Annotated in this window: 162 protein-coding genes and 1 tRNA gene (1 of these 163 only partly in view); 66 read left to right on the forward strand and 97 right to left on the reverse strand. The window is 37.2% G+C overall.

Features of this window, described 5'->3' with window-relative positions; genetic code table 11:
* The 3 genes from B176_RS20080 to purL form a co-directional block, all read right to left on the reverse strand.
* Window positions 1–1,488, reverse strand: the 5' portion of a protein-coding gene (locus tag B176_RS20080) for a LamG-like jellyroll fold domain-containing protein (protein WP_017257166.1). Its footprint begins 1,356 nt before the window's first position; 1,488 of the gene's 2,844 nt are visible here — the first part of the coding sequence; the start codon lies at window positions 1,486–1,488; its stop codon lies off the left edge, out of view.
* Window positions 1,489–1,514: 26 nt separating this feature from the next.
* Complete coding sequence (locus B176_RS18860) at window positions 1,515–2,312, reverse strand: glycoside hydrolase family 16 protein (protein WP_083852673.1); 798 nt, start codon at window positions 2,310–2,312, stop codon at window positions 1,515–1,517.
* Between the two features lie 274 nt (window positions 2,313–2,586).
* Entirely contained in the window at window positions 2,587–6,252 is a 3,666-nt protein-coding gene (purL, locus tag B176_RS0102360; RefSeq protein ID WP_017257168.1) for a phosphoribosylformylglycinamidine synthase, read from the reverse strand.
* Window positions 6,253–6,554: 302 nt separating this feature from the next.
* On the opposite strand from purL, the gene B176_RS0102365 reads away from it, so the two are divergent.
* The 6 genes from B176_RS0102365 (at window position 6,555) to B176_RS0102390 (ending at window position 20,427) form a co-directional block, all read left to right on the forward strand.
* Entirely contained in the window at window positions 6,555–8,084 is a 1,530-nt protein-coding gene (locus B176_RS0102365; RefSeq protein WP_161603007.1) for a tetratricopeptide repeat protein, read from the forward strand.
* A gap of 160 nt (window positions 8,085–8,244) precedes the next feature.
* Window positions 8,245–11,352, forward strand: a complete 3,108-nt coding sequence (locus B176_RS0102370; protein ID WP_083852674.1) for a SusC/RagA family TonB-linked outer membrane protein — start codon at window positions 8,245–8,247, stop codon at window positions 11,350–11,352.
* Window positions 11,353–11,372: 20 nt separating this feature from the next.
* Complete coding sequence (locus B176_RS0102375; protein ID WP_017257171.1) at window positions 11,373–12,890, forward strand: RagB/SusD family nutrient uptake outer membrane protein; 1,518 nt, start codon at window positions 11,373–11,375, stop codon at window positions 12,888–12,890.
* Window positions 12,891–12,956: 66 nt separating this feature from the next.
* A complete protein-coding gene (locus B176_RS0102380) occupies window positions 12,957–16,049 on the forward strand; it encodes a glycoside hydrolase family 2 TIM barrel-domain containing protein (RefSeq protein ID WP_017257172.1) in 3,093 nt (1,030 codons plus the stop codon).
* Window positions 16,050–16,083: 34 nt separating this feature from the next.
* A complete protein-coding gene (locus B176_RS0102385; RefSeq protein ID WP_202803326.1) occupies window positions 16,084–18,078 on the forward strand; it encodes an MGH1-like glycoside hydrolase domain-containing protein in 1,995 nt (664 codons plus the stop codon).
* Window positions 18,079–18,129: 51 nt separating this feature from the next.
* On the forward strand, window positions 18,130–20,427 hold the full coding sequence (locus B176_RS0102390; RefSeq protein ID WP_017257174.1) for an aminotransferase class III-fold pyridoxal phosphate-dependent enzyme: 2,298 nt from the start codon (window positions 18,130–18,132) through the stop codon (window positions 20,425–20,427).
* Between the two features lie 486 nt (window positions 20,428–20,913).
* Here the strand turns inward: B176_RS0102390 and B176_RS0102395 are convergent, their stop codons facing one another.
* The 3 genes from B176_RS0102395 to B176_RS0102405 are packed head-to-tail and all read right to left on the reverse strand — an operon-like array spanning window position 20,914 to window position 26,293.
* Window positions 20,914–23,847 carry an FAD-binding and (Fe-S)-binding domain-containing protein gene (locus B176_RS0102395; protein WP_017257175.1) on the reverse strand — a complete coding sequence of 978 codons (2,934 nt, stop codon included), beginning with the start codon at window positions 23,845–23,847 and terminating at the stop codon, window positions 20,914–20,916.
* Between the two features lies 1 nt (window position 23,848).
* A complete protein-coding gene (amaB, locus tag B176_RS0102400) occupies window positions 23,849–25,375 on the reverse strand; it encodes an L-piperidine-6-carboxylate dehydrogenase (RefSeq protein WP_017257176.1) in 1,527 nt (508 codons plus the stop codon).
* Between the two features lie 9 nt (window positions 25,376–25,384).
* Window positions 25,385–26,293, reverse strand: coding sequence for a DUF1338 domain-containing protein (locus B176_RS0102405; RefSeq protein ID WP_017257177.1), 909 nt, complete (start codon window positions 26,291–26,293; stop codon window positions 25,385–25,387).
* Between the two features lie 105 nt (window positions 26,294–26,398).
* On the opposite strand from B176_RS0102405, the gene B176_RS0102410 reads away from it, so the two are divergent.
* Complete coding sequence (locus B176_RS0102410; protein ID WP_017257178.1) at window positions 26,399–27,301, forward strand: LysR family transcriptional regulator; 903 nt, start codon at window positions 26,399–26,401, stop codon at window positions 27,299–27,301.
* Window positions 27,302–27,420: 119 nt separating this feature from the next.
* Here B176_RS0102410 and ppsA read toward each other — a convergent pair whose 3' ends face one another.
* Window positions 27,421–29,889 carry a phosphoenolpyruvate synthase gene (ppsA, locus tag B176_RS0102415; RefSeq protein ID WP_017257179.1) on the reverse strand — a complete coding sequence of 823 codons (2,469 nt, stop codon included), beginning with the start codon at window positions 29,887–29,889 and terminating at the stop codon, window positions 27,421–27,423.
* A 123-nt stretch (window positions 29,890–30,012) separates the two neighbouring features.
* Here ppsA and B176_RS0102420 point away from each other — a divergent pair, with 123 nt between their 5' ends.
* Together B176_RS0102420 and B176_RS0102425 are read left to right on the forward strand one after the other, a co-directional pair.
* Entirely contained in the window at window positions 30,013–30,885 is an 873-nt protein-coding gene (locus B176_RS0102420; RefSeq protein WP_017257180.1) for an AraC family transcriptional regulator, read from the forward strand.
* Window positions 30,886–31,019: 134 nt separating this feature from the next.
* Window positions 31,020–32,432, forward strand: a complete 1,413-nt coding sequence (locus tag B176_RS0102425) for a sugar MFS transporter (RefSeq protein ID WP_026063113.1) — start codon at window positions 31,020–31,022, stop codon at window positions 32,430–32,432.
* Between the two features lie 176 nt (window positions 32,433–32,608).
* Here B176_RS0102425 and B176_RS0102430 read toward each other — a convergent pair whose 3' ends face one another.
* From B176_RS0102430 to B176_RS0102445, 4 genes are all read right to left on the reverse strand, one after another.
* Window positions 32,609–33,664: a sugar phosphate isomerase/epimerase family protein gene (locus B176_RS0102430; RefSeq protein WP_017257182.1), complete on the reverse strand. Its 1,056-nt coding sequence runs from the start codon at window positions 33,662–33,664 to the stop codon at window positions 32,609–32,611.
* Window positions 33,665–33,667: 3 nt separating this feature from the next.
* On the reverse strand, window positions 33,668–34,825 hold the full coding sequence (locus B176_RS0102435) for a Gfo/Idh/MocA family protein (RefSeq protein ID WP_017257183.1): 1,158 nt from the start codon (window positions 34,823–34,825) through the stop codon (window positions 33,668–33,670).
* 142 nt (window positions 34,826–34,967) lie between these two features.
* Window positions 34,968–36,314: a PAS domain-containing protein gene (locus tag B176_RS0102440; RefSeq protein ID WP_017257184.1), complete on the reverse strand. Its 1,347-nt coding sequence runs from the start codon at window positions 36,312–36,314 to the stop codon at window positions 34,968–34,970.
* A 162-nt stretch (window positions 36,315–36,476) separates the two neighbouring features.
* Entirely contained in the window at window positions 36,477–36,752 is a 276-nt protein-coding gene (locus tag B176_RS0102445) for a hypothetical protein (protein ID WP_017257185.1), read from the reverse strand.
* Window positions 36,753–36,864: 112 nt separating this feature from the next.
* On the opposite strand from B176_RS0102445, the gene B176_RS0102450 reads away from it, so the two are divergent.
* Complete coding sequence (locus B176_RS0102450; protein WP_017257186.1) at window positions 36,865–37,788, forward strand: LysR family transcriptional regulator; 924 nt, start codon at window positions 36,865–36,867, stop codon at window positions 37,786–37,788.
* 58 nt (window positions 37,789–37,846) lie between these two features.
* Here the strand turns inward: B176_RS0102450 and B176_RS0102455 are convergent, their stop codons facing one another.
* The 3 genes from B176_RS0102455 to B176_RS0102465 form a co-directional block, all read right to left on the reverse strand.
* Entirely contained in the window at window positions 37,847–40,210 is a 2,364-nt protein-coding gene (locus B176_RS0102455) for a DUF2309 domain-containing protein (RefSeq protein WP_017257187.1), read from the reverse strand.
* A gap of 3 nt (window positions 40,211–40,213) precedes the next feature.
* Window positions 40,214–41,716, reverse strand: a complete 1,503-nt coding sequence (locus tag B176_RS0102460; RefSeq protein WP_017257188.1) for a proton-conducting transporter transmembrane domain-containing protein — start codon at window positions 41,714–41,716, stop codon at window positions 40,214–40,216.
* 196 nt (window positions 41,717–41,912) lie between these two features.
* Entirely contained in the window at window positions 41,913–43,190 is a 1,278-nt protein-coding gene (locus B176_RS0102465) for a replication-associated recombination protein A (protein ID WP_017257189.1), read from the reverse strand.
* Window positions 43,191–43,643: 453 nt separating this feature from the next.
* Here B176_RS0102465 and B176_RS0102475 point away from each other — a divergent pair, with 453 nt between their 5' ends.
* From B176_RS0102475 to B176_RS0102490, 3 genes are all read left to right on the forward strand, one after another.
* Window positions 43,644–43,988 (forward strand): phage holin family protein, encoded by a 345-nt coding sequence (locus tag B176_RS0102475; protein ID WP_017257191.1) that lies wholly within the window; start codon window positions 43,644–43,646, stop codon window positions 43,986–43,988.
* Window positions 43,989–44,433: 445 nt separating this feature from the next.
* On the forward strand, window positions 44,434–46,485 hold the full coding sequence (locus B176_RS0102485; RefSeq protein ID WP_017257193.1) for a S9 family peptidase: 2,052 nt from the start codon (window positions 44,434–44,436) through the stop codon (window positions 46,483–46,485).
* Between the two features lie 153 nt (window positions 46,486–46,638).
* A complete protein-coding gene (locus tag B176_RS0102490; RefSeq protein ID WP_017257194.1) occupies window positions 46,639–49,095 on the forward strand; it encodes a mechanosensitive ion channel family protein in 2,457 nt (818 codons plus the stop codon).
* 300 nt (window positions 49,096–49,395) lie between these two features.
* Here the strand turns inward: B176_RS0102490 and B176_RS0102495 are convergent, their stop codons facing one another.
* The 7 genes from B176_RS0102495 to amaB (B176_RS0102530) all read right to left on the reverse strand — a co-directional run bounded on the left by B176_RS0102495 (window position 49,396) and on the right by amaB (B176_RS0102530) (window position 55,750).
* On the reverse strand, window positions 49,396–50,133 hold the full coding sequence (locus B176_RS0102495) for a lysophospholipid acyltransferase family protein (protein WP_017257195.1): 738 nt from the start codon (window positions 50,131–50,133) through the stop codon (window positions 49,396–49,398).
* Window positions 50,134–50,149: 16 nt separating this feature from the next.
* Window positions 50,150–50,698: an NUDIX domain-containing protein gene (locus tag B176_RS0102500; protein ID WP_017257196.1), complete on the reverse strand. Its 549-nt coding sequence runs from the start codon at window positions 50,696–50,698 to the stop codon at window positions 50,150–50,152.
* A gap of 11 nt (window positions 50,699–50,709) precedes the next feature.
* Window positions 50,710–51,615: a prohibitin family protein gene (locus B176_RS0102505; protein WP_017257197.1), complete on the reverse strand. Its 906-nt coding sequence runs from the start codon at window positions 51,613–51,615 to the stop codon at window positions 50,710–50,712.
* 3 nt (window positions 51,616–51,618) lie between these two features.
* Window positions 51,619–51,861 (reverse strand): DUF6358 family protein, encoded by a 243-nt coding sequence (locus tag B176_RS0102510; protein WP_017257198.1) that lies wholly within the window; start codon window positions 51,859–51,861, stop codon window positions 51,619–51,621.
* A 2-nt stretch (window positions 51,862–51,863) separates the two neighbouring features.
* Window positions 51,864–52,181: a rhodanese-like domain-containing protein gene (locus tag B176_RS0102515; RefSeq protein WP_017257199.1), complete on the reverse strand. Its 318-nt coding sequence runs from the start codon at window positions 52,179–52,181 to the stop codon at window positions 51,864–51,866.
* Window positions 52,182–52,390: 209 nt separating this feature from the next.
* A complete protein-coding gene (locus B176_RS0102520; RefSeq protein WP_017257200.1) occupies window positions 52,391–54,079 on the reverse strand; it encodes a S41 family peptidase in 1,689 nt (562 codons plus the stop codon).
* Between the two features lie 132 nt (window positions 54,080–54,211).
* The gene (gene amaB, locus B176_RS0102530) at window positions 54,212–55,750 is read right to left on the reverse strand and encodes an L-piperidine-6-carboxylate dehydrogenase (protein WP_017257202.1); all 1,539 of its coding nucleotides are present in this window, start codon (window positions 55,748–55,750) and stop codon (window positions 54,212–54,214) included.
* Window positions 55,751–55,897: 147 nt separating this feature from the next.
* Here amaB (B176_RS0102530) and B176_RS0102535 point away from each other — a divergent pair, with 147 nt between their 5' ends.
* The 9 genes from B176_RS0102535 to B176_RS0102575 all read left to right on the forward strand — a co-directional run bounded on the left by B176_RS0102535 (window position 55,898) and on the right by B176_RS0102575 (window position 63,682).
* On the forward strand, window positions 55,898–56,209 hold the full coding sequence (locus B176_RS0102535; protein WP_017257203.1) for a nucleotidyltransferase family protein: 312 nt from the start codon (window positions 55,898–55,900) through the stop codon (window positions 56,207–56,209).
* Between the two features lie 141 nt (window positions 56,210–56,350).
* Entirely contained in the window at window positions 56,351–56,533 is a 183-nt protein-coding gene (locus tag B176_RS20085; RefSeq protein WP_051129990.1) for a HepT-like ribonuclease domain-containing protein, read from the forward strand.
* A 182-nt stretch (window positions 56,534–56,715) separates the two neighbouring features.
* Window positions 56,716–58,119 carry a tetratricopeptide repeat protein gene (locus B176_RS0102545; RefSeq protein ID WP_017257205.1) on the forward strand — a complete coding sequence of 468 codons (1,404 nt, stop codon included), beginning with the start codon at window positions 56,716–56,718 and terminating at the stop codon, window positions 58,117–58,119.
* Window positions 58,120–58,194: 75 nt separating this feature from the next.
* Window positions 58,195–58,968 carry a phosphosulfolactate synthase gene (locus B176_RS0102550; RefSeq protein WP_017257206.1) on the forward strand — a complete coding sequence of 258 codons (774 nt, stop codon included), beginning with the start codon at window positions 58,195–58,197 and terminating at the stop codon, window positions 58,966–58,968.
* A gap of 32 nt (window positions 58,969–59,000) precedes the next feature.
* The gene (locus B176_RS0102555; RefSeq protein ID WP_017257207.1) at window positions 59,001–59,789 is read left to right on the forward strand and encodes a shikimate dehydrogenase family protein; all 789 of its coding nucleotides are present in this window, start codon (window positions 59,001–59,003) and stop codon (window positions 59,787–59,789) included.
* Window positions 59,790–59,904: 115 nt separating this feature from the next.
* Window positions 59,905–60,489 (forward strand): gliding motility lipoprotein GldD, encoded by a 585-nt coding sequence (gldD, locus tag B176_RS0102560; protein ID WP_017257208.1) that lies wholly within the window; start codon window positions 59,905–59,907, stop codon window positions 60,487–60,489.
* An 8-nt stretch (window positions 60,490–60,497) separates the two neighbouring features.
* Complete coding sequence (locus B176_RS0102565) at window positions 60,498–61,814, forward strand: DUF3887 domain-containing protein (protein ID WP_017257209.1); 1,317 nt, start codon at window positions 60,498–60,500, stop codon at window positions 61,812–61,814.
* Complete coding sequence (locus B176_RS0102570) at window positions 61,811–62,452, forward strand: MBL fold metallo-hydrolase (protein WP_026063117.1); 642 nt, start codon at window positions 61,811–61,813, stop codon at window positions 62,450–62,452. Before B176_RS0102565 ends, B176_RS0102570 begins: the two co-directional genes overlap by 4 nt.
* A 3-nt stretch (window positions 62,453–62,455) precedes the next feature.
* Complete coding sequence (locus B176_RS0102575; RefSeq protein ID WP_026063118.1) at window positions 62,456–63,682, forward strand: FtsX-like permease family protein; 1,227 nt, start codon at window positions 62,456–62,458, stop codon at window positions 63,680–63,682.
* Between the two features lie 198 nt (window positions 63,683–63,880).
* On the opposite strand, the gene B176_RS0102580 is transcribed toward B176_RS0102575, so the two are convergent.
* The 5 genes from B176_RS0102580 to B176_RS0102600 all read right to left on the reverse strand — a co-directional run bounded on the left by B176_RS0102580 (window position 63,881) and on the right by B176_RS0102600 (window position 69,848).
* The gene (locus tag B176_RS0102580; protein WP_017257212.1) at window positions 63,881–65,011 is read right to left on the reverse strand and encodes an acyltransferase family protein; all 1,131 of its coding nucleotides are present in this window, start codon (window positions 65,009–65,011) and stop codon (window positions 63,881–63,883) included.
* Between the two features lie 202 nt (window positions 65,012–65,213).
* Window positions 65,214–66,461 (reverse strand): PP2C family protein-serine/threonine phosphatase, encoded by a 1,248-nt coding sequence (locus tag B176_RS0102585; protein ID WP_017257213.1) that lies wholly within the window; start codon window positions 66,459–66,461, stop codon window positions 65,214–65,216.
* A 173-nt stretch (window positions 66,462–66,634) separates the two neighbouring features.
* Window positions 66,635–67,747 (reverse strand): ABC transporter permease, encoded by a 1,113-nt coding sequence (locus tag B176_RS0102590; protein ID WP_017257214.1) that lies wholly within the window; start codon window positions 67,745–67,747, stop codon window positions 66,635–66,637.
* 12 nt (window positions 67,748–67,759) lie between these two features.
* Window positions 67,760–68,824: a glycosyltransferase family 2 protein gene (locus B176_RS0102595; protein WP_017257215.1), complete on the reverse strand. Its 1,065-nt coding sequence runs from the start codon at window positions 68,822–68,824 to the stop codon at window positions 67,760–67,762.
* A 49-nt stretch (window positions 68,825–68,873) separates the two neighbouring features.
* Window positions 68,874–69,848, reverse strand: a complete 975-nt coding sequence (locus B176_RS0102600) for a lysylphosphatidylglycerol synthase domain-containing protein (protein WP_026063121.1) — start codon at window positions 69,846–69,848, stop codon at window positions 68,874–68,876.
* A gap of 50 nt (window positions 69,849–69,898) precedes the next feature.
* Here B176_RS0102600 and ruvC point away from each other — a divergent pair, with 50 nt between their 5' ends.
* Window positions 69,899–70,465, forward strand: coding sequence for a crossover junction endodeoxyribonuclease RuvC (ruvC, locus tag B176_RS0102605; RefSeq protein WP_026063122.1), 567 nt, complete (start codon window positions 69,899–69,901; stop codon window positions 70,463–70,465).
* Window positions 70,466–71,267: 802 nt separating this feature from the next.
* On the opposite strand, the gene B176_RS0102625 is transcribed toward ruvC, so the two are convergent.
* The 5 genes from B176_RS0102625 to dcd form a co-directional block, all read right to left on the reverse strand.
* Window positions 71,268–71,915 carry an HD domain-containing protein gene (locus B176_RS0102625; RefSeq protein ID WP_017257221.1) on the reverse strand — a complete coding sequence of 216 codons (648 nt, stop codon included), beginning with the start codon at window positions 71,913–71,915 and terminating at the stop codon, window positions 71,268–71,270.
* Window positions 71,916–72,040: 125 nt separating this feature from the next.
* Window positions 72,041–72,916, reverse strand: a complete 876-nt coding sequence (locus B176_RS0102630; protein WP_017257222.1) for an SDR family oxidoreductase — start codon at window positions 72,914–72,916, stop codon at window positions 72,041–72,043.
* Window positions 72,917–73,225: 309 nt separating this feature from the next.
* Entirely contained in the window at window positions 73,226–73,996 is a 771-nt protein-coding gene (locus B176_RS0102635; RefSeq protein WP_017257223.1) for an enoyl-CoA hydratase/isomerase family protein, read from the reverse strand.
* 6 nt (window positions 73,997–74,002) lie between these two features.
* Window positions 74,003–76,705 carry a Plug domain-containing protein gene (locus tag B176_RS0102640; RefSeq protein WP_017257224.1) on the reverse strand — a complete coding sequence of 901 codons (2,703 nt, stop codon included), beginning with the start codon at window positions 76,703–76,705 and terminating at the stop codon, window positions 74,003–74,005.
* An 86-nt stretch (window positions 76,706–76,791) separates the two neighbouring features.
* Complete coding sequence (dcd, locus tag B176_RS0102645; protein ID WP_017257225.1) at window positions 76,792–77,328, reverse strand: dCTP deaminase; 537 nt, start codon at window positions 77,326–77,328, stop codon at window positions 76,792–76,794.
* Between the two features lie 71 nt (window positions 77,329–77,399).
* Here dcd and B176_RS0102650 point away from each other — a divergent pair, with 71 nt between their 5' ends.
* The 3 genes from B176_RS0102650 to B176_RS0102660 are packed head-to-tail and all read left to right on the forward strand — an operon-like array spanning window position 77,400 to window position 79,471.
* Window positions 77,400–78,038, forward strand: a complete 639-nt coding sequence (locus tag B176_RS0102650) for a 4'-phosphopantetheinyl transferase family protein (RefSeq protein ID WP_017257226.1) — start codon at window positions 77,400–77,402, stop codon at window positions 78,036–78,038.
* A complete protein-coding gene (gene lipB, locus B176_RS0102655; RefSeq protein ID WP_017257227.1) occupies window positions 78,035–78,739 on the forward strand; it encodes a lipoyl(octanoyl) transferase LipB in 705 nt (234 codons plus the stop codon). Before B176_RS0102650 ends, lipB begins: the two co-directional genes overlap by 4 nt.
* Before the next feature lie 3 nt (window positions 78,740–78,742).
* A complete protein-coding gene (locus B176_RS0102660) occupies window positions 78,743–79,471 on the forward strand; it encodes an SGNH/GDSL hydrolase family protein (RefSeq protein ID WP_017257228.1) in 729 nt (242 codons plus the stop codon).
* Between the two features lie 75 nt (window positions 79,472–79,546).
* Here the strand turns inward: B176_RS0102660 and uraH are convergent, their stop codons facing one another.
* A complete protein-coding gene (uraH, locus tag B176_RS0102665; protein ID WP_017257229.1) occupies window positions 79,547–79,957 on the reverse strand; it encodes a hydroxyisourate hydrolase in 411 nt (136 codons plus the stop codon).
* Between the two features lie 361 nt (window positions 79,958–80,318).
* Between uraH and B176_RS0102670 the strand changes: the two genes are divergently transcribed.
* Together B176_RS0102670 and B176_RS20090 are read left to right on the forward strand one after the other, a co-directional pair.
* Entirely contained in the window at window positions 80,319–80,795 is a 477-nt protein-coding gene (locus B176_RS0102670) for an FKBP-type peptidyl-prolyl cis-trans isomerase (protein WP_026063123.1), read from the forward strand.
* Window positions 80,796–81,686: an FKBP-type peptidyl-prolyl cis-trans isomerase gene (locus B176_RS20090; protein WP_017257231.1), complete on the forward strand. Its 891-nt coding sequence runs from the start codon at window positions 80,796–80,798 to the stop codon at window positions 81,684–81,686.
* A 49-nt stretch (window positions 81,687–81,735) separates the two neighbouring features.
* Here the strand turns inward: B176_RS20090 and B176_RS0102680 are convergent, their stop codons facing one another.
* From B176_RS0102680 to rlmN, 7 genes are all read right to left on the reverse strand, one after another.
* Window positions 81,736–83,049 (reverse strand): cryptochrome/photolyase family protein, encoded by a 1,314-nt coding sequence (locus B176_RS0102680; protein ID WP_017257232.1) that lies wholly within the window; start codon window positions 83,047–83,049, stop codon window positions 81,736–81,738.
* Window positions 83,042–83,947 (reverse strand): TIGR01777 family oxidoreductase, encoded by a 906-nt coding sequence (locus B176_RS0102685; RefSeq protein ID WP_017257233.1) that lies wholly within the window; start codon window positions 83,945–83,947, stop codon window positions 83,042–83,044. Before B176_RS0102685 ends, B176_RS0102680 begins: the two co-directional genes overlap by 8 nt.
* 72 nt (window positions 83,948–84,019) lie before the next feature.
* Window positions 84,020–84,448, reverse strand: coding sequence for a CBS domain-containing protein (locus B176_RS0102690; protein WP_017257234.1), 429 nt, complete (start codon window positions 84,446–84,448; stop codon window positions 84,020–84,022).
* A gap of 168 nt (window positions 84,449–84,616) precedes the next feature.
* Window positions 84,617–86,062, reverse strand: coding sequence for an SDR family oxidoreductase (locus B176_RS0102695; RefSeq protein ID WP_017257235.1), 1,446 nt, complete (start codon window positions 86,060–86,062; stop codon window positions 84,617–84,619).
* A 180-nt stretch (window positions 86,063–86,242) separates the two neighbouring features.
* Window positions 86,243–87,622 carry a hypothetical protein gene (locus B176_RS0102700; protein ID WP_017257236.1) on the reverse strand — a complete coding sequence of 460 codons (1,380 nt, stop codon included), beginning with the start codon at window positions 87,620–87,622 and terminating at the stop codon, window positions 86,243–86,245.
* A 17-nt stretch (window positions 87,623–87,639) separates the two neighbouring features.
* Complete coding sequence (locus B176_RS0102705; RefSeq protein ID WP_017257237.1) at window positions 87,640–88,335, reverse strand: ComF family protein; 696 nt, start codon at window positions 88,333–88,335, stop codon at window positions 87,640–87,642.
* Entirely contained in the window at window positions 88,336–89,385 is a 1,050-nt protein-coding gene (gene rlmN / locus B176_RS0102710) for a 23S rRNA (adenine(2503)-C(2))-methyltransferase RlmN (protein WP_017257238.1), read from the reverse strand.
* Between the two features lie 363 nt (window positions 89,386–89,748).
* On the opposite strand from rlmN, the gene B176_RS0102715 reads away from it, so the two are divergent.
* From B176_RS0102715 to B176_RS0102805, 19 genes are all read left to right on the forward strand, one after another.
* Entirely contained in the window at window positions 89,749–92,010 is a 2,262-nt protein-coding gene (locus tag B176_RS0102715; protein ID WP_040539941.1) for a GH92 family glycosyl hydrolase, read from the forward strand.
* Window positions 92,011–92,043: 33 nt separating this feature from the next.
* On the forward strand, window positions 92,044–94,770 hold the full coding sequence (locus B176_RS18875; RefSeq protein WP_017257240.1) for a glycoside hydrolase family 2 protein: 2,727 nt from the start codon (window positions 92,044–92,046) through the stop codon (window positions 94,768–94,770).
* 122 nt (window positions 94,771–94,892) lie between these two features.
* Window positions 94,893–95,480 (forward strand): RNA polymerase sigma factor, encoded by a 588-nt coding sequence (locus tag B176_RS0102725; RefSeq protein ID WP_017257241.1) that lies wholly within the window; start codon window positions 94,893–94,895, stop codon window positions 95,478–95,480.
* Between the two features lie 92 nt (window positions 95,481–95,572).
* Window positions 95,573–96,727 carry a FecR family protein gene (locus B176_RS0102730; protein WP_017257242.1) on the forward strand — a complete coding sequence of 385 codons (1,155 nt, stop codon included), beginning with the start codon at window positions 95,573–95,575 and terminating at the stop codon, window positions 96,725–96,727.
* 187 nt (window positions 96,728–96,914) lie between these two features.
* Window positions 96,915–100,118 carry a TonB-dependent receptor gene (locus tag B176_RS0102735; protein WP_017257243.1) on the forward strand — a complete coding sequence of 1,068 codons (3,204 nt, stop codon included), beginning with the start codon at window positions 96,915–96,917 and terminating at the stop codon, window positions 100,116–100,118.
* Window positions 100,119–100,136: 18 nt separating this feature from the next.
* The gene (locus B176_RS0102740) at window positions 100,137–101,591 is read left to right on the forward strand and encodes a RagB/SusD family nutrient uptake outer membrane protein (protein ID WP_017257244.1); all 1,455 of its coding nucleotides are present in this window, start codon (window positions 100,137–100,139) and stop codon (window positions 101,589–101,591) included.
* Between the two features lie 161 nt (window positions 101,592–101,752).
* Entirely contained in the window at window positions 101,753–103,363 is a 1,611-nt protein-coding gene (locus tag B176_RS0102745) for an FAD-dependent oxidoreductase (protein ID WP_017257245.1), read from the forward strand.
* Between the two features lie 25 nt (window positions 103,364–103,388).
* On the forward strand, window positions 103,389–105,692 hold the full coding sequence (locus tag B176_RS0102750; protein WP_017257246.1) for an alpha-L-rhamnosidase-related protein: 2,304 nt from the start codon (window positions 103,389–103,391) through the stop codon (window positions 105,690–105,692).
* A gap of 5 nt (window positions 105,693–105,697) precedes the next feature.
* Window positions 105,698–108,388: an alpha-L-rhamnosidase gene (locus tag B176_RS0102755; RefSeq protein WP_040539943.1), complete on the forward strand. Its 2,691-nt coding sequence runs from the start codon at window positions 105,698–105,700 to the stop codon at window positions 108,386–108,388.
* 24 nt (window positions 108,389–108,412) lie between these two features.
* Window positions 108,413–110,188 (forward strand): BAR domain-containing protein, encoded by a 1,776-nt coding sequence (locus B176_RS18880; RefSeq protein WP_017257248.1) that lies wholly within the window; start codon window positions 108,413–108,415, stop codon window positions 110,186–110,188.
* A gap of 45 nt (window positions 110,189–110,233) precedes the next feature.
* Window positions 110,234–113,344, forward strand: a complete 3,111-nt coding sequence (locus tag B176_RS0102765; protein WP_026063125.1) for a glycoside hydrolase family 2 TIM barrel-domain containing protein — start codon at window positions 110,234–110,236, stop codon at window positions 113,342–113,344.
* Window positions 113,345–113,567: 223 nt separating this feature from the next.
* Window positions 113,568–114,749, forward strand: a complete 1,182-nt coding sequence (locus B176_RS0102770; protein WP_237739790.1) for an amidohydrolase family protein — start codon at window positions 113,568–113,570, stop codon at window positions 114,747–114,749.
* Window positions 114,746–115,690 carry an NAD(P)H-dependent flavin oxidoreductase gene (locus tag B176_RS0102775; protein WP_017257251.1) on the forward strand — a complete coding sequence of 315 codons (945 nt, stop codon included), beginning with the start codon at window positions 114,746–114,748 and terminating at the stop codon, window positions 115,688–115,690. The genes B176_RS0102770 and B176_RS0102775 overlap by 4 nt, the downstream gene beginning before the upstream one ends.
* A 75-nt stretch (window positions 115,691–115,765) precedes the next feature.
* On the forward strand, window positions 115,766–116,038 hold the full coding sequence (locus B176_RS0102780; protein ID WP_026063126.1) for an acylphosphatase: 273 nt from the start codon (window positions 115,766–115,768) through the stop codon (window positions 116,036–116,038).
* A gap of 1 nt (window position 116,039) precedes the next feature.
* The gene (locus B176_RS0102785; protein WP_017257253.1) at window positions 116,040–117,527 is read left to right on the forward strand and encodes a lipopolysaccharide biosynthesis protein; all 1,488 of its coding nucleotides are present in this window, start codon (window positions 116,040–116,042) and stop codon (window positions 117,525–117,527) included.
* A 63-nt stretch (window positions 117,528–117,590) separates the two neighbouring features.
* On the forward strand, window positions 117,591–118,025 hold the full coding sequence (dut, locus tag B176_RS0102790; protein ID WP_017257254.1) for a dUTP diphosphatase: 435 nt from the start codon (window positions 117,591–117,593) through the stop codon (window positions 118,023–118,025).
* A gap of 6 nt (window positions 118,026–118,031) precedes the next feature.
* Window positions 118,032–119,768, forward strand: a complete 1,737-nt coding sequence (locus B176_RS0102795) for a tetratricopeptide repeat protein (protein ID WP_083852675.1) — start codon at window positions 118,032–118,034, stop codon at window positions 119,766–119,768.
* Window positions 119,746–120,534 (forward strand): DUF4292 domain-containing protein, encoded by a 789-nt coding sequence (locus tag B176_RS0102800; protein WP_017257256.1) that lies wholly within the window; start codon window positions 119,746–119,748, stop codon window positions 120,532–120,534. The genes B176_RS0102795 and B176_RS0102800 overlap by 23 nt, the downstream gene beginning before the upstream one ends.
* A 19-nt stretch (window positions 120,535–120,553) precedes the next feature.
* On the forward strand, window positions 120,554–121,798 hold the full coding sequence (locus tag B176_RS0102805) for a murein hydrolase activator EnvC family protein (protein WP_026063127.1): 1,245 nt from the start codon (window positions 120,554–120,556) through the stop codon (window positions 121,796–121,798).
* Between the two features lie 396 nt (window positions 121,799–122,194).
* Here the strand turns inward: B176_RS0102805 and B176_RS0102815 are convergent, their stop codons facing one another.
* Complete coding sequence (locus B176_RS0102815) at window positions 122,195–122,776, reverse strand: porin family protein (protein WP_017257259.1); 582 nt, start codon at window positions 122,774–122,776, stop codon at window positions 122,195–122,197.
* A gap of 150 nt (window positions 122,777–122,926) precedes the next feature.
* On the opposite strand from B176_RS0102815, the gene B176_RS0102820 reads away from it, so the two are divergent.
* Entirely contained in the window at window positions 122,927–123,142 is a 216-nt protein-coding gene (locus tag B176_RS0102820) for a hypothetical protein (RefSeq protein ID WP_017257260.1), read from the forward strand.
* Between the two features lie 43 nt (window positions 123,143–123,185).
* On the opposite strand, the gene B176_RS0102825 is transcribed toward B176_RS0102820, so the two are convergent.
* The 5 genes from B176_RS0102825 to B176_RS20800 all read right to left on the reverse strand — a co-directional run bounded on the left by B176_RS0102825 (window position 123,186) and on the right by B176_RS20800 (window position 132,428).
* A complete protein-coding gene (locus tag B176_RS0102825) occupies window positions 123,186–126,635 on the reverse strand; it encodes a hypothetical protein (protein ID WP_017257261.1) in 3,450 nt (1,149 codons plus the stop codon).
* Window positions 126,635–130,339 carry a sensor histidine kinase gene (locus B176_RS0102830; RefSeq protein WP_017257262.1) on the reverse strand — a complete coding sequence of 1,235 codons (3,705 nt, stop codon included), beginning with the start codon at window positions 130,337–130,339 and terminating at the stop codon, window positions 126,635–126,637. The genes B176_RS0102825 and B176_RS0102830 overlap by 1 nt, the downstream gene beginning before the upstream one ends.
* 115 nt (window positions 130,340–130,454) lie before the next feature.
* The gene (gene fabD, locus B176_RS0102835) at window positions 130,455–131,336 is read right to left on the reverse strand and encodes an ACP S-malonyltransferase (RefSeq protein ID WP_017257263.1); all 882 of its coding nucleotides are present in this window, start codon (window positions 131,334–131,336) and stop codon (window positions 130,455–130,457) included.
* Window positions 131,337–131,396: 60 nt separating this feature from the next.
* Window positions 131,397–132,014, reverse strand: a complete 618-nt coding sequence (gene folE / locus B176_RS20795; protein ID WP_017257264.1) for a GTP cyclohydrolase I FolE — start codon at window positions 132,012–132,014, stop codon at window positions 131,397–131,399.
* Window positions 132,015–132,428, reverse strand: a complete 414-nt coding sequence (locus B176_RS20800; protein WP_017257265.1) for a 6-pyruvoyl trahydropterin synthase family protein — start codon at window positions 132,426–132,428, stop codon at window positions 132,015–132,017.
* A gap of 298 nt (window positions 132,429–132,726) precedes the next feature.
* Here B176_RS20800 and mqnB point away from each other — a divergent pair, with 298 nt between their 5' ends.
* A complete protein-coding gene (mqnB, locus tag B176_RS0102850; protein WP_017257266.1) occupies window positions 132,727–133,368 on the forward strand; it encodes a futalosine hydrolase in 642 nt (213 codons plus the stop codon).
* 82 nt (window positions 133,369–133,450) lie between these two features.
* Window positions 133,451–134,275 (forward strand): menaquinone biosynthesis family protein, encoded by an 825-nt coding sequence (locus B176_RS0102855; RefSeq protein ID WP_017257267.1) that lies wholly within the window; start codon window positions 133,451–133,453, stop codon window positions 134,273–134,275.
* A 121-nt stretch (window positions 134,276–134,396) separates the two neighbouring features.
* Here the strand turns inward: B176_RS0102855 and B176_RS0102860 are convergent, their stop codons facing one another.
* Entirely contained in the window at window positions 134,397–135,200 is an 804-nt protein-coding gene (locus tag B176_RS0102860; protein WP_017257268.1) for a tRNA pseudouridine synthase A, read from the reverse strand.
* Window positions 135,201–135,455: 255 nt separating this feature from the next.
* On the opposite strand from B176_RS0102860, the gene B176_RS0102865 reads away from it, so the two are divergent.
* Complete coding sequence (locus tag B176_RS0102865) at window positions 135,456–137,327, forward strand: sensor histidine kinase (protein ID WP_026063128.1); 1,872 nt, start codon at window positions 135,456–135,458, stop codon at window positions 137,325–137,327.
* A 42-nt stretch (window positions 137,328–137,369) separates the two neighbouring features.
* Window positions 137,370–138,068, forward strand: a complete 699-nt coding sequence (locus tag B176_RS0102870) for a response regulator transcription factor (protein WP_017257271.1) — start codon at window positions 137,370–137,372, stop codon at window positions 138,066–138,068.
* Between the two features lie 262 nt (window positions 138,069–138,330).
* On the opposite strand, the gene B176_RS0102875 is transcribed toward B176_RS0102870, so the two are convergent.
* The 5 genes from B176_RS0102875 to B176_RS0102895 all read right to left on the reverse strand — a co-directional run bounded on the left by B176_RS0102875 (window position 138,331) and on the right by B176_RS0102895 (window position 142,114).
* Window positions 138,331–138,404 (reverse strand) — tRNA-Asp (locus tag B176_RS0102875).
* A 109-nt stretch (window positions 138,405–138,513) separates the two neighbouring features.
* Window positions 138,514–139,587: a peptide chain release factor 1 gene (gene prfA, locus B176_RS0102880; protein ID WP_017257272.1), complete on the reverse strand. Its 1,074-nt coding sequence runs from the start codon at window positions 139,585–139,587 to the stop codon at window positions 138,514–138,516.
* A gap of 156 nt (window positions 139,588–139,743) precedes the next feature.
* The gene (locus tag B176_RS0102885; RefSeq protein ID WP_017257273.1) at window positions 139,744–140,565 is read right to left on the reverse strand and encodes a hypothetical protein; all 822 of its coding nucleotides are present in this window, start codon (window positions 140,563–140,565) and stop codon (window positions 139,744–139,746) included.
* Window positions 140,553–141,326 carry a UDP-2,3-diacylglucosamine diphosphatase gene (locus tag B176_RS0102890; RefSeq protein WP_017257274.1) on the reverse strand — a complete coding sequence of 258 codons (774 nt, stop codon included), beginning with the start codon at window positions 141,324–141,326 and terminating at the stop codon, window positions 140,553–140,555. The genes B176_RS0102885 and B176_RS0102890 overlap by 13 nt, the downstream gene beginning before the upstream one ends.
* Before the next feature lie 437 nt (window positions 141,327–141,763).
* Window positions 141,764–142,114 (reverse strand): HesB/IscA family protein, encoded by a 351-nt coding sequence (locus tag B176_RS0102895; protein ID WP_017257275.1) that lies wholly within the window; start codon window positions 142,112–142,114, stop codon window positions 141,764–141,766.
* 86 nt (window positions 142,115–142,200) lie between these two features.
* On the opposite strand from B176_RS0102895, the gene B176_RS0102900 reads away from it, so the two are divergent.
* The 4 genes from B176_RS0102900 to dnaA all read left to right on the forward strand — a co-directional run bounded on the left by B176_RS0102900 (window position 142,201) and on the right by dnaA (window position 146,127).
* Window positions 142,201–142,728, forward strand: a complete 528-nt coding sequence (locus B176_RS0102900) for a DUF7935 family protein (protein ID WP_017257276.1) — start codon at window positions 142,201–142,203, stop codon at window positions 142,726–142,728.
* A 207-nt stretch (window positions 142,729–142,935) separates the two neighbouring features.
* A complete protein-coding gene (locus B176_RS0102905; protein ID WP_017257277.1) occupies window positions 142,936–143,676 on the forward strand; it encodes a 5'-nucleotidase C-terminal domain-containing protein in 741 nt (246 codons plus the stop codon).
* Window positions 143,654–144,601, forward strand: a complete 948-nt coding sequence (locus B176_RS0102910; RefSeq protein ID WP_017257278.1) for a bifunctional metallophosphatase/5'-nucleotidase — start codon at window positions 143,654–143,656, stop codon at window positions 144,599–144,601. Before B176_RS0102905 ends, B176_RS0102910 begins: the two co-directional genes overlap by 23 nt.
* A gap of 98 nt (window positions 144,602–144,699) precedes the next feature.
* Entirely contained in the window at window positions 144,700–146,127 is a 1,428-nt protein-coding gene (gene dnaA, locus B176_RS0102915; protein ID WP_017257279.1) for a chromosomal replication initiator protein DnaA, read from the forward strand.
* A 113-nt stretch (window positions 146,128–146,240) separates the two neighbouring features.
* Here the strand turns inward: dnaA and B176_RS0102920 are convergent, their stop codons facing one another.
* The 4 genes from B176_RS0102920 to uvrA form a co-directional block, all read right to left on the reverse strand.
* Window positions 146,241–146,684, reverse strand: coding sequence for an RrF2 family transcriptional regulator (locus B176_RS0102920; RefSeq protein WP_040539787.1), 444 nt, complete (start codon window positions 146,682–146,684; stop codon window positions 146,241–146,243).
* 120 nt (window positions 146,685–146,804) lie between these two features.
* Window positions 146,805–147,218 (reverse strand): OsmC family protein, encoded by a 414-nt coding sequence (locus tag B176_RS0102925; protein ID WP_017257281.1) that lies wholly within the window; start codon window positions 147,216–147,218, stop codon window positions 146,805–146,807.
* A 121-nt stretch (window positions 147,219–147,339) separates the two neighbouring features.
* The gene (locus B176_RS0102930; protein ID WP_017257282.1) at window positions 147,340–148,509 is read right to left on the reverse strand and encodes a trans-sulfuration enzyme family protein; all 1,170 of its coding nucleotides are present in this window, start codon (window positions 148,507–148,509) and stop codon (window positions 147,340–147,342) included.
* A gap of 210 nt (window positions 148,510–148,719) precedes the next feature.
* Window positions 148,720–151,515 carry an excinuclease ABC subunit UvrA gene (gene uvrA / locus B176_RS0102935; protein ID WP_017257283.1) on the reverse strand — a complete coding sequence of 932 codons (2,796 nt, stop codon included), beginning with the start codon at window positions 151,513–151,515 and terminating at the stop codon, window positions 148,720–148,722.
* Window positions 151,516–151,950: 435 nt separating this feature from the next.
* Here uvrA and B176_RS0102945 point away from each other — a divergent pair, with 435 nt between their 5' ends.
* The 4 genes from B176_RS0102945 (at window position 151,951) to B176_RS0102960 (ending at window position 155,023) form a co-directional block, all read left to right on the forward strand.
* Window positions 151,951–153,153 (forward strand): glycoside hydrolase family 88 protein, encoded by a 1,203-nt coding sequence (locus B176_RS0102945; RefSeq protein ID WP_017257285.1) that lies wholly within the window; start codon window positions 151,951–151,953, stop codon window positions 153,151–153,153.
* On the forward strand, window positions 153,137–153,658 hold the full coding sequence (locus tag B176_RS0102950) for a discoidin domain-containing protein (RefSeq protein WP_017257286.1): 522 nt from the start codon (window positions 153,137–153,139) through the stop codon (window positions 153,656–153,658). Before B176_RS0102945 ends, B176_RS0102950 begins: the two co-directional genes overlap by 17 nt.
* A gap of 512 nt (window positions 153,659–154,170) precedes the next feature.
* A complete protein-coding gene (locus B176_RS0102955; protein ID WP_017257287.1) occupies window positions 154,171–154,758 on the forward strand; it encodes an RNA polymerase sigma factor in 588 nt (195 codons plus the stop codon).
* A 73-nt stretch (window positions 154,759–154,831) separates the two neighbouring features.
* On the forward strand, window positions 154,832–155,023 hold the full coding sequence (locus tag B176_RS0102960) for a hypothetical protein (RefSeq protein ID WP_154647872.1): 192 nt from the start codon (window positions 154,832–154,834) through the stop codon (window positions 155,021–155,023).
* 347 nt (window positions 155,024–155,370) lie between these two features.
* Here B176_RS0102960 and B176_RS0102965 read toward each other — a convergent pair whose 3' ends face one another.
* From B176_RS0102965 to B176_RS0102980, 4 genes are all read right to left on the reverse strand, one after another.
* Window positions 155,371–158,412 carry a T9SS type A sorting domain-containing protein gene (locus tag B176_RS0102965; RefSeq protein ID WP_017257289.1) on the reverse strand — a complete coding sequence of 1,014 codons (3,042 nt, stop codon included), beginning with the start codon at window positions 158,410–158,412 and terminating at the stop codon, window positions 155,371–155,373.
* Window positions 158,413–158,446: 34 nt separating this feature from the next.
* Window positions 158,447–158,992 (reverse strand): DUF6252 family protein, encoded by a 546-nt coding sequence (locus tag B176_RS0102970; protein WP_017257290.1) that lies wholly within the window; start codon window positions 158,990–158,992, stop codon window positions 158,447–158,449.
* Window positions 158,993–159,011: 19 nt separating this feature from the next.
* On the reverse strand, window positions 159,012–159,404 hold the full coding sequence (locus B176_RS0102975) for a WD40/YVTN/BNR-like repeat-containing protein (protein ID WP_017257291.1): 393 nt from the start codon (window positions 159,402–159,404) through the stop codon (window positions 159,012–159,014).
* Between the two features lie 96 nt (window positions 159,405–159,500).
* Window positions 159,501–159,896 (reverse strand): hypothetical protein, encoded by a 396-nt coding sequence (locus tag B176_RS0102980; RefSeq protein WP_017257292.1) that lies wholly within the window; start codon window positions 159,894–159,896, stop codon window positions 159,501–159,503.
* 353 nt (window positions 159,897–160,249) lie between these two features.
* Here B176_RS0102980 and dtd point away from each other — a divergent pair, with 353 nt between their 5' ends.
* Both dtd and B176_RS0102990 read left to right on the forward strand, forming a co-directional pair.
* On the forward strand, window positions 160,250–160,702 hold the full coding sequence (dtd, locus tag B176_RS0102985) for a D-aminoacyl-tRNA deacylase (protein WP_017257293.1): 453 nt from the start codon (window positions 160,250–160,252) through the stop codon (window positions 160,700–160,702).
* 3 nt (window positions 160,703–160,705) lie between these two features.
* The gene (locus tag B176_RS0102990; protein WP_017257294.1) at window positions 160,706–161,032 is read left to right on the forward strand and encodes a nucleotide pyrophosphohydrolase; all 327 of its coding nucleotides are present in this window, start codon (window positions 160,706–160,708) and stop codon (window positions 161,030–161,032) included.
* Window positions 161,033–161,265: 233 nt separating this feature from the next.
* Here the strand turns inward: B176_RS0102990 and B176_RS0103000 are convergent, their stop codons facing one another.
* From B176_RS0103000 to B176_RS0103010, 3 genes are all read right to left on the reverse strand, one after another.
* Complete coding sequence (locus B176_RS0103000; protein WP_237739791.1) at window positions 161,266–162,222, reverse strand: hypothetical protein; 957 nt, start codon at window positions 162,220–162,222, stop codon at window positions 161,266–161,268.
* A gap of 613 nt (window positions 162,223–162,835) precedes the next feature.
* Window positions 162,836–163,981 (reverse strand): hypothetical protein, encoded by a 1,146-nt coding sequence (locus B176_RS0103005; RefSeq protein WP_017257297.1) that lies wholly within the window; start codon window positions 163,979–163,981, stop codon window positions 162,836–162,838.
* 70 nt (window positions 163,982–164,051) lie between these two features.
* Window positions 164,052–164,654 (reverse strand): alpha-ketoglutarate-dependent dioxygenase AlkB family protein, encoded by a 603-nt coding sequence (locus B176_RS0103010; RefSeq protein WP_017257298.1) that lies wholly within the window; start codon window positions 164,652–164,654, stop codon window positions 164,052–164,054.
* Window positions 164,655–164,801: 147 nt separating this feature from the next.
* On the opposite strand from B176_RS0103010, the gene map reads away from it, so the two are divergent.
* The 3 genes from map (at window position 164,802) to B176_RS0103025 (ending at window position 167,661) form a co-directional block, all read left to right on the forward strand.
* Window positions 164,802–165,566 carry a type I methionyl aminopeptidase gene (gene map / locus B176_RS0103015; protein ID WP_017257299.1) on the forward strand — a complete coding sequence of 255 codons (765 nt, stop codon included), beginning with the start codon at window positions 164,802–164,804 and terminating at the stop codon, window positions 165,564–165,566.
* Window positions 165,567–165,777: 211 nt separating this feature from the next.
* Window positions 165,778–166,536, forward strand: coding sequence for a helix-turn-helix domain-containing protein (locus tag B176_RS0103020; protein ID WP_017257300.1), 759 nt, complete (start codon window positions 165,778–165,780; stop codon window positions 166,534–166,536).
* Between the two features lie 15 nt (window positions 166,537–166,551).
* Window positions 166,552–167,661, forward strand: a complete 1,110-nt coding sequence (locus B176_RS0103025) for an FAD-dependent oxidoreductase (RefSeq protein WP_202803328.1) — start codon at window positions 166,552–166,554, stop codon at window positions 167,659–167,661.
* A 390-nt stretch (window positions 167,662–168,051) separates the two neighbouring features.
* Here B176_RS0103025 and B176_RS0103030 read toward each other — a convergent pair whose 3' ends face one another.
* The 3 genes from B176_RS0103030 to tilS all read right to left on the reverse strand — a co-directional run bounded on the left by B176_RS0103030 (window position 168,052) and on the right by tilS (window position 171,072).
* A complete protein-coding gene (locus tag B176_RS0103030; RefSeq protein ID WP_017257302.1) occupies window positions 168,052–169,038 on the reverse strand; it encodes a pyruvate dehydrogenase complex E1 component subunit beta in 987 nt (328 codons plus the stop codon).
* A 212-nt stretch (window positions 169,039–169,250) separates the two neighbouring features.
* The gene (locus B176_RS0103035; RefSeq protein WP_026063130.1) at window positions 169,251–169,733 is read right to left on the reverse strand and encodes a hypothetical protein; all 483 of its coding nucleotides are present in this window, start codon (window positions 169,731–169,733) and stop codon (window positions 169,251–169,253) included.
* 4 nt (window positions 169,734–169,737) lie between these two features.
* Window positions 169,738–171,072 (reverse strand): tRNA lysidine(34) synthetase TilS, encoded by a 1,335-nt coding sequence (gene tilS / locus B176_RS0103040; RefSeq protein ID WP_017257304.1) that lies wholly within the window; start codon window positions 171,070–171,072, stop codon window positions 169,738–169,740.
* 50 nt (window positions 171,073–171,122) lie between these two features.
* Here tilS and B176_RS0103045 point away from each other — a divergent pair, with 50 nt between their 5' ends.
* Window positions 171,123–173,252: an OstA-like protein gene (locus tag B176_RS0103045; protein ID WP_017257305.1), complete on the forward strand. Its 2,130-nt coding sequence runs from the start codon at window positions 171,123–171,125 to the stop codon at window positions 173,250–173,252.
* A 109-nt stretch (window positions 173,253–173,361) separates the two neighbouring features.
* Here B176_RS0103045 and B176_RS18885 read toward each other — a convergent pair whose 3' ends face one another.
* The 32 genes from B176_RS18885 to B176_RS0103215 form a co-directional block, all read right to left on the reverse strand.
* Window positions 173,362–173,733: a PH domain-containing protein gene (locus tag B176_RS18885; RefSeq protein WP_017257306.1), complete on the reverse strand. Its 372-nt coding sequence runs from the start codon at window positions 173,731–173,733 to the stop codon at window positions 173,362–173,364.
* A gap of 285 nt (window positions 173,734–174,018) precedes the next feature.
* Window positions 174,019–174,642, reverse strand: coding sequence for a hypothetical protein (locus tag B176_RS0103055; protein ID WP_017257307.1), 624 nt, complete (start codon window positions 174,640–174,642; stop codon window positions 174,019–174,021).
* 11 nt (window positions 174,643–174,653) lie between these two features.
* Window positions 174,654–175,667, reverse strand: coding sequence for an OmpA family protein (locus B176_RS18890; protein WP_017257308.1), 1,014 nt, complete (start codon window positions 175,665–175,667; stop codon window positions 174,654–174,656).
* A 378-nt stretch (window positions 175,668–176,045) separates the two neighbouring features.
* Complete coding sequence (locus tag B176_RS0103065; RefSeq protein ID WP_017257309.1) at window positions 176,046–176,327, reverse strand: hypothetical protein; 282 nt, start codon at window positions 176,325–176,327, stop codon at window positions 176,046–176,048.
* 270 nt (window positions 176,328–176,597) lie between these two features.
* Entirely contained in the window at window positions 176,598–177,614 is a 1,017-nt protein-coding gene (locus B176_RS0103070) for a TQO small subunit DoxD (RefSeq protein ID WP_026063131.1), read from the reverse strand.
* Window positions 177,615–177,862: 248 nt separating this feature from the next.
* On the reverse strand, window positions 177,863–178,246 hold the full coding sequence (locus tag B176_RS0103075) for a hypothetical protein (protein ID WP_017257311.1): 384 nt from the start codon (window positions 178,244–178,246) through the stop codon (window positions 177,863–177,865).
* Between the two features lie 385 nt (window positions 178,247–178,631).
* Window positions 178,632–179,912 (reverse strand): sugar MFS transporter, encoded by a 1,281-nt coding sequence (locus tag B176_RS0103080; protein WP_017257312.1) that lies wholly within the window; start codon window positions 179,910–179,912, stop codon window positions 178,632–178,634.
* A gap of 10 nt (window positions 179,913–179,922) precedes the next feature.
* Window positions 179,923–180,573, reverse strand: a complete 651-nt coding sequence (locus B176_RS0103085) for a carbohydrate-binding family 9-like protein (RefSeq protein WP_017257313.1) — start codon at window positions 180,571–180,573, stop codon at window positions 179,923–179,925.
* Window positions 180,574–180,661: 88 nt separating this feature from the next.
* Window positions 180,662–182,350 (reverse strand): beta-N-acetylhexosaminidase, encoded by a 1,689-nt coding sequence (locus tag B176_RS0103090; protein ID WP_017257314.1) that lies wholly within the window; start codon window positions 182,348–182,350, stop codon window positions 180,662–180,664.
* Between the two features lie 22 nt (window positions 182,351–182,372).
* On the reverse strand, window positions 182,373–184,757 hold the full coding sequence (locus tag B176_RS0103095) for a glycoside hydrolase family 3 N-terminal domain-containing protein (RefSeq protein ID WP_017257315.1): 2,385 nt from the start codon (window positions 184,755–184,757) through the stop codon (window positions 182,373–182,375).
* 202 nt (window positions 184,758–184,959) lie between these two features.
* Window positions 184,960–186,177, reverse strand: a complete 1,218-nt coding sequence (locus tag B176_RS0103100) for a right-handed parallel beta-helix repeat-containing protein (RefSeq protein WP_017257316.1) — start codon at window positions 186,175–186,177, stop codon at window positions 184,960–184,962.
* 366 nt (window positions 186,178–186,543) lie between these two features.
* Window positions 186,544–188,166, reverse strand: a complete 1,623-nt coding sequence (locus B176_RS0103105) for a RagB/SusD family nutrient uptake outer membrane protein (RefSeq protein ID WP_017257317.1) — start codon at window positions 188,164–188,166, stop codon at window positions 186,544–186,546.
* A gap of 23 nt (window positions 188,167–188,189) precedes the next feature.
* The gene (locus B176_RS0103110) at window positions 188,190–191,669 is read right to left on the reverse strand and encodes a SusC/RagA family TonB-linked outer membrane protein (RefSeq protein ID WP_017257318.1); all 3,480 of its coding nucleotides are present in this window, start codon (window positions 191,667–191,669) and stop codon (window positions 188,190–188,192) included.
* Between the two features lie 164 nt (window positions 191,670–191,833).
* Window positions 191,834–192,976 carry a FecR family protein gene (locus tag B176_RS0103115; protein WP_017257319.1) on the reverse strand — a complete coding sequence of 381 codons (1,143 nt, stop codon included), beginning with the start codon at window positions 192,974–192,976 and terminating at the stop codon, window positions 191,834–191,836.
* Window positions 192,977–193,088: 112 nt separating this feature from the next.
* Window positions 193,089–193,658 (reverse strand): RNA polymerase sigma factor, encoded by a 570-nt coding sequence (locus tag B176_RS0103120; protein ID WP_017257320.1) that lies wholly within the window; start codon window positions 193,656–193,658, stop codon window positions 193,089–193,091.
* A 365-nt stretch (window positions 193,659–194,023) separates the two neighbouring features.
* Window positions 194,024–195,103 (reverse strand): substrate-binding domain-containing protein, encoded by a 1,080-nt coding sequence (locus B176_RS0103125; RefSeq protein ID WP_017257321.1) that lies wholly within the window; start codon window positions 195,101–195,103, stop codon window positions 194,024–194,026.
* Window positions 195,104–195,925: 822 nt separating this feature from the next.
* Complete coding sequence (locus B176_RS0103135; RefSeq protein WP_017257323.1) at window positions 195,926–197,002, reverse strand: LacI family DNA-binding transcriptional regulator; 1,077 nt, start codon at window positions 197,000–197,002, stop codon at window positions 195,926–195,928.
* A gap of 71 nt (window positions 197,003–197,073) precedes the next feature.
* On the reverse strand, window positions 197,074–198,540 hold the full coding sequence (locus tag B176_RS0103140) for a sulfatase (RefSeq protein ID WP_017257324.1): 1,467 nt from the start codon (window positions 198,538–198,540) through the stop codon (window positions 197,074–197,076).
* Between the two features lie 20 nt (window positions 198,541–198,560).
* Window positions 198,561–200,072: a chondroitinase-B domain-containing protein gene (locus B176_RS0103145; protein WP_154647873.1), complete on the reverse strand. Its 1,512-nt coding sequence runs from the start codon at window positions 200,070–200,072 to the stop codon at window positions 198,561–198,563.
* A gap of 49 nt (window positions 200,073–200,121) precedes the next feature.
* On the reverse strand, window positions 200,122–201,540 hold the full coding sequence (locus B176_RS0103150) for a sulfatase (RefSeq protein ID WP_017257326.1): 1,419 nt from the start codon (window positions 201,538–201,540) through the stop codon (window positions 200,122–200,124).
* A gap of 211 nt (window positions 201,541–201,751) precedes the next feature.
* A complete protein-coding gene (locus tag B176_RS0103155; RefSeq protein WP_017257327.1) occupies window positions 201,752–204,811 on the reverse strand; it encodes a chondroitinase family polysaccharide lyase in 3,060 nt (1,019 codons plus the stop codon).
* Between the two features lies 1 nt (window position 204,812).
* The gene (locus B176_RS0103160; RefSeq protein ID WP_026063134.1) at window positions 204,813–208,670 is read right to left on the reverse strand and encodes a DUF4955 domain-containing protein; all 3,858 of its coding nucleotides are present in this window, start codon (window positions 208,668–208,670) and stop codon (window positions 204,813–204,815) included.
* A 150-nt stretch (window positions 208,671–208,820) separates the two neighbouring features.
* Entirely contained in the window at window positions 208,821–210,257 is a 1,437-nt protein-coding gene (locus B176_RS0103165; protein ID WP_017257329.1) for a T9SS type A sorting domain-containing protein, read from the reverse strand.
* A 33-nt stretch (window positions 210,258–210,290) separates the two neighbouring features.
* Window positions 210,291–213,740 (reverse strand): polysaccharide lyase family 8 super-sandwich domain-containing protein, encoded by a 3,450-nt coding sequence (locus B176_RS0103170; protein ID WP_017257330.1) that lies wholly within the window; start codon window positions 213,738–213,740, stop codon window positions 210,291–210,293.
* Window positions 213,737–215,317 (reverse strand): sulfatase, encoded by a 1,581-nt coding sequence (locus tag B176_RS0103175; protein ID WP_017257331.1) that lies wholly within the window; start codon window positions 215,315–215,317, stop codon window positions 213,737–213,739. The genes B176_RS0103170 and B176_RS0103175 overlap by 4 nt, the downstream gene beginning before the upstream one ends.
* Window positions 215,318–215,330: 13 nt before the next feature.
* Window positions 215,331–217,523: a glycoside hydrolase family 88 protein gene (locus B176_RS20530; RefSeq protein WP_017257332.1), complete on the reverse strand. Its 2,193-nt coding sequence runs from the start codon at window positions 217,521–217,523 to the stop codon at window positions 215,331–215,333.
* Window positions 217,524–217,545: 22 nt separating this feature from the next.
* Window positions 217,546–219,081 (reverse strand): DUF4955 domain-containing protein, encoded by a 1,536-nt coding sequence (locus B176_RS0103185; protein WP_017257333.1) that lies wholly within the window; start codon window positions 219,079–219,081, stop codon window positions 217,546–217,548.
* Window positions 219,081–220,493: a sulfatase family protein gene (locus B176_RS0103190; RefSeq protein ID WP_017257334.1), complete on the reverse strand. Its 1,413-nt coding sequence runs from the start codon at window positions 220,491–220,493 to the stop codon at window positions 219,081–219,083. The genes B176_RS0103185 and B176_RS0103190 overlap by 1 nt, the downstream gene beginning before the upstream one ends.
* Before the next feature lie 59 nt (window positions 220,494–220,552).
* The gene (locus B176_RS0103195) at window positions 220,553–222,061 is read right to left on the reverse strand and encodes a sulfatase family protein (protein ID WP_237739792.1); all 1,509 of its coding nucleotides are present in this window, start codon (window positions 222,059–222,061) and stop codon (window positions 220,553–220,555) included.
* Between the two features lie 169 nt (window positions 222,062–222,230).
* A complete protein-coding gene (locus B176_RS0103200; RefSeq protein WP_017257336.1) occupies window positions 222,231–223,796 on the reverse strand; it encodes a RagB/SusD family nutrient uptake outer membrane protein in 1,566 nt (521 codons plus the stop codon).
* Window positions 223,797–223,813: 17 nt separating this feature from the next.
* A complete protein-coding gene (locus B176_RS0103205; protein ID WP_017257337.1) occupies window positions 223,814–226,891 on the reverse strand; it encodes a SusC/RagA family TonB-linked outer membrane protein in 3,078 nt (1,025 codons plus the stop codon).
* Between the two features lie 675 nt (window positions 226,892–227,566).
* Window positions 227,567–230,578, reverse strand: a complete 3,012-nt coding sequence (locus tag B176_RS0103215; RefSeq protein ID WP_193372299.1) for a chondroitinase family polysaccharide lyase — start codon at window positions 230,576–230,578, stop codon at window positions 227,567–227,569.
* Window positions 230,579–230,686 lie beyond the last annotated feature (108 nt).

Consider the following 230,686-nt stretch of genomic DNA (forward strand, 5'->3'; position numbering starts at 1 on the left):
TTTCCAGTAAGCAGTTGTTTTGGTAGAATTCCATGAGTTTATAGCAATTGGGGCGTTCATAACAGCTTGAATTTCTGTTTGGCTCATGGTTAAGCTACTTACGCTTGTTTCATCCAATTTTCCGTCAAAATTAAATCCTAATTCAAAATTAGCGTCAATAAAAGGAGTAGTAGCCCCCAATATTCCGTTCGGGCTGCCATAAGGTTTTAATACGCCATCGATATAAATCTTAAGTTGTTGCCCTACAGCTAACGCTCCATTATAGCTCATTGCTAAGTGATGCCAAGCCCCTGGAGTTATCCCGCCATTGTCTACTTTGGCATAAGTATTTGCTCCATTTGCTACGTGGAAAAACAAGGTATTGGTAGCTGTAGGGCCTAATTGGATATCAATCCTGTTTGGGGTGTCTTTAAGCTTTCTAAAGATATAACTGTTTTCTACCCAACTATCTACATAAACCCAAGTTGAAAACGTAAAAGTACTGGTTCCTGCGTCGGCTTTTGTCATTAAATCCTTTCCGGCCATCATTTTTGCGCCAGTTCCGCTAAAATCTAAAACTCCATTTCTACCATCAAAAGATGCTAGGTAACTTGCGTTTGTTAATACGCCATCATTAATTGGGTATTCGTAGAATAAATCTCCGTTGGCTTTAACATTAGCAGCCATATAAATAATATCGTTATTGTTCAGTAAAGCCTCGTCACTAATTTGATTGTTTTCGTAGAAACTTGAACGGATGTAAGAGCTTACCATTCTGTAAACAAAATTAGTGTTATCTGTTACAGTTACTAAAGTAGCATCGGTTAGTGTTCCGTTTTGTGAACCTTTATAATCTACCACCGCATTGGCGTTTTGATCCATTTTCCAGTAAGCCAATAAATTAGCAATCAAGGGATGCCTATTGTTAATGGTGTTTTTAAAGTCTATTTGCGTTTCCGATAAATTGGTATTCCATAACCTAACCTCATCGAATTTGCCTGCAAAGCTATTTCCTGCTAATTCAAAAGCCGAGGTAGTAGTTGGTGTAGTTGTAGATAATGTTCCGTTTCCGCTACTGTAGGTTAACGATTTTGACACGCCATCAATAAATACTTTAATCATATTGTAAGCGGTTTGAGAGCCATCATATGACATGGAAATATGATGCCATTCCCCAGCGTTTATTGGGCAATTATCTGCAATAGCATAATTGTTTACACCATTACCCACAAAGAAAAGCAGTTTCTTTGTGGCCGATGTACTTAACTGAATACCAATTCGGTTGCTTGCGTTGTCCATCTGCCTAAAGATGTAACTGTCTTGGTTCCATTGGTCAATATAAACCCAAGCCTCAAAAGTGAATTTATTTACACCGTTAAGTGAGGAGATATTGCCAAAAGAGGCTTTACTGGTAGCTGTACCTGTAAAACTCGCTGCTTTGTTAAGCACTTGAGCTTGGCTAGCAAAAGCGCCTGCAAGGAGAAATAAAATTGTAAAAAGTTTACGCATAATTGTTTGTTTATTTAATTGGTTGATTATTTCTGTTGATAAATTTTTACCCAGTCCACTTTCATTTCAAAGGGAAAATCTTCGGCTATTGCTTTCCCGGGCCAGCCAGCACCCCCAGATTGATTTAGTATCAGATAAAAAGGATGGTCAAAAGGCCATTCCCTTTCCGTTGTATTTTTGGGTTTTTGATAGGTGTAAGTGAGTTTTTTGTTAACAAAAAAGCTGATGTGGTTTTCTGTCCATTCTATTCCGTAAATGTTGAATTCATTTACTTTAAAGGGAGTTTTGACAAACGCTTTGCTTGAGCCACCTGTAGAAGTTACCGCCAAATTGTGTATGGTTTGGAATACCTGATCATCTCTGTTTAGATGTTCCATAATGTCAATTTCACCAGTCTCTGGCCATTTTTTAGCATTCGCTGGCATCAGCCAAATGGCAGGCCATGAGCCTGTTGCTTGTTTAAATTTGGCTTTAACTTCTACTTTTCCGTATTTGAAAGCAAATTTGTCTTTGGTGCTAATCCCAGCCGACTGATATTTTGATCCATCGGTTCCTGCACCTCCGTTAATCATTTTTAGATTTAGTAAACCTTTTTTAACTTTTGCGTTTTCTGGATTTGGAGTTAAAAATCTTGCCCATGCTGCATTGTTGCGATCAGAAAAAGTCCAATATTTTTCATTCGGTTTACCGTTCCTTCTAAAATTATCTTTAAAAACAATTTGCCATTTGGGTTTAATTGGGTTGTTAACTCTTGGGTTTTCACCTGCTTCTAAAAACAAAGACAAAAAAAGAAAAGGCAATAGCAAAAGGCTACACTTAAACATTAATCAGAATTTTAATTGGTTATTGATTAATGTGATGACGGGAGTAAAGGGGAATAGTAGTATCGACTAATCAAATAAATCTAATTGTTATGCACTAAAAATTTTCGGTAGTCCGATACTTATAAATTGGATAAATTTTTAAAAGGAAGATGATGTTCGTTGTGTGTTGGGACAGGGGAAATCTTTAAGCTGAAGATTAGCGCAAAAAGAAAGTCCAAAAACACCGTTTCTAATTTGGTGTTTTTGGACTTATATAATTTAGTGTTCTGGAGAATTATTTCTGTTTCTCTTCAACCCATTTTCTGGCGTTTACAAAAGCTTCCATCCAAGGGGAGACCTCGTCTTTACGGCCTTTTGGATAGTTTGCCCAGTTCCATTGAAACAGAGAACGCTCAATGTGTGGCATCATCACTAAATGGCGTCCTGTTTCATCGCACATCATTGCCGTGTTAAAATCAGAACCGTTCGGGCTAGCAGGGTATTGATCGTAACCATATTTAGCTACAATTTGATATTTATCTTCAGCGTAAGGAAGCGAAAATCTACCTTCTCCGTGAGAAACCCAAACGCCCAGCGTACTTCCTGCTAAGCTAGAAAGCATTACTGATTTGTTCTCTTGCAACGTTAAAGAAGTGAAGATACTTTCGTGTTTTCCACTTTTGTTATGCAACATTTTAGGTTTTTCTTCATGATTTTTGTTGATCAAGCCTAACTCTACAAACAATTGGCAACCATTACAGATACCAACGGAAAGCGTGTCTTCACGAGCAAAGAATTTTTCTAATGCCACTCTTGCCTTTTCGTTGTACATAAATGCACCTGCCCAACCTTTTGCCGAACCTAAAACGTCTGAATTTGAGAAACCACCAACAGTACCAATAAATTGGATGTCTTCTAACGTTTCTCTGCCAGATATTAAATCCGTCATGTGTACATCTTTTACATCAAAACCTGCTAAATACATCGCGTTAGCCACTTCACGTTCAGAGTTACTTCCCTTTTCACGAATAATTGCTGCCTTAGGGCGAGGTTTAGAGCTATCAATAACCGGTTTTTTACCGTTGAAATGAGTAGGGAATTTATAAACTAAAGGCTGGTTTTTATAGTTCTCGTAACGATCTTTTGCCAAGCCGTTTCCGGTTTGTCTGTTATCTAATAAGTAAGAAGTTTTAAACCAAACATCACGTAAGTGCGCAATGTCGAAACTAAAGTTCTCTGTAGCATTTGTAATTTCTAAGCTTGCTGATGAAGTTACCTCTCCAATTTTATGGAAATTGATACCAGCGGTTTTTAGCGTTGCTTCTACAGAACTATCAGCTTGGAAAACCAGACCAATATTTTCTGAAAACAACAATTTAATGCTGTCATTTTCTGCTAGCGCAGATAAATCTATTTTTGCTCCTAAATTAACATCAGCAAAACACATTTCTAATAAAGTGGTAATTAAACCGCCACTGCCAATATCATGACCTGCTTCAATTTTACCTGTTTTAACTAATTGTTGAATAGCGTTAAAAGTGTTTTTTAGTTGAGCAGCATCTTTTACATCTGGCGCTTCGTTGCCAATTTTATTTAAAATCTGAGCGAAAGAAGAACCACCTAATTTATAACTGTCGTTAGATAAGTTAATATAGTAAATAGCGCCACCGTCTTTTTGTAAAACAGGCTCAACTACTTTGGTAACATCATTACAATTACCACCTGCAGAAATAATAACCGTTCCTGGTGCAATTACATCACCATCTTTATATTTCTGTTTCATCGATAAAGAGTCTTTCCCTGTTGGGATGTTGATTCCTAAATCGATAGCGAAATCTGAACAAGCTTTTACTGCGGCATATAAACGAGCATCTTCACCTTCGTTTTTACAAGCCCACATCCAGTTTGCAGATAGAGAAACACTTTTTAAACCGTCTTTAAGCGGTGCCCAAACCAAGTTAGATAAAGATTCTGCGATGGCATTCCTACTTCCTGCTGCAGGATTAATCAAAGCCGTTAAGGGCGAATGACCTATCGAAGTTGCAATTCCTTCTTTACCTTGGAAATCTAAAGCCATAACGCCACAGTTATTTAATGGCAATTGTAAAGGACCAGCATTTTGCTGTTTAGCAACTCGGCCGCCTACGCAACGGTCTACTTTATTTGTTAACCAATCTTTACAAGCCACGGCTTCTAACTGTAAAACCTGCTCTAGGTAAGTATTCAGTTTAGCTTTATCGTAAGTAATGCTGTCATATTTGTAATCGATGGTTTTATCATCCATTACAATTTTTGGAGAACTTCCAAACATAGCTTCTAATTCCAAATCCATTGGTTTAGCGCCTGTTTTCTCCGATTTAAAAGTGAAGCGATGATCGCCCGTAACTTTCCCAACGGTGTACATTGGAGAACGTTCTCTGTCTGCAATTTTTTGCAAAGTTTCAATATGTTCATCGCTGATCACCAAACCCAAACGTTCCTGAGATTCGTTTCCGATGATTTCCTTTGCTGATAAAGTTGGATCGCCAACGGGCAATTTATCCAGGTTAATTAAGCCACCTGTTTCTTCTACCAATTCTGAAAGACAATTTAAATGTCCACCTGCACCATGATCGTGGATAGAAACGATAAAATTTTCTTCACTTTCCACCATTCCACGAACAGCATTGGCTGCTCTTTTTTGCATTTCAGGGTTTGAGCGTTGTATCGCGTTTAATTCGATGCCACTACCATGTTGGCCGGTGTCAGCAGACGAAACCGCTGCACCTCCCATACCAATTCGGTAGTTTTCTCCACCTAAAACAACAATGTTGTCGCCTTCTTTTGGCTTTTGTTTTTTTGCCTGACTGGCTTTCCCGTAACCAATACCGCCGGCAAGCATAATCACTTTGTCAAAGCCTAAAGTTCTGTTGGCTTCCCGGTGTTCAAACGTTAAAACAGAACCTGTAATTAAAGGCTGACCAAATTTATTTCCAAAATCCGTTGCACCGTTAGATGCTTTAATCAGAATGTCCATTGGTGTTTGGTATAACCATTCTCTTTCTTTTACTCCTTTTTCCCATGGTCTATCTTCTGCCAAACGAGAAAGTGCAGTCATGTAAACCGCTGTTCCTGCTAAAGGTAAAGAACCTTGTCCGCCCGCTAATCGGTCTCTAATCTCACCGCCAGAACCTGTTGCAGCGCCATTAAATGGTTCAACTGTGGTTGGGAAGTTATGAGTTTCGGCCTTGATAGAAATTACCGAATCAAAATCGCTGGTGGCGTAATATGCTGGAACATCCGCTCTTTTAGGTGCAAACTGTTGCACCTTTGGACCTTTTATAAAAGCTACGTTATCTTTATAAGCAGAAACAATATCGTTCGGGTTTTCTGAAGAAGTTTTTCTGATTAATTTGAACAATGATGACGGTTGCTCTTCGCCATCAATCACAAATTTGCCATTGAATATTTTATGACGGCAATGTTCTGAGTTTACTTGTGAGAATCCGAAAACTTCAGAATCAGTTAATGGTCTTCCCAGTTTTTTTGCAAGATTTTCTAAATATTCAACTTCTTCGCTGCTTAAAGATAAACCCTCTTGCTTATTATAAGCTGCGATATCTGTTATTGATAAAATAGGCTCGGGTTTAATGTTGATGGTAAAAACATCCTGACCTACATCGTTGTATTTTTGTGAAAGCATAGGGTCGAAATCAGTAAAATCTGAATCAACTTTCTTAAATTCTTCAATTCTTATAATGCCATGGATATCCATGTTTTGCGTAATCTCTACCGCGTTGGTGCTCCAAGGTGTAATCATAGCGGCTCTTGGACCGATAAAAAAACCCGTTAAAGCTTTTTCAGTAGAAATTTTAGCATCGCCAAACAGCCATTCGAGTTTAGGGATATCGGAGGAGGCAAGCGCCTGATCAATTTGTAGAACAAAAATGGCTTGCGATTGATTGATGAAGAAATAAATCATGCTTGTTTTTTTGAAAACGCAAAAATACGTTTTTTTGATGAAGAATCAGTCGTTTTTAGTCAAAGGAATTCTACTAGGAATCATATATAATAGGCTACCTGCATCTGTACAACTTTATCAATTGAAATTCTGTTTTTACTTTACACCTATGTTGAGTATTAAAAACTTACAGGCCTTACAGATTTTTTCTATATTGTGTCACTAAGAGAAAAACTAACCTAAGAATGCTAGTACTTCGTTACTTCTTTAGCCTCCTCTTTTTTTGTTTAATTGGATTACTGTATCCCGTAAAGGGGGCCGATTTGGCAACTGAACAGGATTCTGTTATCGAAAAAATTACTGAGTTGAATAAAATGGCCAAGCGCCTAAACCGGGATGCTACCAACCAGGCTATTGCATATGCTTATAAAAGCTATTTGCTTGCGTATGAGAATAAATTAAAACCACAGCAGGCCTCAGCATTGGTGATTTTGGCAGAAGGTTACCTGTACAACGATATTTATGATTTGGCGCTTGAATATGGGTTTAATGCGCTAGAAATCTACAAAAATGATGGAGAACCTGAGCAAATTGCTGAAACCTATACCTTATTGGGATGGACTTACTACGATGTGGAGAATGCCGAGCTCTCTTTAAAATACCATACGCTTGCCTATAATTTATATAAGAAAGCAGAGAATGAGCAAAAGGCAGCCGTTTCCTTAAATGCGATTGGATTAATTTATCAACTAAAAAATCAATCAAAACGGGCTACCGAGTATTTTAACCGTGTATTGGTATTGGCCAATAAATATAATAACAGAACGCTACTTAGTGCAGCCTATAATAATTTGGGCATAAGCAGTAACAACATGGGCCAATTTCGAAAAGCTATCGAGTATTTCCAGCTATCACTCAAATATTCGACTGGGCAACTATTGGCATTGGCAGAGATTCATAATCAAATGGCTTTTTCTGAAGTTAAGCTAGGGCAATATCCTATGGCAAAAAAATCGTTAGATCAGGCACTTTCTTATATTGATAAATCAACTTCAAACTCAAAGAAAGAAAACTTATTGGATTACTACCGTATATTTTCTCAACTACATCAACTTACTGGAGATTATAAACAAGCTTATGAGTGCATTCAGAGGTATAATACGGTAAGGGAGGAACTATTATCCAAAAATAAGGTTAATGCTTTGCTCACCTTAACCATAAAGCGAGAAGCGCAGGAAAAAGAACGGCAAATTAAGGCACTGAACCTCGAAAAAAGTTTAAAATCGTACCAGCGTAACACCTTGGCCATTATTGTGGTGTTATTGATAATTATAGGTTTTTTACTCTATAATAAAATGCGCAACCGGCAAAGGAAAAACGCGGAACTTGCAGAAGTTAAAGAACATATGTTAAGTAATAAGCTGGAATTTAATCATGTGGAGCTCAAAAATTACTCCATGTATATGGCGCATAAAAATGAGTTGATTAATAGTTTTATTGAAGAGCTAACGGCACTTGAAAAATCTGGACCTGAGGATGCACTACAACGACTTCATAAACTGGTGGCTAAGTTTCGATATGATGTGAATAGTGAAAAATACATTGAGGATTTTAATTTGCAGATTGAGACAAAATACCAAGACTTCTTTTATAATCTTCAGCAAAAATTTCCAACGCTTACTCAAAATGAGAGAAGATTATGCGCACAAATCAGACTAAATTTATCTATAAAAGAGATAGCATCTCTAAATAATATCTCTGTTAAGTCGGTTGAAATGGCCAGATATCGTTTAAGGAAACATTTTGAGCTATCCACCAATGACAGCTTAAGTGACTTCCTAAAGCCGTTCTAGCGCCTTTTTTAATGACATGTAGAGGTCGTGTAGGGGTAGTCTGTGTTCCGTGTAGGGGTAGTAATAATCGTTTTTTGGGTAGTTTAATCTTTAGGTTTGACTAACCAATTAACCCGGATAACCAAATCCGGAAATTAATAAACCTTATAAACCAAATATTATGATTAGAAATTTACGATGGCCAGTTCATCTCCTTTTCGGCTTGCTCTTATTGTTTAACACGAGCACCAGTTTTTCTCAGGGAAGCCTTATTAAAGGACAAGTGATGAATGAAGTTGATCAGCCATTGAGTGGTATCAGTATCACCATTAAAGGAAGTGCCTTGGGTACGGCATCTGACGCTTCTGGGCGATTTGCAATTCAGGCATCTGCTAAGGATGTTCTTGTGTTTTCTGCAATAGGTTATAAAACACAGCAAATGACCGCAACTCCCGGAAAGGATATGCAGATTAAATTATTGATGGACCTACAAGGCCTTGATGAAATTGTGGTGGTAGGTTACGGAACGCAAAAAAGAAGTAATTTAACAAGTGCCGTAAGTTCTGTTAGTGGCGAAAAGCTTTCACAAGTGGCGGCTACTAACCCTGTAAACGCATTACAAGGTAGGGTTGCTGGATTATCGGTAAGTAGCCCAGGAGGAAACCCAGGACAAACCTCCGACGTTCGTTTACGCGGAATAGGTACTTTTGGTGCGCACCAGCCATTATATGTAATTGATGGAGTGCCAGGAGACCCGTATTACTTAAATAGTAATGATGTAGCATCTGTAGAAGTACTTAAAGACGGTGCTGCGGCATCAATTTACGGATCTAACAGTGCTAACGGAGTTATTTTAATTACCACGAAAAAAGGAAAAAAAGGTGCTCCGCTGATTGATTTCTCAAGCACTTACAGCACTGTTGACCCTATTAAACAGTACAAGTTTCTGGACGCAGAGGGCTACAAAAAATTACACAATCAGATGTATGTCAACAATCCAGATGTTGACCCAGCCAGTTACCCTGCTTATTTAAGTAAAAATACTGGTGTAAATACGGATTGGCAGGATCTGATCAACCGAAGTGGTGTTTCTCAGAACTACAATTTAGGTTTAAGTGGCGGAAGTGATTACCTAACTTATGCATTAAGTGGTGATTTAACTGATGATAAGGGAACTTTTATTGGTTCTAACTTTAACAAAAAATCTTTCAAATCAAGAAACGACTTTACAAAAGGAATTTTGAAAGTTGGAAGCAACATCATATATACCGAAACGGTAACTGAGAATGCTAAATTTAATTTACACGATGCTTATTTCCAATCTCCATTATTGCCCGTTTTTGACACTAACGAGAAGTATGGTTATGGTTTAACAGTAGATGGGCTTCCAAAATTTGAAAACCCAATAGGGGCAGATCATTATTTAGATGCTGATAGCAGAACAAAGTACCTGGCCGGAAGCATGAATATCAATTTACAGTTATACAAGGGCTTAAGCTACACCAGCAACCTAAGTTATATCAATGCGCAAACAGAAGATTATTCGCATAATCCACCGTTTAGAGCAAATGCAAATGATCCTTTAATCGCTTATCCAAAGGTCTACAACCGTTCTTCAAATTATAAAGAACGCGTAATGGAGCATTTACTAAACTACGAGTTAGCTATAAACAAGCACAACTTTAAATTATTGGCCGGTTATACCGCACAAGAAAAAACCAACAGATATTTAAGCGCTACTGTTGACGGAAAAACAATTGTTAGAACCATTGTAAACGGCAAAATTGTAGAAACCGAAATCCCAGGTGGTTTTAGCAACCCAGACTTTAATACAATTACAGCTGGATTAGGTGGAACTTTTGCAGCAGAAGGCAGCAATAATAAATATGTCCGTTTATCAACCCTGGCCAGATTTAATTATTCTTATGATGACAAATACCTGTTCCAAGTTTCTGTACGTAGAGATGGTTCGTCTGTTTTTGGGGAAAATAGAAGATATGGCGTTTTCCCTTCTGTATCGGCAGGTTGGAACATTAATAAAGAGGAGTTTTTAACTGATGTAAAATGGTTAAACAACCTAAAATTAAGAGCAAGTTATGGCGAGCTGGGTAATGAAGGTGCATTAGGTTTTTATGACCACCAGGCTTTAATTACAACAGTAAACAAATGGTCTGGAGGTTATGTACAAGGGTCGGGCGCTACGCCGTGGCCAGGATCTGCCAGTTATTCTCTGTTGAACAGAGATTTACGTTGGGAAACCATCAAATCTAAAAATTTAGGTCTTGATTTCGGATTATTTGGTAAAGTAACCGGATCCTTAAATATTTATGAAAACGTAACCGATGGCTTGTTGATTACCAAAGAAGTTCCACCGTCTTCAGGATTAAATAATCCCATTTTAAATGTTGGAAAAATAGCTAACAAAGGAGTGGAGTTAGAGGGGAATTATAAATTAACTGCAGGGGCATGGAATATCGATTTAGGAGGTTCATTTAGTTTGTTGAAAAACGAAGTACTCTCATTAGCCAACGCAGATCAAGTGCTTTATGGTTCGGGCTTAAGATTTGGAACAGACCATACGCCAACACAAACCAAGGTGGGTAAAGAAATTGGCGCATTCTACCTGTATGAAACGGCTGGAATCTTTCAATCAGATGCAGAGGCTGCTAACTATAAAAATGCAGACGGTGATCGTTTACAACCAAACGCAAAAGCAGGAGATATCCGTTTTAGAGATGTAACCGGCGACGGAATTATTGATGAAGAAGATAAAAGTTATCAAGGTTCTGGTTTTGCAAAGTTTGAGTATGGCTTAAATATGGCAGCTAATTTCAAAAATTTTGATGTATCACTTTTCTGGCAAGGAATAGGCGGGAACAAAATTTATAACGGTAACCGTTTTGAATTAGAAGGCATGGAAGCGGGAAGAAATTTTTTAGCAACCACCTTAAACGCATGGACACCGCAAAACACAAATACGGATATGCCAAGAGCGGTATTGGGAGACGAAAACGGGAATGCCCGCGAGTCGACCAGGTTTCTTGAAAACGGTGCCTACTTAAGACTTAAAGTAATACAGTTAGGCTACACCTTCCCAGAAAGTGTGTTGAAAAACGTTAAGGTTTCTCGTTTAAGGGTTTACCTAAGCGGACAAAACTTGTTAACCTTAACCAAATACACAGGGTTAGACCCAGAGGTTGGCAATTTTAATGCCCTTGACACTGGTATAGATAGAATGCTGTACCCACAAAACAAACGTTTTATGGCTGGTCTTCAATTAACCTTTTAAACGTATTTAATTATTCTAAAATGAAAGCTAAACAACTATACATAGGGATATTCCTGTTGCTGATGGCGGCAGGTTGTAAAAAAAGTGAGCTCGATCAACAGGCAACAGATCAGCTAACTGTAGATAATTATTGGACAAATAAAGATAGGGCACTTTCTGGATTGGCCGCTGCTTATTCACAACTGGAAGGTTTTGTAGGCTGGGACAATTATGTGGAAGCAAGATCTGTACGCGAATTTTACCGCGAGGATTATGTGCTTCCAGGAGCAGATGCCTTTAACTATCCTTGGTGGACAGAGCATTATAATTTTGATTTTACGTCCGGAAATTATGCCATAGATTTACTATGGAGAGAAAACTACCGCGGTATAAATTTTTCAAACCAAGTGATTGAAAATGTAGGTAACATGTCTGCGGAAGCAATCGAAGACGGTGCTAAAAAGCAAATTATTGCAGAAGCTAAGTTTTTGAGAGCATATTACCATTTTAAATTATTGAACAATTTTAACCAGGTAATTATCCGCGATAAAGTGCCAACATCAGAAGCTGATTTGTCTAAAGGTTTTTCAACAAGAGCAGAGGTTTATGAGTTTATTATTAACGATTTAAAAGAAGCAGAGCTTAACCTCCCACTTAGAAAAAACAGACCCGCCACAGAATTAGGTCGTATTACCAAAGGTGCTGCAGAAGCTTATTTGGGCAAGGTGTACTTGTACAGGGCTGGGGATGACAAAGCAAGTGCTGCCAGCTATTACACAGAAGCCAAGAAATGGTTACAACTGGTGGTTGATTCTAAAGAATATGACCTTGATCCCGATTTTGGCAATATGTTTAACGGCGTTACAAAAAACAGTATAGAGTCTGTATTTGAATTGCAACAAACTGCTGATGCAAGCAGTGGAGCGGTTTACCGTTCGTACCTGAGTGATTGGGTAGCAGCTTCTGAACTTGGTGGCTATGGAGAAATCTACGGAACACCACGTTTGCTAACTGAGCTATTAAAAGAGGGGAAAATTGTAGGCGGTAATTATGACCCAAGAGTGTATGCGAGTATCTATTTTAACGATAGTTACTTCAACAATAATGCAGATCCAAAAGTTTATGGAAACACCTATAATGATGTTTTTGGTGCAGGTAAACAAACCATTGCCTTCCGCAAGTGGATACCAGCAACACCAGACCGTATCGGAATGTCTAACGCCATCAATTTTCCGTTGATGCGTTATGCTGATGTGTTGTTGATGTACGCAGAAGTACTTAACGAGCAGGGGAGTACCGATGCTTTAAAATACATTACAGAAGTTCGCCATAGGGCTAATCTTCCTGCTGCAGTTGCCGGAAATAGACAGTTTGTTTTTGATCAAATCGTTCATGAAAGGGTGATGGAGTTCACCCTGGAGGGTAACCGTTTCTATGATCTTAGACGTTGGGGCATGCTAACCACCGCTATGCAGGCTGCCGGAAGAAACTTTACAGCCGACAAGGCTTTTTATCCTACACCATCAAAAGAGGTAATCAATAATCCTCAGGCAAAATAATACAACTCAATCATTGAATATCATTATGAAAGGGAGCTTATGCTCCCTTTTCTTTACCATATGCTTATGAATTTTTATAAAAAGCTAAGATCCGTTTTTTTTAGTACTTTAGTTTTGGTGCCTGTATTGGTGTCTGCACAAAAAAATGATTGGGAAAATCCAGAGAAGCCTTCATTTAATACTGTTCCGGCACATGCCCATTTTGTTCCAAAAGAAGCACCTAACCTTTCATTAGATGGAATGTGGAGGTTCAGAATTGTTCAGAATCCATCATTGCGCTCTACTGATTTTTTTAAGAACATCGAACAAACCAAAAATTGGAAACAGATAAAGGTGCCTGCCAATTGGCAAACAGAAGGTTTTGATAAATACATATTTACCGATGTAGAGTATCCAATTCCACCAAATCCACCGCTGGTGCCTAAAGACTATAATCCTGTGGGAGAGTATCAAAAAGACTTTGTTCTCGGTCCATCCTGGAAAGGGAAACAGGTGTTTCTTCACTTGGGCGCTGTAAATTCTTTTTTTTACCTGTGGGTAAATGGGGAGTACATGGGCTTTAGTAAAGACAGCAAAACCCCAACAGAGTTTGATCTTACAAAAATTCTAAAACCCGGTAAAAACACAGTTTCTCTTCAAGTTTTCCGTTTTAGCGATGCAACTTACCTAGAAGGACAGGACATGTGGAAGCTTAGCGGTATCGAACGAAGTGTTTATTTGATTGCCCGTCCGCTTGCTCATATTGCTGATTTTAATGTAAAAGCTACGCTTGATGGAACTTACAAAGATGGTTTGATGGATTTGAAAACTACGTTCAGTCAGTTACCATCAAAAACTGATGCGCAGTTTTTAAAAGTGCAGTTGAGTGATAAGAGCGGAAAGGTGTGGTATGAGTCGAAACAACAAGTTAAGAATCTGAAAGAAATCAAATTTTCAACCCGGATTGCCAATGTAAAAACTTGGAATGCAGAACATCCAAACCTGTATCAGCTAAAGCTAAGCCACCTTGACTCAAAAGGTAAAACGATTGAAACTATAGAACATTCAATAGGATTTAGAACTGCAGAGGTTAAAGGAGGTTTGTTTTTGATAAATGGTGCGCCTATCAAAATTAAAGGTGTAAACCGTCATGAGCATAACATGCATACCGCCCGAATAATTACCGAGGCTGATATGATACAGGACATCAGATTAATGAAGGAGCTGAATGTGAATGCGGTAAGAACAAGTCATTATCCTAATTCTGAGCGTTGGTATAGCTTGTGTGATGAGTATGGCTTATACGTTATTGACGAAGCCAATATTGAATGCGATGGCATGAGTTTTACACCTCAGCATACTTTATCTGATAATCCCTTATGGAAAGCGGCGTACTTAGATAGGGTACAGCGAATGTGGGAACGGGATAAAAACTTTACAAGTATTATCACTTGGTCTACCGGGAATGAAAGCGGTTTCGGGGAGAATTTGAAAGCTGCTTACAGGTGGTTAAAAGCTCATGATGATACCAGGCCCGTACAATATGAAGCTGCGAAGGAAGAAGAGTATTCTGATATTTACTGCCCAATGTATAAACCCATTAGCGAGATGGAAAAATATGTGGAAGAATGGCGAAGCCGCCCATATATTCAATGCGAATATGCGCATATGATGGGAAACAGTGGCGGTAACCTTAAAGACGATTGGGACTTAATATATAAACACCCACAATTGCAAGGTGGTTTTATCTGGGATTTCTCTGACCAAACTTTTGCAATCAAAGATAAACAGGGAAATAATATTTGGGGCTACGGACGCGATATGGGCAACGTAGGTTTAACAAGCGACACCAGTTTTTGTGCAGATGGATTATTGTCTGCTGGTCGTACTTTTCATCCACAGGCTTATGAGCTACAAAGGGTTTATCAGAACGTTGGTTTTGAGTTAACAAAGGCCAGTATCTTGAAGGTAACCAATCGTTTCGATTTCACTAACTTGGATCAGTATCAATTCAGCTGGTTTATTAAAGGAGATGGTAAGCTAGTTGCCGAAGGTAAATTAGGTGATTTAAACATTTCGCCGGCCCAATCTAAAGAAATTGAACTCAATATCCCATCGTTTAACAAGCAGGCCGGTACGGAGTATTTCTTAACTGTTCAATTGAAAACTAAATCTGCAACAGAATTGATTCCGGCTGGTTTTACAGTTGCAACAGCGCAATTTGCGCTTCCGGTTATAAAAATGGTTTCAAAAGTGGATAACACTACTTACCCAACGCTCCAAAAAACTACGGATGACGGCGAGATTAAAGTTTATAACAATTTATTTTCAGTTTCATTTGATAAACAAACTGGTTGGTTAAGATCTTATGCCATCGGAAATGTGCCGGTAATTAAAGAAGCGCTGAAGCCCCATTTTTGGAGAGCAGCTACGGATAATGATATCGGTAACAGCATGCAGATTCGATGTAAAGTTTGGCAAAATGTTGCGGCTAACGCAAAGCTAGACGATGTTTCTATAACTAACGCTGGCGTTAATCAATTTATCGTAAAAACCACCCACAGCTTGCCCACTGTTGATGCAAAATACATCACTGAGTATAAAATTAGTGGTAATGGAGATGTACAGGTAAAAGCAACAATGATAGCTGGCGAAAAACTGGTTCCAGAGTTACCGCGTTTTGGTATGCAGGTAATTCTAAACAAAGAATTTGACAAGGTAAGCTGGCTAGGCCGTGGTCCCTTTGATAATTATTGGGACAGAAAATTTGCCGCAGATGTTGATTTATATACGATGCCTGCGGATTCCTTGTTTTTTCCTTATGCCAGAGCACAAGAAAGTGGCTACAGAACAGATATCCGTTGGATGGCTTTGCAAAACAAAAATGGCATTGGTTTAATGGCTATTGGCGAACCTCAAATAAGTGCCGGCGTGTTACATTTTAACATGAACCGCTTAGACTTTAACCATTATGCGGCCGAGAATAATCACGGAGGCTCTATGACTAATGAAGATTTAATCTCTTGGAATATTGATGATAAGCAGATGGGTGTAGGGGGTGATAATAGTTGGGGAGCTAAAACACATAAGCAGTACACCTTACCTTATCAGAATTATAGCTACAGTTTCACTTTACGCATGGTAAATGCGTTAGAACTTAGCAAGCAATCAAAAAAATAATTATGCTTTTAAAAATGGGTTTTAATTTAGAAAGATGATGAAATACCACAAGCTAACTGCTCAATTTATTAAAGGTTACCATAAAAAGCTATTTCTTATAGTATTTGCGTGGATGGTTTGGGGCAGTTTATACGCTCAAAAACCTTTACGACAGTCGTTTCCAGATGTATTAAATCTAAAACAGCACATTACCGGCATCCGAAATATTGAGAAAAGTGTTTTTAGCGATATGGGTGCATGGCATGCATACGCTTTGCCCTCAGAGAAGGTAGATTATGGCTCTTTTATTGGCCCAATGGTGATGGATTTAGACGGTAAATGGCTGGCAGCTACATTGGCAAAATTAGAACTTCGGGAGGATGGAAAGTTGATAGATTTATCAGCTGCAAAAGCAACCCAGCATTACTACCCGGGTTTATTGGAGCAAAGTTTTTTAATAAATGGTGTAGAGGTAAAACAGCAGTTGATTTTTGTTTCGGGTAGAGAAGCAATGCAGCGAACCCGTATAATTAACCATTCAAAACTTGTAAAAAGCTTGTCGGTTTCTTTTAATGGAAATATTTTACTTGATGGTTTATTGCAAAAAACAGCAAGTGGAGTGGTATTTCATCAAACCCAAAAAGAGAATTATTTTACCTTGGCATTTCAGCAAAAGGCAACTATAACTGTTGCAGAAAAATCTTATCACGCAGATTTTGGTAAGGTGAAAATTGCACCGGGTAAGTCGATAGATTTTGTTCAGGTACAAAGTTATTTTTTACAAACAAAAGAGTTGGCAACCAATGCTTCGAAAACAGATTTTGCTACAGCATTAAAGCAAAATGAGTTACGTTGGAATGGATATTTGCAAAGTTATTTTTCAAAAACGCAAGCGTTAGATAGCGATAAATCAAGGCTTGCTGTTAAAGCAATGGTAACTTTAATGACCAATTGGCGCAGTGCGGCTAAAGATATTTTGCATGATGGTGTATTCCCTTCTGTAAATTACCAAGGCTTTTATGGTGTTTGGAGCTGGGATAGCTGGAAACAGGCTGTGGGTTTAAGTCAGTTTAATATCTCGTTGGCAAAAGATAACATTCGCTGTATGTTTGATTATATGGATGAACACGGGATGATTGTAGACTGTATTTATACCGATAAAAGCGAGAACAACTGGCGTGATACCAAACCGCCATTAGCCGCATGGGCGGTGTGGAAAGTGTACGAACAATCAAAGGATGCCGAATTTGTAAAAGAGCTGTATCCTAAGCTGGTAAAATATCATAAATGGTGGTATGAAAACAGAGATCATGACAAAAATAATTTATGTGAGTATGGCTCTACTGATGGAACCAGAATAGCAGCGGCATGGGAAAGCGGGATGGATAATGCAGTGCGTTTTGATAGTGCAGTAATGGTTAAAAATAACGATCATGCCTGGTCTCTTAACCAAGAAAGTGTTGACTTAAATGCTTACCTCTTTGCAGAAAAAAGTTATCTATCTAAATTGGCTTTGGTTTTGGGCAAAAAGGCAGAAGCAGAAGTCTGGGAAAAACAAACTGACGGTTTAGCAGCCATCATTAACAAACAGTTTTTTGATGAAACAAAGGGTTATTATTACGATAAACTTTTTAACAAGAACGAGCGGATTACAGTTGAAGGTACCGAAGGGTGGATTCCACTTTGGGCAGGTATTGCAACAGACGACCAAGCAAAGGCAGTGATGAATGTGATGAAAAACAAAAATAAATTCAACACAAAAGTACCCTTACCTACTTTTACGGCAGACCATGCTAAATTTGACCCACAAAATGGTTATTGGCGTGGCCCTGTGTGGCTTGATCAATTTTATTTCGGGATAATTGGCTTAAAAAAATATGGCTACAACAAGCTGGCAGATGAAATGTTAAACAAGTTATTTAACAATGCCGAGGGTTTGTTGGGAGACGCACCTATTCACGAAACCTACCATCCCATCACCGGTAAGGGTTTAAATGCCTATAATTTTAGTTGGTCGGCGGCACATTTGTTAATGATGCTTGAAAATTAACTTTTTTGTTGGCGAGTTATAAAATGGTTTCAAATTTTTAAAAAATAACGAATGGATTTTAGTGAGCAACAGATTAAAGCATGGGTAAAGCAATACTACGGTATCGATGCTTCAGTAAAAATTTTAACGGGCGAATACGAGTTCAACTATTTGCTTACCACGCCTAACGGCGCAAAATGTATTTTTAAAGTTGCCAGTGATGAGTACAGCTATGCGTTTTTTGATGCACAAGTAAAAATGGTTGAGCACCTTGTAAAAAGTGCAGTAGCCGATAAATTTTTCACCTATATTCCAAATACAGATGGTAACGCAATAACATTGGTTCTGGTGGGTAGCAAGTGCTATTACCTACGCCTGTTGACCTTTTTAGACGGTGAGTTTTGGATAGCTACAAAAGATCGTTCTGATGCTTTACACCTTGATTTAGGAAGTTTTTTAGGTAAAATGGATAAGGCTTTGCAAGACTTTTCGCATCCAGCGATTCACCGTTACTACCTGTGGGATATTAGTAATGCAGCAGACGCAAATAAAAAATTATCCTACATCAAAAACCACGAACACAGAAGAATTGCGGGTTATTTTTTATTGCAATTTGAAACAGAAGTTCTTCCATTAATTTCTTCCCTTCCTCATGCATACGTACATCATGACGCCAACGATACTAATATTTTAGTAGACGGAGATAAAGTTACCGGACTTATTGATTTTAGCGATATGGTGTATACAGCGCTCATCAATAATGTAGCAGTGGCTTGCGCTTACGCAATGATGGATCATGAAAACCCACTTTATGCAGCAACATTGGTAGTAAAAGGTTATCATGAAGCACACCCTTTAACATTGCCAGAACTAGATGTTTTATATTATCTGATTGCTGCAAGGCTATGCATCAGCGTAACGCAGTCGGCGTATAATGGTGGGATTGAAACCAATAACGAACATCATTTTGTGTCAGAAAAGCCCGCCTGGGCTTTATTGGATAAATTAATACGTATAAATCCTATAAAAGCACAGGATAGTTTTAGGCAAGTATGTGGATACGAGAGGCTGATTGATGGAAATGACTATTCGAGCTTGCTGAACGAGCGGAAAGAACTGGTTGGCCGTAACCTAAGCATTTCCTACAAAGAAAAACTAAAGATTGTGAAAGGCGCACTTCAGTATCTGTACGATGATAAAGGAAGAACTTTTGTGGACTGCGTAAACAATCCATCTCATGTAGGGCACTGCCATCCGGTGGTGGTAAAGCGAATGCAAAAGCAAATTGCCACGCTAAATACCAATACGCGGTATCTTAATGATCATATTGTTGAATATGCTAAGCGTTTAACCGCAACATTGCCACCTTCTCTAAGTGTTTGTTATTTCACCAATAGTGGGAGTGAGGCTAATGATTTGGCCATACGGATGAGCCGACACTTTACCAAACAAAAAGATATTATTGTACTTGATCATGCTTACCACGGCACTTCTACAGTTGCCATGGAAATGAGTCCGTATAAATTTGATAGTAAAGGTGGTTTTGGGCAAATGCCGTGGATACACAAGGCTATTAATCCTGATATGTATCGTGGACCGTATAAATATGGTGATGCAAATGCTGGGAAAAAATACGCGGATGATGTGCAAAGAATTATTGTAGCACTGAAAGATGAAGGGAAAGCTCCTGCGGTTTTTATTTGCGAAACATTACTTGGTGTAGGTGGTCAAATTCCGCTTCCGCCAGATTACTTAAAACAGGTGTACCAACATGTGAAAAAAGCTGGTGGCGTATGTATTGCCGATGAGGTACAAGTTGGATTTGGACGCGTAGGCGATAAATTTTGGGGTTTTGAGTTACAAGATGTTGTACCTGATATTGTAGTAATGGGTAAGCCAATTGGCAACGGACATCCTTTGGCAGCCGTGGTGGTAAGCCGTGAAATAGCCGATGCTTTTAATAATGGGATGGAGTATTTTAACACTTTTGGCGGAAATCCAGTTTCAATGGTAGCTGGTTTGGCCGTTTTAGATGTGATTGAAACCGAGGAAATGCAACAGCATGCAAAAGAAGTAGGTGAATACTTAATGGATGGTTTGAGAGAACTGATGAAAAAGCACACCATCATAAGCGATGTTAGGGGGCATGGCCTATTTATAGGTGCAGAAATGGTGAAAGACCGTTTAACAATGGAACCGGCTTTGCCCGAAATAGACATTGTAATAGAGAAAATGAAAAGCAAAGGTTATTTGTTAAGTACGGATGGCCCCTTACACAATGTATTAAAAATAAAACCACCGATGCCGTTTAATAAACGTAATGCAGATGAGTTATTACTTTATTTAGATAGTGCATTGTTGGAATTATAATGAACGATCAACACTGGTTTAATGCAGTGTTAATCGTTATTATAATCTGTTTTTCAAAAATGTGTTAAAAGATCTTCATATTTACACCGTAGGTACAGGATGTATTTACGGTGTAATTGTTTAGGAGGGATTGGATGTTTCTTAGAAGCTATCTAAAAGCGATTCAATAATATATATTAAGAATTTTCGTCATTTCGAGATAACGAGAAACGTAAGTTCATCGAAGATACATCTCATATTAAGCTCCCCATGCCATGCGTCTAGTCTTTCGAGTGAGATGTTTCTCCGCCAGCGGATACCATTGACATTTTTTATAACTGTTTGTTAATTAGAAACATAAAGGCAGAGCCGTTTGTCATGCTGAGCGGAGTCGAAGCATAAAACCCAACGCTCCCCTTCGACTCCGCTCAGGGTGACACCCTTATATTCTTGACATTTTAAATTTAATGTTCTTAGATTAGTATTCAATAGCTAACAAATCCAATTTTACAAAAGGGCATCCAACAATATTTCTACTGGGTGCAATGCAGTTCTGTTTGTACCATCTTTAATCTGATGGCGACAACTTGTACCTGTTGCAGCAATAATAACCTCGGTTGGTTGTTGCCGTACCGCTGGCAACAGTACTAACTCGCCAATCTTCATGGAAATTTCGTAATGTTCTTTTTCATAACCAAAAGAACCGGCCATTCCGCAACAACCAGATGGGATAATCTCTGTATGGTAGTTTTCGGGCAAAGACAAGATTTTTTGTGTTGCCGTTAAATCCGACAATACTTTTTGGTGGCAGTGCCCATGTAATTTGATGCTTTTGGGCAACTTATTAAACTGAGATGAATTGATTTTTCCTTTCTCAACTTCTCTTAAAATAAACTCATCAATCAACAACGTATTTGTGCTAAGTTTTTTTGCTGTGGCTAAAATATCCTCGTCTACTAAATCTAGGTATTCATCTCTAAATGAAAGAATTGCTGATGGTTCTAGCCCGATAAGTGGAGTAGTATCGTTAATTAACGGACTTAATAGCTGGATATTTTTTTGCGCTATCTTTTTGGCTTGGCGTAGCAAACCTTTAGAAAATAGCACTCTTCCGCTCTCTAAGGGCTCGGTTAGTATTACGTGGTAGCCCAACTTTTCTAATAGAGTTATTGCTTTAATACCTATGTCGCTATCATGGTAATTGATAAACTCATCGCAGTAAAAGTAAACGGTTCCTTTCTTGTGCATTTGTTGTTCAATGCTGATATCGGCTTTTGAGCGTTTGTTAAACCAATTGGTTAAGGTGTTTTTAGGTAAGGATGGTAACGAGCGTTCTGTGGCAAACCCAAAAACCAGTTTGATTAGTCCCGCAGTGAGTTTGTTTTGGATGCTCCAGTTGTAAACCACCGGACTGATAGTTCCTAATTTATTGAGAATATTGAATTTTGAAATCAACCATACGCGGAGCTTAACACCGTTTGCATCATAATAATGTTGCAGAAACTCGGCTTTTAATTTGGCCACATCTACATTAGATGGGCATTCAGACTTACAACCTTTACAGCTTATACATAAATCCATCACGTCTTTGATTTCTTTATGTTCAAACGGATTTATTTTAAACGATTGCCGCGTTAACATTTCCCTTAATATGTTCGCTCTAGCTCGGGTTGTGTCTTTTTCATCGCGGGTAACCATATAAGAAGGGCACATCATCCCACCAGAAAGGTGGGATTTCCTGCAATCGCCAGAGCCGTTGCACTGCTCTGCATGTTGCAGAATATTTTGGCCGTTATAGCGAAATAGGGTGTTAAAAGTACCGCTAACCTGTCCAGGGTTATACCTTAACATGGTGTTCATGGGTGGCGTGTCAATAATTTTGCCGGGGTTAAAAATATGGAGTGGATCCCAAGTTTGTTTGATTTCTTTTAACAGCTGGTAGTTGTGGGTTCCTACCATTTTTTCAAGAAACTCTCCTCTAAGTCTGCCGTCGCCATGTTCACCACTTAAAGATCCTCGGTATTTTTTAACCAGGGTAGCAACCTCTTCCGCAATTACACGAAACATCCTGTTGCCTTCTTCGGTTTTTAAGTTGATAATTGGACGAAGGTGGAGTTCGCCCGAACCAGCGTGTGCATAATGCACTGAGCTTAATTGATGTTTTTTTAGCAGTTCGTTAAACTCCTTAATGTACTCAGGAAGGTCCGCCACATCTACTGCAGTATCTTCAATTACTGCCACCGCTTTTTCATCTCCCGGCAGGTTGCTCAATAAACCAAGTCCCGCTTTTCGCAGTTCCCAAACCTTTTTCATATCTGTGCCCAGCAGTAAAGGAAAGTGATAGCCTAAACCTGCTGATTGCATTTCTTCCTGTACCAGCGCTGCTGTTTGCTCCACACCTATACGGTCTTCTGCCAAATATTCAACAATCAAAATAGCAGCAGGGTCGCCTTTTACAAAGAAACGGTTTTTCATATGCTCCCGATGACCTTTGGTACACTCCAAAATATAATGGTCAATGAGCTCACTCACCCTTGGCTTGTATTTTAAAGCGATAAGATTGGCTCGTAAGGCTTCCTCGATGCTGTTGAAGTGGATGCATAAAAGCCCGCTTTCACCAGTGGGGATGTCAACTAGGTTTAGTTTAACCTCGGTAATAAAAGCTAAAGTACCTTCACTTCCTGCTATCAGTTTGCAGAAGTTGAATCCCTGTTCTACTGGCGTAAAAGGCGAACTATCTAGCAACGCATCAATGGCATAACCGGTATTTCTTCTTGGGATGTTGTGCTTCGGAAATTTTGCCCGAATCTCTTCTTGGTTGTTGTAATCACTTAAAGTTTTCCTAATGTGGTTATATATTTTTGATTCGAGGCTGTCGCCTAAGCATTTGCATACAAAATCCTCAAAACAAAGTTCTTTAAAAACCACTTCCGAGCCATCAGATAACAGCGCATCTACGGTTAATAAATGGTCTCTCGTACTTCCGTAAACAATAGAATTAGATCCGCAGGAGTTATTGCCAACCATTCCGCCAATCATGGCTCTGTTTGATGTGGAGGTTTCTGGACCGAAAAAAAGTCCGTACGGTTTTAAAAATAGATTAAGTTCATCTCTTACCACTCCGGGTTGTACACGCACCCATTTTTCTTGCGGGTTTACCTCAATAATCTGGTTAAAATACTTGCTTACATCTACAACAATGCCATTCCCCACTACTTGTCCTGCTAAAGAAGTGCCCGCTGTACGTGGAATTAAAGAGATTTTTTCTTGGTTAACAAAAGTGATTAATTTTTTTAAGTCAGCAATATTTAAAGGAATTGCAACAGCTAAAGGCATTTCCCTGTAAGCAGATGCATCAGTTGCATACAGTATAAGGGTTTTCTGATCCCAAAAAAGATCACCTTCTAAGCTTTTTGCAAGTACTTTTAGCTTCCTTTTCATTTTAGATATTAAAGTTGATGCCCTGAGCTAAGGGCAATTTTTCGCCATAGTTGATGGTGCAGGTTTGTCTTCTCATGTACGCTTTCCAAGCATCACTTCCGCTTTCTCTGCCTCCACCAGTTTCTTTTTCACCACCAAATGCACCACCTATTTCGGCGCCAGATGTACCTATGTTTACGTTCGCAATTCCACAATCCGAACCTTTTGAGGATAAGAAAAGTTCAACCTCTCTAAGGTTTAAAGACATAATCGCGGATGATAAACCTTGCGGAACTGCATTTTGCAGGCTTATGGCGTCCTGTATTGTTTTATATTTCATCACATAAAGGATCGGTGCAAAGGTCTCATGCATTACAATTGGTAAATTGCCTGATACTGCCACAATGCAGGGTTTAACATAGCAACCAGATTGATACGCTTTGCCTTCCAAAACGCCACCCTTAACCAAAAATTTTCCGCCTTGTTGCTCAATGGCCTCCAATGCATTGCAATAATTTTTTACAGCGTCTTGATCAATCAATGTGCCTACGTGGTTGCTTTCTAGCAAAGGGTCGCCAATTTTTAAATGCGCATAAGCACTAATTAACCTGCTTGTAAATTTTTCGTAGATGCTTTCATGAATAATCAATCTGCGTACACTTGTACAGCGTTGCCCCGCTGTACCCACAGCTCCAAATACTACACCCGTAATTGCAATATCTAAATCGGCGTCTTTGGAAACGATAACTGCATTGTTGCCACCCAGTTCTAACAAAGTTTTACCTAATCTTCCGGCTACTTTAACCGCTACTTCTTTACCCATACGGGTAGATCCCGTTGCCGAAATAAGTGGTACTCTAGTGTCTTTACTTAAGCATTCTCCAAGTTCTCTGCCTCCAGTAATCAAGCAGCTGACCCCTTCCGGAACTTCATTAGCAGCAAATACGTTTCCAATAATTTTTTGACAGGCAATGGCGGTAAGCGGTGTTTTTTCAGAAGGTTTCCAAACACATACGTTTCCGCAAACCCAAGCCAACATCGTGTTCCATGACCAAACCGCTGCCGGAAAATTAAATGAAGATATGATTCCAACAATACCTAGCGGATGCCACTGCTCATACATTCGATGCTCCGGACGTTCAGAATGCATGGTTAGTCCATGTAATTGTCTGGAAAGCCCTACTGCGAAATCACAGATATCTATCATTTCTTGCACCTCGCCATAGCCTTCTTGCAAACTTTTGCCCATTTCATAAGCAATCAACTTGCCTAACATTGATTTATGAGCGGTGAGTTCCTGACCAATTTGCTTGACTATTTCCCCTCTTTTCGGCGCAGGCCAAAACTTCCATACGTCATAAGCCTCCTGCGATTTTTTTATCACCTCCTCATAATTTTCTAGGCTACTTTCTTTTACATCCGCAATCAGCTTTCCATCTACCGGCGAATAAGAAGCAAACAAATTTGCGTTTGATGCCAGCCAGTTGCTTCCGGTAGAGGTTCCGCTATTTTGTGCTTTGATATTTAATTGGCTTAATATAGTTTTCATAATCAATTGTTATTTGTTTTTTATCTGACTGGTATAGGTGCTTTCAAAAATCTTATCTGCGTTATTTGTTTCAAAACCATCTCTGCGGTGTGTGGTTTCAATTTTATTTGCCGGAAGATTTGAAAACTCAGGTAAAATTTTTCTTTCGGCGAATTCAACGTAACTCCCTGCTATTGACATTTGATCTGAGTTTGCAAAAGTAGCGTTGTGTAAGCTGGCAACGGTACTGCTTTGAGCTAAAAGCCCGTCTTTACTTACTTTGATTTTTCCGCCTGCATCGTTAAGTTTAATTCCCAGGCTTTCTACAAAGTTGTTAAACTCCTGAAGGGTTGAGTATCCTGCCATTAAACTATGAACGCTAATGGTATAATGGTTAAGGTAGTAGCGGTTGTAAATAACCCAGGCGGCATACTCACTTTCCCTAAGTAAGGCTTTGTAATCTGCCAAGCTCGGGAGTTGCCAAAGTGGTTTCTGTAAAAAATCTGCCACTGCTTTTCCATTGTCTAAATCAAGGTCATCTACTGGGTCATGAACAATGTCTTTGGTGTAATGTGCGATAATCTGCTGTACATTTTCAGAGAGCTCCGTAACTACCAGTTCACTCATAAATATTCTAGGATACTCGGGGCTGGGTGGCGCATACCAATAGGCATTCAAATTTTTACTTTCAAAATAATAATAGTCCTTTTTTGTATAACCATAATGCAAGAATATACGCTCAAAAGAGGCGATGCCTAAATGCGGGACACCGAGCGTTCGGAAAGCGATATGATCATTGATGATTTCGTTAGGCGAGCTAATTACGTTTTTTGTGATTAAAGCTTTTGTGATAGTATCAACCGCAGGAACTGACTTTCGATAGCTCTCAAACAATGTATTTAGTACGATATTTAAAGGAGTCTGCTGTGTAAAATTCATGATTATTAATTAATGTTGATTAAAAGAAATTGGTTTATTAATTGAAGAATACAATATCAAATATCTTATATTTACGATAAGCTATTCATATGGATTACTTAAATAATGATAAGTATTACTAATCAACTTGAACTACGGCATCTGAATTATTTCCGTGTGCTTGCAGAAGAACTTCACTATAGAAAAGCGGCCGAAAAGCTGTTTATATCCCAGTCGGCGCTTAGCCAGCAAATCAAACAATTGGAAACAATTATACAGCATCCGCTTTTTGAACGGGTAAATAAAAAGGTGATATTGAATGATGCTGGAAAATTGCTTTATCAGGATGCGTTGCAAATTATTCAGAAAGTACAAGCAGCAAAAACACGACAAGATTTACTGGCGAGGGGTAGCACCGGGCAGGTGGCAATTGGTTTTGTTGCATCTGCGATGCAATCTATACTACCTGGGATTCTTAAAAAGCTTAACATAGATTGCCCTAATATTAATTTATCTCTGGAAGAACTTTCTAATAAGGAACAGATTGAGGCAATCAAAAAAGGTGTTATTGATATCGGTTTTATGCGTTCCAACGCAGTAGGCTCAGAAATGCGGGTTAAATGTGTTTACCGTGAGAATTTCACATTGGTGTTGCCCAAAAACCACACTACCACAGCCGAAAACTTTAAAAATGTGGCGCATTTGGTCACAGAAAATTTTATTCTGTTTCCGAATGATCAAAGTCCGCTGTATTACCAGCAAATCGTTAATTTATGTGCCGATCAAGGGTTCACACCTAATATTGCGCATAAATCAATACATGCTCCAACTATTTTTAAACTGGTTGAAAACGGAATGGGTATTTCTATTATTCCAGCTTCACTCGCAACAAATGGGCATCCGAAAATAAAATTTATTGAGTTGAAAGATGTTGTGCAAAAAACAGAGTTATATGCAGTTTGGGATAAATTGAATAGCAACTCTACGCTGCCTTATCTCCTTGAAATGATTGGTGAGGCAAAAAGCTGATTTTATAAAAATTTTACTAGTGTAAAACCACGACTGCATGAGGGCTTAAAACAAAAGAGCTGGAATAGATTTCTCAACCCTTTTGCTTTTAACTGTATTGATATTCATTTAGTTGTGCACTAACTAACCCTATACATTTTAACACGTTGTTTAGCTCTTAATTTTTTTTTAGCGATAATATGTTCACTTTCAACGATAGCATGTGCTGTTTTGAAAAAAGCATCAGGTGTTATTGATATGGTATTGATGCCTTTTTCTACTAAAAATTGGGCGAAATCCGGAAAATCAGAAGGGCCCTGACCACAGATTCCCACTTTTACATTTTTATCTTTCACAGAACTGATCAGCATAGAAATTAGTTTTTTTACTGCCGAGTTTCTCTCATCGTACAAGTGGGAAACTTGTGCTGAATCGCGATCTAGCCCTAAAACTAATTGCGTAAGGTCATTAGAGCCTATGGAGAAACCATCTACATAATTTGCAAATTCTTTAGCCATGATAAAGTTTGAAGGTAATTCTGCCATCAGATAAACCTGGAGGCCATTTCTGCCTCGTTTTAAACCATTTGCTTCCATTACTGAATACACCCTTTTCAGCTCTTCAACAGTTCTACAAAAAGGAATCATCACGATGATGTTGGTTAATCCAAGGTTCTCTCTCACATGCTTAATCGCCTTGCACTCTAGTCCAAAAGCGTCTTTATAAGCCTCAGAATAATATCTAGACGCACCTCTCCAGCCAATCATTGGGTTTTCTTCATTGGGTTCAAACAAGGTGCCACCCAGTAAATTGGCGTACTCGTTGCTTTTAAAATCGGAGAATCTTACAATAGCAGGCTTTGGGTAGCATGAAGCTGCAATTTTAGCCAAACCAAAAGATAGTTTTTCAACGAAATAAGCCTCGCCATTTTCGTAACCCTTTATTGTTTCGGTAATTTTGCTTTTTAGGTTTTGTTCTTTTAGTGACGAATGGTTTAATAGCGCTAAAGGGTGGACTTTAATGTAATTATTGATGATGAATTCCATCCGGACCAAGCCAATTCCTTGGTGCGGAAGATTTGCAAAATGGAAAGCCTTATCTGGCGACGCTACGTTTAAAAGTAATGGAGTGTTTACTTTAGGTAACTTATCCAGCAAAACCTCCGTTTTTTCTACTTTTAAAATTCCCTGATAAATAAAACCAACTTCTCCTTCGGCGCAGGATACGGTAACCAAATCATCGTCTTTTAAAAGTTGTGTTGCATTCTCGCATGCTACAATGGCTGGAATTCCTAATTCTCTGGCTATAATTGCGGCGTGGCAGGTTCTTCCGCCTTTTTCCGTGATAATTGCCGAAGCTATTTTCATAATAGGTTCCCAGTCAGGATCTGTCATTTCCGTCACCAAAATACTACCCGGTTCAAAGTTTATTTCGCTAAGGTTTTTAACTAAAGCCGGAACAATCTTAACTTTTCCAGCACCTATCTTATCGCCAACTGCAACCCCTTTTAATCGTGTTTTAGCATTTTCTGCATCAGCTATCTTGTAGCTCACTATTTTGTTATGGATTTTTTGGGAGTGTATTGTTTCTGGTCTGGCCTGCACAATATAAAGTTCGTTGCTTTTGCCATCCAATGCCCACTCCACATCCATGGGGCACCAATGATTTTTTAGGGATGTGTAGTAATCCTCAATAGCGATAACCCAGTATGATAATTTAAGAATCTGAGCATCTGTTAAACAGAAGCTTTTTGCTTCCAAAGCTGAGGTGGCTACAATTTTGACACGCTCATTTTTGGCGGTGCTATACACCATTTTTTTATCTTTGTTCCCTAGTTTTTTCTCTAAAATAGCAGGAAACTGTTCTTTTAATAAAGGTTTATAGGTGATGAATTCATCTGGGGATACTGCGCCCTGTACCACCATTTCTCCCAAACCAAATGTTCCATTGATTACCACAACATCTTTAAAGCCACTTTCGGTATCTAAAGAAAAAGCCACGCCAGAGGCCCCAATGTCTGATCTTACCATTTTTTGTATGCAAACAGACAGCCCGATTTTAAAATGGTTGTAACCAAAACTTTTTCGATAGCTGATTGCCCGATCTGTAAATAGCGAAGCAAAGCAGTTTTTGATGGCTAGGAAAAGATCTTCGTCACCAGAAACATTTAAAAAGGTTTCTTGCTGACCAGCAAAAGAAGCATCTGGTAAATCTTCGGCCGTTGCAGATGAGCGGACAGCTACTGCGACATTTTTCTGTTGATATTGGGCAGATAATGCACTATAAGCATCGCGGACCTGGTTTGTAAAATAAGTAGGGAAATTAGCGCTCCTAATTTTTTCTCTGATTAAACTTCCGCAGTTGCTTAAAGCTTTAAGATCGTCAACGTTAGTATCGCTAATTATTTTTGCGATAACAGATTCCAAATTGTTGAAAGCGATAAAGTCGTTGTAACCAGCAACGGTAACTAAAAAGCCGTTCGGAATCTTGATTCCTAGATGCGAGAGGTTTCTCATCATTTCTCCTAAAGAAGCATTTTTTCCACCTGCAACGTCGATGTCGTTAATCCCAACTTCGTTTAGGTTAAGCGTTATTTTATTTTCTTTCATACCTATTATTTATTCAGCTAAAGTCGATATTAGGGTTTGGCTAAAAAAGAATGGTAATAACAAAAATTAATACTATATTAACCTATTTAGTAGTACTATTGATATAAATATGTTATTATAGTAATGAAACCTCAGCTTTTAAAAATTCCTTTAACAGTCGATCAGTCTTTTCGGATTAAGACCGACATGTCGAAGAAGTTTTATAACCAATGGCATTATCATCCCGAAATTGAGTTGGTGCTTATTGTTGCAGGTTCAGGAACAGTATTGGTTGGAGATGGTATTTTGAATATTAGAAGTGGAGATCTTTTGCTTATTGGCGCCAATTTACCACATATGTTTAGGAGTGATGTTGACCATGATGAAAACAAGATTACCGAAACACTCACCATTCATTTTTTGCCAGAACTGTTTGAGGCTTTTTTGGCGCTCCCCGAAAATGATTTGATTGCAAAGCTTTTGGAAAAAGCATCGGTGGGGATTTCTGTTTTAGGCGAAACTAAAAGCGAAGTGGCTACACTTATGCAAAAGATTAGCTATGTGTATAAAACCCAACGTTTAATCTCTCTGCTAGAAATTCTTAATAAAATCGCGAGTTCTGCAGAGACTAATTTTATAGCTACAAAATCTTTAAAGCTGTATGCCAACAAGCAAGATGAAACTCGTTTAAACAGAATTTACCAGTACACGTTAAATAATTTTGCTCGTAAAATCACCCTAGCAGAGATCGCCAATGTAGTTCACATGGTTCCTCATTCATTCTGCCGGTATTTCAAATCCAGAACTAATAAAAGATATTCGTTGTTTTTATTGGAGGTAAGGATTGGGCATGCCTGCAAATTATTAACAGAATCTGATTATAGTATCGCTGTAATAGCTTATGAAAGCGGTTTTATGAATGCATCAAATTTTAATAGGCACTTTAAACTGATTACCAATAAAACACCGTTTGAGTATAAGAAGCAGTTCCAAATGGCATATTCCGCTGTCTACTAGGTTTTTAAATTGTGGTAATTGTGCAACTGAAATAAATAAAATACTGATAAACTAATTGTTCTTTTATTTATCTTGGCACCCGTTGTTTGAGAATTACAATCACGCAACCTAAACCCAAAAAATAACACCTAATTATGGAAAACGAATTAAACTTAGAGAAACCTAAGTACACTGTCCCCTTTGTTACTTTAACTACGCTTTTTTTTATGTGGGGATTTATTACCTGCATGAACGATGTGCTGATACCGCATTTGAAAGAACTGTTTCAGCTCAGCTATCTACAGTCTATGCTGGTGCAATTCTGTTTTTTTGGTGCCTATTTTATAGGTTCGGTAGTTTATTTTGTTACCTCTCATTTTTCTGGAGACCCTATCAATAAAATCGGTTACAAAAACGGGATGTTATTAGGTTTACTAATTGCATCAATCGGCTGTTTTCTATTTTATCCCGCAGCACTTTATGCATCGTACCCGCTATTTTTAAGCGCATTATTTATTTTGGGATTAGGCTTTACTTTGCTTCAGATTGCAGCCAACCCATATATCTCTTTGTTGGGAACGCCAGATGGTGCATCGAGCAGGTTAAATCTTGCACAGGCATTTAACTCTTTAGGAACGACAATTGCGCCTATTATTGGAGGCTACTTGATTTTTGAATTTTTCGCAGTAGACGGAAAAATTACCGCAGCTGCAACAGAAATTCCTTACATTATATTTACAGGAATATTTTTACTGTTGGGACTACTTTTATACAAAATAAAATTACCGGAATTTAAAACTACAGAAACCTTAGCAAAAGGTTTGGGCGCTTTGCAGTTTCCACAGTTAAAACTCGGGATTTTAGCAATATTTTTTTACGTGGGTGCCGAGGTTTGTATTGGTAGCTTCATTATCAACTTTTTGGCACTGCCAGATATTATGGGAATTCCAGAGTCAGTAAGTAAAAACTACTTGGCGTTGTATTGGGGCGGAGCAATGATTGGACGGTTTGTGGGGTCAATTTCCTTAAGTCAAGGATTATCGCAGGCTAAAAAAATAACTTATATGCTGCTTGCTGCTTTAGCAGTATTTGCACTTATTTTCGCATTGGTAGATTTAAGTTTTTCGCAGATTATGGTTTTCTTGGTATTTATTGCCGTTAATTTAATCTTCTTTTTTATCGGTAAATCTGTACCGGCTAGAACTTTATACTTATTTGGTTTGGCAAACGTAGTGTTGATATTGATTACCATTTTTAGTAGCGGTTCTTTAGCCATGTGGACTATTTTAAGCGTTGGATTATTCAACTCAATCATGTGGTCAAACATCTTTACATTATCTATCCATGGATTAGGGAAATACACCAGTCAGGGTTCGTCTTTGTTGGTAATGGCTATCCTTGGAGGTGCCTTGTTGCCATTAGTGCAGGGTGGTCTGGCAGATGCTTACGGTTTACAGCACTCGTTCTTTGTGCCAGTCTTTGGCTACCTGTATATTGCATTTTTTGGTCTCTATTGCGCAAAAAAACTTGGGAATGTAAATGTCGAAAGTACGGCCGGCGGACACTAGTTTGTTGTTTTGTTAATATAAAAATAGGCTGTTTCAAAAGAAGCAGCCTATTTTTTTTGAGTTAAGAATTGCAGTGAAAATCCTTTTTGTTCTTTTGAGCGGAGTCGAAGAATAGAACAAAAAGATTGCAACGGAAAGCCTGCCCGAACGCCCAAATAGTAAAACTGAGATTTAAACTATAATCCCAAAATTCGTTTGTTCAGATTTTTGTCGGTTCCAACTGATACAAAATCATCGAAGGCTCTTTCGGTTACCCTGATGATATGATTTTTGATGAATTCTGCACCTTCTCTTGCACCATCTTCTGGATGTTTTAAAGCACATTCCCATTCCAAAACTGCCCATCCCTTATAATCGTATTGGGCCATTTTGCTGAATATTGCCTTAAAATCTACCTGCCCATCCCCAAGTGAACGAAACCTTCCTGCCCGGTTAACCCAGTCTTCATATCCGCCGTACACACCTTGTTTGCCAGTTGGATTAAATTCTGCATCCTTAACATGAAACATTTTGATGCGTTCGTGGTAAATGTCAATAAAGGCCAGATAATCCAAACATTGTAAAATAAAGTGGGAAGGATCATAAAGTAAACAAGCCCGAGGGTGCTGATTTACGTGGTCTAAAAACCGTTCGTAAGTAACCCCATCGTGTAAGTCTTCTCCGGCGTGTGTCTCATAACAAAGGTCTACACCACATTCATCATAAATATCTAAAATAGGTTTCCAACGTTTTGCCAATTCTGTAAAAGCATCATTAACCAGGCCCGCAGGGCGTTGTGGCCACGGATAAACGGTGTGCCACATTAACGATCCGCTAAATGTCACAGAAGCATTTAAACCTAAATTTTTAGAAGCCTGTGCGCCATATTTTAACTGCTGTATTGCCCAAGCGGTTCTGTCTTTTGGGTTTTTACGGAGTTTTTCTGGGGCAAATCCATCAAAAAGTTCATCAAAAGCAGGGTTTACAGCTACCAACTGCCCCTGTAAATGTGTGGAAAGTTCGGAGATTTCTAAACCCGACTCCTTTACCAAACCCTTGATTTCATCAGCGTAGGTTTTGCTTTCCGCTGCTTTTTTTAGATCAATAAATCGCTCATCGTTGGTCGGTAGCTGTATCGCTTTATAACCGTAATTGCTGGCCCATTTACAAATGTCTTTTAGGTTGTTAAAAGGCGCATCATCACCAATAAACTGTGCTAAAAAAATTGCGGGTCCTTTGATTGTTGTTGCCATTTTTTAAACTTTAAATTCTGTCCATTTTAAATCGGATTTGCCAGATTCGATTACATTTTCTATAAAAGCCATCCCGCGTAAGCCGTCCTCAATGCCGGGGAAATCGCTAATCGCTGGTTGTTGTTCTCTTTCCTTGTCAGACGCTCTTAAATATAGCGCAAAATTCCTGTAAAGGTTTGCAAAAGCTTCCAAATACCCCTCTGGGTGGCCAGCGGGAGTGCGGCAATTGTGTGTAGCTATTTCACTTAAGTACCCTGTACCTGCTCTGTAAGTTTGAGTGGGCTGGTCAAGTAATTTTACTTGTAGCGAATTATTATCCTCCTGTTGCCAAACAATACCACCTTTAGCTCCGTATATCCTGATTTTTACGTTGTTTTCCTCGCCTGTGGCAATCTGGGTGGCCATTAGCACCCCGCTAGCGCCATTATTGAATTTCAACAATACGGCGCCATCATCATCTAAGCGTCGGTTTTCTACTACCGTGTTGATGTCGGCGCAAATTTTAGAAGTTGTTAAGCCACTTATATATTCTGCAAGGTTGAAAGCATGAGTGCCAATGTCTCCCATAGCGCCGGCAATTCCACTTTTGCTGGGGTCGGTTCGCCAAGCGGCCTGTTTATTCTCGCTGTTTTCTAAAGGCTGGCTTAACCAACCTTGTGGGTATTCTACGTATATTTTTCTGATTTCTCCGATGTGTCCGTTTGCAATTAACTGCTTAGCTTCTTTCACCATGGGGTAGCCAGTATAAGTGTGTGTAAGCATCAGCGATTTGCCACTTTGAGCTAAAATCTGTTTCAGTTCTTTAGCTTCTGCAAGTGAAAAAGTGATGGGTTTATCTAAAATAACATGAAAGCCATTTAGCAGAGCCATTTTTGCAGGTTCAAAATGTAAATGGTTGGGTGTAACAATACTTACTACCTCCATTCTTTCCTCGAAAGGGAGTGCGCTTTCTTTTTCAAAGAGTTCTTTGTAGGATAGATAACTGCGCTCGGGCGACAAGCCTAATAACTGTCCACTATCCTTAGATTTTTCGGCATCACTACTGAAAGCACCACAAATTAAATCATATTCATTATCTAGTCTGGTGGCAATTCGGTGTAAAGCACCAATAAAAGCACCTTTACCTCCACCCACCATTCCAAGTCTTAATTTTTTATTCATTATTTAGGTTTTAAGCTAAATTAAGAAGTTATTTTAGAAAAGTGTGTTTTAGCTATATTAATCGCTGTTTTATAGAATAAAGAATTTGGATTTCTTCTCAGAATCCACCGCCAAATAAGGTTTCAATAACAGAGAATTACTATTATTTAACCTTTCTGCTTTTGGTATTAATCTGGAGTATAACGTTGTCTAGCTCGGTAGCGGATATTTCGAGCATTTGATTAAGGTCTGCTAATTCATCTAAAGTGTGGGTATGTTTGATCAAACTTACCAAAGCTAGGATGTTAGCTAATGGTTTGCGTACCAAGTGTGATTGTTCCCAGGCTATTTCATTCAGCAACTTGTTTTGTTCAACTATTTTATCAATGTAGTCTTTGTCTTTGGTTATGTTTTTTATGTTGTCTGAAAGGCCTATGATTTTACCATCATTGTCTTGTACGGGAAACATTGAAAACCTCCACCATGATTTGTCGAGATGTTTTTCAACCACAATTGTTTTTCCAGACAAAACGTCTTGATAATGTTGACTAAATTCTCGCCTTAATTCTGGAACAACATAGTCAATTGCACAATCTCCAATTTTAGACTCTTTTCCAGAAATTTCGAGAGAAACGTCTTTAGCAAAGTTATTTGAAAACAGAATTTTTAGTTCGCAATCTAAAAAAGTTAAAGCTTCTTCAGTACTATTATGCAAAGCTTCTAACATCAGTTGATGTTGTAATAGAAGCGCTTCAGATTTTTTCTTTTTAGTAATATCTACGGTTGTAAATGTTACGCCAATTATTTCGTTTTCTTGATTATATGCTGGATGGTAGCCTGTCTTAAGCCATACCTCTTTATTGGGAAATTTGCTAAGTTTCTCTAGTCTTATAGTTTCGCCTTTAAAAGCTTTTTGACTGTTCTGATAAAAAGCTTCGCGATCTAGAATGTAATCCCAAATGCTACTGTTTATAACTAGAGATTTGTTTAAGTTTAATTCTGACACATAATTTGCCCAATGATTAAAGGACATAATTTTGTAATCTGGAGATATAAGAACATTACTTTGGGTAGTACTATTTAAAATAGCCTGAAGTTTGATATTTGTATTCGTTAATTCGTCACGAGTGCGTTCTTCCGGTGTAACATCAATTCCAATCCAAAGAATACCTAACGTTTTATCGTTTTCCTTTAGTACCGAAAGTTCCCAGCTTGTCCAAGTAGAAAACTGCTCTCCCTGTAAAGGTTTTCTGATTTTCAACTCGTAAAGTTCGTCAGGGTTTTCTAAAAGCCTTTGTATAGTTTCATTACAAGTTTCGTGGTCATCAGCGTGAATGCCGATGCGAAATTGTTTCCCAATAAAATCATTTGTGATAAAACCAAAGCGATTTAAAAAAGCATTGTTTGTATAAACATACTTTTCGTCAAAATCCGTAATAATTATCGAATGTCTTTTTGAATTTTGTAAGTATAAGGGAATTAGGGGCTTAAAATCGATTTTAGTATTCATAGACTACACTCTTTTACGGAAAGCACAATATTTTGTTACTGTGCGTTTACTAGAAAGAGATTGAGTTATAATTTATTTCTCGAATTTAATTAAAAGGATCGCAATTACTAACGATGTCAATTAAAAGATGAGTAGGAATCTTAAGTTTTTTGTCTAATTATATTATTTTTTAATCCTTTCAATATCAATATAGGCATTAATTTTAAAAACATTCAACCCGTTTTCTTCTGCGTCGATAAAAGAAATAATTTCCGCCCTTGTTTCCTTTAACTCTTGAATTTTTAGCAAAGATTCTTGATTTTTCTTTCCCGTTCTTTCTTCAGTACTAAAGCTTTTTACATCATGAAATTTTATTTTTTCTTCAATAAGAGTCAACAGAATTTCTTTGGTATCTTTTGAATTAAAAGTACCTTCAATGAGTTTGAATTTCTCTTCCATATTTTTTTGATAAACGTTTTATAAAGTTCGGGTTTAAACTGCCACACAAAGGTGGACTTTCTAACTTATTAGTTTTTATTTATGTTTGTAATGCTAAGCATAAAATATATTTATGAACTACACGCTCAATCAGTTACAGATTTTCTTAAAAATTGCGCAGACACAAAGCGTAACGAAAGCTGCCGAAGAGTTGCATTTAACGCAACCTGCTGTTTCGATACAGTTACGCAACCTGCAATTGCAGTTTGATATTCCCTTAACTGAAGTAGTTGGGCGCAAAATTTACATTACTGATTTTGGAAAAGAATTAGCCGAAGCAGCAGAGAACATTCTTAACCAAGTGCATGCAATCAATTATAAAACGCATGCTTTTAAAGGTCAACTCACTGGTAAACTTAAAATTTCTGTGGTTTCAACTGGGCAGTATGTAATGCCTTATTTTATTACTGATTTTGTGGGGCAACATGCAAACGTGGAACTCCAGATTGATGTAACCAACAAAAAAGGGGTACTAAGCAGTTTAGAGAATAACGAAGTTGATTTTGCTTTAGTGTCGGTTTTACCAACTACATTAAACATAGAAAAACTGGATCTGTTACAGAACAAACTTTACTTGGTTGGCGGTTCAAGAAACGAATATAAAGAAGCGGTTTATGATAAAAGTTTGTTAAATAACTTGCCTATTATTTTTAGAGAGAAAGGCTCTGGAACTCGACAGACTATGCAAGATTTTATGGATAAAAATAATTTATCTGTCCTTAAGAAAATGGAGCTAACCTCAAACGAGGCAGTTAAGCAAGCGGTTATTGCCGGTATGGGTTATTCTATTATGCCATTGATTGGTATTAAAAATGAACTTAATAATAAAGACGTACAAATTATACCGGTAACGGGTTTGCCAATCTCTTCAACTTGGAGTTTGATTTGGTTAAAAGGTAAAAACCATTCGCCCGTTGCGGCGCATTTTCTGAAGTACTTAAAGCAGGAAAAGGATAATATTGTTGCAGATAAATTCCACTGGTCGCAAAGCTATTAACAGTTTTGATAAACAGAGAAACCATCTTATCTGGTGATTTCTCTATTTAAAATTATTGTTATTTAACTTTTTCTTGTACTAAGTTATCTGTATTTGCTGTTGCAGAGCAACTGTCTTTTGCAGAAACATACATTTTTGGTTTTGCATCTTTTAATGGATCTATTACCATTAAATAAATCCACTCGTTAGCAATTAAGCTTTGAAGTTTCGGATTCTTATCTAAAATGGCACTTATTCTTTCTAAAGGCGCTTCAATTATTACCGATAACCTGAGTGGTTGATGGTGCATCTTGTTATCAGCAGCTTTAACAGATTGCAAAGGAATTCCGATTTTTAAATCGCCTCCGTTTCCTTGCACTACGCCAAAATGGCCAGTTACATTGTGTGTGGTTTTTGAGCCTCCGCCAAATCTATCAGTATCAACTGTTGAAAAGTAATAGTGGTTATTAATCCATTGCGTAACCGTCATTGGTCCTTGCATAATGGCTTCTAAAAGATTTCCACTGTCATCTGTTTTCCAGTCGTACGACTGTAGAAAACATCGACTTTCTAAATCTACATTTTTAGATAAACTCCGCGGACCAATAATAAAACCGGCGTTTTTAGCTAAACCCCATTCTGGTCTTGTTTCTGCCCAGTTATTAGCTTTTTTATGTACAAAATCTATTTCTTGCTTAGTTAAACCTCTTCTTTCTTTAATGGTGTTGGATTGTACTTTAGCCAAATCAGCTTTTAAGTTCTTGAGTAACTTATGGTGAGATGTAGGTACGTGGCTATCAAATAAAACAATGTCTTCTGTAGTTGTGTTATGCTCAGCGCCAATAAAAACGGTGTTTTCGGGAATTACCAAGTCAAAATCTTTTGCCAAAACTTCTCTAACTTCTGGTAGGTTGGCTAAGCTTGCCAGCATCCTTGCATTGTTTCTACCTGGACTTGCAGCACAAGCGCCACAATCCAAACTAGAACCAAATGGATTGTTTTTGGAGTGGCTGCCATGACCAGCAAAAACTACCAGTGGCGCAAATTTTTGCCAGCCCATTACTGCAAAAGCAGATTTTACAATAGTTACTTTTTCTGCCAAAGGTATTCCAGCTATAGAACTTGGTTCATGATGAGCATGCGCAATTTTGGTATGGCAAAAGCTTTCATGATTGGGTGTGTTTTTTTGTTCCGACTTATACAGCTTACCTGGAAAAAGAGACCTCGCAACTAAAGAGGCACCATAAATTAATCCCGCACCTTCCACGTAGCCAAAAGCAGAGGGAAGCATGTTTTTTAATCTTCTGAAGAAATAATCTTTAAACTTTTGGTCAGCAACTATTTTCTTAAAACTTGATATTTCTGCAGCTTTTCCTTCATCGCAATCTTCGGAAATAATGTAAGAAGACGGAACAATTGGCGGGCAAGATTTCCGAAGCATTCCCGTACTTAAATCTTTGTAATCTGCTGCTATTCCAAAAAATCCAGCGAAACCAAATGTTTCATAGTTACCCTGCGCTTCAATATGCCTTCTAATTAATTCTGATCTGGTATCGATACAAAAAACCAATTGTGCATCTGGCACTCCATCGGCTTGTATTACCTCTTCAACCGTAATTTGTTTTTTATCTAATTTGAGCACCAATTTATCTTGCAGACTTTTCTCCCAAGCTTTTAGCCAAACATATTGTAGCTTAATGGTTTCTAATAATTCTTGGTTGTTTTTAACCGGAGCAATTATCTGAGCATTGGTTTGTTGCGCAATCCAAAGTCTTACGGCCAAGTATTCCAACAACGAAATCGGATATTTTTGTTGCCATTCGGTTTGGTTGTCAACTCTGTATTTAATATATCCAGTCCAGCCTGCTAAAGCGGCAATGTGGTATTCAAATATTTGCAGATAATCTTCGGTAGCGAAACCGCTAATCGCTTTTGTTAATGCTTCACTGGCTGATGCAGGGATTTCATCTATTGATTTAATGTGGATTTGCTTATCGTATTTAGCTAATTTCCGCCAAGCCTGATAAAAGCCTTCTGTTCTGTTTGGCATTTCCCATTCGGTAGTTCCCTCATCTAAAAATGCTGTCAGCCATTTTACCATCATCGCATCTAAATGATGGTTGGGGTTTTCTTCTGCACTTGGCTTATAAGTTTCCAATTCTTTTAGGTAAAAAGCAGGCGACTCCATGAACCCGTAGGTCATCAGTATTTCGGTTAATACTGCCTCGTCTATTTCGCCGGTATCCCAAGCTTGTTGGTAAGCAGAAGCTTCTGGAAATAACGAGCCTCCAAAATATTTAGTTGCACTCTGGGTAGCATTTAAAAAAGATTCGTTTTCGTATCCTGATAAAGGATTTGAAGTTACAAAAGCATATAAAGGGAACGTTTTACCAACCACGTTAGCTGCTTTTTCAATAAGTTTGTTCAAATTTTGCGTGTTCATATTTTATTTGCTTTTAAACATTAATACAGTTTTGTGGTGAGGTTGCGAGTCGTTCATTAGCTTAACATAAAGCCAAGAGAAATTTCGAAAAACACCCAGTTTCATGATGAAGAAACCGATTAAGAAAATAATCCCGAATATAATTTGTGTGAGACTTAATGCTAGCGGAATATCAACCATTGGCATAGAGCTCATTAAAACCGTTACACCTTGGTATATTAAAGCGTATAAACCTATTCCTACAAAAAACAGTAAGGGCGGTACAAAAGCTTTTTGAAAAATACTTAGGTTTTGTTGTTTAACGATGTTGTAAGTAATTTGACCAACCGTAATGGCTACAATAAGCGTTAAAAATATCCCGCTGTTCATCTCGGTGCCTTTACCCGTAAGGGTTGCAAAAAGCAAGGCTCCAACTAATCCGTAGATGAGTACAACTATTGCCTGTAGCGGTTTAATGATGATTTTCTCTTTGTTTTCTGGGATGGTTTGTTTTACGCTTTCGCCGGATGAAAGAAATAAATAAGCTTTATAAAAGCCGTGTAAGATAAGGTGAACAACAGCAGCGTTAAAAAATCCTAAGCCGCATTGCATAATCATAAAACCCATTTGTGCAATGGTAGAGCAACCGAGTTTTTGTTTTACGTTGGGCTGTATTAGTTTGGAAAATTGTGCAATAATTGCGGTTAATCCGCCGATTATTAACAGAATGGCAAAGGTGTTTGAAACAAATATTAAAGTAGAGAATAGTGTCAGTAAAATACCGGCGCCGTTTACAAAGCCAGCATGCATTAATGCAGAAGCTGGAGTTGGTGCCGTCATCGCAGAAAGTAGCCATCTGTGAAAAGGGTAAATTGCCGACTGGATAATTGCTGCAACAATAATTAATAAAGCGGCGGTGATTAAGGTAACCTGCGAAAGATTTTGAAGGTTTGCAATAATGCCTTCTAACGTAAATTGATTGGTTTGTATGGCGAGTACGGTGACGCCAGCAGTTAAAAATAAAGTGCCGAGCAAAAAGTATTTTTGGGCAAATTTTTTCGCTTCCCTTGCTTCGCCCCAATGGCTATTTACACCTATCAAATTAGCCATAAAAACACCCATCGCAAACCATGATAATAGCAGCAATGCAACATGGTTACTTGCAATAAATAACATCACCGAAAGGGTAAAACCTAGGCTTAAGCAGATAAACTTTTTCTGATATTTAAAACCCGCTAGATAATAAATGCTGTAAGTGCTTAAGATAGCACTGAAGAATGTTACGGTTGTCCAGATTAATAATGTAAAACCATTGATGCGGATTATATTTCCCCAGTTCCATGTTTGGCTGTTGCTAAAACTGCTAACTAATAAAATTGCGCTTCCTAAAAAAAATAACCATAAAAAGATGTTTATGGCATTTGCAAAACTGGAAACTGCCTGTAGCTTTTCATCAAGTAAACTTGTGGGAGAGCCGTTTAAGGGTGATCCAGAAGAAATAATGCGAGTGTCTGTATTTATTTTCATATCGTTGGATTTTTTTGACTCCGCAAATCTGAAAAAACAAACACATAAATTTTTATTTATGTTTGTTATGCTATGTATAAATATATTTTATGGTTTAGCTTTCGTTAATCCTAAAAAATTACCCTTTGTTTTTAAAGGTTAATGGGAGTAGTCACCGCCAGTGTTAGGAAGAAAGTTAAAGAGAGATTTTTTAACACTAATAGCCATACTTATTTTTCCAAAGCTCTTTTAAATGCGCTCTGGTTTTTTGTTCGGCTGGGTTTGGTTGAGGGTCGTAAAGCTTGGTGCCGCTTAATTTTTCGGGAAGGAATTCCTGCTCGGCAAAGTTGTTTTCAAAGGAATGGGCGTATTTATAGTCTTTGCCGTAATCCATATTCTTCATCATTTTGGTTGGGGCATTACGCAGATGTAAAGGCACTGGTAAATCTCCGGTTTGCTTCACCAAGGCTTGTGCTTTGCCAATCGCTTCATAAGATGCATTGCTTTTTGCAGACGAAGCCATATAAGTAACGGCCTGCGAAAGAATAATCCGAGACTCGGGCCAACCAATTACATTTACCGCTTGAAAACAGTTGTTGGCTAACAAAAGGGCGTTTGGGTTCGCATTCCCGATATCTTCAGAAGCTAAAATTAGCAACCTCCTGGCAATAAACTTAGGGTCTTCGCCACCTTCAATCATCCGGGCCAACCAATAAACCGCCGCATTAGGGTCGCTTCCTCGGATGGATTTGATAAACGCCGAAATAATATCATAATGTTGTTCGCCCGTTTTATCGTAAAGCGCCATGTTCTGTTGTACATTCAGCAAAACAAAATCATTGGTAATTACTACTTTTTTGTCATTGGCTGCATTTACTAAGAGCTCAAAAATATTTAAAAGCTTACGTCCGTCGCCGCCAGATAACCTAACTAATGCTTCGGTTTCTTTCAGTTCTATTTTTTTGTTCTTTAAAACTTCGTCGTTTGTAATCGCATTGTTTAAAAGACTAATCAATTCCTCCTCGTTCAAATTCTGCAATACATAAACTTGGCATCGCGAAAGCAAAGCCGAGATAACTTCAAAAGATGGGTTTTCTGTAGTAGCACCAATTAAAATAACCAAGCCTCGTTCCACCGCTCCTAACAAAGAATCTTGTTGCGATTTTGAAAAACGGTGGATCTCATCAATAAATAGTACGGGCACAATCCCACCTTTTTTATATTGGGCTGCTTTTTCAATCATCTCTCGCACATCTTTAACGCCCGAATTAATGGCACTTAAAGAAAAGAACGGCCTATCTAAGCTTTGTGAAATAATAAAAGCTAAAGTGGTTTTTCCTACTCCCGGCGGGCCCCAGAAAATCATCGATGGAATGTGGTTGTTTTCAATGGCTTTTCGTAAAACAGCACCTTCGCCAACTAAATGTTGTTGCCCCGTGTATTGTGCCAATGAGTTGGGGCGCATACGCTCTGCTAACGGATCTGTTAATGCCATAAATTAAAATTTGATAATTTTTTGAATCGGTTTTTGACTTATTGGCGAATTTGAAGATTTTAATTGATTCAACAAATTGCCATCTGGTTTTTGTAAATAAAGTAGTACCAAATAGTGTTCCCCTTTTTTAAAAGGTGCTGTTGGTTTAAACGCTACATGATTTCCTGTAATGCGATATTTTCCCGGCAAGGGTTTTTCTAGGTCTTGCAAATCTTCATCTGCTGTTTTTCTGTAAACCGAAATACTGTTTTGCCATTGGGTTTGATTTAAGCTATCTAAAGCTAAAATTTTAAGGATAGATGGATCAATGTTTTGGATAAAAATAGAAGAAGAATCGGCACTGAGCGAATTTTGATTTCATTGGCTAACAAATTGCTGCCCGAATTATTGCAAGACATCGATAAAAACAACAAAATTAGTATATTGAGTCTCCACATTTTATAAAATTAGAAAATGAAACTGATTATTGAAATTTTGATTATGGGTGTAGCCGTTCTTTTGGCTGCCTTTTTAATTCCGGGCGTACATGTCGACGGTTTTGGTAGTGCAATATTGGTGGGTATTTTATTAGCCTTAGCCAATGCAACTATTGGCTTTATTTTAAGGATACTTACCTTTCCAATTAATTTTTTAACCTTGGGCCTAATGTCTTTTATCATTAGTGTGTTGATGGTTTTGCTGGTTGATCGCTGGATGGATAGTTTCCATACTTCGGGTTTTTTCTCCGCAATGATTTTTGCTATCGTGTTGGCTATTATTAAAATGCTTTTCAATACCAATAAGGAAGTTAAAGGTTAATTTTCCTCGAAAAATTTTATGTTTTGTAATTAGAGGTTTTGTTTTTTGCGAAAGGAAGTTGCTATTTTTGGGTATGGCGTTTTTAACCACAACGCTCACAAAGAAATACACAAAGAGTGCAGGTTTTTTTAACCACGGAGAACGCGGAGATCACAGAGCTGGAAGGATATAAGATGAGATTTTTGTTTCGTAATGAACAAATAAGAATCATTGCCAATACACTTAGCATTTTAACAGTACTCATAAAGCAGCAAAACATTAAATAATACACATGAAATTCAGCAAACTCAATAATTCCCAAACAAACCACAACATAAGCAAGTCCCTCTCCTTCGGAGAGGGATTTAGGGTGAGGCTCTTTCTTTTTTTCTTTTTTTTATGCTCCTCCTCGGCTTTCGCCCAATGGGGACAAGAAACCTATTGGTCTTTAGATGGCAATAAGATTATGGCGGTAGAAAGCGGAAACATTGTAGAACGCAATGCGATAGATCCTTCAAAAACCTCCGTTATAGTTGCTAAAGAAGATCTAATTGGTGCCGACGGGAAAAACCTAAACGTAGTAAGGTTCGCTTTTGCAAACGGAAACCAAAAAGTGCTGTTAAATTCCAATACAAAAAAGGTTTGGCGTTATGATACTCGTGGAGATTTTTGGGTTTATAATCTTAAAGATCATAGCTTAAAGCAGATTGGTAAAGATAAACCCGAGTCGTCGTTAATGTTTGCTAAATTTTCTCCGGATGCTACAAAAGTTGCTTACGTAAGCGGACACAATATTTACGTGGAAGATTTGAATTCTGGCGGAACAAAGGCGCTGACTACAGATGGAACTTTACGTTTGATCAATGGAACTTTTGATTGGGTTTATGAAGAAGAGTTTGATTGTAGAGATGGTTTTAGATGGTCGCCAGATAGTAAATCTATTGCCTATTGGCAGATTGATGCCCGCAAAATCAAAAACTATTTGATGATTAATAACACAGATTCTCTGTACCCCTTTACCGTACCTGTAGAATATCCGGTTGTGGGCGAAGACCCAAGTGCCTGCAAAGTAGGCGTAGTAGCTATTGCAACCGCAAAAACACAGTGGATGAACGTACCGGGTGATGCGGTTCAACATTATATTCCACGTATGGAATGGGCGAACAGTTCTAAAGCTCTAATTATCCAACAGTTAAATCGCAGACAAAACATCAGTAAAATTATAATGCTGAACGTAGCTGATAATGCTTCGAAAACCATTTATACCGAAATAGAAAAAGCCTGGGTAGATGTTAAGGCAGAAGCAACCGGTTGGAATTGGATAGAAAAAGGGAACAAGTTTGTTTGGTTAAGCGAAAAGAGTGGTTGGCGACATATTTACACCATTGATTTAAACGGGAAGCAGACTTTACTTACACCAGATAATTTTGATGTAATTTCTCTGAATTTGATCGACGAAAAAAACGGCTTAATTTATTTTATGGCGTCGCCAGATAATGCTACTCAAAGTTACCTGTATAAAGTGAGTATTGCAGGAGGTAAAGCCATCCGCGTTACACCATCAAACGAAAGTGGAACACATGATTATGATATCTCACCAAATGGAAAACTGGCATTTCATAATTATTCCAACGCTACAATGCCAACCTCTCAGAATGTTGTGGCATTACCAACGCATAAATGGATAAGTGGAGATAAACTTGGGCAACAGACTAAAAATGCTAACGTTCCAAACGTGGAGTTTTTTAAGGTGAAAACGCAGGACGGAATTGAGATGGACGGTTGGATGGTGAAGCCAAAAAACTTTGATGCAACAAAAAAGTATCCCGTGGTTTTTTATGTTTACGGCGAACCAGCAAGTCAAACCGTGGCTGATCGTTTCGGAATAAGTTTTAATAGACTTTATGCAGGTAATATGGCAGATGATGGTTATATATATATATCTGTTGAAGGTCGTGGTGCTCCAACCCCAAAAGGCAGGGAATGGCGCAAATCAATTTATCATAGAATTGGAGATATCAACATCCGTGACCAAGCCTTGGCGGCTAAAGAAATTTTAAAATGGGATTTTGTAGATGCTGAAAGAATTGCAGTTTGGGGTTGGAGTGGGGGAGGTTCGTCGACACTAAATTTGATGATGCAATATCCGGAGATTTATAAAACAGGAATTTCTATTGCAGCAGTAGATAACCAATTGAATTACGACAATGTTTACCAAGAGCGTTATATGGGTTTATTACCCGAAGACCGACACTATTTTGTAGATAATTCACCTTTGGCCCACGCTAAAAGTTTGCAGGGAAATCTTTTATTAATACATGGAACTGGCGATGACAATGTGCATTATAACAATGCCGAACAGATGATTAACGAGCTGATCAAACACGGAAAAGTTTTTCAGATGATGAGCTATCCAAATCGTACCCATAGTATCAGAGAAGGAGCCGGTACCAGCCGCCACTTAGCGCTAACCTATACCAAGTTTTTACAGGAAAACTGCCCGCCAGGTGGCAGATAATGGGGCGATTTGCTTTTAACATTATACTTAATAAATAATTACGAAACGTTAGTGATAACGTGTTAAAGCACACAATCTATTTCTGAATACCAATAAATAAAAACCTGATTTACCTATTTTTCTGTAAATTACGTTTCCTAAGAGTAAATTGTGATGCGTAAATATTCTGTTTTTTTAAAGGCCCTATGCCTTGTTTTTTGCATTTTACCATTTCAATCTATTGCGCAAAATCTGCAAGATTCGGTTTTAAAGCTGATTGCATCACCAAATAAGAAAGCTACAGAATTAACAGATACCAGTTTTAACGGACTTTTAAAACGGGTAGATTTTTACGCAGAAAAATTCAATGATTTTAGCAACCAATTAAATAAAGGTTTTGATACCGTAGAAGTTGCAGAGCTACTACCAAGCATTGAAGCCCGCTTAAAGGACTCTAAAGTTTATTCCTTGAGTGATAGGTTGTTGACATTAAGGTCTTTGTCTACCTTTCAGGATTATTTTGCAACCTCGCAAAAGCAGCTAAATAATTGGGATCAGCAACTTACATCCTACAATAATAAGCTCACAAAAATGCAGGAAACCATCTGCGGTTTAACTACAGATACGGTTTTTAAATTTTTGCCGGCAGATTCGGCTTTGCGAGATCGTTTTTTTTCAAGATTAAACGCATTGGGTCCAAAGTGGCATCGTTTGGATTCGGCAAGCAACCTCGCAATCTTAAAAATAGGACTGTTGCAAAGCCGTGTTTCGGCATCGCAGTTAGAGTTGATTGATTTTAATGAGCAGATTAACGAAGGTTTAAAAAAGCTAAGTTCCAAAACATTCGAAAAAGAATATCCCTATTTGTGGGATATAAATTTCAATAATTTTTTTACGGAGCTTAAAGTCGGCTTAAGCAAAACAATCGGCTTTAATCTAAAAATTCTGTGGTATTATCTAAAGTACAGTTACAAAGTTCACATCATTAACCTTGCGCTTTTTTTGCTACTGTATGTCTGGCTCTCTAAAAGCAGGAATGCTATTTTAGCGAAAAGAGAGGATGCAGTAAGTGTGCTCGATCATGCATTGCTAACCTCCAAATACCCGGTACTTGGCGCATTAACGGTCACGCTTACCTTAGGTTCATTTTTTTACTATCATCCGCCAATTATTTTAAGTCAACTCTATTTAATTGCTTTAATGTTGTGCGTTGCCGTTTTAATTAAGCAGGCTTATGCATCTTATTTTTATATCTGGCTGGCATTTATTGGTTTTGCATTAATTTTCTGCATCAGTAACTTGTTTTTTGAGGTTTTTCCAGCTGAGCGTTTGCTCTTCTTTTTAATAAGTAGTTTGTTGTTGCTGTTTTCTCGGTGGATACATAAAAACAGGAAACCTGCTTTTTTTGATGAAAGTAAATCTACACGCAATTATCTAATTTATATCTATTTTGCGTTTTTGGCTGTAGGAATTATTGCCAACCTTTTCGGGCGTTACAGCCTGTCTAAAACCACCACAATAGCGGCAACTTTTACTTTAGTAGAAGCTGTTTGCCTAATACTTTTTGTGCAAATTATTACAGAAGGAATTTATTTGCAGATGGAACTGGGAAAAATTGAGGTCAATAGAATTTCATCCTACCTGGATTTTAAAAACCTTAAAAACAAAATCGGTAAACTTTTAAAAGTGCTAGCGGTAGTTTTATTACTGATTTTCTTTGCTCAAAACCTAAATATTTTTGATGAAATATTTGAGCGTTCAAAAGAGTTTTTTATGCAACAGCGTGAAATTGGGAGTACAAAATTCACTTTCGGTGGTTTCTCGCTTTTTATCATTATCATTTACTTGGCCACTGTTATTGCGCAAATAGTTAGTTACTTTTTAGAATTTGCCGATCAGCATGCGCCAGCTACCTCCCGAAAAGGAAAGTATAGCTCCACTATTTTATTGGTGCGATTAGCAATATGGGTTGTAGGTTTTGTAATTGCCATTGCAGCCTCGGGCGTTCCAATAGATAAGTTAACAATTATTTTAGGTGCCTTGGGCGTAGGTATAGGTTTTGGTTTGCAAAGCTTGGTAAACAACGTGGTGTCGGGTATTGTTATGGTTTTTGAAAAACCCATACAAGTTGGTGATTTGATTGAGGTTGGCGATAAAACAGGAACGGTGACCTCTATGGGGATTAGAGCCAGTAAAATTTTAACATTTGAAGGCTCCGAAGTTATTGTGCCAAACGGCGATTTACTATCGCAGAATTTGATTAACTGGACTTTGAGTAATACGCATAAACGTATTTCGTTAGAGGTTGGCGTGGGTTATGGGACAGATATTGAAAAGGTTAAAGATATATTTAAACGCATTCTAATAGCAAATAAAGAGGTAATGGAAACGCCGGCTCCACTCATTTTGTTGGATAAGTTTGGCGATAGTTCTGTTAATTTTAAAGTGCTCTGCTGGATAAGAGACATTGATAATTGGTCGCTGATCAGAAGTGTTTTAATGAGCAGTGTTTTTGAAGAGTTTTATAAAATCGGCATTGAAATTCCTTTCCCAAAACGCGATGTGAATCTGTATATTAAAGAAAATGCTGTGGCAGATAATAAAACAGCGCCAGACGAACCGTTGGAATAAATTTGATGGAGCGTTGAATGGGGTTGATTTAAGCTTTAGATTATTGTTCTGGAAAGTTTTTTAGCGTGTTTTCTAGCTTTTTAATGTATTCATTTGGGCGTTCGGGCGGGCTTTTCTTTACAATCTTTTTGCGCTGTTCTTCGTCCGATAGCTATCGGACTCCGTTCAGAAGCGCAAAAAGGATTTTCACTGCAATCCCTAACGCTAAATACTGCTAAATTCAAGAAATCATCTTTATAAAGATAGTTTGCTTATAATCAAATTGTTGAATTTGTTTTGAAAAGCAATTGTGACCAAAGTTTAGTTTTTTTCCACAATAGTTCTTACCGCCATTTCCGCTTCTTTAACTACCAGTTCTACATCTTTCCCAGCTGGCTCAATCGGAGTTAATACGGTGAATTTAATGGGTACAAAAGCATGTAGCCAAAGTGTTCCGTTTTTTACAACTTTATAAGAATTTTCTATCGCAACGGGAACAATTAGCGCATTCGGAGCTTTTTTCAAAATGGTAGCAATTCCACCTAGCTGGAAATCTTTCATTTTCCCATCTTTTGAACGGGTACCTTCCGGAAAAATCACGGTCGACCAATTGTTGTTTTTCATTCGCTCTCCAAGCTTCATGATTTCACCTAAAGACTGTTTGCGATCCTTGCGGTCGATGTTTGCACCACCTCCATATTTTAAATTGAAGGAAATAGAAGGGATGTTTTTGGTGAGCTCTATCTTGGAAATAAATTTAGCGTGGTATTTCCGTAAAAACCAAATCATCGGCGGAATATCATACATACTTTGATGATTTGCCGTGAAAATGATCGGTCTATCTGTTGGTAGGTTTTGATGGTTGATAAACCTTATGCTGCCACCTAAAACGTAATAAGCGCTCGTTAAGAAAAAGTTCATGATATCTACCACCGACTTATGCGCTTTATAACCACCTAGTTTATAGCTCAACCATTGTATGGGTTGAAAAACAACCAAGATCAAAAAGAAGGCAAAATGGTGTAAGGGGCTTAAAATAAAACCGAAAAATCTCCTCATTCAGCAAATATAAATTTTAAAATCCTTCGCGTAATAATTTAACCCTCAAAATGCCGGCAACCGTTAAAGAATCCGTGATTTTGCCAGTTATTACCATTTGATAAACCTCTTCAAAGGGGAGTTTTTTTACTTCTAATTGTTCGGTTTCTTCTGGTTGGGCTGCAAATTGTTCAAACTCCTTGGCTAAATATAAAATCCCTAATTCATCGCTCACCGAGTTTGACAGGTGCATTCGCAATACTTCATCCCATTCTTTCGCAACCAAACCTGTTTCCTCCAAAAGTTCTCGTTTGGCAGAATCTAAAGGGCTTTCAGCTAGCGGACCACCACCTTCTGGCAGTTCCCAGCTGTACTGTTTCAGCGGAAAGCGATATTGACCGACCATAAAAATTTGATCGTCGGTATCAATTGCAATAATGCCAATCGCAAAGTTTTTAAAATGGATTTCTCCATAAATCCCTTTTCCGCCAGAAGGATTGATTACCTGATGCTCTGTTACGCCAATCCAAGGATTATCGTAAATCTTTTCGCTGCTTAGCGTTTGCCAAGGGTTAATATCGCTCATTAAAGTTGGGGTTAATTACCTCCGATAATTACTGGGTTTTTTCCGCTTCCCATAATCATCACTTTGGTATTTGGCGATTTTGCAAGCTCTAATTGTGCCTTAATACTTTCGTACTGCAATTGTTTATCGGATAAACCAGAAGATATGATCCTTTGATAATCAGAAATACCCTGCGCTTCTACTCGTTTACGCTCGGCTTCTTGCCTTTCTTTTTGAAGCACAAAAGTCATTTTTTGAGCATCCTGTTCTGCATTAATTTTAGATTCGATACTCGCTTTTACAGACGCTGGCAAAGTGATGTTTCTAACTAATAATTGTTGTAATGTTAAACCTCTTTTTTCAAAGCTCTTTTTGATGCCTTTAGAAATTGCAGTCTGAAATTCTTCCCGTTTAGACGAATAGAGCGCTACAGCATCGTAAGAAACTGCATTATCTCTGATGATTGTACTTGAAACTGGGCGAACTATTTTGTCTAAATAGTCGGTTCCAATTTCTTTTAATATCCTAGGCGCATCTGCGCTATTTACACTAAAAAGTACCGATAAATCCATTACCACCTCTAATCCATCTGCCGTTAAAACTCTTATGGCATCGTCTCCTTGCACCGCACCTTCCGTTTGGGCAGAAGCCATGGTGTAATTTTGCGTTTTAACATCAAAAGGGATAACTTCTGCCAAGGGGTTTACAAAGTTTAACCCACTATACAAAACGTTATCATCCACTTTTCCAAAAAGAGTTTTTACACCAACGTCTCCAGCTTCAATTGTTTTAAAACAAGACGTAAATACACCTAATAAAATAACGATTGGAGCTATTACATAGAGTACTTTTGATGTTTGTACTGACTGACTATTGGGTTGCCTTGACAAAACAAAAGCTGCCAGAAAAGCAAAAATTCCTACTACAATTAAAATCATATTTTATTTATTAAGCTTTGTTTTCTTTTTAGAACTAGCCTTAAGGTTATCTTCAGCTTTCTGTCTCATTTCTTCTCGCACAAATTTAATGTGTTTGATTTTGTAATACACACTTAGGCCAAATGCAGCTGCGCATACAAGTGGGATAAAATAATAATTGCCGGCTTTGTACCCATAGTAACCAATAGCTACGGATGCAATGATCATAACGTTAAGAATAACGCTAAAAATGATGTGTTTCACCATTATTAATAAACTTGCATATCATTGTCAAATTCAGCAGCCCAAGCCATAATGCCACCCTTTAAGTTGTACACATTGGTGTAACCTAGGTTTTGCTCTAATTGCGCACAAGCATTTGCGCTTCTTGCACCGCTTCTGCACTGCATAACTACCGGAATATCTTTTCTAATTTTATCAGCTTCAATCACTACACCCGCTAAAGGAATATTTTCTCCTTCAATGTTAGACATTTCGTACTCAAAAGGCTCACGAACATCAATCAACTGAAATTCTTTGCCTTCTTCTTTCCACTGTTTTAGTTCTGTTACACTTAATTCTTTCATGTTTTCTACTGTTAATATGTTTTCAAATTTAGGAAAATTATTGTGGGATGTTGGGGGTAGTAGTTCAACTGACTGTCAGAAATGGTCCGGGCTCTCGTTATCTCTGATACAAGACTTGGTTGCATGTTGTTTTGAGGATAATCTTCATGTATGATTATTGAACGTTTTTACGCTAATAATTAACGGACTGAACGGTCACCAATAACAATCTACTTCGTTTGCGCACTCACTACTTTAGGTCCTCCGATGGTTTTGTACACGCCTTCTCCATTTAGTACTTTCGCCATTAAACTGCCGTTTTCAAGTAATTCAACGGCCTTTTTCAGTTCTGTATCATATTGAAAACTATTGATAGTTCTACCTTTCTCAAAGTAGTAGCGTTGTGCAATTTCACTTTCTAAAACTTGTTTGATTTCTGCTTTATAAGTAACCAAATCAGCTTCTTTGCTCGTTGCTATTTTTTGTTTTAAATTCTCGAAATCGCCTTTTATTGCACCCCATTTTTTTTCATCTTCTGCATCATCTTTTAGTTCTGATAAAGATTTTTCTGTGGCTGTTTGATAATTGTAATCTTTACCCTCCAAAAAGGTCACAAAGTTTTGATATTCAGCATCGCTCAATACAAATTTTTCTGCCGAAGCAATGTTTGGGTGCTTATTGAAAAATGCTGTTGCATAGTCGAAAATTAAATATTTACTCACCAAAACTTGGGTAATTTGATGAAATTCAGCAGGTTTAATGTTGAAATCGGGGTAAATCCCACTTCCGTTATAAACAGATCTTCCTCCTTTTGTTTTAAAAACAGATAATAAAGAATCTGGCAGTTTATCTACCGATCCATCATCGTGGCGGTGCGTGTAATCTAAAGATTGGATACATCTGCCGGAAGGCGTATAATATTTGGCAACCGTAATTTTAACCAAGCTATTATAAGGCAAATTAAACGTTTGTTGCACCAAACCTTTTCCAAAACTACGTTGACCAACAACTACCGCTCGGTCTAAATCCTGTAAAGAACCCGCTACAATTTCTGATGCCGAAGCCGAACGGTTGTTAACTAAAACCACAATAGGTAAATCTGCAGCAATTGGGTTATTGTAGGTTTTATAACTGATGGTTTTTTCTGGGTTCTTGCCTTTTTGCACCACAATTTCCACATCACGGTTTACAAAAAGATTCACAATTTTAACCGCTTCCTGCAAAATACCACCACCGTTATAACGTAAATCTAAAATTAAGCCTTTCGGGTTGTTTTTCTGAATCTCCACTAAAGCATCCTTAACTTCCTGACCAGCATTTTCTAAAAATTTATCCAGCTTAATATAGCCAATACCGTTATCAAGCATGGTATGGTAACTTACATTCGGCTGATTAATTTCTGCTCTATTAATCTGTTTTTCGATGTTTTTGCCGTCTCTCGAAATAATTATTTTAATAGGAGTTTCTTTCGGACCTTTTAATAGCTGACTAATTTGATCGTTGGTTTTACCGGCAATTTTCTCATTGTCGATGCTAATTACTTCGTCTCCAGCTCTGATGTCTGCTTTTTGCGCCGGATAACCTTCAAACGGAGCGGAAATAAAAACCCGACCATCCCGATGAATTACACCAGCACCAATACCGCCATATTGTGTACTCACGTATTTCATTTTATAATCTTCAATCTCAGATTCTGGCACAAACTCGGTATAAGGATCTAAGTTTTCCAACATGGCGTCAATTCCCGTACGCATTAATTTAGAGGTGTTTACCTCATCTACATAGCTGATGTTTAGTTCTTTATATACGGAAGCAAAAATGTCTAAGTTTTTAGAAATCTGGAAAAGATCTTCCTTAAAAGAGAAGCTGATGCTGGCGATGAGCAGTAAGCCTAAAGAAATTGAAATATATTTTTTCATAAAATATTAACCGAAGAATTAGTTTAAATGTACAAATTAAGTTTTAACAGACTACTTGATATTTGCTTTAACATCATCGAAAAACTAACTCCGCAGAAAGCTGTGAAAATAACTATGGTTAAAAAACGAGTATTATAAGTCAAATTTTATACCCTGCGCCAAAGGTAATGCTGTAGAATAATTAATGGTATTTGTTTGTCTTCTCATGTAAGCTTTCCAAGCATCAGAACCCGACTCTCTGCCACCTCCAGTTTCTTTTTCGCCCCCAAAAGCACCGCCAATTTCTGCTCCAGATGTGCCAATGTTAACATTAGCTATCCCACAATCAGAACCATTAACAGATAAAAAATGTTCTGCCTCACGCATATTGGTTGTCATAATTGCGGATGATAAACCTTGCGGAACAGCATTCTGCATCTCAATAGCTTCGTCCAGCGTTTTATACTTCATCAAATAAAGAATAGGGGCAAAAGTTTCATGCTGTACAATCTCCATTTCGTTTTTTGCTTCAGCAATGCAAGGTTTTACGTAACATCCCGATTTAAAATCTTCACCTTCTAAAACGCCACCTTCCACAATAAAGTTTCCACCTTGTAATTTACATTGGTCAATAGCATCTAAATAATTCTTTACCGCAGTTTTATCTATCAAAGGTCCAACATGGTTTACTGTATCTAAGGGGTTTCCAATTTTTAACTGAGCATAAGCTTTAACCAGTTTCGCTTTGAAAACGTTGTAAATGCTTTCATGGATAATTAACCGGCGGGTAGAAGTGCAACGTTGACCAGCAGTGCCCACCGCTCCAAACACAGCACCAATTAAAGTCATGTCTAAATCAGCATTTTCTGTAATAATGATGGCGTTGTTGCCACCTAATTCTAAAATATGTTTTCCTAATCTTGCACCAACATTGGTAGCCACAGATTTACCCATTTTGGTAGAACCAGTTGCAGAAAGTAAAGCAATATTAGGGTCTTTCGCCATTAACTCACCAATATTTTTATCGCCCAAAACCAAACATGAAATTCCTTCGGGTAAATTATTCGCTTTTAAAACCTTTGCCATGATTTTTTGGCAGGCAATAGCGGTTAAAGGTGTTTTTTCTGAGGGTTTCCAAATACTAACATTTCCACAAACCCAGGCTAATGCGGCATTCCAGCTCCAAACCGCAACCGGGAAGTTAAAAGCCGAAATAATTCCTACAACACCCAAGGGATGCCATTGCTCGTACATGCGATGCTGAGGGCGCTCAGAATGCATCGTTAAGCCATACAACTGACGAGATAAACCAACTGCAAAATCACAGATATCGATCATTTCCTGCACTTCGCCCCAGCCTTCTTGCAAACTTTTCCCCATTTCATAAGAAACCAGTTTCCCTAAATCTTCTTTATGGTTTCTTAATTCTTGACCTAACTGGCGTACTATTTCACCGCGTTGTGGTGCGGGTACGTTTTTCCATGTTGAAAAAGCCTCTTTTGATTTTTGTACTACGGCATCATAATCATCGGCTGTAGCCATATCTACTTCAGCAATTAGATTGCCGTTGACCGGAGAAATTATAGCCTGTAGATTTTTTTCAGCACCAAACCAGTTTTCTCCAGTGCTTGTTGCTTTATTTTGAGCTAAGAGCCCTAGCTTCTTAAGCGTAACGTTTATTGAGTTTTCCATAATTAATCAAAATAATCCCACCACAGTGCCGAATATATACATTGTAGTGTTTAATTGGTATATTTACAAATAGAATGTCTTTTAATAATGGCTTTTTTCGAAAATAATTTAAAACTAATTAATTGCAGTTAAATTTAATTTCCATCAATGCTACATCCAAGTTTTAAGGTGCACTTACCGAAAGTTATTGAGCTATTAAAGGCACATAAGGTGAAAAATGCATGTGTCTTTGGCTCAGTTTTAACTGCAGATTTTGGAAAAGAAAGCGACGTAGATTTTATAGTTAATTTGGAGGAAGGTGTAGAGCCTGTAGAAGCGGGTATACACCTCTGGGATTTATACGATGGACTAAGAGACTTGTTGAACAGAGAAGTTGATATTCTTACCGAGCGGTCGCTAAAAAACCCTTATTTCATCCAGGAAGTTAATAATAGTAAGTTGCCTATTTATGGATATTAGGGAACTTAAGTTGCTTAAGGATATATTAGACTGTGTTGATCGGATAGAAGATTATATAGGTGATAAAAAAACTTATGAAGCTTATGTAAGTAATCCCCTCTTGCAAGATGCAGTTGAACGAATATCACCATAGGTGAGGCTATGAGCGCTTTGCTGAAGATTAATTCATCAATTGATATTACTAACGCAAGAAGAATTGTAGATGCAAGAAATAAGCTTACGCATGGTTACGATGAAATCGAAATTGTGCAAATCTGGAGTATAATTATTAGGCACTTGCCCATTTTAAGAATCGAAGTGAGCGTTATCCTTGACAACCCATAAGTTTCAAAAGCTATATTTTCAAAAAATATTTTTGTTTGAATATTAATTTCTAGAACTCAACCTTTTATAAGTTGGCTGTCTAATTGTTAGTAAATATCTCATCATAAATTGTTATATTAATAATAATTTCAAGATTATTAGCAGAAAGAAGTTCGCAAACGTTGAATTAAAATTTGTGTCCAATGGAAGAAGATTTCGAGTTTGAATTTGGCGAAGATCCAAAATTATCGGTTGAGCGTTACGAGGAGATGATTCGCAATCATGACCAATACTTTTTTGATGCATTGGCTTTTGAAAATATTACCGACTATTATACTGACAAAGGCGATCCTATTAAAGCTTTACAGGTGATTGAATATGCGGTTTCCCAACATCCTTTTGCGGCCGTTTTCCACATCAAAAAAGCACAATTATATGTTTTTACAAACGAGCTTGATAAAGCTTTTGAGTCTTTAGAAAAAGCAGAAATGCTAGAGCCTTCTGAAGCAGATATCTACATGATCAAAGGTAATATCTACGAAAGTTTAGAGCGCCATGATGATGCGATAGAGAATTTGAAGATAGCGTTAGAGATGGCAGAAACTAAAGATGAAGTGCTGATGCAGCTATCTTTTGTTTATCAAAATATGGGTAATTATGAAGAAGCTGTAAGCTATCTTAAACTTTGTTTGGAAAACAACATGGAAAACCAGGATGCCCTCTACGAGCTTGCGTTCTGTTACGATGTTTTGGATAAGCAAGATGAGAGCATCCAGTTTTATCAGCAATATATTGATAGTGAACCTTATTCTTTTGCAGCTTGGTATAACCTCGGCAACGCATATCATAAGCTAGGTCTGTTTGAGAAATCAATCGACGCCTACGATTATGCAATTTTGATCAAAGAGAATTTCGCTTCTGCATACTTTAACAAGGGAAATGCTTTGGTTCAGTTAGACCGTTACCAAGACGCTATTGATGTTTACCATGAAACCTTTGAGTACGAACCACCAAACGCAGATACTTATTGCGCAATGGGCGAGTGTTATGAGAAATTGGAGAAGATGGACGAAGCTCGTTCTTTCTACAAAAAAGCGGTTAAAATGGACACGAAAATGTCTGATGCTTGGTATGGCATTGGCGTAACGCTAGATTTTGAGGAGCGTTACTTTGAATCGTTACATTTTTATAAAAAGGCTTTAAATATCGATGATCAAAACCCGGATTACTGGTTTGCGATTGCAGATGCACATTATAAATTAGGGAATTTAGAGGAATCTGAGCTGGCTTATGAAAAAGTGGTAGAAGTAAACCCTTTAGATGTTGAAGCTTGGTTAGATTATTCGTCTATTGTTTTTGAACAAGACAACATTAAAAAATGTGTGGAAATTATTGCTGAGGGAATTAAAAACAACCCAGATTCTGCGGATTTATACTATCGTTTTGTAGCTTATTTATTTGCCGACGGGCAGTATAATGAAGCTTTAAATCAGCTACAGACGGCTTTGAATGCAGATTTGGAAAAGCATTATTTGTTGTTCGAATACCTTCCTCAGTTACAGACAAACAAAGTAATTATTGATATTATCAATGGATTTACCAAATAGCTTCTGTAAAAATGTGGTTTTAAAACCTACTATTTGCTGTTATTTGATATTTTTTTTGGATTTTTGCATCCGAATATGAATTATACATTAAATAATCTTCCAGAACGTACCGTTAAGCCTCGTCAAAATGGATTAACAATGGTGATGGATAAAGGTCTGAGCCTTAGACAGGTTGAAGATTTTATCGAAGTTGCTGGAGAACATACCGATATTGTAAAACTTGGGTGGGCAACTTCCTTTGTAACTCCTAATCTTAAAGAAAAATTAAAAATATACCGAGATGCAGGTATCCCTGTTTATTTTGGTGGAACTTTATTTGAAGCTTTTGTAATCAGAAATCAGTTTGATGACTACCGCAAAGTTTTAGATGAATTTGATATGAAATTTGCAGAAGTATCTGATGGGTCTATCGAGATTCCTCACGATGAAAAATGTGAATACATTCGTAAATTAAGCTCGCAGGTTACCGTAATATCAGAAGTTGGCTCTAAGGACGAAAAGAAGATTTTTGCGCCTTATAAGTGGATTAATTTGATGAGAGCCGAAATTGAAGCAGGATCTTGGAAGGTGATTGCTGAAGCAAGAGAAAGCGGTAACGTAGGTATCTATAGAGATTCTGGAGAGGTTCGCCAGGGTTTGGTTGACGAAATTTTAACGCAGATACCATCAGAAACCATTATTTGGGAAGCACCTCAAAAGCCACAACAAGTATGGTTTATAGAATTAATAGGCTCTAATGTTAATTTAGGAAATATTGCGCCTGCAGAAGTTATTCCATTAGAAACTATTCGGTTAGGTTTGCGCGGCGATACTTTTAACCATTTTTTGAATCAGATTAAAGAAAAATAAGGGAGTTTTATAACTCCTTTTGGGTTTGTGTAATGAAAAAATATGGATTAATAGGATTCCCCCTTGGGCATTCTTTCTCAGAGAAGTACTTCACAGAAAAATTTGAAAAAGGCAATCTCAAAAACTATCAGTATTCGCTTTTTCCGTTAGAAAATATTCAGGATTTTCCTAAACTTTTGGCGAGCGACCGCGATTTGTATGGGATTAATGTTACCATTCCGCATAAGATCGAAGTTCTTCAATTTTTGGACGAGGTAGATTCGGCAGCAAAGGAAATAGGAGCTGTTAACTGTATTAAAATTTTACACGGGGATACGGTTAAGTCGTTGTTTTCTGGAGAACTCTGTACGCTAAACCCAAAGAAATATAAACTGGTTGGTTATAATACCGATGCTTACGGTTTCGAAAAATCTATTGAACCTTTTCTGAAAAGCCACCATAAAAAAGCACTGATTTTGGGTAATGGCGGCGCAGCTAGGGCAATTAAATATGTGCTAAAGCAACGTAAAATAGCTTTTAAGTTTGTGAGCCGTAATCCTGATAAGGATATGTTTAGCTATGCAGATTTGAACGAAAGCGTATTAAGCGAATACCAGATTATTATTAACACCAGCCCGGTTGGTACTTATCCAAACGCAGATAATTTTCCAGATATTCCTTACCAATTTTTAACAGATAAACATCTTTTGTATGATTTGGTGTATAATCCCGAAGAAACTATTTTTTTACGGAAAGGTAGAGAGCAGGGAGCTAGCATTAAAAATGGTTACCAAATGTTAGAATTGCAGGCAGAGAAATCGTGGGAGATTTGGCAGTCCTAAACGGTTGATAGTGAGCAATTTTTAGCGGAACTGAAAAACTTCGCGGACTATGAGATACAATTTGGTTTAGACTTTTTTAAGCTAAAAAATGGTTAAAAATTAATAACTTGAGCCAATGAAATATTTTTTCTTAGTCTATTTTAGCTTCCTACTATTGCAAGGCTGTAGTCAAACTGCAGACTATGCTCCAAAACCTCGAGGCTACTTTAGACTGGAGTTCCCCAACAAAGAATATCAGACTTTCGATAGCAACCCATATTACAGTTTCGAATATCCTAAATACGCCAACATGTATTTAGATAGTTTAGATGGCAACCAACCCAATTGGTACAATCTTGCTTTTCCACAATTCAACGCCCGTTTACACATCAGTTATTATCCAATCAGTTCAAAAAAAAAATTTAATGAATTGGTAGAGGACTCCCGTAAATTAGCATTTAAACATACGGTTAAGGCAACCGGAATTGATGAGGGCTTAATTGAAGAAAAAGACCACAACGTTTACGGCGTTTTTTACGCTATTGATGGCAACACAGCATCTTCAACACAATTTTTTTTAACAGACAGTAACCGTAATTATATGCGGGCCGCTTTATATTTTAACGAGAAGCCACAACCAGATTCTATACAACCAGTAGTAAATTTCATTAAAAAAGATATTGACCGTATGATCAAAACTTTTAGATGGAAAAAACCATAACCTAAGAAATGAAAAAATTATTATTAATCCTTTTATTTGCAGTGTCAACAATTGGCGCTAAAGCACAATCAATTTTTGAAAATATAAACCTCGCGGAAACGTTTTTTGCAGCTTTGGATTCTGGCCATTACGAAAAAGCATATTCTTTTTTTGATGCTACCGTTCAAGAAAAACTAAAACCCGATAACCTAAAGGCTCTTTGGCAACAAACACAAGCTAGAATAGGTGAATTTAAAGCAATTGATGGCGTACAGAATAAAATTAAAGACGATTTTCAGTTGGTTATTGTTAACCTAAAGTTTGCTAATGATAACCAACCTTTTCAATTGGCGTTTAATAAAGCCAATAAGATAGTGGGCATTTTTATGCTGCCAAAAAGTATGGAAAATGCTTACAGATTACCTAGCTATGCCGATACTGCTTCTTACACACAGAAACTGATTACCATAAAATCTGGGAAGTTTGAGTTACCAGCTATGCTAACCTTACCAAAAGACAGTTTAAACTGCCCAATGGTAATTTTGGTACACGGAAGCGGACCGTCAGATATGGACGAAACGATTGGCCCAAACAAGCCATTTCAAGATATTGCATTAGGTTTGGCAAGCAAAGGAATTGCATCAATTAGGTACGTAAAACGTACATTAATTTATCAAAACGAATTTAAAGGAGCTTTTACGGTAAAAGAGGAAGTATTGGATGATGCTTTATCGGTAATTAATTATGCCAAAACAGTTCCGCAGATTGATCCGAATAAAATTTACGTTTTTGGGCACAGTTTGGGCGGAATGTTAGCTCCCCGAATTGCAACTTTAGAACCTATAATCAAAGGAGTTGTTTTGGCAGCGGCGCCAGCCCGAAAGTTGCAGGATATTGCCATTGAACAGAACAACTATTTTAATACTTTGCAGCCTGATAGTGTGAAAGCAGCGAGTAAAACAATACTTGCGCAGAGTATCAAAGAACTGAATGAGACAAAAGCATTTAACGAGAAAACAGCGAAACAAGATTCCTCTTATTTAGGTTTACCTGTTTCTTATTGGGCAGATTTAAATGCGATGGACCAAGTTGCCATGGCAAAAAAGTTAAACCAGCGCATGCTGATTATTCAAGGTGGCAATGATTTTCAGGTGAGTAAGCAGGATTTTGATATTTGGGAAAAAGGATTGAAAGGTAAGCGTAATGTAGATCTAAAAATGTACCCAATGCTCAATCACCTATTTGTATTTGTAAGTGAAAAAGGAGACAGCAGACAATATGCAACGCCAGCTAATGTTGATCAAACGCTGATTGATGATTTAGCGAGTTGGATAAACCAGAAATAATGAAATTAAAAGCTTTTGTAAACAATCCTTACCAGGAAAACACCTATATACTTTATGCCGCAAATGGCGATTGTGCTATTGTTGATCCCGGAATGTACACTTCGGTAGAGCAAAATTCGGTCGTAAACTTCATTAAGGAAAATAGTTTGAAGCCTACGACCTTGTTAAATACGCATTGCCATATTGATCATGTTTTAGGCAATAAATTTATTTTTGATCAGTACGGTTTAAAACCACAATTTAATAAAGGTGAATTAATGCTTTTGCAATCAGTGCCATCTTATGCACCACAGCAAGGTTTTAATTATGAGCTTTCGCCAGAACCGGAAATTTTTTTGCCCGAAGTAGGCGAAATAACTTTAGGAGGAGAGGTGTTGGAACTGCTTTTTGTACCAGGCCATTCGCCGGCACATTTATGTTTTTACAGCAAAGTAGATAAATTTGTAGTGGGCGGAGATGCGCTTTTTAGAGGAAGCATTGGGCGTACAGATTTGCCCGGAGGAAATCACGCCCTGCTATTAAAAAGCATTGAAGAACGCTTATTTACCTTGCCAGATGATGTAGAAGTTTATCCCGGACACGGACCACATACTACCATAGGTTTCGAAAAATCAAACAATCCATTTTTTAACCGTTAAAGCTTGAATACAGCATATTATATTGCCAAGAGATATCTCTTTTCAAAAAAATCTACCCATGCTATAAATATCATTTCAGGTATTTCCATGTTGGGGGTTTTTGTTGGGAGCGCTGCTTTGGTTGTTATTTTATCTGCATTTAATGGTTTGGAGGATTTGGTGATATCGCTATCAAATACGGTAACGCCAGATTTACGAATTGAACCCACCAGCGGGAAAACTTTTGACCCCAACAATACGGTGCTTTTAGATTTTCAGAAGGATAAGGATATTGCACTTTATACAGAAGTATTAGAAGAGAAAGCACTTTTTAGGTACAGCAATCAACAGTTTATAGGGCAAATAAAAGGAGTAAGTAATTCTTTTTTGTTCAACAAAAAGCTAAAATCCAGTATTGTACAGGGCGAACTTGCGCTTGGTAATCAAGAACAGCCTTTGGCGGTTGTTGGTTCTACCGTTCAATATACTTTGGGTATAAACATCAATAATCCCCTAACCGTTTTAGAGGTTTACTCGCCAAACAAAAACACCTCAAATGCATTTAGCCCAACAGATGAGTTTGTAAGCCGTTACCTTACTCCGGTTGGTGTATTTGAGTCTAATCAAGAATCAGATAACGCCATCATTATCCCGATAGCTACAGCAAGGGAGTTACTTGCAGAACCAAAGAATATTTCAGCTGCCGAAGTTATTTTGAAAGATGGCAGTCGTTCTAACACGATAATGAATACGCTACAAAAAGCGCTTGGCGAGCGGTTTATAGTTAAAGACCGTATCCAACAAAATGCGCTTTTATATAAGATTTTGAACTCGGAGAAATGGGCTGTTTACCTCATTTTAACTTTTGTACTGGTAATCGCGACTTTCAATATTGTTGGGTCTTTAACGATGTTGGTAATTGATAAGCAAAAAGATATTGCCGTGTTGAACAGCTTGGGCGCTGATAAAAGTATGATCAGACAGATTTTTCTGTTAGAAGGATTGATGATTTCTTTTGTGGGCTGTGTTTTAGGGTTGGTTTTAGGAGGGCTGTTTGGTTATGCCCAAATGAAATGGGGTTTTATTACCATGTCGCAGGGTAACTTGGTGGTAAATGCTTATCCAATGGCTTTAAAAGCTGGAGATTTTGTGTTGGTTTTTGTTACCGTTTTGGTAATTTCTTTTATTGCTTCGTTTATCAGTTCCAGACTGAGTGTAAAACGTTTCGAACAGCTGAAGCAAGCTTTGTAAGCTGATTCTTAATATTTAAGCGTTCTCGATTACTGTGGCTAGGAATATACGGGGCTGAACTTTCTATAGGTTGGAAGACGTTCCTTTGAAATTGTAGTAATGCAAAGCCTTTCTAGGTTTTCTAATCAGAAACAATTAATCATTCATCATCCAGTTCAGGTTTAACATCATTTTTTAGATTCTTGCGATAAAAAATATTTATATTTTGAGGAAAACCTTGTTTTTGTATAAGAAATACAAAATAAACCAAGTGACACCCAAGGCGCCTAAAGCGATGTAGAAATCATGCCACTGCTCTGGCGCATATTGGTAAATTCCTTTAAATAGTCTTGTGGAAGTGTACTTCATATTAAATAGGCCGTTTGCTAGGTAAATCAACAGAGAGTTCATACCAATAACCTTGAAAAAGAAACCTATCCGTTTGTACTTTTTAATGTCTATCACCCAATAAAAGAGTGCTAAAAACAGAAAAGACATCCCTGCGGTCAATAGCACAAAAGAGCTAGACCATAGGTGTTTGTTGATTGGGAAATGTAAGCTCCAAATAAGTCCGATACCAATGCTTACCACTCCAAAAATAATAAGTCTTTGTAATTTTTCTTGCCATAGCGATGAGTTTTTCCTCAATATATCTCCGGCAATAGTCCCAAATAGTGTTAAGCAAAGGGACGGCAGTTGGGTGGAAAAAGCAAGCTCATCATAGGTTTTTTGTAGCAACCGTCCAGGCATTATGTGGCGGTCTATCCACCCCGGTAAGTTGCCCTCAAAAGATAGATCGCCAGCTAAATAGCCAGGAGCAGGAATAAGAAAAAGCGCTGCGTAATAGCCCAAAACAATACCCGATATCCAGTACAATTGCTTTTTTGGAAAGTTTACATACAAAATACCGCTAACAAAAGTGGCAAATCCAATGCGACCCAATACGCTTCCAAACCGAATAGTTTCTGGCTCAAATATTTTAAGCGGATTGTTTTTGTAAACTAAGCCTAATGCAATTAGAACCAACATTCTTTTAAATAGCTTTTTATATAATTCTATTTTAGGAATTCCTTTTTGCACACCACTACTTAGGCTGTAGCTCATGGATACGCCGGCCATAAATAGAAATAGCGGAAAAATAAAATCGTAAAACGTGAAACCATGCCATTCGGGATGTTTGAATTGATCTGCCAAAACATCTACCCAAGGCAAATTTGTTTTTCCTTTCAATAAATAAATCAAGGTTGCACCGCCCGAGATAAAAAGCATGTCGAACCCACGGAGAACATCCAAAGACTCCAGCCTGCCTCCTGACTGTTTATTGTCAGGTGCGTTATTTGTGATACGCATTTATTGATTTTTAGGTTTATAATTTAGGATTCGCAAATCCAATATAGGCAATTATCAAAGAATAATTGCAGTATTTTTTTCCAGTAACTCAGCTACTTTATGTAGGTTTTAGCATTAATTGAGCTATGTTTCCATAATCCTGTGGATTTTTGATTAGCTATAAAACATCCTTAAGAGTGAGTAGCGGAGTTCTTGGAAAAAATTAATGGATTTTAAGCGATAGAATAGTGATATCGTCTGTGGCTTCTAGGTAATTCCTTAAAACATCCATTTTGTTAATCAGCTCTTTATGCAGATGTTTTAAATCTTTGGATTTATGTTCTCGCAAAAACTCAATCAATTCCTCTTCGGTAATAGAGTGTTCTTCTTCGCCGTCAAACTCAATAATTCCGTCGGTATAGTTAAATATAATAGCATCATGTTCCAGCGTGATTTCACCTTCGTTTACAAAAGGTAGCTCATCAAAAACGCCAATCATAGTAGTACCTTTTTTTAGTTCTATAACTTCATTTTCATGAATTACTAAGGGGCTATTGTGTCCGGCGTTGATATATTTGACTAATCGTGTTTTGTCGTTATAAACTCCTAAAAATAAGGTGATAAAGCGGTCGCCTTTGGTATTGTTGTAAACAATTTCGTTTAGCTTCTGTATAAGCGTAGTTAAAGGAGTGTTTAAGGAAACCAGTGCTCTTAAGCTAGCCTGAAAATTGGCCATAATTAAAGCTGCGGAAATTCCCTTGCCAGATACATCCGCAACGCACCATAGAAATTCTTCGGGGTTTATCTGTATAAAATCAAAAAAATCGCCACCAATACTCTGGTGTGGTCTATAAATAGATTCTACATCTAAAAGGTTGGTTTTTGGTAGGTTTTGTGGAATCAGCATGTTTTGGACCTGCCTAGCCAATTCAACTTCTCTTTGTAAACGTTCACGGTGTAGGCGCTCTTTAAAAAGTTTTTTGTTTTCAAAGGCTACAACAATTACATTAATTAGTGTTTGAATATAATCGACACTGTTTCCCAGTAATTTTTCGTCGTTTTCAAACTTCCCTACAAGCACAAAAGCTAGAGCCTCTTCTTTGTGGTGAACAGGAATAAAATAATCAAATGCATTGAATATCGGATTCTGATGGTCAGTGATATTCACGGGGTATTTTAGTGGCATCAATTCGTCAGCAATCACTTGCAAATCTTCTGGGGCCTCAAGTTCATCACCAAAATTAGACACGCAAAAATATTGATCTATGTTTAAAAGCAACAATCTAAACTTTTTAACGCGTAGGTTGTTTCTCATGATCGTTTCTAGCATTTCAACTAGGGTTTCACTGGATACATTGCTATTAATTGCCCTCGTAATTTCTAATAGTGCACTTAATTCAGCTTGTCGCTTTAACAAGAGTTCTACTATATCTATCTGGGCATCAGATTCTGAAGAATCATGCTCTTGCATTTTTTTGTCTGTTGTGTATGGTTTAGAAAACTAAATGTACAGAAAGCAATACAAAGTGTCAACTAAAGGTTTGTTTTTTCCGTTTTCAAGCGAAAAAAAAGTATAATGACCGGAAAGAAAAGGATAATTGACATTGCAATTTGGCTTTAGAAAAATAGAAATTTTTCTGAAAGTTAAACATTAGAGACATCGGCTTTTAAATCAAACAAATCTCTAAGTCCGATGGTAATTAAGTTGAACGCGTAAACCGTAAGCATAATCATTAAGCCGGGAATCAAGGCTAGGTAAGCGCCATCCATCACAATATAACCGTAATGTTCCTTAATCATTCCGCCCCAAGTTGGCATTGGCGGTTGTGCACCAAAACCTAAAAAGCTTAAACCAGCTTCTAATAAAATTGCTGATGCAAAGTTAGATGCCGCCATCACTAAAATGGCGCCCATAATATTGGGTAGAATATGGATATAGATGATGCGTAGATTTGAAAAACCCAGAGAACGGGCAGCTTCCACAAATTCGGTGTTTTTTAAAGATAAAACCTGTCCGCGTACCAAGCGGGCAACTTCTACCCACATGGATAAGCCAACGGCAATAAAAACCTGCCAAAAGCCTTTTCCTAAAGCAAAAGAAATAGCAATGACTAATAATAAGGCCGGTAAAGACCATAAAACATTCATTAACCAACTGATAATAGCGTCGATTCTGCCACCAAAAAATCCGGCGGCTGCGCCTAAACTGATGCCCAAAACTAAACTGATGAGAACTGCCATAAAACCCACGGTTAAAGAAACGCGAGCTCCGATGATGATTCTGCTCAGTAAATCCCTGCCGTAAATATCGGTACCTAGCCAAAAAGTTTTGTTAATAATGTTTTCTTTTTTGATTTGATATTGAGTTTTACCTTTAAAAGTGTTAAGCCCAATTTTCTTCCATTCGCTGCTTTCGCCGGCACCTAAATATTCTTTATACCATAAGTACTGCGAATTAAATCGATACGTGGTAACGGGTGTTAAATCAAATGCATTGGTTTGCCCATGCAAAAGTTTTGTAAACAGATTAACTTTTGGTGGCTCGGGATTTTTTGGTGTTTTGATAAAAGTGAAACTAGAACCAGGTTTTTCGATATTGAGTTCCAGATGCATTTCATTTGCCATTGGACTATCATCGGGCGTAAGCCAATAACCTAAAAAAGCTAAAACGGTAACTAGCGTAATAAAAAACAAGCCGATTAAAGAGAGTTTGTTTTTAGCAAAAGTACGCCATGATTTGTTTGAGTTGCTTTCCACGATATTAACGACTTATTTTACCATACGGCCTTTCCAATTGTATTTACCGGCGTTGCCCATTATCCCAATATAAATGAAATACACCACATGTAAAAATGTTAGAAAGGTGAGGTTAATGAGCAAGCCTTTACGTTTAACAAAGTTAGTAAGCGGTTCTAAGAAAAATAGTTCGGCACTAAATTTTATCACAAACTGAATGGCTACTAATTTTAAAAAATCGGGATAAAAAAAGGCAAGTACAAAGTTTAGTGCTAAAGAAAGGTTAAAGAGCCACATACAAACGGCTAACGCAATTATTTTTTTGTCTTTGTATTTTACGCTTTTGCTAGCCCAGCGTCTTCTTTGTTGGATAAATTCTTTTACGGTTGATTTGGCATGGGTATAAACCAGCGCATCATACGATTTGCAGAAACCAATGGTGCCCGGATAAGCTTTCGCTACTTTATGTAAAAAGAGTTCATCGTCGCCAGATGCCAAATCATCAATACCTTTAAAACCGCCCAATTTTAAAAACACCTCTTTTTTATAAGCCAAGTTAGCCCCGTTACAGGTTGAGGGCATTTTGTTCCCAATGCCTGCCGCACCTAATCCAATAAGGTATAAAAACTCTAGGGTTTGTAAGCGTTCAAAAAGAGATTTTTCTTGATGATAAACAACCGGCGAGCTTATTAAATTAAAGTTTTTCTCCTGATAAAGCCCCACTACACTCAACAGCCAGTTTTTTCCCATTCTACAATCGGCGTCTGTAGCCACAATCAACTCGCCAGAGGTAACTTTTATAGCTTCGGCAATTGCTTTCTTTTTATAAGAATTTAGGGGTTCGCTTTCATTAAGCTGGATTAATTTAACACCGCGATCCGCATAGCTGGCGATAATGCCAGAAGTGTTATCTGTAGAATGATCATCTACAATAATGAGTTCAAAAAGTTCTTTTGGGTAATTCTGTTGTAATATATCTTCAATGGTTAAATGGATACTTTCGGCCTCATTTCTGGCTGCAATTAAAACCGAAACTTTAGTTTTTGGCAAAACAACCAATGGCGTATAGAAAGGGATTTTTTGCCAACCTGTTCTCAAAAAGAACACTAAAAAAGCATATAAAAAAGTGAGAGCTAAGGATAAGCAGCTAATTATTACGACTATCAAAAAATTTCAGTTTAAAAACAAAGTAAGAACCAATGATGGCAGGAATAATTAAATTCACAAACCAAATTAACGCAATTGCGGCCATTATTGCCACATCATGTGTGGTGATAAAACCAAAAAAGTAAGTTGCCGTTAAACTGCGTACGCCAACATCCAATAAATCTAACGATGGCAATGCAGATTGGATAAAGAACAGGATAAAAACCATTAAAGCTGACTGATAAAAATGGATTTCTGGTAGCAACAGATAAATAATTACAATATATTGGATCGTAAATACCGAAAACCTGGCGATGCTGTACAACATTACTTTAGTAAGTTCTTTGTGGTGATAACGATTGAGGACCGAAAAAAATCGTTTGAACTTTTTTAAGAAATTGATGCTGTTTAAAGATTTTTCTATCCAACGGATGTTAAAATAAAACACGATGAAAAAAAAGCAGAAACCCATTACCAAAAAGCAGATGGCTATAAATAACCATTGGTCTAAGGGTTTAAAATTATAGATAAACCATAGTAAAGCAATTGCGCCAACCACATTAGTAATCACCATTTGCGCAATTTGCCCAACGCTCATGGCAACGGCTCCTTGTATCCGCCGCCTTGGCGAAAGAAAAAATACCCTACCGCCATATTCTCCAATTCTGTTGGGAGTAAAAATGGCCCAGGTTAAGCCACAAAAAACAGATTCTACGGCTTTATAATAACTAATGCGTTCAACTTTTGAAATCAGGAATTTCCATTTTGCGCTTTCAATTAGCCAATTGGCCAGCATCAGTAAAAAAACCAAAGTTATTGTGCTGTAAACCTTAACAGGAGATAAGTCTTTTATGAGTTGGTTAAACTGACTAAGATTTTGGTGGTTGCTGAGTTTTTGGTAAATAAAATAACCAGCTAAAACAACGATAATTATTTTTAAGCTGTAACTGATTATTTTTTTCTGCTTTGCCGTCAACGGGTATGTGATTTTATACAATGTTAAGAATTTACGCTAATATTGCAGCCATGTTGAAAGAAAAATCCAAAGAACGTATTATCCTAGGGATTGATCCAGGTACTGCGGTGATGGGTTATGGTTTGATAAAAGAAACCGGAAGTAAGATTGAACTGATTAGTTTGGGGGTGGTAAAAATGACCCATTTGGACGATCATTTTTTGAAACTGCAACGTATTTTTGAAAAAACAACGAACTTAATTGAGCAATACCATCCCGATTGTATTGCTTTGGAAGCACCTTTCTACGGTAAAAACATTCAGGTAATGCTAAAGTTGGGTAGGGCACAAGGAGTTGCAATGGCTGCAGGTTTGGCTAAAGGATTGCCAATTTTTGAATATTCACCAAAAAAGATAAAGCAATCTGTTACTGGAAACGGAAATGCCACTAAAGAACAGCTTGCGGCTATGTTAAAGCAATTGCTGAATTTTAAGGAAACGCCAGAGTTTTTAGATGCCACGGATGGTTTGGGTGTTGCGGTTTGTCATTCGTTCCAGAAAATCTCAACTAGCGGTACCGGTAAATCTTACAGTGGTTGGGAAGCTTTTGCTAAAGATAATGTAAAGCGGGTTAAATAATCTGTTCGTTAAAAATCATTTCAACGTTTTCCTTCCCACTCACCGTAAAATTGCTCCAAGTATTCAGTCTAAGCGGGATTTTTCTTTTCGAGAACCCTGCGTTTATTTATTATATTTCAGATTAAGGTATAAAATCCTCCCGGCTCATTGCCGCCGGAAAGGCTATTTCTTTTTAGATAAAAAGAAACAAAACTCTTTTTTTGTCGCACAGGTGCTTTTGGCGCAAAGCCACCGCACATCAGAAAATCAAGTGCGCTTATTTTTACTAGGAACTACGTTAACAAAGTGCATTGCAAACCCGACGTAAAACCGCTTTCGCTATATGCTTGGCAGTGCTGTTATTAAGTCTACTGCTGCTGATTTTCTGATTTTCCAGCACTTCCACCGCTCCTTGTATTGTGAAAACTTATTATGGTAACCTTTATAATAGAAATAGCAGAGCCACTTAGCAAGTCTGGCCTTAGAATGTTTGGATTGGAACCCGATAAATCTTTTGCAGAAACTTTGTTTATCTACAGGCATCAGCAATCTGCAGAAGTGTTGTAGAAACTTTGTTAAAGCAATACCGTTCTCACGGCTTGGATTGCGCTAAAAGATTTATTACGGTGTAATGAACAAAGATTCGGAAGCCTTGATTTTTTTGGTTCTTTTTTCATCAAGGAAAAAAGAACTTGAGTTGGCCGCTCAAGAGGCCGGAAAGGCTGTGTGGAAATGCCTTTTTATAAATTTTAACATCAATGGAATGTTGTGTGCAGACCTTGTTTGGGCTGGATAATGTCAATAGATCCAAAAATACATCATTTCAACGTTTTCCTTCCCACTCGCCATAAAACTGTTCTAAGTATTGTAGCATAAAAGCATGGCGTTGTTGTGCAACCTGCTTCCCAGTTACGGTATTCATTTTATCTTTCAGCAACAATAGTTTTTCGTAAAAATGATTGATGGTAGGAGCTGTTGTGTTTTTATAAGCTTCTTTACTTTGGTTGATCTGTGGCGGAATAGCTGGGTTGTAAAGTTCTCGGTTTTTAAAACCACCATAAGTAAAAGCCCGGGCGATGCCAATTGCACCAATTGCATCTAACCTGTCTGCATCTTGTACTACCAACATTTCTGGCGACGAAAAATTAAGCACACCCAAACTAGCTTTAAACGACATGTTTCTGATGATTTGCTGTACATGTATAACAATTTCATCAGCTATATTGATAGATTTTAAAAAATCGCCAGCTTTTTGCGGACCAATTTCTTCATCTCCGTTATGGAATTTAGAGTCGGCAATATCATGTAAAAGCGCTGCAAATTCAACCACATCCAAATTTACATGTTCATGCTTGGCAATTTCCTTCGCCGTTTTCCAGACGCGTTCAATATGCCACCAATCATGACCTGCCTCTGCGTTTTCGAGTTCTTTTTTTACAAAACTTAGGGTGAGTTGTATTTTATCTTGCATACATCCGATCCAGATTTTTTATCCGGAAATATTTATTTTAATAATTTTCAAAAAATTAAATTTTCACCATTCACCATTCACCATTCACCATTCACCATTCACCATTCACCATTCACCATTCAAACCTAACTCCCCTTCGTTCCCCTTATCATCTGCTCTAAACCATCCCACATTTCGTCCGTTACAATCTCCAAACCATTAAATTGTCCAGCTCCCTGTAACCATTCGCCCCCATCAATTGTAATGATTTCCCCGTTAATATATCCCGAAAAATCCGACAATAGATAAGCGGCTAAGTTTGCCAGTTCTTGATGATCGCCCACTCTTTTTAATGGAACGCGATTTTTAAAATCAAATTTTTTAGCCATTTCTCCGGGCAATAATCTATCCCAAGCGCCTTTTGTAGGGAAGGGGCCTGGCGCAATAGCATTACACCTAATTTGGTAATGCCCCCATTCCGCCGCTAAAGATTTTGTCATTGCTAAAACGCCACCTTTTGCGCATGCCGACGGAACCACGTAGCCCGAGCCTGTAAATGCATAAGTAGTCACAATATTTAAAATACTTGCCGGCTGTTTTTCTTTGATCCAGTGTTTGCCAAAAGCCAAAGTGCAGTTTACGGTTCCCTTCAAAACAATATCTATAATGGTGCTAAAAGCATTTGCAGACAATCTTTCCGTCGGCGAAATGAAATTTCCCGCTGCGTTGTTCAACAAACCATCAACGGTTTTAAACTTTTCTAAAGAAGCATTCAAAACGTTTTCTACCTGCTCAGCATCTCTAACATCGCAGGCAACTGCCAAAACTTTACCGCCAGTTTTTGCTTCCAACTCTTCGGCTGTTTTTTGCAATACCTCTAACTTTCGCGATGTGATGACCACATTTGCCCCTAATTGCAATAAATAAGTACTCATTGCCTTTCCCAAGCCCGTTCCTCCACCGGTTACTACATAGGTTTTACCTTTTAAAGCATCGTCTCTTAACATGGGTTGGTTGTACATGGTCTTTAAATTTAATGTGTTTTATGTAAGATAGTGATTTTGGTAAAATAGCAAGCTAAAACGGGTGTAGATATTTAAGGGAAGTAACAAATATATGGGCGTAACCCGCTAAAGGGCGGGTCGGGCTTTCCGTTGCAATCTTTTTTGTTCATCCTTCAACTCCCTCTTCGGCTCCGCTCAGAGTGACAGTGCTCAGGATCACAAAAAAGGATTTTCACTGCAATCCCTTACGCAAAACCCAATAAATAAAAAGCCTCTTCTGATATGCAAAATGACATATTAGAAGATGTGAATATGCTTTAAAAGCGATTACCCAGCCTTTTTTCCCTGCAAATTCTCAATAATGGTTTTTAAAATAGAACGCGTACTTGGTGACCACCATTGCGCTAACATTTTGTCTAACGTCTCGGTTTGGTCCTCGTTCATTTTTTCGATCAAGGCTTTGCGTATGTTCAGCTTACTTTGTTGCCAAGTGTTTTGCTCCAATTGTAGGTAAACCTTCATCTGCTTTAAAGCTGCCGTCATCAAAGAGTCTATGGGTTTAACCACATCAACCAAACCTATAGTTTTTGCTTCGGCCGAACCCATTAGTTTACCCTCTAATAAATTGCGGTAAGCATTGCCTTTACCAATCCAAAAAGCATAAAGTTCAAAAATACTATCGGGTACAATAATGCCAACTGGCACTTCATTTAACCCGATGATAAACTCGCCTTCCGCCATTACGCGGTAATCAGAACAAATTGCTAAAACACAACCACCTGCGGGGCTATGGCCACTTATGGCAGTAATTAAAGGCTTTTTAAAACTGGTTAGCGCTTTAACTAAGTCTAAAAACTTGGCCCAAAAAACTTTCATCTGCAACTCATCATAACCATAAAGTTCAATTAAGTCTAAACCAGCCGTAAAAAAACCATGCTTACCGGTCAATATCACACCAAAAATGTTGGCGTCTTGTTCAATACTGGTAATTATTTTTTTCAACTCGTCCAGCATTTTCTCATTCATGGCGTTAGACTTTCCGCGGTCTAAAGCAATAATTGCTATGCTATCCTGTATGGTTATTTTAAGAGTCTCCATTTTGTTTTATTTTTTTGGAATCACATTATAGTTGATTACTTTTCTAGCAAGATGACCATTTAAATCTGTTCCTTCAAGTATAACTCTGTATTTTCCTGTATTATCTCCGTTATAAAAGCTCACGTTTGCGTTGCCTAACTTGTCTGTAATAATATTCGGGTTCCAGTAAATAGTAGTTCTTAAATCGGCAACGCTAGCGTTTAATTTTGGGTCGGCATAATTTGGGACATAAAATTCTTTAGTTTTTAAAAAACCAATAGGCTGGTAAGTAACTACGCCCGGTACAAATACTTTGCTCACGAAGCCTGGTTTGCCTCTTTTGGTATTGATAATAATCACACCGCCAGCACCTCCGCCTCCGTATATTGCAGTATAGGCTATACTTTTTAAAATTTCGATAGATTCAACATCTTGAATGGGGATGTCGCTTAAAGACTCTGGCTCCATATTCATTCCGTCAACTATAATCTGCGCTTCTCTACCTCTGATATAAGCAATCCCATCATTAATTGTTAAGCCAGCAATTCGCCCTTGCAATGCTTGTTCAATAGAAAAAGCGTTTCCGAAATCTTTTTCTGTTAACACTTTGTCCGCATTTCCAGAGCCGTTTAAATTTGATGTTTCTTGAACTTCGGGTTTTTTATCAACCACAACCACCTCGCCTAATAAAATAGAACGGTTTACAATTCCGTTTTTGAGCCATTCTTCATATTGTGATTTGCTATTTTTTAGATAGGCCGTCATAGAATCGTTGATATTGACCGTTAAATCTGCCTGGTTTTTATTTTTTAATACAACCGGAAAGGTGCTGTTGTAAAGCTCAATCTCCACAAATTTTCGGTCTTTTACGTTTCTTGCCTGCACCATAAATCGGGTACTGTCCGGAAAGTAAAGACTATCGACCATAAACTCGCCTAATGCATTTGTTTTAGTCTGCACTAAAAACGGTTTCTTGCCAGACGAAAATATGGTTACGGTACCGTCTACTACCGGTTTATCTTTTCCTCGGGTTACCCGCCCGCTAATGCTCAAAGTTTTTTCTGGTTTAAAAGTATCCTTTTGCGGAACGTTTAAATTTTTCCAGTTGAAACGGCGCCAGCCTTGGGTAAGCATCAATACATCAGTATCTATTGTTTTACTCTCGGTAATGTTGCTTAAGTAATAGTTGGGTTTTTCAACATAGCCCTTAATGTCGGAAGTAAGCAATAAGTTGGTAAAAATGCTTTCTTCCTCATCATTAGGTATGTTTACTTTGCCAGCATCAACTACCGCTATAGAGAACGCACCCATTACAGGCAGACCATTGGAGCCTGTCGATTTTATGGATAAAGTAGCTTTGCTTCTTTGGGTGTATGTTGTTTTATCGGTGTTGATAGCTAACCCAATAGTATCTGTTGGCGGAATAAAAATCAGCCTTTCTGCTATAGGCTGCATGTTTTCATCAAATAGTGTAAATTGGTTAATGCCAGAAATAAACCGTGATCTATCAAGCTTTGCCGAAAACGCTAAGGACGTAATTTTTGAGCTGGCGGTATACAGTATATTGCCACTGTTTTGCGCAACTACAGTGAAAAATTTATTTAAGTTCTGCTGTAAAAAACCATTATTAACAGCAACTTTAACGGTAATACTATCAGCTTGTGAACTCATTATACTTAATGTAGCACCTTCTGCCAACACGGTGGGTAGTTTGATGTTCCTTTCCGATCCATCTTCGAACTTTACTACGGCTTCGTAAGTTTTTCCTGCTTTAGGGGTTAAGCTAAAAATGCCCATTCCTAAATTGCGTGTGTTAATCAAAGCTAGTTTTTCGCCATTGTTATCCTGCACATATCCAGCTATTGCTTTTCCCAATCCATCTGCGCCTAAAGCTTTAAATGCAACCTTGCTTCTTACATCCTGTACTAAATTGCCGCCTTCTGGAAAAAACTGAACATCAACCGAGTTAGAGGTGCTTTTTATTGGTATAATTTTGTCTATCGTTGTGTTTTCGCCGATTTTAATTGCCGCATTGATACGCCCGCTATTTCCAAAAGATGCTTTGGTATTATTAAATCCTAACTCAATATTTCCTTTTTCATCGGTCTTAATTTTGCCTTTTGTAATTGTTTTACCTTCTATAACAACATTGTAGGTTACTTCTTTGTTAGCGTAAGGGTAGCCATCTAAATTGCTGAAGTTGATTTTTGAATTTATTTTTTCCGATTTTTCTTCCTGCGTAAAACTATATGTTGCTTTAGTAATCAATTGGTTAGCCCATGCGTTTCCAACCTTAAATGTTTTATCGTAAAAGAAAGCCTCGTCGTAATTACGCATCCATGTGGTATATGCCCGCAAGCGGTAATTTCCTTCTTTTATCGAATCTTTTAATTCAAAATTGCCCCAACCTAAACCAGCAACCAAAGGTAAACGCAAGGTTTTTTGTACCGAGTCTTTAGCGTCAATTAAATCAACATAAAGTATATTGCTGTTTGGTGTTGATTTTAAATTTTGTGCATCAACAACATAAGCTTTAAACCAAATTTGATCCCCAACAGCGTAGTAAGGTTTGTCTGTATGGAGGTATATTTTTTCTTGTGTGTGAGTTGTAAAGTATTGCTGAAAACTTTTTAAAAACTTTGTCAGTGGGTCATCATCGGCTGTAAAGCTTAATAAAAAATAGGCGCTAGCGAATAGCAATAAAATGCCGGAAGTTTTTTTTGTTTTCATTTACTTAGGATGATTTTTTTACAACAAGGTTTAAAATTTAAAAAAGCCTCTGTTAGAGGCTTTAGGTATAAGTATTAATTTTCGTTTTAGAACTGATTTTTCCACATCATGCTTTCTACAGGTTTGGTGGTTTTGTTGTTGTATTTTGCGTTTCCTTTGGTGTTGTACATGGTTTCTATATCACCTTCAACTACAAAATAAATTAATTGTCCAATCGGCATTCCCGCGTAAATCCGTACAGGCTGTGTAGCAGATATTTCTAAGGTCCAAGTATTGCAAAAACCAACGTCTCCTTTTCCTGCTGTGGCGTGTATGTCAATCCCCAATCTTCCGGTGCTAGATTTGCCTTCTAAAAACGGAACATGTTTGTGTGTTTCGGTATATTCTAATGTAACACCAAGGTATAAAGTGTTGGGTTGTAGCACAAAACCTTCTTTCGGAATCTCAAAATGCTCAATAGTGTTGTGTTTTTTAGCGTCAAGTTCTCTGTCTTTATAGCAAGCCAAATGTTTTCCTAAATGCACATCGTAAGAATTAGTGCCTAAACAGTCTCTATTAAAGGGTTCTATTACAATTGTACCGGCTTCAATTTCTTTTAGTATAAGTTGGTCAGAAAGTATCATGGTTTATTTTTGATAAACCCTAAATTATAATTAATTTAAAATACTTTCGATAATAAATTATAATTTTAGAAATGCCTATAACTTTTTATCAAGATATTAACTCGGATACTGCTATCGGTTTATGGAAAATTACGGAGACTCCTGCAGAATTGGAGGCACAATTGCAACTTAAAGAGCATGAGATTGTTCTTTTAAAATCGTTAGGGAAAGAAAAAAGAAATTTGCATTGGCTGGCAACACGTGTGCTTTTGCGCAAAATGATTAATACCAACGAATACATTGATTTTCAGGTCGACGAAAGCGGGAAACCTTACCTTGCAAACCATCCTCACCATATTTCTTTAAGCCATTCTTATGATTATGCGGCGGTAATGGTAAGTAAAACCAGAAAAGTTGGGATAGATATAGAAGTTATAAAATCGAAGATAGAAAGGGTACAGCAAAAATTTTTGGCTGATAAAGAACTGGAGTTTATAGGCAAAACCGATAGGATTGAGAAACTTTACGTATGCTGGTGTGCCAAAGAAGCTTTGTACAAACTCAACGGAAAAAAAGAAACTTCGTTTAAAGATCACATCAAATTAAATGATTTTACTTACGCTGATGAAGGGATGCTAAAAGCGAAAATTGAGAAAAACAATCGCTTTAAAAATTACGTTGTTAATTTTAAAAGGATTGAAGATTACATGTTAGGCTACGTTTGCGAATGATAAAGAATAAAAAAGTAATTTTTGAAGATTGGGGTCTGCTTGATTATCAGGAAGCTTGGGATAGGCAGGAACAAGTTTTTTCTGAAGCGGTAGCTATCAAATCGTTCAACAGAACTCATCCCGATGAAGAAAAACAGACTACCAATACGCTTGTTTTTGTAGAGCATCCACACGTATATACTTTAGGGAAAAGTGGTAAGCCAGAAAATCTGTTGTTGGATGAGAGCCAGTTGAAAGAGAAAGAAGCCACTTATTATAAGATTAACCGTGGTGGTGATATTACCTATCATGGGCCAGGGCAATTGGTAGGTTATCCCATTTTAGACCTCGATAATTTTTTTACCGATATTCATTTATACCTCCGAACTTTAGAGGAGGCCGTGATTCTTACACTTAAAGATTATGGCATAACAGCGGGTAGGTATCCCGGTTTTACCGGTGTTTGGATTGATGCCGATAATGAGAAAGCTCGAAAAATTTGTGCAATGGGTGTACGTTGTAGTCGTTGGGTAACCATGCATGGTTTTGCTTTTAATGTAAATGCCAACCTGGATTATTTTAAAAATATAGTGCCTTGTGGTATCGATGATAAAGACGTTACCTCTATGCAACGCGAACTGGGGCACCCCGTAGCTATAAATGAAGTTAAAGAAAACCTAAAACAACATATTGCCGTACTTTTTGATATGCAAATGGTATGATGTATGAAAATTTTATTTTTTTTAGGATTAGGAAGCTGTTTATTTTTTGGTGGATGCAGTAAAAAAAGCGATGCTACAATTATAACCAAAACAGAGCCACCAGTTTTAGTGGTTGGCCCAATTGCTAGAGACCTAACTTATTTGGCTTTAGGCGATTCTTATACTATCGGCCAGTCTGTAGAAACCAGCCAAAATTTCCCGAACCAATTGGTTGATCAGTTGAAGAGGGCTGGTTTAAATATAACACCCAAAATTATTGCCCAAACCGGTTGGACTACCACTAATTTAAAAGGCGCAATTGCATCCGCAACCTTAGCTCCAAAATACGATTTTGTAACTTTGCTAATTGGCGTTAACAACCAGTATCAAGGTGGTGATGTCAATAATTACCGGAAAGAATTTGGAGAATTATTGCAAACAAGTATTCAATATGCTGGCGGTAATGCCTCTAGTGTGGTGGTTTTATCGATACCCGATTATAGCGTAACCCCTTTTGCAGGAAACAATCCCAATATAACCTCCCGTATCGCAACAGAGATTGATGCATACAATCAGATTAATAAAGAAGAGACAGAAAAACTCAAGGTTAATTATTTGGATATTACGTCTATTTCTAGAGAAGCTAAAAACAATAGGAATTTGATTTCAACAGATGGATTGCATCCGTCGGCCACAATGTATCAAGAATGGGTTAAGCTTTTAGCGCCATTAGTCTTAGCAAACCTTAAATAAATTTATAACTGGCTACATAAAAAAGAGCGGTTGGTTTAACTAAATGCTCTTTTTTCATTGGTGTAAAATAGTTTTTTAATTGCCTCTATACGTTGAGTATCCAAACGCAGAAAGGGTAATGGGCACATGATAGTGCTGTTTTTTGTCCTTAATTTCGAAAACTACCTCAATAAATGGGTAAAAAGTTTCTGTATTACTCTTCTTAAAATAGTCGCTAACTAAATAGGTTAGTTTATAGATCCCTAAATTGTCATTTGCTGAGTTGAGGAAATCACCTATACGACCATTTACATCAGTTGTTTTTTCATCTATAAAAAACCATTTTTTAGTATCTGGGTTTTGCTTTTCCAATTTAATTGTAACACCCGAAGCTGGCGCACCTTTGCTGATGTCTAAAATGTGACTAGAGAGTTGATAGGTTTTTTCTTGTGAGAAGGCGAAACTTGTTAAAAAGAATAGTAAAGCCGCAAAAGTTATCTGTTTCATATTTATCATTTTTATACAGATTAAACCTTTGTACAATCATATTGTTTGATGAAGATTGTTAAAAGATGTTAACGTAAAGTTTTAAATAGTTGACATAAAAGAGAAGCAAACTTAAACAGCATTGCTTCTTAATAGTTGCCTTACCTATATTTATTAATACCTAGATTTTGTCAAAACATTTCATGATGTAAAATTACTGCGTGAAATGTTTTGATAGATGCCTAGAAACACGTAGATGAGTAAGTAAATGGAGTTATCTAGAAATATTGAAGCTGATAGCAATATAAACTATCTCATGTTAAATAACGTTAATGTTTAGGTTTTGCGCAAAAGAAAGATAAATTTGCAAATTGAAATGAAAATGAAGAATTATATATACATTTTGCTAATTGCCATATTAGCAATTGGTGCTTGTAAAAAGGAACCATATGTTGACTATCAGGCAATAGCGCTGGAACAATATGGAAAAGATACCGTAATTATCAATAAATATATTGTTGATAATGATATTCCAGCAGTTAAAGACTCGACTATGGATATCTATTACCAGATTATTGAACCGGGGACGGGAGATGTAGTTCCTAATGATTACTCCATGATTACCATAGATTATACGGGAAAATTATTAAACGGAACAACGTTTGATCAAGGTACTGCCGCGAAATTTCAGCTTGGATCTTTAATAGCCGGATGGCGTTTAGGAGTGCCTAAGATCAGAAAAGGCGGCAAAATCCGCTTAATTATTCCTAGCGGTTTTGGTTACGGTGGTTCTGCTTCCGGCAAAATTCCGGCAAACTCCATATTAGATTTCGAAATCGAATTAAAAGAAATACAATAGATGATAAAGAAAATTTTAAGCTTATCTATCATAGCGATTCTGGCTTTAGGAGCATGTAAAAAAGAAACTAGATCTTTACAGGAAATAGAGGAGCAAAATATAGAGGCTTATTTAAAGTCAAATAATTTGACGGACTTTAAAAAAGAAAAAGCTACGTACACTAACGGAAGTAGTGTTGATACAGCGTTTTATTATTATAAAGTAATAAATCCTGGAACTGGGGAAGAAGTTGGTTATCCAAGTTATGTTGGAGTGTCACAAACTACTACCTCTATTAATAAAAGTGTAAAGTTTGAGTTTTCAAAATACAGCCCTCAATATAATTACTTAGGCTATATTACGCCTACATCTTGGAGAGAGAGTCTTTTGAAAATAAAAAAAGGTGGCGAAGTAAGAGTAATTACACCATCTTATTTAGCGTATGGAAAAACTGGTTCAGGTTCAAGCTTGCCAGGTAATGCTATTTTGGATACTAAACTTAGCTTAGTTAACGATGTTGACAGAGTAGCTTATGAAGATAAGTTGATTCAAGAATATTTGGTTGAGAAAAATCTAACTGCTACTAAAGATGCAAATGGTATTTATTATAATATTATAACACCGGGAACTGGAACGGCTATTACTTCTACTGCGGCGAGTGTTAAAGTTGCTTATACAGGTAATTTGTTGACAGGTAGTGTTTTTGATAGCGCAACAAATAGCTCTCCTTTAACAATCAACATTGCTTCAACCATAGAGGGCTGGAGAATAGCGGTGCCTTTAATTAAAGCTGGCGGAAAGATTAAGCTTTACATTCCATCAAGATATGGTTACGGTGCTACACCAAGTAATGGTTTACCCGCTAACGCGATTCTGGAGTTCGAAATTGAATTGATTGAAGTTACCAACTAAAACAAACAATATTTACGTTAAAATAAAAGCAATCCAAAAAGGGTTGCTTTTATTTTTTAAGTGCTTCCCGGTAAGTTTTTAAGCATCGCTCACGAGCCATTTTATGGTCAACAATGGGTTTAGGATATTTAAATACATCATCAAATTCTGGAATCCATTTTTTAATATATTTCAAATCCTTATCAAACTTTTTTAACTGCTCATGCGGATTAAAAATTCGGAAATAAGGAGCAGCATCAACACCGCTTCCCGCCGCCCATTGCCATCCACCAACATTGCTTGAAAGTTCATAATCCAATAGTTTCTCTGCAAAGTAATGCTCGCCCCAGCGCCAGTCAACCAGTAGATGTTTGGTTAAAAAGCTAGCCACCACCATACGTACGCGGTTGTGCATAAACCCGGTTTGGTTTAATTGTCGCATTCCAGCATCAACCATGGGGTAACCCGTTTTTCCCTCGCACCAGGCTTTAAATTCTGTTTCGTTATTTCGCCACTTAATTTGGGCATACTCTTTTCTAAAAGATGCTGTGGCCGAATGCGGGAAATGGTAAAGAATGGTAAAGTAGAAGTCACGCCAAATTAATTCGCTGAGCCAAACGCTGCTTTTTTGTGCTAGGGCAGTAGCAACTAATTCACGAATACTTACAGTGCCAAATCGTAAATGAACGCTGATGTGCGAAGTTGCATCCATAGCAGGGAAATCCCGATCATGACCGTAATCCTTCAAAATTGATTTGTATTCTTTATTGGGAAAAGGAATTTTGCTCTCTTGAAAGCCAAGATTGTTGAGGCCTGGCAATATACACGGCTCAATCTTTAAAAAGTTTTCACTGTACTTTTCTGTAGGATAAGCCTTGTAGTGAAAAGGCCTTAGTTTAGCCAAATATTTGTTTTTAAACGGAGTAAAAACAACGTAGGGTTTTCCATCATCTTTTAAAACTTCATCTTTCTCAAAAATGCACTGGTCTTTAAAAGTTTTAAATTTGATTTGATTTTTCTCAAAAAAGCATTTTAAATCGCTGTCTCTTTTAATGGCATAAGGTTCATAATCGTGGTTAGTGTAAACTTCTGTAACTGAATAATCCTTTATTAAATTCTCCCAAACTTGGTCGGGTTTGCCATGCAAAACCAAAAGACTTGTGCTGTGTTTTTCTTCCAGTTCTTTTTTGATAGCAACTAATTCTTTATAGATAAAAGTAATCCTAGCATCGGCCTTATCATTTAATTTGTCTAGAATGTCAGTATCAAAAATAAAAATCGGTAAAACTTTAAAGCCACTTTTTAATGCGTGGTATAAGCCTGCGTTATCTGCTAATCTTAAATCTCGTCTGAACCAAAAAATTACAATTTTTTCTCTACCCATAAATTTCCTGCAATGCTTTATCTATAGTTGGGTAAGCGAATCCGAATCCAATTTCCTCAATTTTCTGGGTACTCATTTTAGTGCTTCCCAAAACCACGGCACTCATTTCTCCTAAAGCTAATTTTAGCGCAAAAGCAGGGACATTAGGTAGCCATAAAGGTTTTTTTAATTGCTTTGCGATAGCTTTTGTAAGTTCGGCATTTGTTAAAGGATGTGGGCTACACATATTAAAAGCACCAGTTATAAATTCGTGTTCAATACCAAAAAGGTACATATCTGTTACATCTTTTAGGTGGATCCAAGAAATCCATTGTTTACCGTTACCGAGTGGAGCTCCAAAGCCATATTTTATAGGTTGTGCAATTTTTTGTAATGCACCGCTGTATTTGTCTAAAATTACACCTGTTCTAAACTTAACTATTCTTAACCCTAATTTGTTTCCTTCATCTACAGCTTGTTCCCACTTGATGCAGCAATCTCCTAAAAAGTCATTCGCTGGTGTGGATTCTTCAAACATCAGTTGATCATCTCGATCGCTGTAGTAGCCTGCGGCAGATGCAGAAACGATAGATTTTACTTGATGATTTTCTTGTTGGAGTAATTTATAAATCAGTGCGATAGATTCTGTTCGACTGTCAATGAGTTCTTTTTTTCTTTTATCCGTCCAGCGTTCGTCGGCGATGCCGGCACCAGCTAAATGTACAATTGTATCAACCCCTTGAATGCAATTAGGGTCAATCTCCTGCTTTTTAACGTCCCATTTAAAAGTATTATAGGGAGAATGATGAGATGGATTTCTGCTCAGCAAAACGACTTCATGCCCGTTTTGGATAAGCGCTTTGCTCAAATCTTTGCCAACAGTTCCAGTTCCGCCAGTAATTAAAATCTTTTTGCCCATAGTTGAATAACCAAAGAATGTTCATTTGGTTTTAAAGGCGTAAAAAATCATGCCCAATAAATCCTTTAAGGACTAACTGTTGATGTAATTTTCCAGATTTTGGATGGTAGCCTTTTGGTCTTCGATAATAAACTTAACCACATCACCAATAGATACCATTGCAGTTAACTTTCCGTTTTCCACAACTGGTAAGTGACGGATGTGTTTATCTGTCATTACTTGCATGCAATGTTCTAACGTTTGTTTTGAATTAATTGTAATAGGGGAAGGGGTCATTACGCTATCAATACGCACCTCTCTTGACGATTTACCTTTTAAAACTACCTTTCTGGCGTAATCTCTTTCAGTAAAAATACCTATTAAATTGTCGTTTTCTGTGATTAAGATAGCGCTGATGTTTTTACTATTCATGATTTCCAACGCTTCATAAACCATGGAAGAAGGCGCTATGGATATAACCTGTATTTCCTTATTGCTTAAAATTTGATGCACTGTGCTCATAAAAGGTTGATTTTTGGTGTTACTAAAAGTAACGAAAAAAAATTACATTCAAATAATGCCCTTTTACATTTGTACGTATCGCGAGTTGTTAAAGAAATTGGAAGCTTTTAGTGTAAGTTTTTTTACCTGTCGATTTATAGCTGGTAATTTTTAAAAAACCGATCGCTATTAAACCCCGTTAAAGTTCACAATCCTTTTAGCCATTCCGTTAAAAATAAAAAGGTGGAAAGGCCCCATGAGCCACCAGTAAGCCCTGCCCCAAAGTCCGTTAGGCCTAAAAGTTGCCGTTTGTTTTAGGTATTGGTGACTGCCCCGCTCAATAACCTTAAATTCTAGCCAGGCTTCGCCCGGAAGGCGCATTTCTGCATAAAGCAACAGTCTTTTCGTTTGTTTATCGGCCAAAAGCACTCTCCAAAAATCGAGTGCATCACCTGCTATAATTTCGCTTCCACTTCTTCTTCCCCTTCTAAGTCCTACGCCACCTACAAATTGATCTACTAAACCTCGCAAACCCCAAAGCCAGTCTAAGTAATACCAGCCTCTTTTACCGCCAATGGCCCAAATATTTTTCAGCACTTCATTGCTGTCTTTTTCAAAATTTAGTTTTACCTGATAGTGGACCGTACCTTTTTGTGGAACTTCAATTTGATCCATAAAATCAGTATCCAAATAACCTTTGTTTAAAGCATCTCGCCAGCTAGATACGATAGAGTTCTGTTCTATTTTTAAAAAAGCATAGCCGAGTGCCTGTTGGTAAGTAGCACACTGATGTGGGATAACATCGAGGATTTTATGGTCGTGGCATACGACCTCATTTTTCATGCTTTCCACTAAACTACTTGCAATATTATAATTGACCGATGTGACAATATTTAGCCAATAAGATGAAAGTCGGGGCGTTAATACGGGGATGGTTAGGATATAACGTTTAAGCTTTCGAGCTTTTGCGTAGCCCAGAAGCATGTTTTTATAGGTCAGAATATCAGGTCCACCGATATCAAAAGTTTGGTTAAAAGTTTTTTCGTTAACTAAAACCTTTTCCAAATAAAAGAGAACATCTCGGATGGCTATCGGTTGACATTTTGTGTGTAGCCACTTTGGCGCAACCATTACAGGTAGTTTTTCTGTTAAATCGCGTATAATTTCAAAAGATGCACTACCGGAACCTATAATAATTGCAGCTCTAAGAAAAGTATGGGGTATGCTGCTTTTTTTAATAATCTCTTCCACCGCTAACCTTGATTTTAGATGCTCAGAAAGTTGCTCATCATTAACAATCCCGGTAAGGTAAATAACCTGTCGACAATTTGTTTGCTCTAAGACCTTAACAAAATTTGTAGCTGATAGAACCTCAAGACTTTTAAAATCAGAACGGCTGTTGCCCATAGAATGCACTAAGTAGAAAGCGGCGTCTATATCTTTTGGGATTCCATTTAGCGAGTCATCTATTAATAAATCGCCCACAATTAAATGAGTGTTTTTGTTCGCTTTTAAACTTTGTTTTGTTCGGCGCTCATCACGTACCAAACAGTAAACTTCATGACCTGCTGCTTCTAAAATAGGTAATAATCTTGCTCCAATATATCCGTTTGCACCGGTTAGCAGTATTTTCATATACTAATAACAATAAAAAGGGCTGAGGGTTTTAGGAATTTGGTTTTTCTGGGGATGTTTGCTAAACTTATAAAAAGATAAAAGCGAAGTTTAATTAAAAACTCCGCTTTTACTAATCTAAATTAACGCTCTCAGATAATTATACGGTAGCGTATTTTAAAAGGTTACAAAATGTTTTTTTTATTTTTCGTAACAACCTAATGTTGATGGGAAAACTCTTGCTTTTTGCAAAATATCTTTGTTTAAATACGTTGTAAAATAAGTGTGAGCACTTAAATCTTTACCCTTGTCATTTGCCGGACTGTTGCTTACAAGTTGATAGTTTTCTTTTCGGGTATTGATAAAGAAAGGGTCATCGTTATAAAAGTTGCTTGCGCCAAGTTCTTGTTTATCTGTTCTGATGCTGTTGTTTTGAAAATCCTGCACAAAGGCTAAACTTCCTTTTTTATCGAAACCTAACTCTCGCGTTAAACTGCCGAATATGATATTGTTAATAAACTGTGTTTTTAATTCGCGAATTTTAGATAAATCGGTATTTAAATAATCTGTAAAATAAACAGATGGCGTTTTGCGTGGAAAGTTGAAATTATAATTTGCTAAGGTATTTTGATAGAAATTAAAATCTCCACCATAAAAACCTGCCACCAAATATTGTCCACAGTTGTAGATTAAATTATTGATTGCAGTTACGCTTGCGTTATAACCCAACACTCCGGCAACTTGATGATTTTTAATGATGGAGTTGGTTAACAGAAGTTTTGGGTTGGTGTTACTACTTAAAGAATCAACGGTTAGCCCCACCAAGGCATTTTTTATAGTGCAGTAATTTAAAGCATTGTTAATGCTTGATGCTAAGAACTGAACCCCGTCCCATTGGCCTGGTTCATCATTGTAGATGCGTTCCTGCCTATCGCTGGTAAACGTAATGCTATCTGTTAGTGTGCCGTGTGCTTTTAAAGTGCCAGCAATGGCTAAACTAGCGCTTTTATGGAAGTATAGTCTGGCGCCCGCTTCTAACGTTAAAATCGTGTTTTTGGCAACAGTTGCGTTATTGTAAATAATATAAGGTTTGCCTTTGGTAAAGGTTGTGTTGGCACTAATGGTTTCGTTATTTAAGTAAATGGCGTTTTGCCCGTAAGCAGCTAAAGGGATTTTTTGCTGATTTCCGTTTAAATTGATCTGAATTTCATCTTCAACCAAAAACGGTTGATCAACCGAAGTAGGGTCTATAAAAGCCTTTACAAAAACGTAGATAGAATCATTTCCTCTTATTTTTAAATTATTGATGGCGCTTGCAGGCGTTCCATTAATATTGATTTTAAACGGAGAAGATGGACCGCCTAGTAACTGGATATTGGAGATAATTACACTGTTTTTATTGTAATTGAATATTTTTAAGGTTCTATTGGTGGTGCCCGTACTGGTAAATACGGTGTCAAAAAGTAAAGAATCTGTAGAAAATTGAAGCTTTGTATCGGCGTTTGTATCAATATCATCTTCTTTTCTACAGGAGAAAAGTACGGTGATTAAGAGTAGGGCAAGAGCTAATTGTTTAACCATTTTTACAAAGATGCTTATTATTCTGTGAAGGCAATGCCTACAATATGGATGTTTTTTATGCCGATATCCTGCAAAGCAATTACGCAAGCTTCTAAAGTTGCTCCCGTAGTTATCGTGTCATCTACCAATAAAACCGTGTCTAAATTAACCCCGTTTGATGAAGCGGAAAACACCTTTTGCATATTCTCAAATCTGTTGCTTCGGCTTTGTTTGGCTTGGCTTTCCCGTTCGGTATTTCTGCTCAAAATATCGGTATAAACCGGGATATTTAATATTTCCGATAAACCGTTTGCAAAAGCTTCACTCTGGTTGTATCCGCGGGTCTGTAATTTATGTAGATGCAATGGTACAGGAATAATGGCTTCAGCTTCCTGATATTGTGCCAGTTGTTTCAGTTCTTGGGCGTATAAGTTTCCAAGTGCAACTCCAACCTGTGGCTGTTTGTTATATTTTAGCTGATGCATGGCGTTTTGTACCGTTCCACCTTTGTTGAAATACAAAAAGGCAGCGGCAGAACTGATATTTATCCTTCCCCAAAATTGCTTTGCCAATCGATTATCCGCATCTAAATGAAAGTTAGTATAAGGAAAATGGTGTAGGCAGGTGTTGCAGAAGTGGTTTTCCTGTTGAGATAGGGTAGTGCCACAAGCTTGGCAAACCTCCGGAAAAAACAGAGAACCAAAATCGTTGAGGTATTTGCCTATTAAGCTCAATTATGCTCCTTCTTTAACGGCTAATTGCCCGCAAGCGGCATCAATATCTTTCCCTCTACTTCTTCTAATTACGGTGTTGATTCCTTGTTTTTTTAAGTAATTGGCAAAAATATCCAGTTTATCTTCCGTTGCGTTGGTGTAATCTGCGAAAGAAATGGGATTGTATTCAATGATGTTTACTTTGCAGGGAACGTGTTTACAAAACTTTGCCAAGTCCATCGCATCCTGTAAACCATCGTTTAAATCGTTAAAAACAATGTATTCGTAGGTAACCGGGTTTTTCGTTTTGGAGTAATAATATTTTAAAGCTTCTGCCAAGGCTTCTAAAGTATTCTGCTCGTTAATGGGCATAATCTCGTTCCGCTTGGTGTCATCGGCAGCATGTAATGATAGGGCGAGGTTAAACTTCACTTCGTCATCTCCCAGTTTTTTAATCATTTTGGCAATACCGGCGGTAGAAACGGTGATCCTTTTATACGACATGTTTAAACCATCTTCGGCCGTAATCCGATCTATAGATCTTAGTACATGAGCGTAATTTAATAAAGGTTCGCCCATACCCATATAAACGATATTGGAAAGCGGAATGCCATATTTTTCGATAGCCTGTTGGTTAATTAAAACCACTTGGTCGTAAATTTCATCGGCAGTAACGTTACGTTTGCGCTCCATATAACCCGTTGCACAAAATTTACAGGTTAAACTGCAGCCAACTTGCGAAGAAACACAGGCCGTCATTCTTTCTGAAGTAGGAATTAAAACACCTTCAATCAGATGCGTATCATGTAGCTTAAATGTGTTTTTAATGGTTCTATCTGCACTGATCTGCGAGCTGTTGATTTTAACCGCATTGATCACAAAGTTTAAATCGAGTTGCTCACGTAAATTTTTAGAAAGATTGCTCATCTCCTCAAAGCTTCTTGCTGATTTTTTCCAAAGCCATTCGTAAACCTGATTGGCTCGGAAAGCTTTCTCGCCCATTTCGGTAAAAAGTACTTTAAGTTGTGGGAGTGTAAACGCCCTGATATCTTTCTTTTGCAGCTTTTCCATTATCGGCTCAAAATTAACATTTTATAAGGGGAATTGGGAAAGATGAATTTATTTTACATTCAATCAAAATAAGCTACGAACGTAGATACATCAGCAGTTGAATTTTTTTCAAGAAAATCATGATGGAGAACTAACAGAACTAATTATTTCTGAAAAATTCAGCTAGCAAGACCGCCAGTTTTTTGAAGCTATCATGACAGTGCATGATGGTTAAGCATAAATCAATCCGTACATTGCAGAGTACCAATTAAATGTTCCCCCCACATTTTTTTAAGTTAAATCTTTTTAAGATTGATAATTAGCTTTTATAACAAGCTTTTTTATTAAAAAGAAATATTGGTAAAAAATAAAAATCCGTTTTTCATGAAAAGTTTTAAGCTGAAGTTAGTTTTACTTTTAACCATATGTTTTGTTGCATTTACAGAACTAAATGCACAGGAGCAGGTTCTTACAAAATACGTTGACCCATTTATAGGTGCTACCGGTGAGGGCCATACTTTTTCTGGCGCTTCATTACCTTATGGGATGGTGAAAATAGGACCAGATTGTGGCAAATTAAACGCTAATTCTGGTTATGACGGTGATGGGGAAATCAAAGGAGTTAGTCACGTACATGTTAGTGGTACAGGTGGTCCGCCAAAATATGGAAATGTTTTGGTCGCTGCTACTTCAGGGCCGGTTGATATCATAAATTATGGTTCGCATAGAACAAACGAAAGTGCAGCGCCTGGATATTATGCTTATCGTTCAAAGGAACATAATATAGAATCGGAATACACGGTAACACACAGTGTAGGCTTTCACAAATACACTTTCGCTAAAAATCAAAAGCTCAATTTAATGTTTGATTTGGGTAGTTTTTTAGCAGGAGGCGATAATAAAAAATCAGGCGAATACAGCCAAGAATTAGTCGGCTCAGAGGTTAGGGTTATATCAGATACAGAAATAGAAGGCTATACCCGCATAAGATGGGGATGGAATGTGGGAGACGCCTATACCGTTTATTTTTATGCCGTTACCGATAAACCCGCTCAACAAACCGGCACTTGGAAATCGGGTAAATTAGACAAAAACAAAAAATCGCAATTTGATTCTCACGAACCTGTTGGGGCATATCTCACTTTCGGGAGTAACAGCTCTGGGGAAGTTAAGATGAAGGTTGGAATATCATTTCTAAGCATAGGTAAGGCAAAACAGAATATAAAAAACGAATTACCAGCATGGGATTTTGAAAAAGTAAAAAAAGATGCTTCTGATATTTGGAATGAAAAACTGAATAAAGTCGTAGTTAAAACTAAAAACGAAGATCAAAAGAAAATCTTTTATTCCGCTGTTTATAGAACGATGTTGATGCCGGTTAACCGCACTGGAGAGAATCCAAAATGGAAATCAGACGCTCCTTACTATGATGATTTTTACTGTATTTGGGACACGTTTAGAGCAACCCACCCTTTGCTAACATTAATACAGCAGGATGAGCAGGTTGAAATGATTAACTCTTTGATTGATATCTACAAACAAGAAGGCTATGCACCAGATGCCAGAAGCGGAAACTCTACGGGAAGAACGCAGGGAGGTAGCAATTCTGACGTGTTAATTGCAGATGCCTTTGTCAAAGGACTAAAAGGCATCAACTACGAAGAGGCATTAAATTCAATGATTAAAAACGCGGAAGTTCCGCCCGGCGGAGACGAGCGTTTAATGGGAAGGGGTGGGATTAATGATTACAACAATTTAGGCTACGTTTCTACAGATTATGAAAGAGCAGGAAGCAGGACTATGGAGTATGCCTACAACGATTATTGCATTGCCATTGTGGCTAAGGGGTTGGGTAAAGATGCGCTGTATGAAAAATATATCAATCGATCTAAAAACTGGGAAAATATCTGGAACAAAGACATTGAAAGCGATGGCGCAAAGGGCTTTATATGGCCAAAGCGGAAAGATGGGACATGGTCTAACAAGTGGAATGTACACAAAAGTGAAGGCTGGAGTGGTTGGCTTTATGAAGGTAATTCATGGGAATACTCATTATATGTGCCACATGACGTAGCAAGCGTTGTAGCAAAAGCCGGAGGAAAAGATGCATTTGTGAGCCGATTAGATACTTTTTTCACAAAAAACACACAATCCTTCCATCCTTGGTTAAACGATTATTATAATGTGAATAACGAACCAGGCTTTTTAACACCAACCCTCTACACCTATGCCGGCAAGTCTTATAAAACCAATGAAACCGTTAGAAACATCATCATCAAAAATTACACTTCAAAACCTGATGGGTTACCTGGAAATGATGACGCTGGGAGTATGTCGGCTTGGTACATTTTTAATACCATAGGCTTTTTCCCAGTTGCAGGTCAGGATGTTTATATAATTACCGCTCCAATGTTTAATGAGGTAAGTTTAAACTTAGGTAATGGAAAAACATTCAAAATTGTAGCAAACAAACTCTCAGCTAAAAACCTGTATATCAAATCAATAAAGCTGAACGGAAAATTTTTAGATAGAGCGTGGTTTAGGCATGAAGAAATAGAAAATGGCGGAGTAATGGAAATTGAAATGACCAATAAACCAATAAGTTGGGATAAGGTTTTGCCTCCTTCACTCAGCACAAATAAATAGATTAAGATTTTTGAAACGATAAAATACCGAATTATGAAGAAAATGATAGCGAACAAACTATTGACGCTTAGTTTGATATTGACAACCACCTGTTTTGCTTACGCTCAAACCAAAGAACACCTAACCAATCCCAGTTCAACGGATTATGTTTTTTTAAGATCTACAGAAGTTTACGGGGGCAATTATGCTTGGGAAATGATCAAATCTGGAGACATAAATCAAAGCGGAAAAGAAATATCAAGTGCTAATTACCCAAAAGCGTCCAATTGGCAAAAAGCGATTATTCCAGGTACGGTACTAAATAGCTTGGTTGCTAATGATAAGTACCCAGAACCCTACTATGGCGATAACAACAGAAAATCCAGAAAGTTAATTCCTGATATAGCAGATGTAGGAAATGACTTTTATAATTACTGGTTTCGTACCGAGTTTAGCATTCCAAAATCTTTTAAAGGGAAGCGTGTTTGGATTAAATTTCACGGTATAAATTATCGATCTGAAATTTGGTTCAACGGAAAAAACCTTGATAAAATGGCTGGGATGTTTAATGCCGAAAGTTTTGATGTTACAGATTTAATAAATAGAAAAGAGAAAAACACATTAGCAGCAAGAATAGCCCCGGTTGATGTACCAGGTTCTAATTTTAAACCCGGGCAAAAGCGTACCGGCGCAGTTGGCGAAAACCATAACGGAGGTAACGGAGAGATTGGACAAAACGTAACCATGTTAATGAGTGCAGGTTGGGATTTTACCGTTCCAGACGGCATAAGAGATAGAAACACAGGTATTTGGCGGGATGTTGAACTTTATGCAACAAATGATGTGGTACTTGAACATGCCTTTGTAAAGAGTAAACTTAATTTGCCCGATACCACTTCGTCTGAACAAACGGTTTCTGTGGAGGTAACAAACACCAGTAATGAAATGCAAAAAGGAATTTTGTTCGGTAAGATTTTAGAAAGCGGTAGTGAGTTCAGCAAAGATGTATCACTAGCTCCAAATGAAACAAAAATAATCACTTTTACTCCTACGGAGTTTGCAAGTTTAAGATTGAAAAATCCAAAATTATGGTGGCCCATCAATAAGGGAAATCAAAATTTATACACACTTGAGCTAAAATTCGGTGCTTCAAAAAAGAAAACAAAAAGTCAAACGGCTATCAAATTTGGAATCAGAGAAATCACATCTGACCAAAACACACCAGATAAATCGAGAAGATTTTTGGTAAACGGGCATCCTGTATTTATCAGAGGAACTAATTGGGTTCCTGAAGCAATGTTGCGTAATACTGAAGAACGCACCTATGCAGAATTGCGTTACACTAAACAAGCCGGAATCAACCTAATTAGGTTATGGGCAGGTGGAATTGCGGAGTCTGATTACTTTTATCAACTATGTGATGAATTTGGGATTTTGGTTTGGTCCGAGTTTTGGATCACTGGCGACACCCACTTCCCTACAGATACGGCACTCTATTTTAAAAATCTAAAACAAACTGTAAAAAGAATCAGAAGTCATGCGTCTTCCGCTTATTATGTTTCTGCAAATGAATCTACCGAGATTGAAGGTGCTGGTGATATTATCAAAAGTCTCGACAATACAGTGGGTTATCAGTTCCAATCAGAGTGTTGCGGAGTGCATGACGGAAGCCCATATCGTTATGAAAACCCAATGCAATATTTTGAAAACACAGCTTCTGTAAGGGGAAGCAGGGTAGATGGATTTAATCCCGAATATGGCACTTTAAACCTCCCAATAGTGGAGTCGCTACGGAAAATGATGCCTAAGAAAGACCTCTGGCCAATTGTCGACTCAGTTTGGACTTATCTGGATGGTAATGGTTTTCATCAAGTAAATACCAAATATCGAGAAGCTGTAAATGAGTTTGGTAAGTCATCATCAATAGAAGAATACGCAAAAAAAGCACAGTGTGTAGGGGCTATAAATTACAGGGCAATTTGGGAAGTTTGGAACTATAATAAGTTTAATTATGGCGACCGTTTTGCATCGGGTTTTTTGTTTTGGTACCATAACAGTCCGGTGCCGCAAACGGCATCCCGTTTATACGACTGGTATTTAGAACCCACTGCGGCGCTATATTATTCGCAAAACGGGTTGCAACCATTACATCCTCAGTTTGATTATTTAAAAAACACGGTCTCCGTTTACAATGATTTTAGAACAGCTTTTAGCAACTATACAGTAGAGGCAACGGTTTATGATTTCAACTCTAAAAAAGTTTTAGAAAAATCTGTTAAGATTAACATACCAGCAGATGGTGTGGTTAATGATGCGATAAAGCTAAATTTCCCTGACAATTTAACTCAAGTTCACTTCATTAAACTGAGCTTAAAAGATAATCAAGGAAAAGAAGTTTCATCTTCATTTTACTGGAGATCTAAAGATAAATACAAGGGAGCTTGGACAATCACTGGACCTGCAGTTTCGGGGTTTAAAGACATCAATAACCTGCCTAATGCCAAATTAGAAGTTAAAACGTCTAAAAAAGAGAGCGATGGCAGGTCTTTTGTTACAGTTAACGTAAATAATACATCAAGTTCATTGGCGTTTTTTACTCAATTGAAATTGCAAAATACTAATGGAGAAAATATCGCCCCCGCGTTTTACTCGGATAATTTTTTCAATTTACTACCGGGCGAGCGTAAGGAGGTTGTAATAGAAGTAACTGTTAATAAAAATGAAAAGCTTAAATTGATAACTGATGCGTTTAATGCACCACCACAAGTAATTGATCTTTAAGACTAGTTTAAAGATTAAAATAGGTCTTAAAGTAAAATTTGTTAAATTTAAATTATAACCAATTATTTCAGCCTTTTTCTTTTTAAGGCTATTAGCCTATTTAGGCTCAAACATTCACAATCATGGATAACGAAAAAGCACTGCTAAAAGACGTTTCCTGCGGAAATGAAAAGGATTTTCGTGAATTGTTTAACTCTTACAGAGGGAAAGTATATGGTTATGCCTTCAAAATTCTTAAATCCGAGACGGATGCTGAAGACGTTTTACAAGATGTTTTTCTAAAGCTTTGGTTGCATGGCAGAGTTGAGGAGCTAGAGAACTTTGAGGGCTACTTAAAAACGATGACTAGAAATCATGTATTTAAAGTTTTGCGTCGACAGAATTTGAAGTTCGCTAGTGACAACCAATTAAAGATTAGGTGGACTGAAGCGCACAACGAAACTGAGGAATCGCTTCTGTTAAACGATTCTCAACTAATTATTAACCAAGCTATTGAGCAATTGCCACCTAGGCAGAAGCTTGTTTATAAGTTATGTAAACACGAAGGGCTGAAGTACGAAGCTGCAGCCAAAGTGTTGTCTATTTCTCCGCTTACCGTTAAAACACACATGCAACAATCCCTTCGTTTTTTGAGAAATTACCTTACAAAGCATACAGATGTAGTAACTAGTTTGTTGATCTTCAGGGTTTTTATAGAAATTATCAAATAAATTTTAAAATCGACTACTCCGAAAGTAGTTTTCGCGGGTTACTATATGAAAGGTAGCTGTTCTGCAGCTCGTAAATCCTTTCAAAACCAATTATGACCCTACAACAAATAAAGATTTTATTTCAAAATCATGTCGATGGTATTTTGCCAGAAGCAGATTTAGCTAGGCTAAAAAAAGCTTTGCTTGAGCTTGAGCATGATGATGAAGTTATTAAAATGCTTGATTCAGTTTGGGATGAAGAGTTTAAATCGGGCGTATCTGAAGAAAAAGCGAATGCAATTTTCCTGTCAATTACAGCTGCTAAAAATGTTAAAAAGAACAACCGTAAATGGTTTGGTATAGCGGCGAGTATAGCTGTTCTCGTATCCATCGCTATTTCATTTAAGTTTATCAGTTCACAAAAATCTAAAAAATTTGATACTGAGAAGATAGAGTCACAGGTCACTATAATAACTCCTGGTCAAAATAAAGCAGTTTTAACCTTATCTAATGGGCAAACCATTAATTTGAACGAGCAAAACAATGGTGAGTTAGCAACAGAAGCGGGAGTTGTAGTAAGTAAGCTTAGTGATGGTGAGTTGCGCTACTCTGTAAATGAAAACCAAACAGAGCAAGCGTTACAGTTTAACACTATAAGTACGCCGAGAGGTGGCCAGTATATGGTTATCCTCCCTGATGGAACTAAAGCTTGGCTTAATGCACATTCATCATTACGCTATCCGGTATATTTTGCCGGGAAAGAAAGAGTAGTTGAAGTACATGGTGAGGCTTACTTTGAAGTAACCAAAAACAAATTAATGCCTTTTAAGGTAATTGCTAACGATGTAGAGATAAGGGTAATTGGTACTCATTTTAATGTAACTGCGTACGCAGATGAGCCTACGGTTAGAACCACACTGTTAGAAGGTTCTGTAGATGTAAACCATAATATACTTTTACCAGGACAACAAGCTCAGATAAGCCACAAAAGTCAAAAAATAAATATTTCACGCGTCAATACCGATGAAATTGTAGCATGGAAAAATGGACTGTTCATTTTTAGAAATGAAGATGTTCAATCCATCATGAAAAAAATAAGTAGGTGGTACGATGTTGACGTGGAATTTAAAGATAAAAAGATACTTGATCAAAGGTTCGGGGGAACGTTTTCAAGATCTGGGGAGTTATCAGATATGCTTGAGAGTATGTCGTTAACTGGTGTGATTCACTTTAAAACGGAAGGAAGGAGGATTATCGTCATGAATTAATCGCTACCAACCTAAAGCTCAATTAGAAAAAAATCTGGAAGTGTTGTAACCACTCCCAGACAATACTGATAAGCTTTTTAGTCTGTTATAAACCAATTATAAACTAATCATTCTTCAAATGTATAAAATACATAACGAATTCGTGTGCAATAGCATTTATTGCATCCAAAAAAAAATATGGCTCATCATGAAACTAACCATTGTTTTATTAGTAGCAACTTCAATCCAGTTTGTTAATGCCAATACTTTTGGTCAAAAAGTTAGCCTTGTCAAAAACAGCGTAACTTTAGACAAGGCTTTGATTGAGATCCAAAAGCAAACTGGATATAGTTTTTTCTACTCACAAGAAATGTTAGAAAACACAAAAACGTTTGACATTTCAGTTTCTAACGCATCTTTAAAAACTGCTTTAGATATCTGTTTTGAAGGCCAGCCCTTAACTTATGTTTTGAATAAAAAAACTATTGTTGTTAAACCGATATCTGTAAAAGATTTCGGACAAGATATTACCGTAACTGGTAAAGTTTTGGATAACCAAGGTTTGCCTTTACCTGGTGTAACCGTTAAATTAAAAGGGACAAATAAAGGTGCAATTACCAATACAAACGGAGAATATGCAATCTCTGTTCCCGATAACAATGCAACTTTAGTGTTTTCTTTTCTGGGATTTGCGGAACAAGAAGTAGCCGTAGGTATGCAAACTGCTATCAATGTAAACTTAAAAGCAGAACTTTCTGCGTTAGACGAGATCGTAGTAATAGGTTATGGAACTACCACCAAACGAGACTTAACGGGATCTGTATCTCAGGTTAAAGCAAAAGAAATTAATGCTATCCCTAACGCAAACGTTTTACAGGCATTGTCTGGTAGAGCTGCAGGTGTGCAAATTAGACAAGGTTCTGGTGCGCCAGGCTCAGGTGCTACAGTTAGAATCCGTGGCGGAAACTCAATCTTAGGCAGTAACGAACCACTTTACGTAATTGATGGTTTCCCTTTAAACGGAAATCCTACGCAAATCAACAACTCAGACATCGAAAGCGTTGAGGTTTTAAAGGATGCATCAGCTACAGCGATTTACGGTTCTCGTGGTGCAAATGGTGTGGTATTAATTACAACCAAAAAAGGAAAAGCCGGAAAAACTAGCGTAAACTTTGAAACCAGTTATGGAACACAAAGTCTAATAAAAAAATTAGATTTGATGAATGCCAAAGAATACGCCACTTTCTATAATGAGTATAATACAAACTCGGGTAAGCCCGTCTATTTTTCTCAAGCAGACGTAGATGGTTTTGGGGAAGGCTTTGACTGGCAAGATTTTGTTTTCCAGAAAGCGCCAATTACAACCACAGCACTTAATATCAACGGTGGTAACGAAAAAACACAGTTCTCAATTTCCGGGAGTGTTTTTGGACAAGAAGGTATTGTTAAAGGGAGTGATTATAATAGATACTCTTTAGTTTCAAGTATAGATCATAACATTAGCGATAAATTCAATGTTAGTTTTTCCACTACGTTGTCAAAGCTAGCTACCGAACGTAAAGACAGCGGAGGCGGTAACAGGGGGAACTCAATGATTTCCGCAGCAGTTTCTGCTCCACCAACATTAACTCCATATAATGCTGATGGATCTTACCGCGTATTATCATCGGCTTATCCTTTTATTGCTACAGATATAAGAAACCCTATCAATTTTATTAATGAGCAACAAAGCGAGATTAAAGCAAATGTTGTACTGGCAAACGCTGCAATCAGCTACAAAATTACACCAGACTTACAACTAAAAATAGCTGGAGGAATAGAGAATAGAGATGAGCGAACAGATACTTACACCACAACTAAGTTTTTTGGATCCGCAGGTTCTGCAAACGTATTTGCAGGGCAGTTTACTAGTTTGTTAAACGAAAACACGTTGAGCTACAACAAGCAGTTTAATAAGCACAAAATTAGTGCAGTAGTCGGTTTTACCTATCAAGATTTTTTGAATACCGGTCTTAGCGCCGGAAGTAGTGGTTTTTTAAGTGATATTTTTGAGACCTATGATTTAAGTGCGGGCTCGGTTGCAAACGTTCCAGGATCTAGTTATATCAAATCTGTTTTGCTGTCATACCTAGGTCGTGTAAATTATAATTATGACGATAAATATCTGGCAACAGTTAGTTTAAGAAGAGATGGTTCTTCTCGTTACAGTGAAGGCTCTAAATGGGGATATTTCCCATCAGGTGCTTTAGCTTGGAGAGCATCAAATGAGGAATTCTTAAAAGGAAACGAAATAATTTCTGATTTAAAAGTACGTACCAGTTTTGGTGTTACAGGTAGCCAAGCTATCAATCCATACGCTACGCTCAACCAACTTTCATCTGGTAAAACCATTTTTGACGATGCTTCTTTTACTACTTTTGCTCCAGGAACCGAATTGGCCGGAGATTTAAAATGGGAAACTACAGAACAAATAGATTTTGGTTTTGATTTAGGATTAATCAACAATAGATTTTTATTTACAGCCGATTACTATATTAAAAACACTAGAGATTTATTGAGCAGGGTATTATTACCTTCTTCCTTGGGCTATCAAAATACGATACAAAACGTCGGACAAATCAAAAACACAGGTCTTGAATTAGGTTTAACTTCAACTATTCTGAAAGGTGATTTCAATTGGGATTTAAATGCAAATATTGCCTTTAATAAAAATAAAGTAATCAAATTATCTAAAGGTGATGATTTATTAAGAGACAACATTAATTTGGTTGTTCTCAGTGGCGCTACAACTATCTTAACGGAAGGTAAACCAGTGGGCACTTTTTGGGGTTATGTAGAAGACGGTTATGATGCAAACGGGCAAATAATCTTTAAAGATTTGGAGCCGGACGGTATCATTAACGAAAAAGATAAAACTTATATCGGTAATGCAAATCCAGATTTCATTTATGGATTAAACTCCACAATGAAGTTTAAAAATTTTGAATTAAACTTGTTTTTCCAAGGTTTGCAGGGCAATGATGTCTTCAATGCGAGTGCAATTACCAACACGCTTGATTATGGCTTCGGATTGAACATGACTAAAGATGTTTACAATAACAGATGGACGCCCCAAAATGCGGCCAATGCAAAATATCCCAAACCAAGTAATGCTACGGCGCTAAGAATTTCAGATCGTTTGATTGAAGATGGATCTTACTTAAGGTTAAAGAACGTGATGCTGGCGTACAACATCCCTAAAACTATCTTGAAAGCGAATTGGATTTCAAATTTGACGATTTATGCAAGCGGGCAAAATCTTTTCACAAGTACCAACTATTCTTGGTGGGATCCAGAAACTAATTTCAGGATAGACTACAACAGTTATCCAAACGCTAAATCGATAACTTTTGGGCTTAGGGCCGGATTTTAATCTAAAAAAAATTAAAAAATGAGAAAGCTAAGAATAAATATACATCCTAAACTAACAGCTATTTGCATGTTAGTTTTAGCAGTGTTTTGCACATCATGTAATGATCTGCTAGAAGAAAAGCCAAAATCGATAGCGGTAGAAGTATTCTACAATACGCCTCAAGAAGTTGAATCGGCGGTTAATGGCATTTACCCACCAATAAGGAAGCAAATGGCAGAATATGTGGCCACATTGGAGTGTAATTCCGATTTTCTATATGGTAGAGGTAGTTGGGAAAACCTCAGTTTATACCAAGGATTTAACGATACAAACATCAATAGAGTTGTTCCATTTTGGAATGGCTTTTACGAAGCCATAAGAAATGCTAACCTAGTTTTAGCTAATTCTCCCGATGGACCCGAATTTGATGTTTATAAAGGAGAGGCTAGATTTTTAAGAGCTTTCGCTTATTTCCAATTGGTTAGAAACTGGGGATCTGTACCGTTGCGTACTGAATTGAATATGGAGCAGAGAGACTTGGAAAAAAGCAGTACTGCAGATATTTACACATTTATTGTTGATGATTTGATTTTTGCTGAAGCAAATTTAAAAGACAAGGGAGCTTCAACAATTTCAGGAAGGCCCACTATTTGGTCGGCGAAATCGGTTTTAGCAGATGTTTATTTGCAAATGGCAAAATATCCAGAAGCGGCAGCAAAAGCTAACGAGGTAATTCTTTCCAATAAGTATTCGTTAATTAAAGTAGCAAACAAGGCAGATTTTCAGAATAACATTTACGGCCCAACCGTTAATAAAAGTTCAGAGGAAATTTTCTACTTCAAATATTCAAGGATAGCTAATGAGGGCAATTATTTCTTATTTATTGTAAACCATACCAAGTCAGGGTTATTTGGTTTCCCTGGCGCTTATGCGGTTCACGGTAACAAAACTAATCCTATTTTCATGAATTGGAATGCAAGCGATATCAGAAAATCATTGTATGATAACATTGATTTCGGTTTAGGCGCAAATACATTGGTATGTGCTAAGTTTAGTGATAAATTGGCTACAACCAACCGGACTGCAGGTAATGATAATCCAATTTACCGTTACGCCGAGGTTTTATTGATTTATGCAGAAGCTGCGAGCAGAGCAGAAACTTTGGTAAGTCCAGCAGCTTTAGAAGCACTTAACAAAGTAAAAAGAAGAGGATATGGTTATGATCCGGCTTTACCTTCTGTTGTAGATTACACTGCTGCAGATTACGCCACCACGCCGTTTCTCGATTTGGTGATGAAAGAACGGGTATATGAATTTGCTTTTGAAGGAAAGCGCTGGTTAGAGTTGAAAAGAACTGGCAAGGTTGACCAACTTGTTTTAGCAAATAAAGGTAAAACAGTAGCTCCAAAGCACCTTTTATGGCCAATCCCAACAGGGGAAATTGACTATAACGATGCTTTAGATCCGGCTACAGACCAAAATCCCGGATATTAATACTCAACAAAGTTTCATGTTTTAAATCGCTCTTTTAATGAAGAGCGATTTAAAACATGAGATCTTTGTTAAAACCACAAGCCTTAAAAAACGAATTCTCTAATTGAAGCATCAATGCTAAATTCTGTTAGCAAAGCCTCAAAATCATAAACGTTATACAAATGAAAGTAGCAAGAAACATCCTGACTATTATCCTCCTTTTTGCGACAACGATAATTAAAGCCGATACCAATGATTATGAAATTATAGTTTACGGTGCTACACCGTCCGGAATAGCGGCAGCTGTTGCTGCAGCTCGTGAGGGTAAAAAAGTTGTTATTATTGAGCCTTTGAACATTGTTGGCGGAATGATGAGCGGTGGACTTTCTTTTAGTGATTCTAACCAAACTGCCAGAGAATCATTGGGAGGGATTTTTGAAGAAATCCACTTACGTATTGAAAAAATATATAAAAATAAAGGAATTAAATTGCCTTACGATGTATCTGTAAAAGACAACCGAAAATGGATGTACGAGCCTCATGTGGCAGAGCAGGTTTTTTTGGATATGCTAAGAGAAGAAGGTGTTTCATATATTCTAAATGAAACTATAAAATCTGCAAAGAAGAAAGATTCCAAAATTGAGTCTATTAAAATGTACTCAGGTAGAAAATTCACTGCCAAAGTTTTTATAGATGCAAGTTATGAGGGTGATTTGTTAGATGCGGCAGGCGTTAGCTACGTTGTTGGGAGGGAAGCAAGGAGTGAATTTAACGAATCTTTGGGTGGTGCTCGCTATCCAAAAGATAAAGTAAACCTAAAAGCAACCGATAGCAAAGGCAAGCTTTTACCTTTTATGAACAGTAAAAATTTAAGTCCAGAAGGAAGCGGAGATAAAAGAATTATGACTTATAGTTACCGTTTATGCTTGTCTTCTGATCCTGAAAATCAAGTTCCATTTACTAAACCGGTGAATTACAATCCAGAAGATTTTAAAATTTTCAAAGACTACTATAAAGCAAATCCTACTGTAAGAACACCTATCGACTTCTACCCTCTTCCAAATAAAAAATTCGATGGCAACAACGGAATTTCTTTACAGCTTTCCTCTGGTTTAGTTGGCGAAAATTATAAATACCCAGAAGCAAAACCAAAAGAGCGTCAGAAAATTTGGGATGCACACAGAAACTTCACCGAAGGTTTATTATACTTTTTGCAAACTGATAAAAGCTTGCCGGAAGCTATCCAAAAACAAATGGCAACTTTAGGTTATGCTAAAGATGAGTTTGCAAACTCTAACCATTTTCCACCAGTGTTATATGTTAGAGAAGGCAGAAGAATGAAAGGGGCTTACTTTTTAACCCAAAAAGATATTTTAGAAACTGTTGAAAAAAATGATCCAATAGGGATCAGTTCTTTCCCGATAGATTCACACGATTGCCAAAGAATAGCGACAGCGGATGGCGGTTTTATCAACGAAGGAACCATATTTCCTGCTCACGTTAAAGGACGTTATATTGGGCAACCACACCAAATTCCTTACAGAGCAATTACACCGAAAATTGACGAATGTACCAATCTACTCGTTCCAGTTAGTTTGTCTGCAAGTCATGTCGCTTTCAGTTCAATAAGGGTAGAACCCACTTGGATTGTGTTAGGACAGAGTGCTGGTATTGCCGCATCAATGGCCATAGAAGAGAATAAAGCGGTTCAAAGTTTAGATTATTCCAATTTGGCGAAACGATTGAAAGCACAAAAGCAGGTTTTAGAATTGCCAACATTGCCTAAGCAATAATCACCTCTTAGGTTAAATTTACCAAATGAAAAAACTTATTTTTCTTCTGTTTTCTGTGTGGATATTTTCCGCTGAATCTACTTTTTCGCAAAGCGAGAGAGCGCAGTGGATAAGCAGTCCCGAAGTGGCGGAAAGCGCCCATACTTGGCTTGCTTTTAGAAAAGTGGTACAGCTCAAAAAGAAACCAATTAAAGCTATTGCGAAGATTGCAGTCGACAGTAAATATTGGTTGTTCATTAACGGAGAAATGGCTGTTTTTGAAGGAGGGTTAAAAAGAGGTCCGAACCCAACCGACACCTATTATGATGAAGTTGACATTACCAAATGGCTTAAAGCAGGCGAAAATATTATCGCTTTAAAAGTTTGGTACTTCGGCAAACAAGGTTTTTCGCATAACAGTAGTGGAAAAGCGGGATTGTTTTTTGATGCTAAAATTGATGCCTTGACTCTTTACAGTGATAGCAATTGGGATGTTGAAGTTTTAAAAGCGTATGCTACAGCTTCTAAACCTTTTCCAAATTACCGATTGCCCGAATCGAGTATTTTATATGATGCTAGAAAGGAACTGGCTGATTGGTACTCAGATTCCTCTGTGAAAATGGAGAAAGCCATACAACTAGGAGAAGCTACCACCAAACCTTGGAACAATTTAGTTTTGCGACCTATTCCTTTGTTTAAAGACCACGGCTTTAAAAAATACATCGGTAAACGAATAATAAAATTAGGTAATTCGGTGGACACCATCATTTGTAAATTACCTTATAATGCGCAAATCACTCCTCTATTAAAAATAGATGCCCCAGAAGCAGGAATGCTTTTAACCGTTTTTACGGATAATTACCTCACTTATAACGGTGGCGATACTTATTTAAAATCGGAGTACATCACAAAAAAAGGTGTTCAAGAATATGAAAGTTTGGGCTGGTTGAATGGACATCAAGTTTATTACGTCGTTCCAAAAGGAGTAAAAGTACTCGACCTTTATTACCGAGAGACCAGTTACGATACCGAATTTGCAGGTGCTTTCCATAGCAGTGATGATTTTTTAAATGAGTTTTGGAAGAAAGCCCGCAGAACTTTGTACCTCAACATGAGAGACACCTATATGGATTGTCCGGACAGAGAAAGGGCGCAATGGACAGGCGATGCGGTAAATCAATCTGCGCAAGCATTTTACTCTTTATCGCCTTCCAGCTATCAGCTATCAAAAAAATGGCTGTACGAAATGGTAGATTGGCAAAAACCAAATGGAGCGTTATTTTCTCCTGTACCCGCAGGAAACTGGAATAAAGAACTGCCAGACCAATGTTTAGCTACCATAGGCTATTACGGACTTTGGAATTATTACCTATATACAGGTGATATCGAAACCCTAAAACATGCTTACGAACCCGCAAAAAAATATCTCAATTTATGGGAGTCGGACGGCAAGGGCTTAGTGAAATTTAGAGCTGGCGATTGGACTTGGGGCGATTGGGGTGATGAAAAAGACATCCAGCTGATTTTCCATTCGTTCTATTACCTAGCTTTAAAAGGAATGCAAAACTCCGCAGAAGCTTTAGGGAAAATATCAGATGTAGAACAATATTCCACGCAAATGGAAACTTTTAAAAAAGCTTTTAATCAAAAATTTTGGAACGGAGTTTCTTACCGAGGCCTAGATTATAAAGGCAAAACAGACGACCGTGTGCAAGCTTTAGCGGTAGTTGCTGGCATAGCAGACAAAGATAAATTCAGTGCTATTTTAGAAGTTCTGAAAGAGGAAGAACACGCCAGTCCGTATATGGAAAAGTATGTGATGGAAGCGCTTTTTTTGATGGACGAACCTGATTTTGCTTTGGAACGACAGAAAAAGCGTTTCGGCAAAATGGTAAACAATAAATATTTTACCACACTTTGGGAAGGCTGGAATTTCAACGACCCAAAATACGGCGGAGGAACCATAAACCATTCGTGGAGTGGTGGTGGATTAGTCGTACTTTCTCAATATTTGTGTGGGGTTTCGCCATTGACGCCAGGTTATAAGCAATTTCAAATTAAACCACAATTCGGTACTGTGAAATCTGCTTCTGCAACAGTACCATCGGTAATCGGCAACATTGAAACCTCTTTTGTCAATAAAAAGAGAAAACTTAAGTTACATGCTTTAGTGCCAGCTTCTTCGTCAGCAACGATTGTTCTTCCTAACGATTATAAAAAGGTAATCATCAATGGTGAAACAGTTTTTGAGGACGGCAAATACACGACACAAAACAATCAAGAAACAGAAAGCGATTTAAAATTTAAGGTAACGGAGGGGAAATGGGATATAAAAGCAATCAAAAAATAAAATTAATGGGTTCTATAAAAATCAAATCAATAGTTTATTTATTGGGTTTAGTTTACTTCATTTTACCTGTCGCGGTATTGGCAAAACCAAACGCGACCATTGTTAAAATGAGGTGTGAGTATTTAGTTAATCCGATAGGTGTTGATGTATCGCATCCGAGGTTAACCTGGCAAATGAGTGATGACCGAATTGGCGCTAAACAAACCGCCTATCAAATTTTTGTTGGCACCGATTCTACCGAAGTTGCAAACGGAAAAGGCACACATTGGAACAGCTCTAAAATTAACTCGGATCATCAATTGATAAAATATAACGGCAAAGAGCTCGCTCCATTTACAGTTTATTTTTGGAGAGTTGATATTTGGGATAAAGATGGAAATAAACTAGAAGACGTCGCCATCAGCAAGTTTGAAACTGGAATGAAAAGCATGTCTAACTGGCAAGGCACTTGGATTTCTGATGTTCACGATGTTAACCTAAAACCTGCTCCTTATTTCAGAAAAGCATTTAAATCAGCGGAAGCGAAAAAAATAAAATCGGCCAGAGCTTATATTGCTGTCGCTGGTTTGTACGAATTAACCATTAACGGCGAGAAAGTTAGTGACCATAGCTTAGACCCAATTTATACCCGATTCGATAGAAGAAATCTTTATGTTTCTTACGATGTTACCAAGCATCTTAAAAACGGAGAAAATGTTTTAGGCGTCCTTTTAGGAAATGGCTGGTACAACCACCAATCTACAGCGGTCTGGTTTTTTGAAAAAGCGCCATGGAGGAATCGCCCGACGTTTTGTATGGATACCAGAATCACTTATGAAGATGGTTCGGTTGAAGTAATTTCTACCGATAGAAATTGGAAAACAGCATTAAGTCCGGTTATTTTCAACAGCATTTACACTGCAGAACATTACGATGCAAGGTTAGAACAAGCCAATTGGGATAAACCTGGTTTTGATGATAAAAAATGGAAAAGCGCCATATTTCGCTCGGCTCCGTCACAAAATATTGTTTCGCAAATGCTCCATCCTATTCGCCAGGTAGAAGAGCTTAAAGCCAAGGTTCGAAAATTTAACGATAGCACTTATGTTTTCAGTCTGGCTAAAAATATTTCAGGAGTTTCTAAACTAAAAGTTAAAGGCGAAAGAGGGACCGTTATTCGTTTGAAACATGGCGAACGGTTACTAAAAAATGGGAAGGTAGATTTATCCAATATCGATTATCACTTCCGCCCAACGGATGATAAAGACCCATTTCAAACGGATATTTTTATATTAAGTGGCAATGGCGAAGAAACTTTTATGCCCCGTTTCAACTACAAAGGATTTCAGTATGTGGAAGTTACTAGTAGCCAGCCAATTACCTTGACCGAACAAAGCTTAACCGCTTATTTTATGCATAGTGATGTGCCCGCTAGTGGAAAAGTGAGTTCGTCAAACCAAACCCTTGATAAAATTTGGGAAGCCACCAATAGTTCTTACTTGGCAAACTTATTTGGCTATCCAACAGATTGCCCTCAGCGTGAAAAAAACGGTTGGACAGGAGATGCACATATTGCGATAGAAACTGGCCTTTACAATTTTGACGGAATTACCATTTACGAAAAATGGTTGGCCGACCATCGCGATGAGCAACAGCCAAATGGAGTTTTGCCAGCTATCATTCCTACGGGCGGTTGGGGTTATGAGTGGGCAAACGGACCAGATTGGACAAGCACCATCGCCATTATTCCGTGGAATATTTATTTGTTTTACGGCGATACCACCATACTTTCAGACAACTACAAAAACATTAAACTTTACGTAGATCATCTCGATGAAATTAGTCCGAACGGTTTAACGACTTGGGGTTTGGGCGATTGGGTTCCTGTTAAAACAAAATCTTCGGTAGAACTTACTTCGTCTATTTACTTTTTTGTTGATGCCACCATTTTGGCCAAAACTGCAAAACTGCTGAATAAAGATGCGGATTATCAAAAATATACGGCGCTAGCTTCTAAAATCAAGGATGCTATTAACAAAAGATATCTGAATAAAACTACTGGAATGTACGCCAGTGGAACACAAACAGAATTGAGCGCTCCTTTATTTTGGGGTTTAGTGCCAACCGAGTATCAAACTAAGGTTGCCGAAAATCTATTTAAAAAAGTAGAAGCAGATGGTTTCAAATTAGACGTGGGTTTATTAGGAACCAAAACTATTTTAAATGCGTTAAGCGAAAACGGCTATGCGGATGCCGCTTACAAAATCGCTTCTCAGGAAACTTACCCTTCTTGGGGATGGTGGATTGTAAATGGCGCAACTACTTTATACGAAAACTGGAACATTGATGCACCTAGAGATATTTCCTTGAACCATATCATGTTTGGCGAAATTGGTGCATGGGTTTATAAAGCACTAGGCGGAATAAAGGTAGATCCGCAATCTCCAGGTTTTAAAAATGTATTGATAAATCCGCATTTCGTGGAAGGATTGAATAAATTTTCAGCAAGTCATGAATCGCCTTACGGAACGATCATTTCTTCGTGGGAAAAATCAAAAAAGGCAATTAGTTACAACTTAACTATTCCGCCAAACAGCACTGCTACCGTAAGTTTTGATGCCGTTAAAAACCAAAAAATATATTTAAATGGCAAGTCGCAAAAAGCCAATGAAATCAATTTGGAGGCTGGCGTTTATAAGTTCAAAATCACGAGATAAATTTCACAAACTAAACATGTTTTAATGAAGTTCAGTAAGAGTTTAAGTTTAATAATAGCAGTCATTTTCTTTTTCTGCGATGCTACGTTTTCGCAAAATCGGGCAGATTTTATTTTGGACATGGTTCACAATAATCCCGGAGAACCTTTAACCAAAACCGTTTATAATGACCCAACCTACTTGGAAAAACAAGGCTTTGACGGCATGGTAGTTAACGATTTTACGTTTGTACACGCAGCTATTACTTATGATAGTTTTGATAAAAGAATTTTTCCTGGAGGTTCAGTGGAAAGAAAGTGGGTATTAGATGCGGCAAAAAATATCCATCAACGTATTAAAGAAGGTCACGATGCTGGAATTAAGGTCTATTATTTCACGGATATTATTGTTTTACCAAAAAAGCTGGTGGAGCTATACCGCGATGAGATTTGTGACGAAAAGGGACGGATATCTTTTGAACGTCCAAAAACGATAGAAATCCATCGAGCAATGCTGAATGCAATTTTCGAAGAATTTCCGGATTTGGATGGCTTGGTTATCCGTACAGGCGAAACTTATTTGAATAATGTTCCTTATCACACGGGCAATAACCCGATAACAAACGCAGCGCAAAGTCACATTAAACTCTTGAATTTATTAAAAGAGGTAGTGTGCGAAAAGTACAACAAAAAAGTTTTTTACAGAACGTGGTCTTTCGGCGGATTGCATGATAACCCAGATTATTATGAGGAAGTTGCCAAAAATATTGAAAAGCATCCAAACTTAATTTTCAGCATCAAACATACGCTTGGCGATTATTTTAGAACGTTTGATTTTAATCCTACCATCGGTTTAGGGCAACATCCTCAAATTATAGAAGTGCAGTGCCAACGAGAATATGAAGGCAAAGGAGCTTTCCCAAATTACGTTGCAGAAAGTGTAATCAACGGTTTTGAAGAATACAAAACTATTAAACCGCAGAAAGGCTATCAATCACTTAACGATATTAAAAACTTACCTCAGTTTAAAGGTGTTTGGACTTGGAGCAGAGGCGGTGGCTGGGTTGGTCCGTATATTAGCAATGAATTTTGGATTAAACTAAATACTTATGTGGTTAGTCATTGGGCACAAAATACTGACTTAAGCGAAGAGGAAATCTTTAATGCTTTTATGGATGAACAAAAAATAAAAAAGTCTTCGCGTAAAGCTTTCCGGGAACTTTGTCTGTTAAGTCCGAAAGCGGTTTTACGTGGCTATTACAGCGCAAAACTTCCTTTTGAAAAAGCTTGGGTAGGCTGGAAAAGAGATGAGTTTTTAGATGGAATTTATCCTTCAGAAAAAAAAGAAGATGGAAAGTTTGAACAAGAAGGAATGTTAAAGAGCGCCTTCAAAAAATGGTACGATGAAGGGAATTTGATGAGTGCCGTGGAAGAAAAATATCAGGCTTTAGACTTGAGTAAGCGGATGCTAAAGCTGAGCAAAAAGGTTAAGATGGAAAACAAAGACGACCAGAACTACATCAGGGTTTCTTCAAAATATGGTTTCCTTTTGCAAGAAATTGTAGCTGAAGGCTGGAAAGTGATGGCTTTAGGTTACATCGGCGACCAAACCGGAAAATACGACACACAAAAAATCAAAAAATCAATTGCAAAGTATGATCAAGCATGGAAAAACTATCGATTGTTAAAAGATGAAAATCCATCAAGTGCAACATTGTACAAACCTTATGCTTGGCGTTACAACCCGCCAACGTATCATGATGAAAAAGGAATGGATTCTTCCGTAAATAAATATCGGGCAATTGTTAATTCAGGGAACTAGCATATTCTCGAGAAACACAATTAATATTCTAATAAAATTTTTTAAATGAGAACTCTTTTCACAGTCGTTATACTATTGTTATTTGTTGATCCAATAAGCGCACAACAACCTTTTTGGTTAGATGAGGGTAAGAGTGAGGAGAACAGATTGCCGATGCATGCATCGTTTTACGTTTTTGAAAATCTAGAAAAAGCAATCGAAAATGATTGGAAAACATCAGCTAACTATAAAAGCTTAAATGGCGACTGGAAATTCAATTGGTCCGAGAACCCTGCGAGTTTACCTAAAGATTTTATGCAAACAGCTCTTGACGATAAAAACTGGGACGTGATTAAAGTGCCCAGTAATTGGGAATTAAATGGCTACGGCTACCCTATTTATGTGAATAGAGGTTACGAGTTTGAGAATGAGGAAAAAACCAACCTTACTCCGCCAATAGTGCCGATGCAAAATAATCCAACGGCAATTTACAGGAAACAAATTACCATCGATAGTAAGTGGGATGGCAAACAAATTATACTGCATTTGGGTGCGGTAAAGTCTAATGTACAGGTTTGGGTAAACGGTAAATATGTGGGTTATGGAGAAGATAGCAAATTGCCTTCGGAGTTTGACTTAACATCGTTTGTGAAAACTGGGACAAACTTAATCGCTTTAAAAGTAATGCGTTGGAGTGATGCCACTTATTTAGAAGGTCAGGATTTTTGGCGATTGAGCGGAATAACCCGCGATTGCTATTTGGTTGCCAGAAACGCCACACATATCGTGGACTTAGAGTTAAATCCTAAACTAGATTTATTTTACAAAGATGCGGTGCTCAGCGCAAAAATCAACCTGAATAAAGCTTCTTCCGGCGTAAAAGCTACTATCGAACTAAACGATGGAAAGCAAGTATTGGCAAAAGGAGAAACCACATTTGGAAGAGTAAATTTTAAACAGCTCGACCTAAAAGTTAAAAGCCCTAAGCTTTGGTCGGCCGAGACACCAAACTTGTACAATGTAATCATCAAACTTGAAGACATAAATGGAAAAATTTTAGAAGTTATTCCCTATCGCATCGGTTTTAAAAAGGTAGAGATCAAGAACGGCAAATTCTATGTAAACGGTCAAGCAATCTTAGTTAAAGGAGTAAACCGCCATGAAACCGATCGGATAACCGGTCAGGCTGTTTCAAAAGAAGCCATGCTAGCAGATATCAAATTGATGAAAGAATTTAACATCAACGCAGTAAGAACTTCGCACTACCCAAATGACGAATATTGGTATCAGCTGTGTGATGAATATGGGATTTACGTAGTTGATGAAGCAAATATCGAATCACACGGACTCGGTTATGATATTACCCGAACATTGGCTAACAAGCCATCTTGGAAAGACGCCCATTTGCTAAGATTAAAGCGAATGTACGAGCGGGACAAAAACGTGACTTCGATAATTACCTGGAGTTTGGGAAACGAGGCTGGTAACGGATATAATATGTACGAGTGCTACTTATGGTTAAAAGACCGGGATAAAACAAGACCCATCCAGTACGAGCAGGCGGTAGCAAACCATAGAACATTTGCATCACAATGGAATACGGATATTATCGCACCCATGTATCCAACCATTGAAAATATGGCTAATTACGCGAAAAATAAAAATCCTGAACACCCTTTTATCATGTGCGAGTATGCGCATGCCATGGGAAATTCTTTAGGTAATTTTAAGGAATATTGGGATTTGATCAGAGAGAACCAGCATGCTTTTCAGGGCGGTTTTATTTGGGATTTTATGGATCAAAATCTTTTGAAGATTACTAATGAGGGAGATTCGATTTACACTTACGGAGGCGATTATGGACCAAAAAACCTCCCTACCGATAATAACTTTTTAAGTAACGGTTTGTTTTATCCGGATAGAACACCAAACCCACATACTTGGGAGGTGAAGAAAGTTTATCAGAATATCCATACTACTTGGAAAGGCAACAATACCATTGAAATTTACAACGAAAACTTTTTCAAAAACCTAGATGATGTGAAATTAATTTGGGAAGTTTTACAAAACGGAAAGCCAGTACAGAAAGGGAGTGTCGAAAATTTAAATGTTGGTTCGCAACAAAAAACTCAGCTTAAATTACCAATTAAGGCTTTACCAAAAGATGGGGAAATCCATCTAAATGTGGTTTTTCAGCAAAAAAAATCGACGGAAATGCTTGCCGTTAATCACGTTGTAGCAGAAGAGCAATTGCTAATCAAAGGGATTTACACAAACGCGATAGCTATAAATTCGATTGCAAAAGTTTCGCTTAGTGAAGATGAAAATAGCTATCAAATCAACTCCAAAAACGCTAATCTCAGTTTTAACAAGAACAGTGGTTTGTTAGAGAAATATCAGGTAAACGGAACAAATATTATTGAGGAAGGATTTAGCCTACGCCCGAACTTTTGGAGAGCACCAACCGATAATGATATGGGCGCTAATCTCCAGATAAAACTTAAAGCTTGGAAAACGGTTTCTGAGAAATTTGCAAAACCTACCATCAGCGCTAAACTTGGAAGCGACATTATTATCGTAAATGTGCTTTACGATTTGAAAGAAACCTCTGCAAAATTAGCAGTTACTTATAAAGTGAATAGTGCAGGCGAACTAATTGTCAATCAAAAATTACTCTTAGATACAACGCAAACTGTAGCTATGTTACCCAGATTCGGGATGAAACTTATTCTTCGGCAAGGTTTTGATGATATCCACTACTTTGGTAGAGGCCCAAATGAAAACTATTCAGACAGAAACTATAGTGCTCCCGTTGGTATTTACAAACAGTCAGTAGCACAACAGTATTATCCTTACATACGTCCACAAGAAACTGGTAATAAAACGGATATTCGTTGGTTTACTGTTTTTAACAAAAAAGGGAAAGGGATACGTGTTGAATCCAACGAGTTTTTAAGTATGAGTGCGCTGCATTATTTTCAAGAAGATTTGGATGATGGAGATGAAAAAGATCAACGCCATGCCGGCGATATAAAACCACGCAAGCAAACTCAGCTGAACATTGACTTTAAGCAAATGGGTTTAGCAGGCACAAACAGTTGGGGCGAATTACCTTTAAAATCTTATTTATTGCCGGCTAAAAATTACGAGTACACTTTTAAAATCACTCCGTTTTGATAAAGACGTGAGTGATTTTGAACAGTTATTTTGCGGATGCAGTTAGTTTGCGTTTTAAGAGCATTTATATACGTCTTTGCCTGGTTAAGATCTAGGGGCGGGAAGTTATTATCTACATCCCAAATTCCCATCAATATAGTGAGAACAGTATAGTGACCAATCTTATCAAAAATTTGAATTTCCAATAATTTCCACTTACATTGAAAATCGATTAATAATTTAATTGAAAATCGAATTATTTATGCGAAAGTTTAGTGCGGATTTAATATATACCCTAGAAGGCAAAGCCATTCCACGTGGCATTTTAATTACAGATGACAATGGGAGAATACTTAATGTTACGGAAGAAAAAGTAGCTTTTGATCCAAATATCGAGCGGTATAAAGGCGTAATCGTTCCTGGTTTTATAAATGCACATTGCCATTTAGAGCTTTCGCATCTACATCAAAAAATCAAACAGAAAACCGGTTTAATTAATTTCATTAAAGAAGTAATTTTTACAAGAAATTCATCTGAAAAAGAAATTATAGCAGCTATGGAAAAGCAAGACCAAGCCATGTGGGATGCTGGTATTGTAGCTGTGGGCGATATTTCAAACCAAACTATTTCTGCTGATCTCAAATCAAAAAGTGAAATCCGCTACCATACATTTATAGAAATGCTAGGTTTTGATGCCAACAAAGCCAAAGAGATTTTAGCGGATGCCATCATTAAAAAAGACGCTTTTCAAACACCTGTTTCTATAACCGTTCATGCTCCGTATTCCATCTCTAAGGAATTGGTGAAGCAGCTGAAAGACTATTGCAAAGGTTTCGATAATAAAATTACGATACATAACCAAGAATGTGATGAGGAAGATGAGCTTTACAAAACCCGATCGGGTCCGTTTTTGCAGTTCTATAAAGATTTAAATATCAATACAGAGACTTTTACCTCACAGTCAAAAAGTTCTTTGCAGGCCATTTTGCCGTTTATGCCCAAGAATCAGAATATTCTGCTGGTGCATAATACCTACACTTGCTTAAAAGATGTGTATTTCACTAAAAGGTTTGAGAAAAATATTTATTGGTGTTTTTGTCCCAATGCGAACCTTTACATTGAAGATAAGTTGCCAGCGTATGAGTTTTTTAAGCATTCCGAATTGCCAATTACCATTGGTACAGATAGTTTGGCATCCAACCACACTTTGTCGATTTTGGATGAGATGAAAATATTGCAGAAAAACATCCTAAACTTGCCACTCAACGAACTTTTGAAATGGGCCTGTATAAATGGTGCAAAATTTTTGGGTTTTGATGCTGATTTGGGAAGCATTGCTGTGGGCAAAAAACCGGGTTTAAATTTATTGACTGATTTGGACCACGGTTTGATTGGAGAGAACACAAAAATTACAAAACTGATATGAACCGAATTTGCTCACTTTTTGGAATAAGATATCCGATTATCCAGGCCGGGATGGTTTGGTGTAGCGGTTGGGAGCTGGCAAGTGCAGTTTCAAACGCGGGCGGGTTAGGAATTATAGGTGCGGGTTCTATGTATCCTGATGTTCTTCGTCAGCATATTCAAAAACTGAAAAAAGCCACACAACAGCCATTCGCGGTAAACTTACCCTTAATGTACCCAGCAATCGAAGATCATATCCAAATTATTCTGGAAGAAAAGGTGCCGATTGTTTTTACCTCTGCTGGGAATCCAGCACTTTGGACCAGCAAATTAAAAGCTGCAGGAATTAAAGTGGTGCATGTAATTGCAAACACCAAATTTGCTTTAAAAGCGGTAGGAGCAGGCGTAGATGCTATTGTTGCAGAAGGTTTTGAAGCAGGAGGGCACAACGGAAAAGAAGAGACCACCACGCTATGTTTAATTCCTAAAATTGTAGACTCGGTTAAAATTCCTGTAATTGCGGCAGGTGGAATATCATCAGGCAAAAGCATGTTGGCGGCTTTTGCCTTGGGGGCAGATGCGGTGCAAATTGGGAGTAGGTTTGCTGCTTCTTTAGAATCATCGGCGCATCAAACCTTTAAAAATGCAATTATAAATGCGCAAGAAGGCGATACCAAGCTTAGTATGAAAAAATTAATGCCGGTTAGGTTGCTGAAAAACGAATTTGCCGAGGGTATTCATCAGGCCGATTTAAACGGCGCTACCAAAGAAGAACTTTTGAAATTATTGGGAAAGGGTAGGGCGAAAGCTGGAATGTTTGAAGGTGATTTACAGAACGGCGAACTAGAAATTGGGCAGGTGGCAGCGAATTTTAATAAAATTTTACCTGCTTCAGAAATTTTAACGGAAATTTGGAACGAATTCTTAGTGGAACAACAAAGAATAGCTTCTTTAAATTTTTAGGGCTAAAAGGATTCTGTTTTTAAAACTTAATGTTTTTTTAAACTTTGGTTCTTCCACTTTTAAATGAATAACAAAATGAAAGCAATACAGATAACCGTTTCGGGAAGAGTGCAAGGTGTTTTTTTTAGAGCTTCAACCAAAGCCGTGGCCGATCAGCTGGGAATGAAAGGCTTTGTGAAAAATCAGGCAGACGGAACTGTTTTAATCCATGCAGAAGGAAATCAGCTTTTTATGGATGATTTTATTGACTGGTGCAAGTTTGGACCCGATGATGCCAACGTTACCGACGCCAAGATTGAAGATATAGAAGTAAAAAACTATCGTAATTTTGAAGTCTTAAAAAAATAATTTGTCAACGATAAAAAAATTTGCCGGACAAACAGCTATCTACGGAATTAGCACCATTGCGTCCCGCATTTTAAACTTCTTTTTAACACCCATTTACACCAAAGTTTATCCCGTTAAGGTTTACGGTATTTTTACGGAGATGTACAGCTATGCATCTATTTTGAATGCGCTGTTATCATTCGGGATGGAGACTACTTTTTTTAGGTACCTGAATAAAAGAGAAGGCCAAAAAGAATTGATCTACAGCAACACATTTATGATGATTGCTTTTATCAGTTCACTTTTTCTTTTTACCGCGTTGTTGTTTGTTCAGCCCATTGCGGTTTGGTTAAAAGACGCTACTACCACGCCACTGGCAGATTACGTTTTATACGTTAAGCTTTTTAGTTTGATTTTAGTAACCGATGCCTTAAGTGTGGTGCCTTTTGCAAGGTTACGAGCCGATGGTAAACCTGGCAGATATTCCTTATTAAAACTCGTTAACATCCTCACTTTTATTTCCTTAAACCTCATCTTCATTTTTGTTATCCCTTACATTATCAGCAACCAACTTTTTGGTGCTGATTTTTTTGCAAGTTGGTACAAAGAAAAATGGGTGGGCTATGTTTTTATATCCAATTTGGTGGCCAGTATAATCACATTGGTTATGCTTATCCCCGAATTGGCAAAACTTCAGTTTAAACTAGATAAAAAACTTTTAGCAGAAATGATGCTGTATAGTTTGCCCATTTTTGTGGCCAATTTATCATTCATCGTCAACGAAAACTTGGATAAGATTTTTTTAGGGCGGTTGCTTCCTGCCTCTATTAGTCAAGCGCAGGTAGGTATTTATGGTGCTTGTTGTAAGCTGGCTATATTTCTAAGTATTTTTATCAATGCGTTTAGGCTAGGTGCCGAACCTTTCTTTTTCTCTCACGCAAAAAATGCAAATGCCAAGCAAACCTATGCTACCATCATGAATTATTTTGTGCTGGTAATTACCTTAATTTTTGTGGGTTTGGTTGCCAATATTGAGATTTTAAAGTATTTTATCAGGAATGAAGCTTATTGGGTTGGGTTAGATGTGGTGCCTGTATTGTTGTTCGGCTACGTGAGTTTAGGAATTTATATGAACCTTTCCATCTGGTATAAACTATCAGACCAAACAAGGTATGGTTTGTATATTTCTGGCGTAGGTGCGGCTTTAACCATTGTTTTAAACCTCATTTTTATTCCTCATTACGGTTACATGGCATCTGCTTGGGTTTCGCTAACTGCTTATACCAGTATGATGATTTTATCGTACATTCTCGGTCAAAAAAATTATGCAATTCCCTATCATTTAAAACAAAATGTATTTTACTTACTGTTATCCGTTGTGGTAGTTTGGTTATCTTTTGTTTATTTTAAACGCGATTTAATCATAGGTAACTTACTATTTATAAGCTACGGATTGTTAATTTTATACCGTGAACGTTTGCAACTCAGAAAAATGCTTTCTAGTTTTTGATAATTTATCAATGTAATACAAAGGGAGTAAAGCTTAACGGTTACATCAAATCGAAAAAAATCAATGAAAATAAATATCATCAATAAATCAAAACATCAGTTACCTGGATACGAGACTGAGGCTTCTGCCGGAATGGATTTAAGAGCAGATCTTACAGCAGAAATTACCTTGAAACCTTTGGAGCGCAAGTTGATTGCCACAGGAATTTTTATTGAGTTACCTATTGGTTACGAAGCGCAGATACGACCAAGAAGTGGTTTGGCCTATAAATTTGGGATTAGCATTGTAAATTCTCCAGGTACAATTGATGCAGATTACCGTGGAGAAATAAAGGTTTTGCTGGTTAATTTGTCTAACGATATTTTTGCGATTAACGATGGCGACCGCATTGCACAAATGGTAATTGCCAAACATGAGAAAGCCGAGTGGCAACAAGTTGAAGTACTTTCTGATACGCAGCGAGGCGCAGGTGGCTACGGACATACAGGTGTAAAATAAAAATCTATGAACTTGCGAAGCATTTTTACTGCGTTATTGGCTCTGTTTTGCATTGGTGTTTCCGCTCAACCTAAAAAAAATAAAAATCAACCGCTAATTATTTTATCGGGGAGCAATTTAAGTTTGGCCGATAGCAACAAAGTAATAGACCTTTATTACTCCGGTCTGCGAGAAAAAGTGGTAGAGAACCAAGTTTTAGCAATCGAGAGCTTTAACCAAGCTGTAAAAATAGATCCACTACACCACCCATCATACTATGAATTAGGGCAGATTTATTTTAAAAAAGGCGATTTATCCAACGCCCGTATTTATGCCGAAAAAGCGGTTACCATAGAAACCCACAATGAATGGTACTGGCTTTTGATCGCCAATATCTATCAGCAACAGCAAAATTATAACCTTTTAGATTATGCTTTGAACGAGCTGATCAAGATTGCGCCAGATAAAGTAGAATACGGTTTTGATAAGGCAAACGCACTTTTTATGATGGGCAGTTTGGATGAATCTTTGGCGCTGTACAATAATTTGGAGCTTAAGGTAGGTTTAACTGATGCGGTGTTGCAGGGTAGGCAAAGAATTTACCTAAAAAAAGGAGATGTTAAAAAGGCTGTTGCCGATTTAGAACAGCTGATCAAAAATAATCCTTCTGATGTAAGGTATTACCTGTTTTTAGGTGATTTATTTTATGCAAATAAGATGCTTGTAGAGGCCCTGAAAGTATATCAACAAGCAAAGCAACTGGATGATAGTAATCCGTTTACGAGGATGGCCATTGCGCAGATTTTAGACTCACAAAAAAGACCAGCAGAAGCTTACGAAGAGGTTAAAGTAGCCTTTGCGCAACCAAGTTTTAATATTGATCAAAAGGTTAAAATTATCATCAAGTATTTTGATGCTTTTCCAGATGTAACCGCAGTTGCAAAGGCCGAAGAACTTTCGCAGATCATTACCATTGCGCACCCAACAGATCCAAAACCTTTTTCCCTTTACGGAGATGTGCTTTACCAGAAACAGGATTTTAAAGGAGCTAAATTAGCTTATCAGAAAGCATTATCGCTCAATAAAAATGTATTTGTAATTTGGGACCAACTGTTGCGGATTGAGCTTTTTGATAACGATACAAAAGCGCTGATTAAAGATGGTGAAGAAGCTTTAACACTTTTCCCTAACCAGTTTAGCCTTTATTTTTATGTGGGAATGGGTTACCTGATAGAGAAAAACTACGCAAAAGCCATTACTTATTTAAACAATACTTTAGCTTATGATATTGATAATAAAGAGCTGAAGACACAGATTTATAGTAGCCTTGGTGATGCCTATCAAGGGGAGAAAAAGTATAAAGAATCTGTAGTGGCGTATGAGCAGGCATTGGCTTTAGATCCAAATAATAGCTATACGTTAAACAATTATGCGTATTACCTGTCGTTAAGAGATGAGGATTTACAGAAAGCAGAAAAAATGTCTGTTAAATCTAATCAGCTAGAAAAGGAAAACGCCTCATTTCAGGATACGTATGCTTGGATATTGTTTAAGCTTGAAAAGTACAAAGAAGCTAGAGATTGGATGCAAAAAGCGATTTTAAACAACCCAAACAGTGCAGTTCAGTTTGAGCATCTGGGCGATATTTTTTATAAGTTGGGCGATACTGGCCAAGCGTTAGAAAACTGGAATAAATCGTTAAAGATAGATACCGACAATCCGTTGTTAAAGAAAAAAATAAATGAGAAAAAGTATTTTGACTAAATTATACGTGTTGATGTTTTGCTTGGGGATGATATCCTGCAAAAGCAAACAAAAACTAACAGCATCGAGCCCAAAAGATACTGGGATTGAGCTGGAAGAAAAAGCCAGCGCTAATCTTAAAAAAGTTATTGCGCAACAAGCAGATTTTAAAACCTTAAGTACAAGGGCGGCAACCGCTTTAAGCATCAAAGGGAAATCTTATGATGTTACCATGAATATCAGAATTAAAAAAGGCGAGGGCATTTGGGTTTCAGTAACTTACTTTGCCGGAATAGAAGTTGCCAGAGCTTTAATTACGCCTGATAGCGTTAAAGTAATGGATAAAATCAACAACGAATACCTAAAGAAACCTTTTAGTTTTGTTCAGAAGTATAGTAACGAAAAGATTGATTACGCTACGTTGGAGGCAATTTTAGTTGGTAACTGTATTCCTTTTACGTTAAATAATAAAAGAGAGCTATCAGTTGAGAAAACAGGCTTGGTAATTAATGGTAACAGTGATGAAATTGTTTACCACGTTGATTTTAATAGTGATTTGAAACCGGCTTATACAACTTTAAAAACTACCGATGAATTAAAAAACCTGATGGTTAATGTGGATTTATTTGAAAGCATTGGTTCAGTTTTAATTCCTAAAAAGCTCAATATCCAGTCTGTTGCGGGTGCTCAGTCCATCAAACTAAATATGGATTATAATAAAACGGTATTGAACGAACCTGTGGATTTTCCGTTTAATGTTTCTAAAAGATTTTCTGTGATTGACTAAATTAAATACCTTTGCCGCAATGAAGTATCTTAAATTTGTCTTATTTATTCTGTTTTTGTTTTCTGGTGTTCAGCTGTTTGCTCAAACACGGTCTGAGCTGGAAAGAAGAAAAGCCCAGCTGAACAAGGATATTGAGATGATCAATGTTACTTTATCCAAAACTGCATCAGAGAAAAAAGGTACGCTGAAACAGTTGAACGCACTGCGTACTCAGATTAGGTTACGAGAAGAGAAAATAAACACCATCAATTCAGAAATAAGGTTGCTAGACGGACAAATCAACGAGAATGTTGGACAGGTTAGGTCGCTACAATCGCAGTTAAAGCAATTAAAATCAGATTATGCTGCTATGATTCGCTTCGCACAAAAGAACCAAGGTTCATACAGTAAGCTGATGTATATTTTTGCCGCTAAAGATTTTAACCAAGCCTATAAGCGGTTAAAGTATCTACAGCAATTTGGAGAATATCGCCAGAAACAAGCGAAATATATCGAGGACACCCAGTCATCGCTACAAAATAAAATTGCTGTACTTAATAAAAATAAAAGGGAAAAAGATAACCTTTTGGGCGATCAACAAAAAGAGAAAAGCACTTTAGGCACTGCACAGGATAAACAAGCTAAGGTTGTAAGCTCACTTACATCACAAGAAAAGCAACTGAAAAAGGATTTAGCTAAGAAAAAAAGAGATGCCCAGCAATTAGAAAGAGCCATTAAGCAAGCTATTGATCGAGAAATTGCTTTAGCTAAGAAAAAAGCTGAAGAAGAGGCAAGAGCAGCGGCCGCTAGAGCCAAAGCCGCAGGTACCGAAGCGCCAACAGCAAAAGCAAATACGGGTTCTATTTTAAACTCCACGCCAGAAGCTGCGAAATTATCTGCAGATTTTGTAAGTAATCGTGGCAGATTGCCTTGGCCAGTCGCAAATGGTGTTGTTACAGAGTACATGGGTACAAAGAAAATTGGAAACGTTACAGTGGATGTTTCTGGTTGGACTATTAAAACCAATCCCGGTTCTAGTGTAAGATCTATTTTTGAAGGAAAAGTAACGACGGTTATCGAGATTGTTGGTTCAACAGTAGTAATTATACAGCATGGTGAGTACTTTACAGCGTATAAAAATTTAAATTCTGTAAGTGTGTCGAAAGGACAAAAAGTAAGCACAAAACAGTCGATTGGTACTGCAGATGGGCAAGCAGAAATAGAATTCCATATTTATAAATCTAAGGACGAGCAAGATCCGAAATATTGGTTGGCACCTAATTAACGCTAAAAGCAGAAGGCGTAAAGCTGAATGCTGATTTACAAAGAATCTCTTAAATGAGTTTCGTAAAAAGGATGTGTTTCGCATCCTTTTTTTTGTTTAAACTATTTCCTTATCGTCGCTACTGTTAATCTCTACTTTTGGAATTCTGATACTATTAAAGTTGAGGAGGTCGTAGAAAGTTGCCAAAAGCTTTACGGATGCTTTCGAGCGTGTTAAAGAGTAAACAGGATGAGAAGATAGAATTGCTTTTCAATTATTTGAGTAAATTTATTGAAAAAGAAGATGCGCTAGAGTCCCCATTGGTTTTAGAACTAAAAGCAGTGAAAAATAAAAGAGGATGCCAAAAGCATCCTCTTTTATTGAGTTATAAGTCCTTAAGTCATAAACTATAAGTGTTTAAAACAGTTTAAAACCAACGCTTAAGTGCAGTAAGTTTTGTTTTTGTCCGTTGTTTTTATTGATGTCCTGTAAGCTGGTTTCATAACGCAAGTCAACAGATAAATCGCCCAAATCTACACCAGCGCCAATTTGCGCATTGGTTATATAATCTCTGTATTTATAAAAATCAGGGTCAACAGCTTGGCTAAAGGCATTATTGCTTTCATCTAAATTAAACTGAAAAGATGGACCTGCCATAATTCTGAAGTTTAGTTTATCTGTGCCAAATTTTGTTCCTAATAAAAGTGGAACATCCAAAGTGGTGAACTTTTGTTTTACATCTACGGTATTACCACCACTTGTGAATTCAAGTTTAGAACCTTTAGTACCGATATAGATTTCTGGTTGTAGGTAAAAGCTTTTTCCAATTCTTGCCCATACACCAGCTTGATAGCCCAAAACGCCGTTCTCGTCAAATTCGTGATTTTGCGCTTTAATGGTGGTGTAATTTAAACCTGCTTTTAATCCTAGATTAAACTGTGCAAATGCTCCAACAGAACTTAGAAGCACTAAACAGGTAATGATCAATAGTTTTTTCATAATTGTTTGATTTTTAGATTTAACGTAAAAAAGGTAAACTAATTTCCTGATTTTTTAATTTCCAGCCGATATGCTAAATATTGGCTTAAAACTAAGCAGTTAAATTTTCTAATTCCCAATCAATTGCTATTTTTGTGTCAAACACATATCATGGCAGAACTTAGCATCAGCAATACAGACTGGGACAGATTAAAGATCAAGCTTAAGCGTAAGTACAACCACTTAAGCGATGAGGATTTAGCTTTTGAAGCAGGGCAAGAGGAACAGTTGATTAATCATCTGCAATTGCGCTTAAGACGCAAAAGGGAGTATGTTGTTTTTACACTTAAAAAAGGCTTGCTAAATATCGAGAACAACAGGCTTTAAGGATTATTTTTTTTGATAAGAAACGCTTACACTATTATACAGATTAGAAGTAAGCCCTTACTTGTACGCCACCAGTGTGTATCGCTTTAACTTCATTTGATTTTCTTCCCTCGTAGGTGAAATTTAGCTGAATACCATTTGAAATGGTGCGTTGAAAACCTAAAGACCAGGTTAGGTTTTTGCCAGGTTGCAGGCCTTCTAACAGCTCATAAGCAACAGATGTATTGTTTGCTCCTTCAAATTTATTGTTGATTAAATTGAACTGGCTGCTTAATGTGCCGCGTTTTAAAAGGTTATACCTCAGCTCGGCACCCAAACTACTGTTAAACGTTTTTTCGCCACCAAAAACTGGTAAATTCTTTTGTTGTTTTAGGTTTGCTTTTAGCGTGGTTTTTAAATCGGTTGTAAACTGATAACCAAATTCCGGTGCAAACTCATAATAAGTGATGCTGTAATTTCTTTCTATAAACAGTTGTGAAGCGAAGTTTTTATTCCCCTGGTTAATGCTCAGGATGAAATTGCTTTTCCTAATAAAGTTCCACCTCACCCTTAAACCTTGTTCTTCGTTAGCTCTGCTATCAAAACCATTGGTTAATAATAGTTTGCTCGCTAGTTTTTGCGCACTTAAATCAATACCAAAAATGGGGTTGGTACGGTTGTAAAATAAGGTGTTACGTATAAAAGAGTTCTGAGAAATTAGGTTGCTTTCGCTGATGCTAGTTTGGTAAGGATTAAATAGAATCCCATTGCCACTTAACAGCTTTTTATTGATACGTAAAGAAGTAATATTAGAAAATCTGGCTAAGAACTGCGCATATTTGGATTTAGAATCTCGTAAAAGCCGGACCGGATTTAAACTCAAAGTTTGATTGATATTGGTGAAGTTTGATTTCACAAACTCGTTATTTGGTCTAAAAACCTTAATATATTTGGCTTGGTCTGGATATTTGGAAACCTCAAATTCGTTGAGTTCCTTAATGCCGTTATTGTTATAATCATTCCAGGCATAAATCCCTTGCGATGCGGTTACTTCTAAATAAACAAACTCCCGTTTAGGCTCTTGCCCGGTACCTAACTCATAAAAAGATTGCAGGCTTACAAAACCTTTCAATCCTGTAAAATTATAATCAACCCTTGCCAATAACGTTTCTTCATTTTGGTTAACGGTATCTGTACTTAAATAATTGATAGAGCGATAAGTGGCATTTAAAGCCAGATTAGAATTCGCGTTTTTACTTAAAACCAACTTCCCTGTAAAGGTGTTTGCCTTCGAAAAAGACTTTAGGTTTTTCCCGTCTGGTAATTCGTCAAACCTTTGGTTGTAAAGTAACAGAAACTCTCTTTTTGCACTATCTGCAGATTTTATAAAATACTCAAACGCCCTAAAACTGAACGATTGCAGACTTAAAGTATCTGTTAATAAATTGAGGGTTTGGTTATTTTCCTGATTAAAGTTAAAACCTGTTTCAATGTATTTAAAAGCTTTGCTTAACGCGATGTTTTGGCGAAAGAATGTGCCTTTATCAATCTCGGTTCGGCTATTTAGTAAGCTTCCAGCGTACCTTGCGGTGTAATTTTTTAGTTGATAAACCCCGCTTACATTTTGCTGTAGCCCATTATAATAATCGCCCCTATTGAAATTGGATATCCCGTAAGCGATATTTTTCTGTGGCGATTTGATGAGCTGTAAATTCAAAGTGCTCCAATGCTCATCTGCTGGTAAAAGCGGGTTTGCCCTAAAATTGAAATCGCGATCAAACTCTACAGGTCGGTAACGTTCTAAAGGTTTAAATTGTTCGTTCACATATTCGTAGCTCAGGCTGGTTTTTAAACGTAAACCCGTGGTGTCGTTTCCGTTAAGCAAGCGGGTGTCTTTTCCGATAATTTTGTAAGCCAGCCCTTTATTTTGTTTGTTCTGTAAATCAGAAAAAAGATTTACATCATTATCACTGAAACCAATTTCTGTAAAAACCTGTGTTCGCTTTGCAATTTTATAATCGGCGTTAAGCGTAATTAACTGTTGTTTTTTAGGTGTAACCAGCAAGGTAACTGGCGAATACTCGCCTTGCGGAACGCCACTTTTTGGTGCTACAAATACATAAACCCGCCCGTTTGCTACCGAATTAACATCAATTTGGTAATTACCTGCATTCGGACCAACGTACGAAAAACCAACCCGGTATTTAGCTTCCAGCGGATTAGCACTGTAAATATAAACATCAGCAATACCTAAAGAATCTAATTTTTTGTATAATATTTCATTTTCATTAAAGGCAACGCTATCAACATTTGGATAAACAGCTTGGTTGATGTTATTCCCGATGCCTTCTAAGAATTGTTTCTGATCATCGTTCAAATCCTGCAGAATCGGTTTCGACGGATTGTCTTGCTCGCTGTAATAATTAAAATTTAGCTTTAGTTTCTCTGATTGGTAACCTTGGTTAAGCTGGTAAAGACTACGGGCATAAGTTTTATCAGAATATTCAAATTCCACTACAATTCGAGAGTTTCTGGTAATTAAGCGTTTGGTGGTAAAAGTTAATTCGGCGGTATTGTAATCAACCACATAATCGTTGTCCTGTCCTCGTAAAAGTAAAATTCCATCAATAAAAACCCGTTCAGTACCCGATAAAACAATCACAAACTGTTCTCCATTATTTCCCTGCAACCTGTACGGGCCTTGGTTTCCCTCAATCCCTTCAAAGCTATTACGGGCCGATCTTCCTTTAGCAACCGCCAAGGAAAAACCTGTTTCATACGATCGGTTTTTTTTGTCTTTAAAAATATTGGTTGCTGTAATTCCCTGCGTCCGCTTAAAATAATTTGCAAAATAGCTGTCGGGTCGGCGAAGTTCATAATCTCCCGCAATAAGCGTGGCGTCTTTTCTTTTCAGCTGTATAAATACCTTATCAAAGTCGTTGATCTGTTGTGTGTTACCTTCTGGTTGTATCGGAATATTATCGTCTGATATGGCTGCTAAAATTTCGATCTCGTTATTTATTTTTCCGGAAAGCTGGAGTACCAAGTTGGAGTTAACCGCTAAATCCTGGTTATTGCCAAAACCAATCCCTCTAGATATGCTCCCACTTTTATTAAAACCCTCAAAATTAAAGATTGCATTATCTTCTTTTTTTACCTGATAAATGTAAGGTTGCTTGCTAACAATTTCCTCCTCAATTAATTTAGGGTCTTTATAAAAAACTTTTTTGGCAAGTAACAGCGGTAAGGTTTTATAACTCACCAATACAGAGTCTACGGCTGGTTTCTGTAGCCATTTTAACTCGGCCGAAGCATAATTAATTTGATACTGATTGGCATTTATAATAGTTGTGCCTGATAAAACCTTAAAGCTATTGGGTAAAATACTTAGCGTATCAAGAGCAAGAGAATCTTTTACCGCAATTTTTTTTAAAGTTAAAGATGGGGTAATTTGTGCATAAGCGGTTAGCGAAGCAAAAAACAACACAAATCCGATTATACATTTTCTTATCATCAACTAACCACTGGTAAAGTGATGTGGAAAGTTGTGCCCACATCCGTTTCTGTGGTAAAATAAATATTTCCGTTTACATTTTGTATAGCTTGTTTAACAAAAGCCAAACCTAAGCCTGTTCCAGAGCTTTTGGTGGTGAAATTAGGTGTAAAAATACTGCTCCTTGAGTTAAGCGAAATGCCACTTCCATTATCCGAAATCTTAATTTCAACCTTGTTGTTCGCTTGGGTAGCAGAAATATTAATAATCCCCTCTTTGCCATCAGGGATTGCTTCAATTGCATTTTTAAGCAAATTATTGAAAGATCTTAAAAGTTGGTCTTTATCTGCTTTTACAAAACAGTTTTTAAGTACTTCCTCGTTACAATTGATTTTAATATGTGCCATCTGACTAAAAATTTCAGTCGCTTTATGTATCGTCTCCAGTAAGTTTATCCTTTCAAGCTTTAGCTCTGGCATTTTTGCAAAGTTGGAAAACTCAGATGCAATATGACTTAGGCTATCAATTTGTTCTAAAAATGATTTGCTGAATTTTTGGAATTTTTCATCAAACCGCTCATCTTTTTCTCGCCAAGCCCTATCCAGCATCTGGATGCCGAGGCGCAAAGGCGTGAGTGGATTTTTAATTTCATGAGCTACCTGTTTTGCCATTTCTCGCCAAGCCGTTTCTCTTTCAGACTGGGCTAATTTATTGGCGTTTTCTTCCAAGGCTTCAACCATATCGTTGTACTCAGTAATCAAACTGCCTATCTCATCGCTCCGTTTCCACGATATGGTGTGGTTTTTAGTCCCAATTCTGGTTTTAGAAAAACCTTCCTGTATTAAACTTAATGGACTGGTAATTTGATTAGCTACTACAAAGGCGAAGAAGCCAATTACAACGAAAACTAATACGTAGATATTAATAAGCAGGTTTAAAAATGTTCCTATTTTTTGGTTATAATCATCTTGGTTGGCAAAATACGGGAGCTGTAAGTAAGCAATAACATTATTTTTTTTGTTTTTTATTGGCATATATGCCGATGTAAATTGCAAAAGATTAATAGACTCGTCTTGGATGAATTCCGATTTTTTCTTGATTTTAAGATTTAAAAAAGCTTCTGCATTCATCCGATCGGCTATTAGACCTATCGCGTACATTTTGTATTGGGTAGAAAAAATTAATCTTCCGTTTACATCAAATAAATTTAAATCTGAGTTATAGAGTTTAGAGAATTCATCAAAAGTGATGCTCCCCGAGTTTTCACTAAAAAGGCGTGAATCGTCAAACAAGCTTTGTTCAAAAGATTCTGTTATGGTTCGTATTTTACTCTTAATAAGATCTTGTTGCTGCTCTTTATATTGTATAGAAATATAAGAAAACGTAATGATACCGATAATTAAAGATGAACTCACAACGGCCAATACCAACGCAATTTGGATACGGGTTTTGTAAAGCAGGCGGTTGTTTATTTCTAAAAACCGTTGCTTAAAGTATTGGTAACTAAAGCTATATTTTCCAAACCCCGTAATTATCCATTTATAAGAAGTTACAACTAAAGCAAATAATAAAAATAGGATAAAGAAGAATGATAATGAGGCTAGCTCTCTCCAAAAAGTATTTGTTTCGCTGGTAACTACAACGGTAGTATTTGCAGATGGTTTATAAATTAAATGTTCAAAACCATTTCTGTTAAGTAGCGAAAACTCCTTAACGTTCCCATTTAAAAAGGTGTTTACTAAATCGTAAACAAAAACGCCATATTGGTTTACTAATTTTTTGTTCTGATAAAAAGCATAGGAATAATTAATAAGCTCGGAGTTTTGGCTAATATTGCCATTTTGCAAAAGTTGCGGAAAGGTACCGTTAATATTTACCTGTTTAGAGTCTAATTCTAGAACCAGTGTCCCTACGGTGGTATCGGCTTCTTTAATAGGTATTATCGCAAAATAGCTTTGATAGCCAAAAGTGTTATTTAACCGGTAAAAGTAATTGCTGATTTTTAAAGAAGAATTTTCTACCTGATTTTTGAATCGATCAATCTTTATATTTCTGCCATAGCTTACTAATGAGTCTGATTTGTTAAATAAATAAGCTTTATAATCAAATTTGTTGAGGTAATTTGTTAAATAATTATTACTTACCCTGGCATTAAGCTTAATATTATTAGGTTCGGTAGTTTTTAAAAGTGTAGCAAAATAAGGGTCGTTAACAATGTCTTTTTCAATCTCGTTGAAAGCAATAATTGCGTTGGGGTCTTCTACAGTAGAGAGTTTGATTAGTAGCGTTTTCTTTATTTCTTGTTGTTTAAAACTTTCGTAGGCGTTTAGCTTTAACGATACGATGGTAGCAAATACAAACGAAATGAGTAGTAGCGAGGGAAAAACAGCTCTATCATTTGGTTGGTAGTTGAGTTTAATGGTTATAAAAAGAATAGAGAAAGTTAGTATAAAAAATACTGGGTTTTGCCGAAGAAAGAGCGCTGTTATAAAAGCAATTACAAAAATAACTATTAGCGTTATCTGTTTGCTTTTGATGCTTATCTGTATATAAGTGGTGAGGTAAACTATAATATCTATGATTAAATAATACGCCAATAAGGCTAGCATAATCATAAAAATGCTTAAAAAGCTAAGGAAGCTTAAGTTTACAATATTTGAAACTTTTAGGTTAATGTTAGAATTAAATATTAAACCAAAAAAAATATCTGTATAAATATAAGATAGCGTTGCAATGAATAACACACCATAAATAATAATACTAAAACCTACAAACCTATTTTTTATAGGTTTAAATAGCTGTTTTTTGTACGAGAATGCGAAAACCGTAACCCATAGAAAGCTAATGGTGTTCAAAATAAAATCGGCAAAAGAAGGGAAGTAGAAGTTAGAGGCAAACAGCGTTGGATCAAATAGTTTTAGGCTGTACACGGCTTCTGGAAAGTGGTATTTAAGACCTAAGTAGCGAAGCAAGTATAGCGTAACGGCCAAGCTAATTAAAGCTAAAACTTGGTAACCCGAGTCAGCATAGTATTTACAGGTACTGTTTATTAGCAACAGGAGCGTAAATAAACCAAAACACCATAGAAATATCTCAATATTGCTATAGGGAATGTCGATTTTTTTTGCCGATTTTTTTATCGAGAAAAGATATTTTCCGGTAATGTTTTTAATGTCAATTACATTGATGTCTGTTATATCAGCTAGTTTGATATTCCTGTCTCTGATGATGTAATCTTTAGAGCCGTCGTTATTTAGATATTGATTTTTAAACGGCAGATGCGATTGTACGGGTATAAAAAACAACACAGTAAAATCGCCATCCGTTTTTTTGATAAGCTCGTAGCTTCCGTTACTGTAAGTTATAAAACTGGTTCCTTCTTTTGCGCTTGTTGCGTTATTGGAGGCAATTACAGCATCAGACCAAAAAACGAGTTGGTTTTTTTGATAAACCTGAAAAAAAATGTTCTTTTCTGTAAAGTATTCGAGAACGTTTGTGGCAATCTTGGCGTTGTTGGGTAAGGTTTTAAGGTCGTTAACGTTAGCGCTAACAGCTAAAAATCCATAAATATCTTTCTCCTTTTTACCTAAACGTTCATTAATATCATCGGCAACATCATATAGTTTAACCAGCTGAGTAGATGCCCATCTTGCTGTTAAAGATGTAGCGAACAAGCCAATCGTTACTAAAAATAAAAGCCAACGTATTTTTGTAGAAGTTCTCAAAGATTATGGGTTCTGCATTTTTAAAAACACTATAAATATAGTGTTCTAAACTGTAGCCTAAAACCAAGCCAAAAAAAAGCAGGAACGTAGGTTCCTGCTTTTAATTCAAAATAATTTAAATACCTGCGCTTTCTGTTGGGATAGAGCGGTCAACCTTTTTAACAAGTCCTTGTAAAACATTACCCGGACCAACCTCCGTAAAGGAAGTTGCACCGTCTTCTAGCATACGTTGCATCGTTTGTGTCCATTTTACAGAACCAGTTAGCTGTGCAATTAAATTATGCTTAATGCTGTCAACATCTTTATAAGGTTTTGCATCAATATTTTGGTAAACAGGGCAACTAGGCTCTTTAATTTCTGTGGCAACAATAGCGGTTTCTAATTCCATTTTAGCAACTTCCATCAAAGGCGAATGGAAAGCACCACCAACATTTAACTTTAATGCTCTTTTAGCGCCAGCCGCCAATAATAACTCGCAAGCTTTATCAATACCAGCAATACTTCCAGAAATTACCAATTGACCGGGGCAGTTATAATTTGCAGGCACAACTACATCGCTAACACGTTTGCAGATGTCTTCAACTGTAAAATCATCTAAACCTAAAACAGCAGCCATTGTTGAAGGCTGAATCTCACAAGCTTTTTGCATGGCGTTTGCTCTTTTGGAAACCAAGGTTAGCCCGTCTTCAAAAGAAAGCGCACCTGTTGCCGTTAAAGCCGAAAACTCGCCTAAAGAATGACCAGCGACCATGTCTGGTTTAAAATCGCTTCCTAGTACTTTGGCTAAAATCACCGAATGTAAAAATATAGCAGGTTGGGTAACGTTGGTCTGTTTTAAATCCTCATCAGTACCGTTAAACATAATGTCGGTAATTCTGAAGCCTAAAATATCGTTTGCTTTTTCAAAAAGTTCTTTTGCCAAGTCAGAGTTGTCGTATAAATCTTTACCCATACCCACAAATTGAGCGCCTTGTCCTGGAAATACGTATGCTTTCATATTTTTATATTTGGTTCAAAAATTATTCAATCTTGTGCTTTAAGCTTTTGGTCTTTTGCCTTATGAAAGGTCAGCAGTAATTAGTTTCAAAAATTCAGATCGGGTTTTGTCATTGCTAAAAGCACCTGTAAAAGCCGAAGTAGTAGTTACCGAATTTTGTTTTTGAATACCACGCATGCTCATGCACATGTGTTTACATTCAATAACAACAGCAACTCCCGCAGGGTTTAATGTATCCTGTATACAGTCTCTAATTTCGTTGGTCAAACGTTCTTGCACTTGCAGTCTCCGAGCAAAAACATCAACTACACGCGGAATTTTGCTTAAGCCTACAATATGCCCGTTGGGTATGTAAGCAATATGTGCCTTGCCAAAAAACGGCAACAGATGGTGCTCGCATAACGAGTAAACCTCAATATCCTTTACAATCACCATTTGGCTATAATCTTCTTTAAACATCGCCGATCTTAAAATCTCGGCAGCATCCAAATCATAGCCATGTGTAAGGTATTGTAAAGCTTTAGCCGCTCTTTCCGGAGTTTTTAAAATGCCTTCTCTTTTGGGGTCTTCGCCAATGGCGCCTAAAATTTCTTTATAATGACTGGCAATATTTCCAATTACCTCATCATTATATCGCTCAATCTTTTGGTAACCCGTATCTTCGTTGTCGTTCATCATCTATTCTCCAAAATACTCTACGTAATTGTTTGCAGTTTCGTAAAGTTTAATACAATGTAAAGTGGCACCTCGTTCGGTTATTTTACCCGCAAGCTGCTTCCAGATCTCCATTGCTAAAACCTCTGTTGATGCCATTTTACCTCGCATAAAATCAACATCTAAGTTTAAATTTTTATGGTCAAGCTTATCTACAACGCTCTCTAAAATAATATCTTTAAGCTCTTTTAAATCTATAACAAAGCCAGTTTCTTCGTTTACTTCACCTTTTATAGTAACAAATAAATCGTAGTTGTGGCCATGCCAATTTGTATTAGCACATCTCCCAAAAACCGCTTCGTTTTTCTCGTTGCTCCAATCTTCTCGGTAAAGTTTATGCGCAGCATTAAAATGCTCTTTCCTTGTAATATAAATCATTTTTAAAAAATAATTGCAAATATACGTAAAGGATTTACAACGAAAACCCGCTAGTGAACGGATTTATGTATTTTTGTGGATAGATGACGGTTTGGGTTAAAACAGGATTATTTTTAGGGTATTATTTGGGCGCTTATACACGCTATCCGTTCATACTGCTTCAGGCATTAGCCACAAGGCCGGTATCCACTGCTATCGTTAGCGCAAAACTTACATGTCATGCTAATCCGTCTTTAAAGTACTAACGTTGTCTCCGCTGTGCAAAGTTTGTGAACCCCATAGTTAAATAAAAAATAAAATGAAAATACTATTAGTTGCCGCTACCTATCAAGAAATTGAACCTTTTATTAAACACTATGCGCCAAAATTTAATGCAGATGAATTTTTGAAAATCGGTACAAACGAAGTTAAAATTCTGATAACCGGCGTGGGCATGGTTGCCACAGCTTATGCTTTAGGGAAAGCTTTTGCTCATGAAAAGTTCGACTTAGCGTTAAATGTGGGTATTGCAGGCAGTTTTTATCGCAACATAAAGATGGGGCAACTGGTTGAAGTCCGGGAAGATATTTTATCAGAACTTGGTGCCCAAGACGATGAAGAATTTATTTCTTTAGAACAAATGGAAATGGGCGAAGTAGAGTTCACCGCTTCCGATAAAATACTTATCCGCGAGGGCTTTAGAAAAGTAACTGCAATAACTGTAAACACGGTACACGGCAACGAGGAAAGCATCGCCGATATCCGCGAACGCGTAAACCCAACCATAGAATCTATGGAAGGTGCAGCATTTTTTTATGCCTGTGAGGAAGCAGAAACCGAAGCTTTACAGGTGCGCTCCATTTCAAATTATGTAGAAAAACGTAACCGCCACAATTGGAATTTGCCTTTAGCCGTTAGTAACCTAAATGACTGGCTAATTGCAGGGATTAAAGAGTTTTGATATTTATAGGCTATATACCAGCTGTAACTATTTTGAACTTCTACTTTTAACTTTCCACTCTTAACTTTTTACTTGAAACAACATGAAATTAACTTTAGGCTTTTCGCCCTGCCCAAATGATACTTTTATTTTTGATGCACTCATCCACCATAAAATAGATACCGAAGGTTTAGATTTTGAAGTATTTTTTGATGATGTAGAAACGCTGAATCAAAAAGCTTTCAATCAGGATTTAGACATCACAAAGCTTAGCTACCACGCTTACGCTTATGCGGTAAAAGATTATGTTATGTTAGATGCTGGCAGTGCTTTAGGTTTTGGCGTGGGACCGATGTTGATCTGCAGAAGTGAGCAAGATTTAAGCAATCCAAATTTAAAAGTCGGCATTCCGGGTAAATACACTACCGCTAATTTCTTGTTGAGCCTGGCTTATCCGCATTTGCAAAATAAGGTGGAAATGGTTTTCTATGATATTGAGCAGAAACTATTGAACGGTGAAATTGATTTAGGCTTAATTATCCACGAAAATAGGTTTACCTACCAAGATAAAGGCTTGCAAAAAGTAAAAGACTTAGGCGAATATTGGGAAGAAACCACCAATTGTGCAATTCCTTTAGGCGGAATTGTGATTAAAAGGAGTTTGCCTAATGATATTAAACAAAAGGTAAACCGACTGATCAGAAAATCTGTAGAATATGCTTTTGCTAATCCTAAATCAGCGTTAACCTTTATCAAATCACATGCGCAAGAAATGGATGAAGCTGTAATGTACAAACACATCGACTTGTACGTAAACCAGTATTCTGTTGATTTAGGTGCAGATGGTAAAAAAGCTATTGAGACATTGTTTTCGGAAGCCGTTAAAAAGAAAATTATCCCAAAAATCACGGAAGATTTGTTTTTATAGGATACTTTTGAGAGCATTACATGTAATTGGTGAATGACGATTTGTTTATTCGTTCGTCGAGGAAACTAGATATCACACAAGTAGGTGGCAATGCAATTAACAACTGCCTGAACTGTTGCGTTTATAACCTTTCCCATCCGTCATCCCCAAAATCCAAGCCCATAAACTGAGTTTTTGGTTCTAAATCTAAATAAGGATAAGTAACTTTTGAAAGATATAGCCCTTGTGGTGGAGCTGCACTTAATACTTTCGGCGTTTCTTTATTAATCAAATGATTTTCAAAGTCAGCTACACTTAATTTTCCAGTTCCTACTTTTATTAGCTGACCTATAATAATCCGAATCATTTTTCTCAAAAACCGATTGGAAGAGATCTGAAAACGCATTTGCTTCCCATTAGTTTTTATCAGCCATCTGGCTTCAGCGACATCACAAATGGTATGCGTATTTTTATCGGGCGAGGTACAAAAAGAGCGATAATCACTATATTTTGTAAGTAATAAAGTCGCCTGTCGTAATTTATCAAAATCTAAATCCAAATCTAAAAATTGCGAACTGCAAATGCTTAAAAATGGGTCTTTGTAGGTATGGATAAAATAGTCGTAGCGTCTTTGGATCGCATCAAACCTTGCATGTGGCAAAGCATCCATGGGTATAATATCGAAAACTGCGATGTCATCAGGCAAATTCTGGTTTAATAGGAAAAAGAAATTTTCATTGAGTTTGGTTTTAAAATCTGCATGAAAAAAATACTGACTGGCATTTACGTGTGCATCGGTACGTCCACAACCGTTAATCGTAACCGCAATTTTTAAAACCTGACTAATTTTTTCTTCAATAACCTGTTGCAGGCTAATTACTGCTGCGTTTCTCTGCCAACCGTGGTAATTGGCGCCTCTGTAACCGATATGGAAAAAATACCTCATGTTTTTGTAGCCAGTAAAGATAGGCAAAGCTTACAAACCAGAAGCAAAAAAAAGGTGTCGATTGCTCAACACCTTTTTTTAACCAAACTAAACTAATCACAAAATATCTACTTAAACCGCGATGTTATACGTATCTTTTTGTCTGTATCAAATTTACACAATAAGCAATCAGAAAGTCTTAACGTTTTGTTAAGGAATGTTAAATAGTGTTAAACAACAATACCTTAAAAACAACAACATTACCTTTGTTAAGAGATGAATAGGAAGAGTATTATATTGATTATGACCTTTATGAGCTTTGCTTTGGTAGGGGTTATGGCTATGCAGTTTTATTTTATCAGAGAATCTTACGAGCTTAAAACCCAGCTTTTTGACCAATCGGTTAATGAGGCTTTAAAAAATGTATCGGCAAAATTAGAGAAAAAAGAGGCCTTGGTCTTTTTAGCGCAAAAAGCAGATCTGGCGCATAAAAGAAATGTGGAGATTGCTTTGGAGCACCAGCGTAGAAGAGAGCGTAGAAGAGATAAACGTACAGAAACAAAGGAAGATAAAATTGAAAAATCTACCATTGCTTTTGTGCAGCAGATGAAAGCTAACCAAGCAAAATCGGATAGTATCTTTAGGATTCGCGATAGCTTAATTAGAAGTAGATATCCGTATAAATTGGTTTATAATGGTCCGGTACAGCCCGAAAATCAATCATTGAGTTTTAATTTACGGGTGGATGTTGATGAATTTGTGGACGAATACGGAAATGTGCAAACCGTACAAAGGCAGTCTTTGGTAGAGGCAACACCTACAAAACCTAGTTTACGGATAGTGAAAAGGGGAGTTGCAGTAGTTGATACGGTAAGGCGTTACATGGTGCAAGATCCCGTTTTAGGAACAGTTTTAAAAACAATCCCTAAACCTAATTTCCTGACCGGAATTTCAGAAAAAGAACTCCGTTTGGCATCGCAAAAACGGCTGACGGAAAAGCAGGCTAAAAAGGTTACAAGCTATTTGGACTCTGTAGAACGGGTAAAAGATAAAAGCAGTCTTTTTGAAGATATCGCATCGGAGATGCAACAAGTTAATGTGCCCTTAAAAGAACGAGTGCAGGCACAGAATATTGATTCACTACTTGCGGTAGAGCTTCTTAATAGTGGCATACACTTAAATTACACCTATAGAATTGGTTCGGTACAGGCAGATTCTATTATTTTTTCTACAGCGTCTCAACAATCCACACAATTTTTGCCTCAGAACACTTATAAAACACCGCTTTTTAGTAAAGATATGGTTCGGGACGGTGGCTATTTAATGGTTAACTTCCCACAGAAAAACAGTGTAATCTTGAGCAATATGGGCTCTATTTTGTTTTCTTCTGCCGGTTTGCTGTTGATTTTAGCCGCGAGTTTTATTTATACAATTTCGTCTATTTTAAAGCAAAAGAAAATATCGGAGATGAAAACAGATTTCATCAACAACATGACGCATGAGTTTAAAACGCCAGTTGCTACCATCATGATTGCGAGTGAGGCACTTAAAGACCCAGAAATCAATGATAATATTGCTCGGGTAAATAAGTTAGCAGGTATTATTTACGATGAAAATGTGCGGTTAGGTAACCACATTGAAAGGGTGCTTAACATTGCCAAAATTGATAAAGAAGATTTAAAGCTAGAACGTTTTCCGCAACAAGCCAATGATTTAATAAGTGCAGTTGTTGATAGTATGGAACTACAGTTGCAAAAAAAACATACGGAAGTAACTTTAAATCTAGAGGCTAAAGATTCAACAGTAATTGGTGATGAACTGCATTTATCTAATGTGATTTATAATTTGGTTGATAATGCAAATAAATACAGTCAAGATTCTTCAAAAATCTCTATCAGTACAGCAAATGAAAACCGTAGCCTTGTTATTACTATAAAAGATAACGGTATAGGGATGAACAAAGAACAGTTGAAGAAAATTTTTGAACAGTTTTACCGTATCCCAACCGGAAACCTACACGATGTAAAAGGATTTGGCTTAGGTTTAAGCTACGTAAATACGATTGTAAAAAAGATGAAGGGAACCATCCATGTAAAAAGTGAAAAAGATAAAGGTTCCGAATTTGAAGTTAGGCTTCCTTTAGCCTAAGTTTACGTTAAAAAAACAGCCAACAAAATAAACGCTACAGAAATGGATAAGCAAAGAGTACTTTTAGTAGAAGATGATCCGAATTTGGGGATGTTGTTAGAAGATTACCTGACTTTAAAGGGCAAGTTTGAGGTGGTTTTGCGTACAGATGGTGAAGAAGGACTTAAAGCTTTTGTAGACGGCAGTTTTGATATCTGTATTTTAGATGTGATGATGCCAAAGAAGGATGGCTTTAGCTTGGCTAAGGATATCCGTAAAATAAACGCCAACATTCCAATTATTTTTGCCACTGCAAAAGGAATGATGGAAGATAAAACAGAGGCTTTTAATTTAGGTGGCGATGATTACATTACCAAACCTTTTAGAATTGAGGAACTGCTGTTGCGTATCAACGCATTACTAAAAAGAAGTAGCCAACATACCCAAAATGAAGAGCCAAAACCTACAGTTTTTGAAATAAGCACCTACACTTTTGATTTCCAGTCGCAAATAATTTCTAGAGATGGGCAACAACAAAAAGTAAGTACCAAAGAAGCAGAACTGTTGCGCCTTCTATGCTTAAAAATGAACAATGTGCTCACCAGAGAAGAAGCACTTTTGCAAATCTGGCATGATGACAACTACTTTAACGGCAGAAGCATGGATGTGTTTCTGAGCAAGTTGCGGAAGTATTTAAAAGAAGACCCCCGTGTAGAAATTATTAACGTTCATGGTAGGGGTTATAAGTTGTTGGTAACCTAAGTATTTAGGAAGTACAGGGTGTTTTTACGACCTCTTTTTCTACATGAAAGATTTTCTTCAGAAGGATAGTTAGGTCGGTTTGGTCAAACTATTTGTATAGCCCAATTTTTTTTCTTTTTAGACTACCAAAAGCTACGGCCCCAATAATTTCGTTTGCTGCGATAAAAATGATTTGAAAATAGCTGGCTCAGTGCTTCCACCTAAACTATTAAAATAGATGTTAACCAAAAAATCCCCAGATAATTAAATCTGAGGATTTCTGCGGAATGGACGGGACTCGAACCCGCGACCTCCTGCGTGACAGGCAGGCATTCTAACCAGCTGAACTACCACTCCGTTTGGTTAAAAACTTGTATTAAATTTTCAATTTTATTCCCCTTACATTGCGTTAGGGAGTGCAAATATAGACAAAATAGATTAACTCCAAAATTTATTTTAAAATAAATTATTCTCCATTACCTTCTTTCATTTTTTCGGCATTTTCAGCAAACTGTAAAGCTTCCAAAATCTCAGTTAAATCGCCATTCATAACTGCTGGTAAGTTGTAGGTAGTCAGTCCAATGCGGTGTTCGGTTACCCTTCCCTGCGGATAATTATAGGTTCTGATCTTTGCCGAACGGTCGCCAGTAGAAACCATTGTTTTTCTTTTGCTGGCAATTGCTTCGTTGTGTTTTGCAAGCTCACGTTCGTATAAACGGCTACGCAACATCTCCATTGCCCGCTCACGGTTTCCTAATTGTGAGCGCTCAATTTGACAAACCACCACAATTCCAGATGGCCTGTGCGTTAATTGAACTTTAGTTTCTACCTTATTTACGTTTTGCCCACCAGCACCACCAGAACGCGAAGTCTGTAAGTCAACATCAGCCGGGTTAATGTAAACATCCACCTCTTCCGCCTCAGGTAAAACCGCTACCGAAGCTGCCGAAGTATGCACACGTCCCTGCGTTTCAGTTTCTGGTACACGCTGCACTCGGTGAACGCCCGATTCGTATTTTAATACACCGTAAACGTCCTCTCCCGAAACTTTAAAAATAACTTCCTTGTAGCCTCCATTGGTGCCTTCTGTGACTTCTAAAGTTTCGCAACGCCAGCCTCTGTTCTCACAATAGCGCACATACATGCGGTATAAGTCGCCAGCAAAAATTGCAGCTTCATCACCGCCTGTACCACCTCTAATTTCTACAATCGAATCTTTTTCGTCACCTTCCTCTTTCGGAATCAGCATTAAACGGATTTTTGCCTCTAGTTCTTCTTTCTGCGGTAACAAAGCATCCAATTCCTCTTTCGCCATCTCTCTAAACTCCTGATCCTTCTCAATCGCTAAAATATCCTTGTTCGAATCAATATTGCTCACCACATCCCTGTAAATAAAATATTGGTCCACAATCAATCCCAAGTCCTTATATTCTTTACTTAACTGGGCAAAACGCTTCATATCCTGCGTTACTTCCGGGCTACTCAGCTGAATCTCTACATCGTCTCTACGTTGCTTTATAGCTTCTAATTTCTCTAACATATTATTTTCTGAAAATGAGCCGGTAAAAAAACCGGCAGGTTCTGTGTTGTTGGGTTAATGCAGTCCCGCTGTACGCTTATACACCTCAAAGGCCTTAACCGCGGTGGCCGGTATCCGCTTCCATCAGGTTTAGATACGCAGGTCACTACAAAAAACTCAGTTTTTTTTAACCGACCACAAAGTTAAATCTTTTTCCCTTAAAATGATAAGCCGGTTAAATCTTAACGTTGCTTTTTTAAACGCCAAAGAATCTGGTAGTGGGATTTGCTTTAAATCAAAAGTTTGGTAGTTATAACTCAATAGCTCGTTGTTTTGGGTGAAATAGATGTCGTTGTCATCCACATCAAAATCAGCTTTGGGGTAAATCACTGCGGTTTTAACAAAATTTCCATACTTATCAAAAATGCGTATACCCGCCGTAGTATCATTAATATAAACCTGTTGGTCATCTGTAAGCATAAAATTCGCTTGCATATCAAAACCGTTGCGTTGGTAAATATTTCCACTTTTTAAATCATCCACAAAGTAATTAGTGAGTTTGCGCAACTCGCGGTTAATTTCATCGTAAGCCCAAAAACCATTATTATTGGCAGACGCCATTAAGGAGATTTGGAGATTTGGGTTTTGGTTGAAAGTGTATTTGCTAATTTCGCCAAGATTATTGTTAAGCACCACAACCTGTTGATAAGCGGGATAATATAAAACAACCCTTAAGGGATCAGTTACGTCAAGCTGTGTGATTTCTCCGTATGACTTATTGGTGTAATTCCATAAAAACTTACCATTAGGGTTAAACTTTAACAATTCATTTTGAGGTGTAACCACAAATAAATTCCCCAAATTATCTACGGTGGCTATTTTTGCCACGGTATCTATCTTGGCAATCAAAGTGTATTCTTGGGCGTAAATATTTACGTTCCAAAAAAATAGAAGTAAACCAATAAATACTTTTAAAATCGTGGAATTCAACTTTTGCATTGGGTTGGGTTAGGTTCAAAGTTTTTCAACTGCACTTCTTTTCCATTAAAAACAGCGTAACTTGTAAAGTTTACCCATTCGCCTAAATTAAAATATTTAGCCTTTTCAATTTCCAACTCAATTGGGAAATGCCGATGTCCCATGATCAAATAATCAACCGCTCCAAATTTTTGCTTCAATTCTTTATAATATGACGTTAGCCATTTTTGTTCAAAGTCTTTTTGTAAGTATTCTTGCTTTTTATTGCCAGCAATTCTGCTTTTCTGGCTCCAATAATTTGCTATCCCCACCCCAAAATTTGGATGCAACCTAGCAAAAAGCCATTGGCAAAATTTGCTTCTAAAAAAGTTTTTCAAAAGTTTATAAGCATTATCACCTTTTCCTAAGCCATCGCCATGGTGTAAAAAGAAACGTTTACCATTTAAATCTACAATTAATTCATCGCTGACAATAGTTGCGTTTAGCTCTTTTTCAAAATAATCGAAAACCCACATATCGTGGTTGCCTTTAAAAAAGTATAATTTAATTCCAGCATCACTCAGTTCTGCCAGTTTTCCTAAAAGGCGGATATAGCCCTTTGGTACAACGGTGGCGTACTCAAACCAAAAATCAAATATATCGCCCATTAAAAAAACAGCAGTTGCATCTTCTTTAATAAAATCTAACCATGCAACTAACTTAGCCTCTCTAACTCTGCTACTTTCGTAGTTTGGAGCGCCTAAGTGAAAATCCGATGCGAAATAATAATGCGTTTTCTTCATTCGCGATAAATATGATTTAAAATTATGTAAAATATGCTTTTAAATCATATAAATATGATTTTGGATGAGCCTGCTATCGAGTTAGCTCGTAAGAATCTAGGATTTATGCACCTGTTAAACCCTCAGAAAAGAAAATAGGATGATAGAAAAAGTTAGCATCTATTTAGGACTGGAGACCTAAACATTATAAAACATCCTCACCAAATAATTGATCTGGTAAACAACTCCCATTACCCAGGGAGTTAGTTTTGTAAGGATAGTTTCTAAAATTGCTGGTATCATCAATTATTTTAAAAGGTGGTGTCTGTTCTTTTAAAATAAAAATTGTGCCGAAATATAAATGGGTTGAAAATAATTTATAAATACCTGGTTTTTAGGTATAAAAAAGCCAGCCTTTAAAAAGACTGGCTTTATATAATCAATCAAAAAAATAAAAACTAAACAGAAAAGCTTGTTCCGCAACCACAAGTACTGTTTGCGTTTGGGTTATTAAAAACAAAACCACGGGCATTTAAGCCTTGTTGAAAATCAACTTGCATGCCTGCAAGATAAAGTCCGTGTGCTTTGTGCATAAATACTTTTATTCCATCAATGCTATATTCGCTATCGCCCTCTTTTGTTTGGTCAAAGCCTAAAACGTAGCTCATTCCAGAACAACCACCACCTTCAACGCCTAAACGTAAACCAAATGATTCATCGAGTTCTTGTTGCGACATCAATTTTTTGATTTCCTTTTTAGCACCTTCTGTTAAGGTTACTGGTGCCACAGCTTCTATTGTGTTGCTCATAAAAATTATTTAATATCCAAATATACAGGAAAATGTAGATTTTTGTTTTTTAATAAGCTTATTTTACCGCCAATTTACATTACAACATGGATATTTCTGTTTTCTTTTTTGATCTTTTAAAATATACCCTTGCTGGTCTTTTTGTGTTTTTTACCGCCTACTTTGTGCTCAAAAGCCATTTCGATACCTACTATAATCTTAAAGCTTTGGATTATAAGATTTTGGTTGCAAAAGATATGTTGCCACTAAAATTGCAGGCTTATGAAAGAATGACGCTTTTTGTAGAACGCATTAATCCGTCTAATCTGATGTTGCGTTTACATCAGCCCGGAATGACGGCTAAAGAGATGCAGAGCTTGGTACTTACCGAAGTAAAAGCTGAGTTTCAACATAATATCTCGCAACAGCTATACATTAGCGCTGACGCGTGGAATATTATTAAGCGAGTAAAAGATGATACCATTGGATTGTTGAATCAGGCTGTAGGGAATCTAAATCCTGATGCTAGCGCTGTAGAGTTGAGTAAGCTCATTTTTGTTAAATTGGATGAGCTAGAAGAGAACCCTTATGATTTAGCGCTTTTAGTGATGAGAAATGATCTGCAGGATTTATAACAGTAGATTTTAAACCCTTTCGCAATCCTCAAAGTGTATTTTTGTTTTTAATTAAAGCGTAACAGAAATTTGATATTGATTATGCGAGTGTGCGTAAAAGAATCTGCAATTTTGAATATAAATTATCTCTTATTAAATTCTAACTGCTGAAATTGTTTTTTGGCTGTTCGTTATTTTAATAAAAGACAATATCACAAAGTAAATAAAATGCAAAAATCGGTCCTGAATCTTTGCTTAATCGCATCCTTGTTTTTAGGTGCATGTAGTCAGCAATTACATGTAAACAAAACAGAAAAACAGCTTTATCCAATTACAGTCGAGCTAAAATCTGATTCCAGCATGGAAGCTTTTGTATCTCCATATCGGCAAAAGCTAGATTCAATCATGAATGATGTAGTAGCTGTTTCAGCAAAAGAGATTCCGAAAGGTAGACCAGAAGGCTTGCTGAATAATTTCTTTGCAGATGCCATGTACCAAAGTGGAAAAGATTGGAACCTAAAATTTGATTTTGCTTATACCAATTATGGTGGGCTGAGGATTCCATTGCCTAAAGGCAATATTTATAGATATAAGATTTTTGAATTAATGCCTTTTGAAAACGCCGTTACATTAGTGACTTTTAAAGGTGATGACGTACAGGCATTTTTTGACTTTATAGCTGCTGGCGGAGGCGACCCTATCTCGGGTGCAAGTTTTGTGATTGATGGAAAAAAAGCGGTAGAGATTAAAATCAATGGTGAACCTTTCGACCGAAGTAAAAACTATACCGTTTTAACTTCAGATTATATGGCGAATGGTGGAGACGGTGGTGTAATTTTTAACAAAGGTATTGGCCGTATAGACTCAACCCACAAATTAAGAGATGCCTTGTTGTTGTACCTCGATAAGAAACAAAAAGCTGGCGAAAAACTAAATCCTATTAACGATGGAAGAATCAAAATTAAATAGAAGAAAGTTTTTAAAAACTGGCTTTTCTGGTGCGGCTCTTTTAGCTTTAGGTTTAAATTGTGAGAGCGTTTTTGCAAAAGATGATTTTAAGAAACTGACCATCTTGCACACCAATGATGTGCATAGCCGCATTGATCCTTTCCCACAAGACGGAAGCAGGAATGCTGGTAGGGGAGGTGTAGCGCCTAGAGCTACGCTGATCAATAAAATAAGGGCAGAAGAGCCCAATGTTTTGTTATTAGATGCCGGTGATATTTTCCAAGGGACACCTTATTTTAATTTATGGGGTGGTGAGCTGGAAATAAAGATGATGAGCATGATGGGCTACGATGCTGCAATTATGGGTAACCATGATTTTGATAACGGCGTAGAAGGCTTTGTGAAACAATTGCCCAATGCAAACTTTCCAATTATTAATTCAAATTACGATTTCAGAGATACCTTAATGGAAGGGCAATCAATCCCCTATAAAATCTTTAACAAGCAAGGAATAAAAATAGGTGTTTACGGATTAGGGATCGCATTAGACGGTTTGGTAAACCCAGTTCAGTATGGCAATACAAAATACCTTGATCCGCTTGAAAAAGCATTAAAATATGAACAGGAGCTAAAAAGGGAATACAAATGTGATTTGGTAATCTGTCTTTCTCATTTAGGCTATAAATATAAAGAGCAAAAAATTTCTGATGTTGTTTTAGCTTCAAACCTTTACCATACAGATTTAATTATTGGCGGGCATACGCATACATTTTTAAGCGTTCCAACAAGCATCAGAAACAAAAGTGGAAATGAAACTTTGGTTAACCAAGTTGGCTTTGCCGGAATAAATTTGGGAAGGATAGATTATGTGTTTTCAAGTAAAAATTCAAAGAAAGTGACTTATACTTCTGCATTAGAGGTGATTGAAAATAATTTCAAAATATAGTTTTTTTAACCGATTTTTTTTTGAATCTTCGATGCTCGGAAGTAAGCATCCCCGCCAAACTTCCATCGCATTTTAAATCAACATATTAGAAAATTCAAATGGAAAAAACTTGTACAAGTGTATGGGAAAACTGTCTGCAAATCATAAAAGATAACATTCCGACTCAAAGTTTCAAAACCTGGTTTGAGCCAATCATTCCACTACGGTTAGAGGCTAGCGTGTTAACCATACAAGTGCCTAGTTTATTCTTTTACGAATGGTTAGAAGAGCATTACGTAGGGCTTTTACGCAAAACTGTAAAGAAGCATCTTGGAGATTCCGGTCGTTTAGAATATAACATCGTAGTCGAAAAATCATCGTCACAAAAGCCATATACAACCAACTTACCATCAAGTGGAAACGGAGCAGAAGGGAAGAACCAATCTATCCCAATGCCGGTAGCTTTGAACAAGGATATTAAGAATCCATTTGTAATTCCAGGGCTTAAAAAATTACAGGTAGATCCACAGCTAAATCCTAACTATACTTTCGAAAATTTTATTGAAGGAGACTGCAACCGTTTAGCCCGTTCAGCAGGTTATGCGGTAAGTGCAAAACCAGGCGGAACTTCTTTTAATCCCTTAATGATTTATGGCGGAGTGGGCTTAGGTAAAACGCATTTGGCGCAAGCAATTGGTAACGAAGTAAAACGTACCATGCCAGACAAATTGGTGATTTACGTTTCTTGCGAAAAATTTTGTCAGCAGTTTGTTGATTCCCTAAAGAATAATACCATTAACGACTTTGTTAATTTTTACCAAGCAATGGATATCATCATTATGGATGATGTGCATAATTTTGCAGGTAAAGAAAAAACACAGGACATTTTCTTCCATATTTTTAATCACCTGCACCAATCTGGAAAGCAGTTGATCATCACTTCTGATAAACCACCAAAAGATTTGGCAGGTTTAGAAGAAAGATTACTTTCAAGATTTAAATGGGGTTTATCAGCAGATTTATCTGTTCCTGATATTGAAACCCGCATGGCAATTCTTAAAAAGAAAATGTACCAAGACGGTATAGAGTTACCTAACGATGTAATTGAATACGTAGCCAATAATATTGACAATAACGTTAGAGAGCTTGAAGGCGCAATGGTTTCTTTATTGGCGCAATCAACACTTAATAAGAAAGAGATCGATTTAGCGTTAGCTAAGCAGATGTTAAAGAACTTTATCAAAAACACAAGCAAAGAGATTTCTATGGAGTATATCCAGAAGTTGGTTTGCGAATATTTTGAAGTTCCGGTAGAAATGGTGAAGTCTAAAACGCGTAAACGCGAAATTGTACAGGCCCGTCAGATTTCTATGTATTTAGCAAAAAGCCATACAAAAACTTCATTGAAATCGATAGGCGCATTTTTTGGTGGCAGAGATCACTCAACCGTAATTTACGCTTGCCAAACCGTAGAAGATTTAATAGATACTGATAAGAAATTTAAAGCTTACGTACAGGATATCCAGAAAAAACTTAAAATGAGTTAATAAAACTCGTTGAAAATAAAAATCCCTTAGCTGAAGAAGTTAAGGGATTTTTTGAGATATTATTTTGTGCAGGCAATCTTTGAGCTAGAGAAATCTATGTTTTTTAAACAGCGCTAAATCTTAAACTTATCGCCAAGTACCTGTTCTTTAATAATTAAATCTGCTATGCTAGTTTCTGATAGGATTTTCAAAGTTGCATCTCTTACGCTCTGAAAAGCATCTCTAATACCACAGGTTTCTTCGTCTCTACACTCATCACAGCGCTGGTAAAAGTTTAAGCTTACGCAAGACAGCATCGCAATAGGTCCGCCAGTTAAGCGCATCACATGCACCAGATTGATTTCTGCTGGATTCTTTAATAAAGAATAACCACCACCAGCACCTTTTTTACTGTACAAAAAGCCAGCGTTGCGCATCTCCAAAAGAATCTGTTCTAAAAACTTTTTCGGAATTTTTTCTCGTTGGGAAATAGAAAGGATGTTCAAAGGCTCGCCCCCAAATTCCTTTGCTAGCACCATGAGCGCCCTAATGGCATATTTCGTTTTTTTAGATAACAATTATTTAATTTTGAATGACTGAGTTTTGAATGATAGAATAATGCTTGGCAAATTGTTTAATAATTTTGAAGGATTGAGTGTTTTCTAAGTCCTTAAACCTCATACCCTAAGCCTTACGCCTTAGTTTATTTCAAAAGAATAAGTCACTTCCACACCGCCAGCTACCAGCATATCATGTACTGAGCAATATTTTTTTACGGCTAATTCCGCTGCTTTTTCGGCTTTAGCTTGATCAAGCTTTCCTTTTAATTTGAATAAGATATGAATTTTTGTGAATATAGTTGGAATCTCTTCGCGTCGGTCGCCGGTTACATCCACAGAAAAATCAGTAATTTCTTGTCTTTGTTTTTTGAGGATGCTGATTAAATCCAAAGAACTGCATGACCCCAGTGCCATTAAAACCAGCTCCATCGGACGGACACCTAAACCTTGTCCACCAATTGCTTCCGAACCATCAATATGTACTTTTACTTCGCCACTACCTTTTGCTTCAAAATGTACAGCGTCGTTTAATCTATTTAATTCTATTTTCATGTTTTTAAAGTAATAAGTTTTAAGTGATAGGTATTAAGTAACTAGTATCGAGAACTGTGCAAATTGCTTTGTAATTTTAGCTCAACAAGCCTAAAAAACTAACCACCGAAAAACCTAACCACTACTTAGATTTCTCCAAAGCGCTAATCACATCCTCTACAATATCGTCAATATTTTCTAAACCAATAGAAAGACGGATTGAACCTGGGTAAATCCCTATTTTCTCTCTTTCTTGTTCAGTTAATTTAGAATGCGTTGTAGATGATGGATGTGTAGCGATGCTTCTGCTGTCTCCCAAATTGGAAGTAATTAAAAGCATTTCTAAACAATCTAAAAAGCGTTTTGCTCGTTCAAAGCCACCTTTAATTATAAAAGTAACAATTCCGCCACCCTGCTTCATTTGTTTTTTAGCAAGCTCATATTGCGGATGCGATTTCAAATGCGGATAACGCACTTCTTCCACCTCGATACTTCTTTCCAGAACTTCCGCAATCTTTAATGCACTGCTACAATGCCTGTCCAAACGGATTGGCATTGTTTCTAAACTTTTGGAGATTAACCAAGCGTTAAATGCCGACATTGCTGGTCCAGTGTGGCGAATAAAGAACATCATTTCTTTAATTAAATCTGCTCTGCCACAAACTGCACCACCCAAAACACGGCCTTGTCCGTCCATGTATTTTGTTGCGGAGTGACTTACCAAATCCACACCGTACGCAATTGGTTTTTGTAGGTAAGGAGTTGCAAAACAATTATCAACATTGATGATAATTTGCGGATGTTTTTCTTTGATTTTGCACAACCACTCTAAATCCACCAACTCCAAACCTGGGTTTGATGGTGTTTCTAAAAAAATCATTTTGGTGTTCGGCTGAATCGCTTTTTCTAAATCTTCTGGTTTAGAAGCATCCACATAAGTTGAAGTAATGCCCCATCGTGGAAAAAGTTCTGTCAACAACTGATGCGTAGAGCCAAATATAGAGCGGAAAGAAACAATATGATCTCCAGATTTCAACAATGCAGCAAAAGAAGCAAACACAGCTGCCATCCCTGATGAAAACACCAAACCAGCTTCTGCACCTTCCATCATACAAATTTTGTCAATCAGCTCCGTGGTATTTGGGTTTGAATAACGAGAATAAATATTCCCTTCTTCTTCGCCTGCAAAAACTGCTCTGCCTTGCTCAGCATCATCAAAAATAAAACTTGATGTTAAGTACAAAGGCACAGAATGTTCTCTGTTTTCAGTTCTTTTTGCTTGTGTGCGTATTAATTTGGATTCTTCTTTCATTGTTTTTTAGTTGGTTAGTGATTAGTTGGTTAGGTTGTTAGGCTTGTCCAATAAATCACTTGTTTTTTACTCCGTCATGTTGAACGATTTGAAACATCCCATATGCAGAGTATTTTGACAGCTCGTCATGTCAAACGATATGGAGACATTAGCCACCTTATAAGTTATACTCACAGACTATGGACTACCGACCGTGGACCATGGACTTTTTTATTTCAATCTCTCCTTTAAATAGTGCCCAGTAAACGAGCTTTTGTCCTTCGCCAGTTCCTCCGGCGTTCCTTCAAAAACCAACTTTCCGCCGTCATTTCCCCCTTCCGGACCGATGTCAATTACCCAATCGGCACATTTCACAACGTCCATATTATGCTCAATTACAATGATTGTATTTCCTTGATTGATAAGAGCTTCAAAAGATTTTAAAAGCTTTTTAATATCATGGAAGTGCAGACCAGTTGTTGGCTCGTCAAAAATAAATAATGTTTTAGAGCTATTGTTTCCTTTTATTAAAAAAGACGCAAGTTTTATTCGTTGCGCTTCCCCTCCTGATAGCGTATTTGAAGACTGCCCTAAATGGACATATCCTAAACCAACATCAACCAAAGGCTGTAGTTTAGCCGTGATTTTGTGCTCATCCTTAAAGAAATCCAAAGCTTCGTCAATGGTCATTTCCAAAACTTCTGATACGTTTTTGTCTTTATACGTTACGTCTAACACATGTTGTTTAAAGCGTTTTCCGTTACAAGCTTCGCAAGGCAAGTAAATATCCGCCATAAACTGCATTTCAATTTTTACTTCGCCCTCGCCTTGGCAAACATCGCATCTGCCACCTTCTACGTTAAAAGAAAACGCTGCAGGTTTCAAACCGCCAGCTTTCGCCGATGCTTGTGAAGAATATAAAGAACGGATTTCATCCCAGGCTTTTACATAAGTTACCGGGTTTGAACGTGAAGATCTTCCGATAGGATTTTGATCGACCATTTCTACACCGGTGATTTCGTTTATTGCACCTTCAATGCCATCGTAAGAACCTGTTTGCTCACCCGAATAATTACCTAAAGTTTTCTGTAAAGCGGGCAATAAAATCCTTTTTACCAAAGATGTTTTTCCAGAACCGGAAACACCTGTTACAGCACAAAGCACATTTAAAGGAAACTTTACATCAATATTTTGGAGGTTGTTTTCTCTAGCACCTTTAACCTCAATAAACTCAATGGGTTTTCTTCTGTTTTTAGGGACAGCTATACTTTCTCTGCCACTTAAATATTTACCGGTTAAGCTATTTTTATCTGTTAAAATCTCATTATAAGTTCCTGCAAAAATAAGTTCGCCACCTAAGGTTCCCGCCTCTGGGCCAATATCAATCAAATGATCGGCCGCCTGCATCATTTCTTCTTCGTGTTCAACTACCAGAACCGTGTTGCCTACATCGCGTAAAGATTTTAAAACTCCAATTAAACGGTTGGTATCTTTCGGGTGTAAGCCAATACTTGGTTCATCCAAAACATACACAGAACCCACTAAAGAACTTCCTAAAGAAGTCGCCAAGTTGATACGCTGCGATTCCCCACCTGATAAAGTATTTGACAATCTGTTCAGCGTTAAATAACCTAAACCAACCTCGTTCAAAAACAAAATACGGTTAGTGATTTCTAACAATAAACGTTTCGCAATTTTTGTATCACGCTCATCCAGTTTCAGCGTTTCAAAAAATGGAAGCAACTCCTTCAAAGGCATCAAAACCAAATCTGTAATGGAATGGTCCACTACTTTCACATAAGTAGCGTCTGAACGTAAACGACTGCCCATACAATCCGGGCAATTGGTTTTTCCGCGATACCTTGACAGCATTACGCGATATTGAATCTTATAGGTTTGCTCTTCTAAAAAAACAAAAAAAGCATCTAAACCTTTAAAATATTTGTTTCCTTTCCAAAGTAATTTACGTTCTGCATTGGTCAATTGACTAACCGAACGGTGAATTGGAAAATCGAATTTTGCAGAATGTTTTACCAGCTCATCCAGCCATTCCTTCATTTTTTCTCCACGCCAAGGCGCAATTGCCCCATCGTAAACAGATTTTGACTTATCCGGAATGACCAAATCTTCATCAATCCCTAAAACACGACCAAAACCTTCACATTTTGGGCAAGCCCCGTAAGGATTATTGAAACTAAAAAAGTTAGGTGTGGGCTCTTCAAACTTGATTCCGTCAAGCTCAAACCGATCAGAAAAGTGTTTTCTTTCCCCGTCAAAATCTACATAACAGTCACCTTTTCCTTCAAAAAAAGCAGTTTGTACAGAATCCGCCATTCTACTGATGGTTTCATCTTCCTGGTTGGTCACAATCCTATCAATTAAAATCAGCAGTTTATGCTCATCTTTAATCTCTTCGTTTGCAACACTCGCATCCTCCAAAACATCCTCAACTTTGCGTATCTCCTCGTTCAACACAATTCTTGAAAAACCTTTTTGTAGCAAAACCGCCAATTCTTCTTTCAACGTACGGTTGTTGTGCGGGTACAGCGGACATAAAATAGTGGTCACACTTTCTTCGGGTAATTCCGATAGGTAATTCACCACATCCGTCACCGAATCTTTTTTAACCATTTTGCCCGAAATCGGAGAAATAGTTTTCCCAATTCGGCTGAAAAGCAGTTTTAGGTAATCGTAAATTTCCGTAGAAGTTCCAACTGTAGAACGCGGGTTAGAGGTAATTACCTTTTGCTCAATCGCAATGGCAGGCGCAATCCCTTTAATATAATCAACATCAGGCTTGTTCATCCGCCCCATAAACTGGCGGGCGTATGATGATAAACTCTCCACATAACGTCTTTGTCCTTCCGCGTAAAGCGTATCAAAAGCAATGGAAGACTTTCCAGATCCCGACATTCCGGTAATTACAACCAGTTTGTTTTTTGGGATGGCGACATCAATATTTTTGAGGTTATGGACTCTGGCGCCTTTAATAAGTATATTATGTTGTGGATCTAATTCTTCTTTCATTATCAATTCTCTCTGCAAATCTCCTGCTAAACCAACAGCTTCTAAATTTTGTTTGCAAAAATAAAGCTATTAATCCACAATAAATAAGCGTTTGCCAAAATGAAAGCAATTGTTGGCAACAGGGAACAAAAAATGATATTCATATTAATTTGAGAGCACATTTGGGCGTTCCCCAAGCTTCGCAAGGGTCGGGCTATTCGTTACAATCTTTTTTGTTGTTCTTCGACTCCCTCTTCGACTCCGCTCAGAGTGACAGTTCTTAGGATGGCAAAAAAGGATTTTCACTGCTATCCCTAACGCGGAAAAAATCGTGTGCCAAATCTGTTTCATAAAATTTCGCGTTCTACAAAAAAATATATCTTTTATTTAATCGATGGGACTTTTTGGCTTTTCAGGCTCTTACTATAAACCGTATAAAATATAAAGACGATAAGTATGAAAGTGCAGAAGCCGAATTTTTTAAAGTATCCCTCTCTAGTTGTGTTAACGCTTTTACTGAGCGTTTCTTGGATTAATAAAGACGATGATTTTGTAAAGAAAGCCTTTAACACCGCAACCCCTTTGTATAAAAACATGCTAGAAACTACCGGTGATGATTTCAAAAATTATCCACATTCGCTGTTAAGCAATGGCAAACTTAGATATTATCAGATAGATGAATGGACTGGAGGTTTTTGGCCTGGCAGTTTGTGGAATATGTATGCTTATACAAAAGACCCTCAATGGAAAGATGCTGCTTTAAAATGGACAAATTCATTAGAAGCTAACCAATATAATACCAAGCATCATGATATTGGTTTTATGATGTATTGCAGTTACGGCAATGCGTTAAAGTTTGATAATAATCCAAAATACCAGCAGATTCTTGTACAATCGGCAAAATCACTAACACAGCGTTATTCGCCAATCGTTGGCAGTATACAATCGTGGAATACCAGAAAATCAAAAGGCGATATTAATCTGTGGGAATACGCCGTGATTATGGATAATATGATGAACTTGGAACTGCTTTTTTACGCTTCAAAAGTTACTGGAGATCCACTTTATAAAGGTATTGCCATTAAGCATGCTGAAAAAACCATGCAAAACCATTTGAGAAAAGATTACAGCTCGTACCATGTCGTTAACTACGATCCAAAAACAGGAAAAGTTCTTCATCAACAAACCCTTCAGGGTTTTTCAGACCAGTCAACTTGGGCTCGCGGACAGGCTTGGGGAATTTATGGATTTACCACTGTTTTTAGAGAAACCAAGCAAAAACGCTTTTTAAACACCGCTATAAAAATGGCCGATTTTTATTTAGATCATCCAAATCTGCCAACAGATAAAATACCTTATTGGGATTTTAATGTGGGGCAAAAAGGCTTTAATCCGGATTGGAATTTTGAACCCGCCCAATTTAAAGATACGCCAAGAGATGCTTCTGCTGCTGCAATCACCCGTTCTGCTTTGTTAGAGTTGAGTACTTTTGTAAAAGGATCTAAAAAGCAGAAATATTACAATGCAGCAGTTGCCATGCTCAAGTCTTTAAGTAGCGATGCTTATTTAAATACGGATGGAGAAAATCCATATTTTCTTTTAAAACACAGTACAGGCAACTTACCAAGCAACAGAGAAATTGATGGATATTTATTATAGTTCTGTGGGACGCAACGGAGTTTTGCTGTTAAATATACCTCCAGACAAAGAAGGTTTAATCAACCAAAAGGATGTCGAAGCACTAGAAGGCTGGACAAAAATCAGACAAGCAACGTTTGGCGTGAACCTCGCTAAAGGCGCTGTTATCACATCTTCTAACGGAAAAAACATCAAGGCACTGCTGGATGATAATTACAGCACAAGCTGGACAACAAAAGGAAAAGACAGCACTGCCCTTATCGAGTTAAATTTAAAAGAACTGAAAACATTTGATGTTCTGTTATTACAGGAGAATATTACTGTTGGACAAAGGATTGAGAAATTTGTATTGGAATACTGGAGTGGAAAAACTTGGGAGCAAGCTGCTCAAGGTACAACGGTTGGATATAAGCGATTAATCACTTTTAAACCAATTTCTACTACAAAAGTCAGATTGAAAATTGAACAATCACGTTTAAACCCTACTATCTCAGAATTTGGTTTATTCAGGTCGCCGCTAAAATAGCTGCCCGTTCAGAAGTTAAAGAAACAAATTCACTACGTTTTTACGGTCGCGAGTTTTGAAGAAAAGCTGGGTGTTTCATCTAGCTTTTTCTTTGTAACAGTTTTCCGCGTTTAAGGAAATTGTTCTTATCCTTGTTTTAAAACGCTAATTTCCAATTTTTAAAAATCAGAATGGGTTTAGATAAAATAACTGCAAGCCTGCTTCTTTTGCGGTCTATAACCTTTGCTGTTTTATTACAGGGATAATAAAATCGTTGCTAATGTATCATGTTGAGATTTATTTTCGTATATTGTAGTATATGGTCAGTGATTATAAACAAAGAAAAACATAGTGAATTAACCTTGTTTTGTTTGGACCAAAAAATCCAGACTACGTTAAAACGCGTTAATTATTTTGATTTTAATAAAATTATCATTTCATTTGATAAAGTTCATCAGTAAAAAAGGAGAAAACATATAGAAAAAACACTACTTAAATAATTAATAAACTCACAATTTAAAGTAGGATCTATTATGAGCTTTCACGAAAAAACAGACCAAGAACTGGTGCACCTTTATATTAAGGGGAATGAATCTGCTCTTTCTGAGTTGGTTACCAGACACAAATCACGCATATATACTTCCATTTACCTTTTGGTTAAAGATGAATTTTTGGCCGAAGATATTTTTCAGGATACTTTTATTAAGGTGATTAAAACCCTTAAAGCCGGAAAGTATAACGAAGAAGGTAAGTTTTTACCTTGGGTGCTCCGGATTGGGCATAACTTGGTTATTGACCATTTTAGAAAAGAGAAACGTAACCCAACCATCACCAACTCAGATGGCTTCGACATTTTTGATGTTTTAGGCATACACGATGAAAGTATGGAGGAAAAAATGATTAAGCAGCAAACGCATGATGATTTAAAAAAACTGATTCATTATTTACCATCAGAACAAAAAGAAGTTTTGATTATGCGACACTACGGCGATTTAAGTTTTAAAGAAATTGCCGATCTCACCAGTGTAAGTATCAATACAGCTTTGGGCCGTATGCGTTACGCTTTAAACAACCTTCGTAAAATGATGACGAACAAAGAATTGATTTTAAAGGCGAGCTAGTGTTTTAATTACACAATTGAATACTATTACAAAAGAGTTTGCGTTTCTATTTTAATTAAACTTTAAACAGCTTATGATGGAAACCCTTACTCCTACTTTAAATTCGATTGTTAACGACGAAGAAATGTCACAAAGAGCTATTAACATGCTTAGTACTGAAGATGTTGAATTTTACGAAAACTTAAAGCCCGCTTTAAATAATTTGGTAAAAAGCCCATCCGAAGATATTGTTAACCGCATCTTAGCATTTTCTAAAACGTTTTAACAAAAGCGTTGAAAGCTAAATAGGCTGCTCTTGTAAAAAGAGTGGCCTATTTTTGTTTTAAACCCCGTCATGTCGACGCTAGCAGACATCTCACGTATATTTTTAGATACACTAAGCTAAATTTCTGGTGGTTATTTGGGCGCTTTAAAGCGCTTTCCACTTTATTTTTTTTTGTCCTCCTGAATTGTCACTCTGAGCGAAGCAGAAGAGGGGGGGGTCGAAGAACAAAAAAAGGATGCCGTTTCTCCGAAGGAGTCCTTTGGACAATCGTTAGCGCAAACTTTACTCGTACGAGGGCCTTACTATAGAAACCCCCTCAGTATATTTTCAGTACTGAGGGGTTTGAGTTAATGTTCAATAATAATTTGTTTTTTGATGATTGTTTTTCCTTCCTGTATGTGCAAATAGTAAGTGCCATTAGGAATGTTATGGGTATCAAAACTAATGTCATCTCCTTTTGTGCTTTTTTGTTGATACATTGATGTTGCTTTATCATTATACAAGCTAACAGAAAAACTTTTATTTGCGTTTCCGTTGTTCGGGGGAGTTGAAGTGGTTTTGTTTTCTTTTCCCTGTTTATCTCTGGAAACAGTAAGCGTCTGGTTTGTAGGGTTAGGATAAATGGTATAAGTATAATACGAACTATAGGGAATATAAATGTATTTCCAATCGCTAGTTCCGCATTCGTTTGTATAACGAGCTACTAAATAGACAGACTGATTGAAATTTTCAATAACAATTCCACCACCGAGAATCTGAGTGGAGCTAATTTGCTCGTCGAAAGGTCTATAAGGTTGTAACGGGGTGCCGTCTGTGCTTTCAATTTCAAAATATCTAGTACGACTGTCAATTTCGTAACTTTTTGGAGTATAACCATCATGACTAAATAGTTCTGCATGGATACCACCAGAAGTAGTATTTCCACTATTAGTGATTTGGTATGGCTCAGGCTGAGAAACCTTGATGGGTTTATTTATGGCAACGGTGCCACAAGCAGTAATTAAAGATGCCGTTAAAGTAACATAACCCCCGTGTATCGGCGTTAGTGTTATGCTACTTCCATTAACCGTTGATGTAACAATGTTAGTTGGACTAGTTGACCATGAAATGGAGGTGCCTGTGGGTAGATTAGTTACAGAATAGGTTTCTGGAGTGGTACAGAGACTGGAAGCGCCAGAGATTAAATCGCTATTAACCGATGGAGAACAATTATTTGAACAAATTAGATTATTACTTGTAGAGTTTTGCATTTCTTTAAATATCCATTCGGCATTTCTTGCAGTAAAACGGATGTGGCTTTCATTGAATGTTCCTGCACCCCCACCCGATAATGGTTCTTGTGCTATGAATGTTTCTGCTGAAGATGGGTTTATCGGACTCCATCCATTCACATAAACCCCAGATAAGCTGGCGTTATTAAAGTTTTGTACATCTAAAGCACTAGCAGTAGGAACGAAACAGAAATTACTGATTGTTGCTGTATTCAAATTTGCACTGTAATTATATAGTAATGGGAAATATCCGCTGGCACTGGTACCCGAAGCATCTAAAGAACCAATCGGAGATGTACCACCAGTAGCCCCATCTATTGGTAAAAACGTTGATGAGTTAATATTGCTGGTGTAATTATAAAAATCTTTAGCAATAGTTATAAACCCAAAAAGCTTTACTTTAGCCATAAACCTTACTTTTGCAATTGTAGCCGACGAACCAATATTTGGCAATGCGTTGGCGTTGATTTCTAAACTTGCCTTAACAGTTGTTAATGCAAGGGGAATTAAAGCACCTGCACTGCCCTGTATATTTAAGATATTGGAACCAGGAGCAAATAAAGGTGTCCCGCATTCCGAACCTTGGCTAGTAGCTATAAAACGATATGTTGGTTGAGGGTTTGAAGATGAAAATGTTACCATAGGCTTATAAAAACTTGATAAGAAAGTGTTGTTAGCAATACTGCTGAACTCACTGGTTACCCTATATTTTAACAACTCTGTTGTTGCAGGCGCATTTAACAAATCGACAGCTTCCTGATAGCTTGGAAAAACATCTCTTATTTTATATCCAAATACATCTACACTGCCAAGTGCAAAAGCTAATTTTTGCATACCTATGGGCACATTTGCACCCTGGTGTGGGCTATCATGCGTAATTAGTAAACGGGTTTGCGTGACTATATTATTCTTGGTCATATTAGCTAAAGCATAACGGGCTACCAAACCGCCCATACTTACACCCATTACTACGTTTTGTTCTGTACTGCTTCCTTTTTGATTATTTACCCAAGTGATTACTTCTTGTAATAAAGCGGCATTTCTCACAATATTATCTGTGCCATTGGCATAATCTAAAAACACCAAATCGTAACTGGCTGTATCGTCTAATGCTTGATTGAAGTCGTAGCCTTGAGAATTAGTTTCATCAAAATCATTAATTAAGCTTCTATAGTTATAATTTGTAATTGATAAAGTTGGGGCAGCGGAAAAAGCATCATACCCCTCTACTACAATTAAAGGTTTTTTAATATGCCCTGATGAATTGTTTGAGCTTAGGCGTATAATTGCATTTCCGCCCGAATGGCTAGAGGTAGCATCAAAATGTTGGACAGAATTTGTTATAGTAGCACTATATCTTTGAGGTTCAATGTTATTGATCTGGTCAACATGAATTTCTGAATAGCATTCGTAAACGCTCTCACTAACTACCAATTTAAATTTTAAGGTTTTATCTCCTGATGATGTATATGTTGGCGAAATTGCTGTGTCCCATGATACCGAACGGTAACCGTAGCCATCCGAAAAATCGATATACAAAGCACTAACTGTTAAACCACTATTGCTGTAAAATAGGTCTGATGGAAAAATGAGAGAAAAATTTTCGTCTGGATATTGTGCTTTTGCCGGACTGGCAGCAAAAATAAACTTAGTTAAGTAGGGGTTTTCGGTTCGGTTAGGCACATCCAGTACCTGATCGTTTACAATGCTCAGTAAATTGGCCGAAAAAGCATAAGATTTCACGCTGTTATATTTACCAAATAAAACCGCTATAGGGATACTGGTAGCTGTTGGCGAATTGTGAGTGGCAATACTATCGTTTACCGAAGTAATAGGAACAAATGGATTCTGATTAAGCAAACAGGCTGTGCTAAGGGTAAAATATAATCCTCGCCAAGTGTCGATATTCACTTTATTGCTATCGGTTAATATACCGTCAAAAGGAGCAAGTGAAAAAAGAGGGAAAGCTCTTTCATCAATAAACCCAGTTGGAATCTGATTACGATCTAATTGCTGAAAAATATATTCATATTTACCAGCCAAATTGGTAGTGTCTATTTGGGCATTTACCTTTAGTAAAACCAAAAGCAAAGCCATTAATAAGTAGATTTTTTTCATTTTTATGAAGTTTAAATGATTAATAAAGTTTTATTTACTGAATTGATAGATCAAACCTACCTTCTGTGGCATTGATAGTGGGGCAACCCTCTTTTTCCAATTTAAAATTGAATGTTCCAGAGATAATTCCATTACCCTTTAAATCGAGCTTAGTAATGGTAATTGAACCGGAAATTTTTGCCCCGTCAGTATAATAACACACATCATCACTATAGCTTACATTTTTAAATGGTGGCTCAAAGTTATATGTACCTGGTTTATTTATATTAATTCCTCCAATTGACAAATACATTTGATTATTTTCAGATAAAATTCTTTTTGCAGATATACCTAATGCGCCTCCATTATAAGTCGGATCATAAGATAAATCTAATTTTGATTTTAAAATGGGGGCTTTGGGTAGCCAAACCTCTCCGTTCAATAAAAAACCAAAAGTGTTTTTACCCTCTTGAGTAATGGGGGGTAATTGGTTGTTTACGGAGTTGTTTTCTTTTTTACATTTCATACCTGTAAAAAGGGTAAAGCTTAAGGCTAAAAGCAAAAGGAATAATGTTTGGCGGTTTAATTTTTGTTTTTTCATGATAATTGGATTTTAGTTTTTATGGGTTAATTTTTTTTGTTAGCATTTTTCCGTTATTGGTTACGGCAAATAAAGATTTACCGTTGTAAGCAATTCTGTTCACAATTAAACCTTGCTCCTCATATTCCTGTTTCCAAGTTATTCCTCCGTCCGAAGTATGGAAAACTCCACTAGTTCCTCCCAGATAAGCTTCCTTCTCGGAAAGAATATAACTTGACAAATGATTATCCGGAACACGGTTACTTACTAGTTTCCAGGTATCTCCTCCATCAATAGTTTTAAAAAGTTCACCATAGAAGGTGAAAGTGAACACATAGCCTATCCTATCACTAAGGAAAAATACATCTGATATGTTGGCAAATTGTTCCGGCAATATTTTCCAAGTCAACCCGCTATCCGTTGTTTTCGCCAATACTCCAAAATTTGTACTGTCCTAGGTAGCACCAGCCATGGTGTAACCTGTATCAGTGCTCGTGATAACGTGTCTTTCCCAAGGATTAGTTTAGTTTCAGTTTTCTTTGATTTCAGTTGATTTTAGCAATGCTACTTTAGTTAACTCTAACTCTAAAGAAGTAGCATCTACCTCTGGAGGAAGTAGTTGGATATTTCCACTGAACGTCACTTTCACACTATCATTTAGCGAAATAAGTTTAAAACTTTCGGGAACATTACAGATGCGCAAGGGGAGATAGTTATTTTCCATATTCGAAGGCTTAATATAGAAAGCAGAAACAGATAATTTAAAACCTGGTAAGCTATCGGTGTAAAACAGCGTACCTTCGTTGTTTTCAAGACTGATTAGATTGCCAATCAAATTGCACTGCTTTAAATCTTGAGTAGATATACCCTTTTCACATGAGCTTAGGGCGAAAATACACCCCGCTAAAACTATTATTTTTTTCATAACCGGTTGTTTTATTAGATGTTAGTTGAAGTTAAATAAAAATAATTAAATCATACATAATTTTTTTATAAAAATTTATCGTTGAATTTCTAGTCAAATATTCATTATTGCATAAAACCTAATATTTTCGCATTAAGTGAGGGATTTCAATAGGTAGTGGCTTGGTTGTTATTTCCTTATTTTGTAAACTTTCTATATTTCTGTTTCCTCGTTTGTACCGCTTGCTTTCACGTTAAATATTGCTTTTTCTAAAAATTTTTATGCCCTATAGGGATAGACGATTTGCATAAAAATGGTATTTTGGCATTAGTTTAAGATATCCCAAAAAAAATAGAAGTGGAAAAATTTATTAAATGAGAGCAGTTATACAACGGGTAAGTGAAGCAAAGTGCGTGGTGGAAGGAGATAAAACCGGAGAAATTGCAAACGGCTATGTGGTGCTTTTGGGCATATGCGCAGAAGACACCACTGAAGATTTAAAGTGGCTCGCTCAAAAAATTGTCAACCTCCGTATTTTTAATGATGATGCCGGACTGATGAACAAATCTTTAAAGGATATTGATGGGAGTATCTTGCTGATTTCGCAGTTCACTTTATTTGCGCAGACTAAAAAAGGCAACCGTCCGTCTTTTATTACCGCTGCAAAACCGGATATTGCAATTCCCCTATATGAAAGAATGATTGTAGAGCTAACGGAGCTGACCGGAAAGAAAACCCAAACGGGTATTTTTGGTGCGGATATGAAAATTCATTTAATAAACGACGGACCCGTTACGATAACAATTGATACAAAAAACAGAGCATAAACCATGCAGATTAAAGAAGCACAGGAACTGGTAGACCGGTGGATAAAGACCACAGGTGTTCGTTATTTTAGCGAGTTAACCAACACGGCCATTTTGATGGAAGAAGTAGGAGAGGTAGCTCGCATTATGGCGAGGAAATACGGTGAGCAATCTTTCAAAAAATCTGATGAGGATGTAAACCTTGCAGATGAAATGGCGGATGTGCTTTTTGTACTGATTTGTTTGGCCAACCAAACCGGAATTGATTTAACAGATGCCCTCAATAAAAACTTGGATAAAAAATCTATCAGAGATGCAACAAGGCATAAAAACAATGAGAAATTGAAGTGATGTTCATTCAATCCGCTGTATCAAGCCCAATCACTGACCAAGGTAAACCGTTAATTCGCCCTTGGCCTTTGCGGTACAGTTGAAGAAAGTAAAAGCAACTCCTTTCATAGCAAAGGGCGCAGGCGACGGTTTTTGGTTCCTTTTTTCTGTAAAAAAGGAACTGCCAATGCCCGGCACAAGGGTAGGAAAGCCAGTGAGATGGCCGGATTCTTCATTTGAAAAGAAAATAGATTCTAACTCAAAGCCAAATCAATACTTCCCGCCGGACTAAAATCTCCAGAATCATCTAAAAGATAACTTATTGGTTTTTCGGGATCTTTGATGATCTCTAGCAATAAAAATCCCCAACGTTTCCAGAAGTTTTCTAACACCTGCCCATAAATTTTGAACTGCCAATCGTCAAAAATTGGTTTTGCATTCATCCCCTGTAAAGGCATTGCTTCCACAAAAATCTGCTCATCAGTTGGGATAATATGATACTCGGGCAAACGGTTGAACAAATAAGCCGAATAAAATAGTTTAGCACAAAGCTCCTCAAATTGGATAGGATGAAGGGTTTTACCTTCTATTTTCTCCCAAATCTCTTGATGATATTTTTTATTGGCGCCGTTATCCTGCAAGCTGATTAAAATCCCAAAATCTTTAAGGCGTAAAGAAAAACTTAAGGTATTGATCTCATCGCGGTAAGCAAATTCGTATTCTGCGTTTTTAACCGGACAAACAAACAAGCTGTAAGGTTTAAAATCCTCAAAAACTACGGGTTGGTTTATTTTTTGCAACATGCTGTGCAACATCCCAAACTTATGGATTAATCCCTGCGACATGTTAAAACCATCGGCATACGTGTTTTGTTGTTTAATGGCAACCTGAATTTCCTTAAAAATTACGCCATAAACAGTTTTAGCAACCCATAAAAAAAGTAAGTCTTCATCTAAAGCCTTAACGGCGTTATAACCTTTTTCAAAAGCTTCTTGAATTGTTTGTTCTAAAACAACTAGTTTTTCGCGGACGTTGTCGCTACAGGGCAAAACAAGATCAGCATAGCTCAACATACTTTCATCCAGCATTTTGAAGGGCATGTCTTTTAAATCATAGCTGTCGGTAAGCCAATTCGCGAAAACAGGTAAAAAAGGTTGGTCTTTTGGTAAAGCTTCGCCACTTAAGAAACAGTGCGAATTATCAAAACGCATTTTTTTAAACGGATGGTATAATTGTGCTGGCATGGCGCAAAAATAGGAAAGCTATTCAAATTTAAGGGTGATAATTTAAATATTGGTTATAGATTTACGTTCAATAAACTCTTTACGCTAAAATTACTCGTTCTATCGAGGCGAAGAACAAACCAAAGTAGGCGGTTAATTTGGGTCATTCATATCGAAAGGTAGAAAGAAGAAAAGTTCTTCGACTCCGCTCAGAATGACAATGAGAAAAAAAAAAGAATGCGAGAAAAATTGAACTGCCCACACAGCAAAAGAATTTGCCAAAGTAAACCGATAAATTCGGCCTTGGTCTTTGCGGTAAAAAATGACCCAAGTAAACTCACTTCCATTGTAGCAAAGGGCGCAGCCGAGAGTTTATTCAATTTGTTTATTGATTTTTATAGGTTTTCATGAGTTCGCTTCGCTCGGGTTTTGAATATTTTTTTGCGGAAAAAATTGCGAAGCACTCTTGAATGCTAAACAGAAAAACAATAAGAAATGAAAAAGTATTTACCATTGCCCGGCAAAAGGGCAGGCAAACCTAGAGCGCAATCGCCTAAAAGAATAACGCAGGTCTTTTTACTTTTAACTTTCTACTTTTAACTTAATTATACCTATTATAAAAACTACTAACCCTTTGCGTCAACTGATCATAAATAGGTTTGGTAAAAGCTAAAAATAAATCCTGTGGTGCAGGTGGGCGACTTTCTCTTCTGTTTAGCAGTGCTCTGTCATTATCCGTTAACGCTCTTTCATCTCCTCGATAAGCGCCCCAAGTATCAACCCAAATGTAAGTTCCAGGCATTTTTTCACGGTTAATAATTTTGTTGGTTGCTAGGTCAATGATTTTGAAATCTAATAAACCGCTGGATGTAATGGTTTTCTCAAACGTAGTTAGTTTACCTTGTACAGTCCCGTAAATTGCTTTTGGAACCGAATCTCTAGTTTGTCCGATCTTAACGTTTTCTCTTTTAATATCCTCAACCCGTTCTTTAATATAGGTTTGTCCCACTACAAAATCATCGAAATCCAACTGTAAAACCTGGTCGAACTTTACTTTTGCCAGCATTGCTTCTTTTGGACTGTAAAACTTAACAAAGCTTTTGCGCTCGTAGTTTTCTAAATATTCGTTTATCTTATCCTGAAAAAAATCATTGCTTAATTTGTACAAGCGGGAGTTTACCTGTACCGGCTCAACCCTAACCCTAATTACTGCAGCCCAATACGCATCATCCATTTTGCTTTTGGCATCTTTAAAATCGGGGTAAAATTGTTCTGCTTTTTCAAAATTGTAATACGCGTCTCTGGCGTCGTTTCGGGTCTTTGTTTCTAGCAGTTTCAAGCCTGCTTTGTACCTTGCTTCGGCAGCAAAGTATTTGGCGTCACTAGCTTCAGAAACATATTTGGGTGCATCAGAAATCACAGTGAGGCAAGCAGGGCAGTCTCCTATGGCATAAGCCAAATTGTTTATAGACTGGTATTCGGTTACAATTTTTTCCCATTTAAAGATATCATCCTTCAGCTTAATATCGGTAATCCTACTCATGTGCCGGTCAAGCGCAAGATCATAGCCTTTTTTTAAAGTTTCAATGGCCTTAGCTTTATTGGGCTTACTTTTTAAGCGATTGATGGCGGTATAAACTGCTTGGTCGTAATCTCCACTTTGAAGTGCTTTTTTACCACTACTACAGGCGTTGATTAAAACTATCGTTAATCCAATTAAAAATAGTTGAGTAATGTTAGTTTTCATGTCGGTAGGTTTTGATTTTAGCAAGCTGATTTATAATAAGACGATGTGTTGTTGCCAAAAGTTACCACAATTATAAAACAATTGTTCTGAAAGTTAGGTTTACCCGTGGCGAGTTTATTTTTTTTGTTGGTGGTAAACGATGGAGCCAGTTACTCTGGGTGGAACCATGCATTAACAACAGACTGCCATTCTGTAATACAAGCTCAACTTTTTGCTTTGTTTTTTTATGTTTGAACGCAAATTTGCGTTCTGCGCCAAAACTTAATGACGCAATAGCGGTATTTTTTCCTAAGCTTTTTTCATCATCACTATGCCAGGCCATCCCTTCATCGCCATTATGGTACAAGTTCAGTAAACAAGAATTGAATTGTATCCCTGTAATATTTTCAACCAGTTTCTTCAATTCTAAAAGCTCCGTCGTCCAAGTTAAAGCTTTTCTTGTGATGTTGGAATAGGTATAGGAAAAGTTACTGTCGGCATACCAAGCTACTTTTCTTTTGGTAATGATGTGCTTTCCGTAAATAATAGCTTCATCGTTTTTCCACGTAATTTCTGACAATAGGTATCGAAGATATTCCTGTGCTTTTTGCACCGACATGATTTGCCCGTAGTAATTTACATCGCCATCTATTGGGAGTAGGTTTGGGTTGCTATCTGTGCTGAATAAATCCATATTGGTGTAAAGATTTTAGCGGTAAAGATAAATGAGATATATGGAATTTACTAAACAGAGAAGATTAGCTTGAAAAGCTGTAAATTTGAGTAAAAGTATTAAAAAAGCAAACACGCTACTTTAAGCTAAATAGTTAATGAAAATAGTATGTCAATATCATCAGAGTCAGAATTAAATGGAATGCAAAAAGTAAGTGATGCTGTTGCTTATACACTTAAAAAAATGAGAGATTTTGCAAGTGTAGGAATGTCAACCAAAGAACTTGATGAGTATGGAGCAAACATTTTAAAAGGTTTTGGGGCAAACTCTGCACCGTTTATGACTTATAAGTTTCCAGGGTGGACATGCATCAGCACTGATCAAGAATTTTGTCATGGAATTCCATCAACAAAAAGGATATTGAAAGAAGGTGATTTGATTAACATTGATGTTTCAGCAGAGTTGGGTGGTTTTTGGTCGGATAACGGCGCTTCGTTTGTAATTGGGGAAGATAGATTTGGCCATCAAAAACTTGTGGATGCTTCAAAAGCTATTTTACAAAAAGCCATAAGTAATATAAAAGGGGGTGTAAGAATTTCTGAGATTGGACATTTGATAGAAACTGAGGCGAAAAGACGTGGCTTTAAGGTTATAAAAAATCTAACGGGACATGGCGTGGGCAGAAGTTTACACGAAGAGCCGTCAGAGATTGCGAATTTTAGAGATAGATATAATTTAGAGAGGTTTAAAAAGAATTCTGTTGTTGCAGTGGAAACGTTTATTTCAACAAATTCAAATTACGCCATTACCTTAAATGATGGCTGGACCATGGTAGGTGATAAGGGTGGTTATATGGCACAGCATGAGCATACGATTGTAGTTACTGATGGGATGCCCATTATCCTGACGGATAAGAATGAAATCTGGAATTAAAACCAGAGTATGAGGCGAAAAAATCTCCAATTTTTTCGGATCAGGGATTTCTAAAACATCAGCCGATATCAATCGGAATAAAATAACTTATTTACTCACGTACATTACTTCTTTAACTGCTTTTACTACGCGTTAAGCTAGCAGCAATTAGAGTTGGTGCATAAGGCAAAGGCACATTCGTACAAGTAATAAGTAAAAATTGACAGACACGATGAACAAACCGTTACATTGCCAACTTGCAAAACCCGACAAACTGCTTGCCGACTTTGTTGATACGTTTTCATCTTTACAAAATCTGTCAGATACAGACGAAGCTGTCGTTATTCCAAACGGAAAAATTGACTTGCAGTTTTCTAAAACGGAGGACAATGAATTACAAATTTCGCTTTTAGGCATAGAAACACAGCCAAGCCCGAAATTATTTCCAAAACAAGAAAACTTACCGCTTTTTGCAGTTAGTTTTAATCCGCTTGCGGCAGAGTATATTTTCAAATATTCTATTGCCAATCTATTGAACACTAAAACAGAATTACCGAATAATTTTTGGGATTTCAACATTTGTGATCTGAACGATTTTGATTTTTTTTGCAAAAAAGTTTCACAAAAAATCCACTCGCTCTTGCCAAAAGAGATTGACAGTAGGAAGCGCAAATTGTTTGAATTGATTTTTATTACCAATGGAGAAATGAGCGTAAAAGAACTTTCCGAAAACGTATTTTACAGCACAAGACAAATCAACGCCTATTTTAATCAACAATTTGGCCTTTCGTTAAAAGCGTATTGTAATATCATTCGTTTTCAAGCTTCACTTTCGCATATCAAAGACGGAAAACTTTCCCCACAATTAAACTATTACGACCAATCACATTTCATCAAAGAAATCAAAAAACTTTCGGGAGCTTCGCCCAAAGAGTTATTAAAAAATGAAAACAGCCGATTTTTACAATTTTTAGTGCCAATACCAAAATAACTTTACAGCTTAAATTTGATTGTAAGAACTATGTTGCTACAAAATAAAAAAGTTGCAGTTATTGGCGGCGGACCTGTTGGTTTAACGTTTGCCACATTATTACAGCAAGCAGGTGTTCATGTAAATGTTTACGAATGGGACGTAAGTGAGTTTGCTCGAATTAAAGGTGGAACACTTGATTTGCTCCAAAATATGGGACAAAAAGTGTTTGGAAAAGCAGGACTGTTAGAAGACTATTTTAACAACGCAAGACCAACAGCCCGCAGGTTTGCTGATATTCACGGCAACATTAAAGAACGTTTTCCCGCATTTAACAATCCCGAAATTGACCGAAACGATTTGCGAAAAATACTTCTGCAAAGTTTGCGACCCAATACAGTGGTATGGGATAGAAGATTCGTTTCACTTAAAGAACAGGACGATAAATTTTTGCTGCAATTTGAAAATGGCATTACTGAAACAGCCGACTTGGTTGTGGGTGCAAACGGTATAATGAGTAATGTAAGGCAACAATACATAACCGGCACATCGCCTTTTTATACAGGAATTGTAGCCATTGCAGGAGAAGTTTTAGACTATAAAATACGTTGCCCGAATTTCAAAAGGTTGTGCGATGATGATAAAATAATTGTAAAGTATGAATACTGCTTTTTTCTTTCTCAGCCCAAAGCACAAAGCGAATTGTATTATTACATCTGTTTTCCGAAACCTGAAAGTTGGATAAAGGGAAACGGTTTAAACTTCAGAGACAATAAACAAATAAGTGGTTACTTGGATGATTTACTTGCCGACTGGGATAGCGCATACAAAGAAATTTTTGCCCTAACAGATGAGTTTACATTACTTCCACTTCGGCAAGTACCATTAGAAAATTGGCGACCACATAAAAATATTACATTGATTGGCGATTCGGCTCACGGAATGCCACCTTATGCCGGTGTAGGACTAAACACAGGCTTAATGGACGCATTGTATTTATCTGAAAATTTAACCAACGCAAATTTTAAAGATATTCAATCAGCTATTCAAGACTATGAAAACAAAATGTTTGAATATGCATCTGAAGCACAACAAGAAACAACCAAAAATAAAGCGGCTCTTTTTGCAAAAGATCCTAAGGAATAAGGTTCAATAACTTAGTTATAAAAACTGGAATGGGTAGATAATGAAAATATAACGTTAATGGGATGAAAAGAACGATGTTTTTACAACGTTTAAGAAGTTGAATTCTGAAAATAGAAATGGGTTTGTTCGACAACAATCTGTAAAGAAAAAGGTGGACAGTAAAGCTGAGCTGCCAATATTGTGTATAAGAAATAGCTTAAAAATTGTTGACTCAACAATTTTTAATTTTAGTGATTTTTGATGTTAATGAATTTATGACATTAAAATCCGTTACTGCTTATACACTGAGCCAATGGCTACATTTTAAAAAATCGCCAAAAAAAAAATCCCCGATCTTTTCAGATCAGGGATTTCTAAAATATCAGCCGATATCAATCGGAAGAAAATAACTTATTTACTCACGTACATTACTTCTTTAACCGCTTTAACAACGCGTTCTGCGTTTGGTAAGCTAGCTGCAATTAAAGTTGGTGCATAAGGCAAAGGCACATCCGCACAAGTAATACGTAAAACTGGTGCATCTAAGTAATCAAAAGCATTCTTTTGAACGTGGAAAGCAATCTCAGAAGAAATTGAAGCCAATGGCCAAGCTTCTTCAACAATTACCAATCTATTTGTTTTTCTAACAGATGTTAAAATAGTTTCAAAATCGATAGGTCTAACGGTTCTTAGGTCAATTACCTCAGCGTTAATTCCTTCTTTATTTAAAGCTTCAATAGCCGGAGCAATTACTCTCGACATCATTTTACCAAAAGAAACGATGGTTACATCTGTACCTTCTTTGGTTACTTTGGCTTTTCCTATTTCAATAATGTATTCTTCTTCTGGCACTTCGCCTTTATCGCCATACATCAACTCAGATTCCATAAAAATGATTGGATCATTATCGCGGATAGAAGCTTTTAACAATCCTTTTGCATCATAAGGATTTGATGGGATTACCACTTTTAAGCCTGGGCAGTTTGCAAACCAGTTCTCAAAATTTTGAGAGTGCTGTGCACCTAACTGTCCAGCATTTCCGGTTGGACCTCTAAACACAATCGGGCAGTTAAACTGTCCGCCAGACATAGAAAGAACTTTCGCAGCGGCGTTAATAATTTGGTCAATGGCAACTAATGAGAAATTGAAAGTCATAAACTCAACAATCGGGCGTAAGCCGTTCATTGCAGAACCTATGGCGATACCAGCAAAGCCAAGCTCGGCAATAGGAGTGTCAATAATACGTTTTTCTCCAAACTCGGCCAACATACCTTGACTAACCTTATACGCTCCATTGTACTCGGCAACTTCCTCACCCATAAGGTAAATCTTATCGTCTTTACGCATTTCCTCGTTCATTGCTTCACGAAGTGCTTCTCTATACTGAATTTCTCTCATTATGATGTCTATATATTACGGAACGCAAATATAAGGAATGTTGCTATAAAAACAACCCACAAATGTATATAAAGCCTAGCGGCCGAAAGCAAAAAGCGCAAAGCTTAAAGCTGACTTATAATAAATGAAATTTGAGGGAATATTTATGAAAAACAATCAAACGTTTTACAGATTTTTATCGGCCATTCATCATTTACTATTCAACAAGCCTATTATTTAGCTTGTGCTTCTACAATGGCGCTGTAAAGTTCGGTTTGTTTTTGTGTGCCGATGATATAGGTTAGGCCGTCTCTATCCGTAAGTTTAACAGCATCCTTACCACCTGCATAAAATTTTATAGTACCATTCCGATGCAAATTATAAACCGGATTGTTTAAAAAATACTTGCTGTAAGGAACTTTCTCAACCTTTACAATGCTGTTTAAATCGATCTTAACTAAACGGGTAGTCCATAAACCATCTAAAATAATTGATTTATTATTAACGATGGTTCTGTAATGCAATAAAAAAAGCATGAAAACGCTCACCAACAAAATGGCACAACCAACTAAAAGTAGCAATTCACCATTCCGCTCCCGGTTTTCTGTAACCCAATAGGCAATTAAGCAAAAAACAGCCATAACCATTCTTATACTGATGAAGTTATAGTCTCTGCCCAAATATTGCTTTTCGTGAAAAGGATAGCGGTCTGTCATTTTTTTATTTGTGTAGCCCGAAGGTAATTATTTTTTTACTGTTTAAATCTACTTTATATCGTTCATCGCTTCTAAAACCGCAAATCCAGATAATTTCTTCATTTCCGTTTACTAAAATAGGTATTTGTGTTTTCTGCTGAAGCGGAATTTTTTGATTGATAAAAAAGTCGCTCAGTTTTTTAAAACCCCTCATGCCGAAAGGCTTAAAAAAGTCTCCCTGTTGCCAATAGCGTAGTTTTAACGGAAAAATCAGTTTTTCGGCATCCACGTAAATGCTGTTTGTAGTTGTTAGGTGTTTTGGGAAATTACTAACATTTTTTACAGATAGTTGATGTGCATTAAAATCGTAATTTCCTAATGTGGATATAAACGCTTCCGCAACTGTTTCTGGTTTTTGGAAAATCGAAATTTCTATATAATCACGGTCGAGGTTTAACACATATTTTTCGGAAAAAAACTGTTTCCCCGAACCGCCGTTTAAGCAGTGCAGTAGGTTATCTATTTGTGTTGCGTTAAATCCATAAGGTTTTAAAAGCTCAAATAATAAAAGCTGTGGCGGATTTAAGGCTAAAATATCCGGAATTTTAATTTGGATATTGCCATTTTTAGTTGTGATCAATCTCGATTTTAAATCCGCAACACGATTATTCAATAAATCTTCTAGCTGTGAAAAATAGGCGATATTTTCCTTAAAAGTTTGCGCTAAAGATGGGTTTAACTGCTCCAGCTGTGGGATAATATCTAAACGTAATTTATTGCGCATGTATTTATTAGATGCGTTTGAGCTATCCTCCACATATTTAATGTTGTTTTTTTGAACAATCGCTTCCACTTCATCAGCGGTAAAACACAACAATGGCCTAATAATTTGATCTCTATCGGTTTTTATGCCATGCAAACCTGCAATACCAGTACCGCGTACTAGGTTAATCAGAAGCGTTTCAATAGCATCATTTTGGTGGTGTGCAACGGCGATTTTCGCAAAGTTTTCCTTGATTTGTAGCTCCTTAAAAAAAGCATAGCGTAACTCGCGAGCAGCCATCTGTATACTTATTTTTTGTGTAGCAGCAAAGTGAGTGGTGTCAAATGACTTAAGGTAGAAAGGGACTTTCAAGCGCTCCGCTAGTGCTTTAACAAAGTGTTCATCGCGTAAAGATTCATCGCCACGCAAATTAAAATTGCAATGAGCAATCGCAAAATTATAACCGCATTCGGCAAATAACGTAGCCATTAATACAGAGTCTTTACCACCACTTACGGTTAGCAAAATGGAGTCGCTAGGTTTAAAAAGCTTGTTGCTACTTATGAAATCTGTAAATTGCTTTTTTGCTGATAACATCAATCAAAATTAACCGTTTAAAATCGTTAGTAAAAAACTAATTTTGTTGCGTGAGAAAATATTTGCTGTTTTTACTAATTGTTAGCTGTTCTTTGGTTTCCCTAGCGCAACAAGTTACCCGTGTTGAGCTTTTACAATCCGAATCTTTTATCGGTTTAAAACGAAATGGAGAAAACACCAATAAAGTAATAAAACCCGTTTTTAAGCAGGATAACGCCACACTAACCTGTGATAGCGCTTATTTTTATCTCACAAAAAACAGTTTCGAAGCTTTCGGAAATGTACACATTAACCAAGCGGATACCGTTAATATTTATTCTGACAATTTAAATTACGACGGAAATACAAAAACGGCAGTTTTAACCAATAACGTTAAACTTACCGATAACCAGGCAGTGCTAACCACCAACAATTTGGTATATAACCTCGGGACTAAAATTGGGCAGTACCAAAACGGAGGTAAAATTGTGAACGGTGCCAATACCTTAACCAGCCAAAACGGATATTATTTCACCCAAAATAAAGATGCTTTTTTTAGGTACAATGTAGAGGTTAAATCTCCGGAAGTGCTCATCAAATCCGATACTTTAAAGTATAACACCATTTCTAAGATTGCCTATTTTTTTGGGCCGACAAATATTTACGGTAAAACCGATACATTATATACCGAAAACGGGCAATACAACACCAACACAGATCAAGCATCTTTCGGGAAAAAGAATTTGTACACCCAAAATTCTAAAAGTTTAAAAGGTGACAGCTTGTTTTACGATGGAAAGCAGGGCTACGGTAGGGCGGTTAAGAATATTGTTTTTATGGATACGGCGCAAAAAATAGAATTGCGTGGCGATTTGGGCTTGTATAAAAAGAAAGACGAAAGCATTACGGTAACTAAAAATGCTTACGTGATTTTCCTGACCGAAAAAGACTCAGTAACTCAGGATAGTATTTGGCTTACCGCTGATACTTTGCAAAGCAAGGTTTTAAGAAAAATGGACCTGTACCAGCTTCGTGAAAATATACGGTTGGCCTTGCTTCAGAAAACGGAAAAAGCAGATAGCTTAAAAAATGTAGCTACCGAGGAGGAAGAGATTAAAGTTGAGCAGCCGCCACTTAAAACAGAAGGCTTAAGTGCGGATAGCGCCACGGTCGATAGTACAAGGACTGCTTTTTTAAAGGATAGCTTGCTTACACGGCAAAAGTTTTTGAAGGACAGCGTTTTAAATGTTAAAGAGCTGCAGAAAAAGGAGAACGAACGCCTGCGTGAAGAAAATAAACGACCAAAGTTTTTAAATATCCCGGTAGTAACCAGAGCGCCAGCAAGACCAATGCTTTGGCCGGCGTTGAAAGAAAACGGAAACAAAGTGGGACTGGTGCCCGAATCAATGAAGGCGATAAAGCTTAATCCTAATTTTGTGCCATTAGATCCGGATGCAGGCGATACCACAAAAATAAGGATAGTTTCTGCCTATAGAAAAGTGAAGATTTTCAAATCTGATTTGCAAGCGAAGGCAGATTCTGCATTTTTTAGCTACGGCGATTCTACCATGCGTATTTACCAAAAACCTATCATTTGGGCGCAAGGCAGTCAGCTTTCTGCCGATACCATGTATATCCAGATGAAAAACAAAAAAATGGATAACCTAGATATGATTAGGAATTCCATTATTGTAAACACGGATAAGGATTCTGTAAAGTTTAACCAGATTGCGGGTAAATTGATGAAAGGTTACTTTAAAAATGAAAAGCTTGATGTTGTTTTTATAAACGGAAATGCGGAGAGTATTTATTTCCCGAAAGACAGTGCAAGTAGCGATGGGATGATGCGCTCTATTGCCTCTAGAATGCGGATTAACTTTGATGATGACAGCGTGATGAGCGTAACGTTTATCCGCAAGCCAGAGCATACTTATTATCCCCTAGATAAAATCACAGAAGAGCTAAAAACGTTGCCAAACTTTAACTGGAAACCAAAAGAAAGACCAATGTCTAAATTGGATATTTTACCAAGTTTAGTGGCCAAAACCGTAAAAAAGGCGGAAGTAAAAAAGCCTGTTGCAAAACCAGGAGAGGAGACAAAGACAGCTGACGCAGATAAGCTTCCAACCGAGGAAAGCCCAGCATACAACGATCGGGTTAAAAAAGCAGCCCCGGCGTATGAACCTCCAAAAAAAGAGTAGTCGGTTTTTAGTTAGTTAGTTAGTTAGTTAGTTAGTTAGTTAGTTAGTTAGTTAGTTTTTAGTTTTCGGTTGGTTTTTAATTGTTCAATAAGAATATTTGTTTTCGGTATTAATTTGACAATTCTTGGAATTTTTTTCTGAACGCCAACGGACTTTTAATTTTAGGAAAAACTTCTTTTGTTCCGCCCGAACCTACAATTCTAATTGTGCCGTAACCCAATATTCGACCTAAAATTCCTTGGTCAACATTTACGCTTTCAATTTTTGTATGGTTCATCTCAAAGGTCTTTCGACTGATTAAACCTGTTTTAATAATTACCCGTTTGTTGGTGATTGCAAACTCGTCGGTGTATTTGTCGATCAGTGGCGCAATAAATAATGTCAACACTGCTCTTAAATTGCAGAAGATGATCCAATGGTATGTAGTTTCTAATTCAACGTGTTCATCTTTTATTAAATTATTGTTGATGTATGTTCCCATTTTATTGTTGTTTACGATTGTTTGTTGTTAACCTAATCTTTTGACTTCTAGAGGTGTAGCAATTTGAAATTTCAGCCGTTTTCTAAAGTACCTTTTTTAAATACTTTGTATTTGCTGGGGTACTTTTTTTCATTTGATGGTGACGGTCGTTTCGTGGCTTTGCGACTTTGCGAACTTTGTAACCGAGAACTTTCAGCTGAGATAAATTTCTTGCGAAACGTACACGTGAGCTTGTAAGCTTAACACAAAATTCGCAATCTTGCCAAACGGCTATTGTGCGATGTGTTATTTTTCTTTAAATGTAAAGGCTTCAATGTATTCTTTTATGAAAACATCAACTTCGTCTGGATTTTTCAGATTTTTGCCATCAATTACAATATGAATATAATATTTACCTTTATGTAACGCATCATAACTTACGTATGGAGTTTTATCTTCTGCATTTGACATATCAATATAAGAATTGTCAAGTTTTTTATTTTTACTTTTATAACTTTTAAACATTGCGCTTCCTGCTAATCCTGATGTAAAATGGATTAAAAAACTATTTTTTATGGCTTTTCCCAAAACAGTTTCATAAAATGGGTCTTTTACATCTACAATTAAAACTTGCATTTTGTACGTTTTGTTAGAAATGCAGTATTCAAATTGCAATTCGCTACCTAAATCACCGTTTTTACATTTATTAATTTGATTAAAAAGTAACCCTTTATATTCAACTACTTTGGGGAAAATTTCATATAAAGTAGCATCTTTTCTAGCGCAATCTAATTCCTCTAATGGTGTGATTTTTAAATCTACAACATTTCCCGCAGGACAACATAAACTTATTTCATCACAATCACCATTGATTTGAGCGTATGAAAATGTATTTAAAAATAATAGAATAAGAAATATCTGCTTTTTCATTATTAAGTTTCTTAAAATTTTACTAATTCTACTCGCCGATTTATTGCTTTATTTATGTCGGTATCATTTGGCTTTATAGGTTTTTCTGAACCAAATCCTGTAGATTTTAAACGTTTAATATCTATACCTTTACTTGCTAATGAATACATTACAGTATTTGCTCTTTCGGTTGATAACTGTTTGTTTTTATTAACATTTCCAGTATTATCCGTATGGCCTTCAATTGATAGTTTAAGATCTGAATTTGTATTTAATAATTTTAAAATTTCTTCAACAATCTCTTGTCCATCAGGTTTTAATGTTGACTTGTCGGTGTCAAAATTAATATTTAAAATAGCCTTTCCGTTTTGCTCAATTTCGGTTAACATTGTAGTTGCTGTATATTTTTTTATAGTTTGTTCGAAATCTTTTAATTCCATTATGAAGATTGTTCCCTGAGCAGAGTTTGATTGAATATTTAAAATATATTTTTTGCCATTATTTTTAAACGCATAAACTGAAAATGGTGCTTCACTTTCATCCAACAAACCATACGTACCGTGTTTTACGCTGTACATATTTTCTCCAATTTTTTTTCGATCGGTTTCATTTTTGGGAAAATCTCCTTTGTACATTTTTTTTGCACCAATATTTTCAATGTAATCAAAAACACTTTTATCAAATAATCGTTGATTAAAATCTTTTTCTTCTGAACCTTCGAATCCTAAAATCGCTAACTTTCCTTCGGTTGTGTAAACTCCATTTCCTAGGTAGTTTTCCATTTTTTCGTAGTCAGAAATGTCAGATGCTCCATTTTTTGCGTATTTAATTTGCAATCCAGTAGGGGCTGTAAAGAATGGAAAATTACCAATATTTTTTAAATCAGGAATTTCATCCCAATTTAGATTTGTTGAATCGGATTTAACTTTAGATGTTCCATCAATAGTTCTTATTATTTCATTTTCTTCTTTCGTACTGTTTTTACTATCATTTGTGCAAGAAATGATAATTATTGAAAATATTAGTAGTATTGATGCTTTTTTCATAATTATATTTTTATAAGTTTCGGTTTTAATATATATAGCACAACGATTGGTGGGTCTGAGAAATTACTTGCAGAACCTCTATCATCCCGCTCCAATTTAGTAAAAATTGATGAAGGAAATAAGAGCACTTCGCCCGCAATTTTGCAAACCTGTGGTTATGTGAAGCCAAGTTTTAACACGATGTCCAATATTCTAGATTAGAAAGCAACCCATTTTTAAATCTAAAAATTAGTTTAGATTCCCTTTTTGGTTCAGAAAAGGATATTTCGTCGCGGATGACTTTAATTCCAAAAATAGATTGAATGTCTTTTTTCGTGGTTCTTGATGATATGGATTTTCCTTTATAAGTAATCTTACAATTCGCTTTACTGGAGAAATTTACCTTTTCAAGTTGATAGTTTTCTGTGTGATGACCTGTAAATACGAAAAAGCTATAAACCAAAGAATAAAACTTTTTTCCTTGTTCATATTCGGATAAAAACCACCTTCATATTTAGGTTCAAATATCCTTTTTGGATTTCCGAAAACCTTAATTATGTCATTCTTCTTTGCCTCAAAGTTCATCCCATTTATCTTAAAGTCAGTAAATGAAACAGTTTTGTCTTGAGCAAAGAGTCCTATTGAAAGGAAAGAAAGAATTGATATTAAAGAATTCTTCATTTAGTCCGATTTGTTTTCACATAACTTACATATATGTGAAATAAAACCACCGAAACATGCCCAAATATGGATGTATATGAGTGGTTTTTCACATCACATATCTTTTTCTAAATTAGAAAATTTATTTATTAAAAAATCTATAATTATCAATTCTATAGTATAAAACTGAAAGAATATGTATTTTTTTATTCTGTTAGAGAAAATAGAAGCGCTTTTGAAAATCTAGATTTAAAATAGCGACTTTAGCAAGATGCCAAAGTCGCTAAGGGTTTATTTGTTGATTTGATGCTCCCAATAAGCACCGCCGATATCCGTGATTTTTAGGGTGTAAATCCCTTTCGCTAAGTTGGCTAAACCAGCGTTAGGTAAAGTCATTTTTGCTTTGGCACCTAGTGGAATTACTAAACTGTGTTTTCCAGGTTTAATTTTGGCTACATAATAGTTAGAAATATGCGCTTTGTTTAATAAGGCTAAGTCGTTCTGTGTGTATTGCGCAATAGGGATTCCTTGCTCATCAAACAGTTCAATAGCAATTACCCACGAACCATAAACATCAACCCCTTCTGTTCTAAATACATCGAAAGAAAGTTTATCGCCATCAAGTTTGCCTTCGGTTATTTCAAGTTTTGGTTTTACAGATTTATTATGGAGCGTACCCCACAATCCGCCGTGGAAAACCTGGTTGGTCATTAAAGTCATCCCAAAAATAAACAGCGAGCCAATCAATACAAATTTTGGAAAAATATTGATTTTAATTGGCAACACACCAGAACCTACCCAAGCAAACCATTTATGTTTGGTAATGGCAAAATTGTTTTTCATAAGGTAATTATCTACCGAGTATTTACTACTTCCGCTAAGGAAAAGCATAAAACCTGTTGCAATGCCTAACACGCCAATTTGCCATTCATCTAAACAGGTGGTGCCTATCCAGCCAGAGCTTAGCAAAATGCCCATTGCTAAACCAAATACAGCAACGCTCATTAGTCGGGTAAACAGGCCAAACATGAGTAATAGGCCAACAATACCTTCAATGATGGTAAATGCAACCATATTTACCCATAAGGCATCGGGGTTTTCTACCAAGTAGAGGATGAGTGGTTTTATGCCTAAAGCATTTGGTAAAAAGTGGTTGAACTTTTCACCGATATATCCTGGTGCATCCGGATCTAGTTTGTTCTCTAAAATAATGCGTCGGAAAAATGCAGAAAAATAGGTCCAACCTATCACTAATCTTAGGGCGAGCGTTAAAAGACCGGCATCGCTTTTTATATTGTTATTGTTCATTTGTTTTTTTATTGAAATTCCATTTTTAAAAATAGTTTTTTCATAGCGAATCAAGCGCTATGTACGCTGTTTTTGCAATAGTTGTATACTATAAATTGATTGAGATTTACTTTAGCGTAGCGTAAGAAGAACGGCAAAATCTTACGTGGAAAGGCGCTTAATCTTCCACGGTTTTTTTACGTTTAACGATGCTTTCTTAGCATATAAATTTCTGTAAGGCACCAGATCTTGATGGTTTTACAGGAAACCTAAGCCGTGTAAATTTTAAAGTTTTGGTATAAAATGTAATAGGGTGTTAAAGAAACGGAAACATTTCTTTTTTGGAAAGGAGCAACTAACGGGGTGCCAACCTCAACTGTTTTAAAGTTAAAAGTGTTGTTGCCAGCTTTAATAGCGGGTGCATGTTGGGTAACTTGCTTTGAAAAAGTTAAAGCACTTTCGGCTAGTTCCGCAGTAGTACAGCTGGAACCGCTAATCTGGTTTTTACCTGTTTTTGAAACCTCTGTTTTAGGGATCCCTAGTTCGGCGTGGATAAAGTTTTTAACCTTACAGGGTGAAAGCAGCAACAAAAGTGCTAGCCCCATGATTGGGAACAAAGTACTTAAGTTTTTTAGCCTTATTTTTTCTTTCACGATACAAACTTAGCATTTATATTGGCTTATGGTGCTAAATCTTGAGGATTAACCTGAGTTTGATTAATCTTAACCATTAACGTAAAGCGTATTTTATTGACCTTATAAGGTGCGTTAGCAATGGTAGAAGCGTCCTTTTTTTGCACTCTTCTTCAAACGCATATGGCAAAAAAAGATACAGCGTGTTAAAACGCACAAATTATTATCATAACCATTATTAAAAATCAATCCTTCTGCTGATTAGCTCTATTTTTTGTTGTTTTAAAATCCTTTAAGCCCGAAAATTTATCGATGGCCTCAAAAAACTCAGCTTTCTCTCAAAATATTCGATAATAAAAAAGGGGTAGAAAAAATCTACCCCTTTTGAAATGCTGTGAAATTTATATTATTTGGTGCTTGCAGTTTTATGACCGCTAAGCCCGTACCATAAGATGTAAAGGTAACATGGCGCCATACTTAATAATAAGGCTGGTTGCGAGCCCATATTGTGCTCTAACAGTGCGTAAACCTGTGGTATAATAGCTCCACCAGAGATACCCATTACCAATAATGCAGAACCTATTTTTGTATACCTACCTAATCCCTTAATTGCTAATGGGAAAATTGCTGGCCACATTAAAGAGTTTGCCAAACCTAGTAATGCAATAAACACAATACTGGTATAACCTGTGGTTAAATAAGCACCTACGGTAAACAACACACCTACAATTGCAGATACCATTAAAGCTTTTTCTTGCTTAATATATTTTGGGATACAGATGATACCAATAATGTAACCTACCACCATAGAAATTAGTGTGTAGGAAGTAAAGATTTTGGTTTGGTCTAAGCTCATCCCTAAAGACTTGCCGTATGTTCCAATAACATCACCCGCCATTACCTCAACACCTACATATAAAAACAGACAGATAACCCCAAGGTTTAAGTTTCTGTAACTGAAAACACTCGCCTTTGGTGCTACCACGTTTCCATCATCACCTACCTCGTCCTCGTCTGTGTTTATCTCTGGTAAAGAAGAATAAATAATTAATAATGCCAATACAAAAAGAACAATTGCAATAATAATGTATGGTGTAATTACCCTTTGTGCCAGTTCTGATAATAGCACATTTCTCTGCACATGGTCAGTAATGGTTTTAGCCTTGTCTTCAATAGCTTGTGCGCCGTTTAAAACCAGTGCGCTAAGAATAAGTGGACTTAAAGCACCTGCAACTTTATTACAGATCCCCATAATACTGATTCTTTTTGCTGCACTTTCTATTGGGCCAACAATGGTAATGTATGGATTTGATGCCGTTTGCAATAATGCCAAGCCCATTCCCTGTACAAATAAACCAATCAAGAATAATGGATAGCTACGCATATTGGCTGCTGGTACAAAAACTAATGCGCCTACTGCCATTACGATTAAACCCATTGCCATACCTTTTTTAAAGCCAGTGACTTTTAAAATATAAGAAGATGGAATTGCTAGAAAGAAGTAAGCCATATAAAAAGCAAACGTAACTAGTAATGCTTGTGAGGTGGTTAGCTCACAGGCTAACTGCAAAAATGGAATTAATGTTCCGTTTAACCAGGTTACAAACCCGAATACAAAGAATAAAGCCCCGATGATGATCACCGGATTGAGTCCTTTCTTGGACGACATTGGTGTTACTGTTGACATATAATTTTGGTTAGTTTTTTAAAAATACAGCTTTTCCGAAATAATTAGGTAAATGAAAGTTAGGTTGGGCCGTGTTTGTAATTGGGCTCCAGCATAAATAGTGAGGCTTTGGCAAATCGTCTCCACATTTATAAAAGTTCATTTTTGCATGTTTACCGTTAAAATTCTCAATTTGATGGAACTCGAAAACCTCGTTAGGAATTAACATGGTGAGCTGCCAGTTTACCATCTCTTTTTCGTTAAATATAAGAGATTTAAAACTAGAGGTTACTTCAATTTGTTTGATTTTTTCTACTGATAATAATTTTCTGTCTTCGGCCGAAGTACCATAGCCGGCCAAACAGGTTCCGGTGCAATTAAATTCGAAATTATAATAAGCGTCTTCATTGTTTAAAGCGATAAAAAACTCTACGCAAGAATCTTTATAAACAGGATCATTGATTTTCGTAAACCTTGCTAAAACATTCTCCTCGATAACGTTGAATTTCAACAAGATTCCACCGTCAGTGTAAGCTATTGCTACATCTGCTTCTCCAGAGAACTCATAATTCCAAGGGTTACAGTCGATATTGTATTTGATGTTCTGATCTAGCTTGTTGGTGAATATATCAACGGTTTTTAAGCCTGTTGCGTAATAAGGGATATTAATTTCTTGTTGCATAATGGTTGTTCAAATATATAAATTATAGTGTGTCAACGCACACATTTTTTCTCAAAAAGTGATAATCGTTTGGCTTTCTATTGATTACTTATTTGATTTGTTCTTGTTTGGTGAGTTTTTCTGTATCTACAGCCTGTTTATTTCTTTGAACGCTGTCAAAATATTCGGGAAATTTTGAAGGTTGAAATGGGTCAAAATAGTACAAACCAGCTTTTGCAAAAAGGGGAATCTGTTTTGCTAAGCGCTGGTAAAAACTTTCTATATTTTTATTTTTTGGATAGGTCCAAGCCGATTCTGCGAGCGCTGCAATACGGGGGAAAAGCATATAATCTAACTGTTGCCAAGTACTCACATGCTCTGTCCATAAGTTTGCCTGTAGACCTATGACTTTTTGGCTAGCATTGGGATAATTTAAAATAGCTGGGGTAGGGAAATTATAAACACTTGCTAAAGGCACAAAATTTCCATCCCATTTTCTACCGATAGTATGTGAACTGTCTTGCACAAAATCAAAATATAAAGGAATACGAGGGCATAAAACGGTTTTGTAACCTTTGTCAAGTGCGTTAAAAAGCTCTTGGTTTTTGTCATGTCGCCACCAAAAAACGGTGGTTTTAGCTGTTGGTAGGTTTGAAGCAATAACTTCATCCCAGCCCAAAACCTCGTTGTCTAGCTTAATTAATGAGTCGGCCATGCGTTTAACAAAGTACCTTTCTACTTCCTTAAGTGTGCTTAGATTTTGGTTTTTCATCAACTGCTTTACGTGAGTGTCGGTTTCCCAGCCAGCAATTCCAAAGTCAACTTCATCTCCGCCCATATGGATTTTACGGGCCGGAAACAGCGCATTTATTTCACGTAGAATATTGGTTAGGTAAGTGTAAGTTTCTTCCTTTCCAGGATTGAATGTGAAATTTGGGTGTTGCTCTGAACCCCCTCCATTAAACTCAGGATAGGCTTTGTTTGCAGCGCCTGCGTGGCCCGGCATATCTATCTCAGGAATTACCTCAATATATCTTGCCGAGGCATAGCTCACAATTTCTTTGATGTCTTCCTGCGTGTAAAATTGTGCGGTTGCTAACGAGTCTGAATAGTTTCCAATTCCCCCAATCAAAGTTAACTTCGGATATTTTTTTATTTCAATTCGCCAGCCAGTTTGATCGGTAAGGTGCCAATGAAATTTATTGAGCTTATAAAAAGCCATCCAATCTAAAATCTGTTTCACCTTTGCTTTTCCAAAAAAATGGCGTGATTCGTCTAACATTAAACCTCTCCATTTGTAAAAAGGTGCATCGCTAATATTCCAACAAGCTAATTTTAAAGCATTATTTTTTAATTCGACCTGTTTGATAATCTGTAATAAACTCACCGCTCCTTCAAATAAACCTTCATCAGAATTGGCTATGATTTTAATGCCTGAAGCGTTCATCTGTAATCGGTATAAGTCGCCATCAAGCTCTTTTTCAGTAACTGTTTCAAAGCTAATAGCAGATGACTTGGCTTGGCTTACAATGCCTAAGGGAAGGTGGTGGAATTTCAATAATTCCTGTTGCAGGTAATGGGCTGCCTGCGGATTTGTGTTTTTAGCCACAATTAAAGGCGTGGACGTGTTGAGGTTGAAAACCCCGGAACCTTTTTGCCATGATTTTGGCTGTGGAATAATAGGGGAGGGCATTTGTGCTTGCAATTGATCAGGCACTAAAAACAATAAATTGATCACCAAAAAAAAGCATACTTTCTGAAAATGCTTTTTTGGAGTTAATTTCTTTAAATTTTTCATCTATGAGGAATTGATTTTAGGTTTAATCTACAATAGTGAAAATGCCGGTTTGTCTAATGTCTTCTGATGAGGAGCCTACCATCACCTTAAAATCTCCAGGCTCTACCACGTGTTGCATTTTTCTGTTCCATAGCTTTACATCATCCGGTACAATAGAAAAACTAAGGGTCTTGGTTTCATTAGGCTGTAATTTAACCCTTTGGAACCCTCTCAATATTTTTTCATAGGTGGTTACTGTACTCAGTAAATCTCTGATATATAATTGCACCACTTCATCGCCAGCTACTTTACCTGTGTTTGTGATGTTTATGGAAACCAAAACTTCTCCGCTTTGGCTATTCATTTTATTGTTGATTTTTAGGTTGTCGTATTTGAAAGAGGTATAGCTTAAACCAAAACCGAACGGATAGAGCAAACCTTTGATTTTAGCGGTTTCGCCTTCATCTGTTTGTGCATTAGGTTTGGTTGGGAAGTTAAGCGGTATCTGTCCTACAGATTTTGGAAAAGTAAGCGTTAGTTTACCTCCCGGATTGTAATTTCCTGCCAATACATCGGCAATTGCTGTTCCTCCTTTTACGCCAGGATAGCCAGCATAAACAATGGCAGGAGCGTAACGGTCTATCCAATTGATGCTCATGGGTTGCGAACCAATTAAAACTACAATATAGGGTTTGCCTGTTTTAGCAATGGCTTGCACCAAATCTAACTGATGACCTGGCAAATCTAAAGTGGTACGACTTTTATTTTCGCCTGCAGTTGCCGTGTTACCTCCTAAAACTACAACGGTAAGGTCTGCTTTGGTAGCAATAGCAACAGCCTCGTTAATTGCCGCTGTTTCTTTAGCATTTAATGGCTGGGGGAAAATTTCACTTTCTGGCCAGTTTTTATCTACTAAATCGCATCCTTTAGCATAAGAAATGTTATTTGCGCCAAACTGATTTTTAATTCCTTCTAAAACATTAACACTTGGTGAGCGTAAAGGTCCATAATGTGTATGTGCATAGTCGGCATCTGTTGCGTTAGGCCCAACCACTGCAATTTTAGTGTATTTTGATCCTAATGGGAGGATGCCATCTTGGTTTTTTAGTAAAACAATACTTTCTTTTGATGCTTGTAGCGCAACCTGTTGGTTAGCGATGCTGTTTACGGTTTTTGCACTTGCGTTTGCATCTTTAACATAAGGTTCGTCAAATAATCCTAATCTAAATTTTACACTTAAAACATCGGCTACCCGGTGGTTAATGGTGTCTATCGGGATCCGACCTTCTCTTACTAAATCTCTGAGGTAATAAATGATGCTATCTGGTGCTCTAAAGGTTGTTCTCACATTCATACCAGCCATAAATGCTTGATAAACGGCTTCTTTTAGATTTGCTGCTACATGGTGCTTGTTGTATAAATATTCTAAAGCGTCACTATCGCTTACTACGTAACCTTTGAAACCAAAATCTTTTCTTAAACGTTCGGTTAGCCAATAAGAACTTCCAGAAATAGGAACGCCATCATAATCATTATAAGAGCTCATTACGCCCATAATATTGGCTTCTTTAATTACTTTTTTAAATGGGTAAAGTAAAACATCTTCAACCTCTCTGGGTGAAACTTGGGGGTCTGTGCGGGCTAAACCTTCTCGGGCGCCTTTGTTAGCACTGTAAACTGCAAAATGTTTTGGTGTAGAAGCGGCACCCATTTCTTGAATACCCAAAGCCATTTCTACGCCTAAACGGGCCGTTAAGTAAGGAGATTCTCCATAAACTTCTTCTAAACGTCCAAAACGCTGGTCTCTGGCAACGTCCAAAATTGGTGCGTATACGTTTGTATAACCCAAAGCCCTTGCCTCTGAACCTGTAATGCGGCCCATTGCCCTTACTAAATCTTTATTCCAAGTCATTCCCATGTTTAATTGTGTGGGGAAACCAGTCGCAGTATGTGCTTCAATTCCTCGGATACCTTCGTTTGTGAAATCAACAGGAATTCCTAAACGGGTTTGTTCGATAAAAAAGCGTTGGGTTTCATTCATTGCCCAAACGTGTTTTTTAATATCGGTTATAATGGAGGTAGTACTATCTGTATGACCCCAGTTCACGAAACCATTTAAGTGTTCATCTATGTTCGCAATACCATCTTTCCAAATCTCATTTTTCCACTGCGGTGTAGGCAAAGAATCTTTAAGTATACGGCGCCAACCATATAGCGTTGCCATCTGATTTGTCTTTTCTTCCAAAGTCATTTGCGACAATAAATCCTGGACTCTAGCATCTAAAGACTGTTTCGGGTCTTCGTACGTATCTTTCTTTCCATTTTTATTTAAATCAATCCAGCCTTTTTTATAAATGGAGATGATAGGCTTGAATGAATAAGTAAGACAAATAGATAATGCGAAAAAGAGACAAATAAAGTACTTCATAGCTGTGGTAGAAGAGGTTTAAATTTTGGTTATTTTATTGAAAACAAATATATATAAATGTGTGCTCGAAAACATCAACGGATTTTCAATTTTAAAAAATTAAAGCGGAAAGGAAACGTCCGTTTTTGAGCTAAAGCATATTTCATTAAAAAGGTTTGAACCTAAATCCAAACCTTTTTAGCACAACCTTATTGATAAATAATTAGTAATTACCGGAATTGGTAATGCCACTTAATAATTTCACGTATCCTGTTGCGGTATCGTTATTGAAGACTCCACCGCCTGCCGCATTGAAATCTGCTACAACGATATTTGCACTCATAGCATAGATGCAACCGTTAGGTAGGGAATTATTCGCAATACGTATAGAGTATTCTGAGTGGTCAGGATTATCTCGGTAATAGCCGATACCATGGTAAAGATCATTTGCGGGGCTAATTCCAGTGATGTTGTTGTTTGATACCACTACATTATTTAAGTAAGGAAAAGCTGTGTTAGTTATATATTCGTATAAAAGAATACCTGAACCATTTAAAGTATTGCCAGAAATTGTTAGATCTGAACCATTACGAGCTTTGATAGATCCTCCACCTGCATTTGTTGGCCAGCCAGAAATGGTGTTATTAGATATGGTTAACCCTGTAAAGCTGTGCGTATAAATTCCATGGTCTGTTAAATCTGCATTTGAATTTAAAGCAGTATTTCTATTAATCGTATTACCACTGATGATTGTACCCTCGGCATTATTATTTATAGCGCATACAAAATAACCAGTGGTACCCCCGTTTCCAAAAGTGTTATTAAGTACTTGGGCGTTAGTGCTGCTCTTCATCCATACGCCCCTACCTGCATCTGTTGATCTATGACTAAAAGTGCAACCAGAAACTAAAGAATTGCTTGTTCCTACAAAATCTACATAGCTATCTTTTAAGTTGTTGGTTTTGTTGGTTCCTGGTGCTCTTTTTCCATAGTCGAATGTGCAGTTTTGAAACGTTACGTTGCTTGCATTATTGATCAACATTCTAATGTTCCAAAATGTAATTCCATCAAATTTACAGCTATTCAGCTCTGTAGAATAAGTAAACTGTAAAATACTGGAAGAGCCCGTTGCGCTAAAAATAGGACTAGTGGACTGCTTAGCTACTGTTACACCCGCTTTCATTACTATTTTACCCGTAATATTATAGGTGCCTGGCTGTACATATACAGTTTGTCCAGAACTTGCACCTGCAATTACTGCATTAATTTGTGCCAGTGTCATTCCTGTTTCTATAATGTGATTTGCTACAGAATTAGTTTTGATAGTTGTTTGTTTTGCGCTTGATTCTTCTGCAAGTGTTTCAGATTTTTTGCAGGACGAGCTTATAGTAGCTACCATAATAAAGAGGCCTACTAATGGGATAAATTGGTTTTTTTTCATTGTAAGTTTAATTTTTAAAAAGTTTATTTTTTGGTTTATAATGGTAAGGTTGTGTTCGTAAACAGTTACCGTATAATTTGGTATAGATAAATGTAGCGTAAAAAATGTTATACGAACACACTTTATTTGAAATAATAAATTTATTATCCTTGATGATTAATTATTTATAAATCCAAGAAGTGTGTTGACACAGAAAACCTTTAATTAATTAAATTACAGATTGTTGATTTAGAAAATTATTTTCTTGAGATTGTTTAACAAAATCATAGATTTTTTGGGGGTCATTAGAAAGTAACTAACAGTTGAGTAGTACTGTTTTTAGAAAACAAAGATGATTAGCATAAGCTAACCATCTTTGTAATGAGGTTAAAAATTTGGTTTATTTACATCCCACCAAACACGTGTGCCTCCATCGTCTGGTCCTCCTAATAAGTTTAATCCTATCTGTAGTTCCTTTCCGTTGGTGCTATACTCTGTACTTGGGTAAGCCAATCTTCTAATTTGAATATCGGTATTAATTGTTCCGTTGCTGTTATTGGTTACCACAGTAAACAGTTTAGGGTAGCCAGTTCGTCTAAATTCAGTCCAAGCTTCTTGGCCTTCTGGAAACATGGCAATCCACTTCTGGGTAATAATTTTTTCGAGCATGAGCTCGTTGCTTGCAAGTGGGTCCCATTTAATGGTAACGGTAGACACCCTTGCCGAATTATTTAAAGCACTTTTTGGATCTGCATAGCCCGTTGGTAAGCTAATTGCATCATTAACATAGGCAGCGTTTGAAACTCCCCACTGTGAAAAAGAAGTTGTAATACCACTTTCGTAATTAGTTTTTGCATCGCCAGCGCCGGTCCAGTTCCTAAGTGCAGCTTCTGCCTTCAGAAAATATACTTCTGCCGGCGTCATCATAATCATGGGTGCTGATGCTGTAAAGGAGGCTGTCGTATTTAAGCCAGAGAAACCATTATAGCCAGGTTTTGCCGGGATTTTTGAACCAATTCTAATTCCTTTATAAGTACCAACCATAAGCGGGTCTGTTGCTGGTAAAAAATACTTAGGTAAACGAGGGTCATTATATCCAACTAAATAGGATTCGGCAGCGGCACCCATCCGTATATCGTTATAACTGATTGCAATCCCATATAAAGGATTTTGGTAAGCACCTGTTCCGGCAACTTGAGCTATATCTCCAGAGGCAGATAATAACTGTCCAGTATTACTTAAGGCTTTTTCTCCTTCAATTTTCGCCATTGCTGGGTCAACCTTTGCGATATGAATCGCCAGGCGTAATCTGAGAGAATTAGCCAGTTTAATCCATCTGTTATAATCTCCGCTATAAACTAGGTCAAACTTTTGAAAAGGTTTTGCAGTTGGTGTGGCGGCTACAAAAGTCTGTAACGTAGTAACGGCGGTATCTAATTGCTTGAAAAATAAGCCGTATACATCTTTTTGGCTATCATATGGCGTGTTCAAAACAAAATCTCCCACTTTGCTATAAGGAATTGGCCCAAATTTATCTGTTACCCGATGCATTGCTTCAACTTTTAAAATCAAAGCAATTGCCCAAAAATCGGGTTTAGAAGTTTTTAAACCTTGTTTTGCCAAATTACTAACCCCGCCCATTACGTCTCCATAAATTCGAGTAAATACCCTAGAATTCCATCGATCTGTTAAAAAGTAATTCATGTTGTTTACATCCGGATTAAACGGATTGTTAGACATCATATAACCAGAGTAACAATCTGCGTTTAGATTTTGCATAATTTGATACTGCTGTCTTGTACTATTGAAAATAGAAACTTGTAAGTTAGGGAAAAAGGCTCCTATGTTATTGTCTGGTAACAGCTGTGCACCGTTTATACCTGTAGGATCTGTATTGTAATCCTCAAAATCTTTTGTACAGCTGGAGCTGGCAATAGTTAAACTTGCAAGCAATAAATACAGCCACATCTGACCGATGCGGAAAGTATTATTTATATTTTTAGACTTCATTTTTAGATATTTTAGAATGAATATTAAAGAGTTAGATTAAGGCTGATACCTAAACTACGTAGTGCAGGAGGATTAAAAGAGTCAAGCCCTGACAATCCGTTCGCGGATGAAATGGTAATTTCGGAATCAGATGGTGCTTTTTTGTAGAAGTAAAGAAGATTTCTTCCAATTAGAGATAGGTTTGCTTTTTTTACAAAACCACTTTTTACAGGAATTTGATAACCTAAAGAAACTTCACGTAGCCTTACTACTGTTGCACTATAAATGTATTCGCTAACAGATTGGCTAGCTACAGAATACCATTTGTCGGCATCTATTTTGGAAACCGGGTTTCCGCTTCCATCTACTCCATTTATCGCAACTCCTCCTGCATTTCTCGCGTCTCCGCTCGCTTTAGAAACACCGTATCGATCTAAGAATGCTTGAGTAGACGAGAATATTTCGCCACCAAACCTTCCATCAACTAAAAAACTTAAGCTTACTTTCTTATAATCGAAGCTATTATTCCATCCTAAGAGAAATTTAGGGTTAGGATTGCCATTATAAAAAAATTGGCCATAGGTTGGATTGTTTGCCAAAGATGGAAGACCGCTACTTCCTATAATCACTCGTCCTTGATTATCTGTTGCTAATTTATAACCATAAATATCGCCGTAAGAACCTCCTTTAGTAATTACAGACTCGTAATTTTGAGATGGAACAGTCAATAAAAATTGGTCAATCCCATCTTTTGAATTTACGTCTTTAATTATATTCTTATTCGTTGAGAAATTGATACTGGTGGTCCAGTTTAAGCTTTTTCCTTTGATTGCATTAAATCCTAATAAAGCCTCAATTCCCGAATTCTGTATATCACCTGCATTAACATATCCTTTTGTAAAACCGGTAGTTACGGAAGGTGTAATCTGGAAAAATTGGTTAAATGTATTGGTCTTATAATAGGTGATATTGAATGATAGTTTATTGTCTAAAAGCTTAAAATCGGCTCCAAACTCATATGAATTTGTTTTTTCTGGTTTTAATAAAGGCAGCGGAGCAACACCGTTTGAAATAACAGCACCACCGGCACCCAAATAATTTTGGGGATTTGTTGCGTAAGTAGCTACACTATTACCTACCTGTGCAAACGAACCTCTTATTTTTGTGTAATTAATAAAATCTGGCATGGTTAGCATCTGACTTACCAATACCGAAAGCCCGGCAGAGGGATAAAAATAAGAGCCATTTGGGGTGAAAGATAAGCTAGAAGACCAATCGTTTCTTCCTGTAAGTGTTAAGAACAGGTAATCTTTATAAGATAAATCGGCACTTGCGAAAACGGATTGCATCTGGTTCCGTCTTGGGGCCAGTGTGTATCCATTACTGCTAACTGCTGGAAATGCCACACTTGTAGCTGATGAAGAAGGCGGTAGCGTTTGTTGAGAAGCATTTTGCAACACAACATTTTGAAGTAAAAAAACGTTCGGAATAAATAATCCCAAACCTGGACCAAACCCAAAACCATCTGTCTGTTGATCTTTGATACTAACGCCTGCTACTCCTCCCAACTTAAAATCAGACTTAGAAGGTAATGTGAATGTAGCAAGTAAGTCTCCGTAAATTTGTTGAACGGTTTGATTGTTGGCTTCAAACTGTCCATTAGGCGACACTACTAAAGCTGTATTGGTTCCCGCATAAGAGCGTTGGTTATAATCATCAGTATTTCTGTCTAAATTTCCTCTGATCTGTAACCCAAACCAACTATTTATATCATATTTCGCACTTGCATTCAAAATAATTCTATTTCGCTTCGAATAGTTGTTGTTTCTATTTACCACCCACCAAGGATTTTGTTGTTGAGCCTCGCTAAATGGCCAATTTTGAACTTTTAAGCCATTCCTTGAAGCATCAGGTAGCTCAAAATTATCTTTATATTGTTTGATATCTAAGCCTCTTGGAAACATGTACAATCCGGGAAGTGCATTTAATGCTGAAATTGTAACAGGACTATTGTCTATTTTTTGAGAAATATAGTTTGCACTGCCATCAACATTTAGCTTACCTTTTAAAAGTTTTGCAGTTTCTCTAAAGTTTAAGTTATGCCTCTTCATGCTATTCCCTTCTTGAATACCCGATGCATTTGTATTGGAGTAAGAAAAGTATGATTGAGCAATTTCAGAACCTGCTGATAAATTCAATGAATTGGTATAATTGTTTCCGTTTTTAAAAAACAACGGCAAATTATCGGTTGCGTTGGTTATTTTTGGTCCCCAACTTTGGGTAATGGCACCAGTAGGGGTCTGTCCATAATCGTTTTGGAATTCTGGTAAATACACTGCCTTGCTTGTAGTTGCGGAAGACGAGTAATTAATTTGGGTTGTCCCCGCCTTACCTTTTTTGGTAGTAATTAATATTACCCCGTTTGCTGCTTGGCTACCATATAGGGCACTTGCAGAAGCTCCTCTTAAAACGCTGATACTTTCAATATCATCAGGATTAAGATTAGAAATTCCGTCTCCTCCATCCGGAACAGCTCCGCCTATACCTGCCGCAACATTCGGCTGACCGTTAGCATTAGAACTATTAACAAGTGGAACACCGTCAATAACATATAAAGGTTGGTTGCTACCGGCTGCAGATTTATTTCCTCTCATGATTACTTTTACAGAACCACCAACGCCAGAAGCATTAGATGAAATGTTTAATCCAGCTACTTTTCCGTTTAAAGAGTTCATCATATTATCGGTTTTTACTCGGGTTACCTCATCTCCGTTTACTGTTTGGGCAGCGTAGCTCAGTGATTTTTCTGATCTTTTTAAACCTAAAGCCGTTACCACCACTTCATTCAGGCTACTGGCATCTGGCATTAACTTAATGTCGATACTGGATTTTCCGCCAACACTAACCTCTTGCGTGGTATAGCCTATAAAAGAAATCACTAAAACGGCATTGGGTTCAATGTTTTTGAGTAAAAAATTGCCATTTACATCAGCAACAGTTGCTTGGGTACTTCCTTTTACTTTAATAGAAGCTCCAATTAATGGCAGACTCTTTTCGTCCACTATTTTTCCTTTCAAATCTATAAAAACAGCATCTTCCGCCTGTGCTACTTTCTTTTTAGAAGCTACAATAATCATATTGTTTTCTATAAAATAGGTAATAGGCTGATTTTTGAAGCACTGATCTAAAACCTCTATTAAGGCTTTGTTAGTTACATTTAAAGATACAGGATTTGCGATATTGATCTGGTTTTGGTTAATCATAAAATCATAACCACTTTGTTCTCTTAGCGCCCTAAGTACATCGGTAATGGAAGCATTCTTTTTTACCAAGGAGATTTTCTGTGCATTCGCAGCAAAAGATACCTGTAAAAAAGCAATCAGACAGGTGAGACAAATAAGTTTTATCCTCATGAGAGATCTTTTTATAGTCAGTTTTGTTGTTTCACTCCGCCATATACCTATGGCTTTGTTGCGGGCATAAGCGGTTATTTTATGACCTTTTGTTTCGTAAAATGTATACATTTGTTGTTTTGGTTAGGTTGCGCTGATTTATTTCCAATAATGGACAATAAATTTTTGCAGATTATGGTTGAAAATTATGTTTACTCACATGATTCAATGGCTAACTAAATTTTAACCGGGGGTGCAACGAACACCTTCGGTTTTTTTGAGCCGTGATTTAAGGTTTATGGCGTCACTAAAACCCTCCTTCCTTCAATTTTAAACTTCACATTATAATTTAATTCAATGGCGTTCAAGATTTCTGTAATTTTTTTCTTTCGGGATATGGTACCAATAAAGCCTGTATTGTTCACAGCCTCATGCTCGTAAACAACATCAACATTGTACCATCTTGCAATCTGCCTCATCAGGCTTTGTAAGTTTTCGCCATTGAATACAAAATCTCCATTTTTCCAGGCTACCGCTTGTTCTACATCCTCATCCGTAATTTTAAACTGGTTTGCTACAAGCAAAGCTTGTTGCCCAGGTTTTATAAATACGGGCTGAGCTGTTTTTTGTGTAAAAACTTTAACCGATCCTTCTAATAGCGAAGTTTTGGTGCTCGGCTCATCTGCATAACAATTGACGTTAAAATGGGTGCCCAAAACCTCTATCGTTTGTTTGTTGGTGACTACTTTAAAGGGCTTGTTAGTCATATGCGCAACTTCAAAGTAGGCTTCACCCTCCAATTCAACTTTCCGCTCATTTAAACCGGTAAAACTTACTGGATATTTTAAAGAGGTTGAAGCGTTAAGCCAGATTTTAGTTCCATCTGGTAAAATTAACTGGTATTGCCCGCCAACAGGAGCTTCAATTTTATTGAAAAGATTAGCTTGGGTATCGTTTTTACTATCAGCAGAGCTGGAATAAATCAATTGCCCATCTTTGGTTTTAGTGATTTTAACACCCGCTTGTGCAGCCAGTTCTCCATTTGAAGTATCCGTTAACTCAATGCGTTTACCGTCGGCAAGTGTGAGGTAGGCTTTATTGGTGCCAGGGGCAATCTTTTCCGCTACTACTTTTTTAGGAGTTTTTAATTGGGCGATTTGATTAATGTTGGTGTAAAAATAAATACCAGCGGTAAGCCCAATAAAAACTGTGGCTGCAACTGATAGTTTTTTCCATAAGGCTATCTTGTTTCTACCTTGCCTTGATTTTAGATTATTTAAGATTTCCTTTTGTACCAGAAAGTAGTCCGGTATATCTAAAAGATCTGGAGCCTTATCCGCTTCGTTCATATACCAGTTTTCCAATAAGCTTCGTTCCTGATCAGAGCACTCATTGGCTAAGTATTTTTTAATCAATTGATTTTGATTTTCCGTATTCACATTAAAAATTTTAAAATCCAGCTTGGTACAGCCGAGATTTAGGTTAATTGGCGTTCAATTATAGGTAAGTAGGTTTGCTAAACCATTGGTGTAATGCGAAAACAAAAAAAGATTAAAAAAAGAATAGTGAGCCGATAGAACCCACCTTGGTTCGTAAAATCCGGAGGGCATTGCTTATCTGCTTTTTAACAGTATGATCGGAGATATTCAATTTTTGAGAGATAGCTTTATAAGACATATTTGAACTTCTGCTCAGTTCAAATATTATCCTCATTTTTTCTGGTAAGGCAGAAACTTCCTTTTCAATGATGCTACTCAGTTGTTTTTCTCTGATCAAATAATCGGTATAATTTTCATTAGTAGTGTTCAAGGAGTTTAAAGAGGCTAGGTAATTCACCTTTACTTTCTCTTTATCAATGAGGTCAAATATCTTATAGCGTAAAGCACCATATAAATAAGCAGATAATGTAGTTTTTAAAACTAACTCTTGACCAGATATCCAAAAGGCAGAAAACACATCTTGTATTAAATCTTTAGCCTCTTCGCTATTCTGCAACATTTTTCTGGCGTGGCGGAATAGTATTGCCCAATATCTATAATAAATTTCATCATATGCGTGGCTATCTCCCTGTTTAAAGAGGTTCAATAGTTCATTATCCGAAATTTTTGAATAAATATTCATCTACTTGAAAATTCGACAGGCTAAACCCATTTAATTGTAATGAGAAAGCTGACATGACCTTAAGGCTGTTAAACGAAGAATTATAATTGGGTTGTGTGTTCGTTAACACAAAAGTAAATGTAGTAAAAAAATGTAAATGTGTAATAGGAATTTACGGCTATTTATTTTTATTGGCGGATGAAAAATTTTATTATGCTCGTTATTTGTTTTTTAACTCGCCGATTAATAGGGTTAAGAAAATGACTTGTGTTAATTATTATCCTCGCTATTGAGTATATCCCCTGTCTGTCTTTTCTCAAAGGCTAACTTGGGGATAGAAAACTTAACCGTCATTTATTGCAAATTTCCGAACATCTTATAAGATGCTAAATTACGGGGGCATCTGAGTGCACAAAGTAATTTGCGTTTTCTTTGGTAATGATATCTAAGGGCAGGTATTTTAGCTGTGGTATTGGTTTTTGAAAGATAAGCCGGTCTGCTAATAGCTGTAATGCTGCAGATCCTTGGCCTTTTGGATTTTGGTTGATTAAAAAGCTAATGCTATTTTGTTTAAGGTAATGCAGGTTTTGGGGTAACAGATCGTAACCGACAACTTTAACATCAGACAGGTACTTTTGGCTAAGGTATTCCGCAACGTTGTACACTTTTCCATTGGTCACAAAAACGGCTTTGATATTTGGGTTGGTCTGGAAAACATTATCCATTTGTTTAATAAAGGTAGGTTTGTACTCGTCTGAAATTTCTAATTTTAAGAGGTCGAACTGCTGGAGGTTGTTTTGTGTAAAATAGTTTCTGAAGCCTTTTTCTTTTATTTCGAGGTGGGCTGCGTTGGTTATTTTTGGGTTAAAGTGTACCATTAAAATACTACAGGGGCTTGTTAGCCCGTAATGGATTAACTTGCCCGCCAAATGGCCACTTTGATAGTTGTCTTGACCAATGTAGCTTAGGGGTTGATAATCTGGAATCTCATTATTGAAGAAAACATGCGGGATTTCTGCTTTTTTCCATAATTCAGAAAAAGGACTAACCTCGTTATGGAAAATGGGTGTTAAAATAATTGCGTCGTAGTTGTTTTTACTTAATACATTTGCTTGCTCAGTAAAACTTTCGGATTTATCAGGGTTGAAAAGGTAGTATTTAACGGTAAGTCCGTACTTTTTAAGCGTTTTAGCAACTTTTTCTATGCCTTGTTTTGCATCAAACCAATAGCTACCGAAACTTGGGTCGGGAATAAGTACCGCAATAGTGTAGTGCTTTTTTGAAACTAAGGCTCGGGCAATAATGTTGGGTTGGTAATCTGTTTCTTTAATAATGCGGAGTATGTTTTTTTCTACGTCGGTAGCTACTCTACCTCTTTTATGTAATACCCGATCTACCGTTCCTATAGAAACTTTCGCTTTCGCAGCGATATCTGTAATGGTGACTGGTTTATTTGTTTCTTTCACGGCTTATTTTAAGTTCGCTTTTCAATCGGGTTTTTTAGTGACTAAAAAACATGGTTTATTGATTCTTTAATCGTTTTGCCAATAATATAGATAATCTTCTACCTCTGCAACAAACAAGTGGCAAATTATTGAATATTTGCTATGGTTGAGTCTCGGTTTCTTTGTGTAAACTTTTTAAAGCTGTGCTTTTTGTAAAAGAAGAAATGATTAATGATTTAATCATCATCATTTTAATGCAAAACAGATTCTCTGCTGATTCAACAACCTGAAGTGAAATCCGGAAAGTCTACTTTAGTTCATTTGGAAATCAATTGCTATTAATAAGTTTTGTTTTTTGAATTTAGAAAGAGGTTGTGTTTGGGCTTGTTCCAGAGGAACTTCTTGGAATCAATGGAAAGTCGGCCTCGCCTGTCCGGGGGATGTGTTAGCGATGGAAGCGACATCCTTTTAATTATCACTCTGAGAATTGTCACGCTGAGGCGTAATATGTTTCATATAAATCAAAATAAAATGACGTTCAAAATCAATTTGTTGCCAATATAAGGGTTGTCACCCTGAGCGGAGTCGAAGGAGAGGGTTGGGTTTTATGCTTCGACTCCGCTCAGCAAGACAAATGGCTCTGCTTTAAACAAGTAGTTACAAAAGACGTCAATGATAGCGGAGTAGAAGAAGACAAAAAATATATAGCGGACAGCGTGTTAAAACGCCCCAATTATTGTGACACTCATTATTAACAATCCAACTTAGGCTTTAAGTAAAGAAAGCAAGGTTTTAAGCAACTAACTGTGGGTTTAAGCAGCACACAGTTAGTTAAGTGATTGATTAAATAGGTGTTACTTCCTCGTCTTGTATAAAGTAATTTGCGTTTTCTTTGGTTACAATATCCAGCGGTAAATATTTTAGCTGTGGTACTGGTTTTTCAAAAATAAGTTTGTCGGCCAATATCTGCAATGCCCAAAAACCTTGTCCTTTGGGGTTCTGATTGATTAAAAAACTAATCACGTTTTGTTTTAGATAATGGATATTTTTAGGCAACAAATCATAACCAATAATTTTAATGTCTTTAAGGTGTTTTTGTGTAAGGTATTCGGCTACTTCAAATGCTTTTGATGTAGTTACAAAAATAGCTTTGATATTTGGGTTAGCTTGTAGAATACCGTCCATTTGTTTTACAAACGCCGAATGGTTTGGGCGGGCGATATCTGCTCTTATCACATCAAACTGTTGTAGGTTGTTTTGGATAAAATAGTTTTTAAAGCCAAGCTCCTTTTTTTCTAAGTGGGCAGCGTTTGAAGTCTCCTCATCAAAATGCGCAATTAAAACAGAAGATGGCGAGCACTGCCCATAATGGATAAGTTTGGCGGCTAAATAGCCACTTTGGTAACTATCTTGTCCTATGTAGCTTAGTGGCTCATAATCAGAAATTTCTGTGTTAAAAAAAACAAACGGAATGTTAGCATTTTTCCATTCTTGTAGAAAAGGCAATACTTCGCGGTGGAATATCGGGGTTACAATAATGGCATCATGGCGCTCTTTATTTAACTCATTGGCTTGCGTTACAAAAGATTGCGAGCTGTATGGGTCAAAATGATAATACTTAACAGAGAGGCCGTATTTTTTTAAGTCCTTTAAAGCATTTTTAATACCCGTTTTTGGAGCAAGCCAATAGCTATCATAAGATTCTGCAGGAATTAATACAGCAACCACATATTGCTTTTTCGAACTTAAAGCCCTAGCAATAATATTTGGCTGGTAGTCCAATTCTTTAATAATGCGGAGAATTTTTTCTTCCACTTTTGCTGCAACTCTACCTCTTTTGTGCAAAACCCGATCAACAGTTCCTGTAGAAACCTGTGCTTTGGTTGCAATGTCCTTAATGGTAATTATTTTGTCTTTCATTGTTAAGCCCTTAAGCTATTTTATTTGACGAAATTAAAAAATTATAAATAGTTTGACTGATTTTTAGATGTTTATGGCATTACAGTATCTTTTAGCAAGCCTTTATTTTTGAAATATTCATTTGCATTGTAAAAAGACTCCTTAGCCCAATCTTTATTAGTTTTAGGAAGTTGTTTTTTGAGTTTATTTATAGTTCTACTATAGCGCTGTTCCGGAGCTAAATTATGCCATTCGTTGGGGTCTTTAAGGATATCGTATAATTCCTGTGAACCATCTTCATATTGTATAAATCTGAAATCGGCGGTTTTGATACTGTGGTTGTTTTTTCCCCAAGTGGTAATTGCCGGATGTTTCCATTTAGCATTTTCGTTTATAATTAAAGGTTTAAGGCTAAAACCTTCGTTTGCTTTGTATGGATTTAAGCCCGCCAAATCAATAATTGTAGGGTAAATGTCAATGAGTTCTACTGGTTTATCGATTTTTTTTGACGACGAAATTCCTGCACCCGCAAACATTAAAGGTGCTCTGGTTGCTCTGTCCCATAAGCTAACCTTTGCGAATGTGTTTTTTTCGCCTAAGCGGTATCCGTGATCAGACCATAAAACAATGATGGTATTGTTTGCATAGTCGCTTTTTTCCAAAGCATCCAAAACCCGACCAATGTTATGGTCGGTATAGGTAACGCAGGCTAAATAAGCTTGTAAAATATTACGCCATTCATTGTTTTTAATTGCCCATTCGGCAGTTGGCATCATTGGCCAGTCGTCAATTTTTTTGGTAATCGCTGGTAAATCATCTCTGTCATTAGCCAAATAGGGTGGAAGATGGAGTTTAGCAGGGTCATATAAGTCGAACCATTTTTGTGGCACATACCAAGGCACATGTGGCCTAATAAAACCCACGCTTAAAAAGAAAGGATCATCATGGCGTTTTGCCAACTGGCTTACGGTCCATTCTGTAGCGTGGTCATCTGGCATTTCTTGATCTGTTTGTGGAAATGCGCCCCAATCTGTTGCAGTGCCTTTTTTATCCCATTTAAATTTTGTTGCTGGATTAGGTCCGTATTCTGAAGCGCCACCATCTTCATCTAACAATCCATCCGGAAAATGCTGATGAAAAACTTTGCCAACTCCCAAAATACGATATCCAGCATCTTTAAAATACTGAGGCAGATTTTTAGTGTTTGCCGTTAAAGAATTAACTTGTTTAATATCATTGTCGGCAATCATACCGTAAATTCCGGTAGAAGAAGGACGTAAACCGGTTAAAATTGAAGCCCTTGATGGTCCGCATAATGGGGCTTGACAATGTGCATTGGTAAATAATACGCCGCGTTTTGCAAGCTTATCCATATTTGGGGTTATTGCATCTGGATTGCCCATTGCGCCGATAAAATCGTTTAAATCATCTACCGCAATCATTAAAATATTGGGTTTAGATTGTGGTTTCTGCTGGGCATAACCATATTGAGTCAGCAATAAACTAAAAAATAGGATTAGGTATTTGATGTTTTTCAATTTGATGTTGGTTAAAATCATGTTAATTAATTGCTAGTAGTTTACTCACCTGTTCGCCAATAATCATTAGGTATATCTGCAAGCCATTTTGGTCTCACATCATCCCAGGTTAATGGTTTTCCTTTGATACCGCCATTTATTATATCTTGAATATTTAGGTTTATACCTTCAATGTTATCAATCTTCGCAACTTTACTTTGGGAGTAACCTGCAATGCTTTGTGGCTGATAAAAATCGGGACTACCGGTATTGTTAATTGCAAGAGGTTGGATATTGGTGGGGTTATTTTTAGAGATTCCGTAGCTATAATTATTTTCGAAAGATTGCTTAGCGATATCTCCTAAAAATAAATCAAAGCTTGTTTTTTCTGTAGTTATAAAAAGATTTCCATTAAGCGTGATATTATAGGGTCTATAATTAGGTAATTCGCTATTGCTAACGCCTTCTGTCCGTCTTTCAAATAAAGGTTCAAAATTGATAGCGTAACCATTATTGTTTTTAAAAATGTTGTTTACTGCCAATATATCAAAGGCTAAAGCATGTTCAGAATCTTTAATTCCAGGGTTAAAATATAATGCCGCGTTTCCTCTGGAAGCAATGGTTTTCTGTAAACTAAAGTAGTTGTTGGCAATAATATGTTTGCTGCCCCAGATAAACATTCCACCGTAACCAAATTTATCATCGGTAGATATATAGAAATTATTTAAGGCTACTTGTTTATCGCCATGTCTGAAGTTTAATGTACCCTGGCTGTTAATAATAGTATTTGCATAATATACGTTTTCTTGTGATTTGCTGGTTACAATCTCTGCTTCAGAATCCTGACGCTGAAATAAATTGGAGTCAACCAAGCAACGGCCCACATCATATCGCGAATATCCTATACGAATGCCGCCACCAGCGTTACCCACTTTTGGTGGGTTAGAGAAAAAACAATGGTCTATTCTATGGTACATTGCCGGACCAATGTTAGAGCCGTCATTTGTTTCCTTTAAACGGTTATTAAGATTGATAACTTGGTCCAGAGTTTTTTTGCCTACAAAAACGCAATGGTCTATCCTACAATGTTTAGGTACAGTTTTATCGGTATTTAGTGATGTAGTGATATAAGCAGAATTTACTTGATCGAAATCATTAAACACACATTCTGTTACTCGATTATGGCTTCCGTAAAGGGCTATAATCCCGGGACCATGTGAAGCCCATTCATTAAAATTACGGTTGCCGTTTTTAAAGTAAAATCCTTTAAATAAAATATACTCGCCCCTCAGTTCCACTTTTGCGTCGCCAGTTATAAATACTTTTCCAGGGTTTTTTGCCATTATCGTAATCATCTTTTCGGCAATACCAGACTCATTTACCACCAGTTTAAGATCTTTGTAATCGCCATCCTCAAAAATCAATTTGTCTCCCGGCTTTAGCTTAGGCAAGGTGGCGTAAACTTCTTCGTTATTTTTAACCAAATACGAAGCTTGGGTTTCAATAGTGGGCGTTTTTGCTTTGCATGACATCACTGTCATCAGAAACAAAACCATAAGCGTGATCTTATTCATTCGGTCTATATTTTTGTGATAAGTATTTCGACGTTTGCCTTTTCCCTTATTAAGGATACATTCTTTCCATATCTCTCCCTACAGTTTCCATTCTGTGTTTGATAATCAAGTTTTCTGGGCCATAAGAACTTGACCAATGTGGTTTTGATAGTCCTTTTTCCCATTCGGCAAGTTTAGCTAATAGGTGTTTTACCTTTTCCGGATTTTCCTTTGCCAAATTCTTGGTTTCTGATAAGTCTTTGCTTAGATCAAACAGTAAAATGGGGTCTGTTTCTACGCGAATTAGTTTCCAATTGCCTTCTCTTACTGCTGCTGCTACACCTCTACGCCAAAATAAGGCTTCATGTGGGGCTTCTTTGGTTTCTCCTTTAATGTATGGGAGAAGATTTTTACCGTCCAGTGTTTTTTTGCCCACTTGCTTCCCATTAGCGGCAGCTAAAGAGGTTGGTAAAAAATCCAAAGAATTTACCGGATAATCAAAAGTAACGTTGTGTGGGAGTTTGTTTTTCCAGATCATCGACATCGCTACACGCGTACCGCCTTCCCAAACAGAACCCTTCATTCCGCGTAACGGTCCATTATCTGAAGAGTTTGTTGTTGCGCCACCATTGTCGTTCAAGAAAAGTATAAGCGTGTTTTCGTCTAAATTATTTTCCTTTAATGATTGTCTTAAGCGACCAACGTTATCATCAAGCGATGCCATTAATGCCGCATAAGATCTTCGTCCACTATCTGCAATAGATGAAAATTTATCCCAATATTCTTTTTTAGCATCCACCGGAGTGTGAACCGCATTGTATGCTAGATAAACGAAAAATGGTTTTTCTGCTTTCTGTGTCATAAACGAGATGGCCTTATCTGTCCACATATCTGTTAAGTAAGTCACGCTATCTTCTGAAACAATGCTTTTATTGTTATGAATTACTTGGTCTGCAGGAACTTTTCCTTTTATCGGAAAAAAGCTACGGTGGCCACCAACAAATCCGTAAAACTCATCGAAGCCGCGGTTTAGCGGAAAATGCTTTTCCTCATCACCCAAATGCCATTTACCAATTGCCAAAGTGCGGTAACCATTGGCTCGCATTTCGTCGGCGAAAGTGTTTTCTTCAGGATCCATACCCATGTCTTGTTTGGTGAATCCTTCGGCAGGTTCGCCCGACATATTGTTCTCAAACCCAAAACGCTGTTGGTAGCGCCCGGTTAACAAACCCGCTCGTGACGGTGCACAAACCGAAGCAGTTACGTAAGCATTAGTGAATTTTACACCCGATGCCAATAAAGAATCGATGTTTGGGGTCGGAATTTCGGTTCCTCCGTAGGCACCAAAGTCCGCATAACCAGCATCATCAGTTAAAATAATGATAACATTCGGTTTTTTGTTTCCCGCGGTGTTTTTGTTCTGTTGACTACAACCCGTAGCGATAATCACTGAAAAAATGAAGAAAAATAGAAAATTGATCCTTTTCATAATATTACTTTTATTGTTTTAATTATTTGGGCGTTTTAACACGCTATTCACTGTATCTTTTTTTGCACCCTTCGACTTCATCTTCGGCTCCGCTCAGAGTGATAATTCTCTGGGTTACAAAAAAGGATGCCGTTGCTATCGTTAACGCAAATTCAACTTAATCAAATTCGTTATCTCGACATGACGCGAAATCTAATCTCGCCAACATCTTTTAATTAATAACTAATTTAAACTGCGTAGCAATTCCATATTTACATGGAACACTCAATTCTGTATTTCCGTTTATAATTACCGATTTAATATCGTTTAAATCAGACTTTACTTGCCAAATCCCTTTCACAACAACGCAAACTACCGATGGTTGCGATGGTTTTCCGTACCAGGATTTAGAGTAAATGCTTTCTTCCTTCCTTTTTCCGTCTGCTAAAATTTTGGTGTCGTCTGGTCCACTGTAAAATGCTAAATCCGGGTCGGTAACAGACATTTCAATTGCTGTATTATCTTTTTTATACATCACCAAAACGGCTTTATCAGTAGTGATCAATAAAGAATCTTTTAAGCTTTCATTTGCTTTAAAAATAGCTTGTGCAGTAATGTTTTTTGGTGCGTACCAAACTTTATGCGCTAAACTATCCTGTTGTAAAACTTTGTAAACAGGTGCTTTAGAGCTCATTTTCGTTTTAAAGCTTTCTAATTGTTCTGTGTCTGATTTAATCAGCATAGCGTATTGGTAAGCATCATGTTTTGGCGCATTGCCATGGTTGAAAATAAGCTTGGCTATATCGCCTTTGGTAGCTGTTTTATCTTTTTGATCTCTGGAAATTTGCTCCATTTTGGTGAATTCTAACTCCACACTATTCGGGATATAATAACCAATTCCACGATTATCCAAAACGGTCAACGCCTTTTTATCATCCCATTTTTTATCTAATGGGAATGCTGAGGTGTTCATGCTATTAAAACTAAACGATGCATTTTTATTGCTCAATACATTTTGGAATAGCGTAGTTTGAGTGCTGTAATCTGTAATGCTATTGGTTATGTTTGAACCCAAAGCCACTGTTAAATCATCAAACATAAACCATGATTTTATTGCCCTAAAGCTACCCATATCGTATTTATCACTTCCATGTAGTTTCATCGCAAACAAACCTTGCCAGTTGTTTAAGTTTGTTCCTCCTGCAAAAACTTCGTCGCTTAAAAGCATTTCCTCAACTCCGCTAAAATCATCGGCGTTAATAATGTTTGCTCGTAATTTATCAATAGGTACGTGGAGTGTGGTTGTTCCTGGCATATTGTTCCAGTCCCAGCCAGTATCTTTAAAACTGCTACCATCATCGTGGGCTGTTTGCGGGAGCGTAATTTCCATTTGTCCGTAGCCGAAGTATCGTCCAAAAATATTTGCTCCCGGATACGACTCGTGAGAAACGATGTATCGGCTGTGTCCTTTTACGGTCAACAACCAATCTGCCCGTCGGTGAATGTCTAATAACCCGAAGTTTAAATTCCAGTGCCCTTGGGCAAATTCGGCAGGCTTTACATTGGCGTTTTCAAAAATTTTCTCCCATTTGTCTTTTTTGCTCCCGATAATTTTCAGATAAATGGAAGCCATATCCTGATCTATGTTTTCTTTTCCATTTGGCGAACCGGCCAAAGCCATGTATGCATAAGCATCTGAAGCAATTTTCCAGGTTCCTGTTGGATGCCTTCCCGAAATACTTATCGGCCATTTGATAGGGTTGGTATAGTACGACATCAATGTTAGGGCTTTTTTTAAGTAGGTCTGTGCTTCCGGTTTTACATGAAAAGCAGTTTTACTTAAGGTATAAACTATCGGCGTAATTCCCTGAAAACCTCCAACAGCATAAGCAGGATATAAAGTGCCATGATGAAAAACCGCACCATCTGGTTTAAATGTTCCATCGATAGCCGAATTTGGCATAATTGATTTTGAAAGCCAATTAGAGAATTCGTGTAACTGACGAACTTTTTCTGGGGAATCATCCATGATTAAAACCGAACTCAACATGCCACTTAAAAGGGTGTTAAATACATCGATATTTCCATCGTGAATGTCTTCTGGCTTGGCCTGTGAACGACCTAAACCGCTGAACCAAGCCATCATCTGCTGTGTTCTTTCTAATTTGTTATTGGCTTTAATCACCGGTTTCATTAAAAAGCAAGCGCTGTAAAAATCTGCGAAAGAATATCCCAAATGATGTACAGCACCCATTCCACTTCCATTTGCCCAGCCTTGGTCGTTTGCGTGGTCAAGCATGTCTATAAATATAGTTGCCAAACGAGATTTTTGCGTTTCGTTTTCGGTAACGCTATACGCAGCAGCAACATTCATTATTAAGCTGGTGTAGGCTTCTATACTCACCTTCTTAAAATTATTTCTTTCTTCGCGGTCGGCTTTGTCTGCGTAGAGTTCGGTGTCGTTTAACTCATAAACCGGTCGCCCAGTGATATTATTTCCGTCTCTTTTAATATTCCAGTAAGCAAATTCCTGTTCAAGGTCTGCAAGTTTTATGTTTTTGTATTTAGCTCTTGGCAGAATAAGTTCAGAAAAGCGGCTTTCAATCGTTTTAAAATCTTGTTTATCCTTTTCGCTAATTTGAGCTTGTAAAGGAAGGTAATGTGGCGTTCGTGTGAATGAATAAAGTGCAGTCCAGTGTGCATTGGCGGCTTTATCCGAACTTATGTTAACAAAAGGTACCTGCTCATCTCGCATCGGCGAGCGAGGGTTTATATTTACATTATATAATATTTGGTCGAAATAAAGGTTGCCTTTTTTTACCGAAGATGGTGCGTGAATAACCATTTTATCCATACCGTCGACAGGTTTGCCATTCATATCTCTGTGGTACATTACCCAAGCAGTACGCCAGCCACTAAAATTGAGGTTAAATTTAAAACTGCTCGCTGTTTCATTATCTTTTTTAAACTCGAAAAGCAAATGGTCGGTATTTGGTCTTTCGTTATAAACCCAAATTACAAAAGTACTTCTATCATCTTTGGCTACAGATCGGAAAGCAGTATCGGTTACTGTGATTGTAGCGTTCGCTTTTTTCCAGTCCCACTGCAAAGACTGTTTCCCGGTTTTAAAATGTTTTTCAGTTAAACTTAATTTTCCTGATTTTGCTTTCCAACCACTAGGAATAGTGGTTTCGATGATGTCTTTTACCTGCGCTTTTACAGGAGTAAGTAGCATCAACAGACCTATAAAGGCAATACCAGTAACTTTCAATAAAAGAGATTTTATAACCATGCTATTTTATAATTTTTATGCTGCTAGTTTTTCCGTTCTGCACTAAAGTAACGATATAAATGCCTTTAGCTAGCGACGGTGTTTGTAAGCTAATGCTGTTTAATCCTTTCTGAGCCACAAAACTATGGTTGGCAACTGTTTTACCAGAAAGTTCAGTGATATGGATGTTTGCGTTTCCGCCAAGTTCTGCGCTAAACTGTACTTTTAATTGGGTTTCACTTATGAAACTGGCTACAAAGGTCTCCTCATCAGTTAAACCATTGTTTACCGCAACCACAACATCAGCTATGCTTGATTCGCCGTCTTGATCTACCTGTTTTAGTTTGTAATAGTTGGTGCCTTGTGCAGCACCGTTATCTAAATAGCTATAATTGTTAATTTTGTTTGAAGTCCCTTGACCCGCAACTTTTGTTAAGCTGAAGAAATTTAAACCTTCTGCAGAGCGTAAAAGCTCAAAATAATCATTGTTTAGTTCTGAAGCAGTTTTCCAGTTTAAACGGATACCGTTGGTTTCTTTTTTCCCGGTGAAGGAAATTAAAGAAATAGGTAAGGTGCTTGCGCTGTAAGCTATATTCATTCCACCGTTAATAGTAAGTTTAGCATTGCCATCAGATTTACTTCCCTGAAATAAGAAAGCATTTAGCGGTGTGTTTACGGGAATACTATAATCGCCTGTAGTGCCACCTGTACTCGTTTCTACAGATCTTGGAATATCGTAGTTAAGTGATGCTTGTTTTGAATACCTTACTGAACTGTTGCTGGTTAAATTAGAAATCCATAAATGATAACAAGCTGGTGCTACGGTATAAGTACCGCCACCTCGTTGATAGAATTTACCAACAGAAGAATTATTACAGTAAATCTCAAACAGATAGGGAATATTTAAACTCAAATTACCGCCAGCTAAATCTTCATTGTTAGCGGCTGTATTTCCCAGTATTCTGTTGCTTATTATATAATCGTCGTTGAGTGAGTTATACGTAAAACTGATTGCGTTGAACAGTGTCCCCACTCCATTAGCAGATGAATTTGCAGCAGTAAAAACACTATTAGTATTACTGTATAGATTACTTGACGCACCGCGATTACCCATAGACCAAATAAATAGTGTTTTATCTTTAATAGCATTTGCACCTGTTTTTGCAAAAGTCATTGTAAAAGATTGAGCTGCAATTTCGCTAGCATTTGCGATGGTATACGTAGAAAACTTTGCAATTCCACTTGTTCCATTTGGGCGGATTGCCAAGGTATTTGCGGTAGCATCTAAAATAAAAGTTGCGCCAGAAGAGGTCGGAATAAATGCTCTTGCTGTACCAGAAGATGGAGCAGGTAAAAACGGTATGCTTGCAGTTGAAAGGCTTTCCCCGTCGGTGCTTAAAGTGCCAGATGTGCCACTGCTGAAATTATAAGTCCATGCATTAGCAGGCACTTCATCAAGCCATTTTCCAGCTATGATTGGTAACGTACTGCTATTGTAATTTACTTTTATTTTACTGATTGTTGCTGTTGCTGCATTATTATTAGGTTGTGTGCTATTGTTGGCCTGAAAAACATAAGCGTTCAAAGGTAACTCATTCGCGAGTTCAGAAGAAGAAGTAACTGTATTTAGCGATTTAGAAAAATCTACAGAACTGTTATAAGAAAGTTGATTTCCATTTACCCAAACGTGGAACTTCCCGCTTGCTACGGTATAAGTAGTTTCGTTACGTACATACGTTTTGGCTACCAGCGCATTATTAGCGTAAACTTCTACTGCCTGGCTTCCCCCTCGAGAAAATGCCGTATTACTAACCAATCTATTGGTTGGGGCGGTTCCGTTAGCAGCTTCCCTAAAATTGAAATCGATACTATTTGCTCCTATTACCCACTCAAAAGCAGTAAATAATTCTTGGTTTGCTAAGTAAATAGCACTTGAACTTGTAAATAAGGAACTCGCTGCATTTTTATTTCCCAAGGCCCAAACAAATGTGCCATTTGTAGCAACCGCATTAAAACTGATAGTAAAGAACGCACTTGCTATTTCTGTTGAGTTATCAATATTGTATGCAGAAAGCTTATTCTGTGCTGAGGTTGAATTGGCGGTAATCGTTACACTTGCTGTTTCTGGATTAGTTGGATTATTGACAGAGAACCCATTGCCACCTGTGCCAGTTCCGTTAACTTGGACTTTACTTATTCCTGATGGTGGAGTTGGCAAAAAACCAGCAACTGCAGGTGGACCAAAAGAAGTTTCTGAAGAACCGGTGGTGAAATTTCCTCCAGTTCCGGTATTGCTACCTAAGTTATAGTCGTAAGTATTTTGTTGAGCGCTCCAGATGCCGTAGCCGGAAGTCTTATTTGCTAATCTGATTTGTAGCTGTGCATCATATAATGAGGCAGGCAATACTGCTGTGCCGTTTGATTCTTCGTATTTAAGTTGGTTTGGTATAAATGTAGTTGCCGAACCATGAAACCCAACAATTATTGGATATGGGATTTTAAAATAGATATTACTACTTGGCCAAAAATCGAAGTTAGAGAGGTCTGTATTGGTTTTTTTATAGTTCCAGAAAACCAAATTACGCATGTGGTTGGGCATTTCTGCAACATCACCCCCAGCTCTTCCGGTTTGTAAGCCACCAGTTACGTTATCTAATAAAGTGTTTCGGGGCTGCGATGAATGACTTTCAAAGCAAGTAGTTGCCGGGTAGGTAACATTATATAGCACCGTGTTCATAGATGTTTTTGAAACACCTACAGAATGCCATTGTCCTGCTTGATCGTCGATATTACTGATTAAAACATTGGTTGCTCCTGCATTATTGATTGCTTCATGACCTCCGTTTCCGGTGATTTTACAATTGTCAATAGTAATATTTGCGCCATTTACACCAATTGATGCGCCTACAGAAACATCAGTAAAACGACATCTCCTCATCCATGAGTTTACTAATCTTTTAAACTGTATCAATGAATAACCACTATCATCTAAAGCAGAACCATGGTGATCAAAGGCTTTCTGGAAATTGCCTACAAAAGCAATATCCTCTACACCCATTTCTTCAATATATTTATATTTGGACAATACCCAATTTAGAGATGAATTAACAGGGTAAGGTAAGGGTTGTTTTAGGGTGATGGTGTTTCCGGTAATTTTACTGATCTGTAGCACAAAAGATAGATCAACCCCGCCGTTTTTTAAACTGGTCCAAGTGGAGTTTACGGGATAATTACCAATATCTAATTTTAGCGAATTTGCATCCGTACTTTGCATTTCAAAAAGCAACCAATCGCCAGCTACTAATCCGGTTGTACTTGTTGCCGTGATGTTAAAATCTCCAATAGCTGCATCAGCACTCATTCCGGTTGGATTAATTGCAGCCGATCCGCTACCAATAAGAAAAATAGATGGGCAAGAATAAAGCTTAGCTGGATCCGTTGGGTCCATAGGTGTTTTCATAAATAACTCGGTTCCACCTGCTCCGCTTCCACTACCTTTTAAAATAATGTTGCTTTTATTGATGTTAAAAACTGTTTGATCATCGGTAGCATCTTGTATTATAAACCTTCCGGGAGGGAAATATATAATGCCACCGTTATTACCAGTAAGTGCAGCTGCAATTGCTGCCTTTATGGCTGTTTTATCAGAGGTATTGTCGTTTGCAATAGCGCCATAGGCTGTAACATCGTATACGGGCAAGTTTTTTGCGCTGTAATCAATTGCCTTTTCGCCATTTTGATAACCTGCATAAGAAAAATCGGGCAGTATGGATTGTTTGGGATTTGATTTATAATCTGTAAATATCTGCGCTTCTGATTGGGCAAATAAATCTCCTACACTTAGTAGGGACAATGCATATGCTATTACTATCTTTTTCATGATCAATCTATATGGATATTGATACAGTTATTCCCTTTTCAAAATACAGTTAGAGGGGTAGAGTCCTTAGCTAAGCATTGTTGATGTAGAAAAACCAGCCTTAAATATTCAAACTGTTGAACATTTAAGGCTGGGGAATGTATGGATTCGTTATTTTACAATTTTTATGCTCTTGCTATTTCCGTTTTGCAAAAGCGTAGCTACATAAATACCAGCGTTTAGCGATGGTGCTGCTAAACTGATATTATTTAATCCTTTAGTAGCCGAAAAAGATTTAGAAAACACTTTTCTTCCAGATAAGTCTGTTAAGCTTAAGCTTGCAGTACCTGTTGCCGTTGCATCAAAAGAAGCATTTAAAGTATTATTGCTAAGGTTTGCAGAAAAAGCATTTGCTGCTGATAAGCCACCGTCAACCGCCACAACGATATCAGAAACAGTTGCAGTACCGTCTTTGTCAACTTGTTTTAATTTGTAGTAATTGGTACCTGCTTGTGGAGCGTTATCTAAATAGCTGTAAGTATTAACTTGGTTAGACGTTCCTTTACCTGCAATGCTGGTTAGGGTAGTAAAAGTTTGGCCTTCTGTAGAACGTAAAACATCGAAATGATCGTTGTTTAGTTCTGAAGCTGTTTTCCAGTTTAAACGGATGCCGTTGTTGGCTTTTTCTCCTGTAAAAGAAGTTAGAGAAACTGGAAGGGGGTCTGTTGCTGCTTGATAAGTAACTTGTAAATTTGATAGTTTTATTGTTTCTTGAGTGGCATTTCCCGCAACTGCGATTGATAGCGTATTAAGTGCAGGTTTTGTAGCACTAACATAAGCGTCAGATTTTGGAAATTCAAAGGTGAATCTGGTGCCGTTCACGTAAATGTGATACTTTCCAGCTGTAAGCGCAACACTATTGAGATCAGCGGGATTGTATTTATAATTAATGCTACTTGCAGTATTGTTTGCAAATATTTCAATATTTTGTGAAACGTTTGGTTTAATTAAATTTACATTGTCTGGCGCATCAGTTTGGCCTGATCCGTTAGCCGGTTTGTATTGCGTTTTAAAAGTTGTACTCAGTATTAACCTAAATGAGCCGAAAATGGTTGCGTCTGCATTGGAGAAAGGACTACTAGAATTTGTTAGCGCACTGCTACCATCTCCGGCATTGTAATTACCAAGGGCTATTACGATTGGGTTTGCGTTAGCTCCCGAAAAATTAGTTAAATCTAATGTAAAAGAGAATTTAGCAATAGCATTTGAATTTCCAATACTGTGAACAGCCACTTTAGCATTTCCAGATGTGCCATTTTTGATTGACAAAACTGATCCAGAAAGTTTGAATTCTGCATCTGTAATGTAGGAAAGTGCTCTCAATCTATAATCTCCTTTTGATGGAAAAGGAAAAAAGCGGTTATTGTCTCCACTATTTGGAGCTTCATAAAAGCTTGGTGAGGCAACACCTGCAGCAGTCGTGTCATTTGCGGGTGACGCACCTCTATTCCAATCTACATTTATCACTCGATTATAAGGAGTAAACTGTGCTTGGGCAGCTCCCGCTACCAACATTAGCATTAAAAAACTTTGTACGATTTTTTTCATGATTTTAATTTTTAAGTGTATAATTAATTGATTTTAAAGTTTTATAAATTTTTGGCTATGCTTTATTTTCTCTGTTGTTACTTTAATAATATATTCTCCAGTATTTAACTCTTCCAGAAACACCGGAAAAAGGTTAAGCCCCATTTTAATATTTATATCTTTTTTGAACCGGAGTTGCCCGTTTAAAGCATACACAGTTATAGTTCCCTTCTCTTCTTTCTCAGATCTAAAACTTACGTTTATGAATGAAGAAACGGGGTTGGGATAGCATTGGATTTGAGAATTTATAAATGGAAGCTTAACTGTGGTTGTCCGTTCATCACTAATGGTACCATCAGCGTCAACAGTTTGCAGTTTGTAATAAAGCGTTTGGTTTGTTTTTGCAAAGTTTGCGTCGGTATGGTTATAAGTTGTTTTTATGGACGAATTACCGCTTGCATTAACTGTTGCAATCTCTTCGAAACTTAACCCATCATCACTACGGTAAAGCACAAATTTTTTAACATTCTTTTCTTCAACACTTGTCCAGTTCAACTTAATGCCCGTAGACTGATAGGTGCCAATAAAATCGAGTAGTTTTATGGGTGTAACATTTGATTTTTGAAGCAATATACTGGAAGCAAAACCGTCTTTAACTGTAAAACCAACGTATAGTGTATTTGCTGTTTGGTTTACACTCGCACTGTTTGGGTTCGTTATTACTGTGTAATTGCCTGTTAAGCCCAAATTAATTGTTTGCGGACTAGATACAAAATCACTGACCGAATTTGTTATCGCATTTAAATTTGGATTGTTAATGGTAACCAAAACTTTATCAGTATCGTATTCTTTAACGTTAATTAAAGCTTGCTCAGAAACACTGGTTACCAAACCTACATTTACACCCATTTTATATTTGAAAAACACATAAGCCGTAGTGTTCTCTGGAATATATTTAATTGCGTGAAAATCCGCAGTTTGGTTTAGTACCGTATAAACATTGCCGGTTTCCAACGTTGTGGCTAAATCTTTCATTTCTGTTGGCGTAACTCCCGGGGCAACTACATATTCATATTTCGCTGGCGCACTTGCAAGCGGCTGATTGCCATGGATTAGATAGGCTCTTGTAAAGTTTGCGGTATTGGTTTCTGCTCCGGTTAATGAGGTGTAATCTGGCGTAGTTTGCGTTCCTAGTTCAACCTTGTAACTATCATTTCCTGCCGGAAGGTAAAAGCCTGTGCCTTGCGAACTGGTTAGCCATTTGTAATTGGTAGCTAAACTGTAACTACTAGCAAATGGATTACGTACTTCAGGATTTGTAGAATTATTATTCATGGTAGGTGCAGCAGTAGTACTTACCGTTTGAAAAAGATTTGACACTACACTGCCTTGGTTGTTGCTTACGCTGATATCGCTACCCAAACAAATCAATATGTTATCAAAAGCAAAAACAGATTTTTTAAATTTTAGATTACTGGTGGTGTAGTAATTTGTATTTCTTTGCTGAAAATCTATCCCAAAAATGCCGTTTTTACCTAAAGAGAGTGCGCCGGCAAAATCGTTTACTTGATATTCATCAGCTCTAGATTGTTGCGCTTGTAACTTATTAAACGGTAAAACTACAGTGGTTGCACCAGGCATATAATTCCAGTCCCAGCCGGCACCATTTAAGATGTAGCCAGAATCTTCCAAAGTTCCGTTATACAAAATCTCTAAAGAGCCGTAGCTTTGGTATCTACCATATCTATTTTGTGTAGGGTAGATTTCTGTGCCAAACAAATATGACGTTAGACCTTTCATAACAGCAGTCCAGTTGCCACTCTTCTTTACTCCTAAATTCGCATAGTTATAAGCATAAAATCCATCATAATCTTTTGCTGGAGTTGCGTAGGTGCTTACACTGTAAGTATAATTATATAAAGCAGCCATTTCTGGTTCAAAAGGTTCACCAATAATATCGCCTCCAATTTCAACTAACCTTCTAAACTGTACATCATTTATCGGAATCTTGGTAGGAAACGGCGTTCTTCCAGATTCTGAGTTTGCATAAACCCCACCTTTAGAAGACTCTAAAAAGATGCTTTTATAAGCAAAGGCCATGTTATCATAAGCGCCCTGACTGATTTTGAAAGCTGTGCCTTTTAATGCATAAGCTCTATCAACCCAAGTTGCAAAGGCATACATGTAACTCATTTGATGAGATTGATGATGAAAACCTGTGCCGTCTGGTTTAATACCATCTCTAAACCCTTGGCTGATATCCGTGTTCCGCTCTAAAAAGTTTTTGAGGTATTTTAAATCGCTTACAGCTTCATTATTTGAAGTTAAAGCGCAAGCCGTCTCAAATAAGAAAGTCAATTTAATATGTACAAAATCTGTGTTTTGCCCTGGTGTTGGATTTAGTTCGTAAATTTTATTATATTCATGAGACCATTTCAATAAATTAATTACATCTGTTCTTAAAGGTTCGGGATAGATTGATAAAGCTTCTAAAAAACCTAAGGGAAATTTTCTTGCATTGTCGTAAGAGTTAGTAGCTAAATCGTTTCTTCCTCCTTCTGAAATGCCTTGGTCTATAATATATTCGGTAAACAGTAATAATTTATCTTTTGCATCTGTATCGTTATTTTTCAAAAAAGCTCTTGCCAAAGATTGGATATGAGTGGAGACTAACACCAAAAGGGTAGGGTCATTGGTCTCTAAAATCCCTTTACCTTTGATAGAATTATCAGGGTTGCGGGTAATTCCACAGTTGGTTACGTAAGTTTTAGCAGCAGTAACAGCAGTTGGGGTTACGCTTCCGATATTTCTTGTATAATTGGACTTTACAATAGCTAAACTACTAAGTTCAGCAATGGATGCCGGTAGAATGCTTACGTTCGATTTCTTGAGATAAGCACCTAATGGGTCTTGTGGAGATTCTATCTTGAAATGCTGATAATCCAGCGCCATGTGGGGCCCAGGCTGTCTAATCTCTGTATTCCCAATAAACGTAAAATTATCAAAAAATAGTGTTCTGGTAGTTCCAGCGGGAGCTACCTTTTTATAAGTGATTCTACATTGGTTTAGGTTGAAACTAGCCTTCTCGTTGCCATTGTTATAATCGTAACGGTAACTGCGGTGGTAATCTCGCCAGCCTACAAAATTTAATAGCATGGTGCCTGTACGTTGCACTACGCCACTATTATCTAAAAATTCGAATATTAGTTGGTCGTTATTTGCTTCTGAGCTGTAAACGTATAGTTGTGCCGAACTGGCTGTTGCACTTCCCACCTCGCCAGACGGTATATTTAGGCTACTTGCCATTATTTTTTTATTATCTGTGGCAACCCATTTAATAGCTTTGGTTCCGCTTTTAACATGTTCTCCACTTGTAGTAAGACTTATAGAAGCGTCTGTGCTGAAATAACTGGGCACACCGCTTTCAAAATCTGTAAACCGCGTTTGGGCATTTACAAATACCGAGAAAAATAGGAGTAGAAGGAGTAGTAGTGTTTTTCTCATTTTATGGATGTTAGCTTAATCTGTGTATCATTTGTTCTGGAGCCATCAGGCCAAGGAATATGTTCGCCTGTTGTTTTGCTTACTGGTAACTGCGCTTTGTAGTTTTTTAAATATTGAGTTAAAAGTGCTGTTAACGCAATGGCTTTCTTTGGGTATTTTTTTGCCAGATTATGTTGCTCGCCAATATCAGCCGATAGATTGTAAAGTTCTGCGTTTTGTTTTTTGTAATCGTAAACTAACTTCCAATCTCCTTGACGTAAAGCACTAAACCAAGAAATTCCTGGAGCATCTTCTGGAATCCATCTGTTAGGGTAGTGCCAAACCAACACTCTTTTGTTATCTATAAGATCGGGGTTTTTAATACTGCCCAAGAAACTTAGTCCGTCTGGTTGTTGCACCGTGGTCCGGTCTTTAACACCAGCAATATCTAAGATGGTAGGGAAAAAATCCTCAATTAATAGGTAACGCTTGGCAATTGTTTTAGGTTTGGTAACACCGGGCCAACTCACAATCATGGGCTCTCTGACTCCTCCTTCATAAACAGAACCTTTTCCAGCTTTTAGCGGATAGTTTTGTGTATGTGCAATACCAGATCGTGGCGGAACTCGGGAGAGTCCTCCGTTGTCCGACATGAAAATAATCACCGTATTATCGGTGAGTTTGTTTTTATCTAGCCAATTCATTAAATCGCCCAAACTTTTGTCCATCCCTTCAATTAGGGTGGCATAAGCGATTTCTCCTTTGCTTAAACCTTTATTCTTGTATTTCTCAGCAAATCGGACATCAGCTTCTAATGGTATATGTATCGCATATTGCGACATGTACAAAAAAAATGGTTGTTGTGTTGTTTTGGCTTTTTCTAATGCGATGATCGCTTCTTTAGTAAGTGCTTCTGTTAAAAAAGTGTTTGTGTTGTAGTACTTTTCTAAACCAGGAACGGCCTGTAGGCTTACTTTTCCGTTTATAGGTTTATTCCCAAATTCGGTTTCACTGAGGTAACTAGCGGGGCTACCGATCTGATTGCCAGCAATATTTACGTCAAAACCAAAGTTGATCGGATTATCTCCGGGTGTGTTTTTAGATGCATAATGCGCTTTCCCACAGTGTATGGTATAATAACCAGCATTTTTTAACAGCTGTGGAAGAGCAGTAACATGTACAGTGTTTTTAATGTTTGCTACTGGACTCATGCCATCTATATTCCAATCTACGGGTTCGTAAACGCTATCAGGATAATCAGAACTGATGTTTTTTTGTATTGCTGTCCAGTTGGTTACACGGTGATGCGATGCATTCATCCCCGACATCAAGCTTACTCGCGTTGGCGTACACACGGGAGTAGCATAAGCATTCGTGAATTTTGTGCCCCTAGCCGCCAGTTTTTCCATATTTGGCGTGTGGTAAAGCTGGTTACTAGGAGTAGATTTCTCCCAAAAAGGTAAGGATGTATCCTGCCAGCCCATATCATCCACTAAAAATAAGACAATATTAGGTTGTTGCTGTACAGTTTGCGCTTGTGCCGCCAGCTGTAAAACAGACAGTAAAACAATACCCTTAAAGAGAAATCTACCCTTCATATTTCAAATTGTTTTAATAAGTTACAATTAAGGGAGTAGCTAAACTTTTGCTATACACCTCTAAGTATTTAATCCAGTCAATTTCTTTTGGGAAACTTGGATTTCTGCTCCAAGCATTACCTTGGTAATATGTAAAAGCTTGGTTTTTAGAAATAGTTTTCAAACCTAAAAGATGATTCGCTTCATCAACAAGTTTAAACTTTTCATCTGCAGGGAAAATCACACCTACACCAATCATTCCGTTGTCAACTTTACCGTCGGTTTTGTCCCAATAGCTTACGTAATTGTTGATATGGTCTATCTTGATGCTTCCGTCATTGGCATGTTTGGTAACGCCGGCAGCAATGGGTAAAGAAGCACCTTTGAAATAATAGTGACTCACAATTTTATTAAGGTTTGAGCCCGCATCCAACGAAATATGTTTTGTTTGGGTAACTTGCTGACCGTTAACGTTCCACGCAACAAAGTATAGTTCAAAAGTTAAACGAATAGGACCGTTGTCAATAATTTTGTAAGACGAGTAATTTTTTGGAAAAATAAACTTACCGTCTATAAACGGCGCCGAATCTCCAGAACCTAATGACATACCAACTTTGTAGCCGTCCATTCCCTGTCCGTGGTTGGTGTGGTAATCCCCATTTTTATACCATTTGTTTAATAATAATTCGGATGTGTTTTTAGACCACACATCTAATCCTTTAGCATTGTCAGACTGTGTTTCTAAAGCAGCGCCGTACATTCTAAAAGCTACCTTATCATTCTCCCAAGCAAAATCATCAAAACGTTCTGGTACTTGACGACCATAAACTTTTGAAGTATAGTTTTCTCTTTTGCCTTCTTTAATGGTAAAAAACAATTCTGTTCCTGCTGAAATATCTGTTTGGAAAATTAAGGTTTGAGGTCTCTTTTTTCCGTTAAACAATAGTTGCGATGGAATTTGCTTTCCGCTGATTACGTCTATAACAACAACGTTATCTGCATTAACCTTTTTGTTACGCTTGGTAATAGCGCTCCAAGAAACTTCAACGGTTTGTGCCATACGCTGTATTCCCATTGTGTTTTTTACGTTTACCAAAAGGCCGCCAGCTAAGTTTAGTTCCATCTTATAGATTTCGCTACCTGCTAATAAAAAGGCACCAACACCGTAAACGTCGGTATCATCATAAGTTACGCCTTGTGGGTCGCGACCTTGTGCTTGTACGTAGCCTAATTTTCCGTTCGGGTGCACAGATGTTACCAATGCTGTCCAGGCGTTTTTAACTACTTCTTTGTAATCGTTATAATTCAGCAAACCGTTGTTGATTCCCCAAGCCAAAGCGTATGCAAAAAAGCCAGTACCACTTGTTTCTTTAGCAGGAAAACTAGCTGGATCTAACAAACTAGCATGCCACGAGCCATCTGGTTGTTGTAGCGATGCAATTCTTTTAGACATTTCTTTAAACTGCTTCTCAAATTTTTTCCTAGCGGGATGATTTTGTGGCATTACTTCTAAAATTCGGACTAAGCCTCCCATTACCCAACCATTTCCTCTTCCCCAAAAAACCTTGGCGCCGTTGTTTTCTTTTTTATCGAAATATCTGCTATCGCGATAGAAAAGATGTTCTGCATTATCATATAAATAATCACTGCTTTTCCACCAAAGTTTAGAAGCGGTATCTAAATATTTTGAGTCTCCGGTAGCCTGTGTTAGGTATCCCAAGGCTGGTGGACCCATAAATAAGGCATCGCACCAAGCCCATTCTCTATTGTAAATTTCGTTTACCCAAAGTAAAGACTCTGTGTGTGGTAAAGTAACAATGGTATCTGCCCTGTTTTTAAACTTTGCAATGTATTTTGGGTCTTTGTAAATCTGATAGAGTTGTGAGTAGGTTTGTCCCACACAGTAATCATCGGCGAAATACCGCTCTGGGCCTAATCCCCATTTATTGTCATTACCTACCTCAATCAGTTTTTTATAGTAGGTATTATCATTTGCAATTTTACCCCAAGCCATCATCCCGGTATAAAGTGCGCCGTTTGTCCAATCGGTTTTTGGTGTTTTCCAACCATTTTCGGCTAAATCTTTCCACTGCCAATCAGCAGTTTTTTTCATGATGTGGATAATGCTGTCGGGTTGTAAATTGCTTTGCGCAAAAGTGATGCTGTAAGTGCTTGCAAAAAATAAAAAGAAGCTTAGCTTTAAAAAATGAGTTAATCTAGTTTTCACGATAATTGAGTTTAATATTTAATTATTTGAACCAAGATGGCAATTTACCTAATCTATTTTTTAATTGGCCTTCGTATAAAGATTGTGGCAATACTTTTTGTCCATTTGATTCTTCATATTTCAACTGACTTTCGATAAACTTTGTTGATGTTCCGTTAAAACCTACCATAATAGGGTAGGGGATTTTCCAATAGCGCTGGTTTGGCCAAAAATTGAATTCAGGATATTCTGTATTGGTTTTAGTATAGTTCCAAAACACTAAGTTACGCATGTGGTTTGGCATGTTTACAATATCTCCGCCACCCCTGTTCATCATTAAACCGCCAGTAACATTATCTAAAAGCGTATTTCGCGGTTGCGATGCATGGCTTTCAAAACAGGTAGTTGCTGGATAAGTAACTTTATATAAAACAGTATTCATTGCTGTTTTTGAACTGCCAACAGAATGCCATTGCGAAGCTTTATCTGTAATATTAGACAAAAGGACATTTGTTCCTCCTCCATTGGTGATGGCTTCATGTCCGCCGTTTCCAGTGATTTCGCAGTTGGAGATAGTGATATTGGCTCCGTTGTTAACAACGGCTCCTACAGACACGTCCGTAAAGCGACAATTATTGATCCAAGAATTTGTAATTCTTCGCATATTAATCATGGTATAGCCACTGTCATGTAACCAAGAGCGGTGATGTACAAAGGGTGTTTTCCAATTCCCTACAAAAGCAATGTCCTCAATACCCACTTCCTCAATTTGGCTGTATTTGGCCACTTTCCAATCTAAATCTGCATTTATTGGATAAGCCAAAGGTTGACCAAGTGTAATGGTATTTCCTTTTATTTTTGCGATTTGATGGACAACGGATAAATCTACACCGCCATTTGCCAAAGCTTTCCAGTCTGGATTTACTGGGTAATCGCCCAGATCTAATTTAATGGATGCCTCGTCTTTGCTTCGCATGGTTAGTATAACCCAGTCGCCTTTTGTTAAATCAGTGGTTTGGTCAAGCTGGATATCAAAGTCTCCTACTTTTGCGTGAGCGCTAATTTTTCCTATATTTTTTTCACCAGATTTGCTCCCGAAAACAAACATTGGCGGGCTACTCCACATTTTTGTAGTGTCTTGCGGTTGCAATGGTACTTTCATAAAAAGCTCTGTGCCGTCTTTTCCACTACCACTTCCTTTAAAAACAACATTGCTATTGCTTACCCAAATGCTGTTTAAATCATCATATATATCCTGAATAATAAACCTTCCTTTTGGAAAATAGATGATTCCACCACCTGTTTTATTGGCTGCGGTAATGGCGTCAATAATTGCATCTTTATCAGATTTATCATCATTTGCAACCGCTCCAAAAGCAGTAATATCATAAGTAGGGAAACCCGAAGCTTTATAATTCATCAATTTTTCGCCGTTTTTATAACCTACGTATGAAAAATCTGGAAGAATAGAACGCTTAGGGTCTGCTTTATATTCGGTAAAAATTTTGGCTTCTTGCTGGGCAAAAGAGTTGCCAACAAAAGCAGTGGATAAGGCTAAAACAGCTAATACTTTTCTCATTATTTCTCTATATCAAAATTATCTCCAGTTTGCTTTAACCAAGCTTTTAAATCTTTTTTTAGGGTTTTAACTACTTCCGTATTACTATTATAAAGGTTGCTTAGTTCAAAAGGGTCTTTTTGTATATCAAACAAATACTTGTTTAAATTTTTTCCTTTTAAATCGTAAACCAGCTTGTATTGCGTAGTTCTAACTCCTCTAAAACCGGTATTGCTTTTGCCTGCCGTAACCGACCCCATAATGTATTGTAAATTTGGATAATCTCCTTTTCCGCTGGTGATATATTTAGAAAAATCCCTACCATCAATATCTGTTGGGAGTGGAGTTTTCACGCCCATAATGTTTAAAACCGTTGGGAAAATATCAGGTTCGCTCATTAACATTTGGTTGTCAAAGCGAGCTAGTATTTTGCCGTCCCAGTGCATGATGAAGGGAATACGAACGGATTCTTCATAGAAATGATTTTTTGAAACCTCTTCATGCTTACCCAAACTATTTCCGTGGTCGGCCATGAAAATGATCAATGTGTTTTTTTGTAGACCACTTTGTTTTAGGTAATCTAAAATTCTACCAATCTGTTCATCGGCTCCGGTAATATTGGCGTAATAGTATTTAATGTTATCACGATAAAGTTTACCCATTTTAGTATCTGCAGCGGGTATATCTGGGTCTTTTATCAACGTTTCTAAAGAAACATCTTTATATAAGTTGTAATATTTTTTAGGTACTGATTTATAGCCTGTATGTGGAGGATTCATAGAAACAACCAAAGAAAAAGGTTTGTCGGCCGGTCTTACGTTTCCTTCGTTTTTAAAAAAAGCGATGGCCTTATCTGCTTCATGTTTTGGTCCCCATTCGTTTACGTAATGGAAACTATCCCGCGGATCGTTGGTATTCCAATACATGGGTTTATCATGCTCATCATAGGTTCCGTAAGCATACCAATAATCATAACCGTGACGACGGTTTGGTGGCGTCCACTCATTCCAAGCAACTTCTTTGTTATTTGAGGTATTGATGTAGGGTTCATGCGGTGCGTCTAAGTGCCATTTACCAATATAACCGTTGAAATAGCCTGATGATTTTAAAACATCAGAAATGCAAGTCATATCTGTAGGAAGCTCAATCCCGAAAGGTGTTCCTCTTGAATTTACGTTGCTAAAAACTTTGTTTTTAAGTGGATAACGTCCACTAAAAAGCATCGCTCTGCTTGGCGAACACAATGGGTAGTTAGTAACCATCTGTTTAGATACAAAGCTTTCTTTTGCAAATGCATCTAGGTTTGGTGTTTTCACAGGTTCTTTACCTTCATAACCAACTGCTTCGCCTCGCCATTGGTCGTTGATAATGATGAGGAGATTTGGTTTCTCGCTGATTTTGCTTTGTGCAGAAAGGTTTATTGTAAGAAACAATAGCCCCGCTAAGGCGAGGCTCCTGTTTAAGATAAATGGCAATTTGCACAGCATATATTTTATTTACGTTTTTTAATCGATTCTAGATCCGCGGAAAGCATAGCCACTTTGTTCGGGTATTTTTCTGCCAGGTTATTTTTCTCTGAAGGGTCTTTCTTTAAATTATACAATTGTGGTTTTACAGAATTTCCTAGTGCGATATCTACGAAAGTATCATAAGATGGTCCGCCACTCGGTACAATATATTTCCAGTCTTTTTTAACAATAGCTAATGTTCCGGCATCTTCTACTAAAACTTTACGGCCTTTTTTATCCTTACCTAAATAGGCTTTAATTTGATTCTCGCTATCAATGGCTTGATCTGCTGCAATCGCTACGTTTAGGTAAGCAGCAAAAGACGCTGTAAAATCTATTTGTGATAATACTGCTTTTGAGGTTTTACCCCCCGCCACTTTTCCGGGCCATGATACGATGAAAGGTACACGAGTTCCAGCTTCGTAAATACTGTATTTACCACCGCTATAAATGCCAGCGGCTTTGTGCCCTTTTGCCATCGCTACAGCACCATCTGCATAGCCATCATCCAAAACAGGTCCATTGTCACTGCTAAAAATAATGATGGTGTTTTTGGTTAATCCTTGTTCTTCAATGGTTTTTACAATTTCGCCAACGCTCCAATCTAATTGCAGAATTGCATCGCCACGAGGACCCATTCCGCTTTTGCCTACAAAACGGGGATGTGGGTCACGCGGAACGTGAGGATCTCCGGAAGCAAAGTATAAGAAAAACGGATTGTCTTTATTTTTTCTAATGTAAGCTGTAGCTCGATTGGTGATAGTATCAGCAATGTTTTGGTCTGTCCACCTAGCGCTGTGTCCGCCGGCCATCCAACCAATGCGACTAATGCCATTTACGATGGTATTGTTGTGGCCTTTTGAAAGGCCCATTCTCATTAATTCTGGGTTTTCTTTGCCTGTTGGGTCGGTTCCGATTTTCTTTTGATAATTTACCTGAATTGGGTCTTTTTTATCCAAATCCCGGATTTTATACTGCTCAATAAAAACGGTAGGTACACGGTCTAGCGTAGCGGCCATAATGTACGAGTAGTTGAAGCCAACTTCTACTGGACCGGGTTTAATATCACCGTTCCAATCTTGTTTTTTATTGTTTCCTAAACCTAAATGCCACTTCCCAATTGCTGCGGTGTTATATCCCGCCTGCTTAAAAATCTTTGGCAAGGTGGTGTTGGATGTGTCTATCAAAAGAGGAGAGTCACCAGGAGCAATGCCCGTGTCGTCTCTCCTCCAAGCATACCTACCAGTCAACAACGAGTACCTGGAAGGGGTACAAGTTGCAGAGGTAGTGTGAGCGTTTGTAAAAAGGGTTCCTTTTTTTGCAAGTGCATCAATATTGGGAGTGGATATTTTAGTTGCACCGTAACAGCTTAGGTCTCCATAACCTAAGTCATCGGCATAGATAAATACTACGTTTGGTTTATCCTGAGAAAATACTTGTAGATTACCTAATGTGCAAAAAGCGAACACGCCAAAAATTATTTTCTTCATCATTCTATTTTTGTAATCAGATTTTAAATCAAATGTATACTGACAAACTATAATACAATCAGCTACCCAATAGGTAGCTGATTTTTGTGAATACTTCAGCTAGAGAATATTTTAATTTAGGAATTAGTTCACTTAGTTAAAAATCTAGCAATCATTACTCTTCTTTTTACATCTACCAATCTAAATTCTGAGTAAGTGAGGTGTTAACCGCTCTTTCTCTAAGAGGGATTGGGTATAGCAAATGCCTAGTTGCTGCATTATTTCCTGCTAACGCACTGTATTTAAATAAGGCGGGGGCATTTGCTGTGATATCATCAGCAGCAGCTTTTAAATTTGTAAGGTATATCCCCCATCTTTTTAAATCATTAACCCTTAAGCCTTCGAAACATAATTCTCTTGCTCTTTCGTCTTGAATTGCTTTTAAGAAAGTTGCTGACGTTAGTTTATTAAGATTAAGCGTAGTGTATTGTTTAGCGCCTGCTCTAGCTCTTACTAAATTTAACTTTTCGTGAGCTAAATCCGTTGGTCCATTAACAGCAAACTCAGCCTCTGCGTACATCAACAATACGTCCGCGTAGCGTAATAAAGGAAAGTTTTGTGGAGTAAAATTCTTTTGCTTCTCTATAATTTCATAGGGTCTTCTAAATTTACCACACATTCTTTGATAAAGGTCTGTAACTTTCCAATTTACTTTAGTTGCAGTTGCTCCTTGGTATTGATAAGGGCCAACCGCCCAGTCTTTTCTTGTGTCATTTACATCATTATACAATTTGTATAAAGTGCCTGTTGCTCCAATAAAACCGTAAGCATATCCTTCAGCTAAATCACTGCACTGTATTCCATTAGTATTGCCTACTCTGCCCGCTTCTTGGTAAGCGTTACCAATTCTATTTCCCCATAACTCAACTTCCCAAATACTCTCCTTGATATCGTACTGATCTTTTGCGTACCTAATAAATATATCACTATAGGATGGATTTAACATATGACCTGCTGATGGATCCTCTACAACTTTTTTAGCCCATTTAAGCGCTTCAGTATATCTTGGGATACCCTCGTTCAATGGCATACCAGCCATATATAAATTAACACGAGTCAAAATCCCTCTAACGGCCGATTTATTTACTCTACCTCCATATCCAATAGCTGTGATATCCATTACAAGAGGCTCCGCTTCTTCCATATCTTTAAGGACTTGAGTATAAACCGCCTTAGCCGGACTGCGAGCTATATTGGTATTACCCAACGTTACCTTTGCATCTAAAACAAGTGGAACATCACCCCAATTGCTTACCAATAAAAAGTAATAGTAGCCTCTTAGAAACTTTGCTTCGCCTTTTATAGCATTCCTTTTAGCATCTTCCATAGTAGGTTTATCAATATTAGCTAACAACAAGTTGGCTCTATTAATTCCGTCATACAATGCTGCCCACATTTTCTCTATATCTGTAGCTGCTGCATCATAATTTAACACTTGTGTGCCTGTAGTGATAGCACTTCTTCTATAGTAGCTTAAGTCAGAAGCAGCGTTTAATGTTGTAAAAAAAGAATTCCCGTATATATCCTGACTGCCAAGAATATCATATACTCCGGCAAGCGCACTATTCATTTCTTTCTCTGTATTGTAGTAAAACTCCGGAGAAAGAGAGTCAGAAGGTTGGGTGTCTAAAAAGCTCTCGCAAGACGTAACTAAACATCCGAAAAAAGCAAGTGCGATAAAATATTTTAAACTTTTCATAATATTTTTTTAATAGTTTATAATGAAGTACTAAGTCCAAATACAATAGTTCTGGCTCTTGGATAAGCTGAATAATCGAACCCTGGAGTTAAAGCTGAATTACGTATAGAAACCTCAGGATCCATACCAGAATAGTTTGTCCAAGTAAGCAGGTTTTGTCCAGAAACTGAAAGTCTTAGCGTTTTTAATCCTATTGGTTTTATCAATTGAGGTTTAAATGCATAGCCTAACGACACTGTTTTTAATCTTAGAAAAGATCCATCTTCAATTAAGCGGGATGAATAAACTCTAGGTCCCTGTCCATTCACTCTGTATAAGGTATTACTTGGATTTTCCGGAGTCCATCTATCTGCATAGCTTGCAAATTGATTTAAGTTTTGTTTAGCTAACATGTTTCCGTCAAAAATCATCCTATTGGCATTGTAAATGTCATTGCCGTAAGACCATTGGAAAAAAACATTTAAGTCAAAGTTTTTGTAGCTAAAATTATTATTGAAACCACCTGTATGAATTGGTTGACCTCTTCCTATAACAGTTCTGTCGTCAGAATTTACTATGTTATCATTTCCCGCAATGTCTTTGTATTTTATATCTCCAGGTTGGATTACATTCCTAGCGTTACCATTATTTGGAACATCTGCTTTTAAAACATAAGCACCACCTATCAAATCAAAATCAGAAACTTGATAAACACCATCCCATACATAGCCATAGAAACTAGCAATAGGCTCGTTCACTTTGGCTATGTATAAAGGGGTAGAATTATAGGAATTCTCCCACGATACTGGGGTAGTTCTAAATTGCTGACCTTCGCTTAGTCCTAGTACTTTAGATTTATTGAAGCTTATATTTATACTGCTAGACCATTTAAAATCACGTTTTGAAATATTTGTAGTATTTAAGCTCAACTCTAAACCTTCATTTCTTACTTTTCCGATATTCATAAATGCAGTAGTATAGCCAGTACTATACGGTAAATCTGCATCTAATAATAAATCATAAGTTGTTTTTCTGTACACATCTGCGGTTAAAGAGAGTTTGTCTTTAAACAAGCTTAAATCATATCCAATGTTTGCTTGAGCAGTACTTTCCCATTTCAAGTCCTTATTACCTAAGGCTACAGGAATTGCACCTAAATTAATCGAATTGTTAAACGCATAAGGAGAACCAGTCGGTTGCCCTAATACAGATAGATAGGAGAAATCTCCAACTCTATTATTTCCAGTTACACCATATCCAACCCTAAGCTTCGCATCGTAAATAAAATCAAGGTTTTTCATAAAGCTCTCGCTACTCATTCTCCACGCTACAGAAACGGACGGGAAATAACTCCATCTTTTACCAGGTGCAAATTTCGACGAACCATCTGCTCTAAAAGAAGCCGTAGCTAAATATTTTGATTTATAATTATACATTACACGTGAAAGAAATGACTCTAATGTAGCGTTTGAACTTTCAGCGTTAATAGTTTGTGGCACACCTTCATCTAATCCGTCTAACCCTAGAGATTCATTAGGCACTTGGATTGCTTTACTTCCATAACGAGAATATTTATCTTCTTGGAAAGATACCCCTCCCAAAACAGTTAATTCGTGATTTTTATTGAATTTCTCTTTATAAGTTAGGATATTCTCATTTGCCCAGCTACTGTTTTGTGTAAAAATAACAGATCCATTGACGCCATTTACACCGCCAGCAGTGTTGGGATTGCCATAATACGTTAAGCTGTTATAAAATAAATCGTTTCTACGGAGGTTATTAGTTACTGCTCCAGATACTTTTAATGTTAATTTTTTACTAAAAGCATATTGTGCGTAAGTATTAACAATTAAATTATTATTAGTGGCTTTGCGCAATTCATTATTTGATGATATAATAGGATTGATTCTATAATCATTTGATCCGTCAATATCTGGATCAAAAAGCACATTAGTTAAATCTACTAATGAGGAAGAAATTGGCCTGTAACCCCAAGTACTATATAATAGATTATTAGTCGCTGAGTTGCTTCCTGAAGTTGGAACTACGCCGTCAGAAATGATATTAGCATAATTTAAATTTGTGTAAATCTTTAATTTGTCATTCACTTTTTGGGTAAGACTTATTTTACCTTGGTTTCTTTTAAAACCAGAATTGATAATAACTCCGTCTTGATTGTTAATAGAACCACTAATAACGTATTGGGTATTATCGGTACCTCCGCTTAATGAGATATTATGTTGTTGTGTAAATGAAGATCTAAACAACTCATTTTGCCAGTCTATGCCTTTTACGGATTTATAGGTATCCAGCGTATTTCCATTAGATAAATACAATGCAGAAGCAGCAGGTTGATTCAACTCAAGTTGAAGCTTAACAAATTCATATGGACTTAATAAATCCATTGTTTTTACGTTTTCTTGAGTACCAAAGTTTCCACTATACTCAATTACCGGGGCACCTTTCTTGCCCGATTTCGTAGTGATTAAAATCACTCCGTTGGCACCTCTAGATCCATAAATTGCTGTTGCAGATGCATCTTTCAAGACCTCTATCGATTCTATATCACTAGTGTTAAGTGCGTTGTTATTTGCTGCTTCTATAGGGAAGCCATCAATAACGTATAAAGGCGAGTTGTCTTGCGTAATAGAATTTTGCCCTCTAATTACGATGTTGAAATTGGAGCCTGGTTGACCATCATCTGAATTCACTTGAACCCCCGCTACTCTGCCTGCTAAAGCCTCATCAAAAGATTTGACAGGCGCTTTTTGTAGGTCCTTCATACTTACCTGACCAACAGCTCCTGTTAAATCTCGCTTTTGGACTGTGCCGTAACCAACAACTACAACTTCGTTTAATCTACTTGCTATAACTTTAAGCGAAATATTGATTGTAGTACGATCACCGACTGTTGTTTCCTGAGATTCAAAACCTAGAAAAGAGAACTGAATTACCGAGGTTTTCTTTTCTACTGAAATAGAATAATTACCGTTCACATCAGTAACTGTTGCCGCCTTTTCGTTTTTAGCTTTCACACTTACGCCCGGTAGCGGTAAGCCTTCGTCATCTAAAATTCTTCCTTTTACTAAAATTGCCGCTGCAGAATTTGTTGCCATCACTGATGATGAAACAAAGAAAAACAACATTAAAAATACACTGAGGCAGGAAATAACCCTTGACTTGTAGTTTTTTTTCATTTGATTTTAATTTAGAATAAATGATTGGTTATCAAAAGTAGCGATAAATAAGACGTCTCACAAATTTTATAGCAAAAAAATGTGTTCGACAACATATTGATTGTGAGCTAGTGTTGTCGAGCACACAATGTAATTTTTTTAGTACGAAAACACAGGATAACCGTCTATATTACGTAAACGTGTTTTTTGATACGGAATACATTTTGGTTTAGGTACTAAATAGTGAAATCCAATTGAATAGAAATTATTTCTTTTTTAATAAAATAAAACTTTGGTTCTTAATAACGGATAATGCAGACGTCCGACTGTCTGCAACTTAGTTAAGTTACGAATTAAAAATTTACTTTTATAATCGTACCCGATATTGATTTCCTATGCAAAGTGAAGTATTTTGGTCAGCGTTATCAGAATCAAATTACAAAACTGCTGCGGTTCTAGAATTTGATTTCGCGGCTGAATGGGATATTATAGATGCAATAGTGAGGAATAGCAGGTAGAGACGATAAGTTCTGAGTATTTTCGGGAAAATAAAAAGCCTGCTATTTTGATTTTAGCAGGCTTTGATTATTAAAAAAAAATTAATGAGGATACAAGTTATTTATTAAGCTTAAACTCTCTTGGCAATCCGTTTATACAGTTTAGTATGATGACTGTATCGTTGCCAGAACTGTCAATCTTAGTAATAAAATCAGCAGAAGAAACAGCCCACTCTCCTTTAAATGTTATTTTGAGTTCCACCGGCGTACTGTAGTTTTTAAATTTGCCATTATCGTTCACCGGAAAATTTAAATCTGGTTGCACCACGCTTACCGTAAGGGAGCTTTGGTTTTTGTGATTAACCATTAGTAAAGCCGGTGCTGAAACTTGCTTTAAGAAACCTTTTTCCAAGTTTTGGTTTGCTTCAAATATTACATAACCTGTTGTACTGGTTTCTTTATCTATTACAATATGTGCTATACTATCTGCCCTAACAATAGTAAAGGATTCGTCGTTTTTGATTATAGCTCCAAAATTCTGCTGGCTTTTTATATCAAGAAAAGGATAAACAACGTATTGATAAGATGCTTTTTTGGGTGCTAAACCGTGGTTGATCCAAGCACTAGCAAAATCACCTTCTGTTTCTTGAACTCCCTTACCTTTTTTGCCCTTTGAACCTGAGTTTATAGAATAGGTATTATGGTAAGATTGCTGTTTTTCGCTCTTAATTTGAACAGGGTTGTCAGAAAGAATATGGTAGCCATTTCCGTAAGGATCAATTAACCAAGTGGCCGATTTTTTACTATGTGCTAATGTTGTTGCGTAGGGAAATGATTTAATGGTTTCTGATGACGTGTATAAAGGAGATTTAATATCGGTCAAAAAAGATTGGAAAAGATTGGTCTGTGTAGGATTTTTTTCATCGATACTAGAAATGTCTGTGCCGAGGTAAATTAATTTATCACCAAAAGAAAATACAGACTTTTTAGCGTATAATTTTCCTGGATATCCTACCTTACTCTCTGGACCATCAGCGTTGGACCCTTTGTTCTCGTTTAATATCATTCCAAAAACTCCGTTACCGTTAAGTGTTGTAGATCCTGCAAAGCTTTCGTTAGAACGGAACATAATGAGCGGCATTTTAGCTTCAAGTTCTTTCAATGGCAAATAAATAACGGTAGCGCCTGGATAACGGTTCCAGTCCCATCCTTTCTGTAAAAAACCACTTCCTTCCTCGCTTTTGCTATTTAACAACTGTACTGTGCCGTTGGCAGGGTATCTTCCATATCGGTTTTCACTTACGTAAATTTCTGATGCCCAAACATATTTGCTGTAACCTTTTATAATAGCAGCCCAGTCGTTACGGCGGTGTACGGCGGTGGCTGCGTACGGAAATGTATAATACCCAGAAAGATCTTCTTGCTGTATACCATTTAAATTCGTAAAAACGGATGTATTCAACGCATCCTCGTTTCCCCAAAGTCTTAAATATGCGGATGCAATGTCTTTATCTATTTTTTCGGTTCCTTCTGGGTTTCCAGCATTCGCCATGTCTAAATATTGTTGTCTTAGCGATTCAATGCTTCCGCCCGATAATGGGTGGCGACCAGCATTCCCGAAGCCCCAATCGTAAAGCTGACTATATGTTCTGGCTGCCAAAAAAGCATTTTTAAAATTTTTATGGCCTTCAGGTTTTATACGGAACTGGGTTCCAGAAAGCATTTTGATCAACCTCGGTACTTCCTTAAATGCCCCGAATGCGTATGCCGGGTAATGCCCATTATGATGCCATGCCGTACCGTCAACTTTAAATCCCCATTCTTGATTTTGTTGCGCCAAAGTGATGGATAAATAGTTGGAATAAGCGCTTAACAATGCTGCTTGCATTTCTGGTTTTTCAAACAGATAGATAAGCATTAAATGATAATAAGACTGGGTATTTAGGTAGTCGATATTTACATGAAAATTGCTTTCATCATCCAAAAGGACCCCCAGATTAAACAACCAATGTAAACTGTTCCCAACCGGACCTAGCAAATTGTGATCAGCTAATACCTGGCGCATCGTAAAAAAAGCCTCGGTGATGTCTCTAACGTTGTAACCGATATGGTGCCGAGTGCCTCCGTTAGTGCCAGCTTGCCATCCCTGATCTAAAAAGTATCGGGTACTCGTGAAAAACATTTGCTCAATCTCTTTCCGTTCCGCTAGGTTTTCTCGATTGTAAAAAACGGACATTCTTTTTAGGATTTTCCCAAACTCTTTAATGTCATTATTGGTGTTAGGGCCTTGCTGTTTTTTATCGAAATATTCTTCATGTATGTTAAAAGCCATAGGCGGACCTAGTACAGTTCTACCATCATCTTTTAAGTTCAGGCTTTGGTACATTTCCCTTAGTTCGCTGATGTCTGCAGTGCTTTTTTTATCACTTGTTAAATCTTGCGTAATAAGTTGCTCTATATTTTTTAGATCAGATTTAACATTAGCCGAAATAGGCTGAGCTTTTAGGTCTTTTATACGATTGTAATTACTAATCAAAGGCATCCAGTGATCATCACCGAGATTTTTGTCTGCTTTTAAGAATGGTACAATTTCATCAGGGTAGGGGTATCGATCGTCTTGATATTGGGAGAAAGTAATATCGTCGAAAAAAAGTTTTCCGCTACCGGTTGCTGTAGATATTCTGAAATAATCGTAATCAACCTGCCTCCCTTTTTTTGGGGGATTGCCTTGCATCTCAAAAAACGGAACCCAAATACGTCGCCAGCCTGTAAACGTTAAGTCAACATCAAACCAGACCTGTTTAACGCCGTCTTTCTCAAAAGAAATGGTTATTTTTTGTTGCTTCGGTGTTTCATTATAGATAGACATCTGAAGTGTTGGACTTGCCGGAAAATGGTCTCCATATTTTAAAGGACTCTCTTTGCTAGATAGAATTTTAAAATCAGCAGTCCCGAAATTACTCGCTCCTTTCCAGTCCCACTGCAAAGATGATTTTCCGAATCTTTTATGGGTTTGCGTAATTGACAGTTTTCCGTTAACCGCTTTATAAAAACTGAGTGCGTTATCAGATTCAAAAGATTCTACAGCAGGTTTGTAAACCTCTTGTGAGAATGAATTAGTTGCAATCAAACAGGAAAACATTAGAAATGTAAACCGAAATTTTGATTTTAAAACTGAGGATATCATATTTTATTGCTCGTTGTGTAATTGCTAAACGTTTTTATAAAAGCGGTTTGG

This window comes from Pedobacter arcticus A12 (genome assembly GCF_000302595.1).
Taxonomy (GTDB): Bacteria; Bacteroidota; Bacteroidia; order Sphingobacteriales; family Sphingobacteriaceae; genus Pseudopedobacter; species Pseudopedobacter arcticus.

Coding starts and splice junctions, on each gene's coding strand:
- B176_RS18860 (WP_083852673.1), bottom strand. CDS start 2,312: ATGTTTAAGTGTAGCCTTTTGCTATTGCCTTTTCTTTTTTTGTCTTTG.
- purL (WP_017257168.1), bottom strand. CDS start 6,252: ATGATTTATTTCTTCATCAATCAATCGCAAGCCATTTTTGTTCTACAA.
- B176_RS0102370 (WP_083852674.1), top strand. CDS start 8,245: ATGATTAGAAATTTACGATGGCCAGTTCATCTCCTTTTCGGCTTGCTC.
- B176_RS0102375 (WP_017257171.1), top strand. CDS start 11,373: ATGAAAGCTAAACAACTATACATAGGGATATTCCTGTTGCTGATGGCG.
- B176_RS0102380 (WP_017257172.1), top strand. CDS start 12,957: ATGAATTTTTATAAAAAGCTAAGATCCGTTTTTTTTAGTACTTTAGTT.
- B176_RS0102385 (WP_202803326.1), top strand. CDS start 16,084: ATGATGAAATACCACAAGCTAACTGCTCAATTTATTAAAGGTTACCAT.
- B176_RS0102390 (WP_017257174.1), top strand. CDS start 18,130: ATGGATTTTAGTGAGCAACAGATTAAAGCATGGGTAAAGCAATACTAC.
- B176_RS0102395 (WP_017257175.1), bottom strand. CDS start 23,847: ATGAAAAGGAAGCTAAAAGTACTTGCAAAAAGCTTAGAAGGTGATCTT.
- amaB (WP_017257176.1), bottom strand. CDS start 25,375: ATGAAAACTATATTAAGCCAATTAAATATCAAAGCACAAAATAGCGGA.
- B176_RS0102405 (WP_017257177.1), bottom strand. CDS start 26,293: ATGAATTTTACACAGCAGACTCCTTTAAATATCGTACTAAATACATTG.
- B176_RS0102410 (WP_017257178.1), top strand. CDS start 26,399: ATGATAAGTATTACTAATCAACTTGAACTACGGCATCTGAATTATTTC.
- ppsA (WP_017257179.1), bottom strand. CDS start 29,889: ATGAAAGAAAATAAAATAACGCTTAACCTAAACGAAGTTGGGATTAAC.
- B176_RS0102420 (WP_017257180.1), top strand. CDS start 30,013: ATGAAACCTCAGCTTTTAAAAATTCCTTTAACAGTCGATCAGTCTTTT.
- B176_RS0102425 (WP_026063113.1), top strand. CDS start 31,020: ATGGAAAACGAATTAAACTTAGAGAAACCTAAGTACACTGTCCCCTTT.
- B176_RS0102430 (WP_017257182.1), bottom strand. CDS start 33,664: ATGGCAACAACAATCAAAGGACCCGCAATTTTTTTAGCACAGTTTATT.
- B176_RS0102435 (WP_017257183.1), bottom strand. CDS start 34,825: ATGAATAAAAAATTAAGACTTGGAATGGTGGGTGGAGGTAAAGGTGCT.
- B176_RS0102440 (WP_017257184.1), bottom strand. CDS start 36,314: ATGAATACTAAAATCGATTTTAAGCCCCTAATTCCCTTATACTTACAA.
- B176_RS0102445 (WP_017257185.1), bottom strand. CDS start 36,752: ATGGAAGAGAAATTCAAACTCATTGAAGGTACTTTTAATTCAAAAGAT.
- B176_RS0102450 (WP_017257186.1), top strand. CDS start 36,865: ATGAACTACACGCTCAATCAGTTACAGATTTTCTTAAAAATTGCGCAG.
- B176_RS0102455 (WP_017257187.1), bottom strand. CDS start 40,210: ATGAACACGCAAAATTTGAACAAACTTATTGAAAAAGCAGCTAACGTG.
- B176_RS0102460 (WP_017257188.1), bottom strand. CDS start 41,716: ATGAAAATAAATACAGACACTCGCATTATTTCTTCTGGATCACCCTTA.
- B176_RS0102465 (WP_017257189.1), bottom strand. CDS start 43,190: ATGGCATTAACAGATCCGTTAGCAGAGCGTATGCGCCCCAACTCATTG.
- B176_RS0102475 (WP_017257191.1), top strand. CDS start 43,644: ATGAAACTGATTATTGAAATTTTGATTATGGGTGTAGCCGTTCTTTTG.
- B176_RS0102485 (WP_017257193.1), top strand. CDS start 44,434: ATGGCGGTAGAAAGCGGAAACATTGTAGAACGCAATGCGATAGATCCT.
- B176_RS0102490 (WP_017257194.1), top strand. CDS start 46,639: ATGCGTAAATATTCTGTTTTTTTAAAGGCCCTATGCCTTGTTTTTTGC.
- B176_RS0102495 (WP_017257195.1), bottom strand. CDS start 50,133: ATGAGGAGATTTTTCGGTTTTATTTTAAGCCCCTTACACCATTTTGCC.
- B176_RS0102500 (WP_017257196.1), bottom strand. CDS start 50,698: ATGAGCGATATTAACCCTTGGCAAACGCTAAGCAGCGAAAAGATTTAC.
- B176_RS0102505 (WP_017257197.1), bottom strand. CDS start 51,615: ATGATTTTAATTGTAGTAGGAATTTTTGCTTTTCTGGCAGCTTTTGTT.
- B176_RS0102510 (WP_017257198.1), bottom strand. CDS start 51,861: ATGGTGAAACACATCATTTTTAGCGTTATTCTTAACGTTATGATCATT.
- B176_RS0102515 (WP_017257199.1), bottom strand. CDS start 52,181: ATGAAAGAATTAAGTGTAACAGAACTAAAACAGTGGAAAGAAGAAGGC.
- B176_RS0102520 (WP_017257200.1), bottom strand. CDS start 54,079: ATGAAAAAATATATTTCAATTTCTTTAGGCTTACTGCTCATCGCCAGC.
- amaB (WP_017257202.1), bottom strand. CDS start 55,750: ATGGAAAACTCAATAAACGTTACGCTTAAGAAGCTAGGGCTCTTAGCT.
- B176_RS0102535 (WP_017257203.1), top strand. CDS start 55,898: ATGCTACATCCAAGTTTTAAGGTGCACTTACCGAAAGTTATTGAGCTA.
- B176_RS20085 (WP_051129990.1), top strand. CDS start 56,351: ATGAGCGCTTTGCTGAAGATTAATTCATCAATTGATATTACTAACGCA.
- B176_RS0102545 (WP_017257205.1), top strand. CDS start 56,716: ATGGAAGAAGATTTCGAGTTTGAATTTGGCGAAGATCCAAAATTATCG.
- B176_RS0102550 (WP_017257206.1), top strand. CDS start 58,195: ATGAATTATACATTAAATAATCTTCCAGAACGTACCGTTAAGCCTCGT.
- B176_RS0102555 (WP_017257207.1), top strand. CDS start 59,001: ATGAAAAAATATGGATTAATAGGATTCCCCCTTGGGCATTCTTTCTCA.
- gldD (WP_017257208.1), top strand. CDS start 59,905: ATGAAATATTTTTTCTTAGTCTATTTTAGCTTCCTACTATTGCAAGGC.
- B176_RS0102565 (WP_017257209.1), top strand. CDS start 60,498: ATGAAAAAATTATTATTAATCCTTTTATTTGCAGTGTCAACAATTGGC.
- B176_RS0102580 (WP_017257212.1), bottom strand. CDS start 65,011: ATGCGTATCACAAATAACGCACCTGACAATAAACAGTCAGGAGGCAGG.
- B176_RS0102585 (WP_017257213.1), bottom strand. CDS start 66,461: ATGCAAGAGCATGATTCTTCAGAATCTGATGCCCAGATAGATATAGTA.
- ruvC (WP_026063122.1), top strand. CDS start 69,899: ATGTTGAAAGAAAAATCCAAAGAACGTATTATCCTAGGGATTGATCCA.
- B176_RS0102625 (WP_017257221.1), bottom strand. CDS start 71,915: ATGCAAGATAAAATACAACTCACCCTAAGTTTTGTAAAAAAAGAACTC.
- B176_RS0102630 (WP_017257222.1), bottom strand. CDS start 72,916: ATGTACAACCAACCCATGTTAAGAGACGATGCTTTAAAAGGTAAAACC.
- B176_RS0102635 (WP_017257223.1), bottom strand. CDS start 73,996: ATGGAGACTCTTAAAATAACCATACAGGATAGCATAGCAATTATTGCT.
- B176_RS0102640 (WP_017257224.1), bottom strand. CDS start 76,705: ATGAAAACAAAAAAAACTTCCGGCATTTTATTGCTATTCGCTAGCGCC.
- dcd (WP_017257225.1), bottom strand. CDS start 77,328: ATGATACTTTCTGACCAACTTATACTAAAAGAAATTGAAGCCGGTACA.
- B176_RS0102650 (WP_017257226.1), top strand. CDS start 77,400: ATGCCTATAACTTTTTATCAAGATATTAACTCGGATACTGCTATCGGT.
- lipB (WP_017257227.1), top strand. CDS start 78,035: ATGATAAAGAATAAAAAAGTAATTTTTGAAGATTGGGGTCTGCTTGAT.
- B176_RS0102660 (WP_017257228.1), top strand. CDS start 78,743: ATGAAAATTTTATTTTTTTTAGGATTAGGAAGCTGTTTATTTTTTGGT.
- uraH (WP_017257229.1), bottom strand. CDS start 79,957: ATGAAACAGATAACTTTTGCGGCTTTACTATTCTTTTTAACAAGTTTC.
- B176_RS0102670 (WP_026063123.1), top strand. CDS start 80,319: ATGAAGAATTATATATACATTTTGCTAATTGCCATATTAGCAATTGGT.
- B176_RS20090 (WP_017257231.1), top strand. CDS start 80,796: ATGATAAAGAAAATTTTAAGCTTATCTATCATAGCGATTCTGGCTTTA.
- B176_RS0102680 (WP_017257232.1), bottom strand. CDS start 83,049: ATGGGTAGAGAAAAAATTGTAATTTTTTGGTTCAGACGAGATTTAAGA.
- B176_RS0102685 (WP_017257233.1), bottom strand. CDS start 83,947: ATGGGCAAAAAGATTTTAATTACTGGCGGAACTGGAACTGTTGGCAAA.
- B176_RS0102690 (WP_017257234.1), bottom strand. CDS start 84,448: ATGAGCACAGTGCATCAAATTTTAAGCAATAAGGAAATACAGGTTATA.
- B176_RS0102695 (WP_017257235.1), bottom strand. CDS start 86,062: ATGAAAATACTGCTAACCGGTGCAAACGGATATATTGGAGCAAGATTA.
- B176_RS0102700 (WP_017257236.1), bottom strand. CDS start 87,622: ATGGTTAAACAATTAGCTCTTGCCCTACTCTTAATCACCGTACTTTTC.
- rlmN (WP_017257238.1), bottom strand. CDS start 89,385: ATGGAAAAGCTGCAAAAGAAAGATATCAGGGCGTTTACACTCCCACAA.
- B176_RS0102715 (WP_040539941.1), top strand. CDS start 89,749: ATGAAAAGTTTTAAGCTGAAGTTAGTTTTACTTTTAACCATATGTTTT.
- B176_RS18875 (WP_017257240.1), top strand. CDS start 92,044: ATGAAGAAAATGATAGCGAACAAACTATTGACGCTTAGTTTGATATTG.
- B176_RS0102725 (WP_017257241.1), top strand. CDS start 94,893: ATGGATAACGAAAAAGCACTGCTAAAAGACGTTTCCTGCGGAAATGAA.
- B176_RS0102730 (WP_017257242.1), top strand. CDS start 95,573: ATGACCCTACAACAAATAAAGATTTTATTTCAAAATCATGTCGATGGT.
- B176_RS0102735 (WP_017257243.1), top strand. CDS start 96,915: ATGAAACTAACCATTGTTTTATTAGTAGCAACTTCAATCCAGTTTGTT.
- B176_RS0102740 (WP_017257244.1), top strand. CDS start 100,137: ATGAGAAAGCTAAGAATAAATATACATCCTAAACTAACAGCTATTTGC.
- B176_RS0102745 (WP_017257245.1), top strand. CDS start 101,753: ATGAAAGTAGCAAGAAACATCCTGACTATTATCCTCCTTTTTGCGACA.
- B176_RS0102750 (WP_017257246.1), top strand. CDS start 103,389: ATGAAAAAACTTATTTTTCTTCTGTTTTCTGTGTGGATATTTTCCGCT.
- B176_RS0102755 (WP_040539943.1), top strand. CDS start 105,698: ATGGGTTCTATAAAAATCAAATCAATAGTTTATTTATTGGGTTTAGTT.
- B176_RS18880 (WP_017257248.1), top strand. CDS start 108,413: ATGAAGTTCAGTAAGAGTTTAAGTTTAATAATAGCAGTCATTTTCTTT.
- B176_RS0102765 (WP_026063125.1), top strand. CDS start 110,234: ATGAGAACTCTTTTCACAGTCGTTATACTATTGTTATTTGTTGATCCA.
- B176_RS0102775 (WP_017257251.1), top strand. CDS start 114,746: ATGAACCGAATTTGCTCACTTTTTGGAATAAGATATCCGATTATCCAG.
- B176_RS0102780 (WP_026063126.1), top strand. CDS start 115,766: ATGAAAGCAATACAGATAACCGTTTCGGGAAGAGTGCAAGGTGTTTTT.
- dut (WP_017257254.1), top strand. CDS start 117,591: ATGAAAATAAATATCATCAATAAATCAAAACATCAGTTACCTGGATAC.
- B176_RS0102795 (WP_083852675.1), top strand. CDS start 118,032: ATGAACTTGCGAAGCATTTTTACTGCGTTATTGGCTCTGTTTTGCATT.
- B176_RS0102800 (WP_017257256.1), top strand. CDS start 119,746: ATGAGAAAAAGTATTTTGACTAAATTATACGTGTTGATGTTTTGCTTG.
- B176_RS0102805 (WP_026063127.1), top strand. CDS start 120,554: ATGAAGTATCTTAAATTTGTCTTATTTATTCTGTTTTTGTTTTCTGGT.
- B176_RS0102815 (WP_017257259.1), bottom strand. CDS start 122,776: ATGAAAAAACTATTGATCATTACCTGTTTAGTGCTTCTAAGTTCTGTT.
- B176_RS0102820 (WP_017257260.1), top strand. CDS start 122,927: ATGGCAGAACTTAGCATCAGCAATACAGACTGGGACAGATTAAAGATC.
- B176_RS0102825 (WP_017257261.1), bottom strand. CDS start 126,635: ATGATAAGAAAATGTATAATCGGATTTGTGTTGTTTTTTGCTTCGCTA.
- fabD (WP_017257263.1), bottom strand. CDS start 131,336: ATGAAAGCATACGTATTTCCAGGACAAGGCGCTCAATTTGTGGGTATG.
- folE (WP_017257264.1), bottom strand. CDS start 132,014: ATGATGAACGACAACGAAGATACGGGTTACCAAAAGATTGAGCGATAT.
- B176_RS20800 (WP_017257265.1), bottom strand. CDS start 132,428: ATGATTTATATTACAAGGAAAGAGCATTTTAATGCTGCGCATAAACTT.
- mqnB (WP_017257266.1), top strand. CDS start 132,727: ATGAAAATACTATTAGTTGCCGCTACCTATCAAGAAATTGAACCTTTT.
- B176_RS0102855 (WP_017257267.1), top strand. CDS start 133,451: ATGAAATTAACTTTAGGCTTTTCGCCCTGCCCAAATGATACTTTTATT.
- B176_RS0102860 (WP_017257268.1), bottom strand. CDS start 135,200: ATGAGGTATTTTTTCCATATCGGTTACAGAGGCGCCAATTACCACGGT.
- B176_RS0102865 (WP_026063128.1), top strand. CDS start 135,456: ATGAATAGGAAGAGTATTATATTGATTATGACCTTTATGAGCTTTGCT.
- B176_RS0102870 (WP_017257271.1), top strand. CDS start 137,370: ATGGATAAGCAAAGAGTACTTTTAGTAGAAGATGATCCGAATTTGGGG.
- prfA (WP_017257272.1), bottom strand. CDS start 139,587: ATGTTAGAGAAATTAGAAGCTATAAAGCAACGTAGAGACGATGTAGAG.
- B176_RS0102885 (WP_017257273.1), bottom strand. CDS start 140,565: ATGCAAAAGTTGAATTCCACGATTTTAAAAGTATTTATTGGTTTACTT.
- B176_RS0102890 (WP_017257274.1), bottom strand. CDS start 141,326: ATGAAGAAAACGCATTATTATTTCGCATCGGATTTTCACTTAGGCGCT.
- B176_RS0102895 (WP_017257275.1), bottom strand. CDS start 142,114: ATGAGCAACACAATAGAAGCTGTGGCACCAGTAACCTTAACAGAAGGT.
- B176_RS0102900 (WP_017257276.1), top strand. CDS start 142,201: ATGGATATTTCTGTTTTCTTTTTTGATCTTTTAAAATATACCCTTGCT.
- B176_RS0102905 (WP_017257277.1), top strand. CDS start 142,936: ATGCAAAAATCGGTCCTGAATCTTTGCTTAATCGCATCCTTGTTTTTA.
- B176_RS0102910 (WP_017257278.1), top strand. CDS start 143,654: ATGGAAGAATCAAAATTAAATAGAAGAAAGTTTTTAAAAACTGGCTTT.
- dnaA (WP_017257279.1), top strand. CDS start 144,700: ATGGAAAAAACTTGTACAAGTGTATGGGAAAACTGTCTGCAAATCATA.
- B176_RS0102925 (WP_017257281.1), bottom strand. CDS start 147,218: ATGAAAATAGAATTAAATAGATTAAACGACGCTGTACATTTTGAAGCA.
- B176_RS0102930 (WP_017257282.1), bottom strand. CDS start 148,509: ATGAAAGAAGAATCCAAATTAATACGCACACAAGCAAAAAGAACTGAA.
- uvrA (WP_017257283.1), bottom strand. CDS start 151,515: ATGAAAGAAGAATTAGATCCACAACATAATATACTTATTAAAGGCGCC.
- B176_RS0102945 (WP_017257285.1), top strand. CDS start 151,951: ATGAAAGTGCAGAAGCCGAATTTTTTAAAGTATCCCTCTCTAGTTGTG.
- B176_RS0102950 (WP_017257286.1), top strand. CDS start 153,137: ATGGATATTTATTATAGTTCTGTGGGACGCAACGGAGTTTTGCTGTTA.
- B176_RS0102955 (WP_017257287.1), top strand. CDS start 154,171: ATGAGCTTTCACGAAAAAACAGACCAAGAACTGGTGCACCTTTATATT.
- B176_RS0102960 (WP_154647872.1), top strand. CDS start 154,832: ATGATGGAAACCCTTACTCCTACTTTAAATTCGATTGTTAACGACGAA.
- B176_RS0102965 (WP_017257289.1), bottom strand. CDS start 158,412: ATGAAAAAAATCTACTTATTAATGGCTTTGCTTTTGGTTTTACTAAAG.
- B176_RS0102970 (WP_017257290.1), bottom strand. CDS start 158,992: ATGAAAAAACAAAAATTAAACCGCCAAACATTATTCCTTTTGCTTTTA.
- B176_RS0102980 (WP_017257292.1), bottom strand. CDS start 159,896: ATGAAAAAAATAATAGTTTTAGCGGGGTGTATTTTCGCCCTAAGCTCA.
- dtd (WP_017257293.1), top strand. CDS start 160,250: ATGAGAGCAGTTATACAACGGGTAAGTGAAGCAAAGTGCGTGGTGGAA.
- B176_RS0102990 (WP_017257294.1), top strand. CDS start 160,706: ATGCAGATTAAAGAAGCACAGGAACTGGTAGACCGGTGGATAAAGACC.
- B176_RS0103000 (WP_237739791.1), bottom strand. CDS start 162,222: ATGCGTTTTGATAATTCGCACTGTTTCTTAAGTGGCGAAGCTTTACCA.
- B176_RS0103005 (WP_017257297.1), bottom strand. CDS start 163,981: ATGAAAACTAACATTACTCAACTATTTTTAATTGGATTAACGATAGTT.
- B176_RS0103010 (WP_017257298.1), bottom strand. CDS start 164,654: ATGGATTTATTCAGCACAGATAGCAACCCAAACCTACTCCCAATAGAT.
- map (WP_017257299.1), top strand. CDS start 164,802: ATGTCAATATCATCAGAGTCAGAATTAAATGGAATGCAAAAAGTAAGT.
- B176_RS0103020 (WP_017257300.1), top strand. CDS start 165,778: ATGAACAAACCGTTACATTGCCAACTTGCAAAACCCGACAAACTGCTT.
- B176_RS0103030 (WP_017257302.1), bottom strand. CDS start 169,038: ATGAGAGAAATTCAGTATAGAGAAGCACTTCGTGAAGCAATGAACGAG.
- B176_RS0103035 (WP_026063130.1), bottom strand. CDS start 169,733: ATGACAGACCGCTATCCTTTTCACGAAAAGCAATATTTGGGCAGAGAC.
- tilS (WP_017257304.1), bottom strand. CDS start 171,072: ATGTTATCAGCAAAAAAGCAATTTACAGATTTCATAAGTAGCAACAAG.
- B176_RS18885 (WP_017257306.1), bottom strand. CDS start 173,733: ATGGGAACATACATCAACAATAATTTAATAAAAGATGAACACGTTGAA.
- B176_RS0103055 (WP_017257307.1), bottom strand. CDS start 174,642: ATGAAAAAGCAGATATTTCTTATTCTATTATTTTTAAATACATTTTCA.
- B176_RS18890 (WP_017257308.1), bottom strand. CDS start 175,667: ATGAAAAAAGCATCAATACTACTAATATTTTCAATAATTATCATTTCT.
- B176_RS0103065 (WP_017257309.1), bottom strand. CDS start 176,327: ATGAAGAATTCTTTAATATCAATTCTTTCTTTCCTTTCAATAGGACTC.
- B176_RS0103070 (WP_026063131.1), bottom strand. CDS start 177,614: ATGAACAATAACAATATAAAAAGCGATGCCGGTCTTTTAACGCTCGCC.
- B176_RS0103080 (WP_017257312.1), bottom strand. CDS start 179,912: ATGTCAACAGTAACACCAATGTCGTCCAAGAAAGGACTCAATCCGGTG.
- B176_RS0103085 (WP_017257313.1), bottom strand. CDS start 180,573: ATGCAACAAGAAATTAATATCCCTTATTACGCAACAGGCTTAAAAACC.
- B176_RS0103090 (WP_017257314.1), bottom strand. CDS start 182,350: ATGAAAAATTTAAAGAAATTAACTCCAAAAAAGCATTTTCAGAAAGTA.
- B176_RS0103095 (WP_017257315.1), bottom strand. CDS start 184,757: ATGAAGTACTTTATTTGTCTCTTTTTCGCATTATCTATTTGTCTTACT.
- B176_RS0103100 (WP_017257316.1), bottom strand. CDS start 186,177: ATGAAAAAAAACCAATTTATCCCATTAGTAGGCCTCTTTATTATGGTA.
- B176_RS0103105 (WP_017257317.1), bottom strand. CDS start 188,166: ATGAAGTCTAAAAATATAAATAATACTTTCCGCATCGGTCAGATGTGG.
- B176_RS0103110 (WP_017257318.1), bottom strand. CDS start 191,669: ATGTATACATTTTACGAAACAAAAGGTCATAAAATAACCGCTTATGCC.
- B176_RS0103120 (WP_017257320.1), bottom strand. CDS start 193,658: ATGAATATTTATTCAAAAATTTCGGATAATGAACTATTGAACCTCTTT.
- B176_RS0103135 (WP_017257323.1), bottom strand. CDS start 197,002: ATGAAAGACAAAATAATTACCATTAAGGACATTGCAACCAAAGCACAG.
- B176_RS0103140 (WP_017257324.1), bottom strand. CDS start 198,540: ATGATTTTAACCAACATCAAATTGAAAAACATCAAATACCTAATCCTA.
- B176_RS0103145 (WP_154647873.1), bottom strand. CDS start 200,072: ATGAATAAGATCACGCTTATGGTTTTGTTTCTGATGACAGTGATGTCA.
- B176_RS0103150 (WP_017257326.1), bottom strand. CDS start 201,540: ATGAAAAGGATCAATTTTCTATTTTTCTTCATTTTTTCAGTGATTATC.
- B176_RS0103155 (WP_017257327.1), bottom strand. CDS start 204,811: ATGGTTATAAAATCTCTTTTATTGAAAGTTACTGGTATTGCCTTTATA.
- B176_RS0103160 (WP_026063134.1), bottom strand. CDS start 208,670: ATGAAAAAGATAGTAATAGCATATGCATTGTCCCTACTAAGTGTAGGA.
- B176_RS0103165 (WP_017257329.1), bottom strand. CDS start 210,257: ATGAAAAAAATCGTACAAAGTTTTTTAATGCTAATGTTGGTAGCGGGA.
- B176_RS0103170 (WP_017257330.1), bottom strand. CDS start 213,740: ATGAGAAAAACACTACTACTCCTTCTACTCCTATTTTTCTCGGTATTT.
- B176_RS0103175 (WP_017257331.1), bottom strand. CDS start 215,317: ATGAAGGGTAGATTTCTCTTTAAGGGTATTGTTTTACTGTCTGTTTTA.
- B176_RS0103185 (WP_017257333.1), bottom strand. CDS start 219,081: ATGAGAAAAGTATTAGCTGTTTTAGCCTTATCCACTGCTTTTGTTGGC.
- B176_RS0103195 (WP_237739792.1), bottom strand. CDS start 222,061: ATGATGAAGAAAATAATTTTTGGCGTGTTCGCTTTTTGCACATTAGGT.
- B176_RS0103200 (WP_017257336.1), bottom strand. CDS start 223,796: ATGAAAAGTTTAAAATATTTTATCGCACTTGCTTTTTTCGGATGTTTA.
- B176_RS0103205 (WP_017257337.1), bottom strand. CDS start 226,891: ATGGCAACAAATTCTGCAGCGGCAATTTTAGTAAAAGGAAGAATTTTA.